General features: G+C 48.7%; 173 protein-coding genes, 2 tRNA genes, 2 pseudogenes and 1 riboswitch (2 of these 178 running past the window's edge). Of the genes and pseudogenes, 107 read left to right on the top strand and 70 right to left on the bottom strand.

From position 1 onward, the window contains the following. On the bottom strand, positions 1-142 hold the beginning of the coding sequence (locus BLU99_RS06075; protein WP_091900289.1) for a polyprenyl synthetase family protein. 836 nt of this gene lie to the left of the window's left edge; only the first 142 of its 978 coding nucleotides appear in the window; its start codon is at positions 140-142; its stop codon lies off the left edge, out of view. Between the two features lie 85 nt (positions 143-227). Between BLU99_RS06075 and polA the strand changes: the two genes are divergently transcribed. Then, entirely contained in the window at positions 228-2,993 is a 2,766-nt protein-coding gene (gene polA / locus BLU99_RS06070) for a DNA polymerase I (protein ID WP_091900288.1), read from the top strand. Positions 2,994-3,004: 11 nt separating this feature from the next. On the opposite strand, the gene BLU99_RS06065 is transcribed toward polA, so the two are convergent. Both BLU99_RS06065 and BLU99_RS06060 read right to left on the bottom strand, forming a co-directional pair. Further along, on the bottom strand, positions 3,005-4,012 hold the full coding sequence (locus tag BLU99_RS06065) for an acyltransferase family protein (protein WP_091900287.1): 1,008 nt from the start codon (positions 4,010-4,012) through the stop codon (positions 3,005-3,007). Between the two features lie 14 nt (positions 4,013-4,026). Further along, positions 4,027-4,761: a head GIN domain-containing protein gene (locus BLU99_RS06060; protein WP_091900286.1), complete on the bottom strand. Its 735-nt coding sequence runs from the start codon at positions 4,759-4,761 to the stop codon at positions 4,027-4,029. Positions 4,762-4,910: 149 nt separating this feature from the next. On the opposite strand from BLU99_RS06060, the gene ychF reads away from it, so the two are divergent. From ychF to BLU99_RS06045, 3 genes are read left to right on the top strand one after another with little or no spacing between them, the layout of a single operon-like run. Further along, entirely contained in the window at positions 4,911-6,011 is a 1,101-nt protein-coding gene (ychF, locus tag BLU99_RS06055; protein ID WP_091900285.1) for a redox-regulated ATPase YchF, read from the top strand. A gap of 3 nt (positions 6,012-6,014) precedes the next feature. After that, positions 6,015-6,893 carry a prolipoprotein diacylglyceryl transferase gene (gene lgt, locus BLU99_RS06050; protein WP_091900284.1) on the top strand — a complete coding sequence of 293 codons (879 nt, stop codon included), beginning with the start codon at positions 6,015-6,017 and terminating at the stop codon, positions 6,891-6,893. A 9-nt stretch (positions 6,894-6,902) separates the two neighbouring features. Then, positions 6,903-7,748, top strand: coding sequence for a hypothetical protein (locus BLU99_RS06045; protein ID WP_144006101.1), 846 nt, complete (start codon positions 6,903-6,905; stop codon positions 7,746-7,748). 52 nt (positions 7,749-7,800) lie between these two features. Here the strand turns inward: BLU99_RS06045 and mutS are convergent, their stop codons facing one another. Next, a complete protein-coding gene (gene mutS / locus BLU99_RS06040) occupies positions 7,801-10,428 on the bottom strand; it encodes a DNA mismatch repair protein MutS (protein WP_091900282.1) in 2,628 nt (875 codons plus the stop codon). A 288-nt stretch (positions 10,429-10,716) separates the two neighbouring features. Between mutS and panB the strand changes: the two genes are divergently transcribed. The 11 genes from panB (at position 10,717) to BLU99_RS05985 (ending at position 19,271) form a co-directional block, all read left to right on the top strand. Next, positions 10,717-11,541: a 3-methyl-2-oxobutanoate hydroxymethyltransferase gene (gene panB / locus BLU99_RS06035; RefSeq protein WP_091900281.1), complete on the top strand. Its 825-nt coding sequence runs from the start codon at positions 10,717-10,719 to the stop codon at positions 11,539-11,541. An 18-nt stretch (positions 11,542-11,559) separates the two neighbouring features. Beyond that, positions 11,560-12,414, top strand: a complete 855-nt coding sequence (gene panC / locus BLU99_RS06030; protein WP_091900280.1) for a pantoate--beta-alanine ligase — start codon at positions 11,560-11,562, stop codon at positions 12,412-12,414. Between the two features lie 12 nt (positions 12,415-12,426). Then, on the top strand, positions 12,427-12,816 hold the full coding sequence (gene panD / locus BLU99_RS06025) for an aspartate 1-decarboxylase (protein WP_091900279.1): 390 nt from the start codon (positions 12,427-12,429) through the stop codon (positions 12,814-12,816). Between the two features lie 11 nt (positions 12,817-12,827). Continuing rightward, a complete protein-coding gene (gene coaBC / locus BLU99_RS06020; protein WP_091900278.1) occupies positions 12,828-14,024 on the top strand; it encodes a bifunctional phosphopantothenoylcysteine decarboxylase/phosphopantothenate--cysteine ligase CoaBC in 1,197 nt (398 codons plus the stop codon). Between the two features lie 21 nt (positions 14,025-14,045). After that, positions 14,046-14,810 carry a type III pantothenate kinase gene (locus BLU99_RS06015; RefSeq protein WP_091900277.1) on the top strand — a complete coding sequence of 255 codons (765 nt, stop codon included), beginning with the start codon at positions 14,046-14,048 and terminating at the stop codon, positions 14,808-14,810. After that, on the top strand, positions 14,807-15,592 hold the full coding sequence (locus tag BLU99_RS06010) for a Rossmann-like and DUF2520 domain-containing protein (RefSeq protein ID WP_091900276.1): 786 nt from the start codon (positions 14,807-14,809) through the stop codon (positions 15,590-15,592). The genes BLU99_RS06015 and BLU99_RS06010 overlap by 4 nt, the downstream gene beginning before the upstream one ends. Before the next feature lie 252 nt (positions 15,593-15,844). Next, positions 15,845-15,994 (top strand): hypothetical protein, encoded by a 150-nt coding sequence (locus BLU99_RS12250; RefSeq protein ID WP_176771063.1) that lies wholly within the window; start codon positions 15,845-15,847, stop codon positions 15,992-15,994. 12 nt (positions 15,995-16,006) lie between these two features. Then, positions 16,007-16,747, top strand: coding sequence for a hypothetical protein (locus tag BLU99_RS06005; RefSeq protein WP_091900275.1), 741 nt, complete (start codon positions 16,007-16,009; stop codon positions 16,745-16,747). A 5-nt stretch (positions 16,748-16,752) separates the two neighbouring features. After that, positions 16,753-16,977, top strand: a complete 225-nt coding sequence (locus BLU99_RS06000) for a hypothetical protein (protein WP_144006100.1) — start codon at positions 16,753-16,755, stop codon at positions 16,975-16,977. A gap of 13 nt (positions 16,978-16,990) precedes the next feature. Further along, positions 16,991-17,461 carry a hypothetical protein gene (locus BLU99_RS05995; protein ID WP_091900273.1) on the top strand — a complete coding sequence of 157 codons (471 nt, stop codon included), beginning with the start codon at positions 16,991-16,993 and terminating at the stop codon, positions 17,459-17,461. A gap of 1,036 nt (positions 17,462-18,497) precedes the next feature. After that, the gene (locus tag BLU99_RS05985) at positions 18,498-19,271 is read left to right on the top strand and encodes a hypothetical protein (protein ID WP_091900271.1); all 774 of its coding nucleotides are present in this window, start codon (positions 18,498-18,500) and stop codon (positions 19,269-19,271) included. 448 nt (positions 19,272-19,719) lie between these two features. On the opposite strand, the gene BLU99_RS05980 is transcribed toward BLU99_RS05985, so the two are convergent. Beyond that, positions 19,720-20,592, bottom strand: coding sequence for a prohibitin family protein (locus BLU99_RS05980; protein WP_255397465.1), 873 nt, complete (start codon positions 20,590-20,592; stop codon positions 19,720-19,722). Between the two features lie 186 nt (positions 20,593-20,778). Between BLU99_RS05980 and leuS the strand changes: the two genes are divergently transcribed. From leuS to BLU99_RS05960, 4 genes are read left to right on the top strand one after another with little or no spacing between them, the layout of a single operon-like run. Next, complete coding sequence (leuS, locus tag BLU99_RS05975) at positions 20,779-23,601, top strand: leucine--tRNA ligase (protein WP_091900270.1); 2,823 nt, start codon at positions 20,779-20,781, stop codon at positions 23,599-23,601. A gap of 4 nt (positions 23,602-23,605) precedes the next feature. Next, positions 23,606-24,583: a YitT family protein gene (locus tag BLU99_RS05970; protein WP_091900269.1), complete on the top strand. Its 978-nt coding sequence runs from the start codon at positions 23,606-23,608 to the stop codon at positions 24,581-24,583. Next, entirely contained in the window at positions 24,580-25,224 is a 645-nt protein-coding gene (locus tag BLU99_RS05965; protein WP_091900268.1) for a non-canonical purine NTP diphosphatase, read from the top strand. The genes BLU99_RS05970 and BLU99_RS05965 overlap by 4 nt, the downstream gene beginning before the upstream one ends. Positions 25,225-25,254: 30 nt before the next feature. After that, positions 25,255-27,189 (top strand): type IX secretion system anionic LPS delivery protein PorZ, encoded by a 1,935-nt coding sequence (locus BLU99_RS05960; RefSeq protein ID WP_091900267.1) that lies wholly within the window; start codon positions 25,255-25,257, stop codon positions 27,187-27,189. 17 nt (positions 27,190-27,206) lie between these two features. Here the strand turns inward: BLU99_RS05960 and nadA are convergent, their stop codons facing one another. Beyond that, a complete protein-coding gene (gene nadA, locus BLU99_RS05955) occupies positions 27,207-28,184 on the bottom strand; it encodes a quinolinate synthase NadA (RefSeq protein ID WP_091900266.1) in 978 nt (325 codons plus the stop codon). A 413-nt stretch (positions 28,185-28,597) separates the two neighbouring features. On the opposite strand from nadA, the gene BLU99_RS05950 reads away from it, so the two are divergent. The 4 genes from BLU99_RS05950 to BLU99_RS05935 all read left to right on the top strand — a co-directional run bounded on the left by BLU99_RS05950 (position 28,598) and on the right by BLU99_RS05935 (position 31,205). Then, positions 28,598-29,128, top strand: a complete 531-nt coding sequence (locus tag BLU99_RS05950) for an RNA methyltransferase (RefSeq protein WP_091900265.1) — start codon at positions 28,598-28,600, stop codon at positions 29,126-29,128. Positions 29,129-29,197: 69 nt separating this feature from the next. After that, positions 29,198-29,875 carry an RNA polymerase sigma factor gene (locus tag BLU99_RS05945; RefSeq protein ID WP_091900264.1) on the top strand — a complete coding sequence of 226 codons (678 nt, stop codon included), beginning with the start codon at positions 29,198-29,200 and terminating at the stop codon, positions 29,873-29,875. Between the two features lie 4 nt (positions 29,876-29,879). Then, on the top strand, positions 29,880-30,308 hold the full coding sequence (locus BLU99_RS05940; protein WP_091900263.1) for a DUF6108 family protein: 429 nt from the start codon (positions 29,880-29,882) through the stop codon (positions 30,306-30,308). Positions 30,309-30,323: 15 nt separating this feature from the next. Next, the gene (locus tag BLU99_RS05935) at positions 30,324-31,205 is read left to right on the top strand and encodes a hypothetical protein (protein ID WP_143065725.1); all 882 of its coding nucleotides are present in this window, start codon (positions 30,324-30,326) and stop codon (positions 31,203-31,205) included. 52 nt (positions 31,206-31,257) lie between these two features. Here the strand turns inward: BLU99_RS05935 and rd are convergent, their stop codons facing one another. The 3 genes from rd to BLU99_RS05920 are packed head-to-tail and all read right to left on the bottom strand — an operon-like array spanning position 31,258 to position 33,092. Continuing rightward, positions 31,258-31,422 (bottom strand): rubredoxin, encoded by a 165-nt coding sequence (gene rd / locus BLU99_RS05930; protein WP_255397464.1) that lies wholly within the window; start codon positions 31,420-31,422, stop codon positions 31,258-31,260. A 6-nt stretch (positions 31,423-31,428) separates the two neighbouring features. Next, the gene (locus BLU99_RS05925) at positions 31,429-32,481 is read right to left on the bottom strand and encodes a glycosyltransferase family 9 protein (protein ID WP_091900260.1); all 1,053 of its coding nucleotides are present in this window, start codon (positions 32,479-32,481) and stop codon (positions 31,429-31,431) included. Positions 32,482-32,486: 5 nt separating this feature from the next. Continuing rightward, positions 32,487-33,092, bottom strand: coding sequence for a DUF4254 domain-containing protein (locus tag BLU99_RS05920; protein WP_091900259.1), 606 nt, complete (start codon positions 33,090-33,092; stop codon positions 32,487-32,489). Positions 33,093-33,375: 283 nt separating this feature from the next. Here BLU99_RS05920 and BLU99_RS05915 point away from each other — a divergent pair, with 283 nt between their 5' ends. From BLU99_RS05915 to BLU99_RS05890, 6 genes are all read left to right on the top strand, one after another. Beyond that, positions 33,376-33,612 (top strand): acyl carrier protein, encoded by a 237-nt coding sequence (locus tag BLU99_RS05915; protein WP_013065488.1) that lies wholly within the window; start codon positions 33,376-33,378, stop codon positions 33,610-33,612. 92 nt (positions 33,613-33,704) lie between these two features. Continuing rightward, positions 33,705-34,967, top strand: a complete 1,263-nt coding sequence (fabF, locus tag BLU99_RS05910) for a beta-ketoacyl-ACP synthase II (RefSeq protein ID WP_091900258.1) — start codon at positions 33,705-33,707, stop codon at positions 34,965-34,967. A 61-nt stretch (positions 34,968-35,028) separates the two neighbouring features. After that, the gene (gene rnc, locus BLU99_RS05905) at positions 35,029-36,111 is read left to right on the top strand and encodes a ribonuclease III (RefSeq protein WP_091900257.1); all 1,083 of its coding nucleotides are present in this window, start codon (positions 35,029-35,031) and stop codon (positions 36,109-36,111) included. Between the two features lie 348 nt (positions 36,112-36,459). Next, on the top strand, positions 36,460-37,959 hold the full coding sequence (locus tag BLU99_RS05900; protein WP_091900256.1) for a GH3 auxin-responsive promoter family protein: 1,500 nt from the start codon (positions 36,460-36,462) through the stop codon (positions 37,957-37,959). Between the two features lie 28 nt (positions 37,960-37,987). After that, on the top strand, positions 37,988-39,982 hold the full coding sequence (locus BLU99_RS05895) for an Ig-like domain-containing protein (protein ID WP_091900255.1): 1,995 nt from the start codon (positions 37,988-37,990) through the stop codon (positions 39,980-39,982). Between the two features lie 5 nt (positions 39,983-39,987). Next, the gene (locus tag BLU99_RS05890) at positions 39,988-40,806 is read left to right on the top strand and encodes a DUF3108 domain-containing protein (protein WP_369807705.1); all 819 of its coding nucleotides are present in this window, start codon (positions 39,988-39,990) and stop codon (positions 40,804-40,806) included. Here BLU99_RS05890 and BLU99_RS05885 read toward each other — a convergent pair. From BLU99_RS05885 to BLU99_RS05865, 5 genes are all read right to left on the bottom strand, one after another. After that, entirely contained in the window at positions 40,792-41,583 is a 792-nt protein-coding gene (locus BLU99_RS05885) for a uroporphyrinogen-III synthase (RefSeq protein ID WP_091900253.1), read from the bottom strand. The two genes, BLU99_RS05890 and BLU99_RS05885, sit on opposite strands and share 15 nt — an antisense overlap. Further along, on the bottom strand, positions 41,577-42,806 hold the full coding sequence (locus tag BLU99_RS05880) for an MFS transporter (protein WP_176771062.1): 1,230 nt from the start codon (positions 42,804-42,806) through the stop codon (positions 41,577-41,579). Before BLU99_RS05880 ends, BLU99_RS05885 begins: the two co-directional genes overlap by 7 nt. Before the next feature lie 12 nt (positions 42,807-42,818). Beyond that, positions 42,819-44,909, bottom strand: a complete 2,091-nt coding sequence (locus BLU99_RS05875; RefSeq protein ID WP_091900252.1) for a TonB-dependent receptor — start codon at positions 44,907-44,909, stop codon at positions 42,819-42,821. Positions 44,910-44,934: 25 nt separating this feature from the next. Beyond that, complete coding sequence (gene hemE, locus BLU99_RS05870; protein WP_091900408.1) at positions 44,935-45,954, bottom strand: uroporphyrinogen decarboxylase; 1,020 nt, start codon at positions 45,952-45,954, stop codon at positions 44,935-44,937. Between the two features lie 102 nt (positions 45,955-46,056). Continuing rightward, entirely contained in the window at positions 46,057-47,382 is a 1,326-nt protein-coding gene (locus tag BLU99_RS05865; protein ID WP_255397462.1) for a histidine-type phosphatase, read from the bottom strand. Between the two features lie 376 nt (positions 47,383-47,758). Between BLU99_RS05865 and BLU99_RS05860 the strand changes: the two genes are divergently transcribed. From BLU99_RS05860 to BLU99_RS05845, 4 genes are all read left to right on the top strand, one after another. Further along, entirely contained in the window at positions 47,759-51,661 is a 3,903-nt protein-coding gene (locus BLU99_RS05860) for a hybrid sensor histidine kinase/response regulator transcription factor (RefSeq protein ID WP_091900251.1), read from the top strand. 13 nt (positions 51,662-51,674) lie between these two features. Then, entirely contained in the window at positions 51,675-52,922 is a 1,248-nt protein-coding gene (locus BLU99_RS05855; RefSeq protein WP_143065726.1) for a hypothetical protein, read from the top strand. Positions 52,923-53,163: 241 nt separating this feature from the next. Then, the gene (locus BLU99_RS05850; RefSeq protein ID WP_091900249.1) at positions 53,164-56,457 is read left to right on the top strand and encodes a SusC/RagA family TonB-linked outer membrane protein; all 3,294 of its coding nucleotides are present in this window, start codon (positions 53,164-53,166) and stop codon (positions 56,455-56,457) included. Positions 56,458-56,484: 27 nt separating this feature from the next. Further along, complete coding sequence (locus BLU99_RS05845; RefSeq protein WP_091900248.1) at positions 56,485-58,344, top strand: RagB/SusD family nutrient uptake outer membrane protein; 1,860 nt, start codon at positions 56,485-56,487, stop codon at positions 58,342-58,344. A 183-nt stretch (positions 58,345-58,527) separates the two neighbouring features. Here the strand turns inward: BLU99_RS05845 and BLU99_RS05840 are convergent, their stop codons facing one another. The 6 genes from BLU99_RS05840 to BLU99_RS05810 form a co-directional block, all read right to left on the bottom strand. After that, a complete protein-coding gene (locus BLU99_RS05840) occupies positions 58,528-60,624 on the bottom strand; it encodes an alpha-amylase domain-containing protein (protein WP_218128538.1) in 2,097 nt (698 codons plus the stop codon). A 793-nt stretch (positions 60,625-61,417) separates the two neighbouring features. Continuing rightward, complete coding sequence (locus tag BLU99_RS05830; RefSeq protein WP_091900246.1) at positions 61,418-62,740, bottom strand: Spi family protease inhibitor; 1,323 nt, start codon at positions 62,738-62,740, stop codon at positions 61,418-61,420. A 334-nt stretch (positions 62,741-63,074) separates the two neighbouring features. Continuing rightward, complete coding sequence (locus BLU99_RS05825; protein WP_091900245.1) at positions 63,075-64,139, bottom strand: C45 family autoproteolytic acyltransferase/hydolase; 1,065 nt, start codon at positions 64,137-64,139, stop codon at positions 63,075-63,077. Positions 64,140-64,191: 52 nt separating this feature from the next. Further along, a complete protein-coding gene (locus BLU99_RS05820; RefSeq protein ID WP_091900244.1) occupies positions 64,192-64,734 on the bottom strand; it encodes a hypothetical protein in 543 nt (180 codons plus the stop codon). Beyond that, on the bottom strand, positions 64,715-66,769 hold the full coding sequence (locus BLU99_RS05815) for a TonB-dependent receptor (RefSeq protein ID WP_091900243.1): 2,055 nt from the start codon (positions 66,767-66,769) through the stop codon (positions 64,715-64,717). The genes BLU99_RS05820 and BLU99_RS05815 overlap by 20 nt, the downstream gene beginning before the upstream one ends. Positions 66,770-66,881: 112 nt before the next feature. After that, positions 66,882-67,709, bottom strand: a complete 828-nt coding sequence (locus BLU99_RS05810; RefSeq protein ID WP_255397461.1) for a LytTR family DNA-binding domain-containing protein — start codon at positions 67,707-67,709, stop codon at positions 66,882-66,884. A 214-nt stretch (positions 67,710-67,923) separates the two neighbouring features. Between BLU99_RS05810 and BLU99_RS05805 the strand changes: the two genes are divergently transcribed. From BLU99_RS05805 to BLU99_RS05780, 6 genes are read left to right on the top strand one after another with little or no spacing between them, the layout of a single operon-like run. Further along, positions 67,924-68,799: a YicC/YloC family endoribonuclease gene (locus BLU99_RS05805; protein ID WP_091900242.1), complete on the top strand. Its 876-nt coding sequence runs from the start codon at positions 67,924-67,926 to the stop codon at positions 68,797-68,799. A gap of 11 nt (positions 68,800-68,810) precedes the next feature. Next, positions 68,811-69,386, top strand: coding sequence for a guanylate kinase (gmk, locus tag BLU99_RS05800; protein WP_091900241.1), 576 nt, complete (start codon positions 68,811-68,813; stop codon positions 69,384-69,386). A gap of 56 nt (positions 69,387-69,442) precedes the next feature. Then, complete coding sequence (gene nadD / locus BLU99_RS05795; RefSeq protein WP_091900240.1) at positions 69,443-70,111, top strand: nicotinate (nicotinamide) nucleotide adenylyltransferase; 669 nt, start codon at positions 69,443-69,445, stop codon at positions 70,109-70,111. After that, positions 70,104-71,936 carry a sulfatase-like hydrolase/transferase gene (locus BLU99_RS05790; RefSeq protein ID WP_091900239.1) on the top strand — a complete coding sequence of 611 codons (1,833 nt, stop codon included), beginning with the start codon at positions 70,104-70,106 and terminating at the stop codon, positions 71,934-71,936. Before nadD ends, BLU99_RS05790 begins: the two co-directional genes overlap by 8 nt. A 1-nt stretch (position 71,937) precedes the next feature. Continuing rightward, complete coding sequence (locus tag BLU99_RS05785; RefSeq protein WP_091900238.1) at positions 71,938-73,032, top strand: acyltransferase family protein; 1,095 nt, start codon at positions 71,938-71,940, stop codon at positions 73,030-73,032. A gap of 4 nt (positions 73,033-73,036) precedes the next feature. After that, on the top strand, positions 73,037-73,639 hold the full coding sequence (locus tag BLU99_RS05780) for an HAD-IB family hydrolase (protein WP_091900237.1): 603 nt from the start codon (positions 73,037-73,039) through the stop codon (positions 73,637-73,639). Positions 73,640-73,702: 63 nt separating this feature from the next. Here BLU99_RS05780 and BLU99_RS05775 read toward each other — a convergent pair whose 3' ends face one another. After that, complete coding sequence (locus BLU99_RS05775; RefSeq protein ID WP_091900236.1) at positions 73,703-75,889, bottom strand: alpha-galactosidase; 2,187 nt, start codon at positions 75,887-75,889, stop codon at positions 73,703-73,705. A 151-nt stretch (positions 75,890-76,040) separates the two neighbouring features. Here BLU99_RS05775 and BLU99_RS05770 point away from each other — a divergent pair, with 151 nt between their 5' ends. The 5 genes and pseudogenes from BLU99_RS05770 to BLU99_RS05750 all read left to right on the top strand — a co-directional run bounded on the left by BLU99_RS05770 (position 76,041) and on the right by BLU99_RS05750 (position 81,164). Next, positions 76,041-76,658, top strand: a complete 618-nt coding sequence (locus BLU99_RS05770) for a manganese efflux pump MntP (protein ID WP_091900235.1) — start codon at positions 76,041-76,043, stop codon at positions 76,656-76,658. 92 nt (positions 76,659-76,750) lie between these two features. After that, positions 76,751-78,355: a hypothetical protein gene (locus BLU99_RS05765; protein ID WP_091900234.1), complete on the top strand. Its 1,605-nt coding sequence runs from the start codon at positions 76,751-76,753 to the stop codon at positions 78,353-78,355. An 11-nt stretch (positions 78,356-78,366) separates the two neighbouring features. Then, entirely contained in the window at positions 78,367-79,323 is a 957-nt protein-coding gene (locus BLU99_RS05760) for a glycosyltransferase family 2 protein (protein ID WP_091900233.1), read from the top strand. Beyond that, a pseudogene (locus tag BLU99_RS05755) lies at positions 79,320-80,099 on the top strand (ABC transporter ATP-binding protein); the annotation flags it as partial. The gene BLU99_RS05760 and the pseudogene BLU99_RS05755, both read left to right, overlap by 4 nt. Before the next feature lie 45 nt (positions 80,100-80,144). Beyond that, positions 80,145-81,164: an aminotransferase class I/II-fold pyridoxal phosphate-dependent enzyme gene (locus tag BLU99_RS05750; protein ID WP_091900231.1), complete on the top strand. Its 1,020-nt coding sequence runs from the start codon at positions 80,145-80,147 to the stop codon at positions 81,162-81,164. A gap of 50 nt (positions 81,165-81,214) precedes the next feature. On the opposite strand, the gene BLU99_RS05745 is transcribed toward BLU99_RS05750, so the two are convergent. Beyond that, the gene (locus BLU99_RS05745) at positions 81,215-82,216 is read right to left on the bottom strand and encodes an aldo/keto reductase (protein ID WP_091900230.1); all 1,002 of its coding nucleotides are present in this window, start codon (positions 82,214-82,216) and stop codon (positions 81,215-81,217) included. Positions 82,217-83,159: 943 nt separating this feature from the next. Next, positions 83,160-83,582, bottom strand: coding sequence for a hypothetical protein (locus BLU99_RS05740; RefSeq protein WP_091900229.1), 423 nt, complete (start codon positions 83,580-83,582; stop codon positions 83,160-83,162). Between the two features lie 160 nt (positions 83,583-83,742). Here BLU99_RS05740 and BLU99_RS05735 point away from each other — a divergent pair, with 160 nt between their 5' ends. From BLU99_RS05735 to BLU99_RS05710, 6 genes are all read left to right on the top strand, one after another. Beyond that, on the top strand, positions 83,743-85,557 hold the full coding sequence (locus BLU99_RS05735) for a GmrSD restriction endonuclease domain-containing protein (RefSeq protein ID WP_091900228.1): 1,815 nt from the start codon (positions 83,743-83,745) through the stop codon (positions 85,555-85,557). An 11-nt stretch (positions 85,558-85,568) separates the two neighbouring features. Next, the gene (locus BLU99_RS05730) at positions 85,569-86,777 is read left to right on the top strand and encodes an AbiH family protein (protein WP_091900227.1); all 1,209 of its coding nucleotides are present in this window, start codon (positions 85,569-85,571) and stop codon (positions 86,775-86,777) included. Between the two features lie 33 nt (positions 86,778-86,810). Continuing rightward, a complete protein-coding gene (locus BLU99_RS05725) occupies positions 86,811-87,101 on the top strand; it encodes a DMT family transporter (protein ID WP_091900226.1) in 291 nt (96 codons plus the stop codon). Then, positions 87,077-87,721 carry a hypothetical protein gene (locus BLU99_RS05720; RefSeq protein ID WP_091900225.1) on the top strand — a complete coding sequence of 215 codons (645 nt, stop codon included), beginning with the start codon at positions 87,077-87,079 and terminating at the stop codon, positions 87,719-87,721. The genes BLU99_RS05725 and BLU99_RS05720 overlap by 25 nt, the downstream gene beginning before the upstream one ends. A gap of 570 nt (positions 87,722-88,291) precedes the next feature. Further along, the gene (locus BLU99_RS05715; RefSeq protein ID WP_091900224.1) at positions 88,292-88,495 is read left to right on the top strand and encodes a helix-turn-helix transcriptional regulator; all 204 of its coding nucleotides are present in this window, start codon (positions 88,292-88,294) and stop codon (positions 88,493-88,495) included. Then, positions 88,492-90,762, top strand: coding sequence for an N-6 DNA methylase (locus BLU99_RS05710; RefSeq protein ID WP_091900223.1), 2,271 nt, complete (start codon positions 88,492-88,494; stop codon positions 90,760-90,762). Before BLU99_RS05715 ends, BLU99_RS05710 begins: the two co-directional genes overlap by 4 nt. Positions 90,763-90,804: 42 nt before the next feature. On the opposite strand, the gene BLU99_RS05705 is transcribed toward BLU99_RS05710, so the two are convergent. The 4 genes and pseudogenes from BLU99_RS05705 to BLU99_RS12395 all read right to left on the bottom strand — a co-directional run. Next, positions 90,805-91,965 (bottom strand): hypothetical protein, encoded by a 1,161-nt coding sequence (locus BLU99_RS05705; RefSeq protein ID WP_091900222.1) that lies wholly within the window; start codon positions 91,963-91,965, stop codon positions 90,805-90,807. Positions 91,966-92,794: 829 nt separating this feature from the next. After that, positions 92,795-93,514 (bottom strand): hypothetical protein, encoded by a 720-nt coding sequence (locus tag BLU99_RS05700; RefSeq protein WP_144006098.1) that lies wholly within the window; start codon positions 93,512-93,514, stop codon positions 92,795-92,797. Between the two features lie 14 nt (positions 93,515-93,528). Beyond that, a complete protein-coding gene (locus BLU99_RS05695) occupies positions 93,529-94,548 on the bottom strand; it encodes an HNH endonuclease signature motif containing protein (protein ID WP_091900220.1) in 1,020 nt (339 codons plus the stop codon). Between the two features lie 149 nt (positions 94,549-94,697). Continuing rightward, positions 94,698-94,820, bottom strand: a pseudogene (locus BLU99_RS12395) (ATP-binding protein); the annotation flags it as partial. Positions 94,821-95,203: 383 nt separating this feature from the next. On the opposite strand from BLU99_RS12395, the gene BLU99_RS05690 reads away from it, so the two are divergent. Continuing rightward, the gene (locus BLU99_RS05690) at positions 95,204-96,007 is read left to right on the top strand and encodes a carboxypeptidase-like regulatory domain-containing protein (protein WP_091900219.1); all 804 of its coding nucleotides are present in this window, start codon (positions 95,204-95,206) and stop codon (positions 96,005-96,007) included. A 17-nt stretch (positions 96,008-96,024) separates the two neighbouring features. Here BLU99_RS05690 and BLU99_RS05685 read toward each other — a convergent pair whose 3' ends face one another. Further along, positions 96,025-96,357 (bottom strand): DMT family transporter, encoded by a 333-nt coding sequence (locus BLU99_RS05685; protein WP_091900218.1) that lies wholly within the window; start codon positions 96,355-96,357, stop codon positions 96,025-96,027. Between the two features lie 284 nt (positions 96,358-96,641). Between BLU99_RS05685 and BLU99_RS05680 the strand changes: the two genes are divergently transcribed. The 6 genes from BLU99_RS05680 to BLU99_RS05655 all read left to right on the top strand — a co-directional run bounded on the left by BLU99_RS05680 (position 96,642) and on the right by BLU99_RS05655 (position 104,753). After that, positions 96,642-98,168, top strand: coding sequence for a hypothetical protein (locus BLU99_RS05680; protein WP_144006097.1), 1,527 nt, complete (start codon positions 96,642-96,644; stop codon positions 98,166-98,168). Positions 98,169-98,212: 44 nt separating this feature from the next. Continuing rightward, a riboswitch (cobalamin riboswitch) is annotated at positions 98,213-98,395 on the top strand. A 66-nt stretch (positions 98,396-98,461) separates the two neighbouring features. Next, positions 98,462-100,492: a TonB-dependent receptor gene (locus BLU99_RS05675; RefSeq protein WP_091900404.1), complete on the top strand. Its 2,031-nt coding sequence runs from the start codon at positions 98,462-98,464 to the stop codon at positions 100,490-100,492. After that, positions 100,489-101,661 carry a YncE family protein gene (locus tag BLU99_RS05670; RefSeq protein WP_091900216.1) on the top strand — a complete coding sequence of 391 codons (1,173 nt, stop codon included), beginning with the start codon at positions 100,489-100,491 and terminating at the stop codon, positions 101,659-101,661. The genes BLU99_RS05675 and BLU99_RS05670 overlap by 4 nt, the downstream gene beginning before the upstream one ends. After that, entirely contained in the window at positions 101,658-102,806 is a 1,149-nt protein-coding gene (locus BLU99_RS05665) for a hypothetical protein (protein WP_255397458.1), read from the top strand. The genes BLU99_RS05670 and BLU99_RS05665 overlap by 4 nt, the downstream gene beginning before the upstream one ends. Before the next feature lie 31 nt (positions 102,807-102,837). Further along, the gene (locus tag BLU99_RS05660) at positions 102,838-103,629 is read left to right on the top strand and encodes a DUF4465 domain-containing protein (protein ID WP_091900215.1); all 792 of its coding nucleotides are present in this window, start codon (positions 102,838-102,840) and stop codon (positions 103,627-103,629) included. Next, positions 103,629-104,753 (top strand): ABC transporter substrate-binding protein, encoded by a 1,125-nt coding sequence (locus tag BLU99_RS05655; protein ID WP_091900214.1) that lies wholly within the window; start codon positions 103,629-103,631, stop codon positions 104,751-104,753. Before BLU99_RS05660 ends, BLU99_RS05655 begins: the two co-directional genes overlap by 1 nt. Positions 104,754-104,819: 66 nt before the next feature. Here BLU99_RS05655 and BLU99_RS05650 read toward each other — a convergent pair whose 3' ends face one another. Then, the gene (locus BLU99_RS05650; RefSeq protein ID WP_091900213.1) at positions 104,820-107,294 is read right to left on the bottom strand and encodes a glycoside hydrolase family 3 N-terminal domain-containing protein; all 2,475 of its coding nucleotides are present in this window, start codon (positions 107,292-107,294) and stop codon (positions 104,820-104,822) included. A gap of 207 nt (positions 107,295-107,501) precedes the next feature. Here BLU99_RS05650 and BLU99_RS05645 point away from each other — a divergent pair, with 207 nt between their 5' ends. The 3 genes from BLU99_RS05645 to BLU99_RS05635 are packed head-to-tail and all read left to right on the top strand — an operon-like array spanning position 107,502 to position 111,155. Continuing rightward, positions 107,502-108,512, top strand: coding sequence for an iron ABC transporter permease (locus BLU99_RS05645; RefSeq protein ID WP_091900212.1), 1,011 nt, complete (start codon positions 107,502-107,504; stop codon positions 108,510-108,512). Between the two features lie 11 nt (positions 108,513-108,523). Beyond that, positions 108,524-109,933 carry a DUF6080 domain-containing protein gene (locus BLU99_RS05640; RefSeq protein WP_091900211.1) on the top strand — a complete coding sequence of 470 codons (1,410 nt, stop codon included), beginning with the start codon at positions 108,524-108,526 and terminating at the stop codon, positions 109,931-109,933. A 46-nt stretch (positions 109,934-109,979) separates the two neighbouring features. Beyond that, the gene (locus BLU99_RS05635; protein ID WP_144006096.1) at positions 109,980-111,155 is read left to right on the top strand and encodes an outer membrane beta-barrel protein; all 1,176 of its coding nucleotides are present in this window, start codon (positions 109,980-109,982) and stop codon (positions 111,153-111,155) included. An 8-nt stretch (positions 111,156-111,163) separates the two neighbouring features. On the opposite strand, the gene BLU99_RS05630 is transcribed toward BLU99_RS05635, so the two are convergent. After that, a complete protein-coding gene (locus BLU99_RS05630; RefSeq protein WP_091900209.1) occupies positions 111,164-112,192 on the bottom strand; it encodes a hemolysin activation protein in 1,029 nt (342 codons plus the stop codon). A 93-nt stretch (positions 112,193-112,285) separates the two neighbouring features. Between BLU99_RS05630 and BLU99_RS05625 the strand changes: the two genes are divergently transcribed. Beyond that, positions 112,286-113,095: a LicD family protein gene (locus tag BLU99_RS05625; RefSeq protein ID WP_091900208.1), complete on the top strand. Its 810-nt coding sequence runs from the start codon at positions 112,286-112,288 to the stop codon at positions 113,093-113,095. On the opposite strand, the gene BLU99_RS05620 is transcribed toward BLU99_RS05625, so the two are convergent. The 3 genes from BLU99_RS05620 to metG are packed head-to-tail and all read right to left on the bottom strand — an operon-like array spanning position 113,084 to position 117,713. Further along, positions 113,084-114,133: an NAD-dependent epimerase/dehydratase family protein gene (locus BLU99_RS05620; protein ID WP_091900207.1), complete on the bottom strand. Its 1,050-nt coding sequence runs from the start codon at positions 114,131-114,133 to the stop codon at positions 113,084-113,086. The genes BLU99_RS05625 and BLU99_RS05620 overlap by 12 nt on opposite strands. Before the next feature lie 15 nt (positions 114,134-114,148). Beyond that, on the bottom strand, positions 114,149-115,675 hold the full coding sequence (locus BLU99_RS05615; RefSeq protein ID WP_176771059.1) for a lipopolysaccharide biosynthesis protein: 1,527 nt from the start codon (positions 115,673-115,675) through the stop codon (positions 114,149-114,151). Continuing rightward, a complete protein-coding gene (gene metG / locus BLU99_RS05610) occupies positions 115,647-117,713 on the bottom strand; it encodes a methionine--tRNA ligase (RefSeq protein WP_091900206.1) in 2,067 nt (688 codons plus the stop codon). The genes BLU99_RS05615 and metG overlap by 29 nt, the downstream gene beginning before the upstream one ends. A gap of 423 nt (positions 117,714-118,136) precedes the next feature. On the opposite strand from metG, the gene BLU99_RS12155 reads away from it, so the two are divergent. From BLU99_RS12155 to BLU99_RS12150, 4 genes are all read left to right on the top strand, one after another. Beyond that, positions 118,137-118,289, top strand: a complete 153-nt coding sequence (locus BLU99_RS12155) for a bacteriocin (protein WP_143065733.1) — start codon at positions 118,137-118,139, stop codon at positions 118,287-118,289. A gap of 411 nt (positions 118,290-118,700) precedes the next feature. Then, complete coding sequence (locus tag BLU99_RS05605; RefSeq protein ID WP_369807711.1) at positions 118,701-121,094, top strand: glycoside hydrolase family 127 protein; 2,394 nt, start codon at positions 118,701-118,703, stop codon at positions 121,092-121,094. A 28-nt stretch (positions 121,095-121,122) separates the two neighbouring features. Then, positions 121,123-123,141: an alpha-L-arabinofuranosidase C-terminal domain-containing protein gene (locus tag BLU99_RS05600; protein ID WP_176771058.1), complete on the top strand. Its 2,019-nt coding sequence runs from the start codon at positions 121,123-121,125 to the stop codon at positions 123,139-123,141. Positions 123,142-123,195: 54 nt separating this feature from the next. Beyond that, the gene (locus BLU99_RS12150) at positions 123,196-123,363 is read left to right on the top strand and encodes a bacteriocin (RefSeq protein ID WP_143065734.1); all 168 of its coding nucleotides are present in this window, start codon (positions 123,196-123,198) and stop codon (positions 123,361-123,363) included. On the opposite strand, the gene BLU99_RS05595 is transcribed toward BLU99_RS12150, so the two are convergent. From BLU99_RS05595 to BLU99_RS05585, 3 genes are all read right to left on the bottom strand, one after another. Then, entirely contained in the window at positions 123,360-125,486 is a 2,127-nt protein-coding gene (locus BLU99_RS05595) for a sensor histidine kinase (protein WP_091900204.1), read from the bottom strand. The two genes, BLU99_RS12150 and BLU99_RS05595, sit on opposite strands and share 4 nt — an antisense overlap. Positions 125,487-125,653: 167 nt before the next feature. Further along, on the bottom strand, positions 125,654-127,063 hold the full coding sequence (locus BLU99_RS05590) for an MFS transporter (RefSeq protein ID WP_091900203.1): 1,410 nt from the start codon (positions 127,061-127,063) through the stop codon (positions 125,654-125,656). 12 nt (positions 127,064-127,075) lie between these two features. Continuing rightward, positions 127,076-129,040 carry a sialate O-acetylesterase gene (locus BLU99_RS05585; RefSeq protein WP_176771057.1) on the bottom strand — a complete coding sequence of 655 codons (1,965 nt, stop codon included), beginning with the start codon at positions 129,038-129,040 and terminating at the stop codon, positions 127,076-127,078. Between the two features lie 204 nt (positions 129,041-129,244). On the opposite strand from BLU99_RS05585, the gene BLU99_RS05580 reads away from it, so the two are divergent. From BLU99_RS05580 to BLU99_RS05565, 4 genes are read left to right on the top strand one after another with little or no spacing between them, the layout of a single operon-like run. Next, positions 129,245-130,693 (top strand): MFS transporter, encoded by a 1,449-nt coding sequence (locus BLU99_RS05580; RefSeq protein ID WP_091900201.1) that lies wholly within the window; start codon positions 129,245-129,247, stop codon positions 130,691-130,693. 14 nt (positions 130,694-130,707) lie between these two features. Next, on the top strand, positions 130,708-130,941 hold the full coding sequence (locus tag BLU99_RS05575) for a hypothetical protein (protein WP_176771056.1): 234 nt from the start codon (positions 130,708-130,710) through the stop codon (positions 130,939-130,941). 33 nt (positions 130,942-130,974) lie between these two features. After that, complete coding sequence (locus BLU99_RS05570) at positions 130,975-131,982, top strand: glycoside hydrolase family 43 protein (RefSeq protein WP_091900199.1); 1,008 nt, start codon at positions 130,975-130,977, stop codon at positions 131,980-131,982. 12 nt (positions 131,983-131,994) lie between these two features. Beyond that, positions 131,995-132,492, top strand: a complete 498-nt coding sequence (locus tag BLU99_RS05565; protein WP_091900198.1) for an RNA polymerase sigma factor — start codon at positions 131,995-131,997, stop codon at positions 132,490-132,492. Between the two features lie 4 nt (positions 132,493-132,496). On the opposite strand, the gene BLU99_RS05560 is transcribed toward BLU99_RS05565, so the two are convergent. Then, a complete protein-coding gene (locus tag BLU99_RS05560; RefSeq protein ID WP_091900197.1) occupies positions 132,497-133,393 on the bottom strand; it encodes a PfkB family carbohydrate kinase in 897 nt (298 codons plus the stop codon). 125 nt (positions 133,394-133,518) lie between these two features. On the opposite strand from BLU99_RS05560, the gene BLU99_RS05555 reads away from it, so the two are divergent. From BLU99_RS05555 to BLU99_RS05520, 8 genes are all read left to right on the top strand, one after another. Beyond that, positions 133,519-134,850, top strand: a complete 1,332-nt coding sequence (locus BLU99_RS05555; protein WP_091900196.1) for a glycoside hydrolase family 28 protein — start codon at positions 133,519-133,521, stop codon at positions 134,848-134,850. A 31-nt stretch (positions 134,851-134,881) separates the two neighbouring features. Continuing rightward, positions 134,882-137,935, top strand: a complete 3,054-nt coding sequence (locus BLU99_RS05550) for a SusC/RagA family TonB-linked outer membrane protein (protein ID WP_091900195.1) — start codon at positions 134,882-134,884, stop codon at positions 137,933-137,935. Between the two features lie 16 nt (positions 137,936-137,951). After that, on the top strand, positions 137,952-139,649 hold the full coding sequence (locus tag BLU99_RS05545; RefSeq protein ID WP_091900194.1) for a RagB/SusD family nutrient uptake outer membrane protein: 1,698 nt from the start codon (positions 137,952-137,954) through the stop codon (positions 139,647-139,649). A 266-nt stretch (positions 139,650-139,915) separates the two neighbouring features. Then, positions 139,916-140,860: a PDC sensor domain-containing protein gene (locus BLU99_RS05540; RefSeq protein ID WP_176771055.1), complete on the top strand. Its 945-nt coding sequence runs from the start codon at positions 139,916-139,918 to the stop codon at positions 140,858-140,860. Further along, entirely contained in the window at positions 140,844-142,394 is a 1,551-nt protein-coding gene (locus BLU99_RS05535; protein WP_091900192.1) for a PDC sensor domain-containing protein, read from the top strand. The genes BLU99_RS05540 and BLU99_RS05535 overlap by 17 nt, the downstream gene beginning before the upstream one ends. Further along, positions 142,387-144,342, top strand: coding sequence for an ATP-binding protein (locus tag BLU99_RS05530; RefSeq protein ID WP_091900191.1), 1,956 nt, complete (start codon positions 142,387-142,389; stop codon positions 144,340-144,342). The genes BLU99_RS05535 and BLU99_RS05530 overlap by 8 nt, the downstream gene beginning before the upstream one ends. 15 nt (positions 144,343-144,357) lie before the next feature. Then, positions 144,358-147,003 (top strand): GH92 family glycosyl hydrolase, encoded by a 2,646-nt coding sequence (locus tag BLU99_RS05525; protein WP_091900190.1) that lies wholly within the window; start codon positions 144,358-144,360, stop codon positions 147,001-147,003. A gap of 19 nt (positions 147,004-147,022) precedes the next feature. Further along, positions 147,023-148,174 (top strand): histidine phosphatase family protein, encoded by a 1,152-nt coding sequence (locus tag BLU99_RS05520; protein ID WP_144006095.1) that lies wholly within the window; start codon positions 147,023-147,025, stop codon positions 148,172-148,174. Here the strand turns inward: BLU99_RS05520 and BLU99_RS05515 are convergent, their stop codons facing one another. Continuing rightward, a complete protein-coding gene (locus BLU99_RS05515) occupies positions 148,175-149,428 on the bottom strand; it encodes a M16 family metallopeptidase (protein WP_091900188.1) in 1,254 nt (417 codons plus the stop codon). A gap of 123 nt (positions 149,429-149,551) precedes the next feature. Here BLU99_RS05515 and BLU99_RS05510 point away from each other — a divergent pair, with 123 nt between their 5' ends. Together BLU99_RS05510 and BLU99_RS05505 are read left to right on the top strand one after the other, a co-directional pair. After that, positions 149,552-150,532, top strand: coding sequence for a carbohydrate kinase family protein (locus tag BLU99_RS05510; protein WP_091900187.1), 981 nt, complete (start codon positions 149,552-149,554; stop codon positions 150,530-150,532). A gap of 22 nt (positions 150,533-150,554) precedes the next feature. Then, positions 150,555-151,742, top strand: a complete 1,188-nt coding sequence (locus BLU99_RS05505; protein ID WP_091900186.1) for an FprA family A-type flavoprotein — start codon at positions 150,555-150,557, stop codon at positions 151,740-151,742. Between the two features lie 19 nt (positions 151,743-151,761). On the opposite strand, the gene BLU99_RS05500 is transcribed toward BLU99_RS05505, so the two are convergent. Beyond that, positions 151,762-152,289 (bottom strand): LOG family protein, encoded by a 528-nt coding sequence (locus BLU99_RS05500; RefSeq protein WP_091900185.1) that lies wholly within the window; start codon positions 152,287-152,289, stop codon positions 151,762-151,764. A gap of 187 nt (positions 152,290-152,476) precedes the next feature. Here BLU99_RS05500 and BLU99_RS05495 point away from each other — a divergent pair, with 187 nt between their 5' ends. Continuing rightward, entirely contained in the window at positions 152,477-153,277 is an 801-nt protein-coding gene (locus BLU99_RS05495) for a flavodoxin (RefSeq protein ID WP_255397456.1), read from the top strand. A 19-nt stretch (positions 153,278-153,296) separates the two neighbouring features. Next, entirely contained in the window at positions 153,297-155,141 is a 1,845-nt protein-coding gene (locus BLU99_RS05490; RefSeq protein WP_091900184.1) for a DEAD/DEAH box helicase, read from the top strand. 63 nt (positions 155,142-155,204) lie between these two features. Here the strand turns inward: BLU99_RS05490 and BLU99_RS05485 are convergent, their stop codons facing one another. The 7 genes from BLU99_RS05485 to BLU99_RS05455 form a co-directional block, all read right to left on the bottom strand. Further along, entirely contained in the window at positions 155,205-157,796 is a 2,592-nt protein-coding gene (locus tag BLU99_RS05485; protein WP_091900183.1) for a sugar-binding domain-containing protein, read from the bottom strand. A 225-nt stretch (positions 157,797-158,021) separates the two neighbouring features. Further along, complete coding sequence (locus BLU99_RS05480; RefSeq protein WP_091900182.1) at positions 158,022-160,139, bottom strand: S46 family peptidase; 2,118 nt, start codon at positions 160,137-160,139, stop codon at positions 158,022-158,024. A 58-nt stretch (positions 160,140-160,197) separates the two neighbouring features. Further along, on the bottom strand, positions 160,198-161,694 hold the full coding sequence (locus BLU99_RS05475) for an oligosaccharide flippase family protein (RefSeq protein WP_091900181.1): 1,497 nt from the start codon (positions 161,692-161,694) through the stop codon (positions 160,198-160,200). Positions 161,695-161,719: 25 nt separating this feature from the next. Further along, the gene (locus BLU99_RS05470) at positions 161,720-163,009 is read right to left on the bottom strand and encodes a nucleoside recognition domain-containing protein (protein ID WP_091900180.1); all 1,290 of its coding nucleotides are present in this window, start codon (positions 163,007-163,009) and stop codon (positions 161,720-161,722) included. Positions 163,010-163,187: 178 nt separating this feature from the next. Then, positions 163,188-164,807 carry a DUF4842 domain-containing protein gene (locus tag BLU99_RS05465; RefSeq protein WP_091900179.1) on the bottom strand — a complete coding sequence of 540 codons (1,620 nt, stop codon included), beginning with the start codon at positions 164,805-164,807 and terminating at the stop codon, positions 163,188-163,190. 161 nt (positions 164,808-164,968) lie between these two features. Further along, positions 164,969-166,615: a hypothetical protein gene (locus tag BLU99_RS05460; RefSeq protein ID WP_091900178.1), complete on the bottom strand. Its 1,647-nt coding sequence runs from the start codon at positions 166,613-166,615 to the stop codon at positions 164,969-164,971. Positions 166,616-166,897: 282 nt separating this feature from the next. Continuing rightward, a complete protein-coding gene (locus BLU99_RS05455; protein WP_091900177.1) occupies positions 166,898-169,474 on the bottom strand; it encodes a hypothetical protein in 2,577 nt (858 codons plus the stop codon). 178 nt (positions 169,475-169,652) lie between these two features. Here BLU99_RS05455 and BLU99_RS05450 point away from each other — a divergent pair, with 178 nt between their 5' ends. Beyond that, a complete protein-coding gene (locus tag BLU99_RS05450) occupies positions 169,653-170,939 on the top strand; it encodes an LruC domain-containing protein (protein ID WP_091900176.1) in 1,287 nt (428 codons plus the stop codon). 6 nt (positions 170,940-170,945) lie between these two features. Here BLU99_RS05450 and BLU99_RS05445 read toward each other — a convergent pair whose 3' ends face one another. Together BLU99_RS05445 and BLU99_RS05440 are read right to left on the bottom strand one after the other, a co-directional pair. Then, entirely contained in the window at positions 170,946-173,117 is a 2,172-nt protein-coding gene (locus tag BLU99_RS05445; protein WP_091900175.1) for a DUF4842 domain-containing protein, read from the bottom strand. A gap of 147 nt (positions 173,118-173,264) precedes the next feature. Continuing rightward, positions 173,265-173,341: transfer RNA gene (locus BLU99_RS05440), tRNA-Ile, on the bottom strand. Between the two features lie 99 nt (positions 173,342-173,440). Here BLU99_RS05440 and BLU99_RS05435 point away from each other — a divergent pair. Both BLU99_RS05435 and BLU99_RS05430 read left to right on the top strand, forming a co-directional pair. Continuing rightward, on the top strand, positions 173,441-174,388 hold the full coding sequence (locus tag BLU99_RS05435) for a bifunctional riboflavin kinase/FAD synthetase (protein ID WP_091900174.1): 948 nt from the start codon (positions 173,441-173,443) through the stop codon (positions 174,386-174,388). 9 nt (positions 174,389-174,397) lie between these two features. Further along, complete coding sequence (locus tag BLU99_RS05430; RefSeq protein ID WP_091900173.1) at positions 174,398-175,159, top strand: CPBP family intramembrane glutamic endopeptidase; 762 nt, start codon at positions 174,398-174,400, stop codon at positions 175,157-175,159. Positions 175,160-175,316: 157 nt separating this feature from the next. Here BLU99_RS05430 and BLU99_RS05425 read toward each other — a convergent pair whose 3' ends face one another. The 8 genes from BLU99_RS05425 to BLU99_RS05390 form a co-directional block, all read right to left on the bottom strand. Beyond that, positions 175,317-175,796, bottom strand: coding sequence for a hypothetical protein (locus tag BLU99_RS05425; protein ID WP_091900172.1), 480 nt, complete (start codon positions 175,794-175,796; stop codon positions 175,317-175,319). Then, a complete protein-coding gene (locus BLU99_RS05420) occupies positions 175,786-176,304 on the bottom strand; it encodes an RNA polymerase sigma factor (RefSeq protein WP_091900171.1) in 519 nt (172 codons plus the stop codon). Before BLU99_RS05420 ends, BLU99_RS05425 begins: the two co-directional genes overlap by 11 nt. A gap of 117 nt (positions 176,305-176,421) precedes the next feature. After that, complete coding sequence (argB, locus tag BLU99_RS05415) at positions 176,422-177,213, bottom strand: acetylglutamate kinase (protein WP_091900170.1); 792 nt, start codon at positions 177,211-177,213, stop codon at positions 176,422-176,424. Positions 177,214-177,228: 15 nt separating this feature from the next. Further along, positions 177,229-179,121, bottom strand: coding sequence for a biosynthetic arginine decarboxylase (speA, locus tag BLU99_RS05410; RefSeq protein ID WP_091900169.1), 1,893 nt, complete (start codon positions 179,119-179,121; stop codon positions 177,229-177,231). Between the two features lie 35 nt (positions 179,122-179,156). Continuing rightward, complete coding sequence (locus tag BLU99_RS05405; RefSeq protein WP_091900168.1) at positions 179,157-179,684, bottom strand: shikimate kinase; 528 nt, start codon at positions 179,682-179,684, stop codon at positions 179,157-179,159. Position 179,685: 1 nt separating this feature from the next. Next, a complete protein-coding gene (gene topA / locus BLU99_RS05400; RefSeq protein WP_091900167.1) occupies positions 179,686-181,998 on the bottom strand; it encodes a type I DNA topoisomerase in 2,313 nt (770 codons plus the stop codon). Between the two features lie 88 nt (positions 181,999-182,086). After that, the gene (locus BLU99_RS05395; RefSeq protein ID WP_091900166.1) at positions 182,087-182,617 is read right to left on the bottom strand and encodes an NUDIX domain-containing protein; all 531 of its coding nucleotides are present in this window, start codon (positions 182,615-182,617) and stop codon (positions 182,087-182,089) included. A 21-nt stretch (positions 182,618-182,638) separates the two neighbouring features. Then, positions 182,639-184,090, bottom strand: coding sequence for a sialate O-acetylesterase (locus BLU99_RS05390; RefSeq protein WP_091900165.1), 1,452 nt, complete (start codon positions 184,088-184,090; stop codon positions 182,639-182,641). Between the two features lie 140 nt (positions 184,091-184,230). Between BLU99_RS05390 and cbiB the strand changes: the two genes are divergently transcribed. Next, entirely contained in the window at positions 184,231-185,214 is a 984-nt protein-coding gene (gene cbiB / locus BLU99_RS05385; RefSeq protein WP_091900164.1) for an adenosylcobinamide-phosphate synthase CbiB, read from the top strand. On the opposite strand, the gene BLU99_RS05380 is transcribed toward cbiB, so the two are convergent. The 4 genes from BLU99_RS05380 to cobC are packed head-to-tail and all read right to left on the bottom strand — an operon-like array spanning position 185,197 to position 188,109. Then, entirely contained in the window at positions 185,197-186,021 is an 825-nt protein-coding gene (locus BLU99_RS05380; protein ID WP_091900163.1) for an adenosylcobinamide-GDP ribazoletransferase, read from the bottom strand. The two genes, cbiB and BLU99_RS05380, sit on opposite strands and share 18 nt — an antisense overlap. A 5-nt stretch (positions 186,022-186,026) precedes the next feature. Then, positions 186,027-187,079: a nicotinate-nucleotide--dimethylbenzimidazole phosphoribosyltransferase gene (gene cobT / locus BLU99_RS05375; protein ID WP_091900162.1), complete on the bottom strand. Its 1,053-nt coding sequence runs from the start codon at positions 187,077-187,079 to the stop codon at positions 186,027-186,029. Further along, a complete protein-coding gene (cobU, locus tag BLU99_RS05370; RefSeq protein ID WP_091900161.1) occupies positions 187,076-187,582 on the bottom strand; it encodes a bifunctional adenosylcobinamide kinase/adenosylcobinamide-phosphate guanylyltransferase in 507 nt (168 codons plus the stop codon). Before cobU ends, cobT begins: the two co-directional genes overlap by 4 nt. After that, positions 187,579-188,109: an alpha-ribazole phosphatase gene (cobC, locus tag BLU99_RS05365; protein WP_091900399.1), complete on the bottom strand. Its 531-nt coding sequence runs from the start codon at positions 188,107-188,109 to the stop codon at positions 187,579-187,581. Before cobC ends, cobU begins: the two co-directional genes overlap by 4 nt. 148 nt (positions 188,110-188,257) lie before the next feature. On the opposite strand from cobC, the gene BLU99_RS05360 reads away from it, so the two are divergent. Both BLU99_RS05360 and BLU99_RS05355 read left to right on the top strand, forming a co-directional pair. Continuing rightward, entirely contained in the window at positions 188,258-189,577 is a 1,320-nt protein-coding gene (locus tag BLU99_RS05360) for a glycosyl hydrolase family 8 (RefSeq protein WP_369807710.1), read from the top strand. A 343-nt stretch (positions 189,578-189,920) separates the two neighbouring features. Beyond that, complete coding sequence (locus tag BLU99_RS05355) at positions 189,921-192,281, top strand: TonB-dependent receptor (RefSeq protein WP_091900159.1); 2,361 nt, start codon at positions 189,921-189,923, stop codon at positions 192,279-192,281. Positions 192,282-192,347: 66 nt separating this feature from the next. Here the strand turns inward: BLU99_RS05355 and BLU99_RS05350 are convergent. Together BLU99_RS05350 and BLU99_RS05345 are read right to left on the bottom strand one after the other, a co-directional pair. After that, positions 192,348-192,421 (bottom strand) — tRNA-Val (locus BLU99_RS05350). A 91-nt stretch (positions 192,422-192,512) separates the two neighbouring features. Then, on the bottom strand, positions 192,513-193,673 hold the full coding sequence (locus tag BLU99_RS05345) for a TlpA disulfide reductase family protein (RefSeq protein ID WP_091900158.1): 1,161 nt from the start codon (positions 193,671-193,673) through the stop codon (positions 192,513-192,515). 294 nt (positions 193,674-193,967) lie between these two features. Between BLU99_RS05345 and BLU99_RS05340 the strand changes: the two genes are divergently transcribed. Next, positions 193,968-196,322 carry a polyribonucleotide nucleotidyltransferase gene (locus tag BLU99_RS05340; protein ID WP_091900157.1) on the top strand — a complete coding sequence of 785 codons (2,355 nt, stop codon included), beginning with the start codon at positions 193,968-193,970 and terminating at the stop codon, positions 196,320-196,322. 73 nt (positions 196,323-196,395) lie between these two features. Here the strand turns inward: BLU99_RS05340 and BLU99_RS05335 are convergent, their stop codons facing one another. Genes BLU99_RS05335 through BLU99_RS05315 form a run of 5 tightly spaced genes read right to left on the bottom strand, consistent with a single transcriptional unit; the run spans position 196,396 to position 200,863 of the window. Then, on the bottom strand, positions 196,396-197,895 hold the full coding sequence (locus tag BLU99_RS05335) for a hypothetical protein (protein ID WP_091900156.1): 1,500 nt from the start codon (positions 197,893-197,895) through the stop codon (positions 196,396-196,398). Positions 197,896-197,898: 3 nt separating this feature from the next. After that, a complete protein-coding gene (locus BLU99_RS05330) occupies positions 197,899-198,687 on the bottom strand; it encodes an AAC(3) family N-acetyltransferase (protein ID WP_091900155.1) in 789 nt (262 codons plus the stop codon). Further along, positions 198,684-198,914 carry an acyl carrier protein gene (locus BLU99_RS05325; RefSeq protein ID WP_091900154.1) on the bottom strand — a complete coding sequence of 77 codons (231 nt, stop codon included), beginning with the start codon at positions 198,912-198,914 and terminating at the stop codon, positions 198,684-198,686. The genes BLU99_RS05330 and BLU99_RS05325 overlap by 4 nt, the downstream gene beginning before the upstream one ends. Before the next feature lie 10 nt (positions 198,915-198,924). After that, positions 198,925-199,323, bottom strand: coding sequence for a VOC family protein (locus BLU99_RS05320; protein ID WP_091900153.1), 399 nt, complete (start codon positions 199,321-199,323; stop codon positions 198,925-198,927). A gap of 10 nt (positions 199,324-199,333) precedes the next feature. Continuing rightward, complete coding sequence (locus BLU99_RS05315) at positions 199,334-200,863, bottom strand: amino acid adenylation domain-containing protein (RefSeq protein WP_091900152.1); 1,530 nt, start codon at positions 200,861-200,863, stop codon at positions 199,334-199,336. Between the two features lie 451 nt (positions 200,864-201,314). On the opposite strand from BLU99_RS05315, the gene rplM reads away from it, so the two are divergent. The 5 genes from rplM to BLU99_RS05290 all read left to right on the top strand — a co-directional run bounded on the left by rplM (position 201,315) and on the right by BLU99_RS05290 (position 204,909). After that, the gene (rplM, locus tag BLU99_RS05310; protein ID WP_036914189.1) at positions 201,315-201,776 is read left to right on the top strand and encodes a 50S ribosomal protein L13; all 462 of its coding nucleotides are present in this window, start codon (positions 201,315-201,317) and stop codon (positions 201,774-201,776) included. Between the two features lie 9 nt (positions 201,777-201,785). After that, a complete protein-coding gene (gene rpsI, locus BLU99_RS05305) occupies positions 201,786-202,172 on the top strand; it encodes a 30S ribosomal protein S9 (protein WP_091900151.1) in 387 nt (128 codons plus the stop codon). A 171-nt stretch (positions 202,173-202,343) separates the two neighbouring features. Beyond that, positions 202,344-203,180 carry a 30S ribosomal protein S2 gene (gene rpsB / locus BLU99_RS05300; protein ID WP_091900150.1) on the top strand — a complete coding sequence of 279 codons (837 nt, stop codon included), beginning with the start codon at positions 202,344-202,346 and terminating at the stop codon, positions 203,178-203,180. A 39-nt stretch (positions 203,181-203,219) separates the two neighbouring features. Beyond that, positions 203,220-204,218, top strand: a complete 999-nt coding sequence (gene tsf, locus BLU99_RS05295) for a translation elongation factor Ts (protein WP_091900149.1) — start codon at positions 203,220-203,222, stop codon at positions 204,216-204,218. Positions 204,219-204,291: 73 nt separating this feature from the next. Further along, entirely contained in the window at positions 204,292-204,909 is a 618-nt protein-coding gene (locus BLU99_RS05290; RefSeq protein ID WP_091900148.1) for a fumarylacetoacetate hydrolase family protein, read from the top strand. A 37-nt stretch (positions 204,910-204,946) separates the two neighbouring features. Here the strand turns inward: BLU99_RS05290 and BLU99_RS05285 are convergent, their stop codons facing one another. The 3 genes from BLU99_RS05285 to BLU99_RS05275 form a co-directional block, all read right to left on the bottom strand. Beyond that, a complete protein-coding gene (locus BLU99_RS05285) occupies positions 204,947-206,686 on the bottom strand; it encodes a RagB/SusD family nutrient uptake outer membrane protein (protein WP_176771054.1) in 1,740 nt (579 codons plus the stop codon). Positions 206,687-206,698: 12 nt separating this feature from the next. Continuing rightward, positions 206,699-209,920, bottom strand: a complete 3,222-nt coding sequence (locus BLU99_RS05280) for a SusC/RagA family TonB-linked outer membrane protein (RefSeq protein ID WP_255397455.1) — start codon at positions 209,918-209,920, stop codon at positions 206,699-206,701. Positions 209,921-210,168: 248 nt separating this feature from the next. Next, entirely contained in the window at positions 210,169-210,978 is an 810-nt protein-coding gene (locus BLU99_RS05275) for a GNAT family N-acetyltransferase (RefSeq protein WP_091900145.1), read from the bottom strand. Between the two features lie 289 nt (positions 210,979-211,267). Between BLU99_RS05275 and BLU99_RS05270 the strand changes: the two genes are divergently transcribed. The 14 genes from BLU99_RS05270 to porV form a co-directional block, all read left to right on the top strand. Beyond that, entirely contained in the window at positions 211,268-213,004 is a 1,737-nt protein-coding gene (locus tag BLU99_RS05270) for a tetratricopeptide repeat protein (protein ID WP_091900144.1), read from the top strand. A gap of 557 nt (positions 213,005-213,561) precedes the next feature. Then, positions 213,562-214,488, top strand: coding sequence for a hypothetical protein (locus BLU99_RS05265; RefSeq protein WP_091900143.1), 927 nt, complete (start codon positions 213,562-213,564; stop codon positions 214,486-214,488). 126 nt (positions 214,489-214,614) lie between these two features. Continuing rightward, the gene (locus BLU99_RS05260) at positions 214,615-215,649 is read left to right on the top strand and encodes a thiol-activated cytolysin family protein (RefSeq protein WP_091900142.1); all 1,035 of its coding nucleotides are present in this window, start codon (positions 214,615-214,617) and stop codon (positions 215,647-215,649) included. A gap of 13 nt (positions 215,650-215,662) precedes the next feature. After that, the gene (locus tag BLU99_RS05255) at positions 215,663-217,150 is read left to right on the top strand and encodes a thiol-activated cytolysin family protein (RefSeq protein ID WP_091900141.1); all 1,488 of its coding nucleotides are present in this window, start codon (positions 215,663-215,665) and stop codon (positions 217,148-217,150) included. Between the two features lie 69 nt (positions 217,151-217,219). Next, on the top strand, positions 217,220-217,675 hold the full coding sequence (locus BLU99_RS05250) for a hypothetical protein (protein ID WP_144006093.1): 456 nt from the start codon (positions 217,220-217,222) through the stop codon (positions 217,673-217,675). Between the two features lie 38 nt (positions 217,676-217,713). Then, positions 217,714-218,259 (top strand): hypothetical protein, encoded by a 546-nt coding sequence (locus BLU99_RS05245; RefSeq protein ID WP_091900139.1) that lies wholly within the window; start codon positions 217,714-217,716, stop codon positions 218,257-218,259. A gap of 60 nt (positions 218,260-218,319) precedes the next feature. Then, the gene (locus BLU99_RS05240) at positions 218,320-218,994 is read left to right on the top strand and encodes a hypothetical protein (RefSeq protein ID WP_144006092.1); all 675 of its coding nucleotides are present in this window, start codon (positions 218,320-218,322) and stop codon (positions 218,992-218,994) included. Continuing rightward, positions 218,969-219,244 carry a hypothetical protein gene (locus tag BLU99_RS05235; RefSeq protein WP_091900137.1) on the top strand — a complete coding sequence of 92 codons (276 nt, stop codon included), beginning with the start codon at positions 218,969-218,971 and terminating at the stop codon, positions 219,242-219,244. Before BLU99_RS05240 ends, BLU99_RS05235 begins: the two co-directional genes overlap by 26 nt. A gap of 1,780 nt (positions 219,245-221,024) precedes the next feature. Beyond that, positions 221,025-222,023 (top strand): outer membrane beta-barrel protein, encoded by a 999-nt coding sequence (locus BLU99_RS05220; RefSeq protein WP_091900134.1) that lies wholly within the window; start codon positions 221,025-221,027, stop codon positions 222,021-222,023. 289 nt (positions 222,024-222,312) lie between these two features. Continuing rightward, the gene (locus tag BLU99_RS12145) at positions 222,313-222,465 is read left to right on the top strand and encodes a bacteriocin (protein ID WP_144006091.1); all 153 of its coding nucleotides are present in this window, start codon (positions 222,313-222,315) and stop codon (positions 222,463-222,465) included. 92 nt (positions 222,466-222,557) lie between these two features. Continuing rightward, positions 222,558-223,328 carry a GLPGLI family protein gene (locus BLU99_RS05215; RefSeq protein ID WP_091900133.1) on the top strand — a complete coding sequence of 257 codons (771 nt, stop codon included), beginning with the start codon at positions 222,558-222,560 and terminating at the stop codon, positions 223,326-223,328. Between the two features lie 16 nt (positions 223,329-223,344). After that, entirely contained in the window at positions 223,345-225,912 is a 2,568-nt protein-coding gene (locus tag BLU99_RS05210; RefSeq protein WP_091900132.1) for a carboxypeptidase-like regulatory domain-containing protein, read from the top strand. A 53-nt stretch (positions 225,913-225,965) separates the two neighbouring features. Further along, the gene (gene porU, locus BLU99_RS05205; RefSeq protein WP_176771052.1) at positions 225,966-229,553 is read left to right on the top strand and encodes a type IX secretion system sortase PorU; all 3,588 of its coding nucleotides are present in this window, start codon (positions 225,966-225,968) and stop codon (positions 229,551-229,553) included. Positions 229,554-229,577: 24 nt separating this feature from the next. Further along, positions 229,578-230,686, top strand: partial view of a type IX secretion system outer membrane channel protein PorV gene (gene porV, locus BLU99_RS05200; RefSeq protein WP_143065741.1) — the 5' portion only. The gene runs 79 nt beyond the window's last position; only the first 1,109 of its 1,188 coding nucleotides appear in the window; it begins with the start codon at positions 229,578-229,580; the stop codon falls past the right edge of the window.

Below are 230,686 nucleotides of genomic sequence, written 5' to 3'. Positions count from 1 at the left end.
TCTGCTTTCCTGAGCGCTGACTGATATGTGTTAAGGCCTGCGACAACAGACCATCCTCATGGGTCAACGCTTCAAGAAAAAGATTCCTGAAGTCAGCAAATTCCTTTTCAATAGGGGTTTTTATCCTTGATAAATAATCCATTGTTTTGAAATTTGGTACAAAAATAAGAAAAAATTGGGTAATTAGATAATTTTTTAGTAATTTTACGCAGAAAAAAAACAAAGATATGGAGAAATTGTTTCTTTTAGATGCCTACGCACTCATATATCGATCGTACTACGCTTTCATCAAGAACCCAAGAATCAATTCAAAGGGACTGAATACGTCGGCGATTATCGGGTTCTGTAACACCCTGAACGAAGTGCTTCAGAAAGAGCAACCTACCCATATCGGCGTGGCTTTCGACCCTCACGGTCCTACCTTCCGCAGCGAGGCTTTTCCAGAGTATAAAGCTCAACGCGAGGAGACCCCCGAGGACATCCGTAAGGCCGTCCCCATCATCAAGGAGATCCTAAAGGCTTATCGTATACCTATCTTACAGGTAGACGGTTACGAGGCCGACGACGTCATCGGCACACTGGCCAAAAAAGCTGATTCCATCGGTATCGATACTTATATGCTCACCCCTGACAAAGACTATGGTCAGTTGGTAAGCGATCATGTGAAGATCTTCCGTCCCCGTCATGGTGGCGGCTATGAGGTGATGGGACCTAAGGAGGTCACGGAGAAATACGCCATCACCACCCCACTCCAAGTGATCGACCTACTCGCACTCATGGGCGACTCTGCCGATAACTTTCCTGGTTGTCCTGGTGTCGGAGAGAAGACAGCTGCAAAACTCATCAACGACTTCGGAAGTGTTACCAACCTGATAGCACGCTCGTCGGAGATCAAAGGTAAGCTTCGCGAAAAAGTGGAGGAGCATGTCGGCGATATCAAGATGAGTTACTTCCTCGCAACCATCAAGACAGATGTTCCTGTCGAACTCAACATGGACGCCTTGAAGCTCGTCGAGCCCAACGAGGAAGAACTGAGCAAGATCTTCACCGAACTGGAGTTCAAGAGTCTGGCAGACCGAATCCTTAAAAAGAATCAAAAACCGCAAAAAATAGTTAGTGGTCAACTCGATCTGTTTGGCGAATTTCCCGCCGACGGGACGGATCTGAGCGAAAATTCGAGTTTTGACACGCTTAAAACGACTCCTCACGACTACAAACTCGTTGATAATGAGGGTGATTTGAGGAAACTTTGTGACTTTTTTAGGACAAAACAAATTCTCAGTCTAGACACGGAAACCACCTCGACCTCGCCAATCGAAGCCGAATTGGTAGGTTTAAGCTTCGCCGTGAAAGAATTCGAGGCGTTTTACGTGCCCATTCCTGCCAATCGTGAAGAAGCGTTGCGAATTGTTAATATCTTCAAAGAGGTGTATGAGGATCCGAAGATTATGAAAGTCGGACAGAATCTGAAATACGATCTCGAAGTGTTGCGAAACTATGGGATCGAGTTAGCTGGTCCGATGTGGGACACGATGATTGCCCACTACCTCATCCAACCTGAGCTCCATCACAATATGGACTATATGGCTGAGATTTACTTGAACTATCAGACCATCCATATCGATGAACTGATTGGACCTAAGGGCAAGAACCAGAAATCGATGCGTGACCTCCTACCCTCTCAAGTCTATGAATATGCCGCCGAAGATGCGGACATCACCCTCCGTCTGAAGAACAAGCTCGAGCCCGAGCTGAAAAAGTTTGAGTGCGAGAAACTATTCTATGAGATTGAGATGCCACTGATGCCAGTACTCGCTGAGATGGAGATGAACGGTGTCTGTCTGGATACAGATTCTCTACGTGAGACGTCAAAGGATTTCACCAATAGGATGAACGAGATCGAGGCACGTATCTACGAGCTCGCTGGCGAGCACTTTAACATCGCCTCACCTAAGCAGGTGGGTGAGATACTCTTCGACAAACTGAAGATCGTGGAGAAGGCCAAGAAGACCAAGACTGGTCAGTATGTCACCTCTGAAGAGGTGCTGCAGCAGCTGCGCAATAAGCATGAGATTGTGGCCGACATCTTGGAACACAGAGGATTAAAGAAACTTATTGGTACCTATATCGATGCCCTACCCAAGCTGATTAACCCCAAAACCGGACATATCCACACCTCGTTCAATCAGACAATCACTGCCACAGGACGCCTCTCCTCTTCTGATCCGAACCTTCAGAATATCCCCATCAGAGGTGAAGACGGTAAGGAGATAAGAAAGGCCTTTATCCCAGAACCAGGTTGTCTGTTCTTTTCTGCAGACTACTCACAGATTGAACTACGCGTGATGGCACATCTGTCGAAAGACGAAAACATGGTTGAGGTGTTCCGCGAGGGTAAGGATCTGCATGCGGCCACAGCGGCTAACATCTACAAAAAATCCATCGACGAGGTGACACGAGACGAGCGAACGAAGTCTAAGCGTGCCAACTTCGGCATTATCTACGGCATCACCGTGTTTGGCCTGGCAGAGCGCCTTGACATCGCACGCGACGAGGCAAAGATGTTGATAGACGGCTATTTCGCTACCTTCCCACAGGTACACGACTATATGGAGAAATCAAAGGAGATAGCCCGTCAGAAGGGCTATGTCACCACCCTCTTCGGCCGTCGTCGCTACCTGCCGGATATCAACTCACACAACGCCACCGTACGTGGTTTTGCCGAGCGCAACGCCATCAACGCCCCCATTCAGGGCACGGCGGCAGATATCATCAAGGTGGCTATGATCCGCATCCACAACCGTTTCAAGGCTGAGGGCATCCGTTCGAAGATGATCCTACAGGTACACGACGAACTTAACTTCTCCGTCTACCCTGACGAGAAAGAGAAGGTGGAGCGCATCGTCCTCGAGGAAATGCAGGCAGCCTTCCCCCTCTCCGTTCCCCTCGTGGCCGACTCCGGCTTTGGCCAGAACTGGCTCGAAGCCCACTAAGGCCCTGATTGCTAAAGCACTTTTTTGACGCCAGGAATCATCCGCACCAACCAGGTGAGGACGAACGAGACGATGGTGCTGACGATGCCGATGAACATGAACTTACCGAAGGCTCCCATCCAAAGAGTGTCTGTGGCGAACTGCAAGACCAGCATCAGCAGCATGTGGAAGATATACGCACCATACGACTGAGCGGCACACCACTGCCAGAAACGACTGTTCCAGTTGCCATACTCACGGAACAGCCAGAGCAGACCACATGATATAAAGACGCACATCAGCGACTCATAGATGCCAAACCACTGCCATACAAAACCATTCCAAGAGCCACCATCCCTGAGGTAGTTGCCGAGGGCGAGAGCAAGGCCTATCAAAAGGGCTGTCACACCAGTACGATTGCTCATATTCTCCAACCACCCCACTCGACGGGCCAGCACACCAAGGAAGAACATCATGATATACTGCAGGTAATGGGCAGGTTCAAAAATCAGCCCCATGAAGAATACCCAATGGTCTTGCGGACTGACCTGACGGATGAAATAGCTACCCACGCCCATCAAGATACCCACAGCCAACACACCCATGATTACAGGCCTCGACGAGAGCTCCACGATAGGCTTGCAAAACTGTCGTATTACTGTATAGAGAAGACAGAAGAACAGCAGGCTCTCTACGAACCACATATGACCTGTCTCCAGTTTGCCTGCCAGCACAGAAAGCAGACCACCCATCAACAGCCAAGGAATACCTAGTCGCATGAGTTTCTTCTTCACAAAGCGTCCTGTACCCTGTTTGTCGAAGCTGGATGGCACGAAATAGCCGGAGATGAGGAAATATAAGCCCATGAAAAAGGCGGCATTCGTAGAGAAGAAATGCCATATCCAGGGCATAAACTCAGCAGGATTACTAGGCTGATATGCCCAGCCGCCACCATCCCCGTATGCCTGACCTGCATGGTGGAAAATGACCAATACGGTCAGGCATACTTTCAGATTATCAAGATAAAATAGTCGTTTCATTCCTCGTAGCGAGTTTACATCTCACTGATACCACCGATGCCTGATCTATTAAGATCCCTATCGGCAGGACGACCACCATATCTGAGGGAGCCGATACCCGTTACGCGTCCTTTGATGAAGTCGGTGGCATAGCACTCGATGCTCCCTACTCCACTGACTTTCGCATCAACCACACTGGCTTTCATGCCCTTGGCATCGATACTACCAACGCCACTACACAGGTATTCACCCTTCTCAGCCTGACCATTCAGTGAGATACTTCCTGCGCCACTGCATGTCACATCAACCCGTTTGGCATTGATCTCCGACAGGAAGAAAGAGCCTGCACCAGAGTTCCTGATCACCAAATCGTCAGTGGTAAGACTATCAAGATGCACATCAGCGACACCAGAGTTTTTAACCTCCCTAAGCGTCGGCGTATAGACGATGATAGTCACGTCTCGAGCATCAATATTAACGCTTTTCTTCGTGAATCTGATCTCCAGACTACCGTTCTCATTTTTGAAATCAAATAAGTCTATATAGTTATCTGGGGCAGAGAGCGTCACACGACTCTGGTTACTCTGAACAATACGGATATGACCCAACGCATGATTTTCGACCTTGTCGAAAGATGATTGCGGATATTTGGCCTTTACGATATTCTCACTAGGCTCCACCCTGTTGGTTATACCCCCACCAATATTTATTCCGCATGATGATACGGAAAGCGTCAGCGCTGCTAACATTGCTATAAAAGATGTCTTCATAATCTTATGTATTTGATTGTTATTCTGATTGTTTGACGATGCAAAGATACGAAAAGTTGCGTTCTTATCAAAAAAAACATCATACCTTTAGCGTTTTTCATCGCTTATTCGTACCTTTGCACCCAGATTATAAACGTTTATAAGAAGTAATGGCATTAAAATGTGGTATTGTAGGACTCCCCAACGTGGGTAAGTCCACATTGTTTAATTGTCTGTCGAGTGCCAAAGCACAGGCAGCCAACTTTCCTTTCTGTACGATCGAGCCGAATGTGGGTGTGATCACCGTCCCCGATGAAAGACTCACCAAACTGGCAGAGTTGGTACACCCAGGTCGTATCGTACCCGCCACCTGTGAGATTGTGGATATCGCAGGTCTGGTGAAGGGCGCCTCCAAGGGCGAGGGATTAGGAAACAAGTTCCTTGGAAACATCCGCGAGACGGATGCGATCATCCACGTGCTCCGCTGTTTTGAGGACGAGAATATCACCCATGTGGATGGCACCATCGACCCCATCCGCGATAAGGAGATCATCGATACTGAGTTGCAGCTCAAGGACCTTGAGACCATTGAGGGCCGATTGGCCAAGACGGAAAAGGCCGCTGCCGCAGGCAATAAGGACGCAAAGGTGGAAGTGAACGTGCTCCATGCCTACAAAGAGGTGTTGGAACAGGGTAAGAACGCCCGTGTCGTAGAGTTCGAGTCGAAGGACGAGCAAGACTGTGCCCGTAACCTCTTCCTGCTCACCTCGAAGCCTGTCCTCTACGTCTGTAACGTGGGCGAGACCGATGCCAAAAGCGGCAACGAATGGACACAGAAAGTAGAGTCCCTGGCCAAGGAAGAAGGAGCAGAGGCCATGATCATCGCCGCTAAGACAGAAGAGGATATCGCTGAGCTTGAGAGCTACGAAGACAAGCAGATGTTCCTCGAGGAGCTGGGCTTGGAGGAGAGTGGTGTGAACCGTCTGATCAAGAAAGCCTACGCCCTGCTGAACCTCGAGACCTTTATCACCGCTGGTGAGATGGAAGTGAAGGCCTGGACTTATAAGAAGGGTTGGAAGGCTCCTCAGTGTGCTGGTGTCATCCATACCGACTTCGAGAAAGGCTTCATCCGTGCCGAGGTCATCAAGTACGACGACTATATCCAATATGGCTCTGAGGCCGCTGTCCGCGAGGCAGGAAAGTTGGCCGTAGAGGGTAAGGAGTACATCGTTCAAGATGGTGATATCATGCATTTCCGCTTCAACGTATAAACTATGATGAATCTTTTGAGTTATATCGTCTGGCAGCCTGATCTGGAGGCTTTCCATCTAGGTCCTATCACTGTGCGCTGGTACGGTTTGATGTGGATTATCGGACTGGCACTCGCCTATCTTGTCGTGAAACACCTGTATAAGGATCAGAAGATCAAGGACGAACTCTTTGATCCCCTCTTCATCTATTGTTTCTTCGGCATTCTGATTGGTGCCCGTCTGGGTCATTGTCTCTTCTACCAGCCTCAGGATTTCCTGACCTCATGGCAGGGTATAGTAGAGATGATCCTGCCCATCCACTTCGGTCATAATGGCAGTTGGCTGAGCGAGACCTTCGGCTTCTACATAACAGGCTATGCTGGTCTTGCCTCACATGGTGGCACATTAGGACTGATGATTGCCCTCTGGCTCTATGTGCGCAAGACGAAGTTGAGCATCTGGACGGTACTCGACAACATCGCCATCGCCACAGGAACGACGGCCTGTTTCATCCGTCTGGGCAACCTGATGAACTCTGAGATTATCGGCAAGATCACAGACGTGCCATGGGCCTTTATCTTCGAGCGTGTCGATGCCGCACCCCGTCATCCAGGACAGCTCTACGAGGCCATCGCCTACGCCATCCTGTTCGTCATCATGTGGATTATCTACAAGAACAGTCAGAAACCACAAGCCAAAGGTCCTCAGGTAGGCACAGGCTGGTATTTCGGCTTCTGCCTGACCTATATCTTCACTTTCCGCTTCTTCATCGAATACACCAAGGAGATCCAGGAAGCCTTCGAGGCCTCACTGCCTATTGATATGGGACAGATACTGTCTATCCCCTTCATCATCCTTGGCGTGTACTGCATGGTCAAGGCCAAGAAGAAGGCTGGAGCTTGAAAAAGGTAAATGAAGATACTGAGGAAAGTACTCATGGTGATGCTGCTGACGATGGCAATAGGTGCATCAGCGCAGACGGACATCAGTGTAGAGAAATCGCTGAGGAAAGACTCCGTGGGCCTGAGTAGTGACCTCCTGCCTACGGATTCCTTCCTGCAGCAGCATGACTCAACACTGTGGAAAAGACGGCTTCAACCATTGGCAACACCTAACCCTGGATACAAACTCGATACGCCATCCAGCCTCTACGATACCAGACGGGGCAGTTGGGAGGTGAACACATTGCAGGGCGGTAAGTTGTTCACTCCGTGGCGAGGAGCAGCCATCACCGTCAGCGGGGGAGCAGACTCGATGCCAGGACTGCTCGATCGCGAGTCAGGTGCTCTGACACTCTATCAGCAAACAGGCCGCTGGAGTTTTTCGGCCTCAGCGCTGGCAGACAAATATAGGATGGTGGGCATGGGGTTCTTGCAGACACGCTACGGCGTGGGTGGCACGGTGAACTACTGGGTGAACAATGCCATCTCGCTGCATGCCTTCGGCTATTACTATCCCAACTCTTCGCTGATCAGTCCAGCCGTGAATCCTTATTTAGGAACAACCAATTATGGCGGCTATGCAGACATCCGATTCCACAAGAACTTTGGCGTGGATGCAGGTGCGAGGCGCTACCTGAATCCCATGACGGGCAAATGGGTGACAGACCCTATCGTCAGTCCTTATGTCAAACTCAACAATGGTCAGAAGTTCAGCTTTGACTTCGGCCGTCTGCTTAAAGGACTTATCTGGGGCAATCAGGACGAGATGATGCCACGAGGGCCTGTCCGCATGGGTCCGCCACAGCAAAAAAGATAAAGTCTGAGTTTACATTACCTGCTGCTCGCCAAGGACATAGGTGATGTGCGAGCTATTTCCCTCTGACAATTTTCTTAATATCATTAAGTTTGTTCAGGGCTTCAAGGGGCGTGAGATTGTTCACGTCGAGGCCCAGGATCTCGTCACGTACCTGACAGAGAATCGGATCATCGAGCTGGAAGAACGAGAGTTGCATACCCTCTCGTGAGCCCGCAATCTCTGCCGTAGGCTTACCCACACTGCCCACGGAAGCGTTCTCGGCCTCCAACTGCTTCAGGATCACGTTGGCACGCTTCACGATGCTGCGAGGCATACCTGCGATCTCAGCCACATGGATACCAAACGAGTGCTCACTGCCACCACGCTCCAACTTGCGCAGGAAGATCACCTTACCGTCGACCTCCTTGACTGAGACGTTATAGTTCTTGATACGCGGAAAATTCTTCTCCATCTCATTCAGCTCATGATAGTGCGTGGCGAAGAGTGTACGCGGATGACCACCCTTGACATTCTCATGCAGATACTCCACAATCGCCCAAGCGATAGAGATACCATCGTAGGTAGATGTTCCTCGACCTAACTCGTCGAAGAGCACCAGCGAGCGCGAGCTGACATTATTCAGAATATTCGAGGCCTCCGTCATCTCCACCATAAACGTCGATTCGCCAAGGGAGATATTATCCGAAGCCCCTACACGGGTGAATACCTTGTCCACCAGACCGATTCTCGCGGCCTCTGCGGGCACGAAACAGCCTATCTGGGCAAGTAGCACGATGAGCGCCGTCTGTCGTAACAACGCCGACTTACCAGCCATATTCGGACCCGTAATGATGATGATCTGCTGGCGCTCGTTATCGAGCAGGATATCGTTGGGCACATACCTCTCGCCCAACGGCAGTTCCTGTTCGATGACAGGATGACGCCCCTGTTTGATATCTATCACCTCCGACGAGTCGATCACAGGTCGGATATAATTGTTTTCCTCAGCCACCTTCGCAAAGCTCAGAAGACAGTCGAGACGGGCGATGATGTTCGCATTGGTCTGTATCTGTGGAATAAACGCCTGCATGGATAGTACAAGATCGCTGAAGAGTCGGGCCTCCAAGGAGAGGATCTTATCCTCCGCACCAAGGATTTTCTCTTCATACTCCTTGAGCTCCTGTGTGATATAGCGCTCTGCTTGTGCCAGCGTCTGCTTACGTACCCATTCTGGCGGCACTTGTTCCTTATAGGTGTTGCGCACCTCAAGGTAGTAGCCGAACACATTATTATAGCCTATCTTCAGTGAGCTGATACCCGTTTCCTGGGCTTCACGTTCCTGAATTTTCAACAGGTAGTCCTTACCACTATAGGCGATGCTTCGCAGTTCATCGAGCTCAGCATTCACACCGTCTCTGATGACTCCACCTTTCGCCACCAACTGCGGCGGATCATTCTGTATCTCCTTCTCTATCCTGTCGCGGAGTGTCTCACACAGACTCAGTTGTTCACCTATCTGTCTCAACGCCTCGTTCTCGGCACAGAGACAGGCATCCTTGATGGGCTGAATGGCTTGTAGGGCGACCTTCAGTTGCACCACCTCACGTGGCGATACACGACCTACCGCTGCCTTGGAGACGATTCGCTCCAGATCACCGATCTTATGCAACTGTTCATCCAGGCACTCTCTGAATGCCGGCTCCCGGTAATAATACTCCACCACATCCAGACGAGAGTTGATAGGTTTCTCATCCTTCAAGGGGAACACCAGCCAGCGGCGCAACAGACGGCCACCCATCGGACTCACCGTCTTATCTATCACATCGAGCAGCGACTTTCCGTCTTCCTGCATGGGATGAACCAGTTCCAGACTACGGATCGTGAACTTATCCAGTCGCACATACTTATCCTCCTCGATACGCGAGATGCTTGTGATATGTCCTATCTGCGTATGCTGCGTCTGTTCGAGGTATTGCAGGATAGCCCCAGCAGCGATAACACCAGCCTGAAGATGATCCACACCGAATCCCTTCAGGTTCTTCACCTGGAAATGGCGCAGCAGCTTCTGCTTTGATGTCTGTTCGCTGAACACCCAGTCGTCCATCTGGAAGGTAAAGAAGCGATTGCCAAAGTTACGTTCGAACTCCTGTTTCTTCGTCCTATCGTAGAGCACCTCCTTTGGCGAGAAATTACCTAACAGCTTCTCCACATAGTCCTGTGTGCCCTCACCTGTCAGGAACTCACCAGTAGAGATATCCAGAAAAGCCACACCAAACGAAGCCTTTCCAAAATGGACGGCAGCCAGGAAGTTGTTCTCCTTATAATTCAGCACATTATCCGAGAGCGCCACACCAGGCGTCACCAGTTCAGTGATGCCTCGTTTCACGAGCTTCTTCGTCAGCTTAGGGTCCTCAAGTTGGTCACAGATGGCCACACGCTTACCTGCACGGATCAGTTTCGGCAGATAGGTATCAAGGGCATGATGGGGGAATCCAGCCATCTCGTCGCCCTTACCACCTGCTCCGTTATTACGATGGGTGAGGGTGATACCTAAGATTTTCGAGGCAGTAATGGCATCCTCGCAGTAGGTCTCATAAAAGTCGCCACACCTGAATAGCATCACTGCATCAGGATGTTTTGCCTTTAAATCGAAGAACTGTTTCATCATCGGAGTCAGTTCCTTACCTTCTTTCTTTGCCATTACGCTTGTCTCGTTATTTTAGTTTGAGAGGCAAAGTTACTCCTTTTTCCCGAATTGGCAAAATTTCTTCTGGATTATTTGTTTTGCCATGACTCCCCTCTGACAGAAAGCGCTGCTAACCAGGTGCTAACATAGGTGTTTTAGGACCATCAACATAAAAAAGAGGCGCAAAATTTTGCAGTAACAATAAAAGTTACTAACTTTGCAGCCGCAAAATCAAACGTGGGTAAGATCCACTCCCACTCCTCGTTACTAATTCATTATAAATAAATTATCTGTACGTTTGAAATGAGGAAATCAATATATGACTTACTAAGCCGAAAAGGAACATGCCCTGTGAGCATGCTCACGGCCTATGACTATCATACTGCCTGTACCATCGACGAGGCAGGCATCGACATGATCCTCGTAGGTGACTCTCTCGGCAATGTGATGCTTGGCTACGAGAACACACTCGCCGTGACCGTGGAAGACATGATCCACCATGGTAAGGCGGTCTGTCGAGGTGCAAAAGAAGCAATGGTTGTCATCGACATGCCCTTCATGTCATATCAGGCATCAGTAGAGGATGCTGTCCGCAATGCTGGTCGTATCGTCAAGGAGACCAACTGTCAGGCTGTGAAGATGGAGGGTGGGGCAGAGTATGCAGACCGCATCAAGGCCATCGTCCAGGCAGGCATACCTGTAGTTGCCCACATCGGACTGACTCCCCAGTCGGTAAACGCGCTGGGTGGCTATAAGGTACAGGGCAAGTCACTGGAACAGGCCCAGAAGCTTCTCAGTGATGCCAAGGCCGTAGAAGAAGCTGGCGCTTTTGCCATCACCCTGGAGTGTGTGCCTGAGGCACTGGCTAAGATGATCACAGAACAGTCGAAGGCACTGACGATCGGCATCGGCGCCGGCAGATTCTGCGACGGTCAGGTGCTTGTCTATCAGGATATGCTTGGCTTTACCAACGGCTTCACACCGAAGTTCGTCAAGAAGTATGCCGACCTGCATGCCGTCATGCTCCAAGCATTCAGACAGTATAAGGAAGAGTGTGAGCAACGCACGTTCCCTGCGGAAGAGCAGACATTTAAAATCAGCGATGACGTGCTCGAGAAACTGTATTGATATTTATTTGTTAGTAATATGAAGGTTGTAAAGACTATTAAAGAAGTAAGAGAGATTGTCGGCGGATGGAGGCAGGAAGGCCTCTCCGTAGGACTTGTGCCCACCATGGGCTATCTGCATGAGGGTCACCAGAGTCTCATCAAGAAGTCGGCAAGTCAGAACGACCGTACCGTCGTCTCTGTATTCGTTAACCCCATACAGTTCGGTCCTAACGAGGATCTGGAGGCTTATCCACGTGACCTCAACCGTGACATAAAGGCGGTTGAGGAGGCTGGGGGCGACCTGATCTTCAACCCAGAGCCATCGGAGATGTATCCTGGCCACTTCACCTCGTTCATTGACACGACAGAGACCACAGAACTGCTCTGTGGTGCCGTTCGCCCCGTTCACTTCCGTGGTGTATGCACTGTGGTGGGAAAGCTGTTTAACATCGTAACGCCCGATCGCGCCTACTTTGGTCAGAAGGACGCCCAGCAGTTGGCAACCATCCGACGTTTTGTACGCGACCTGAACTTCCCTCTTGAGATTATCGCCTGTCCTATCGTCCGCGAAGAAGACGGTCTGGCTAAATCAAGTCGGAATACCTATCTCAATGCCGAGGAGCGTCAGGCAGCCCTGATCCTCTCTAAGAGTCTGAAGAAAGGTAAAGAAGCGATCGAAAGCGGTGAGAAAGACGCAAAGACAATCATCGCCATCATCAAGAATAGTCTGCAGAGCGAGCCCTTGGCACGCATAGACTACGTCGAGGTCGTCGACTTCGAGAACATACAACGCGTCGACAAGATCGAGGGTGAGACGCTTGTTGCTATTGCCGTTTATATCGGCAAGACACGTCTGATCGACAACTTCATCATTGGCACAAATCACTCATAATATATCTAGGAAATGGAAATAACACTGCTCAAAGCTAAGATACACCGTGCCGTCGTGACACAGGCAGACCTTGACTATGTTGGCAGCATCACCATTGACTCAAGGCTGTTACAGGAGTCGGGCATCATGGAATACGAGAAAGTGGAGATTGCCGATATCGACAACGGTAACCGCTTCGAGACCTATGCCATCGCTGGCGAGGAAGACTCTGGCATCATCTGTCTGAACGGCGCTGCTGCCAGATGCGTCAATGTTGGCGATAAGATCATCATCATGGCCTATGCCAGCATGACTCCAGAGGAGGCCTCTCAGCACAAGCCTGTCGTACTCTTCGTCGACGGCAATAATAAGATTGTGCGCAAGACCAACTACGAGAAGCACGGACTGCTCAGCGAACAATAGCCCTTTAAGATATGCTTACAGGAAAGACCATCGTACTCGGCGTAACAGGAAGCATCGCAGCCTACAAGACTGCCAATCTTGCCTCTATGCTGGTGAAGTTGAATGCCGATGTGCATGTCATCATGACACAGAATGCCACGCACTTCATCACACCGATGACGTTTGAGACACTGACAAACAACAAGTGCATCGTCGACACCTTCGATCGTAACTTCAACTTCGACGTGAAACATGTCTCGTTGGCCAAGAAAGGCGACCTGTTTCTCGTGGCTCCCTGTACGGCAAATGTCATCGGCAAGGTGGCCTGTGGCATCTGCGACGATATGCTCACCACCACCATCATGGCAACGAAGGCTCCAGTGCTCTTCTCACCAGCCATGAACACAGGCATGTGGGAGAACCCCATCCTGCAGGACAATCTCAAGAAGCTCAAGAACTACGGCTATCATATTATTGCTCCTGTAGAAGGCCGACTGGCCTGTGGTGATATCGGCAGTGGCAAGATGCCTGCCGAGGAGACCCTCCTGGAGCATATCCTGCTCCATCTGGCCAAAGAGAAAGATCTCAAGGGTAGGAGAGTGCTCATCACTGCGGGTCCCACCCAAGAGCCTATCGACCCCGTACGTTGTATCACCAACCATTCCTCTGGTAAGATGGGATATGCCATTGCCAAGATGGCTGTACTCCGTGGTGCCGAGGTAACCCTGGTCTCCGGACCTGTCGCCATTCAACCTTTTACAGGCATCAAGAAGGTATCCGTCACAACAGCACAAGAGATGTTTGATGCCGTCACCACACACAGTCAGGATCAGGATATCATCATCATGTGTAGTGCTGTTGCCGATTATACGCCGTCACACTGCTCCTCACAGAAGATGAAGAAAGGTGATGACGACCTGAATATTCCTCTGTCACGCACAAAGGACATCCTGCAATACCTTGGCGACCATAAGCCAAAGGGACAGGTGCTCGTGGGCTTCTCCATGGAGACGGAGAACCTTCTGGAAAACTCGCAGGCAAAGCTCATGAAGAAGCATGCCGACCTTATCTGTGCCAACTCTATCTCTAGTCGCGATACCGGCTTTGGCGTCGATACGAATAAGGTCACTCTCTTATCACAGACGGAGGTCAAGGAACTGCCGCTCTGTTCCAAGGAGGAGACGGCCGACATGATTCTCAGCCATATCGCTGACATGATCAAGGCTTGAGATACGCAAACCCCTGAGAAGATGCACATACTGATTGATATCGGCAACTCCACCATCGTGATCGCTGTAGCTGACAGCGATGGGAATATCCGTAGCACATGGCGGTTCAAGACCCTGAAAGACGAGACCGTCAGTTTCTTCCGGTATGAGCTGAAGACAAGCATGAGGAAATACGAGGTATCGCTGACTGACATCCAGTCTGTCACCATCTCATCAGTAGTACCCGAGGTCAACGATGATGTTGCCCAAGCTATCATCGACCTTACCGGTATCGTACCACGTTTCTTTAGTATCGATGATGCGATGAAGGTGATTGACATTCACGTGGAATCACCTACACAGCTGGGCAACGACCGTCTGGCTGATGCTATCGGGGCTGTCCTCTGTCATGGAGCACCTGCCATCGTCATCGATATGGGCACAGCCACCACCGTCGGCGTGATCGACGAGCATGGTTGTTTTATCGGTGGCATGATCATACCAGGTGTGAAGACCTCGTTAAACGCCCTCTGTAAGAGAGCATCTCAGCTTCCTGCTATCAACATTGAGAAACCACACCATCTCATTGGTCGCAACACCTTAGAATGCATGCAGAGTGGTATCGTATATGGTACTGCTGCCATGATTGACGGCATCATCGACCGTATCAAACCCACACTCAACGGTGCCGTACATATCATCGCCACTGGTGGCATGGCCAAGCAGATCATTCCTTACTGCAAGAACCAGATTACAAATGATGAATACCTGCAGTTCAAGGGACTCTTTAAAGCAATGCAACTATGAACTACCAACTGGTCATCCTGGGTTCTGGCAATCTCGCCACACAACTGTCACTGGCTCTGCAAGACAGCGGACACAACATCATGCAGGTGTACAGTCCCACCCCGGAGCACGCCACAACACTGGCCAACAAACTAGGTTGTCAGGCTGTTTCAACGCTGTCTGATGTCCGCACTGATGCAGACGCTTATATCATAAGTGTCAAGGACGATGCCATCAAAGGACTGGCCGAGACCCTCTGTCCAGACAGGACGAAGGCTGTGTTCATGCACACAGCAGGCAGTGTTCCTATGGAGATCTTCGACACACAGGCTGTTCACTATGGCGTACTCTATCCCATGCAGACGTTTTCCAAGACGAGAAAGGTCGACTTCAAAGAGATACCTTGTTTTGTTGAGGCCTCCGATGCAGAGACGCTGACCATGGTCAAAACACTGGCTGAGAGCATCTCGGACCATGTGCAGGAGGTCGACTCGTCAAGAAGGGCCAAGCTCCACCTGGCCGCCGTATTCGCAGCCAACCTCACCAACCACTGCTACCGTTTGGCCGAACGGATACTGCAAGAGGAAGAAATTGACTTCCGCCTATTCCTACCATTGATAAAAGAGGTGGCTAAGAAAGTCACCGTCATGTCGCCAAAAGACGCTCAGACGGGTCCTATGGTGCGTTACGACGTCAGTGTGATGGACAAACAGCTATCGCTGATCCACGACGAACGTACACGCCAGATCTACCGCCTCATGGCCGACAGCATCCATGACGACGCCACCCAACATCATCTCTAAAACCAAGGTTCCTAAGTCTGCGCTCCCTAAGTCTGCATTGGTACCTTCGTTTGTCCTAAAAAAGTGCTTGTCTGAAGTTGTGAACTAGAAAAAACCGAGGGGGACTTTTATTCCTTTTTTGGTTTGTTGAAGCATCGAAGGGATACCCCATAATTTACCTCACAGATTTGGTCGTTTCAGACAAATTGCCTATATTTGCCCTTGGTATCAACCATATATCGCATGGGATTGTAAAAGAACAGTTCTTCTGTGATGGCCAACGGCAACATCAAGCACCTGGAGCGCAGGGGCAGGATGCAGAGCGGGTCATACGGTGTCGTCGACAACCTCACGATTGCCTATAGCGGTAACATTGTGAATCCTTCTGAAGCAGTTGAGTTTTGGTTATATACCTGGGAATAAAAATAGAGTGATATGAAAAAGATACTATTATTGCTATCGTTTCAGTTTTTGTCTATAGAAACAAATTGTGCAAATATTGACAGTCTGATGATTAGGTATGATGATTGGGATAAATATCCTGTTCAGGTCTCTACGTGCTCTAATTTTGAGAGACAGAACGGGTATACGGAAGAGTATATTGTATCGTCTCAGAATCATATAGATACTCTTAAACACCTTCTGTCTCGTTTGCCAGAAACAGAAGATGTATACTTTCCTGTAAGATGTAAACTCTATTTCTTCGATTCTGATACTGTTAGGCAGGAAGTTTGTATGAATAAGACTTATATCGTTCAAAATGGTAAGACTTACGCAAATAATGATACCATTGTGAACTATATTAACCGTATGCGGTGCGAAAGTACTCCAAGTGATGATAAAAGGTTTATGCCTGATCATATAGGCGCCAATTATATTGAAGGGAATGACAGTTTATTTCTTTTACTGCAGAAGAAGATAGACGAGATAGCTTGTTTCTTGAAATATGAAGGAGAAATGGTGATGAGTGTAAAGTGTAAGGCAGACAAGGAGGGAAACACGACAGATACGAAAGTGAAGGTAATCAGACCTCAAATACCCACAAAGATAGAGGAGGACATTGCCCAACGATTAAGGGAATATGTGATATCGGATGTTCATTGGGAGAAGGACATCAATAGGGGAACACTTGACTGGATTATCTTTTCTATTCGATATGTTGGAAATAATCAGTGATGGAGATGTCGGTAGCAAGAATAGTTGAGCGCAGGGGCAGGATGCAGAACGGCAAGTATGGTATCGTGGACACGCTGAAGGCGATGGTGCTGAACCGCGACACCCAGCCCTACAAGTACATATCTGATGGAAAGATGGAAATACCTGTTATAGGAACTAATAATGATATATTAAAGACAATCTATATTAATTTCGACAAATCAAACAATGTCACAAGTGTAATCCGCTAATTTATTATAGTATATGAAGTATATCGTAATAGTTGCTCTCACGGTATTAATCAGCCTTAACATGTGGGGAACTCCTGCAAGTGTTGATAGTTTGGGGATGGAAGATGATTGGTGCGCCATATGTTACAAGACGATTACAGATGTCGATTCTGTATTTTGTGTAAACATATCCACTCTTAAGAAGAGAATAAAGAAAGAAAAGATATGTAGACTGAATGAAGCAGAAGATAGTAAACAACGGGATTTCCTAGTTGCAATTTCTTATATGTCTGATAGAAATTTTTGGGGGGCTACTCCACATGAGATGCCTCGAATAGACAAAAAACTTTTAAAGGAAATAAAGCTTTGGTATAAAGGACATAAACATCTTATAACGTTGGATATACTAAGACGGTTCTATTGTGCGGTTTATCCTCCTCTTATGAATATAGAAGAAATGGAAAGATATTTTGAAGAATTAGACAAATATGTAATAAGGGATTGAGTTAGAAGCATTATAGCCCGTGGGCTGTTTTTGTATTTGTGACGGGTAGTACATATAATCCGCCTCACAGATTTGGCCGTTTCAGACAAATTGCCTATATTTGCCCTCGATATAAAGCTTTCTACCTGCATAAGATATTGCATGAAACAGTTACTTATTCTATTGACGTGTTGTTTGTTGGTGAGTTGTGGCACATCCATGTCATGTGAGAAGTTCTTTGGTACAGTAAGTACGAAAGACATACCCGATGTCTCTTTGGATTCTGTTTCTTTCAGAACAAGTTATATAGAAGGAGATTGTGTTTCATGTGGTACTATCTCTGAGCCTCTTTTTGACTATGATATCAAGTATGATACGCTATCACATTATAGTGTAATTGTCCTAGGGAAAGTCGTATTTGAGAAAGATAGCTGTCAAAAGGAGGACTATAAAAGAGTATATGCAGTAGAAATAAATAATCTTGTTGTTCAAAAACAACATTTCCCACGGGAATTCTATTCTGATTCAAATCATAAGTGGAGGCATAATACCCCTTGGAAAAGATGTCCGCTACCGAAAAAAGTTTTAGAAAAGATCAGGAATGATTTCCTGAAGCGAAAGAAATATGTAAGATACACTTTTAAGGAAGCAGATGCAAGTAGCGTTTCTGAATCATATTGCTATCGCCTATATTAAAGAATCTCGCGCATAAATCTGATGTGAAGGAAATATGTATGTAAAACCAGTCTGTCACAAAGATGGCACGATAGATGTGAATAGGAGAATGATATGTAATATTACTTAAGGGAGAAATATTGCCTACGGTTGCAGAGCGGTCCCTGAGCCTGTCGAAGGAACTATGATTAAATAGACTGCAATCTCACCACGGATACTTCGATGCTTCGACAAGCTCTTCGACTGGCTCAAGGATTGCTCAGGGGTCTCAGGACAAAACTGTGCGAGGATTTTGGAATATGAAAGGAACCTAGCAGATGAATTGAGGAGGCGAGGCAAATTGGATGACCGGAAACATCAGAGACCATAACATATTCGACTTATGAATTATAGATATATCATATTGAATGCCCGTTCTGGGGCTGGGTCAGGATTTGGTAAGGAGTTTGATAATAGGTTTGACTATAACACATGGTTTATATCTAATTACCTCTCATTGCAAATCAGGAAGATGCATATTCCATCAGACGGACCATACAACATGTTCTTTTGTCAAATCACGAGAGAGCTGAGTTCGATAAAAGAGTGCTCGGTTTCTTGCATGCATGTAAGTCTCCATGTGGAGGATGAAGAGATTCGTGATTATCTGAATCTCTCTGATGAGACCGCACGCTTTGAATATTATCTGTCTTTGTTGGAAAGAGCCTATCGCCTAGCCTCTACAGTTCGTCATATTCCTTTGGACATATTTCTGAAACTTCATCAGGAATTCAGAGCCAATGGATATAGAAATGAGAGATTGTTCAAGAAGAAGCAATTTAAGGATTATGGCATCAAGATAGAGTTGAATCATGTTCTTAGCTCATATAGTTATAATTTGGTTTTGTCCGTCCGTGATCTTCATAATAACTTGATAGGTAAAGGCAGTATTTATGAGACTTATCCTGATGACATCTTCTTTAATAAGAATGTTAGACATCTAGTTGTTGAGGACGGAAAGATGATAGTTACCGACTTCTTAGATCATCCACAATTTGTATGCAGTTTAGATGACATGTCAAAGGGAGTTATAAAATCTGTTTGTGTCAACAAGAATACCCAGGAATATATCCCGAACGAGAATAATAAGGCTGATTTTGAGAAGTTAAAGTGGTAAGTTTAACGTAAGAAACATTTGTCATGAAAAAGTGCCGAAAAAAGTGTTCGGAAGAAGTTGCGAACTAGAAAAAATAAGGGGGACTTTTATCTCCTTTTCCCCCTGTTTGGCGTAGAGATGTGGGCTACTTTGGGTAAGGGTGGCTTCTAACGGTTAAAGAGATAATCTCCATGACGGTAAGGAATGGCACTTACGAGTGAAGGAGATAATCTCCATACCCTATAAGGGATTATCTCTTTCGTTCGTAAACCCTATCTCCACGACTCTTGGAGCCTATCTCTTTGAGGGAAAAGTCCTACCCCTTTCTTGTATTTATATAATCGTCTGATAATAAGATGATTACATAAACAACTCATAACTTGCGTGTAGGAGGCGCACTCTGATGTTCCTGTCTGCCACGCGAGTTATGAGCGGTCGTTTGTAAAGATATATCACAATAGATATTATATCACTTACCTACAATCTTCGAGATGTCCATCATCATACCACCATTGCCTGTCATGATCTGAGGCATCTTGCCGTCCCATTTCTCAATCATGTCCTCTTGGACAATCATCGGAGAGAGCGAAGCAGCGATGGTGCGGTTATAATAGGCTTCTGCATCAGCTTTGATCTTCATGGCCTTGGCATTACCTTCAGCCTTGGCAACGGCAATTTTAGCATTGGCCTCAGCCTCCTTCACCTCGTTTTCGGCTTTCAGAGCGCTCTGGATGGCGGTATTCTTGGCATCGATCATCGAGAGCAGCGATGAGGGAGGAGTGATCTTCGAAGTAAACTCCTCGACAAGGAAGCCCTCGGCCATCAGCGATTTCTCCAGACGGGCACGTACGTCGCGTTCGAAATTAGCACGATTCGACATCAGTGAGTCAGAGGTATACTGGTTGGCACAAGTACGATAGGCCTCGTAGATACAGGTACGGATATAGCCTTCTTCCAACTCCTTCACACCCACACGGTACTTGGTGAAGATGTCACAGGCCTTATCAGGATTGATACGATAGGCAATGGTTGGATCCATCTCGAAGAGCGAGGCATCCTTGGCATTAACAGAGAATGTCTCGTACTGCTTACGCTGTGTAAATGTCGGGTAGGTAAACACACTTGTGGTGATGGGATTATAAAACACCCAACCCTTGCACGTGCCTTCCACACCACCATAATCCTGCTCGTTGAGCGACCATTTATGAAAGCGGATGCCCACCTCACCGGAGTCGACCACTGTACAGCACATCGCAAAGAATATCATCACAAAGAGAATGGCACCACCGATGACAACCAGCGGTCGCCATCTCTGATCTACACTTTTCAAACCAAATTCCATAAAATCTTTAATCGTTTAATTTTGTCAATAATTCAATTGCAAATATATTGCTTTTTTTCCTTTTAACGTCACTTTTTAGGAACATTTTCACAACTATCAGTCTTTTCTTTTGGCGGTCTGCTCACTTATTCGTATCTTTGCACCCTCAAACTATAATGTACGGAAACAATAAAAAATAGACATACAATGGATTACAACTTCAGAGAAATTGAACAGAAATGGCAGAAGCGATGGGTGGAGAACAAAACCTACCGCGTGGTGGAGGACAAGAACAAAAAGAAATTCTACGTACTGAATATGTTCCCCTATCCGTCTGGCGCCGGCCTGCATGTTGGCCACCCCCTCGGATACATCGCTTCGGATATCTACGCCCGTTATAAGCGTCAGCAGGGTTTCAACGTCCTGAACCCGATGGGTTACGATGCCTACGGTCTGCCGGCAGAGCAGTATGCCATTCAGACTGGTCAACATCCTGAGAAGACCACCTTCGAGAATATCGACCGCTATCGTTCGCAGTTGGATAAGATCGGCTTCTCGTTCGACTGGGAGCGCGAGGTGCGCACTTGTGATCCTATCTACTACAAATGGACGCAGTGGGCTTTCCAGCGGATGTTCAAGAGCTACTACAGCACTTCCTCTCACAAGGCGCAGCCTACCATCAAACTCATCGAGCACTTCGAGCTGATGGGAACGGAGAATTGTAACGCCCTCGGTACTGAGGAGCTGCACTTCACCGCTGCCGACTGGGCCGGCTTCTCTGAGAAGAAGAAGCAGGAGGTGCTGATGAACTACCGCATCGCCTATCTGGCCGATACGATGGTGAACTGGTGCCCGAAGCTCGGCACGGTGCTGGCCAACGACGAGGTGGTCGATGGTGTCAGTGTACGTGGCGGCTATCCTGTGGTACAGAAGAAGATGCGCCAGTGGTGTCTCAGAGTGAGCGCCTACGCTCAGCGCCTGCTCGACGGTCTCGATAAGATCGACTGGACCGACTCACTGAAGGAGACGCAGCGCAACTGGATCGGTCGCTCTGAGGGTACTGAGGTTGAGTTTAACGTCGCTGATTCAGATAAGCACTTCACCATCTTCACCACGCGTGCCGACACGATGTTTGGTGTGACGTTCATGGTGCTCGCTCCAGAGAGCGACCTTGTGGCCGAACTCACCACGCCTGAGCAGAAGGAAGAAGTGGAGAAATACCTCGACTACGTGAAGAAGCGCACTGAGCGTGATCGTCAGATGGATCATAAGGTGACTGGTGTGTTCTCTGGAAGCTACGCCATCAATCCTTTCACGGATGAGAAGATCCCCATCTGGATTGCCGAATACGTATTGGCTGGCTACGGTACGGGTGCCATCATGGCTGTGCCTGCCCACGACAGCCGCGACTACGCCTTCGCCAAGCACTTTGGTCTGCCCATCATCCCACTAATCGAAGGTGCAGATGTCAGTGAGGAGAGCTACGACGCCAAAGAGGGTATCGTCTGCAACTCTTCATCTGCGAAGTTCTCACTCAACGGTCTGACCGTTAAGGAGGCCATCGCCGCCACCAAGAAATATGTGACAGAGCAGGGACTGGGTCGTGTGAAGGTGAACTACCGTCTGCGCGACGCCATCTTCTCTCGTCAGCGCTATTGGGGTGAGCCGTTCCCTGTGTACTATAAGGACGACATGCCTTACATGATTCCGAAGGAGTGTCTGCCTCTGGAACTGCCTGAGATCGATGAGTACAAACCCACGGAGACTGGTGAGCCCCCATTGGGACGCGCTAAGATGTGGGCTTGGGACACAGAGAAGAATCAGGTGGTCTCTAAGGATCTCATCGACCATAAGACCATCTTCCCCTTGGAGCTGAACACCATGCCTGGTTTCGCTGGTAGCTCGGCTTACTACCTGCGATACATGGATCCGAAGAATGAGACTGCTCTTGTCAGCAAGGATGCTGATGAGTACTGGCGTAATGTGGACCTCTACGTGGGTGGTACTGAGCACGCCACTGGTCACCTGATCTACAGTCGTTTCTGGAACAAGTTCCTCTTCGACTCTGGCTACAGCTGCGAGGACGAGCCTTTCAAGAAGCTGGTTAACCAAGGTATGATCCAGGGACGCTCCAACTTCGTGTATCGTGTCGAGGAAGGTAGCGAGAAAGGTAAGTTCGTCAGCTTCGGACTAAAGGATCAGTACACCACGACACCTATCCACGTCGACGTCAATATCGTTTCTGCTGATATCCTCGACATCGAAGCCTTCAAGGCTTGGCGCCCCGACTATCAGAATGCAGAGTTCATTCTCGAGAACGGTCAGTACAAGTGTGGCTGGGCCATCGAGAAGATGTCGAAGTCGATGTTCAACGTGGTGAACCCGGATATGATCGTTGAGAAGTATGGTGCCGACACCCTGCGTCTCTATGAGATGTTCCTCGGACCTGTGGAACAGTCGAAGCCCTGGGATACCAACGGTATCGATGGCTGTCACCGCTTCCTGAAGAAATTCTGGAACCTCTGCAGTTCAGCATGCGACTGTGACGCAGCCACAGACCCAACGCCTGAGAACCTGAAGAGCGTGCATAAACTCATCAAGAAAGTGTCACAGGACATCGAGCAGTTCAGCTATAACACCTCTATCTCTGCCTTTATGATCTGCGTGAACGAGCTGTCTCAGCAGAAGTGCAAGAACAAGGAGATGTTGAAGACTCTTGTAATCCTCATCGCTCCCTTCGCACCTCATATCGCTGAAGAGCTGTGGGAGATGATGGGTGAGCAGGGTAGTGTGTGCGACTCACAGTGGCCTACATGGGATGAGCAGTATCTGGTAGAGAGCCAGGTCAAGCTGGGCATCGCCTTCAACGGTAAGGCCCGCTTCGAGATGCAGTTCGCTGCCGATGCCGACAATAAGACCATCGAGGAGGCTGTGCTGGCCGACGAGCGCGCTCAGAAATACATCGACGGCAAACAGATTATGAAGGTTATCATCGTCCCTAAACGTATGGTGAACATCGTATGCAAATAAGAGAATGACAATCAATCACCAAATGATATGGAATGAGGTGAAGGACTATTTCTTCATCACGCTTGGCCTGGTGTTGTACACCATCGCCTTCACCGTGTTTCTGATGCCTTATCAGATCGTGGCTGGAGGTGTGACGGGTCTATCTGCCATCATCTACTATGCCACGGGCTTCCATCTGGAAAATACCTATATCATCATCAATGGTATCCTACTGCTGGTGGCACTGAAGATCCTGGGATTTAAGTTCCTGATGAAGACTATCTTCGCCATCCTGTCACTTTACTTCCTGTTGATGTTCGCACAGGAGATCATCCCTAAACAGCCTAACGGACTACCTATCAAACTGATGGGTGAGGGACAGGACTTCATGTCGATGATCATCGGCTGTGTCATCACAGGTATCGCCCTGGCTACGGTGTTCCTCCATAACGGCTCGACAGGTGGTACGGATATCATTGCTGCCTCTATCAACAAGTACCATAATGTGTCATTAGGCTCTGTACTGATTGCGGCAGACTTCTGTATCATCGGCTCCTGTATGTTCTTCCCACAGTTCGGAACGTATATCGAACGAGCTCATAAGGTGATGTTCGGCTTCTGCGTGATGGCCATGGAGAACTATGTCCTCGACTACGTGATGAACGCCCGTCGCCAGTCGGTACAGTTCTTTATCTTCTCGCGTAAATGGCAGGAGATAGCTAATGCCATCGGCACTCAGATGCACCACGGCGTGACCATCCTCGACGGACACGGCTGGTACACTGGCAGGAAGATGAAGGTGCTCTGTATCCTGGCCAAGAAGAACGAGAGCGTGAATATGTTCCGTCTGATCAAGATGATCGACCCTAACGCATTCGTCTCTCAGAGTTCTGTCATCGGTGTCTATGGCGAGGGCTTCGACGAGATGAAGGTAAAGATCAAGAAGAAAGAAGGCGATATAAAAGGAATACAAAAGAAACTGGAAGGAGAAATCAAGGAATGAGAATTGTATTCGCAACGAACAACAAGAATAAACTCTCTGAAATCCGTTCGATACTCGGAGACAGCATAGAGGTGTTGTCACTGAAGGATATCGGTTGCGACGTGGACATACCTGAGACAGGAAAGACTTTGGAAGAGAACGCACTTCAGAAAGCACAGTATGTCTACGACCACTATCATATCGACTGCTTTGCCGACGATACTGGTCTGGAAGTCGAGGCACTCAACGGAGCACCTGGCGTCTACAGTGCCAGATATGCGGCGCTCCCTGACAATCCTCTTGGTGGAGCATCCACGCTTGTCTCGCACGACTCTGAGGCAAACATGGCACGTCTTCTCTACGAATTAGGAGAAAATAACAATCGTCATGCAAGATTCCGTACGGTCATTGCGTTAATACAGAAAAAGAATGTATGTCCGTGCGGATGCACCTCTATCAAGGAAATCCATCAGTTTGAGGGCATCGTCGAAGGAGAGATTATTCGTGAGCGCAGAGGAGGGGAGGGCTTCGGCTACGACCCAGTCTTCCAGCCAGACGGTTACGACAAGACCTTTGCTGAGCTCGGCATGGATGTCAAGAACCGGATCAGTCACAGGGCGCGTGCCACAGCAAAACTGGCAGAGTTCTTACTGAAAAGGTAGAATAATACAAGAGTGAAAGAGTAAAAAGGTATGAGAACAAGACAATACACGATCAAGAATTTGGTAAAATGGTTCATACCTTTTTACCTTTTTACTTTTTTACCACTACAAGCACAAGTTGGTACCTGGAAGAATCAGCTCGCCTATCATGAGATACAGGATATCTGTTCCATAGGGAATGAGCTCTTCGTATTGGCCTCTAATGCACTCTACCAATACCATTTGAACGATCAGAGTATCGTTACCTACGACAGGACCAACGGACTCAGCGATACATATATCACACATATCGCCTGGAGCCAACAGGCCAGACGTCTGATTATCATCTATGGCAACTCAAATATCGATCTGATAGACCCCGATGGTAGGGTGATCAATATCTCTGCCCTCTACGATAAGACGATGACAGAAGACAAGACGATTACTGATGTTAGAATCGATGGCGTGTTTGCCTATCTCGTCACCAACTTTGCCATTATCAAGGTAAATATCCAAAAAGCGGAGATAACAGGTACTTATACGCCTAATCACCCACAGTATCCTACCTCACTACCTGAGAAGAACAGGACCGACTATGAAAAGTATATCTCTATGGTCTCTACGCTGAAGCCTGTCGGACCTGTCTATAATCATCACTATGAGTCTACGTTCACCCATGGAAGACTGTTCACGACTGGAGGCTATTTTCTGCCTGGTATCCCTGATCCTAATCGACAGGGTATCATACAGATGTTTGATGGAAACAATTGGACTTCCTACGACGAGACTGTCAATCAGACAACAGGCTATGATTATAAGGATATCTGTTGTATAGATGTTGACCCTTACAACGAGGCACATGTCTTCGCAGGAGGAAGATGCGGACTTTATGAGTTTATGAATGGAAAACTTGTCCGATATTTTAATCAAGATAATAGTCCGCTGAAAGGAGCCATAGACAGAGGGACAGCACTTGGTAATGACTATGTTCTCATTCTGGGTATCAAGTTCGACAACGATGGAAATCTTTGGGTGCTCAACAGTCAGGCCGACGGTGTCAGCTTGTTGGAGTATACGACAGAGAAAGAATGGATAGACCACCACCATCATCTGCTCGCTGACAATCATGGCGTCAGTCTGGCGGCCTTACGTTGTATGTCATTCGATAACAGAAATCTATTGTGGTTTGTCAATGATAATTGGTTCGACCCTGCTGTTTTCTGTTATGATAAAACAAATGATGTGGTACATAAGTATAGTACTTTCATCAATCAGGACGGAACGAAATACAATGTAAAATGGGTGTATTGTGTCTGTGAAGATAAGGAAGGTGATATATGGATAGGAACGGATATCGGACCTTTCATTATTAAGCATGAAGAAGTGGGACAGGAAGAGGTTACCTTCTATCAGGTGAAAATTCCTCGGAAAGATGGTACCAACTATGCCGACTATCTCTTAAATGGTGTCAGCATCAACAGTATAGCTGTCGATGGTGGTAATAGAAAATGGTTAGGTACCGATGGGAATGGGGCCTTTCTGATCAGCTCCGACAACCTTGAACAGTTAGAGAACTTCACGTCCGAAAACTCTAAACTCATCAGTAACCATGTTTCCTCTATCTCAATCAATAACCAGTCTGGCGAGATATTCTTTATCACTGACAAAGGACTCTGCTCTTATTTGGGCTTTGCCACCGAACCAAAGGAAGAGATGACAAAAGAAAACGTCTACGCTTACCCTAATCCTGTTTATCCAGACTATACAGGGCTTATCACCATTACTGGTCTGACCTTCAATGCCGATGTGAAGATTGTTTCTTCAAATGGGGCACTGATAGCAGAAGGACGAAGTAACGGCGGTCTGTTCACGTGGAACGGATGTGATCGTAAAGGCAAGAGAGTAGCCAGCGGTGTCTATATGGTAGTCACCGCGACCTCTGATGGTAAAAAAGGAGTTGTCTGTAAGATCGCAATAATCAATTAAAACAATAACTGCTAACTTTAACTCAGTTCAAGCATACGTTCGATAGGCTTGACGGCTTGCTTTGCTATCTTCGGATCAATCTTTATCTTCGGACTCTCATTCTTCAGACAGTTGTATACTTTCTCAAGTGTATTCATCTTCATATACTGACACTCGTTACAACTGCATTCTAAGCCGCTCTCGCTGATTTCTGGTGGCACAGGTATAAATAGTCTATCAGGACAAGTTCGCTGCATCTCATGTAAAATACCTGCTTCTGTAGCTACTATAAACTGTCTCTTATCACTCTGCTGAGCATAGCTAAGCATTGTTGCAGTCGAACCCTTCACATCTGCTATAGCTAATACTGGAGCCTTGCATTCCAAATGAGCCATCACCACAGCATCAGGATATTGTTCCTTTAACTCGAGTATTTTAGAAACAGAGAAACGTTCATGCACATGACAACCACCATTCCATAATAGCATATTACGGCCAGTCACCTCATTGATATAATTCCCAAGATTATAGTCAGGACCAAAAATCAATTTAGCATCTTTTGGTAACTGATCTACCACCTTCTTGGCATTACCACTGGTAACAACCACATCTGTCAGAGCCTTTACTGCTGCCGTTGTATTAACATAAGAGATGACCTGATAACCAGGATGCTCATCTTTGAATTTCTTCAAGTCTTCTGCCTTACAAGAATCAGCTAAAGAACAACCCGCATTTAGATCTGGACATAATACTATTTTATCTGGAGAAAGCAATTTACAGGTCTCAGCCATAAAGTGCACGCCACACATGACCATCATCTTCGCATCTGTCTCTGCAGCCTTTCGAGCTAAAGCTAATGAGTCGCCAACAAAATCTGCGATATCTTGAATATCACCTATTGTATAATAGTGTGCAAGAATAATAGCATCTTTCTCCTTACACATCTGACGGATCTCTGCCTTTAAATCCATCCCCGAGCAAAGCTCACCTACCTGTTGCCTTTCTGTTTTCAACATCACAATATTATATTTTTTCTTTTTTATTCTTTTTAAAAAATGAAATGAATAGTATGATATGCCGTTTATTACTTGAAAACTTTTCTTGTATTTGTTTGGAGGAAAAGTTATACTATTGTAATCATACGTTATCCATACTGTTTGTTAATTCTTTCATTTTGATAATGAGCACATAAAGTATTTTATCCACAATCTTCAATTTCGGTGCAAATATAATAAGTTTATATCTTTTTTATGCAAATTTACGTGGAAATCTTTAGAAAAACTAGAGAATAAAGGTGTGGATATACGCCTTTCTATAGTCTCCTTAGAATACCATTATATTTATCCACTACGTTTTCCACAGACTTATCCACAGGTTTTCCACATAAAATTTGGTACTTTGCTTTCTAAGTTGTAATTTTGTTGCTGAAATGAAAAAGCTAAGAACGATAGAGATAGAACGCCTTTCTGTGGAACAGTTTAAGGAGGCAGAAAAACTACCACTGGTAGTGGTTCTTGACGACGTGCGATCTATGTACAATGTTGGAAGTGTTTTTCGTACAGGTGATGCCTTCCGTATAGAAGCGGTTTACTTATGTGGTATTACTTCGACACCTCCTCATACGGAAATCCATAAGACGGCATTAGGCGCGGAGGATAGTGTCTGTTGGAAGTATTTTAAGAACGCTCTTGAGGCCATAGATGAGTTAAAGAGGGAGGGTTATGATGTCTATTCTATTGAACAGGCACATGGATCTACAAAACTTCAGACCTTTGAGCCCTTGCATGGAAGGAAATATGCTGTCGTTCTTGGCAATGAGGTGAAAGGCGTCCATCAAGAAGTGGTTGATGCTTCTGATGGTTGTCTGGAAATTCCACAATTCGGCACGAAACACTCTATGAATGTATCTGTAACAGCAGGTATCATCATCTGGCATTTCGCAAAACAACTTCTTTTTTAATTTTTTTCTTGTTTTTGGTGTCACAATTAGGCATGTTCAGCGTAAATAGGATAAAAGCAGTACGAAAGAATGACACCAGAAGCGTTTAAAAACGGAGCTGAATCTCTAAGAAAGCAGTTGGTCGGCACAGCAAGAAAATATCTAAGCAGTGCCGATGAGGTGGAAGATATCGTACAAGACGCCATGTTGAAGCTCTGGCTGATGCATGAGAAGATTAATCCTCCTATTAATGGTTTGGCTGCCGTTGTAACACATAATCTCTGTATTGACTATCTGCGCAGAAAGCATCCTGCCATAGATATTGCTAAGTTGCAGGAAAAAGAGGATATCAGCGATGATGGTGAACAGATAGAGCAGATGTTGCAAATTATCGATACGTTACCTTCTACTCAGCGTACTATTCTCAAGATGCGTCACTTAGAGGGGATGCAGATGAGTGAGATAGCTATGGTATTGGGTTCGACTGAGGTAGCTGTACGCAAGACACTAAGTCGCGCTCGTATGGCTGTTCGCAGAAAACTTATCGCGGTAATGGCGGCAGCTTGCCTGATAACAGCAGTTTCAGTGCTTACTGTCTATTGTTTGAAACAAGAGCAACAAGAGGAGTTTGTGGCTTATGTATATGGTAAGAAATACACAGACAAGACAGTTGTTATGCAGGAGATGAAACGGACTATAGGAGAGATTACAGAGAATAATCCTCAGGACGAGATAGAGAACCAGTTAATTGAACTATTTAGTGAGTAAGAATATGAAACGGAAAGTATTTATTTTTATCATGTGGCTAGCGGCTGTCATAACAGCACAGGCTCAAAGCGGACTAAGTGTCTCACTGCTTTTTGAGGGAAAAATCATTCCTCAGGAGCGGATGATAGAGACTCGCGTAAAAGGAAAATCACTGACTAAGTATCAGCTAAGTTTTTTCCGTAGTGTTCGTTTTGATTTGATGGATGTAAAAGATATCCGCCGCATCAGAAATCTTGTCGAACAAGACCAGCAGCATAGTATCAACAGCCAGAGTCAGAAAAATCACTCGTTGGAGACGATTATGCTGCAACTACCCAAAGAGAATGGTAAGAACCGATATCTGTGTTATAAACGTCTGAACTCAGAGATAACAGTCGTCTATATGGAAGGTTCGCTCTCTTCACTCGATAATTTAAAGAATATATTAAAATAAAAAAGGAAAATGGATATGAAAAAGTTATTGTTTCTATTGTTGTTGGTAATGCCGTACGCAGCCAACGCTCAGGAAAACGACACATTGACAATTCTTAAACCTCAGAGAGTGTCTATTATCACAGGTGATTCTATTCAGAAGATCAAGGTCTATGGAAAGGAAGATAATGATAGATACACTTATGAGAACAGTATCCAACTGGTCGACTCCAACTATGTAAGTGAAACAACCATCAACAGAGATTGGGGTATTTTCAATGTGGGACTGGGCAAGGATAATTTTACAGATGAATACCCTTATGAGGTGAAGACTGCCTTTTCACATCTGGGTGTAGGTCAGTGTGTAGCCATTGATGGTGATAATCGTCTTTCTATCTCGACAGGAAGTTCGTGGGAATTGTTTTGGACAATACTCCAATGGAAAATCTACGGAAAGGGAAAGCACAACGGCTATTCTTTCGGAATAGGATTAGACTGGCGTAATTATCGGATGACGGGATTTTCTCATTTTGAGAAAGGAAATAATGGAGTTGTGGGTCTGGCTAGCTATCCCGAAGGCTGTGAGCCGGATTTCTCACGCATTAAGATCTTTAGTCTCCAGTTTCCTCTGATGTGGAACTATCGTTTCAACAAGCACTGTTCATTCTCCTTGGGAACGGTTTTCAACCTCAACCTTTATGGCAGCATCAAGAACAAATATAGAGATGCTGATGGACAGAAGAGAAAAGAGACAGTCAAACATATACATCAACGTCCTTTCACTGTCGACATCATGGCTTCAATGAATATTCGAAGCCTGCCGACTATCTATTGCAAGTATAGTCCAATGAGTATTTTAAATTCTGATTTTGCCGATCATAGCAATTTCCAACCGCTTTCGTTCGGTTTTATTTTCTAATGTAATATAATAATGTGAAAAAAGGTGGCAGTAATCATGCCACCTTTTTTATTTATTCTTCAGGCTTGAACTCATCCTTGCCAACGCCACAGATGGGACATACCCAATCATCTGGAATGTCTTCAAAGGCTGTTCCTGGCTCAATACCACTATCAGGATCACCTACAGCGGGGTCATAGACGTAACCGCATACTTCACAAACGTACTTCATAAGCATAATAGTTTAGTTATTAATAATAGACTGAATCCGCTCTACTATCCGCTCGGGCGGAATGTTTTGTAAACAGGCATAATCACCGCGCTGGCAGGGCTTATTGCCGAAGATACTGCAGGGGCGACAATCCAAGTCGAGCTGGATGATATTGTCTTTGTTGTTGTTGAAACCTAAGAATCCAGCCATCGGGTGGGTGGCACCCCAGATGCTGACGACAGGGATGCCTGTCAACGATGCTAAGTGCATATTGGCAGAATCCATGGAGATCATGGCATCAAGATGACTCATCAGTATAAGTTCCTGATACATGGTCTCACAGTGCTTACTCACATACAAGCACTGCCGATACTGTGCACACCATAACTGAAAGTACTTGTCTTCCTGCTCTCCTTTCCCAAAGAAAAAGATGCGTATATTGGAGTGTTTCTGTATCAGTTGGAAGATCACTTGTTCCATCAGTCGAGGAGGGTAAACCTTTCCTTCATGCGCGGCAAAAGGAGCAATACCTATCCATTGCTCGAAACTTTTCCTCGGTCCAATTGCTGCAGGCAGCAGGTTTTGGTTTCCTCCTTCTTTCGGAAAGATGGAATGGAACTTCTTAATGTCGACAGGATAGCCAAGACGCGCAAACACTTCTGCATAATTCTCGAACGACGAGGGCAGCGGCTTTTTCACCTTGTGTTTATAAGAGGTCAGCTGCCTGCGCTGGTGACGGTGTTTGTTGACATGTTCCACACGATACCTTCCCAGATTAAAGCGCATCCTGAGGTATTCGGAACGTAGCACGTTGTGTAAATCGGCCACCTTGGTAAACTGCTTGGCCACAAGTCTGCGGTAGAGCGCATTGAGTCCTTTCACCCCGTGATACTCCTTTTTAAGGTCGGCCTCCATGAAATTGACGTTGGGGGCCAGATCCTCAAATAGGGTTCGGGCAAATCCTTTGCTCAGCACGGTAATCCTAATGTCCGGATATTGTGTGGCCAGGGCCCATACCACAGGTACGGCCATAGCAACATCGCCCAATGCGGAGAATCGGATGACAAGGATATGCTCTTTTTTCATCAGCACTATTTCTGGTTATACAGAATAGGGTTGGTAGCAGGGTCGTTATACATCTTCATCTGGCGGTACACCTTCATATACTTACGACCAGCCTCGATATCCTCCAATAACTGGTCAATGGCCAGAGAGAGGTCCTTCTGCTGTTCTAACAGCACGTCGAGTTTAGCTTGGCATTTTGCGATATGTTCTGGTTCAGCATCCTTGCGCTCCACCTGCTCCTTCATGTGGTAGATTTTAAGAGCCAGGATGCTCAGACGGTCTACCGCCCAGGCAGGACTCTCCGTGTTGAGACGGGCATCAGGTAACACTTCCACTCCGCTATACAACTGGCGGAAGTATGAGTCAATCTCTTCGACAAGGTCTGTACGATCCTGATTGCTTCTGTCGATACGGCGTTTCAAGGCAAGTGCCTCGACAGGGTCGATATGCGGATCTCGGATGATATCCTCATAGTGCCACTGTACGGTATCTATCCAGCATTTTAAATAAAGACTATGCTCAATACTATCTTTCTGATAAGGGTTTCTGATAGGCGTATTCACGTCATCAGTAAGGTGATAATCGTTTATCGCCCGATTAAAAATCTGGTTTGCTTGTTTTGTAAATGACATGGTTTTATTTGCTTTTATTCCGCAAAACTACATAAACTTTTTGAATTAGCCAACCAAAATAGTGGAATTTCATATATTATTTTGGTATTATCTCATAAAAACAAAGAAATAAGAGTTATTTTTTGCACAAACACCCTATTTCTGTGCAAAAAGAAGTCAGTTTTTCTTAAAAAAGTTTGCGTAAGTGAAAGAAAATGTGTTACTTTGCACCCGATTTCGGCGAAAAGCCGGTAATTACTTCAAGATAGCAAATTCATTATTAACATTTTAAAGTTTAAAAATTATGTCAGAAATTGAAAGCAAAGTAAAAGCGATTATCGTAGACAAACTCGGTGTTGATGAGGCAGAAGTAAAGGCTGAGGCTAGCTTCACAAACGATCTGGGCGCAGACTCACTGGATACCGTTGAGCTGATCATGGAGTTCGAGAAGGAGTTCGGTATTTCTATTCCCGATGACAAGGCAGAGAAGATCGGCACTGTAGGTGACGCTATCGCTTATATCGAGGAGAACGCAAAATAAATATTTTAGAATTGAAGAATTGAAGAATTCATTCATTGAAGTTCACGCTTCAAGCGCTTTTCTTCAATTCTTCAATTTTTAATTTTATAGAAATGGAATTAAAAAGAGTAGTTGTAACAGGTCTTGGCGCAGTTACGCCAGTCGGCAACACTCCTGATGAGATGTGGAAGAACCTGCTCAACGGAGTGAGTGGAGCCGCACCTATTACAAGTTTCGATACAACACAGTTTAAGACAAAGTTTGCTTGTGAGGTGAAGAACCTCAATGTAAACGATTATATCGACCGTAAGGAGGCTCGTAAGATGGACCGCTACACGCAGCTGGCCCTGATTGCTGCCAAGCAGGCTGTAGAGGATTGCAAGATGGATCTGGAAGCTGAAGACAAGAACCGTATCGGTGTGGTCTTTGGTGTCGGTATTGGTGGAATTAAGACCTTCGAGGAAGAGGTAAAGTACTATGGTGTACACGAGGCCGATGGTCCTAAGTTCAATCCGTTCTTCATTCCGAAGATGATTGCCGATATCGCAGCCGGACAGATCTCCATCATGTATGGCTTCCATGGTCCAAACTATATCACGGCTTCTGCCTGTGCTTCTTCTTCGAACGCATTGGCTGATGCCTTCAACTTGATTCGTCTGGGCAAGGCAAACGCAATTGTTGCCGGAGGAGCCGAGGCCGCTATCTGCGCCACAGGCGTAGGAGGTTTCAATGCCATGCACGCTCTTTCTACTCGTAACGACGAGCCCGAGAAAGCCAGTCGTCCGTTTAGCGCCAGCCGCGATGGCTTCATCATGGCCGAGGGTGCAGGTTGTCTGATTCTTGAGGAACTGGAGCACGCCAAGGCTCGCGGTGCGAAGATCTATGCCGAGATGATCGGTGCAGGTATGAGTGCCGATGCTCATCACATCACCGCCTCTCATCCCGAGGGTCTCGGTGCAAAGCTGGTGATGCAGAACGCTCTTGATGATGCACAGTTGAAGCCTGAGGATATCGATTATATCAATGTTCACGGCACGTCTACCCATGTGGGTGATATCTCTGAGGCCAAGGCCATCAAGGAGGTATTTGGCGACGCAGCCTTCAAACTGAATATTTCATCTACGAAGTCGATGACTGGTCACCTGCTTGGTGCTGCCGGAGCCGTTGAGGCTATGGTCACCGTATTGGCTGTGCAGAACGATATCGTTCCTCCCACCATCAACCATGAGGCTGGTGATGAGGATCCAGAGATCGACTATAATCTGAATTTCACATTCAATAAGGCTCAGAAGCGTGAGGTGCGTGCCGGATTGAGCAACACCTTCGGTTTCGGTGGTCATAATGCATGTGTGGTATTCAAGAAATTTACAGATTAAGTGAGCAGAATGCAAATACACTTGCATTTTTCGAACGATAGTAAATTCGCTGTAAGCAAATATGAGGCTTAATAATATCATTGATAGATTGAAGCTCCCTTTCCGTAAGGAGAAGGAGCTTTTTTCTTCTCTTTATGCGATACTGGGTTTCTATCCTCACGACATTGCTTATTACAAGCAGGCGTTGATGCACAAGAGTGTTCATCGTCGCAATGCGAAGGGTAAACCCTTAAACAACGAACGACTGGAGTTCCTGGGCGACGCCATCCTCGATGCAGTCGTGGGCGATGTTGTCTATCAGCACTACGAAGGGAAGCGTGAGGGATTCCTCACCAACACCCGCTCAAAGCTTGTCAGTCGCGAGACACTGGGGAAGTTGGCCACAGAGATGGGACTGGGTAATCTGCTTTTGTCGGCAGGTCATTCCACCTCGCACAACAGCTATGTCGAAGGGAATGCCCTTGAGGCACTGGTGGGCGCCGTCTATCTCGACAGAGGATATGATGCTTGCATGTGGTTCTGGAAGAACCGTGTGCTTGGCAAGTATATCAATATCGACAAGGTTGCTTTCAAGGAGGTCAACTTCAAGTCTAAGTTGTTGGAGTGGTCCCAGAAAAACCGAGTCCGTCTGGAATACAAGATGCTGAAGCAGAAGAAGGATGACAACGGTAGTCCAGTCTTCAGCTTCCAGGTGGTGCTCGAGGGTGTCGAAGGAGAGAAAGGCACAGGCTTCTCGAAGAAGGAGGCCCAGCAGTTGGCATCGAAGGAGACGTTACAGCGCCTGAAGCGCGAACCGCAGTTTGTCGATGCAGTCTTCGCAGCCAAGACAGAGCGTACGAAGATGGAGGAAGAACCTGCCGTAGCTGTACCAGATACGGAGCAGGAGCAGAACTTCATCATCGAGCAGCCTAAGGAGGAGACGCCCGCGGCAACAGAGTCGACAGAGACAGCCCCTAAGCGTGTCCGTAAGGAGAAGACTCCGAAGACTGATGCCCAGACAGCATCGGCAGAGGATACTGACGAGAAGTTCTTCGCAGAACGGAGCGATCTGGTCGATTATGACCTCTCTGACATCTCCCATAAGGAGAAGTCGCGTGAGGATATCATCGCTGAGGCCGAGGCAGCCGCCTTCGAAGAAATGTAACAGCTTGAAGCGCGCTCAGAGTTTCCTCCGAGGAAACCCTGACTTTCCTCCGGGGAAACCCCAAGTCCCAGCAGACTAAAAAAACGGTCAATCTATAACAGAAAGAGATACCTTCTAACAGTCGTTCAGATAGGCTCTATTACTCATGGAGATAATCCCTATACCCCCATAGGGATTATCTCCATGACTTGTAGAAAGCATCCCTTATACTCATAAGGCCTATCTCTTTCACCTAAGGATGGGGGGCTGTTCTGTGGCTTTAAGACCTTTATTATACAAAAATAACGAAAAATATTCCCCCGTTACAATGCTTTTGACTAATTTTGCAAGCAAAATTGCGCATTAAAGATGAGTCTGACTCAGATTATAGGAAAAGTTTTCGTACCCCGTCAGCATGCATTGGAGAAGCACCAGAACGGGGGAGAGGCACTACAGCGAGCGGTGCTGGAGCATCTGATACAGAAAGCCAAGGATACAGAATACGGTCGGGATCATGCTTTCGACAGCATCAAGGGCTATGATGACTATGTGGGTTGTGTGCCTGTGAACACCTACGAGGAGCTCAAAGGCGACATCGACCGGATGCGACAGGGCGAGACGGATATCCTCTGGCCAGGCCGAACGAAATGGTATGCGAAGTCGTCGGGTACCACCAACGACAAGTCGAAGTTCATCCCCGTCACTCAGGACGGTCTTCATGACATACACTATGCTGGCGGCTTCGACTCTGTGGCCATCTACCTGCGTAACAACCCAATGTCGAGACTTTTCGACGGACGGGCTTTGATACTCGGCGGCAGTCATGCGCCCAACTATAACCTGCCTGGTTCGCTGGTGGGCGACCTCAGTGCTATCCTCATCGAGAACATCAATCCGCTGGCCAACTTGGTGCGGGTGCCTAAGAAGTCGACGGCACTGCTCAGCGACTTCGAGGTGAAACGCGACCGCATCGCCCGTGAGGCGATGACGAAGAATGTGACGAACATCAGTGGCGTACCCTCATGGATGCTCTCGATGCTCACTCGAATGATGGAGATCACGGGTAAGACGCACCTTGAGGAGGTATGGCCGAACATCGAGGTGTTCTTCCACGGTGGTGTGGCCTTCACACCCTACCGTGAGCAGTATAAGCGGCTGATCACCTCGCCGAACATGCACTATATGGAGACCTATAATGCCAGTGAGGGTTTCTTCGGTATACAGGACGATCCGACGGACAAGTCGATGCTGCTGATGCTCGACTACGGGGTGTTCTATGAGTTCATCCCCATGGATTCGGAAACCAGACAGCCCATCCCCCTCTGGGAGGTGGAGACGGGTAAGAACTATGCGATGGTGATCAGCACCTCGTGCGGCCTTTGGCGCTATGAGATCGGCGATACCATCCAGTTCACCTCGACTAATCCCTATAAGTTCATCATCAGCGGTCGAACGAAGCATTTCATCAATGCCTTCGGCGAGGAGTTGATCGTCGACAATGCTGAGCAGGGACTGGCCTATGCTTGTGAGCAGACTGGTGCCGAGGTGTTGGAGTATACGGCAGCGCCTGTGTTCATGGATGCTAACGCGAAGTGCCGCCATCAGTGGCTTATCGAGTTCTCTAAGCGGCCAGCCGATGTGCAGCAGTTTGCTGCTTTGCTCGACCGTCGTCTGCAGGAGATCAACAGCGACTATGAGGCGAAGCGATATAAGGACATCACGCTCCAGCATCTGGAGATTGTTGAGGCCCGTCAGGGACTCTTTAACGACTGGCTGAAGTTGCGCGGAAAACTGGGCGGGCAGCATAAGGTGCCGCGTCTGAGTAACTCACGCGATACGATGGAGCAGTTGTTAGCACTGCAGAAATAGAAAGGTAAGAAAGAAAAGAGATAGATACATGAAGGGTATATTCAGAACAATCGTTGAAAGGTGCAAAGGTAACAAACAGTTTTTGCCTTTCTGCCTTTTTGCCTTTTTGCTCTTCATGGGCTGTGCCAGGATGGGACAGCCTGATGGTGGTTGGTATGACGACGAACCGCCGAAGGTGATTGGCAGCACTCCTGCCGACCGCTCGGTGAACGTGTCGAGCCAGAAGATCACTATCCTCTTCGATGAGTTCATCAAACTGGAGGATGCCACCAACAAGGTGATCGTCTCTCCGCCACAACTGGAGATGCCGGAGATTAAGGCCGCTGGCAAGAAGATCGTGGTGGAGCTGAAAGACTCGCTCAAGGAGAACACCACTTATACCATCGACTTCAGCGATGCTATCAGCGATAATAACGAGGGCAACCCGATGGGAAATTATACTTACAGCTTCTCGACGGGCGAGCGGATCGACACCTTCGAGGTGTCGGGCTATGTGCTCGATGCCAGTGACCTCGAGCCTGTCAAGGGCATTCTCGTCGGCCTGTATGACGATCTGGCCGACTCAGCCTTTAAGACCAAGCCGATGATCCGTGTGTCGCGAACTGACAGTCGTGGCCGTTTCGTGGTGAAGGGTGTGGCGCCTGGCACCTATCGTGCCTACGCCCTGCAGGATGCCGACGGTGACTTCCTCTTTGGACAGAAGGGCGAGATGATCGCTTATAGTCATCAGACATTTGAGCCGGGGTCGAAGCCTGATGTTCGTATCGACACCGTGTGGCGCGACTCCCTTCATATCGACCAACTGCGACAGGTGCCTTACACGCATTTCCTGCCTGACGATATCACCCTGTTGGCGTTTACCCAGATACAGACAGACCGTTATCTGGTGAAGACTGAGCGTAAGGATGCCAATAAGATCAGTATGTTCTTCAGTTATGGGCACCCCGACCTGCCAGTCATCAAGGGACTGAACTTCGAGGCCGACAGTGCTTTTGTCATCGAAGCCAATGAGAAGCAGGATACTATCCACTATTGGCTGCGCGACTCGGTGCTCATCAATCAGGATACGCTCCGTATGGAGGTTACCTATATGGTGACCGACTCACTGGGTGCGCTCGTCAGTCAGACTGACACGCTCGACGCTCTGGCCAAGGTGTCGTACGAGAAACGACAGAAGGAGTTTGCCAAGGAACTGGAGAAGTGGCAGAAGGAACAGGAACGGAAGAAGAGACGTGAGGAGCCCTACGACTCTATCTATCCCGTCAAACACTTGGAGCCGCAGTATAACGCATCCTCATCGATGGATCCCGACAAGCGGGTGACTGTCGAGATGCCGACACCGTTGGTGCGCTACGACACAGCCGCAGTCCACCTGTACTCAAAGATCGACAGTCTCTGGTATGAGGCTCGTTGCGTGTTCCGACCTGTGGAGCACTCGTTACGGCAGTTCGAAATCCTCGCTGACTGGCGACCTGGTACGGAATATAGTCTGGAGGTCGACTCTGCGGCCTTCGAGGATATCTACGGACAGGTGTCTGAAGCCTATAAGGAGGGACTGAAGATTAAGGATCTGGATGCTTACAGCACACTGACTCTCAACATCAGCGGCATTGCCGACTCGCTGCCGCTCAGGGTACAGCTGCTCAGCAGTTCTGGCATGAAGGTGAAGGAGGTGCTTGCCACGAAAGGCTCGGCACATTTTGACTATGTCACACCGAATAAGTACTATGTCTGTGCTTTCGTCGACAATAATGGTAATGGCCTTTGGGATACGGGCGATTATGATGCCGACATTCAGCCCGAGGCAGTCTATTATTATTCGCGTGAGATAGAGTGTAAGGCGAAGTGGGATGTCACCCAGAGCTGGAACATCAGTGCCACACCGCTCTATCGCCAGAAGCCTTTGAACATCACAAAACAGAAGGGCGACACAAAACAGAAACAGAAGAACAGGAATGCTGAGCGCGCCAAGAAGCTGGGCATCACCTACAACAAGGAAAAGAACATAAAACTGGAGGACTAAGCATGATGAAAAGAATATTTTTATTGTTACTCTTCGCGATCGGCTGTCAGCTGTCGGCTGTCAACTGTCTCGCTCAGTGTGGCATAGAGAACACGGCCTTTAAGTCGGGTGAGTCGCTCACCTATGATCTATACTTCAACTGGAAGTTCATCTGGATGAAGGTGGGCTCTGCCTCGATGGATACTCGACTCACGAAGTTTGAGGGGAAGGATGCATGGAAGTCGTATCTCATTACTCGGGGCAACAACAAACTCGACAAGTACTTCACGATGCGCGATACGCTGATATCCTATTGTAATCCTGATCTCTCGCCGCTTTATTTCCGGAAAGGCGCACGCGAGGGCGACCGCTATTACGTTGACGAGATATGGTACAGCTATCCCAATGGCAACTGCCGTCTGAAAAAACATCGTATCAATCGTCATGGTGATCATGAATGGAAGACATCGGAGTATAAGAACTGTATCTTCGACATGATGTCGATCTTCCTCCGTGCCAGAAACTTCGATGCCTCGAAGCTGAAGAAGGGCGGTACGATTCCGATGCCCATCAGCGATGCGCATAGTCTGAGTAACTCATGGCTGGAGTTCCGTGGTAAAGAGAACTTCAAGATGAGTGAGTCGAAGGAAAAGTTCCGTTGTCTGGTCTTCTCGTTCTATGAGCGAGAGGACGGCAAGACCCATGAACTGATACGTTTCTATATTACCGATGATCAGAATCATATACCAGTACGCCTCGACATGTTCCTGAGTTTCGGAACAGCCAAGGCGTATCTGAAAGGTTATAAGGGCGTCCGCAGTGCCATGACCTCAAAGATCAGGTAATGCCTTTTCGAGATAGGCTATGAAGTCGGAGAAGCAGTGATGTCGGGGCGAGGTGCCTGTCACGTGTAGAGATGCTTCTTGGGCACAGCACGTGGTATAAGGACCAAACGAGTAGACTGGCACCTTGACAGGATGGCCCTGTGAAGCAGCAAAAGCGAGAATCTGAGAGAGTACATAAGCCTCGCCTCCACTGGTGACGGCGATGGCATCAATGTGTTCCTGACGAAGGGTATCGGTCATTTCTTCAAAACGGCTCTTTTCCATGGCTGCGGTGCGGTAGCAATACACATGAGAGATTGCGGCTCCCGTCAGACTGAGTGCATCCAGGAAGCGGGTGATGGTGGAAGGGACGGGCAGTCCGACGAACTGCGGTAGCAGTACGGCGATGTGTCTTTGCGACAGCGAGGGCAGACCTTTCAAGGCCTCGACGATACCCATCATGCTAGGTTCGGCATCAGGCATGGCGACCGTCACTCCAAGAAGATCCCTGACAGCTTTCTGATCATTACCGATAGCGATAACCTTTCCGTCTATCATGGAACGTTCAAGCCCCGAAGCGGCGAGCGCATTGACTGCCATGATACTCGAACAGATAATATCATCATATGCCGACGCTTTCGCACAGAACGATGTGAAAGAGTTGTCTGTGGTCAGCAGCGACGTGTTGACAAGTGGCCTAAACAACGCATTCAGGCTGCATGGCTGTGCCTTGTCAAGAGCCTCACGTAAGCGGTCTTGATAGGTAACAGGCGCAGTAAAGAGGATACGTTTTACCATCGTGCCAATAGCTGATTCGGTTTGAATACCCTGACAACATAGACCAGACTGATGAGGGCGATGGCCAGTTCGATGAGATAAAGACCGCGATAGTCAAGCCATTCTCCTACACCTCCAGAGATGAGAGAGATGAGCGTAGAACTGAAATGTACCACCACGACCTGAATAGTGAAATCCGTTCCCTCACGTCCTTCGCGCACACAGTCCATGGCACAGGTATAGACCACGATGGAAGCAAAGGCATGACAGGTCTTGACGAGCAGCAAGCCGCCTACTAACATGGGTAATGTGGGCGATATGAACGTGAGCAGCAGGAAATATATTGGAGCGACAACGATCAGTATAGCTACCATCAGACGGGCACGATACATGCCGATGCGGCGGATGAGCACATGACCCACCCAAGCCATGACAAACGAGGTGGCTGTACCCACCATACCAAACCACACTCCTATCTCCTTCATGTTATAGCCGAGGTCGACCATATAAGGTCGTACGTTAGCGATGATGCCGATGATACCCATAAAGTAGAGCAGGAGGAACACCACATGAGGGATGATATCCTTGCGGGAGAAGAACCACACAAAGTCCATGAGCTTAGCCCTTTGCTTGGGCGAACGGGGTTCGATGTGAATCTTTTTATTAAACTGTAAAGGTACCACCATGAACCAGGCGACCAGTCCCAGCAAAGGGAACACTACATGCCAGCCAAAATGGTCAAGCATCACGATGAAGATACCGCTACCCAAGAAGGCACCGGCATATCGTCCCATCGACTGCATGCTGTTCACCGCACTGTGATCGCCTTTGCCAAAGGCGCGCACGGCAAGTCCGTCGGTGGCGATATCCTGCGTGGCCGAGGCAAACATGGAGAGAAATACCAGCACGAAGATGAAATAGATATCGGCAGAGATATCTAGGAAACCAATACTGATGATTGACAGGGCATAGACCGACTCCATGAGCAGGATGAAGCGCCGGTAGTTGGAAAGATTGGAACACTGACGGTCGACCATGGGCGCCCACAGAAACTTGATGAGCCAAGGGATATGCACCAGATGTAGTAAGCCAATAGTGGCCAAGCCGAAGTTGGCCTGGCGCATGCTGACTTGCATAGCTGTCGTGATAAACGTGGATGGAATGAACTGCGCTATGTATAGACAGAAGAACGTGGCGAGGTTCAATTGGCGCACATTGTCGACGCTACTATTGGTTGTTGTCATATCGTGATGAGGTTAGAAATTCAATTCAATCGTTGTCCCAAACATGAGGGGTTTACCTGCCTGGGCGTAGTTGCCTGATGACGACTTGAAGCCGTAGGCCATATAATCGGTATTGGTGAGGTTCTTACCCCACATCTCCCAGGTGACAATACCTTTGGTGAGAGCTACCTTGGCGTTGAGCAGCGTATAGAAGTCCTGACTGACCAGATTGTCCTCTGCCCAGTAGATACGACCCAAACCGCGGAGACCCACGTTGAACATCACGCGATCCAGCCAACCGGTAGGGTTGATGGTGTAGTTAGCATCGAGACTAAGCGTGTGGTTGGGCACCAGTGGCAGGCGGTTGTTGGTGTAACTCACCGTCTTGCTTTTCTCATAAGAGAGGAAACGGGCGTAGGTATAGCCGTAGTTAGCTGTGAACTGCAACCCTTTTACAGGGCGCGCCACGATGTTCAGCTCAGCTCCCTTGCTGTCGGTATGACCAGCGTTGGTGGTGATATTGCCTACTCCAGCAATGGTAGAGGTAATCTGCATGCGGCGCCAGTCGATATAGAACAGGTCGGCACTCACGGTAAGCAGGTTGTTCAGCAGGTTGACGCTGGCGCCCACCTCGTAGTTCCAGCTATACTCAGGATCATACGAACGCTGGTCGACGGTAGAGAACGATTTATTAAAGCCACCAGGCTTGTAGCCACGTGTTACAGACACATAGTAGAGATTATCCTCTGTGGTATGATATTGCAAGGTGAACTTTGGCGTTACCTGCGTAAAATCCTTGCTGCTTTTGAAAGACTCGCTCGTAGCCGATGGCTGACTGAGGTCTACCAACGAAAAAACGCCGACAGGAAGGCCTGTTACCTTCTTGTTGTCGTACTTAGTCTTAGCATGCTCGTAGTCGAAACGGATGCCGGCCGTGGCAGAAAGACCTTGCCAGATATTGTAGGTGCTCTGGTGGTATAGAGCCAGCGAACTGGTAGGCACGCAGTAGTCGGTATGACTGATCGAGGGGGTTGAGGGAGAGAGGTTATCAACCGTACGATTCACATGTTCCATCATGCCAAAGGCGCCAATCACCCATTGGTAACGGCTATCACTATTCGATTTGAGTGTCAGTTCCTGTGATACCATGTTCTGGTGACGGGCATTCTCTACAAACGACTTGTCTACAGTCGTAAAATCCTGGTCGATAGCCTGCTTAGACTCGATATACTGGAATGAGGTTTGACTGTTAAAGCTGACAGCAGCCCCAGTGTAGGTGATTCCCAAACCGTTGGTACTGATCAGTCGGCGGAACGAGCTGAAACGGTTATAGCTGATGGGTTGGAGCGTGTTGGTCTCCACATCCACTGGCGCATAGGGGTAGCCGCCTTGGTCGCTATAGGAGAAATGGCTCGTCAGGCGTACCAGCCAGGCGTCAGAGGGCTGGTAGTACAGCCCGATGCGCTCTTCGGTCTCATTCATCTTATCCACCTTCTTGTCGAGATAGCTGTTGCGGAAAGCGCCGTCGTTATGATGATACAGGGCTCCGAAGGTGAGGCCGAACTGATTAGACAACTTGGTATAATTAGAAATCTGGGTGCGCAGGTCGTTATAGCGTCCGTAACCTAGGCGCACACGGGTATTTTGATACTCCAGAGGGTTGCGAGTGCTGATATTGATAATACCACCAATAGCGTTACGTCCGTAAAGCGTGCCCTGAGGACCACGCAACACCTCTACAGAGGCAACATCACCCAGATCGCAATCAAATGAAAGGGGCTCATAGAAAGGCATGCCGTCTATGTAGAATCCGATGCCTGTACCATCCGACTTGTTACCGACACCTCTTACAAATACCGGACAACTGGCTCTGGAGCCATAGTCGGGCATATAGAAATTCGGTATGACGGCTGTCAGCTCTTTCAGTCCTGTAATCTGTTGGTTGCTGAGTTGACGAGCCGATAGGGCTGTGCGTGATACGGGTACCAGGTCGTATTTGCCTGATTTGAATGCGCATACCACTACCTCGTCGAGTGCATACGATCGTGCTGTGTTTGTGTCGGCTGGTGCAATCTCTGGCCCTTCGATGGCCATTAGTGATGAAAGTAATAATCCTAAAAACATAAAAAGAAAAAATATAATTGAAGTATTAAATCCGTTTTAACCACTCAGTGACGAATCGCACGTTATCAAGAGGGGTGTCCTTGTGAAGACCATGCCCCAGATTGAAGATCCAGTCGGGATTTTCGCGGAAGAAGTCGGCATAACCTTCCAGGTGCTGCCTAATGACCGTCTGTGGTGCGAACAGGATCCGTGGATCCATATTTCCCTGCAGGCCCAGGGCGCAATCCACCAGACGGCGGGCTACCGTGATAGGCGTCTGCCAGTCGATACTCACGAAGTCGCAGTCGCTCTTGGAAAGCATCTGAAGACCTGTCCCGAAGCCCTTGGGGAAGAAGATCACAGGCAGACCGTGCTGGCGGGCTGTTGCAGTGATACGACGCACAAAGGGTAGGACCATCGTGCCATATAGTTCGGCCGATATCACACCAGCAAATGACTCGAAAATCTGGAAGGCATCAATGCCATGCTCAGCCTGCAGATGCACATAGGCTTCCGAGGCACTGGTGATGGCTTCGAGCAGTTGTAGTGCCTCTTCGCGGTGCGTATATAAGTAGCGCACCACCTCAGTGAACTGCAGACTGCCGTCGCGCCCGCCAAGCATATAACAGAGACAGGTGAGTGGTCCACCACAAAAGCCGATCACAGGAGTGTCGTTGCTTTTCTGGCGTTGTATCTCGTCAAGAGTGTCGGCCACATGAGTGAGGTGGCTGGCATCGAAACGGAGTTCCGAAGCGGGCTGTGCCACTCCCAGTAGCGGTCGCGGGAAGGCAGGGCCGTTACCGTTCCATTCTACCTGGACACCCAAGGCCTCCGGGATGACCAGAATGTCGCTGAACAGGATGGCGGCATCCATGCCCATATCGTCGATAGGCATAAGTGTCACCTCAGCCGCCAGCTTGGCGTCGGCCATAATGGAACGGAAGGGTGTGGCCTTGGTAAGGGCGCGATAGCGGGGAAGCACACGACCAGCCTGGCGCATCATCCATACAGGAGGGCGACAGGCGGGTTGATGATTGATAACCGCTAAGAAGGGATTACTATACATATACTCGCGTTTTCTTGTGCTACACAACACAGCATGGCTGTTTTGGGGTGCAAAGATAACGCATTTCTGCAAATCACGCAATCCCTATTTATATGGATTCTTCTAACGGTCGAAGGCAGCTATCTTGTCGAGGTAATACCGTCGCAGATCCTGCCACTTGTAGTAAGGCCAATTATCGGTGGTGATGGGCAAGTATGTCTCGCGCTCGTTCAAAAGAGCCTTTACGAGGATGTCACCGCTCTTTCCTTTCTTCGGGCGGTAGAACACCAGTTGGATGTTACAGGCCATTGGAAAGATACGATAATTACGCCAGTAGGTGTCGAGCTCGTCGAGGTTGTCAACGGAAACGTTGCAATTGTCGAGTTCCAGCAGACAGGCCAGTGGCATCACGCAGATCTCATGACCGAAGCGCAGGGTGACCTGTGGCTGCGTGACAGTGTCGGCGGTCTCGATGATGTTCTTCAGAAGGTTCAGTTGACTGAACGGCATCTTTCCATTTGAGATAGGTGAGGCGGCATAGTCGAGATACCAGCCGATATTACGGATACGCCACTGGTCGTACAATTCCTCATCGGTGAAGAGCGACAGCAGATCGATGTCGGAGTCGTGGCTCTGCATGTTGGCAGCAACAATAAAGAGTTGGCGCATGAAGTCACCAGCCGCCACATTGTCATACACCCACAGCTGATCATTGAAGAGCGCCTTCATCAGTCGTTCGGGGTGTGTATATTTCTGCTGGTATTCCTTATCTTCTTTCTCGCCTTTCTCGCCTTCCTCTTTCACGATACCCTCCCAGGGCTGGTTCAGATAATACTGTAGCGATTCGCTCACGTCGTTATGGATTTGGGCTGTGGGATTGGCACTTGCCAGTTCTTCGCACTCAGCAATCATCGAGAGGATGCAGCGGTTGACAACAGTGCTACGGGCATCGATTCTTAGACCTTTCGCCTTGAACAACTCAGGGAAGTGCTCTGTCATGCGCTTGCCGATACCGTGGTGCTGGCGCTCGCCAACGGTGGTGAGGTCGCCAATCCGATTGATGGATGATGTATAGACGGCTTCCATCTTCTGAAGAGTACTCTCTCCAAGCGCTGTCAGCTTACCAGCCTCGTGGGCCTGTTGGAGGGTGCTCAACGGGCGTGTGTATTTACCGTCCCATGTCAGCCAGCGTGAACCGTGCCGACCGTAATGGCTCATGTGGTAGGGCTCATAGCCTTTTGGTGTGGGGGTCAGTGCCTTTGTGGGCAACTGTCGATCGTAATCCAGATAGTTACTGCCAGCCAGATAGCGGTTGGCAATGATCTCGTCTTCTGCGGACATCTCGAACATTGGGGCGTTCATCCCCGGATAAGGCTTGCTTGTCTGTGGCTTTTGTGCCTGTGCAGCCATCGAGAGGCCGAAGGCAAGAAGCGTCAGTTGTAGTTTCATCTTTCTATTTTTTAGGTTTATAAAAGTACTGCAAAGTTACAATAATTCTTCTGTCCAACGGACAACATCCTTGTGTTTTTTGTCGTAAAGTGATGTCTTACGCGTTGATTCTCCATGTCCGTCAACATTTGATACACCTTCTGTCAACATTCTTTCTTTGCGGGAGGCAATAAAATATGTAACTTTGCAAAAAAGATATGATAAGACGTTGATAACTTATTCAAGGTTCATACAAATTAGGTTATGTCCTGCTGCATGGACTTGTGAAAGTCCGTGCAGTTTTTACTTCACAGGCTGATGCCGGCAAATAGGGGGCACCATGTGTGGTATTTGATAGTTTTTTGTATCTTTGCATCACGAAAATAAAGAATAGATTATGTTGAGGAGATACTTTTTCATATGGGCAATGGTCTTGTTCGGCTGTCTTCACAGTGCCGGACAGGAGGACCTGCGTTTCTATCATATCGATACGAAAGGATATAGGGTCAAGACAGTTTTCCGTGGTGCAGACAACCTTATGTGGGTGGGTACATCATTCGGACTGTTTACCTTGCCGCAGTTGGAGAGTAGGAATCCTGACGGTTATGACCGACAGCACCAGCGTATGCGGACGGGTATCGACAGAATATTTGAGGATAGCAAAGGACAGCTATGGATGGTGACACATGGTAGTGGCATTATGATCTATGACCCGAAGACCAACGCGTGTACAGCCGATGTGGCCGAATTGTTAGGAAAGAAGAATATTCATATCGACAAAAACAGGGATTTCTCCATCTATATAGAAAACCGAAGAAACTGCCTGATCTGGCAGGATCATCAGCTTTATGCGCTCGACTTGGATGATGGGAACGTACGGAGCATATTACTTGAAGACAATGGTGAGCAGGTGATGAAGGTGGAGTCGAACCGTCGGGCCTTCGCGGTTCTGACGACAAAGAACTTGTATTTCTTCTCCTTGGGATCGAAGGTGCTCATACGTCGGGAGCCGCTAGCATGTGAAGTGAAATACGAGACGCAGCTGACGATGGATGAGACATGCAACGTGTGGCTGAGTGATAATAAGATTGTACAGGGATATAACTATCAGGCCCAGAAATGGATGTCGTCTGTGGCATTCCCTTCTCATGTGTCGGCCATCGCGTGTGGCCCTGGTGGGAAGATATGGATAGGACAGGAGAACGATGGTATCTATATCTGCGATACGGACCTGCAGATCAGACATCATCTGGAACATATGCTGGGCGATGCCAACAGCATCAGGGATAACCAGATCTATATGCTGCACTACGAGAAGACCAGTGGTGCCATGTGGGTGGCCTATTCCAAAGGCGGCATCTCTATCTATGACAAGAAACAGAATTGCGGTATGCTTTATCAGGTCATGGATCGTCAGAATCCGAATGCGATGACCGATGTGCTTTCTTTTGCCCAGACGATTGATGGAAAAGGACTATGGATGGGACTTGAGGACCGAGGTATCTTTTACCGCCCACTCATGGAAGGACGCTGGGAACAGGTGCTTGGTAGGGCTTCCGTCTCTTTCCTGAAGACTGGGTCGGATGGTTCCTTATGGGCAGGTCTCTATAAGCAGGGGCTGCTGCATATGACCATTCAGGGGAAACGGGAGTTTTATTTCAAGGGCGAGTCACCTTATAATATAGCATTCACCCCGACAGGACAAGTTTATGTGGCATTACAGGGTAAAGGCGTGTGGCGTATGGATCTGACAACAGGCCAGATTGTCGATACCCATATCTGGGCAAACTTCGTTTTCGACCTGAACTATCATCAGGGTCGACTGCACGCAGTGGCAACGAAAGGCTATTTCGTCATGGATGCCAGTGGACGATGGAAGAAGATACGCGATGGCATCTTCAGGCATGGCTGTATAGATCGTCAGAACTATGTCTATCTGTTAGGTGACGGCAACCGTGCCTTGGGTCTGACAATTATTGATCCTCAGGGGGGACTCGTCAGTCTGCCATCCACATTGGAGAAGGGATTATCGAGATGTGCCACTCTCGACAAGTCGGATAATCTCTGGGTGGTCAATGGTCATAAGTTGGTGATGCTACGTCATCGTCAGAACAACCAGGTGGAATGGGAATACAAGGTGTTTAACATCAATCCGGAAGGAGAGCGGATCTATTATAACCCTGGTGCCATTCATATTGACCGGATGAACCAGCTATGGCTTGGTACAGACAACGGCTATCAATGCATCAACCTGAACAGACTGATGGAGCAAAAGGACAGGAAGTCGGAGGAGAAGCCCTTGGCCATCGGCTGTATCAGTATCAACGATGAGATTTTGTCGCCGAACAAGCCCTTGAATGGTAGGGTGCTGATCACCCATGATGTGGGACTGACGAAATCGCTCAACCTGAAGTATAATGAGAATAATATTGTGGTAGAGTGTTCCAGACTGTTCGAGGAACGGACACCGACCGACATCTATTATTATCAGCTACGTGGCCTCTCGGACACGTGGCAGTTGGTAGACAATCATACAATCATACTCTCTAACTTGCCTCCCGGAGAGTATCAGCTCTTCACGAAAACACAAGATGCCTTGGAGAGTCACCTGTTGGATATCTCGATAGCGCCTCCGTTATGGCGCAGCTGGTGGGCCTATCTGATCTATCTGCTGATAGTCATAAGCGTGGCTATTGGTATGCTCCGCTATTTCCGTAATAAAAGGGAGTATGAGATGCGACTGCAGCAGTTGGCTCTGCAACAGGAACAGGAGAAGCACTTGAACGAAATGAAGCTCCGCTTCTTCACGAATATCAGTCATGATCTACGTACGCCATTGTCGTTGATCATAGGTCCAGTGGAGGATCTGGAAGGGAAGGCAGAGGATACAGCTACCAAGTCGATGCTGGGGTTGATCCATCGTAATGCTGACTTACTACTGTCGTTGGTGAACCAGATTCTTGACTTCCGCAGACTGGAGTTTGGAAACGAGAAAGTGAACCTTTCGTATGGTGATATTGTCTCGACAATCGGTGATATCTGCGATACCTTCAGACTGAAGGCAAGGAAAGAAGGAATCAGTCTGGATTTCCAACCGATGGTGGAGCGCGTGGAGACACAGTTCGATAGGGATAAGATGACTAAAATCATCATGAATCTTTTGGCCAATGCCTTTAAGTTCACCGATCGTGGTGGAAGCATCACCGTGAGCACTGATGTGCTGGATGGGCATGTCGTTATCCGAGTGGCTGATACGGGGATAGGTATATCCGATGAGGAGAAACAACTGGTTTTCGACCGATTCTATCAGTCGGACAACGCTCATCTTCAGGCAATCGGTAGCGGCATAGGCCTGCATATCGTCCGGGAATACGTTCATCTGCAAGGAGGTGAGATCACGATACAGGATAATGAGGCAGGAAAGGGCACGGTATTCTGTATCACATTACCCTTGTGTCAAGGAACGCATGAGCAGGAGAAGGAAGAGGAGAGCGACGAGACAATACCAGTGGAACAGAACGAGCCGTTGCATGAGACAACAGTCCTGGTGGTCGATGACAATAGCGATTTCCTGACGTATGTCAGTCAGAGTCTGTCGGGCACGTATAATGTGGTCAGTGCTTCCAATGGAGAGAATGCTCTGGAACAGCTTCAGGAGAACGATGTGGATATCATCATCAGTGATGTGATGATGGACGGAATGGATGGTCTGGAGTTATGTCGTATGGTCAAGTCCGATATCGCAACCTCGCATATCCCTGTTATCTTACTCACAGCTAAGGCTCAGAGCACGAATGAGTTGGAAGGTCTGGAGGCCGGTGCCGATGATTATATCACCAAGCCCTTCAGCATGAGTATCCTGCTTCAGCGCGTCCATAACCTCCTTGAGCGCAGTCGTCAACAGCATCAGCGCTTTAAGAACGAGATAGATATCGAACCGTCGGAGATTACGGTTACATCGCTCGACGAACAGTTTATCACCAATGCTATCACACAGGTTGAGGCGCATATTTCAGACTCAGACTTTAATGTGGAAGAACTAAGCAGTGCGATGGGTGTCCACAGGTCGCAACTCTATAAGAAACTGCAGCATCTCACGGGACGCACACCCATCCAGTTTATCCGATTGTTACGCCTAAAGCGCGGCAAGCAACTGTTGGAGAAGAGCGGACTGTATGTCTCGGAGATTGCCTATCAGGTGGGCTTCAACTCACCTCGTGTTTTCTCCAAGTATTTCAAGGCGGAGTTTGGGATGACCCCTGATGAGTATAAAAACAAAAATGGAATAAATAATGAATGAAGTGAAAAGAAAGATGGCAACTGTAATGTTGCTCGTAGGCCTTGTCATGACTGGCTGGGCACAACAGTCGAAAGTGCTTGACCAACTGAAGGCCGATCCAAGGAAAGCATATGGGAATGATTATCCCTATCCGTGCGACTCCTCTCAGATGACCGAAGCTCCAAACGGCTATCAGCCGTTCTATGTGAGTCACTATGCCCGTCATGGTTCGCGCTATTATTGGAACAGTCGTCTTTATAATGAACTTGACACGGTGTTGACCATTGCCCATGGTCGTCAGCTCCTGACGGCTGAAGGAGAGGCCTTTTATGATAAATTTATGGCTGTCAGGAAAGAACTGATGACGGGAGCATCGGAACTCACGCAACTTGGTTGGGAACAGCATCAGCGCATCGCTCGTACGATGTATAACCGTTTCCCGCAGGTGTTCGAAAAGGGTGGTAATGTGCTTGCCATCGCCTCATTATCGGGTCGGTGTGTGCTCAGTATGTCGGCATTCTGCCAGGAACTGGTACAGTGTAACCCTGCCATAGAGATCCGTGAGCAATCGTCACGTTTTACGCTTAACGGTGTCGTACCCACTGATGGCCAGAACCCGGATAGACGGAAGTTCCCGAAGGTGAAACCACACTGGGAAGACAACCGTGATAAGTTCTCTTTTACCGACTCACTGCCACAGAAGGTTCTTTCACGGATGTTCGTCAGCACTGAAGGATTGTCTGGAAACGTACGTCATATCGCAGACAACCTGATTGAACTCTATACGTCGCTGCCAAACATCGCCCATGAGGGAATGATGGGACGACTTGTGTCCGACGAGGAGATTGTGAACAGATGGGAGTACACGAACCTGGATTCTTATTCCTGGGTGTTCGAACCACAGTACGAGATGATTCCCATCCTCGAGGATATCATGAGAAAGGCTGATGCCGTGATTGCAGGCAGTAGCGACCACATTGCCGACCTACGCTTCGGGCACGACTCATGCATAGGACCGTTGACGGTGCTGATGGGTATCAATGGCGCCGACCGTGACCCAGAGGATCCGTATGAGGTGAAGAACGTCTACCAGAACTGGCAAACCTGTAAGGCCTCGAACATCCAATTGGTGTTCTACCGTGGTCAGAAAGGTGTAGATGATATCTTAGTGAAATGTCTTCTCAATGGTGCTGAGGCTAGTCTGCCAGTGCCAACCAACTGCTATCCATATTATAAATGGTCCGACTTGCGCGCTGTCTATATGGAGCGCTGCAAGAAGTGACAGAAAGTCTAATTGCTTTCTATCTTCAATAGGATCTCCGCCCGGACTTGCGAAAGTTCGGGCGGAATGTATTTATATGTTGTCTTTGTTGCCTTTTCATGTTACGAATGTTTCTCTGTAAAAAATGTGGTCGTTCTTGTCAACAAATGATATAGGTATAACCTAAGAAAATGAACTAATTTTGCAAGCGACGTAAGAGGTACAATCTGTGTAATACAACCAATAATAAAAAACAAAATGTATGGGAAAAACAATCAGTAAAACTGCTCTTTTAGTGGGAGTGCTCACCTTGTCGGGCTTTTGCTACTCACCAAATGCGAGCGCTGCGACTTCTGTCAGTGAGGTTCAGCAGGCGACAAAGAAGATCAAAGGAACCGTGGTTGATGCGACGGGACCGGTTATCGGTGCCAGTATCATGGAGAAAGGAACCTCGAATGGTACAATCACCGATCTTGACGGAAACTTCACCCTCAACGTGAATCCTGGTGCATCCATTGTGGTCTCGTTCATCGGTTTCGAGACACAAGAGATTAAAGTAGGTCAACAAGAGAGTCTTTTGATTAAGATGAAAGACGACAATGCCGTCTTGGAAGAGGTGGTTGTGGTAGGCTATGGTGTACAAAAGAAGAAACTTGTCACAGGAGCCACCGTTCAGGTAAAAGGAGAAGACATCGCCAAGATGAACACCACCAATGCACTGACCGCCATGCAGTCGAGTACACCTGGTGTACAGATCACTCAGGGCTCCTCTCAGCCCGGTAAGGGATTCAAGGTGAATATTCGTGGTATTGGCACGATCGGCGAGAGTTCTCCATTGTTGATTATCGACGGTATCAATGCCGGAACAGCAGATGATGGACTGAATGGTCTTAATCCGAACGATATCGAGTCAATCGACGTACTGAAGGATGCTGCCTCGGCTGCCATCTATGGTGCACGTGCTGCCAATGGTGTAATCCTCGTGACAACCAAACAGGGTAAGGCTGGAAAGGTACAGCTACAGTACGACGGTTATGTAGGCTGGTCGAATGCCTATAAGGTGCCCGATTTGTTGAACGCTCAGCAGTATATGCAGATTATCGACGAGACCAATGTCAACACCTATGGTGAGGCAACTAACTGGTCAAGCATCGTTCCACAATATATAGTGGATAAGGTAAAGGACGGTTGGACAGGTACCGACTGGATCAAGGAGTACGAGAATAAGAATGCTCTACAGTTCAGTCATGCCATGACAATGAACGGTGGTACTGAGAACTCGAAGTTCTCAATATCGCTTAACTATAGCTCTAATGAGGGTATCATGGGTGGCGACAATGCCTCTAACTACAAGCGCTTTGGTGCTCGTATCAACTCTGAGCATGTATTGCTGAAAGGTAGAGATCTGCTTGGAGAGAGCCACGATATCATCACTATCGGTGAGAATGTAAGCTATTCTTATCGCAGGAGTCACGATCTGGCAGAGGGCAGTGGCTACTGGAACATTATGCAGGCGGCTTATGTGGCATCACCATTGGTAGAGGCCTATGATGCAGAGGGAAACATTGCTTCTTACGATAAAAACGGTGCAGGCTATAGTACAGAGGTTTATAGTAACCCACTGAACCACTTCCTCGCAGGTGGTTACAACTCTATTAACAAACATCGCTCTTTTGGCGTCAGTGGTACCTTCTATTGGATTGTTGAACCGATCAAGAACCTGCGCTACCGCGGACAATTCAATACGGGCTATCAGAGTGCAAACAGCAGGGATATCTGCATGCCTTACAACTCCGGTCCAACCAGTGCAAGTGCCAACTATACCATGAACATGACCCAGAGTCAGGGCAGCACTTTCACCTATGAGAACACGCTGTCGTATATCCTTCCGAAACTCGGGAAACACACGATAGATATGCTCGTGGGACAGTCGTTGGAGCGCTCGCAGTGGAGCGCTGGTATGAAGATGGGCTTCAATGTCAGTGAGGACAGACTGAACCCACTCGTACGCAATGGATGGTATTACAACATCCCATCAAACTATGAGGGCGACTATCTTAACGGTCACTCGGGCTATGACAACCCCATGCAGACCAGTATCGTGTCGTTTTTCGGACGTATGAACTGGAACTACGACGAGAAATACATGGCCACAGCTATTCTTCGTGCTGACGGTTCCAATAACTTCGCACGTGGTAAGCGCTGGGGTTACTTCCCCTCGTTCTCTGCTGGTTGGGTAATCACCAACGAGAAATTCATGGAGAATACCGCCAGCTGGCTCGACTTCTTGAAGCTCCGTGCTTCATGGGGACAGAATGGTAACTGTCAGATCGGTAACTTCTACTATCTTTCTAATATCGGGTTCTCGCCCACGACTTATGCCGACTATGGTTACAAGTTCAGTAACGATGACATCTACACCTTAGGTCAGAATAACTACACTTCTGGTGCCTATGCCAAGAACCCACCCAATGAGGATGTCACTTGGGAGACCTCCGAGCAGACAAATATCGGTATGGATGCGCGCTTCCTGGGCGGTCGTCTTGGTCTGAGTTTCGACTGGTACGTGAAGATGACCAAAGACTGGCTGGTACAAGCACCGATGAATCAGGTACTCGGCTACGAGGAGCCTGCCATGATCAATGGTGGCGACATCAAGAACACTGGTATCGAGGTAGCACTCTCATGGCATGATAAGATAGGCAGCGACTTCAGCTATCATGCTAACGTGAACGTGGCTACCAACAAGAACGAGGTAACACGTCTGGCCGCCAATGGTGGAAAGATAGGTACGGATAGTAAGTATCTGAATAGTCTTTTCCAGGGCTCATCGTATGTGTCACTCGTAGAAGAAGGTCATCCGGTAGGCTATTTCTATGGTATGTCGTACGATGGTATCTGGCAGAATCAGGCCGAAATCGATGCTGCCCGTAACGCAGGCAAACCCGTCCTCGATACAGCGGAACCTGGTGACCCTATCTGGACCGATTATGATGATGATGGTGTAATCAACTATGACCTCGACCGTCATGAGATCGGTAATCCGAATCCCGATGTGACCCTTGGCATCAGTCTCGGTTGCGAGTGGAAGGGCTTCGACTTCGGTGTAACTGGCTTTGGCGCTTTTGGTCAGCAGATTATGCAGTGTTATCGTACCGCCCAAAGAGCCAACCAATATGAACAGTATACCACCGATGTGTTCGATCGCTGGCATGGTGAGGGAACAAGTAACACACAGCCTCGTCTGACTTGTGGCCTGTTAGCAGATCAGTGGGTATCGACACGGTTCATGCAGAATGCCGACTATTTCAAGGTACAGAACCTCACGCTGGGCTATAACTTCAACAAGATATGGAAGAGTTCTCCGTTCAGTCAGCTTCGCCTTTATATGCAGGTACAGAACCTCTACACGTTTACTGGCTATACGGGTGTTGATCCGGAATGTTCTGCCGATGGCGGTAAGAGTGATGATAACATGAACTTCATCCGTGGTATTGATGTCGGTCTCTATCCTTCTGCCCGTACCTTTATCCTGGGAGCAAGTATTAAGTTCTAAGAGTTAAACAATTGAAGCGTTGAAAATATGAAAAAGATATATATAATAGTCATCGCGGCTCTGTTCACCGTAGGTGTCACCTCCTGCGAAGACTGTCTCGATACAAATAATTATACGGAGGCTAACACCTCAAACTACCCGGCTTCGGCAGAAGACCTGAACAAAGAGCTAGCCGCCCTTTATGGGGTGATGAACCAAATAAGTCAGACGGCCAAGGAGACGCCTTGGCTTGTCAACCACATCATGTCGGACGAGGGAAATGGCGGTGGTAGTACGGGCTCGACACAGATTCATGCCATTGGTCATCTGATGGCCAATCAGGAGGACATGTTTGATAAGCTCTGGCAAAGGGTTTATATAGGAATCGCTCGTGCCAATGCTATCATCTATGGTGTCGATGCTTTCGACTGGACAGGTCAGGAGAAAGCGCGCAATCAGATGGTGGGTGAGGCTTATTTCATGCGTGGTCTGTTCTATCTCTGGGGCGCACAGTTTTGGGGTGACATCCCGGCCTATTGGGCTGCTGCCGCTCCAGACCCTTGTCCGCAACAGGATGCAGAGACGGTGACCTATCCGCATATCCTTGCCGACTTCGTCAGTGCAGCTAATCTGATGAGTCATGGTATGACCACCATGGGCGACGGTCATGCCACGAAGGCTGCTGCCGAGGGTATGCTGGCTCGTGCTTATATGTTCTATGAAGGCTTCTATAAGAAGGCCGGTGAACTGGCTACAGCCTCACTTGCCGATGTGGTCTTCGACTTCGATCAGGAAGGTGCAGGCACATCGCTGAGCAAAGCTCAGGTTATTAGTTATGTGGAGGATGCCATCAACAATGGCGGTTATAGTCTTGTGGAAGATTTCAGATTGCTTTGGCAGTATACCAACAAATATACCATCAACGAATATGACTTTGTGAAGGATCTGGCTGAGGCCGGAAAGGTATGGGCCGGTAACGGAAACTGTGAGGAGATGTTCCAAGTGCAGTATATGAACTCTGGCGGCTGGAGCGGAAACATCCAGATGGGATTCACCAATCAGGTGTCTCTCTACTGCGGTCTGCGTAATGGTAGCGACAAGGACGGAAACTCCAACGGCTTTGAAGATACCATGCCCTTTGGACAGGGATGGGGACAGGGTATTGTCAACGCCACCCTTTGGGACGACTGGAGCGATGATGACCCACGAAAGAAGGCAACGATCCTCAACGCACCTGAAGAATGCAAGAAGTTTGTCTTTGTTACCAACTGCTCTGAGGATGCCGGCCTCTATAACAAAAAATGGATGCCGATCACTTGTTCGAAGTCGCACTGGAACGACATGAACTCTGTCTATACCTGGTGGGGTGTATACCGTACAGAGCAGACCAGCGCTGCCAACAACAATAAGAACTCTTTCCAGGGCGACCACTATGCAGACATGATCCTGCTCCGCTTGGCCGACGTGATGCTGATGCACTCAGAACTGACGGGAACTGCCGACCAGATGAACAAGGTGCGTGCCCGTGCCGGACTGCCCGCTACCACCTATTCGTGGAAGAACATCAAAGATGAGCGCCGTTGGGAGCTGGCATGTGAGGGTATTCGCTATAACGACCTGCGTCGATGGTCAGGACGAAATGGTGGTATAGACTGTGAGGCTGCCGTTGCCCTACAGCGTCAGGACGGATCGCGTGTAAACTATGCTGGTCACTGGACGGTGATGCGTCATGGACAAGGTGTGGGCGGCAGTAGCTGGGCTCAGCGTTACGCCGATACAGACGGCTTCGTCATGATACCGCCCTCGCAGATATCTATCGTCAACGATGAGGCTGTGCTGAAGCAGAACCCAGGTTGGGGGGCAGGTGCAGCAGGCTCGAATATGACGGGAACACCTGTCTATGATTAAGATAGCTGATGGTTTAATTAGTTATAAATTGTATTGAAGTTTATGATGGCAGCGTAAAAGGCTGCTCTCATCTGAATCAGATTAGAATCAGATGAATCCACCCGGACTTGTGAAAGCCCGGGTGGAATGTTTTTATGGCAAAAAGAGTGGCCGGGCTGTTAGGGCTCGACCACTTTGGGATGATTACAGGTCAGACTCTTTGACCCAGATGCTGTAGCCTCGTGCAGGAGCAGAGAGTTCTACACGACCGTCGGCCTCAACGGTAACCTTCTGTGAAGTGTTCAGGACATTGACCAGACGCTTGCCAGACCAGTTGCTGAAGCCAGAGGCATTCACTGTTACCCACATGGCCTTAGTACTGCTATCGTGGTTGTTGAGCACGATGATGGCACCATCTTTGGTACCATTACCCTGACGACGGGCAATATAGAGGTTCTGACAGTTGCTAGAGGGATAGGGGTTACCAGTCTCGCTGAGCACAGTGATGATACCACCCAGATACTTCTTACGGATCTCGATGAGTTTCTTAAGCTTGTTCTTCAGTGAAGAAGGAGCAGTGGTAGTATAGTTAGAGTGATCGGCATCAACCTGTGTCACACCGAAGAAGTGAGGATAGAACAGACAGGGACGTCCCTCGTGGGTAAGGATGTAGGCATAACCCAGCTGGTGATCCTTGGTCACCCATTTGTCGTGCTCTTTTCCTGTGTCGTGGTTGTCGAGGAAGGTCACTACAGAGGTACCAGGGAGACCATTACCACTATTGTTGCGTACCATACCTGCGTGGTTCAGCCATGACATGTTGAAGGAGTTTCCATTACCATTACACATCTCGGTGAGGGTGCTCTTCAACGGGAAGTCGAAGCCGTTGACCTGTGCACCGTAGGAGGCCACAGTGTTCACCCAGTTCTTGATGCGATAATCGGCACCCCAGTACTCACCGACGATGAAGGGCTGAGCGCCATCGACATGAGGAAGACCGTTCACCCAGTTGGCTACGAACGACTCCTGGAAGCCGCGGACGAAATCAAGACGGAAACCGTCGAAATGGATCTTGTTGACCAGCCACTTACCCCAGTTGTTCAGACGGGTCTGGACAGTGCTGTTAAAGGTGTTGTAGTCGTTACCGAAGAACTTGGTGTTGGTGATGATCTCGTCTGATCCGTAGTCACCAAGCCAGTCATTGGCATCGGCCGGGTGGAAATGACTGTAGTTCCAAGAGTAGTTAGGCTCACCGCTGCCGGTATGGTTGACATAGGTGATGTGTGTGTTGGTACGTGCCTGAAGAGTGGTATTGGCAAGGTTGTTACCATTATACCATACAGCCACGGGATAGTAACCGAGCATGCTACCGGCATCTACCCAGTTGCTGCCATCTTCGCGCTTGGCAGAGAGACGGATCTCGATGTCGTGCTTAGACGATACATGGATCTTATACTCGTCGATATCCGAACGGTTCTCCATATGTCCACGGATGACGCGACCTGAGCCGGGGAAGTTGTTGAAACTGCCATTACCGTTGTTGGGTTCATACTCCCAGCTATAATTAGAGGAGATATTGCTGTTGTCCCAACGAATCATGAGGTCGTAGCCACGCTGAGTGGAGGATTCGTTCCAAGGCAGTCCGTAGCCCTTGATCTGAATGTAGTAATCGCCTGCTGCCGCATTGGGGATGACCCAACGGATCTCGTTAGCGGGATAAGGCTTGTTCTGCTCACCATGAGCCTCACCGAATACATAGGCTTTGACGGCGGGGTTCACTTCCTCGTTCTCGTCGGAAGAATAAACGTGGTTGAGCACAACATCGGAGTATACACTGATCTTCGGCGACTGATGCATGGTGCTGATCATCGACTCCAACTCAGCACGGCTACCGAAACGTGTCTCGGTAGTACCTTTCTGATTGTAGTTTCCGAGGTCGTAGTGGTCGTAGATGCCATAACCGTTATCCACGATACCCCAGTTACCCTTCGAGGGTACAGGTGTCCAGATGGCGGTGATGCCACTCGACTTCATCTCAGAAGCTTTAGAGCGAAGCGTATTCCACCAAGAGCCATTCTTGTTGGTCTCGTCAACAGGTACATTCCAATAGAATGCCTGCATCATAACATCGTTGAGAGGCTGGAGACTGCTGGCGGCGCGCGTCATCGTCTCGTCGGTCTGTGGTTGTGCTGGCAGTACGGGCTCCAGCGTGTCAGAGCAACTCAGCATCAGCATAGAGCTGAGCAACATTCCTGTGGCAACAAGTGCATTGCCAGTTCTCTTGCATAATAACATTTTCATCTTTGCAGTTTTTAGTTAGTAAAATTGTAGCAATCTTATGAATTTGCGGCAGCAAATGTAGCAAAGATTTAAATAGGGTGTTATCGAAAAATGTGATTATCTGTAGTTTATGATGTGCAATCGATTGAATAAAAATACAGTATTTTTTTATCCTTCCCCCGAGAAAAAACCTTGTTTATTCATATATAATTATTATAATAAGAATATAAATTAAATAGATCACAGGGATAAATGTCCCCGTGATCTATATTCTAATAATACTATAACTGTTTCGTGCTATTTGTCGATATAATCAGCGAGTTCCAAAACCAGTTGTGAATTCATCTTTTCACTTCTGGAGGTGCCATTACATTCAACACAATCAAGCTGGATGATATTCGAGCCAAGATTTCCGGGATTGGAGCATATATAGATGAACTTGCATGTCAACTTTAGCGACTTATTGCATATATTCAACTTAACAATAGACTCACCATGACCCTCTGACTTGTCTGCATTGAAAACCATCCCGCTTGTGGTTGGCAGTTCTGCATTGAACGACAGATAATTTCGAGATTCTCCACGATCTTCAATACTTTTTATTTCAAAAGGGATAATCTTTTTTGAAGACTCCCCAAGAATGGAAATCGTATTCGTAACATTTCCCGACGCGAGGAGATCGTTCCCCTCGGCATCAGTATATGAAATCAACACACCATTATGTATTGCAGAAGCACGGAAGGGACTGTATGAATCATCCTTATGACACGATGTCAGACACAGCACTATGGCTATTATACTAATGATATTTTTACTACCAAACATAAGTACTTAGATTGATATACATCTTAGGATCGTATTTGAACCTTACATCGGGATTTCCTTCGATTGAAGACCATACATTGTCTGTAGCGAGGTACCAACCATTGCCACCATCTGGTCCCCAACCCCAGTTCATATACAGTCTGTCGTCATATTCTGTCCATGATTTAACTTTAATACCAAGGAACTTCTTTGTTACAGTATACGACTGCTCATAATAACCATCGCAGAACCAGATATGACCACCATATCCGTCGTAACTGATGGCGCCGAGAAGTACACCTCTATAGAAGGTAGCCTCATTGCCGAAATAATTGATACCAGTGAAACTCAGGTTATTGTATACGGTCTCGAAATCATAGCTATCGAGACGAGCATTCTTATACCCCAACTTCTTAAGGCCAGTCAGGATGTCCTCAGGCATAGCACCGCTTCCTGCGTCCTTCTTTTTTCCCCAGTCGTAGTTAGGAATACTATCGGCAATCTGTCTAAGTTTTCTAGCTGTCTCAGTAACTGTGGTAACATTTTTCAGGTCTCTCATATCGGTGTAATTAAAACTCGGATATGTCGGCGTAACGTTACCAAGCATTCTCTGGGAGGTGTCATACATCAGCATTCCTATAGAGATGGCAGGACATCCGATACAAGCGCGGTTGGGTGCGCACATATTGTAGCCGCCCTCCTGACACCAATAGTCCAGATCTTTTCCTGTATATGGGTAGATAGACTTTTTACCAGAGCTGCTCTTACGTCCTCGTGTCTGAGCCTGTGGCTCGTTGTCATTAACCGTAATTTCATATTCATAACCACTGCGTCCCAGATCTTTCCAGTTATCGAAATAGTCTGTTTCTGTGGAAGTCCCATTATGAATATTGTTCTTCACTCTATTCTTCATTGCCGATATGAACATGGCCATCGGACTCTCGTCAGAGATGTCAGAGAACTGGAGATTACCCTGGTTTGAATGTCCAAGAATAGGGAATGAGCTGTTGTCGCCCGCAATAAGAACATATCCTTCATCATTCATATAGTTAACGGCATACAGAAGTGTGTCACCATCTTCAATGTAGAAATCCACATCAGATACAACTTTTGCGATAGGGTCGACAGATCTTGTAAGTGATTCCGGGCTGTCATTCTTTTCCATCCCAGGATTAAACATAGAAGCATAAGAAAGTGCCTGTCGCAAACTTAGTTTAGAATTTTCAAAGGTCACCTCATCTGCAAGGTTTTCGTTTTGTACCATGTCTGTTTGATCCTCTGAACAGGAATACAACAAGAACAGACTTGCCACTAAATAAAAAAATCTTTTCATAATTTTGTAATTGAGAAAAATACCTACTCATATAGCTTTTCGGTTTCCGCTCCTTTTTCACAGTATGGTCTGTTAATAATACTACGTTTTGTTTACTTTGCTGGCAAATGTACGTCTATTAGTTGATTACCACAAAATTTTGAGTTGACAAAGAGTTGACAAATGGTATAAATATGACATTATGATACAAATAACAAAGAAGATGATAAAAAATTATGTGTTTCTCAGGGTAAGACAATTATGAGACACTAGGAATTAGGAAATCAGAAGTCACATGAAAGATGCCTTGTTGATGACAAAACATCCTTCATGTGACTTCTGATGGAGAGATTCCTCACTTTTTGCCGAGTTCGAAGCGGAAAGGCTTGTCGAAGTGACGACGGGAATAGTAAGTGACAGACGGATTCTTCAGATCCATGACCATGGTCCAGAGGGTGCCCCAGAAACCTTCTCTGCTGGCTTGTGATACCGAAAGGATGGCATCAGTGAGTCCCTCTTGCGTCATAACTCCACCATTCTGGTTGAACCGTTCACAGAGCTGGTCGTAACGAAGGTCGTTCTCCTTCAGCCCGACATTATGCTTAGCCTCACAGAGATAGTGGTTGGTCACGGCCGGTGTCTCGGTGACAACCATCTGATCGTCTACATATTCCACCACGACGCTCTTACCTGAAGCATCGGCGATGGCATAGTGCTGTGCAGCACCGATGTCAGAATGCATATCTATGCCACGAAGTAGGTCGAGAGCCTCGTCGACGTTGGCGGCATTCTTAAGCATATAACGGACAGCGGCCGAGTTGGTGAGATCGGGCTTGCTGGTGTGCTGGTGTGTCTCCACATCGTCGCCGGCCATCAGCACTGCGACGGCAAGACCTTTCTCGTTGATACCGTCCAGAGCGAAAAACAGTCCTGTCAATGCCATATACTGGTTGGCGAAGCCTTCTGGCAACCAGTTCTCTCCGAACCCATAATATTCGACATTGAAGGTGGTGATCGATTCGTAGCCGTTGTCGGGGATGGTATGCAGGATCATGGCAGTGCCCGACATATAGTCGAAGTTACGCCCCATCAGGAAGCCACCCTCGGGTGTGCGGGCTGTCAGTGTAGAACAGCCGTAAGGGGTCTTCGATGGGTTGGGTGTGGGTGGTGTGTAGTAGCCTTTCGACAGGAACTCCATGGCATAGCCTGAAAGCACCTGAGCGCTCTCGCCGCCGCCTCTTCTCATCAGCTCGTCGAAGCCGTCATCGCCTCTATATTCCATGTAGTAGAGGCCCTCGTCCAGTTTCTCAACGGATTGTGCTCCCTTGACCAGCGGACCGAACGTGTTCCAGGCTCCTACGCCAACTATCACCACTAACACGAGGATGACCAACAGGATGATCTTTATTGCTTTTTTCATTGCTTGATTCTGTGAATGGTTATTGATAAAGTAATCTTGTTACAACGGATGCTTATTGGCCCATGGCTTTCTGCATACCGTCCATGAATTTCTGCTGAAGGTCCTTGGCTACCTGGTTGTCGGGATTCAGCTTCAGGGCCTTGTCATAGTTCTCGAGCACGTCTCTGTAGTAACGGGCGGCGTTCTGGGCCGGATCCTGTACGATACGTACCATATAGAGGAATCCTTTGAGTGTGCAGAGGTCAGAGGCATCGTTGTTGGGCATCTGTCCAATCTTCCCGATGCTCTGCTCCACGTCGGCAAGCAGACTCTCTGTCTGTCCTGCGTGAGGGAACTGTACGGCATAGTACAGTGACTGGAGCGCGGCCTGATATTTCGGTTGGATGCTGTCTGGGAACATCGCATCGATGCGTTTGAGCTCTGCGATACAGGTCAGCGCCTTCTCGGGCGTGTAGTCCTGGAGCTTGGAGAGTGACTGGCCGATCAGCGCAGCCATCGGGAGTTGCTGTTGCTGCTGCTGGGCATTGACGTTACTGACTGCCATGAAGAGGCATGCGATCATGATGACGATCGACTTAGAAATTTGAGATGTCATAAGCTTTATTACTTTTAAGTGAAACAAATATTCCGATATAGAAGAAACGGTCGCGAGAGGCTGTAGATGGACTGCCCATCGAGTCGTAGCCAAACACATTGGTGCGACCAAGGATGTTATTCAGCGAGGTGTAGACGATGACCTTCGGACTGACCAGGAACGTCACATTAGCATCTACGCTGTTGTAGTAAGGGGTCTTACCCGTGGGGAACTCTCTGCTGCTGGCATACGACTCCGCCAGTCCGAGGATGACCTTTCCGAGTGAGTACTTAGCCGACATGCGCAGATTGTGACGTGAGGCATAGTCGGGGGTGCAGGGTCTGGTATAGTCCAAATAGAAACGCTCAGAGTCGTTGAAAGAGTAGGAAAGTGTTGTCGTGAGATTCTTGATGAGTGAGCGGTTCTCAAGATACACATCCAGACCCTTGCTTGTGCCATAGCCGTCCGACACGTAGGTGTTACCGTTGTGCAGGGGCAGACCTTTGTATTTCTTGTAGTAAGGCTCTACCTTTAGCAGCGTATTTGCCGTCTGATACTGCATGCTGATGATGCCATGGGTGGCAGTGCTCTGGTTGAGCTGTTTGTTGCTGATGGCGATATAGTCGTCCTGAGCCGTCTGACTGTATTGTCCGAACATGGCCGACAGTTGGAAGTGTTTGTTGGGCACATAGCTCAGAGTGGCGCGCGGCATCAGCTGAATCTTGTCGAGATAGCTCACATGCTCTGCCCTTGCCGAGAGGTTCAGGAACAGGCGGGGAACGACACGCACCTGTGCATCGACATGAGCTGCCAGCAGGTTGTAGTCCAGGTTGTACTCACTGGTATCGTAGCGCTTGGAACTGTTCCGGATATAATCCTCGACGCCTGCCGACATCTTCAGGATAGGCGAGAACACCTTTCTGAGTTCTGCTTTCAGATGGATCTCATTCCGACGGTTGTGATAGTGGTCGCCGACTGTCAGAGCGTCGTCGATATCACTGAACACCGTTGAGTTAGCCATGCCGGTAAAAAGACTGAAGCCTTGTCCGATATTGGTCTTGTAGGTGACGTTAGCGTAGAAGTTATGCTCCTTCAGTGAGAGGGATCTGTCTTCGACATGTTGTCCGACTGATGTCAGGTCGTAGCCTACATACGATTTCAGGATGCTGGCCTGCGAGAACTCTTTCTTATACTGTGCCTCGCCCGACAGCTTACGGTAGGGACGTGTGAAGTCCATCCGCTGTGAGAACAGACGGTCGTAGAGTCCCATGCTGGTGTAGTCAACGTTGAATCCCAGACTGCTGTTCTGGAACGATTTCGTACCACCGATGTTCCAGTCTACCAGCGAGGCGCTGACACCCATCTTGTCGCTGGTGGCCATGTCGGTGGTCTCCATCGGCAGGACTGACGAGAGGGCCTGACCGTATTCACCGTCGTATCCGCCCAGTGAGAAGTTGATGCCCTTGAAGAGGAAGGGAGAGAAGCGCCCGCGCACCGCACTGTTCTGTACGTTCGTAGAGTAAGGTACGAGCACGTGCATGCCGTTGACGAATGTCTGGCATTCTTCACTCTCACCGCCTCTGACGTAGAGTTTGCCGTCTTCGCCGACCTTCTGCGTACCAGGGAGGGTCTGCAGGGCAGCTACCACGTCACCACATGAGTTGCCTGACATCACCACGTCGAGGGCATCCATCGTCTTGATGTTGTCGCCCTTGCCGAAGTGGAAGGTGCTGGCAGTGACCACAACCTCGCTGATCGAGGTGGCCTGCTCCTTCATGGTGATAGTCAGGTGTTGCATCTGATGAACATCTTTAGTATAGACATAATCTTCAAAACCGATATACGAGACTCTCAGCGTTGTCTCTCCAGTCTGAGAGGTCTTGAAAGAGAACCGTCCGAGCGAATCGGTCAGACAACCGTCGATCGTACCATAAATATATACGTTAGCACCAGCGAGAGGCTCGCGGCCGTCTGTCACCTGTCCGGTGACGGTTTGCTGTGCTGTCATATCCAGAGCAGCGAGCAGCATGATGAGTAATGCGATTAACTGTTTCATGCTGCAAATATAGAGTGGATTTTTGATCCCTCCAAATTCCTGTGACAGACAGCTAAGATCTGTTCCGCATGACTAAGCGAGAAGGTGAAATGCTAGATTTTGGGACGACTGACTAAGCAATAAACGACTTCAACTTAGGCACGTAAGTGCGTGATACAGGCACCTGGTTACGACAGTTGCCGAGCATCAGCTGATAGCCGTTGGAATTGCCTTTGGCCGACGAGATATTGTTCATGTTGACGATGAACGAACGGTGACACTGGAAGATGTTCCCGTAGCTCAGATCCTCTAGGATAGAGCCTAATGTACAGCGTAGCTCCGTGTTCGTCACCTGACCTTCCGACAGGTAGTATATCACCACGTTGTTCTTCTGTGCCTCGGCATAGAGAAAATCATTGATGCCGATTGTCAGATCCTTGCTGCGCACTGCCGTGTCGTGAATGGTCACCTGGATATCGGCCTGCTCCTCGGTGTTCTTGTTAAGCATCGAGGCCAGTTCGTTGCGTAGATGACGGGAGTAGCTCACACTGACAGAGATGACGGTGATGACCAATCCGACAATCAGTGTCCAGTAAAACGACAACAGACAGAACTCCAGGTTGATTGGATAGTGGAACACAAAGAAAAAGACGAGGAGGTTGCAGAGATAGATACACAAGATCATGACCAGTGTCGAACAGACCTCATGCCAGATACGCCATGGTGAGATACGTTTCTGCAAAGGCACGAAGACCAAGCCGAAGATATAACAGCATGCGAAGGTGACGATGCCGAACAATAGCGATACCAACAGCTTGTTCCCATGATACATACTGAACCCGAAGGGCTGTAGCAGGTAGAGGATCAGGAACACGATGGTACAATATACAGCACTGTCTCTCAGCCACAGTCTGTTCTGTGGATAGGGGTATTTGCGCGTTAGTATAGAAAAGATCTTCATGAATAGGTATAGTTGAATTTGACGCAAAGGTATATATTCTTCCTCACATAAACAAAGATTTTCAACTTTTTCCTTTTGCTTTTCTCTCGATTTCCGTATCTTTGCGATAGAAATCGCGAAGATACTTGCACTCGGCATAAAAAATAAGTGAACTTATTTTGTTCTGCTCTCGTTTTTTCGTACCTTTGCCGCCAAATAGTTAAATAAGGTACACATGATACAGTCAATGACAGGCTACGGCAAGGCTGTCGTAACCTATAAAGAGAAAAAGATCCATGTAGAGGTCAAGTCGCTCAACTCGAAGCAGCTCGACCTGAACACCCGTATCGCACCCCTCTACCGTGAGAAGGAGATGGAGATGCGACAGATGGTGGCCGAGGCCCTCATCCGGGGAAAGGTTGATATGAACGTGTGGATAGAGAAAGAGCTGGCCGTCGACCCCACACCCATCAATGCCGCATTGGTAGAGAACTACTATCAGCAGATCAAGGGCATCTCGGAGAAGACGGGCATCCCCATGCCTGAAGACTGGTTCTATACCCTGCTCCGTATGCCCGACGTGCTGACGAAGACTGATACGGAGGTGCTCGACGAGGAGGAGTGGAAGGCTCTGCGCGGTGCTGTGGCTGAGGCTCTGAAGAACCTCACCGATTTCCGTACCCAGGAGGGCGCCGCCCTGCAGAAGAAGTTCACTGAGAAGATTGACAATATCGCCCGTCTGCTGGCCGATATCGAGCCGTATGAGCAGAGCCGTGTCGAGAAGATCAAGGCACGTATCGTGGAAGGTCTGCAGACCATCCCTGGAGTGGACTACGACCGTAACCGTCTCGAGCAGGAGCTGATCTATTATATCGAGAAGCTCGACATCAGTGAGGAGAAACAGCGCCTGACGAACCATCTGCAGTATTTCCGTGACACGATGAACGAGCCTGCCGGACAGGGAAAGAAGCTCGGCTTCATCGCCCAAGAGATGGGTCGTGAGATCAACACCACCGGCTCGAAGAGCAACCAGGCCGAGATGCAGAATATCGTCGTCAAGATGAAAGACGAACTTGAGCAGATTAAAGAACAAGTGCTCAATGCCTTGTAAAGCGTAGACATATGAGAGGAAAACTAATCATCTTCTCTGCCCCTAGTGGGACGGGAAAGTCAACCATCATCTCATGGCTGATGAAGGAGCATCCGGAACTGAATATGGCGTTCTCTATCTCCTGTACCTCGCGGGCACCGAGAGGAACGGAACAGAATGGTGTGGAGTATTTCTTCCTGACACCCGAGGAGTTCCGTCAGCGGATCGACAACGATGAGTTCCTGGAGTACGAGGAGGTGTACCAGGATCGTTTCTATGGTACACTGAAGGCACAGGTAGAGCGCCAACTTGAAGCTGGCCAGAACGTGGTGTTCGACGTCGACGTGAAGGGTGGCGTAAACATCAAGGAGCATTATGGCAACGAGGCACTGAGCATCTTCATCCAGCCCCCATCGGTGGCGGAGCTCCGTCGCAGACTGGAGGGTAGGGGTACGGATGCACCTGAGGTGATCGACCAGCGTATCGCTCGTGCGGAATTTGAGCTGACCTTCGCAGAGAAGTTCGACCGTATCGTCGTCAACGATGTGCTGGAACAAGCCAAGGCCGATGCCCTGATGGTGATAGAGGAATTCTTGAACCTCTCCTAACGTTCTCACAGGGGAGGGATGCCCTTCGGGTGTTACATGGCATAGAGAAACAAGAAATGAATAAGAATAATCCTCCAAAGAACCTCAACAAATTCTCCTCTCCTTCGGAGGAGCGGGGGAAGGGTATCTCTTCGGAGGCGCAGAAGACGGTCACAGGGCTCTTCGGGGGTTCGTTCAATCCGATACATAACGGGCACCTCGCACTGGCGAGGCTTCTCAGGGAAAAGGCGCAGCTCGACGAGGTGTGGCTGATGGTGTCGCCGCAGAACCCCTTGAAGCAGCAGGCCGACCTGCTCGGTGACGAGGAACGGTTGACGATGGCCAGGGCGGCGGTGAAGAATGAGTCGGGTATTGTGGCTTGTGACTATGAGATGCATCTGCCGCGGCCGTCATATACCTGGAACACCCTGCAGGCTCTGAGCAGCGACTATCCCGATCGGGAGTTCGTGCTGATGATCGGAGGCGACAACTGGGCCTCTTTCGACCAGTGGTATCGTCATGAGGATATCCTGAAGAGCTACCGAGTGGTGGTCTATCCGCGACGTGAGACCATGGAAGCTGCTTTGTCCGGCATCGACGGCCGACAGGTGAGCCTTGTCGAGGCGGAACTGATCGATATCTCGAGCACGGATATCCGTCGACGGATCCGTGAGGGGCGGAGCATCCGACAACTGGTGCCGCGTGCCGTAGCAGACATCATCAAGAGAAACGGTTATTATGCTTAGACGACTGAATATATTCAAGTGGATAGGATATCTCTTCGCCCCGATCGAACAGAACGGTGCGTTCTTTGTTTTTATGTTCGTACTCGGTTGGCTGTGTACACAGGTGGAGATCCCTCTTCATGTGAACGGTGCTGAGCCGTACGAGCTCTCGGCCCTGGAGCTTTTCTTCGATCTTTATATCGTCTGTGTCGTTCTGACGCTGATCCCACGGAAGGTCCGTATCTGGGTCAAGGCACTGCTCTATATCCTGTTCTATGGTGTGGCGATAGCAGACATGTACTGTTATGTGCGCTTTGAGTCGACCCTGACGCCGACGATGCTGATGCTTGTTGGCGAGACCAATAGTCAGGAGGCTGGCGAGTTCCTGGCTGGCTACCTCAGTTGGGATGTCCTCACCTCAAAGGTGGGTTATATCCTACTGATTCTCTTGGCGCATGTCCTCTGGACACTGCTGCGCCGAGGACTCTGTCGCTTGAGGAAACGACTGATACTACCAGTACTGAACCCGGGAGTGACAGGTTTCCTGGGCACTGCCCTGCGCTGTGCCCTTGGCATCGGGGTCGCAGTGCTGATGTATCATGCCTATGACGAGTGCTGGACCAACAAGGAGGCCATCCACCGACTGATGACGAAGAAGACCATCGGTGAGGTGGAGCACCAGCTGACGCTGAAGCCGAAGGCAGAGCTCTATCTGCCCATCTACCGTCTGGTGTTCAGTCTCTATGCGAACAGTCTTGCCTCTCACCAGTTGGAGACACTGGTCTCTGTGAAAGACGAGGTGGTGGTCGACAGCTGTTCCTTCCGTGTGCCGAACATCGTACTGGTGATCGGCGAGAGCTATAACAAGCACCACTCACAGCTCTATGGCTATAAGATGCCGACGACCCCCCGTCAGCTTGCGCTGGCGAAGGAAGGCTCGCTGATACCGTTTACCGATGTGGTGGCCCCGTGGAACCTCACGAGCTACGTGTTCAAGCAGATCATGTCGCTCTATACCGTGGGCGACCCAGGCGACTGGTGCGACTACCCACTCTTCCCAGAGGTGTTCCGTCAGGCAGGCTATCATGTCACGTTCATCACCAACCAGTTCCTGCCCGAGGCCGACGAGGCGGTCTACGACTTCAGTGGAGGCTTCTTCCTGAACCACCCCGAGCTGAGCAAGGCACAGTTTGACACCCGTAACACGAAGCTCTTCCGCTTCGACGAAGGCGTACTCGACGAGTACGAGCGACTGAAGAAGGAGAACACGGAGCATAATCTGGTGATTCTGCACCTGATGGGATCGCACCTGATGTATAAGTCGCGCTATCCGCAGGCCACGCGGAAGCACCTGCGGGCAGCGATGTACGACCGTCCCGACCTGAGCAACAAACAGAAGCTGATACTGGCCGACTATGATAACTCCGTGCTCTACAACGACTCTATCGTGGCGGAGGTCACGCGGAAGTTCGCCGACAAGGATGCGTTGGTGATCTATATGCCCGACCATGCCGAGGAGATCTTCAACGGACGCCCGTATATATATGGGCGGATGCATGCGGCAGCCATCGACTACCGACTGGCACGTGAGGAGTTTGAGATCCCGTTCTGGATCTGGGGCTCCCCGAAGTATATAGAGAACCATCCCTATGGCTGGCAGGCCATCAAGGATGCGAAGGACAGACCGCTGATGACTGACCGTCTGGCTCATCTGCTACTCTATCTCGGCGGCATCTCCTGTAAGTACTATCACGACTCGTGCAACGTGATCAGTCCTGACTATGATACCCGTAGGCCCCGTATCCTGAAAGGGGTGACCGACTATGACCAACTGAAAAAGAAGTAAAATGGTGAATGAGGATTTTCTGACACGGAAAGAGTGTACGGCGATGAAAGGGATAGCCATCCTGGGCATCATGCTGCACAACTACTGTCATTGGCTGACAGGCATCGTTCGAGAGAACGAGTATAACTGGCAGATGTGGAAGACGGACCGCCTGTGGACGGTCCTCTGTAACACCGACGACCTGTTGCCGATGCACCTGATCTCTTTCTTCGGCCACTATGGTGTGCCAGTGTTCCTCTTCCTGAGTGGCTACGGTCTGGTGATGAAATACGAGAACAGTCGTAACCTCAAGAAGAGACAGACCCAGCCTGTGGGCATCTGGCGTTTTATCAGGTATAACTACCTGAAGCTCTTCCGCATCCTGATCGTCGGCTTTGTGTTATTCACGCTCTTCGATGCCTTTACCCCTGGTATCCATCGCTATAAGCTGAGTGAGGCGGTAGCCATCCTGGGCATGTATGCCAACTTCTTCGAGCATCCCTCGGAGGTGGTGTGGCCTGGTCCCTACTGGTATTTCAGTGTGACCATGCAACTCTACATCCTCTACCGCCTGGTGATGTATCGCACACACTGGGTGTTTGTGGTGTTACTGATCCTCGTATGCTGGATGTGGCAGGAGTTCTTCCTCGACGATAATGTGCTGCTCGAGCGTCTGCGTTACAACTTTGTCGGTGGGATGCTGCCCTTCGGCATGGGTGTGCTGGTGGGGCACTGGTCGATGTCGTCGGCGCTCCATTGGAGCCTGACAGACAAGCAACAGCTCTGGCTGAAGATCCTGACGCTGGTCGTCTCTATCGGCCTGACGCTGTTGATGAGCTTCTATGCACAGGCCTGGCTCTGGATACCAGTCTTCATCGTGACGGGAACCATCGCCCTGGTGAAGCTGATTCCGAAACAGGTGTTCCCTTATGTGGTGTGGTTGGGTACGATCTCCGCCGCCATCTTCGTGACGCACCCGTTGGTGCGTAAGATCTTCGTGCGTCCTTATATCCGTGATGATATGTATGCCGGCCTGCTCCTCTATGTCGCAGCGACCATCCTGTTGTCGTGGTATGTGAAGAAGCTGATCAACGAGATTGCCTGTCCGAGGCTTTAGTCAGATGCCGATAACCAACGTCTATGCTTTCGACTTCGACGGTACGCTGACCACTCACGACACGTTGCTGGCGTTTATCCGTTATGCAAAGGGAACCAAAGCCTTTGTGGAGGGATTCCTCCGTCATGCCCATCTGCTGGTGCTGATGAAGCTACACCTCTATCCGAACTGGAAGGCGAAGCAGCGCCTTTTCTCTTACTATTTCCGAGGGATGACTGAGGAGACCTTTAATGCGCTCTGTCGCTCGTTTGCTGCCGACAGTCGCCATCTGCTCCGGCCTGCAGGGATAGCGGCCATGCGCCAGGCAGCCGCCGAGGGTGCCGAGCTCGTTGTCATCAGCGCGTCTATCGACAACTGGGTACGGCCGTTCTTCGAAGGCGACGACCGTCTGCCGCCAGTGACGGTGATAGGCACACAGATCGAAGTGCGGGATGGTCGACTCACGGGCCGCTTCCTCACCCGCAACTGCTACGGACAGGAGAAGGTGGAACGGCTTCTGGCCCTATACCCTCACCGTGAGACCTATCACCTGACGGCTTATGGCGACAGCCGTGGCGACCGCGAGTTGCTTGCCTTTGCCGATCAAGGGTTTCTCAGATCTTTTTAGTTGATGAAAAGCTTTATAAAAGCAGTTGGCTGTTAACCAAACAGCTAACAGCCAACTGTCAGATTATTCCGCCTCAAGGTAGAGCACGCGACTCGACCAGTCGCTACGCATCGATGCCCATTTGGGGTTGTTGCTGCGGGGCATCTCCAGACCGTTGTTCATCAGGTATTCGCCACTGAACACCTTCCCCTCGATATCCATCGGGAAGCGGTCGATACGGTTCAGCTCATGCACCTTATACATCTTCTTGGCATCAAGACCAGCCATCTTCACGCGGGGCAGGTGCTCGTTCTGGAACGACTCCGTCTTCCACCAGAAGAACACACTCTTGGTCTTCTCCTCGTTCACATACATCAGTGAGGCGATACCCTTCTTGTCGTAGGGAGAGACCAGACGGAAGATGTCGCCCAGCTGAACGATAGGTCTTACCTCTTTATATTCCTTGATGGCCTCGCGACAGATCTCCTTCTCCACGTCCGTCATGTTCTTCGGCTGTATCTCCATGCCGAGGCGACCGCTCATGGCCACGTCGATACGGTATTTGATCGAGGTGGTGCGCTGCACGGTGTGGTTGGGCGTAGCAGAGATATGCGCCGCCATCGCGATGGCAGGGAAGAAATAGCTGGTGCCCCACTGCATGTAGATGCGCTGGAGGGCATCGGTGTTGTCGCTCACCCAGAACTCGTCGAAGTAGGGCAGCACGCCCCAGTTGGCCCGTCCGCCACCAGAGGCACAAGCCTGGATGGTGAGGTCGGGATATTTGGCGCGGATGCGCTGGCAGGTCTTTTGGAAGCCACGGTGGTACTCGATATAGAGATGACTCTGGTCGTTCATGGTCAGGTATTGTGAGCCATGGTTCATGACAGACATGTTCGCATCCCATTTGATATAGTCGATCTCAGGATATTTGGTCATCAGGTTGTCGACGATCGAGAACACGAAGTCCTGTACCTTGGGGTTGCTCATGTCGAGCACCACCTGAGTGCCGCCGCGCCCCTGTACGGGCTCGCGCTTCGGGGCCTTGATGATCCAGTCGGGATGAGCCTCGTAGAGTTCGGAGACGGTGTTGGCCATCTCTGGCTCGATCCAGATGCCGAACTTGATACCGTGCTTCTTGGCGTCGCGCAGCAGACCCTCGATACCCTCAGGCAGCTTGTTCTTGTCGACCACCCAGTCGCCGAGCGAGGAGTTGTCAGTCTTGCGGGGGTACTTGTCGCCGAACCAGCCGTCGTCCATCACGAAGAGCTCACCCCCCATCGAGGCGATGTCGCCCATCATCTGGTCCATGCCCTGCTGGTTGATGTCGAAGTAGACACCCTCCCATGAGTTCAGCAGCACCTTGCGCTCCTTGTTGCCATGGGCGAGCATATATTCGCGCCCCCACTTGTGGAAGTTACGTGATACGCCCGAGAGACCTGCCTTGGAGAAGCTCAGGGCGATCTTCGGGGTGACGAACGTCTCCCCTTTCCTCAGGTGGTACTCCGAGTTGTCGGGGTTGATGCCAGCGAAGAAATAGTGGTAGTCGCTGTCATCAGTCTCCACCTTCAGCAGATAGTTGCCCGAGTAGCAGATAGCGGCCCCGATCACGTCGCCGCTGTTCTCCTGTCCCTTGCCGTCGAGTGAGAACATCACCTCTCCGCGACTCGTATGAGCGTTGCGCACGCCGTCCTTGTTCTTGATGATCTTCTCGCCTGGTGTCAGCGGCTCCTCACAGAGGATACCCTCGTTGCCCCACGAGCCGTAGAAAGAGCTGATCCACACGTTACCGCGGCGGATGGGCAGACAGCAGGAGGCAAACTGCGTCAGGGTGACGGGCTTAGCCTCTCCGTTCCTGATCTCCGTCCAGGTCTCGATCATATCCACATCCTGATACCCCTTGTAGCAAAGGTCGACGGTGACGGGATAGACGGTATCCTTCAGGTGGATACGGGTCACACCGTCCTGTTGCTCAACCCCTGTGGCCACCAGTTCCGTAGCCAGACTGCCGTCGGCATGCCGCATGGCCAGGGCGGCCTCTGCGGGACAGTCCATGCCGTAGGCGGGATAGGCATCCATCCTGCCGCCTCTCGGCGCCTGCAGATGTGCCAGGTCGTAGTCGCTGAGCTTAGCGCCGAAATAGACATACTGTGGCTGTTTCCCTTCGTCCACGTTCAGAACCATCGTCATGTTCTTGGTCTGGACCGTTACCTGTTTCGCCTCTGCCATCTGCGACGAGAGCATCAGGAGGGCGAGGAATAGCGTTTTTTTCATAAGAATGCTTTAGTTATTGATGCGTTTAATCGTGCACAAAGATACGAAGAAATTGATAAACAGGGGAAAAAACAGACCTGTTTCTTTTGTTTTCTGCGTGTTTCTTTGTACTTTTGCGACAAAGTACAGAAAAAAGAACAGATAGTACTATATGAACTTACTAGATATCATCTTGTTGGCCGTTGCTCTGGCGATGGACTGTTTCGCTGTTTCCATCGTGAGTGGTGTCATTGTCCGTGCACGGACGGCGGCACACGACGACCGTCATGCGTCGTGCCCGATACTCCATACACGGTTGCGCATGGCCTTCCTTTTCGGTTTCTTCCAGGCCCTGATGCCCCTGATAGGGTGGTTGGGCATCAGCTGGTTCAGTCGACAGTTAGAGGCCTACGACCACTGGATCGCCTTTGTGCTGCTGGCCTTCATCGGCGGCAACATGATCCGCGAGGCCTTCTCGCCCGAGGAGGAGCAGCATTTCAACCCCCACCGCCTCCGCACCCAGCTGTTGCTGGCCGTGGCCACGAGCATCGACGCCCTGGCTGTCGGCATCTCGTTTGCGTGTATGGGCTATCGTCATCTCTCGCAGCTCATGGTTCCGCTGCCGATCATCGCCGTGGTCTCCTTCCTGTTCAGCCTCCTCGGCACCCGTCTGGGCCTTCGTTTCGGTGGACCGCTGGCCCGTCGTCTGAAGCCAGGCATCCTCGGCGGCATCATCCTGATTCTGATAGGTGTGAAGATCCTGGTGTCCCATCTGTGGGGTGTCGGATGAGGCTCGGCCGACAAGAAGTTGGGCGTGATGTCGTACTTTTTTCCTTTTTCGTATAGAGAGTATTGGAAATAATTCGTATATTTGCAGATGCTATGTGTAAGAGTGAGAGATATTTTTTGATACTACTGGTGCTGTTTGTCGCATGGATGTGTCTGGGCATTTTCCCCCTTCAGTGCTATGAGACCGACGGTAATGAGATTATTCTGGGATGTGATGTGATGTATCGTAACGGCTGGTCGTTGCCGCCCGTCTATTCCTATGAATACCGCATGCAGCCGCTGATCACGATCCTCATTGTCGCCCTGAAGCACCTGTTGCCATTCCTCACCTGCGAGCAGATTTACTGCGTCCTGACGGTCGTGTCGTCCTTCGTGTTCCTGGCAGGCTGTATCACCTTTGCCCGTCAGATCACGCAGGCCAGTCGGACGCGCATTCTGATAGCCGCCATCCTGTTGCCCGAGATGTATGCCATCGCGATGTACCCCAACACCGCCATCCCCTCGGTAGCCTGTTTCCTGTGGGCGCTGATCCTCATGAGTCGCCAGCGCTATGCACTGTCGGGGGTGCTCATGTGCCTCGCCATCCTGTTCCGCCTGGATATCGTGATCGTGTTCCCCGCCATCCTGCCGTTGCTGATCTACCAGGGTAAGACGTTGCGACAGACCATCCAGACCTCGGCCGTCTATGCGGTCATCGTCGTGGCGGCGGCCCTGTTCTTCTTCTGGCTGCTGCGCGCCGACGCCCTGAACACCTACGGCAGCTACCAGCAGTGGAACCATATCATCACGCCGATCGAGCGCATCCTCGCCATCTTCGGCTTCTATTCCCTGACCTATCTCATCCTGCTCCCCATCGGCCTCTGTGTGATCATCGCCCAGCGGCGGTGGAAAGAGCTGTTCCTCGTGCTGCTGCCCATCCTCCTGCTCCATGGCATCTATGCCTCCTTCGGCAACGCGTCGAAGCATTTCCTGTATAATGCACCCTTTGTCATCATCGCAGGCGTGCGCGCCCTGTCGTGGCTGGAGCAGACACTGTGCCGCCGCCCTGTCCTCAAGTGGACGGCCCTGGTGCTGGCCCTGCTCCTGATGACCGTCTCCCTGCGGAAGCGCAGTCTGGACATGCCGTGGCTACAGTCCTGTCCGTTGCAGCAGGCCGGCATGGTGCTGCCCCTGTATACCACGCAGACAGCCCGTGCCGAGGTCACGCTGGGCCTCGGAGCTGGCTATCAGCTCCTGACGAACGACGAGGCGATGCTGGCCTCAGGCCATCTGTTCTATACATGGTATATCCACCAGTTCAAGAGTGCCCTCGGCACGTGGCGCGCGCAGCAGAAGGCCGTGCTCGACACTGTCGGCACGTCCGACATCCTCACCTTCGAGTGGGGCACCTCGGCCCCCGTCGCCTTCGACCAGATGACAGACGAGAGTCGTTTCTGCGTGGTGCCCTCCATGCCCCAAGACTACCGTTTCACGATCTCAGACTCGCAGCGCGACCTGCATTTCTGGCGGGTCATCCTGTATGAGGGCGTGAGAGACAAGCAACAGATAGAATCCTATATCGACAGCCTTTCTTCGAAGATGGTGGCAGGCGACAAGTATGTGGTGGCCGCCACGCCCACGGCGCATATCCTTGACGAGATCGCGCAGACGGGCAAGCTCACGAAGAAGGCCGACCGACTGTATCAGTTAAACGAATAAGCGAAGAAGTTATGCAGACAGAGAACACCCCTCCCAGACTGGTTATCGTCGTACCGTGCTATAATGAGGAAGCCGTACTGACGGAGACCAACAAACGCCTGACAGGACTGTTGGGCGAGTTGACCGCCAAGTCGAAGATCGCGCCCAGCAGTTTCGTGGCCTATGTCGACGACGGCTCCAAGGACGCTACGTGGCCGCTGATATGTCAGCTCCAGCAGGAGGGCAGTCAGGTGCGGGGTGTGAAACTGGCCCACAATGCCGGCCACCAGAATGCGCTGATGGCAGGCATGGAGTCGTTCAAGACCGAGGCCGACGCCATCGTCACCATCGATGCCGACCTGCAGGATGATGTCAACGCCATCGCCGCGATGGTCGACAGTTACCTCGAGGGTGCCGACATCGTGTATGGTGTGCGTAAGGAGCGCCAGACCGATACGGTCTTCAAGCGCACGACGGCCCTGGCGTTCTATAAGCTGATGGCTGCCATGGGCACCGATACCGTCTACAACCATGCCGACTACCGCCTGATGAGCCGTCGCGCCGTAGAGGCGTTGTGCGAGTATCCCGAGCGCAACCTGTTCCTCCGCGGACTGGTGCCGCTGCTGGGCTTCACGACGAAGAGCGTCTATTACGACCGTGCCGAGCGCTTTGCCGGCGAGAGCAAGTATCCGTTCGGAAAGATGCTGGCCTTCGCCCTCGATGGCATCACCTCGTTCAGCATCAAGCCCATCACCGTCATCTTCGTCGTCGGCCTGTGCTGCTTCGTCGTCGGCCTGGTGGTGCTGGCGTGGGGCATCTACTCCTATATCAGAGGGTCGGTGGTGCCAGGCTGGACCTCTCTGTTGGTATCCCTGTGGTTGATTGGCGGTGTGGTCATCATGTCGCTGGGTTGCATCGGCGAGTACGTCGGTAAGATCTATGTCGAGGTGAAGCACCGTCCGCGTTATCACATCGAGAAGATCGTATGAAGGACGGTGGCACGATAGAGCTCAGGCGTCTCAGCATCGGCTATCAGACGAGGCACGGTGTGAGAACGGTGGCTGCCGGCATCGACGGCGCCATCAGGAGCGGCGAGCTCACCTGTCTGCTCGGTGCCAACGGCGTGGGCAAGTCCACGCTCTTACGCACCCTCTCCGCCTTTCTGCCGAAGACAGGCGGCGAGGTGTATGTCGAAGGGCGCGAGCTCTCCACCTTTACCGACAAGGAGCTGAGCCGTCGCATCGGGGTGGTGCTCACCGAGAAGCCCGACGTCAGGAACATGACGGTGCGCGAGCTCGTCAGCCTGGGGCGCTCCCCCTATACCGGGTTCTGGGGCACCTACTCCAAGTCCGATCTCCGCGTCGTCGACGAGGCCATCGCCCTGGTGGGCATCGGCGATCTGAGCCGTCGTATGGTCCATACGCTGAGCGACGGCGAGCGACAGAAGGTGATGATAGCCAAGGCCCTGGCACAGCAGACCCCCGTCATCTACCTCGACGAGCCCACCGCCTTCCTCGACTACCCCAGCAAGGTCGAGGTGCTGCAGCTGCTCCGCCGCATCAGTCGTCAGGCGGGCAAGACCGTCTTCCTCTCCACCCACGATGTGGAGCTGGCCCTGCAGCTGGCCGACACCATCTGGCTGATGTCGCGTGCCGACGGGGTGGTCATCGGCAGCCCCCAGGCCCTGGCCCAAGAGGGCGTCCTCGGCCGCTTTATCGAGCGCGAGGGCATCGTCTTCGACCGCGACACGCTGACCATCCGGATTATCCGCAACGACGATACTATACCCGAATAAAATAAGAAAAAACCTATGCTTTACGGACATGGTGATGATGCTTTTCGCTATGGCGACAAGGTGAAGATGAATTTCAGTACGAAGGTCTACCAAGGCGCCGACCTCTCCGACCTGAAGACCCACCTGATGCGGCACTTCGAGGTGGTGGGCCACTACCCCGAGCCCGAGCCGCGCGAGCTCGAACGACTGCTGGCCGCCCAGTTGGGTGTGCCCGAGAGCACCTTGATGGTGACCAATGGCGCCACCGAGGCCATCTATCTGGTGGCACAACTCTACAAAGGCTGGGCCTCCGTGATCCCACAGCCCACCTTCAACGAGTACGAGGATGCCTGTAAGGCCTTCGACCATCTCATCTCCTACGAGATGACCGACGAGCTCGATGTGCTGCCCGAGAAGCGCCTCTACTGGCTCTGCAACCCCAACAACCCCACGGGCAACGTGCTGCTGAAGAGCCTGCTCAACCACATCATCCGTCAGAACCCCCGTTATGTCTATGTCCTCGACCAGTCGTACGCCGACTACACCCTGAGTCCGATGCTCGAGCCCGTCGAGATGACCGACTGCTATAACCTGCTGCTCATCCGTTCCCTGTCGAAGAAATACTGCATCCCGGGTCTGCGCCTGGGTTATATCTTCAGCTCGCCGATCATCATCGACCGTCTGCGCCAGATCCGTCAGCCCTGGACGGTGAACGCCCTGGCGATCGAGGCCGGCAAGTACCTAGTCGAGAACGACCCGACGATGATCCCCGACCTGAGAGCCTACCTCGCCGAGGCCCAGCGCCTGCGCGAGCGCCTGTCGGCCATCAGCGGTGTGATGGTCATGAACACCCACACCCATTTCATGCTGGTGAACATCGACTTCGGCAATACGCAGCATCTGAAGAAATGGCTCGTCGACAACCATGGCATCCTCATCCGCGACGCCTCCAACTTCCGTGGCCTCGACAACCACTGCTTCAGTGTGACGGCCCAGACCCCCGAGGAAGACGACGCCCTGGTCGAGGCCATCCAAAAATATAAGGCCCTCTGCTGACAGAGAGCCCTACACGATATCCTCTTTTCGTTTTTTCTCGATTCCTCCGATCACAGATCCTCGTCGAACGGCGTCGCACCCACACAGCGGAGGTTCTTCTCCAGTTGCGCCGTCGAACTGGCACCCACCAGCACCGACGTCACCGCTTTCTGGGCGAGGATCCAGGCCAGCGCCATCTCCGCCAGCGACTCCCCGCGCCCTGCGGCCACCTCGTTGTAGTGCCTCAGCCTGGTCAGCAGCTCCGGCGTGAGCATCTCGCTCCTCAGGAACTTCCCCTTCGACATCCTTGAGTCCTCCGGTATGCCGCCGACAGTCCCGTCGGCCGTCGACACGCAGTTCAGGTAACGGTCCGTGAGCAGACCCTGTGCCAGCGGTGAGAAAGCGATGAAGCCCACCCCCTTCTCCGCACAGAAGTCGAGTATCCCCTCCTGCTGCGGCTTACGGTCCAGCATGTTCAGTCGTCCCTGATAGATCAGCAGCGGCACGTCGCGCGCCTTCAGGTAGTCGTAGCCCTGTCGCAGCGCCTCCAGCGGCCAGTTGGATATGCCCACATACAGCGCCTTGCCTGCCCGTACGATGTCCACCAGTGCCTGTAGCGTCTCCTCCAGCGGCGTCTTCGGGTCGTAGCGGTGACTGTAGAACAGATCCACGTAGTCGATCCTCATCCGTTTCAGACTCTGGTCGAGACTTGCCATCAGGTATTTCCTGCTGCCCCAGTCGCCGTACGGTCCGGGCCACATGTCGTAGCCCGCCTTCGTCGAGATGAACAGCTCGTCGCGGTACGGTCTGAAGTCCTCGTCCATCAGTCGTCCCAGCGTCTCCTCGGCCGATCCGTACACCGGCCCGTAGTTGTTAGCCAGGTCGAAGTGTGTGATGCCGTGGTCGAAGGCAAAGCGTGTGATCTCCCGGCTCCGTTCGTACGGGTCCACGCTCCCGAAGTTATGCCAGAAGCCGAGGCTCACCTTCGGCAGCATCACCCCCGAGCGCCCGCAGCGCTCATACACCGTCCCGTTGTCATAGCGCTCTTGCGCCGCCACATATTTTCTCTTCATCAATCAGATGTTTTTAGTGTTATCAATCAGAAGCATCCCTCCTTGTTTCCAGCCGCAAATATACAAAATCTTTCGCATGAAAGAAGCAAGACAGAATAAAACTTTTTTGTATGATGTTGCACACGTACAACATCATACAAAAAAATGCCGTTTGTGCGCAACATATTGGAGCCAATCCGTTCATTTCTCGTCGTGATACAAGAACAGGTGTGGTAGTATTTTGTCTTCGCATTGAATTAAAATTTTAGTTAAACATAGGCCGTTGATGCCGAGGGGGGATCTTTGGCTTAAGGAGATGCCTTCTATGAGCTATCCGGATAGGCTCTATGGGTCATGGAGATAGGGTCTATACCCCTATAGGGATTATCTCCATCAGTCGTAGATGACGTCTCTTTCACCGAAAGGGATTATCTCTTTCACACTTACTTGGGGGGTGCTCGGCCCGCTGGCGTTATCGTTTGCAAAGGTACAGCATCTCAAAGAGCGATTTTCCGTAGTAGGGCGTAGTGGGACGTACTTTTCCTTAGTTGGTCGCAGAAGGGTGTAGTTGGGGCACGGTTGCTGAGTGGTCCCTGAGCTTGTCGCGCTCGAGCTCTGCTCGCTTGGCTTGTCCAAGAAGGGCGGGTTCTTACAGAGACATTTGGTTGGTGAGATAACCGTTGGCGACGGCGGCCTGACAGAACAAGCTTGAGGTGTCCCCCTTTATACTGGCCCCCATTAGGGGGCTTAAGTATAAGGGGGCCTCGGCTAATCTGTCAGTCTGGGAAGAGAATTGGCTGTACTGGATCTTGTTGATGAGGGGGCTGAATTTCTATGATTCTCTGTATTTTATGGTCGCTTTCTTGCCGATACCGGCAAGTTTTCGTATGTTGGCGCAGAAAAACGCTAAATATCTTGCCGATAGATCATGGATGGAAGATAGTTGGACGGCAAAAGTGTTTTTTTATCCAAACACAATACCTTGGGACTTTACGTATTGTGCAACAAAGAACCCTATAACAATAGAACCAACCAATATAACTGCACTAGCCACGAACAGAAGCCATCCTTTGTCCCATCCTTTACTTTTAAAAACAGCTTCCATTAATGGGATAGCATCTTTACGAAGATAATAATATCGAATAATGAGTAAGAATAGAATTATAAACCCGGAAAGAAGGTATCTCGTCCTTGGATAATCATAGAGGTATTGAAGTCTCTCCGGAGAAACTATTAACAATATCATATCAACGACTGCAATAAAAAGAAATCCACAAACTGCACTACTATTCAAGATAGCGGTGTACTTTGCATCCCAATCCGCATAATGAAACTTACGTAACATCATGTAGCAGCAACACGTGATCCAATCTATCATGTACATCATATGAATTCGCCCGCAAAGATAGAAAAAATATCACAATCCTCAAAATGTGCATTGACTATTTGTTCCAAATTGGGAAAGTATTGTATAAAATATTCCTCGTGGTTTTTGGATAATTAATTGTTTCGTCGTATCTTTGCAAAGGCATAAATCTTTCTTTATTATGGCAGAAAAATATACCGTATCAACCTTATCCGTAGAAACAGTATTAGGATTCATAAAGAGTGGTGAAATCGCTATCCCAGAAATCCAACGTCCTTTTGTATGGAAGGCAAAGCAAGTGAGAGATCTTATTGACTCTCTATACACTGGTTATCCTACGGGCTATCTTATTATATCCCAAAATCCTGACATGAAGTTGAAAGATGGTTCTCTTGCTGTTGGTAAGAAAATAATGATTGATGGCCAACAAAGGACAACTGCACTCATGACTGCCATTGTGGGAATGGAGATTATAACAGAGGATTTTAACAAGCGTAGGTTTAAAATTTCTTTTAATCCTTTGCTTCCTGATGATACTGAGGAAGAGAGATTTAAGGTACAAGATAATGCCATCTTAAAGGATAAAAGATGGATTGCAGATATTGCAGATATATTCGCTCCTTCCTTTAATCAATGGGAATTTGTGAATGAGTATTGTAAGAACAACCCAGATGTGAATGGTAGTGTCATTAATGATGCCATCATGAAGCTTCTAAGGATCAGGACAAGTCAGATTGGAGTAATAACACTCGATAAGGATTTAACGATTGATAAAGTGACAGAAATCTTTATCCGCATCAACTCCCAAGGTGCGAAGCTGAATCAATCAGACTTTGCCATGTCGAAGATTGCTGCGAACGTAATCTATGGTGGTAATATGTTGAGAAAAGGTATTGATTACTTCTCACATTTGGCTGCACAGCCAGATTGGTATGCAGATATGTGCAAAGATAAAGACTTCAAGGACTCCGAGTATTTCAAGGCAATGTCTTGGCTCAAAGACGATAAGGAAGATATATTTGACCCCAGCTATGGTGATATTCTCCGAATAGCCTTTATGTATAAGTTCGGTAGGGGTAAGATGAAGGATCTGGTCAGTTTATTGGGCGGTCGCGATTTCGAGACTAGAGAGTATAAGGAAGAAATTGCAGAAAAGTCTTTCGAACAGTTGAAAGAGGGTGTTTTGGGCTTTATGAACCGCTATTCTTTTTCAAACTTCCTATTGGCTATCAAGTCTGCAGGCTTTATCACACCCAAGTTGATTAATTCAAGCATGACTCTTGATTTTGCTTATACACTCTTCCTTCTTCTTCATTCAGATTCCAACTTTGACAAGAAACTAATTGATAAATATGTGACTAAGTGGTACGTCCTTACAACACTCACAAGCCGTTACATAGGCTCACCAGAAACTGTAATGGATGCAGACTTAAGGAGTATCAAGTCAAAAGGCTTCAAGCAGTTCTTTGAGGAGATTGAAGCTGCAGAGTTGTCGGAAACTTTTTGGAAAATTGGGCTGGTACAGAGGTTGGAAACATCTGCCATTAACAGTCCATATTTCAATACGTTTATTGCCGCTCAGATACACAACTCTGAAGATGCTCTTTTCTCTAAGGGTACGAAGATAAGTGACCTCATAACAGTCATTGGTGATGTTCATCATATTTTCCCTAAACAATATCTGATTAAGAATGGCTGGAAAGATAAAGCAACGTATAATCAGATTGCAAACTATACTTACCTAGACACCCAGGTCAACAAAGACATATCCGATGATGCTCCATTTGTTTACTTTGACAAGGCTTTTTCTGCATGTGAAAAGGGGGAATCCGCCTATGGTAACATCTGCATTCAATCCGAATTACTTGCTAATCTCAATGCCAACTGTATTCCAACGGATATCATCAAGATGGAACATACGGACTATCTTTGTTTTTTGAGTAAGCGTAGGGAAATGATGGCAAAGAAGATTCAAGACTATTATTGCAATCTGTAATATTTTCCGACATGAACAGACTTGTACTCATTGGAAACGGCTTCGACCTGGCACATAACCTCAGAACCAGTTATGAGAATTTTCTTTATTGGTATTGGCAGAAAAGGTTTTTTAATATTCATAAGGAAAGTACAAATACGTCAACGGATATACTCTGTTCGATGACAACATTAAAATATGAGTCGTGGCGTATATACATCCAACGATGTAAACTTCCCAATTGGAGTGAAAGAGATTACTTTGCCAAGTTATGTGATAAGAACAATTATAGCATCAAGTATAGCCCGTTTTTCGAAAGAATTTATAACAGTATAGGAACACTGGGTTGGGTAGATATTGAGAATGAGTATTATAATCTACTGAAGAAATATGCTTTGAAAGATTCTTCTATGTCAGCTGTTGGAGAACTCAATGCTCAACTTCAATATATACAGAACTTGTTAGTCGAATACCTTAAAAGCATTGAGATATCAGATAGATTGTTGAAGACAGATATCCGCCAAAAAATATATGCCCCAATAAAAAAGGAAGATATATCTATTGAAGGAACAAATGCACTTAAAGAGCATATTAAATCAGGAATGAATTTAAGTCATGAGGACTTGGAGTACAAATTGCGGTGTTACGGAAGTAATTGCTATACGCAGGGATATGTGGATGATTATAGAGAGCAGTACAAGAGGAAGGATTCCCTTATGGATCCACCTATAGAGTTGTTGTTGCCTGACAAGATTATGCTGGTCAACTTCAACTATACGCGCACTGCCAAGCTATATCTAAAAGAGGGCGAAATCTTCTCGGTTAATCAAATACACGGCAGTCTGGAAGATCCTTCAAGTGTAATCTTCGGTTATGGAGATGAGTTGGATAAAGATTATATGACTATTCTTGATAAGAACGAAAATAAGTTCTTAGGAAATATTAAATCGATTAGATATCTTGAAGCAAACAATTATCGCAAGATACTTTCCTTTATAGAATCGGCGCCCTATCAGATACTCATCATGGGCCATTCGTGTGGCAATTCTGACCGTACGTTACTGAACAGACTATTCGAGCATAAGAATTGTGTTTCTATTAAACCATATTACTATAAGAAGAACGAAAGAACAGACAGTTATCTTGAATTGGTTGAGAATATAAGCAGAAACTTTACTGATATGAACTTGATGAGGGACAGAGTTGTAAACAAGTCTTTCTGCGAGCTACTTACTCAGTAGAATATTTAAAACAAAAGAATTGTGATATAAATTATGAATCATTTTATATATCTGCTGCTTGCCATCGTCTTCGAGACAGGAGCAACTTCGCTATTAAAGATGGCAGATGGTTTTACGCGTCCTCTGCCGACGGTGGCCTCTCTGGCTTGTTACCTGGTGTCGTTATATTGTCTCAGTTTGTGTCTGAAGACGATTCCCATCGGCGTGGCATATGCCATATGGTCGGCCTTAGGTATTGTACTTGTGACTTTGATAGGGATATTCGTCTTCAAGCAGACGCCCGTCTGGCCGTCATCCCCATGCCCAAGACCAACTTCGAGATGATCAGTTTCGAAGAGCAGCGGAGCATCGACTGGGAGCGCCTGGAGCGCATGAAGATGTGGGCCTACAAGCTCGACAGCCGTGCGGGCGAACTGCCGTTGTGGTCGCTGGTGAAGCACCTCTACGACTGGACGAAGAACCGCATGACGGATGCCGCCGAGGACCAGAGCGAGGCCAACGAGCTCATGCTGAAGCGTGTGCCCTACCATGCCCTGAACTATGCCGCCCCCTATATCGATATGCGCCATTTCTCCTCGCTCCATACAGAGGGCAAGCAGTGGCGCGGCACCTACGAGACAGACGAGACCGACTGGAAGCTCTGCGAGCTCATCGCCCGCATCCAGTACGCCACCCAGCAGCATTTCTTCGGCGTCCTCGCCGAGAAATACTTCGACGACATGAACAACGACGTACAGACGGCAGGCCATCGCCACCAGCAGCGCTCCATCGACGGCTACAACCGTCTGCCCGACATCTTCACCCGAGAAGACGTGATGCGGTGCTACGGCTACGACAAGCCCGATGCCGCCTACAAGAAGATTCTACGTCTGAAGGCCGACGGCTATGTGGAAGACGACAAGGAGCAAGGCTGTTTCAAGAAACTCGCCCAACTGCTGACCTGATTGGACAATTGGACAAAACCTTTTTCCGATAATCCAATGCAATCCGTTATCCCCTCACAGGGTAACGGGTTGCTCTATGTCCGTTTTGTTTTATCTCATACCCTCAATCCCCTCTCTGCATTCCATTTTCTTCCCTCATCGCACAACTGCAACCAACATACATCATGATCTTTTTCTTGAAAATCTGCTGATTATTCATAAGTGGCTGATACACAGATATATTAAAGAGACGAAAACCGCAAAAGGAACAAACTGGAAACAGAGATATTGAAAACAAAAGAAAGAAAATACCACTTAACAAAACTTAACACGGGAAACAAAATCATTTTCAGATTTTGGCATTGGGGGTGTTGTTCGTAATAGCATAATATTTGTTAGTAATTAGGTTATCTATTAGAGTACAAATATTTTTGGGGGGTAGAAATAGTGGCTGAAAAATGAGCTTCCCATGTGACAACTGGCAATAATTTCATAGAAATTATAGTTTTAGGTAGTCTTTTTGGAGGAAACAATCGTTTATTTCCTGGAATTTTAATACCTTTGCACCAAATTACAATCAATTGTGGCATCATGACAAAATTGAATCGAATTAAAGTTGTACTTGTCGAGAAAGGGAAAACCGGCAAATGGCTTGCTGACGAACTTGGCAAAACTCCAAGTACCGTAAGCAAATGGTGTAGCAATAGTATACAGCCAGATTTAAATACTATCGATAAAATAGCAACCCTTCTTAACGTAGATAGACGTACTTTAATAGAACCTTCAGAAATATGATGAGAACAGATATAAGTTGGTATCAAGGGAATGTATATACTAGTTCCATAAAAAAATTATTTGAGTCAGCAGTTTTGTCTTCTTCCTATTACGAATGGAAAGAAAGATTTACATATATACATGGTGTATTTGATACCCAAAGAAAAATCAATGTTCAAAAGTTAGAAGATACTTTTGATGTTATATTAGGTTCGGAACAAGAAGAATTGTTTAAATTCGTTTATTGTTTGGAAACATATTATTCAATAATTCTACGAATTATTGCACATAAGGCCGTCTTTGGAGATAATCAATCTGTGAATGATGTTTTTGAGGATAAAACTTATATTTCAAGGGGAATAACTAATTATATCTGCATTTCATATTACAATTGGTTTCTGTCAATTGCAAACATAGAACCTTTTATAAACTCAGTATATAACTCAGTTAATCTTAAAGACATTGAAACAGAAGGTGATGCAATAAGCACAATATTCGAGTGTATTTTCCCTAAAGAAATTCGACACAGTGTAGGCGAATATTACACCCCATATTGGCTAGCAAATACCGTTATTGAACAGATTACAAAGGATGATGATTGTGCTTTTTTAAAAAAATATATTGACCCTACGTGTGGTTCTGCAACATTTATTGTTGCGTTAATAAACAAATATCGAAAATCATCGAACAACTCAATATTTTCGAATGTATGCGGCATTGATATTAATCCTTTAACTGTTTTAGCTGCAAAAACGAATTACCTGCTTCTTTATAGTAAATATTGTGGCTTGGATTCTTCTCCATTAGAAATTCCCATTTATTGTGCTGACACAATAGCCATTAATGATATGGCCTTCCTTTATGGTGAGGACAATAATTATGACACAGTCCCTAAAATTCAGTATGACTATATAGTGGGTAATCCACCATGGGTTAATTGGGAATATATGCCTGATAATTATCGTATGCAGCATGCTCAATTATGGCAATATTATGGCCTTTTTTCTCAAAAAGGATTAAATACGAACTTCATCAAAGAAGACATATCTGTATTGCTAACATACGTTGTCATCGATAATTATCTGGCAATAGGAGGAAAAATTGGATTTGTTGTGAAGGAAACTCTGTTTAAATCAATAAAGCAAGGTGAAGGATTTCGCAAATTCAGAATTATACCAAAGAATGTTGATTTGAAGGTTCTGAGAGTAGATGACCTAACAAAAATAAAGCCATTCAAAGATGCGGTTACAAGAACTGCAATAATTTATATTGAAAAGGGTGCTAAAACGAGCTACCCTGTTGACTATGTTGTTTGGAATCCTTCATCCAAAATCAAATCATTTGAGAGCAATACGCTTTTTGATTTAGATAAATATATTGGTTTTGACTCATTGAAGGCTCGTCCATCTTCAAAAACAGCAATCAATTCTGGCTGGATTACTGAATCAGAAGATGAAATGAGTTATTCAAAATTTACTCTTGGTAGCAATGAACTAGTTGCAAGGACAGGAGTGTTCACAGGTGGTGCCAATGGCATATACTGGCTCAATATCGATACTGAAAAGAATGATAATGTATTGGTTTCTAATATAACTGAACGAGCTAAAAATAAGATGAAGAAAGTTCAGCTTGAAGTAGAAAAAGAGTACGTTTTTCCTTTTCTAACAGGAAATGACCTTGATTTCTGGTCATACAAGTATTCAAAATACATACTCTGTCCTCATACATCAGAGACCAAAATGTATCCTATTAACAAAAAAGTACTTGCTCAATATCCGTTAACAGAAAGATATTTTTCTGAGTTCAAGAAAGAATTGGTGGACAGAAAAGGATTTACAAGTATGGATGAATCTATACATGAGCAGTTCTTCTATACACTTCAGCGTATTGGTGTATATACCTTTGCAAGATACAAGGTGTGCTGGAGGTACATATGCAAAAAATTCACTCCAGCAGTCGTTGAATATGCGAATGACAGGTATTTAGGTGTCAAAAATATTATAGGTAACGAAAAAATCATTTCTATTGCCTTTGATGATAGAGATGAAGCTTATTATATCTGTGCTATTATTAGTTCCACCCCGTATAGAAAAACTATTGAAAACTATATGGTGGGAACTCAGATTACCCCTAGCATAATTGGACGTCTAAATATCCCGAAATTTGATAGATCTAACCATCAGCACATCGAATTATCAAGAATCTGTAGAGAAGGACATTTTTCTGACGACCCCAAACAAGGCTATATTCAGCAATTAGATGAGATTATAAATCAGTGGTTCAAATAAAAAAAGACTCAGCCAGATTTGCAACTGACTGAGTCTTATTAATTATACATATAACCAAGCTTTGCCTGCAGGCACCTCTGTTCCTTCAGGTATTGAGTTGTCGGTAATTTTTGCAATGTCTTCAGAACCATACAATTCGAACATATCATCCGCTTCTTGTTGAGAATAGAAAGACATATCAAAACGAATAGCTTTGATTTGTACGATACCTAATTTGTGCAGTTTAAGACCTGCTTTATAGAGACTCTTTAATTGAACAAAAGTATCAAACTGCTGAATCATTTTGAAGACTGTATTCTCTGGATTCTCTATAAATCCGACACCGTCCACAAGCCCCCACAGCTCTTTTTTTTCAGTTAAGGTTTCGTTGTGCTTCGTCAATCCTGTCTTGACCAAAACAGTCTCGCCACTTTTATTCACGCCATATTGACCAGGGTCGGAACTATGGATAAGACCTTGTACAAATACGCGTAGAACTTCATCTTGAGTGATTATTAAGTCCATACTCCATGTCTTTTCTTCATCTCTTTGGGCTAATTCGAAAGTAACTTTGTCAACATTCTGGTCATCTTGACTCATTGGGTTTATATGACGTCTATCAGGAATAAAAGAAACTCCTAATTTATGCAGAACTATAGCGAGAGCCTGTTCTGCACCATGCCCCCTTTTCTTGGTTTCCTCTTGTTGTATCTCTTTAGGCAAAAGAAGATTATCAACAATTGAGCTAACCTCTTCCAACTCCATCTTGTTAAAGACGTGCAAGATAGATAAAACGCCCCTGTCTTCTAAGTATTTAGCAATAACATTGAGTACTTTATTCCCTTTGTTTGTTTGGTTTCCAATCATTCTTTTGAAATAACTAACAGAATGTTTTTTCAAAAGATATATAGATTCACCAAGCAAGTTTTTATCGGAATTCTCATTAATACGTTGCTTGTTAAAAATGTAGCTCAATTCAAGATACATACGTTTGTCTGTTACGCCAACAATAGTTCTAAGCGTGTCAATTGCATCAGGATTAAGCGCAATGATTTGTTTTAGAGTTTCGAAATCATCATCAGACCCTGGCATCTGTTGGGCTATAGTATAAAGCAGTTCAGAGTCTATACTTTTTTCTGCATGTCCAAAGATAGGAATCTCATTTTGATTCGAAACATGAAACCAATACTCTTTTCTGAAGTCATCAAAGATTTTTACAGCCATAATTCTCTTCGCTCTTCTCAAATAGAAAAGGGCGTGGGGGAATTCTGGTTGGTACCAAGGCCTTGCACAGCCCACGTCAGACAACAATCCTTCTGCCCACGCCCATATGTTGAGCGTAGACACCCGTTGTCTTAACTAAACTGACGTTTTGTGAAGTGCAAGTTCTGGTATTACAGTTGAGTCAAGGATGTCTATACACTTTTTTCTTTTTTCTACCTGATACTATCCATTTTTAGAGTTAATACTAATGTTAATTGAATGCACATAATATGCTTTGCAAAATTACATAAAAGAATCGAATTAGATTCAAAACGTTATGTGTAACATCGTATATTTTATATTTTTTTTGCCAATTTCCAAGATAATGTCATTAAAGGGTTGCAAATATTGAGTACAAACTACGATATTCATCTATATGAACTGTAAATGCAGTAATCATCTTTTCAAGATTGACGACGCAACATATAAACCCACTGATTTTCAGCAGTGATGCCGATCGTCAGTGGGTTAAATGTTCCCCAAATGATCCCATCAAGCTTTGATTGGACAAGTAGACAAGTAGACAAAAACTTTTTCCGATAATTCAAAGCAATCCGTTATCCCCCCACGGGGTAACGGATTTTAAAACTGAATATTACATAAAAAAAGAGGGGTGTAACGAGCACCCCTCTCAGAAAAGTTGTCCACCAACTTTTACAACTATGCATATAGACGTATATTTCTTTCGTTGCAAAGTTAATCAATTATTTCGAAAAAATCGCCAGAACCGTTCCCGTGATGTCTTTTCTCGTTCAGACTGTAGCTATATTTTATCTCACTTCTCATAATCTCACCCTTTTCTCAGTTCAACCATACAATGCATCCATGTCTTAAAGTGCTCTTTGTTTATAGCATCTCTTTGACTATCACTCATATCTGATTCGTTCATAAACGTAGTGTAGAGAATCAGCATGGCATCCACTTTATCGTGCTCGTGTATACCATCTTCACTTTCGCAACCTTCGATAGCGGTTCGTGTAAAGCAGAAACCATCAGGAACACGCATCCCACGATCATTGTGTTCACCATGTTTTTTGTAGTTTTTATTAACGTCTTCGTTGAGCATGATGGGTATAGGAAAAGGATTCCTAACAAAGAATAGACCTGCAATCTCATTAGGAGATAGATTATCCTTATGCAAGAATCGCTCGTTGTACCGTTGGAAGAAATGGCTGGTATATGCATGTATCTGAGGCAACATGATTGTTTCGCATTTAGGCGTGTGTTGATATTCCATTTGCATTCCTCTGATAACATAACGCTGCTTACCACTAAATACGAAGCAGAATGAAGAATTGTGAGGTTTCTCCACCTCAGCAGCATTCTCTGCATAGTAGAATATGATATACTGATTGTTGGTGGCTGGAATTTTGTACTCATCAATGTACCAGGCAGGAAAAGTCCTTGATTTCTTAAATGCTTTGACGGCTTTAGGATATGACTTGTCTATCCTTATCTGCACTTTCTGAGCATCATCTTCAAGCCCATCGTACATTTCTTTCCATGTCATTGATGGCAGTATCATTATTCCGTATCTCCCTTTAAAATGGATTCGAAAATTTCTTCAGGATTATCGCCAATGTCAAATACACCCATGTTCTCATGATAGAAGATGGCATCCTTGTATGTAATCTTTGTATAGGCATGTGTCTTGAAACCTATGCTGATACGACACATTACCCACAAACAATCAGGTTGTGGCATTCCAAATTGTAGAACAGTAGAGTTGTTTCCATAGTTATTTGTGCTGAATATGGCTCCTTCTTTTAGATTTGCCATATAAACTTCAAGTGGATTGCCAGAGAATTCTTGCGGACAGCATGGAAAGGCTACAGGATTCTTCCAATCCAGCTGGATTGCATTAGGTGTTAATGATTGAGTCTTCAATGGTTCTTTCTTCTCTTCCTGATTCTCTTGCGAAGCTGTTATATCTCCTTGCTTCATGTTAAGGAATGATGGAGCATTATATCTGGGCACAGCATTGGCTGTTTTTTCTTGAAACACCCATTCACCAAGACTTCCACCCTGTGGCTTGGGATGCTCTTTTGCCCAATTTGTCAATCTTTCCAGTGATGCACGCGCTTCCTCTGGAGTTACAGCTCGCATCCAACTGAAATTGGGGTCTATCCTTTCATGTCCTCGCAGAATTGAAGGATCTGCGAGAAATTCCTCAATACTTCCACAGAGGTTTTCTATCCTCGCACGTGTAATGGGATTGTTCAAAGCATTCTCCAATCGTGTGAGCCAACGAAGATTTTCTGGGCGATTGTTGCGACGATTTGTGTCAATATGGTCAACAACATGCTGGTTTGTTGGTGGGTTGCCATGAAAGGCAAAGGCAACAATTCTATGCACTCTCTGACCGGCAATCTCCATATAGCCTGTTTTGTCATTGGGCTTGCCAAAAGTCCATACGTTATCATCCTTACGAATTCGCTTGCCTTCACGTGGATGCCGCATTACAGCACCATTGTCACGTGCTGAATAATGCTCTTCTTTGTAGATGCAATCCTTAACTTCGTTGTAATCGTCGATGTAAACCATATAATTAATACTTCTGTTTACTTGGAATCACGCCTCTTACACCACCTTTGGGATGTAAATGATAACGTAAAAGTATACCAAATAATAATTTAAAAGTATACCACTCCGACCGAGTACTGCAAAGGTATAAAAAGTTTGTTATACATTACTTAGTTACTGATATATTTTTTTGTTTCTTTAATACGATATGACGTACCCATCATGTTGACGAGATATGATTTATGCCACAGTCTGTCGATCAGTGCAGAGCATAAAACCTTATCCTTGTAAATAATAATCGAAAAGTATACCACCGTAATAAATATAATTCCCTAAAAAAATTTGGATGCTTCCAAGATAAGTTGTATCTTTGCGCTCGAAAAACGAAAACAGTAATCCCAAGAATATAATGGGTTGATATAAGCACGTTGCGGGACGGGGGTTCGATCCTCTACAGCGGTAGTATATAGGTGGTATATATTTTCATAATACATTTTGCCCTATCGTCTTGCAGCGTGTTTTTTTCTTGCCGATAGATCATGGATGGAAGATAGTAGGACGGCAAAAGTGTTTGGATAAAAAACACAACATCTGCAAAATTTCGCAAATAATGCGAAACAAATGTTGTTTATACCGTATCATGTATTAATTTTGCAGACAACAATCGCAGGATGATATGATAAAGAGGATTTGTTTTATAGCACTGATCCTGTGCTGGGGGCTGACGGCCTCAGCACAGGTAAAGGTGAGGGGTAAGGTATCGAACAGCTACGGACAGGGTATCGAATATGTGAGCATACGGGTGGACAGTCTGTATGCGGTATCTGATGCAGAGGGGAACTTCGAGTTGGAGGTGCCGAAAGGGCATACCGATCAGATGGTCGTCCATCATATCAGCTATCGTACCAAGCAGATTCCTTTTGAGAGCTATAAGACAGGTCAGTTGGATATCCAGTTAGAAGAGGATGTCTACGAACTGTCGGACGTTGTCATCTCCAACAAGAAACTCAAGGAGAAGGCTGTCTCGCACAAAGGGATGAAGATGCCTGGCGACGTGTCGTTTCGCAATACGAAATACGCGACTCATGACCTCGGCCCGATCATTAAGAATAAGAGGGATTATCTGATTAAGAGTTTTAACTTTAGGGTTGAGGAATGTACCTATACTCGGTGTGTGCTGCGAATCATCGTCTACGAGGTAAAAGGCAAGGAGTTTTCCCCCGTTCAGCACAAACCCATATACTTGAATTTCTCAGACAAGCAACAGTTTACCGAGCAAACGGTTGATGTGCAGGAAGAGATCATCCTGAAAAAAGGCCATACCTACTATATTGGTGTGGCGGTGGTTGACTCCAACGGAAAGGGAATCATCAATTTCCCAGCCTATCTTCGAAGCGGATATATCAGGAATCTGAACACAAAGAAGATCAAAAAGCTACCCGCAACGCTCGGCATCTCGATGAAGGGTTTGAGGTGGTAGACCTTGATGATGGGGGATTAGTGGACGGTCATCTTTGAGAAGAGGTTCAGCACCACGACGCCGGCAATGATCAGGGTGAGACCAACGATGGCTCCCCAGTCGGGCGTCTGCTTGAAGGCGAAGATGCCTATCAGGGTGACAAGGACAATGCCTAAGGCCGACCAGATGGCGTATGCCACGCCGATGGGTATCGTCTTCAGGCACATGCTGAGACAGTATAACGACACGAGGTAACAGGCCAGGGAGGCCACGGTGGGCAGAGGACGGGTGAAGCCTTCTGCCATCTTTAACAGCGAGGTTGCGCCTGTCTCGAAGACGATGGCAAGCAGCAGATAGATAAAATGATTCATAACATGGGCAAAGGTACGACTTTTCCGCTAAACCATCAACATTTCTTGCTAAAATCGACAAGTTTTCGTACCTTTGTGGGCAAATGAGTAAGAGACTGATGACGGAAGCGCGTTTCAGGGCGCTGGTGGAGCAGGCCGTGGAAATGGCGGAGGCGACACGGATAGAACAGGCGCAGCGTTTGTTCGCTGAGGCGGGGGTGGTGTTGGCTGAGGCGGCGTGTGCCGAGGCGCAGCGACAGGCCCTGGCACAGTGGCTCGCTGAGCGGAAGCGGCACCTGAACGGGATGTACTGCACGACGGGCTATGCCGAGCGGTGGCAGGAGCAGCGTGTGGACTACCAGGTGCCGGAGGCGTTTGCAAAGGTGGCCGAGGGGTGCTATCCGATCGTTAGGTTCGCTGAGACGGGGGCGATCGTCTATCCGTTCCGTCGGCGTAGGCGGGCGGCGGACGAGGCTGCGCTGGGACTTCTGAAGCGGTTACGGGCTTGGTTGCCCGAGACGATCGGGGTGTTCGCGGATGTGTGTCTGAACATCTCCGTACAGCAGCCGCCTGTGGAGATGGACCTCGCCTTGGTGGCGGATGACGGCGGCGTACGGATCGACATCGAGATCGACGAGCCTTATACGGCGGAGACGCGCAGGGTGATACATGCCATCGGCTGTGGCGACGACTACCGCGACGGGGTGTTGAACCGTCATGGATGGACGGTCGTCAGACTGGCGGAGCGGCAGGTGGCGGAACAGCCTGAGGCGTGTGCCGCCTATCTGGTGCAGTTGGTGAGGGCGCTGGTGCCTGAGGTGGCGGCCGTTGAGGCGGTGGCCGCAGAGGGGCTGTCGCCCGTGAGGCGGTGGACGGACAACGAGGCGCTGAAGATGGCGGCCAGAGGGGAGGGGCATGGTGAACCGCCGCGACTGGTGCCGACGGTCGTGCCTCAGAACAGTCAGGAGCGTTACGGCTGTCAGCTGGTGGCGCGGCTGCCACGGACGACGGAGATGCAGGAGAAGATGGGCGCTTTCACGGAGGCGGGGCGCTACGACCAGGACCGTTATATCGACTTCATGGCCGACGAGCATGTCTATACCTACGACGGCCGAGAACGGCTGTTGCCCGTGAGCAGTCTGATCGCTTATTTCTTCGAGACGTTCGACGCGCTGCAGACGGCGCAGATGCAGTGGCAGCGCTACGGGGCGGACGTGGAGGAGATGCTCGACAGGTGGGACCGCTGTCGGCGGATGGCCAGTGAGGTGGGCACGTTCATGCACCTGCAGACGGAGCGTTACTTCCGCGACGGGGTGTTCGACACTGTTTACTCCTTTGTCGACGGGGAGGCGACGGTGCCTGTCAGCATCGAGCGGGAGAAGGCGCATTTCCTGCGTTTCGTCGAGGAGCATCGTATCCGTCCCTATCGCCAGGAATGGCCGATCTACGACCTGGACCTGAACATCGCGGGGACGGTTGACATGATCTGTCGTGAGGACGACGGCTCGTTCACCATCTACGACTGGAAGCGGAGCGGGAAGGTGGTCGACGCGGCGGGGGTCCCGCTGACGGAGGGCTTCAACGGGAAGACGGGCTTCAACGGTATCAGTCTGCCTGACACGCCTTTCTATCACTACTGCATCCAACAGAACCTGTATCGCTATATGCTCCAGAGGGATTACGGCATCCGTGTGGGGGGGATGAACCTGGTGGTGCTCTGTCCCGACTATCCGACCTACTACAGGGTGGAGGTGCCAGTGATGGATGAGGTCGTGGAGCAGATCATGGCGGCCTGTCATCAGCATGATCTCGGCCACAGACTGCTGCGATAGGTCGTTTTTTTCCCAATATATTTCCTACTTTCAAGGTTTTTATTTATTTTTGCAAACGAATCGGTTCACCCTTTGGGTGATGAAAAGGGAATCGGGTGAGAATCCCGGACAGTCCCGCTGCTGTAAACCGTCTTTATCGGCACAGACAAATGTCACTGAGATTTTTGGGAAGACGTCTGATGCCGGATGGTGAAGTCAGAAGACCTGCCGATGGAAAGCCTCTCGCTCCGCTTCTGGGGTTAGGCGGGGTGGGAACACAAAAAGTGGAAGTGAAGAGCGAACCGTGTCGCCTGATGCAAAGGGCATCGCTACTACTACTGTCTTGTTTCTTATGTCTTCATACGACAGCACAGGGCAAGTTGGATTCCGTACAGCACATACGGGAGATCGTCGTCGTGTCCCGTCCTGCCATGCGTGAGGTGGTGCCCAGTCAGAAGCTGAAGGGGGAGCAGCTGGAGAAGCTGAACACCCATTCCGTGGCCGACGCGCTGCGCTATTTCTCGGGCATCCAACTGAAGGACTATGGGGGTGTGGGCGGCATCAAGACGGTGAACATCCGTTCGATGGGTACCCATCACTTAGGTATCTCCTACGACGGGGTGGCACTGGGGAATGCACAGAACGGACAGATAGACCTCGGGCAGTTCTCGCTCGACAACGTGGAGGAGGTGACGCTCTACAACGGTCAGAAGAGTGCGATATTCCAGCCCGCCAGCGACTTCGGTCATGCGGGCTCTGTCTATATCCGTACGAAGGCGCCCGACTTCGCCTCGCATCATGAGCAAGGGGCCGCGCGCCACTACAGACTGCGGATGAAGGCGCAGTATGGGTCGAGCGATATGTTCCGCTTCTCGACCCTATGGGAGCAGCGGCTGTCGGAGCGGGTCAGCTCGTCGCTGAGCACAGGCTTCCTGACGGCCAGCGGAAAGTATAAGTTCCGTTATGAGCGCCGCTACCCCGATGGGACGACGGCATGGGACACCACGGCCATCCGACAGAACGGCGATATCCATGCCGAGCGGGTCGAGGGTAACCTCTACGGGCGCCTCTATCAGGGCGGTTGGCAGGTGAAGGGCTATCTCTATCATTCGGCCAGAGGCATCCCTGGGGCCATCGTGAACAACGTGTGGCGGCGCGGGGAGCGGCAGCAGGATCTGAACACGTTCGTGCAGGCGGCCTTCGACAAGAACGTGGGCGAGGGGTTCAGCACTCGGTGGCTGGCGAAGTATGCCTACTACAACACGCATTATGTGAACAAGGACACCACACAGTTGCCCGTGGACAACCGCTATCGGCAGCAGGAGCTGTATCTCTCGACGGCCAACGTGCTGGAGCTGTTGCCCAACTGGAGTGCCTCGCTGAGCTATGACTTCAAGTGGAACAAGCTGAATGCCGACATCTATAACTTCGCCTATCCGACCAGGAGGTCTCATCTGGTGAGTCTGGCTACGGCGATCGACTACAGGCATCTGAAGGCACAGGCTTCGGTGCTGGCTTCATTCGTCAACGACAGGACGCATCGGCGGGGTGCCTTTGCAGGGATGGACGCCAGTCGCTCGCTGTCGAAGCTCACGCCGGCCGTCTTCGTCAACGTCTATCCTTTCCGTGGTAACTTCTTCTCGATGCGGGCGTATGTGAAGAAGAGCTTCCGTATGCCGACATTCAACGACCTCTACTATACCGACATGGGTAACGCCAACCTGACGCCGGAGAGTGCCCTGCAGTATGATGCGGGCTTCGTGCTCAACAAGCATTTCATGGAGGGCATCGTGCGTCACGCGCAGATGCACTTCGACGTGTATTACAATACGGTGCACGACAAGATCGTGGCCTACCCCAAGGGACAGCAGTTCCGATGGACGATGCTGAACCTCGGTAGGGTGCATATCAAGGGTGTCGACGTGGAGGCCGAGGCTGACTTCCAGGTGGGACGGGAGCTGGTGGCGACGGCACGGGCTCAATACACCTACCAGGATGCTCGCGACGTGACGGACCCTGCCACGTCTTACTACCGCGACCAGATTCCTTATATCCCCTGGCATTCGGGCTCGGCCATCGTGGGACTCTCTTACCGTAACTGGGACGTCAACTACTCGTTCATCTATGCGGGGGAGCGCTACGACAGTCAGGAGAATATTCTCTATAACCATATGGAGCCGTGGTACACGAGCGACCTGAGCATCGCCTGCCGATTCCATTGGCAGAAGGTGTTGTGGAAGGCTCATCTGGATGTGAACAATGTGCTGGGACAGGATTATGAGGTGATCGTGAACTACCCCATGCCTGGCAGGAACTATACGATAACCCTGAGTGTGGAGATATGAGACGACTGATACCATATATCTGTATGCTGCTGATGCTCGTCGCCTGTCGCGACGACGTGATGGTGGTGCCGTTCGAGGATATCAATACGGGAGGACAGGCTGTCAAGGGTGAGATCGTGGGGATGTACCTGCTCAACGAGGGGAACATGGGATCGAACAAGGCGACGCTCGACTACCTGGATCTGTCGGGCAACGACGAGACGGTGCACTACCTGCGTAACATCTATGCCTCGCGCAACCCGACGACGGTGATGGCGCTGGGCGACGTGGGGAATGATATCCAGATCTATGGGTCGCGGCTGTGGCTCGTCGTCAACTGCTCGAACAAGGTGGAGGTGGCACGGGCCACTGACGCGGTGCGCATCGGCAAGGTGGACATACCCAACTGCCGCTATGTGTCCTTCCATGGGGGCTATGCGTATGTCAGCTCGTATGTGGGCACACAGTATGCCTCGAGCAACAGTCCGTTGGGCAGCGTCTATCAGGTGGACACGCTCACGCTGCAGAAGATCGACTCCGTCAGCGTGGGCTATCAGCCGGAGGAGATGGCGATCCTCGACAAACGGCTCTATGTGGCCAACAGCGGCGGCTATCAGGGGATGACGGGACAGGGCTACGAGCATACGGTGAGCGTGGTGGATCTCACGACCATGCGGGAGACGGACAGGATAGAGGTGGCGCCGAACCTGCACCACCTGAAGGCCGACAGGTACGGACAGTTGTGGGTGACCTCGCGCGGCAACTATATGAACCTCGCTTCGAGCATCTACTGGTTGGAGAAGGGGGCTGACGGACAGATGCAGGTGGGGGGAAAGATCGACCAGCCCGTGAGCGATCTCTGTATCGTAGGCGACTCGCTTTACTTCTACGGGAGTCAGTGGAACGAGGTCACGAAGAAGAACAGTATTACCTACGGCATCATCAATGTGGCCACGCATCAGGTGGTGAGCACCTGTCTGTCGGATGCTCCGGAGATGGGGAAGATACGGATGCCGTATGGTATCATCGTCAACCCTCATGAGCGTGACTTCTATCTGATGGATGCCAAGAACTACACGTCGAGCGGCGAACTGTTCCACTTCCTGGCGGATGGTACTTTCGACTGGAAGGTGACGACGGGGGATATCCCTGCGCATGCGGTGTTTCTGAGAAAGGAGAAAAAGGAATGAAGAGAATGAGATATTATAAGGTGTGGATGGTGACGGGCTTGTTGGCTGTGGCCCTGCCCTCCGCTTTGCCGATAAGTGCACAGCGGATGGACGAGGGGGTGGCTCACTCGAAGTATATCCAGGCGGTCGATGAGTACAGGCCGGCACCTGGACAGTATGTCAACGACGCGCCGGAGTACGAGGAGGGCGACACGGAGGAGACGATGATACAGAAGTGTAACGAACGACTGGCTGGGCACAGTCCGGCGGATCCTGATGCTCATATCGTGGCGCTCGGCGGCTGGGGCGGGTATATCACGTTCCATTTCGACCACTCTATCGCGAATATCCCTGGACAGCGCGACTTCGCCGTATGGGGCAATGCTTATCAGGAGATGAGAAACCTGGTGTTCGGTGGGATGAACGAGGCTGGGGTGGTGATGGTGTCGAAGGATGTCAACGGCAACGGACTGCCTGACGACCCTTGGTACGAGATCAGCGGTAGCTGTGATGTGGACAGTGTCGGGAAGGTGGTCTATGGCTATGAGGTGACTTATCGCCAGAACCCGATGGGCGACATCGCCTGGACTGACAATCAGGGCGTAAGTGGCACCGTCGACAGGAACCACTACCACACTCAGGAGTACTACCCTCTGTGGCTGCCTGACAACCTGACCTTCCGCGGTACGCGTCTGCCGGATAACATGGTGAACCTCTCCCACGAGGTGGATGCCAACTGGAGTCCTTACTATTTTGTGCTCGTAGGCTTCCGCTATGGGTATGCCGACAACCTGCCTAACTTCACCGATAATGCTGACGCGACGTCGTATAACTATGAGGGATGTGGCATCGATATCGGCTGGGCTGTCGATGAGAAGCGGCAGCCTGTAGCCCTCGACTTCATCGACTTCGTGAGGGTGTATACAGGACTAAACCAGAAATGTCCACAGCCTGAGTGGTGGGGGGAGACTTCTACGGAGGTGATGGGTGCCGAGGATATCCATCTGGAGGCTTCACTGGAGGCCATCCGTCAGGCGACGGGCATCAAGGGTGTCCGTGTCGACACCAACGGGCCGCAGGTGGTCTACGACCTGCAGGGGCGTAAGGTCGTGCCGCGACGGAAGGGGCTCTATATCAGTAACAGGAAGAAAGTGATAATTCAATAAACATATTATTCACCTTTAAAACAAAACAATTATGAAGACAAACAAATTCTTCGGGCTTGCTGCCCTCGCTTGTGGCTTCGCCATGTCGTTCACCTCTTGTAATAACGTGGATAATCCCGTCCTTCCTCCCGAGGAGCCGGAGATCGTGAGTGCTACGATCGGCTTTGAGAACCAGGCGCTCAACGATAAGGGCTTCTGGTGCGGAGAGGTCAACGAACAGGGTGTTGACAATGGCTGGGGTGGCATGACTTATCCATGCGCCTATCAGGAGGATATTGTGAAGTTCAACACGACCTTCGGCGTTTCTTACTGGACTGGTTATGCGATTTCCAACCGCACCGAGACTGGCTTCACCGCTGGTGACTTCACACCAGAGGGCATGCCTGATCAGTTCAACAATATCACGGGTAAGGCTCATGGTGGTAAGAACTTCGCCATCGTTCAGACTTACGGTGAGAAGATTGAGTTCGACCGTCCTGTCACGGTGAAGGGCTTCTGGTACACTAACAGCTCTTATACGGTCAACGCCATCCTTAATGGTGACGGTATGACACCTGGTAAGTTTGAGGCTGACGACTGGTTCATGTGCGAGGTTTATCCCACACCTGCTGAGGGCGTGGGTGGTGCTCACCTCGGGATCGATCTGGCTAAGGATGGTGACTATGTAAAGACCTGGCAGTATTGCGACCTGAGCGATTATGAGGCCTTCGAGAATATCACGTCTCTTGGCTTCGGCTTTTTGGGTACCAAGAAAAACGATTATGGTGTTACCACACCGACCTATATCTGTATCGATGATATCGTGATTGAGTACGAGAAATAATGAAGCAGGTATTAGGACTGCTCTTTCTCTTATCGCTCCTTTCCTGTGGAGGTCGGCAGACGGCGACCTCTACAGGGGAGGGTGATACCGTCACCTTCAGGTATGCCACCCAACTCACGGTGGTGCGCTACAACGGTTATACCGTAGCGACGCTGAAGAACCCGTGGAAGGAGGGGATGGTGCTCCACCAGTATGTGCTCGTGCCTAAGGACGAGCCGTTGCCGCCACACCTGCCGAAAGGTACGGTGGTGCGCACACCACTGGAGCGCTCGGTCATCTTCTCGACCGTGCATTGTGCGATGCTGATGGCATTCGACAAGCAGAGCGCAATCGCTGGGGTGGCCGATCTGAAGTATATCAAGATTCCTTGGATTCAGGAGCAGGTGCGAGAGGGCAGGATGATCGATGTGGGCGACGGTATGAATCCCGTCATCGAGAAGATCATCGACCGCCATCCTGATGCTCTTTTCCTTTCGCCGTTTGAGAATAGTGGCGGCTACGGGAAACTGGAGGAGATCGACATCCCCATCGTGGAGTGTGCGGAGTATATGGAGACCTCACCGCTCGCGCGGGCGGAGTGGATCCGTTTCTACGGTATGCTCTTTGGTTGTGAGCGGCGTGCCGACAGTCTGTTCCAGGTGACTGACAGCAGCTATCATGCCTTGAAGGCGCTGGCACAGAAAGCTGCAGGACAGAAGCGGGTGCTGGTCGATAAGGTGACGGGTAGCGTGTGGTATGTGCCAGGTGGGAAGAGCACGCTCGGACAGATGTTGACTGATGCCAATGGCAGTTACCCTTGGGTCGGCGACACACACAGTGGTTCTGTGGCCCTGCCCTTCGAGTCGGTGCTCGAGAAGGCTGGCGATGCCGACACGTGGCTGTTCCGTTATAGTAGTGACCATCCGATCACCTATGGTGAGCTGAAGGCCGAGCATCATGGCTACGACCAGTTCAAGGCTTACCGCGAAAAGGAGGTCTATGGCTGTAATGTGGAACAGAGTCTTTTCTATGAGGAGTCGCCCTTCCGGCCCGATTGGTTGCTGAATGATATTATCCGGATCCTTCATCCAGAGATCGAGGGACTGGCGCCGTTGCGTTATTACCAGAGGTTGTCGGCCAACTGAGGGCCTTACAAAAAAAAGTTCCTGGATATTGGCATCCAGGAACTTCTTCTATGCTGACGTCTTTGTTTAGATATTCGGGGTGTCCCACACCTTGGTCGCGTCGCAGACGATACTGACTGTCCGCTTGCCGACCTTCAGGATGAAGTCGCCCTCTTCCAGTGTCCAGCGCCCGTCGGCACCTACGAAGGCGAGGTCCTTGGCAGGGAGCAGGAAGGTGACGGTCTTCGTCTCACCTGGCTGAAGCTCGATCTTCGTGAAGTCGCGCAGACGTTTGTTGTCGGGCACGATAGAGGCCACGAGATCGCTCGAGTAGAGCAGGACGGCTTCCTTGCCGGCGGTCTTGCCTGTATTCTTCACGTCGATGGTCACGGTGATGATATCATCGGCCGTGAAGTGGGTCTTATCCGTCTTCAGGTTCGCGTACTCGAAGGTGGTGTAGCTGAGGCCATAGCCGAAGGGCCATTGCAGCGACACCTTCGCATCGTAGTTATAGGCTCCTGCCATCGTTCCCACCTCCTCGCTGACCTTATAGTCGTAGGTGTTGAGTGAGTTGATCTCTCGGGGATAGGTATAGGGCAGCTTACCAGAGAAGTTGGCGTCGCCAGCCAACAGGTTGGCGAGGGCATCGCCACCATAGTTGCCTGGGATCAGGATATCGACCACGGCTGTGGCCAGGGGCTCGATATCGGCGATGAGGCGCGGACGTCCCTCGTTGAGCACAAGGATGATGGGCTTACCCGTCTTGTACAGAGCCTTCACGAGGTTGCGCTGGTTCTCGGAGAGCCAGAGGTCGGTGAGGTTGCCTGGTGTCTCGGTGTAGCTGTTCTCGCCGATGCAGGCGATGATGACATCAGCCTTGTCGGCAGCTGTCACAGCCTTGTCGATCTCGGGTGCATGCTCGGCGTAGTAGGCGCCATCCTCATTGTAGGTCACACCTTGTTCGAGGATGATGTTCTCCTTGCCAAACTTATGGCAGAGGGCTTCGTAGATGGTGTTATATTTCTCGGAGAGGTCTTCGGCTCTTGAGCCCTGCCAGGTATAGCTCCAGCCGCCATGCAGACAGCGCATCTGGTTGGCGTTAGGACCTGTCAGCAGGATTTTCTGGCCCTTGGCAAGCGGCAGGATACCTTCGTTCTTCAGCAGTATCTCACTCTCTTCGGCGGTCTGGAGAGAGGCTTTGGCAAACTCGTCGCTACCGAACTTCTCGTAGCCCTTGCCGCCAGTGTTCGGCTCGTCGAAGAGACCAAGGCGGTATTTCGCACGGAGGATGCGGCGCACAGCGTCATCGATACGCTCCATCTTCACCTGACCTTCGTTGACAAGCTCTTTCAGCAGGATACAGAACTCCACGCTATAGGGATCCATCGACATGTCGATACCTGCATTGATGGCGATACGGATGGCGTCTTTCTTATCCTTGGCAACATGCTCACGTGAATACAGACTGTTGATGTCGGCCCAGTCGGTCACCAGGAAACCGTCCCACTGCAGGTCTTCCTTTAGCCATTTCGTCAGATACTCATAGCTGGCATGCAGGGGCACACCGTTGACGGAGGCTGAGTTGACCATCATCGTCAGCGTGCCGGCAAGGGCGGCCTGCTTGAAGGGCTCGAAGTATTTCTCACGGATCATCTGCGGAGAGAGATAGGCCGGCGTACGGTCCTTACCTGTCCAGGGGGCACCATAGGCGAAGTAGTGCTTCGTGCTGGTACCTACGTGGAAGCGGTCGATATGGTTGGGGTCGTCGCCCTGATAGCCCTGGATCTCTGCCACCACCATCTTGGCGTTGACGATGGGATCCTCGCCGAAGCTCTCCCAGACACGTGGCCAACGGGGGTCACGGCTCAGGTCCACCACGGGGTTATAGACCCACGGACAGTTGGCCGCCCGACTCTCGTAGGCTGTGATCTCAGCACCAGTCCGTGCCAGTTCGGTATTGAACGAGGCACCGAGGTTGATGGGCTGGGGGAAGAGGGTGCCGCCCTGGGTGTAGGTGACACCATGGTTATGGTCCAGTCCGTAGATATCAGGGATGCCAATATACTTCATCGATTTCTTCTGGATCAGTCGGATCCACTGCTGCCACTGGTCTACGGTGGCGGCACGGGTGCCAGGGGCATTGAGGATGGAGCCCACCTTCCATTTCGAGATCAGGGTGTCGAGCATGGTCTCGTTGAGTTGCCAGACGCGTCTGGTCTCTCCTTGGTAGATATCCACAGGGTAGTTGCCAAGGCGGTCGATGATCTGTTGGTCTGTCATCTTCAGCAGTGCCTCTGTCTCCTTGGGAGGGGCACCATATTGTTGGAGTACGGACCGCACCTTCTCACGGTCGACCTTCGCATTCTCTACGGTCATCTTTCCCATCACGTCGAGGTTCAGTTCAAGCATCTGCCCGATCTTCTCGTCGAGTGTCATCCTGGAAAGGGTCTTTTCAATCTTTGCCTCCAATGCCGCGTCGCGTGGGATGGCGGGTTTGGTATCTTGTGCCTGGGCACCGATACTGATCAGTCCGAGGACTGCCATTAATAAGTTCTTCTTCATTGTCACAAATTGTTGTATGATGATATCAGGGTGCAAAGATAACATTTTTCTTTGATAATCTGCCTAATTTCTTTTGTACTGCTCTCGTTTTTTCGTAACTCTGCGGTCATCCGACCGCGAAGTTACTTCGTCTCGGCAAAAAAAGAAACTCGTTTCTTTGTTTTGCGCTCGACTTTTCGTAACTTTGTGGCCAAATAATATAGGAAGATGAATAGAGGCGTCCTGTATTGCTGGGGATTGGTGCTATTGATCATCGTACTTTTCGCCATGAACCTGATGGTGGGGTCGGTTTCGATCCCCGCAGGCGATGTTGTGCGCATCTTGATGGGCGACGAGACCGAGAAGGCGTCGTGGCAGTTTATTGTGCTACAGTCGCGTCTGCCGCAGGCCATCACGGCAACTCTCTGCGGAGCGGCTCTTGCCGTCAGCGGACTGATGTTACAGACGGCCTTCCGTAACCCGTTGGCAGGACCGAGCATCTTCGGTGTCAACAGTGGAGCCGGACTGGGTGTGGCATTGGTCATGCTCCTTCTTGGGGGCGGTCTCTCTGTCGGTTCGGTGAGCATCAGTGGCTTTGCGGCCATCCTGATAGCGGCCTTCATCGGTGCGATGGCGGTCATGGCAGTCATCTTCTTCTTCTCCACCCTTGTGCGGAACAATGTGATGCTGCTCATCATCGGTATCATGATCGGTTATATCTCTAACTCTGCCATCTCTCTATTGAACTTCTTCGCTACTGACGAGGGGGTGAAGTCGTACATGGTATGGGGCATGGGATCCTTTGGTGGGGTGTCTATGGCGAACATGCCAGTTTTCGTGTTGGTGACACTGGCCGGACTTATCGGAGCTCTTCTGCTCATCAAACCGCTTAATGCTCTTCTGCTTGGTGACCGCTATGCGGAGAACCTCGGGGTGAACATCCTGCGCGTCCGTAACTGGCTGCTTGTTGTGACGGGTCTGCTGACTGCCATCACGACGGCCTTCTGTGGTCCTGTGGCTTTCATCGGTCTGGCGGTGCCTCATATCGCTCGTCTGCTGCTGACCACCGATAATCACCGTCAACTCCTGCCGGCCACCATCTTCTGTGGGTCGGTAGTGGCGCTGCTCTGTAATATCTTCTGTTACCTGCCTGGTGAGCATGGGGTCATCCCCTTGAATGCTGTGACACCGCTCATCGGAGCACCAGTCATCATCTATGTGATAGCGAGAAAACGATAAACATATCAGATATGAAACCTTTCAAACTGTTTGGGATAAAACCGGAGGAACGTATACAGGCCTTGGTGGCACTGGTGCTCATCATCGTATTGAACGCTTTGTTCATCTGGCGGATGCACGACCTGTTCATGCAGGAGGGCTTTGGCCCTTATTGGAAGACCTTCGAGCGTGAGCTGCATCTCTCAGGCTATGATCCGCTCACCTATCTGGGCGTGACCGATTGGGATACGGTCTATAATGTCTATCGTCACCCGCTGTTGGCGTTCTTTATCTATCCGCTCTATCTGCTGAACAGCGGACTGTCGGCGCTGCTGGGGGTAAACTGTGTGCAGTATATCGTGGCGCTGTTTCTGGTGGTGTGCTCACTCTATTCCTATCTGTTCACCTATCGTATCCACCGGGAGATCCTGTTGTTGACTCGCTTCGATGCCACGCTGATGTCGGTGTTCTATTTCTCGATGGCTTATATCATGCTGTCGGTCATCGTTCCCGACCATTTCACCATTTCCATGTTCCTGCTTTTGCTGACACTCTATGTGTCGGGCAAGTGTCTTGTGCGAAACAAGGAACTCGCATGGTGGCAGAGTGCGCTGATGTTCTTCTTCACGGCTGGCGTCACCTTGAGCAATGGTGTTAAGACATTCCTTGCAGGATTTTTCGTCAACGGTAGGCACTTCTTCCGTCTACGTTATCTGCTGTTGGGCGTCCTGATACCTGCTGCCCTGATGTGGGGAGTCAGTTGTTGGGAGTACCGTACCTATGTATGGCCTAAAGAACAGGCTCGTGCTGCTGCGAAGCAGAAAAAGGCGGCGGAACGTGAGCAGGCGATCGCCTCGATGTCGACTGAGCAGCAACGGATGGTGCGAGAGCAGCAGGAGAAGCGCAAGCAGGTGCTTGCCCGTCAGGCTGCCAAGTCGGGTACGCCCATGAAGAAGGTAGGCTTCTTAAGTTGGACCGACACTTCCACCTCGCGTATCAGGTCTCTCTACGAGAATCTCTTCGGTGAGGCCATCCAGTTCCATCGGCAGCATTTCCTGGACGACACGCTGGTGTTCCGTCCTGTCTTCGTAAGTTACGACTGGGGTGTCTGCTATGTGATAGAGGGCGTCATCGTGTTGTTGTTCCTGGTAGGACTGTGGGCTGGCAGGCGACAGCGCTTCCTATGGCTCGTGCTATCGTGTTTCGCTTTCGATATGAGTATTCATCTGGTGTTAGGCTTTGGTCTCAACGAGATCTTCATTATGGCACCCCACTGGCTTTTCACCATTCCGTTTGCCATCGCCTATCTGTTCAGGAACACCTGTGGCATTTGTCACTTCCTGTTACGGGCAACCATCGTGCTGTTATCGTTTTACCTTATATTATATAACGGTATCCCGTTGGTCGACTTCCTATTGTCGCCCATCCAGTCAACCATCTGAACGTGAATCAACTAATTATCAATCCATTAATCAACAATAAGTCAAAATGAAAAAAACAGTTATTCTGTCGTCGTTGCTTCTTGCAGCAACGACAGCAATGGCCAAAGTGAATCCTCAGAAGGGATACATCATTACGAACCATAATGATACGATCCATGGTGTCATCGACTACCGGGGAGATTCAAAGAATGCATACATCTGTGTGTTCCGTGCCGACGAGGAGCAAGCCTTCAAGAAGTACACGCCCCAGGAGATCCAAGGCTATCGACTGGCGGATGGTGGTATCTATTACATCACCCGTACTTTTCCTGTGAACGGAGAGGAAAAGACCTTCTTTGCAGAGTTTCTATTGGAAGGTGCCATCAGTCTGTTCCATCATATGGAAGAGGGTATCGACTATTTCTATTTCGTGGATGAGGAAGGCAAGGTGTCTGTGGTGAAGGATACGCATGAGAATGATGATAGGAGTAAGTACAGAACACTTGTAGAGATCAATAGGATTAAGCGTGAGGGTATGAATGAGGGCGTCCAGCTCTTTTCTAAAAGTCCCAAGACTGTTGATAAGCTATGGGAGAGCGACTGTGAGCCAAGTCGTCTGATGAAGCTTACCAAGGAGTATGTGGAGGAGTTCTGTCCATCATCTGGCGAGTGCATAGAATACTGGTATAATGAGAAGAAGTCTGCTTTGGTGAAGACGCGCTTCAGAATAGAAGCAGGTATGTTGTCTGGAAAGTTCAAAATAGAGAAAGCTGATAATCGTCCTAACAGTTCGGTGTCGACCCCTCAGATAGGAGTAGGTGTTGATTTCCTCTTTCCTCGTTTTAACAAAAATATCTCTATGCAGGCGCTTGTTCAGTTGAGCCATTGGGATATGAAGGAGCCTCGTACGGGATTAAATGTGACGACGCCCGACTATTATAAAATGAAGTTTACCATGGGAGAGTTGTCCATAGGACCTGCCTATCGTTTCTTCTCGAGATGCAAGGTGTCGCCCATCATTCGTGCCGGTCTGCTTACTTGCTATGAGTTTGGTGGGAAGGAAGAGCATTATAATGTTGATCTTAATAGTGCTTTGTTTGGTTATTATGCCGGTGGCGGTGTCGATATCGATTTGTGGAAATATACGCTACGCCTCTTTGCTAATTACGAATATCGTAAGAATCGTTATAATATAGAGTACACGATGTCATCAGTCACGGTGGGCGCAGGCTTCTGTTTCTGATAATATCATCAAACATGTCTGTCGGTGCTGCACCATTTGCGAAGGCGGCGACCGATGGACTGCCTGATCTTATTGAGGTTGCCGTAACGGAGATTCAGCCATAGTTCTTCGAGGGAGTTTAGGATCTTGATCCACGGGTGATTCCAGGCGTTAGCACGGTAGAGACGGTTGAGATAGGCCGTGTGCTCTACAACCTGCTGGGGATGGGTGAGAGGGAACGTCAGCTCATGGCGCTGCATCGTAAACATCCGACGGAGACGATGGGGCGTGGTCTTCAGGTCTGCCGAGAAATGGGTAGAGTCGGTGGTCAGGCCGATATTACTGATCTGGTTTCTTGCTGGCATGACGGCCAGGCAGTCGTGGAGCAGCATGTCGGCCCAGTAGATGGTCTCGAAGTACTCCTTTCCGCTCTGACTGTGGTCGTGGAACATTTGGAGCATGTCGCTACGTAGCTTCCTTTCCTTGGCAAGGGTCTCCAGTCTCCGTAATGTCTCAGGATTATGCATGAAACTGTAAGTGGAATCCCACCGTAGGGCGACCCGTCGCCATGAGGCCCAGCCCCAGATGCTAAAGGCCGATGTGAAGAAATAACTGTCGCTGCGGCAGTCGGTGGTCGTCTCGTCGATGTTGAAGCCGGCAATCATCGAGATACGCTCGTCGTGCTCGTAGCGGTCGAGCATCTCCTTGCAGAAAGGGAAGAACGACTGTGCCGGAACGACGTCGTCCTCGAGCACGATGACCTTGTCGGCCAAAGAGAAAGCCCACTGATGAGAACGGAAGCCGGAGGGGTCGCAGCCCTCGTTATGGTCAAGATAGCGGCGGTGTACCTCACACTCCCAGTCGATATGCTCGTCGCTGACAATCTGACGGCAGGCTTCGATGCCTGCCATGTCCCGTTCGTCACGAGGACCGTCCTGATAGAGAAACAGTTTTGAGGGACGTGCCTGGCGCACGGCCTCAAAGACCTGAGCGAAGGTGTCGCTCCGGGTGAAGAAGAGTAGCAGTACAGCGATATCGGTCTTAGCAGGATATTTCATGATGGGAAATACAAGAAGTTGAGCACAAAGATACGAATAAATAGGAGAAAAGACAAATATATTTGCGCAATTATTTGTACCTTTGCAATAGTTATGGACTATCAGGAACAACTACGGGCTTTTTCTCAGCCCAACCTACGGGTCTGTCAGCTGAGGCAGCTGGAGATTCTGAAGGTGATCGACGGTATCTGTCGGAAGCATGGTATCAGCTACTGGCTCGACGGCGGTACCCTGTTGGGTGCGGTGCGTCATGGCGGTTTCATCCCTTGGGATGATGACATCGATATTGCGATGGACTATCAGGACATGAAACGCTTTGCGAGAATCGCACAAGGTGAGCTGCCCGATGGTCTGTTCCTTCAGACACCGACAACGGATCCGAATGTGAAGGAGCAGATGGTGAAGATCCGTGATCTGAACTCTCTCTACATCGAGAAAGGTGATAGTTTCGTGAACGAATATGTAAAGGGTATCTATGTGGATATCTTCCCTTTCGAGCGGCATCCTGACATCCCGAAGTCGTGGACGAAACGACTGGCCAAGGGCATCACGAAGAGCAACTCTATCCTGCATCATCCCCATACCTATTCGTTGCGTGCCGTGGCGGAGTTCTTCTGGTTCGGTGGCCAACTGTTGGTCTATCAGGCTATATGGAAGATGCTTAGTCTCTGTTGCAGGTCGACACGCTATGCGAATATCCCCACGATGAACGGCTATGGCATCACGCATGACAAAGCGACGGTATTGCCGTTGTCGACGGTCAGGTTCGAGGATGCGGAGTTCCCTGCTCCCCATGATCCCGACCAATATCTGCGAAATATCTATGGAAACTATATGGAGATACCGCCTGTGGAGAAGCGGCATTTCCATTCGGTAGTCATCATCCCGGAGTTAACGAAGTAGGCGCTGGGCTGCCAGCGTGTGAGCCAGTCCTTCGGCTATCGGCGTACGGGACTGCCATCCCAGTCGTGCGAGCTTCTCCGTTGAGAAGACCGCACGGGAGATAGGTGTCGTATTGCCGTTCGTCTCGTCGATGTCGAAGACCACCTGTCTGCCTTCTGCCTCGGCCAGTAGCTCTGCCAACTGACGGATGGTGATGTTCGACCGCTCGTCGGCCACATTGTATGCCTCTCCCTTGCTGCCTCTTAACAGGATGGTGAGCAGGGCAAAGGCACAGTCTACGACGTAGAGCCAGGAGCGGAACTGTTCTCCTCTACTTCTCAGTACGAGATTCTCCCCTGCCAACAGGTTACGGATAAATTGGGCGTAAACCCGGTTGTCGCTCTCCGTGAAATAAGGTCCGTAGGTATGACATGGACGGGCGATGACCACATCGGCGCCGTATTCGGCGGCATAGGCCACACAGAGCGTCTCGGCGGCTCGTTTTGACGAGGGGTAGCAGGCTCGTGGGGTGGCGCAGTCCACATAACCACTGTCGGTCTCTGTAAACACATCCGTGTTGTCAATATCCGCATTTGTCTGTAGTCTCTCACCATAGATCTCACCGGAGGAGATATATAGCATACGTCTCATGCCGTTGGAGAGACCGTATTCCATCAGATTCTCTACCCCCTTGATGTTCGACTTGATCACTTCCACGGGCTTCTCCTTGAAGAAGTTCGGACTGGCATTGCTGGCGGCATGGATGATATAATCGAATGTCTGGTTCGTGTCCAGGGGTGTTGTCACGTCGCCTTGGACGAAATGGAAGCGGCTGTCATCCCAGTAGGCGGCGAACCGTCTTCTGGCTCGTTCCTCGTTACGCCCTGACGCATAGACCTGACAAGTGCTGGCGGAACAGTGCATCAGCACGTCGACCAGACAACCGCCAATCAGTCCGGTAGCTCCTGTGACAAGGATGCTGTGGCCGTCAAGGACTGTCAGGTCGAGAGAGGCCAGTCCTCTTTTAATATCCTGAAGATAGGGATTACTTTCTGTCATGATGTGGTCTTTTTGTTATCGTCTTCTATGGAACAGGAACTGTATGCACTCGTCAAGGATCGTGGCCCGTGCAGCCTTCATGACTAGCAGATAGAGCAGTGCGGCGATGACGGCGCGGCTCACCAGCAATAGCCAGAGGGCGGTGTAGTCGTCGACGGTCAGCAGACTATTGACGAGATAGTCTGTGAGATAGCCAGTGAACAGCATCACCGTTGTGGCGGTGAGGGCGAAGGGTATGATATCCTTCAGAAACAGCAGGAACGAATAGCCTGTCAGTCTGTTGGCGAAGAAGAACCAGACGAAGAGCCATGCGAGGTTCAAGGCCACATAGGCGAGGATCATCGTCCGGATACCGTAGGGATAGAGCACGAGCATGGCCAGGATTTCCAAGATACCTAAGGCCAGTGTGCAGCCCATGAATGTGCCACTCTTCCCTTTGCTGATGATCAGGTCGGCCAATAGGGTCGAGAGGGGTAGGACGGCACCGCAGACGCAGAGCCATTGTAGGTAAGTGGCAGAGACCAGCCATTTCTCGCCGATGGCCAGGACGATAAACTCCTTAGCCACCAGACCGAACCCCAGGAGCAGGGGGAAAGAGATGAAAGCAGCGAAGCGTACGAGCTTACGGAGTACGGCCAACTGCCGCTCCTGGTCATCGCGCACGCTGACCAGTACTGCCTGATCGACCTGCTTCACCATGCCTTGGATGAGTGATGTACACTTGTTGTTCCATTGGTAGGCCTGGTTGTAGTTGCCTGTGTCGTGAGCACTGTAGTAGCGTCCCAACAGGATATTCATCACGTTGTTGTTCACATGGGTGAGGATATCACTGATGAGAATCTTCACACTGAAGGGGAAGGCGCGACGGATGAATGAGAAGTCGACCGTCCATGAAGGGCGCCAGTCGCTATAGTGCCAGCGTAGTAGTGTCGAGATGAGGATGAAGAGGTTGGTCTGTGTGGCCAGACTCCAATACGAGAAGCCCTGCCACGCCATGACGACCGCCACACTACTGGAGATCACTGTTGCCGTGATGCTCGCCTTGGCCAACTGCTTGGCGCGGAGGTTCTTGAAGAGATAAGCCGCCTGTGCCACACCCGAGCAACTGAAGAGCAGTCCGATGAAGGCATAGCGACAAAGGGCAACGAGTCGTGGCTCATGGTAATAGTCGGCAATCAGCGGTGCCGAGAAAAAGAGGATCAGGTAGATGCCTCCTCCCATCAAGATATTGAACCAAAAGACAGCATTATAGTCACTGTCTTTTGGTTCTTTCTGGTTCACAAGAGCCGTAGAGAATCCGCTGTTCTGCAGAGCGGTCGCTATCAGCGAGAAGATCATGATCATCGCTATCAGACCGTAGTCCGATGGCGAGAGCAGTCGTCCGAGGATGATGCCAAAGACAAAGCCGAGCAACTGCTGCATGCCATTGTTCATCCCACCCCAGAAGAGGCCCTTCGCTGTTTTCTCCTTCAGACTCTCACTCAAGTTCTTACTTTTAACGTCGGAATGTTCTTTATCCCACCTGACTGCCAGGCTTGACATCCTTGGTGGCGGTTACCACACTGAGACTCTCGTCGGCATCGACGGCACTGAGGATCATACCCTGACTCTCGATGCCCATCATCGTACGAGGGGCAAAGTTGGCCACGAAGAGGATACGCTTGCCGATGAGTTCTTCGGGGTTCTCGTAGAAGGCTGCGATGCCTGAGCAGATGGTGCGGTCGGTACCAGAGCCGTCGTCGATAGTGAACTGCAGGAGTTTCTTCGACTTCTTCACCTTCTGGCAGTCTTTCACCAGACCGACACGGATGTCGAGCTTCTCGAAATCCTCGAAGCTGACGGTATCCTTGACAGGAGCAGCCTTGTAGGCTGCTGCCTCGTTAGCCTTCTTGGTGGCCTCAAGTTTGTCGAGCTGTTTCTGGATGACCTCATCCTCGATCTTTTCGAACAGCAGGGCAGGCTCGCCCAACTGATGACCAGCCTTCAGCAAGTCTGTGCTACCCAACTGCTCCCATTCGAAGTTGTCGATGGCAAGCATCTCGCGGAGCTTCTTGCTTGAGAACGGCAGGAACGGCTCGAAGGCGATGGCGAGGTTAGCGGTGAGCTGCAGACAGATATTGAGGATTGTCTCGCAGCGCTTGGGGTCGGTCTTCCAGACCTTCCAAGGCTCGCACTCGGTGATATAGCGGTTGCCGATACGAGCCAGGTTCATCGCCTCGAACTGTGCATCGCGGAACTTGAACTGCTCCAGCAGGGCCTCCACCTTCTCCTTCACATCCTTGAACTCTTCGAGGGCAGCCTTGTCAACATCGAGCAACTCGCCACAGGCAGGCACCACACCGTTCCAGTACTTCTTCGTCAACTGGAGGGCGCGGTTCACGAAATTGCCATAGACGGCTACGAGCTCGTTGTTATTACGATCCTGGAAATCTTTCCAGGTGAAGTTGTTATCTTTCGTCTCTGGCGCATTGGCTGTGAGCACATAGCGCAGCACATCCTGCTTGCCCGGCATGTCAACCAGATACTCATGAAGCCATACGGCCCAGTTGCGTGAGGTCGAGATCTTATCGTTCTCGAGATTCAGGAACTCGTTGGCCGGCACGTTGTCAGGCATGATATACTTACCGTGAGCCTTCATCATCACAGGGAAGATGATGCAGTGGAACACGATGTTGTCCTTACCGATGAAGTGCACCAGACGGGTGTCATCATCCTGCCACCATTTCTCCCAGTTGCCCCATTTCTCAGGCTCGCGGTCGCAGAGCTCCTTCGTGTTAGACACATAGCCGATGGGTGCGTCGAACCACACGTAGAGCACTTTACCGTCGGCACCCTCCACGGGCACAGGGATACCCCAGTCGAGGTCGCGTGTCATGGCACGTGGCTGCAGGTCCATGTCGAGCCAGCTCTTACACTGACCATACACGTTTGGTCGCCACTCCTTGTGCTCTTCGAGGATCCATTTCTTCAACCACTCCTGATACTCGTTCAGGGGCAGGTACCAGTTCTTTGTCTCCTTCAGCACGGGCGTAGAGCCGCTGATGGTCGACTTCGGGTTGATGAGCTCTGTGGGTGAGAGGTCGCGCCCGCACTTCTCGCACTGGTCGCCATAGGCACCCTCGTTATGACAGTGGGGGCACTCGCCCGTCACATAACGATCGGCCAGGAACTGCTTGGCCTCCTCGTCGTAGAGTTGTGCGGTAGTCTCCTCTGTCAGCTTGCCCTCGTCGTAGAGCTTACGGAACCACTCCGCGGCAAACTTATGATGCGTCTCCGAGGTGGTACGACTATAGATGTCGAAAGAGATACCGAACTCCTCGAAGCTCTTCTTGATCATTTCATGGTAACGATCCACCACGTCCTGCGGTGTGATACCCTCTTTACGGGCACGAACAGTGATGGGCACGCCGTGCTCATCTGATCCGCCGATAAAGAGCACCTCGCGTTTCTTCAGGCGCAGGTAGCGCACATAGATGTCTGCCGGCACGTATACACCAGCCAGATGACCGATATGTACACCGCCATTAGCATAGGGTAGCGCCGACGTCACCGTCGTACGCTTAAAGGTCTTGTTTTCCATTCTCTAAATACGTATTTACTATTTTGAGTGCAAAGGTAGTGCAAATCGAGTGAAATGCAAAAGAAAAATGTGTTTTTCTTTGTATTTCCGAGATGCTGCCTACTTACGAGTGTTTCTCAAAGGTACGAATAAGTGAGAAGAAAACCAAAAATTTTTTTGGCTTTCTCGAGCGTAAGTACCTTCGGGCAAGGTCCAAAGGTCGTGCAAATTGAGTGAATCTTATCAACGAAAGCTTCCAGCGTTGGTATGACAATCGTAAGAAATAAACAGATGATTATAGTATAAATATTCGCAAAGAGTTAAAATATGCTAAATGTCATGGTATTTATAATGTACTATTAAAATATTGTTCGTACTTTTACCCTCCCAATCATAGCATTGGGATCATCAACGATTATTCAAAAACTTAAAAAACTTACAACGATGAAGAATCTTAGCAAGAGCGAACTGAACGCCATTATGGGTGGACCTTCGCGTCGTACGGATGCTGATAAATGTCCGAATTACAGTGTAAACCCAGAGAATAAGAACAAGAAGACCCTGTTCCCTATTATTTCTGGTATCTTAACAAAGTAAACAGAACAATAACTCTGTTTCTTTCACAACTAAGCGACGCTCACAGCTCGCGTATGAACCACCGCCATTAAACGGCGATTTCAATACACGGGTTTTGAGCAGTTTTTTTGCTCTATTACAAAGACCGCCTTTGATACTTCTTGCGTCCCATTGGTAGTGAGCAGAGCTCGCATGGCAGGAGGGCCAAAAGAGCACCGTTACGGTGCTGACGAAGCGTGCAGCAAAGCAGGTGGTGATGTATAAATGTCTCATTTCTATGTAGTTTTACACTAATTGGTGGCAAAATTACACTTATTAACTGAAATAAATGAAGAAATAAAAAAAAATTGATTATCTTTGCCGCCGAATTATTATTACTACCAAATAATGAATAAAATTATGATGCTCGTTGGAAGATTCTCTTTCACGGTGATGATGCTTTTGAGTGTAGGTAGCATCCAAGCACAGAATCGGCTCTATGCCGATGAGTTTCCCTTAGGGGATATCACCCTGTTGGAAGGTCCGTTGAAGGCGGCGCGTGACCTGAATATCAAGACGCTGTTGCAATATGATTGCGACCGTCTGTTGGCGCCATATCTCAAAGAGGCTGGCCTCACTCCGAAGGCGGAGTCCTATCCTAACTGGGATAGTCTTGATGGTCATGTGGGAGGTCACTATCTTACAGCGATGGCCATCAACGCCGCTACGGGTGATGAGGTCTGTCGCGAGCGGATGATGTATTTTATTAGCGAACTGCAACGCTGTGCCGATGCTCATGCCAAGAACCATCCCGATTGGGGGAAGGGCTATGTAGGCGGTGTGCCTGGTAGCGACCGCATCTGGTCGGCTTATAAGAAGGGTGATTTTAATGCTTATAATAGCGCGTGGGTACCTTTTTATAATATCCACAAGATGTATGCGGGTCTGCGCGATGCGTGGGTCTATTGCGGTAATGAACAGGCGAAAAAGCTATTCTTAGGCTTCTGCGATTGGGCGATTGACCTGACAGTCGGACTCTCCGATGCCCAAGTGGAGCAGACACTCCATACAGAGCACGGTGGTATGAATGAGGTACTGGCCGATGCCTATGCCATAACAGGCGATAGGAAATACCTTGATGTGGCCAAGCGGTTCTCCCATCGTCGATTGTTAATCCCGCTGTCGCAGCGTCAGGACTGTCTCGACAATATGCACGCTAATACCCAAGTGCCTAAGGTGGTGGGCTTCGAGCGTATTGCAGAACTCTCGGCCGACGAGGCCTATCACGATGCCAGTATCTATTTCTGGGACATCGTCACAGGTGAGCGTTCGCTGGCCTTCGGAGGCAACAGTCGTCGCGAGCACTTCCCCAGTAAGGAGGCTTGCATGGACTTCATCAACGATATCGACGGGCCGGAAACCTGTAACACCAACAATATGCTGAAGCTGACAGAGGAACTGCATCGCAGGAATCCAGAGGCCCGTTTTGCCGACTATTATGAGTTGGCCACGTTTAACCATATTCTTTCCTCGCAGCATCCGGAGCACGGTGGTTATGTGTACTTTACACCAGCCCGTCCCCGTCATTATCGTAACTACTCGGCTCCTAACGAGGCGATGTGGTGTTGCGTGGGTACGGGTATGGAGAATCACGGCAAATATGGACAGTTCATCTATACCCACGTTGGTGACGCCCTTTACGTGAATCTTTTTGTCAACTCTGAGCTCACTTGGAAGGAGAAAGGTCTGACACTGCGTCAAGAGACCACCTTCCCCTATGCTGAGACCAGTCGTATCACCATTACTGAGGTTGGTCATCATCGCTCGACTTCGTCACTTGGCTCGTCCAAGAACTCTCAGTTTAGTTTATTAGTGCGCTATCCCGGTTGGGTGAAGCCCGGATCATTCGAGGTGAAGGTAAACGGCAAACCCGTGAGCATCATTACAGGTCCTTCTTCTTATGTCGCCATCAACCGGCAGTGGAAGAAGGGCGATGTGGTGGACATTACCTTCCCGATGCACAACAGCGTGAAGTATCTGCCTAACCAACCGCAGTACATTGCCTTGATGCACGGACCTATTATGCTGGCTATGAAGACGGGAACGGAGGACCTGGATCACCTGATTGCTGACGACAGCCGCTTTGGACAGTATGCCAGTGGTAAGAAACTGCCCATCAACGAGGCACCAATCCTTATTAATAATAACTTAGAGGATTTCGCCAACGACTTGGAGCCTATTGTCGGAAAACCTCTCCATTTCACCCTTACTACGAAGATGGAAAACGGAATCCGCAACGAGATACAACCATTCTTCGAGATTCACGATGCCCGTTATATGATGTATTGGCTCGCCCTCTCGGAGGACAGTTATAAGAGTTATCTCGACAACCTAGCCAAGCAGGAGCAGGAACGTCAGGCTTTGGAGGCCCGTACCGTTGATCAGGTGCAGCCTGGTGAACAGCAGCCTGAGTCCGACCATTTTATGGAGACTGATCGCTCGCAGGTGGGCAATACCAACGATATATTTTTTCGTGATGCTAGTGATGGCCACTATTTCAGTTACCTGATGAAGACTGGTGGACAGACCGATCTGAGTCTCCGTCTGAAATACTGGGGTGTAGGCGAGTGGAAGAGTCATGAGTTTGATATCCTCGTTGATGACGTGCTGGTGAAGGAGGTGAACAATACGGGTAAGTACCGTATTTCCGAGTTCAAGTACGAGACCTACCCCGTGCCTGCCGAATTGCTGAAAGACAAGAAACAGGTACGTGTGAAGTTTGTCGCTAAGCCTCACAAGCAAATTGGCGAAATCTATGAAGTACGACTTGTTAAAGGAGAAGAATAATTATAAATCCAAATCTCAATCTTCAAATATGAAACAATCAATAACTATTGCTGCCCTTTTGGCAGTCTCGTTGGGACTCTCTGCCCAGAAGCCTATGACCGCCCCTGCCGGCGGCAAGGCTATCAGTGACGAATTGATCGGTATATTCTTCGAGGATATCAGCAGTTCGGCCGACGGCGGTCTTTATGCTGAGCTAGTACAGAACGGCTCTTTTGAGTATAACCCCTCTGAACGTGACGGTTGGGGAGCTGGCACCGCCTGGCGTGTCGTCCGTCCTGGTCATTCCCTGGGTCTGCTCGAGGTACGTATGGCGGACGGTCTTAACGGCAACAACCCCACTTATATGCGTCTGCACACAGAACGGGCGAAGGAGTATTATGATTATAAAGGCTGGAAAGGCTTTGGTATCGAGAATGGCGGTTTCGACGGCATCTCTGTCAAGGGCGGCGAGAAGTATGACTTCTCGGTATTCATGCGTAACTTCGGTGATGCCAAGCAGGTGCGCGTGGCACTGTTAGAGCCCCAGACTCAGCAGGGCTGGATGCCCAAGGAGCCGAAGCTCCTGGCCGACGTCGTGATTAACGTGACAGAGCAGAACTGGAAGAAATATAGTGCAGTGCTGACACCCGACACCACCTCTCAGAAGGCAGTTCTTCAGATTTTGGTGCTCAACACGGGCGACCTGGATGTCGACATGGTATCGCTGATGCCGCAGGATACTTATAAGGGGCACGGTCTGCGTAAGGATCTGGCTCAGGCACTGGCCGACCTGCAGCCGAAGTTCATGCGCTTCCCTGGCGGTTGTGTGGTGCATGGCGGTGGCGATGGTTTCTGGGATACCTACCGCTGGAAGACCACCATCGGTCCGAAGGAGCAGCGCCGTGGCCTGAAGAACACATGGGGCTATCATCAGTCGATGGGACTGGGCTACTTTGAGTATTTCCAGTTCTGTGAGGATATGGGTATGCAGCCCCTCCCAATCCTGCCTTGCGGTGTGAGTTGTCAAGGTGCCAATGGCGGATGGATGATGAGAGGACAGGCTCAGGATGTGGTTCCTATGAATGAGATGGATGAGTGGGTCGACGAGGCTATCGACCTCATCGAGTGGGCCAATGGCGATCCAGCCACCAATAAATGGGCGAAGATGCGTGTCGAGGCCGGTCATCCCGCTCCCTTCAATCTGAAATACTTAGGTTTGGGCAATGAGGAGAAGATCAGTCCAGAGTTCTGCGAGCGTTTCAAATATATCTACGAGCGTGTGAAGAAAGTTCATCCTGAGATCGTGATCGTGGGTACCGCTGGTCCTGGTTCACATGCGGGTAATCCTGATTTGGAGAACGGTTGGAAGTTGGCCGACGAGTTGGGTATGCCCATCATCGACGAGCACTACTATGAGCCGCGCGACTATTTTCTGAACAAACGTCAGTATGACAGCTATCCGCGTGATCGGAAGACGAAGGTCTATCTGGGCGAATATGCCGCCAAGGACAAGAAGCTGATTGATGCCCTGGCCGAAGGACTCTATCTGCTTCATGTGGAGCGTAACGGTGACGTGGTGGCCATGACCTCTTATGCACCGCTCTTTGCCAAAAAGACCAATACCAACTGGAACCCCGACCTGATCTACTTCGACAATGAGCGTCCGTTCTTGACCTGCAGTTACTATGTGCAGCAGATGTTCGGACAGAGCGCTGGTCAGTACTACTATGGCGACTGTGTCACATTCGAGGGCGACGAGTCCGGTGTCTGTCAGCCACAGGAGGGTGTACACTACGGTCAGAGTGTTGTGCTCAACGTCAAGACACGTCAGCTCTTTGTGAAACTCTGCAATGCCGGAGCTGAAGCCAAGAAGGTTAACATCGACCTCAGCCGCTTTAAGAGTCTGAAGAAGACTGCCACGAAAACGACGCTCTCGGGCAATGCCGACGACGAGAACAACTACGAGGCACAGCCTATCGCTCCTCGGAAAGAGACGGTCAAGGCCGCCAAGAAATTCAGTCTCGATCTCGCCCCTTATTCGATGGTCATGCTACAGTACTCACTGTAGATGAACATATTACAGTTAACTAAATTAATAACCAAATTTTAAGAACTTATCATTATGAAGAATCTTAGCAAGAACGAGTTGAACGCCATCATGGGCGGTCCTTCTCGTCGCACAGATCTCGACCATGTAGGGGCTTACAACTTCAAGATGGAGGTTGCTCCCACGATGGGGATTGTCCTGAATGATAATGCAGGTAATCCGATCAGAACCAGGAAACTCTAACAGACACGAATCGTGTAGACGAAACGGGCACCGCCAGTGTAGCTGGTGTCAAGGATGATATCGCCTCCTAACCGGCGGGCGATGCTTCTGGCAATGGTGAGACCGATACCGGTGCCCTCGTAGTATTCATCGAGTTGAACGAACTCGCCAAAGATATGCTCGGCTTCCTCTGCAGGAACACCAATGCCTGTATCTTCGACGATAAACTGTACGAAGCCGTCGGTTCTGACAACCTTTAGCAGAACCGACGGCTTTTTTGTATCCTCCTGGTCCTGGGATTTCTCGTTTTGTATGGTGAACTTCTGGGCATTGTCAAGTAGGAGCACGAGCGCACGGGTTGCCTGCTTCAGATGGGTCTTGATCATGGTGTTCTCCACATCTTCCGATACTTGTATGTCGAACTTGAGATGTGGCAGATGGGTGATACCGCTTTCCTCGACGGCCTGCGATGCAACCTGTACTGCCGGCACCTCGTCGTTACGTTCGATGACGGTGAGACTACTGGCTTCACTGAGTTCCAGCATCTTGTTTACCAGACTGGTGATACGGTCGGTATTCTCTGTGATCTTGTTGTTGATGTCCTGCTTCGTCGCGTCGTCGAGTTCCATGCCGGGAGATGTCACAATCTGCGTGAAGCCGCTGAGTACGTTTAAGGGGGTGCGGATCTCATGTGAGATCTGATGGATGAAGTCTGTCTTCATCCTCGACGACTCCTGTGCAAGTGCATTGGCAGTTGTCAGTTGTTCGTTCTTCTGTTCCAGTTCCTTATAGGCCTCCTGCAGTTCGGCGTGGGCAGCCTTTAGTCGCCCCGCCGCTTGTTGGCGGTGGAATGAGAAGACAATAAGGAACACGACCAAGAGTAACAGGATGCCTGCCACCGTCATCATCTCTATCCGTGTGATGGAGGCGTTCTTCGCAATGATATCGGCCTGTTGTTTTGCAATCGTCGCTTCTTTTTCCTGAATCTCGTAGATGACAGCCAACTCTGCGGCATCATCGTTGCGTGTACGGATATAGGCAGAGTCGAGCAGGTTGGTGATCCGTTCTGCGGTGGCAAGTGCTTTTCCTGTATGTTTGGATTTCAACTGGGCTTGGAACAAAGGGGCTAGTTCCAGGCGCAGGTAGTCCATAGAGGGTGTCTTCTCTTGTCCCTGATGGAAGGTACTGATCTGCTCGGAGAGCTCTGCCAACTCAGCCCACTGACCGGTGGTCTTGAGATAACTGATTTGGGCACCGAGGAAGTCGTTGTCCTGTTCACTGGTGGAAGCCAGGTAACAACGGTAGTGCTTTGCCGCCTCGGCCGTATGTCCGGCCTTTGCCAGTACTAGTGCTTTGTTAATCTCCATGCACTGCTTGGCATAAGCCGAGAAATCCTCCTTGATGTCGGGTGCAGCCAATGCCTTCTCATAGGCCTCTTCCATACGTGGCAACCAGCTTTCTGCCTCTGCTATATTCTCTTCCATGAGATGGCACTCTATGCAGTTGCTGACGATAGCGAACAGATTGTAGTGTAGGTCGAAGCGATTTCGTTTCTTTGTCTCCTGCTCCACTGTCTCATAGACGCGTTGGAAGTTAGCATTGCCCTCTTGCTTTCGGCCGAGCATGATCTGACAAGAACCGATCTGACTCAGGAACTTGGGGATGTAATCCTGTGCAAGACGGCTATTGTCTTTCTTGGCATGGTTCAGTCCTTTTGTGGCGTAATCGAGCGCCTTCTTCCAGTTCATGTTGTTGATGTTGATATGTGCCAGTAGTCGGTAGGCCGCATAGAAACTTGGGGCATCCTCCTCGAAAAGGAGTCCGTCCTTCAACGACTTCTGTGCATAAAAGGAGGCGGTGCGCGACTGTCCCAGAGCATCGTAGATTTCAGCTCTGCATTCGTCGGCCATGTTTGACGTCAGGTCGCCTGTTTCCTGCAGACTGTCGGTCATCAGCAAGGCATGCTGTGGATAGGTGTACCGTTCGTCGTAGATGGCATACATCAGGGAGTCGAGTTTCGTAAGATTCTTGGCTCCTTTCTCTTCTGTCTTGTTGTTGGTCGTCAGATGACAGGCCGACAGTAGAAGGGTGATGCACATCAGGACAGCAGGTAGTAGTCGATTAAATTGTTTTCTCTCTCTCATAACTTAAAGTATACTTCTTCAGTTGTGTGCTGCAAATATACAAAAAGTTTGTTAGTTGTGACTTGTTGTTCTGTTATTTATTCCTTAAATAAAATAAAGAATGCCGAAACGGGAGAAAAACGAATCCCGTCTCGGCAGTCTCTAAATATTTGTATCAAAGAATGATGTTAACCGCGAGCCTCGATCTTCTTATTGATATCGTCGATGACTTCGTCGGTCAGTTCGTATTTAGAAATAATGAACATGGCTACGATGAGCAGGATGGCGGGGATGATACATACCAGCCAGCGGATACCCTCTTGTGCCAATGGTGACTGAAGCTCGAGGTCGTTCATGAAGTAAGCACCTGCTGCGTTACCTACAGACATCATGGCGAAGGCTGTGATGAAGAACAGTGCAATGATGCGGAGGGGACGGTTACGTAGGAACTCCATCCACAAGTCGCTGACTTTCACGTTTTGAGACTCTGACTTATCCATTACCACACGCTCCTTTGTCTGTGAGAAGCAGAAGAGAAGTAGGGCGAGACCAACGAGAGAGTAGATGAGCATTGTGGTGAACCATGCACCAGAGTTCTTCGGCAGAGTGGTAGCCTCTTCGGCGGGAACGTAGTTGGTCATAGCCAGCACGAGCCCCGGAACGACACCACCCAGAGCCATACCGGCCTTGAAGAAGATACCTGTCAGGGCATTCACGATACCGGCGATACGACGGCCTGTGGTGTATTCAGCATACGAGATGACCTCAGGGATAAGAGCCCACATATAACCGGTGGCTACGATGACACCAGTCGACTTAATAAACTGTGCGATGTAAACCAGCGTGATATTCTCCTTTACGGTGCCCATCTTGCTGATGACATACAGCATACCCATACCGATAATGGCCACAGAAAGGAAGATGTAGAACATGTTTTTCTTTCCAACCTTCTTCTTGATAGCCGGTACCAATGGCATGAAGATAAACGAGGGCAGAGAGCCAAGACCCATGAAGAGTGCCATTTCAATAGGCAGGGTCTCCGAGGATGCGAAGATGGCTACCAGGATAGGCACACCTGCAGATACGGCAAGACCGCCGACATTGGCCATAAACATACGGACAGAAGTAAGTACGGTAATCTCATCGGTGTCGCGTGTCAGTGATGAGTTCAGAGCTCCGTAAGGCACATTGATCAATGTGTAGAGCATCGACATGCCGACATAGGTCAGGTAGGCATATATGATGGAAGGTGCGAAACCGTCCCAGAAACAGAGGATGGCAAGGATAGTAAGGGGAATACCGCCAGTAACCAGATAACTGCGATACTTGCCAAGACTTGGATTGTGCTTGTCGACAAACGTTCCTACGAGAGGATCCCATAAAACGTCGACAAGACGGACAACGAGGAACATGGTTCCTGCCAATCCTGCTGATTTAGCTGCATCGCCACCGAGTACGTAGACATCGGTGTAGAAGAACAGCAGATACATACAAATGGTCTGATAGATAAGATTCTGTGCCAGGTCACCGGCTCCGAAGCCGATGCGCTGTAGCCATGAGAGTTTGTAAAAACCCTTGGTTTCGTTTGTAGTTGACATAATTTTAAATGATTATTTAGATTTATTGTTTGTTATTTCTAATTCGAAGGAACTCATGGGCAGTCCGTTCAGTGAGCGGACATTCGCCTTGAGAGGATTGTCCTTCCAAGCGTAACGGATGGCAGAGGGGGCATTGTCACCCAGTTGAATGTATATCTTGTTTTTCTCGGCCCTGGCCTCGGCATTATGGAAGAAGCCGGCTTTGTCTGCCACCTCGAACTCGAAGACCTCTCCGGACTGAACGGGTTGGTCGAGCGTAAGGACGATGGCCTTATCTGTCACCTCCCCAGCGATGACCTCAGGCGAGAGTTCCACCTTATTATTATATAAGAGACGGTCGAAGCAGAGCCCGATACGTGCCGCAACCTCCTTCTTGCGGAGAGGATGGATGTCGACGGTCTCACCCAGATCATTGATAACAGCGAGTTCTGCCCAGGTATCTGCCTTGGCAACGGTGCGCTGAGCCTCACGGAGCTGAGCCCATCCGCTGTTCATGGGTTCTGTCTGAGAGGTGATGGGTCTTGGGAATGCCGACTGCATACGACCATCGTGGTTGGCTAACTGTACAATCACGAACGGCATCTGCTGGTCCTGCCAACAGTCGCGCCAGCAGCCCATCAGTTTCTTCAGGTAGTCGGCATAAGGAGCGGGGTTGCCTGTATTCGACTCGCCCTGATACCAGACAATACCACTGAGGCCGTAGGGTGCTAAGGGATAAAGGACAGCATTATAAAGTGTGGTGGGGATATTCTGCAGCGACACGTCACCACTGGGACAGCTAGGCATCTCTGTACCTACACGCATCTTCCATGTCTCACCGAGGGGAATGATGTCCTTTGGCATGGGGTTCTGCGACCAACGGTCGTCGCCAAAAGCGATCAGATAAGGTTTTTCAGGAAGGAAATGGGCCACACCATACTTATTGATAAAACGCACGCTAATCACGTTGTCGCCTTCACGGAGCAATCCCTCGGGGATATCATAGCGACGTGGGGGATACTGATACCCTGTCTGTCCGATCTGCTGACCATTAAGGTATGTCACGTCACAATCGAAAAGGGTGCCGAGCAGCAGACGGGCAGGCTTCCCTGCATGCGCTTTGTCGATATGGATATGCTGTCGCAGCCATACGGTACCGGTGTTTCGCCATCCCCATTTCCACTGGTCGATGGTCTGCCAGTCAGAGTCGTCGTAGTCGGCTGCCGTCCAGTTCTGCTGAATGCCGAGGTCGGTATCTTGCAGGATCTTCTGCCACTGGCGCTCTGCCTCCATGTTAGCCTGCGACTGTGCTTTTACATAGTTGTCGCTCTGAAAGAACTGTGCACGTTTCACAAGCATGGGGTAGTCGTGCTCAAGAGAGTCTTTCGATATCCAAGCCTCGATGGGAGTGCCGCCCCAACTGTTCACGATGACGCCCTGGGCTACCTTATTCTTCTCGAACATACGCTTGCCGAGGAAGTAGCCTATAGCAGAAAAAGGCCATGCATTCTGTTTGTTGAGTGGTTTCCAGTTGGTGGGGGTCGGTCTAATGTCGTCTTTGACACCGTGGGGGTCGGTATCATTCTGTACTCGGAATAGACGGATAAGAGAATTCTCATAAGAGTCGATTTCCTGAGTGTACTGGGGATAGACGCGCTCAATGTGTACGTCGATATTTGACTGTCCAGAGAGAAGCCACACGTCACCAATAAGTATATCGTCAAGCGTCAGTTCGTTGATGGTCATCCGATAAGGACCACCAGCTTTCATCTTCGGCAGATCGATACGCCAACGTCCGTCTGCGCCTGCCGTCGTCGTATATTGTTTCTTGTTGAACAGAAGAATGACAGTTTCTCCTACGTCAGCCTTGCCCCAAACGGGTATAGTTTTATTACGCTGAAGTACCATGCCCGACTGGAACAACTGCGGAAGAGAGACCTTTGCGTTGCTCGGAAAAGAGCATAGTAGTACCGTACATAAAAACAGAAGTTTCTTCATAAAATGCATTTTTGATGTTGCAAATATACTAAAAAACTCCGTTGAAATGGCGCATAATCGTGTTTTTCTCGTCAAATGAAACATTTAGAAAAGCATCTGTAACATATTAGAATACGAAAGTGGCCGATTATTCTTATCTTTGCAACCAAAACCCATACGCGCGTTGTGAGCAAGGGCGTTGTTTCATAATCATAAAACGGAAAGATGCAGGATAGTCTGTCGCAGAAAGTTTCATTTGGAGAGAAGATCGGCTACTCGTTGGGAGATGCTGCCGCCAATCTTGTGTTCCAAATGATGATGATATTCCAGTTGAAGTTCTACACGGATGTGTTCGGACTGGATGGTGCTGTGGCAGGAACGATTTTGATGCTTGGTAGTTTCTCGGCGGTAATTGTCGATCCGGTCATGGGCATTCTTGCAGACCGTACGCAAACCAGATGGGGAAAATTCCGTCCGTGGATCATTTGGACGGCCATACCATTCTGTGTCTTCTATATCCTGGCATTCTACAATCCAGGCATCCATGAGAAAGCGATGGTGGCTGTCTATGCGACGGTGTCGTACATCCTGCTCATGACGGTCTATTCCTCGAATAACGTGCCATACACCTCTTTGGGCGGTGTGATGACCAGTAATATTAGGGAGAGAACCAGTATCACGACAATCCGTTTTGTCGTGGTGACCATCGCCCAGTTTGTGGTACAGGGACTGACGCTTCCCTTGGTTGAACATTTCGGACAAGGTAATCTGCAACGGGGCTGGTCGTGGACGATTTGCCTGTTTGCCGTGATAGCCCTGCTGTTCTTTATTGTTACTTTCGCTGTTTCCAAGGAGCGCATTCAGCCTCCGCCAATGCAGAAGGTGGACATTAAGGAAGATATCAGGGGAACGGTCTCCGACATCTCGTGGAACTCTATGTCGCTGCTGACCTTTGTGCTCTTTATCACACTGGCCATGTGGGGATCGGCTATGAGTTTTTATTTCCAGTATAATGTCGATCAGAAATCCCTTCAGGACTTCCTCGGCGTTTTCGGAGTGGTAGCAGATATGCAGGAGTCTTATTCGCTTGGATTCTCTGCCTTTAATATGATGGGTGCTATCGTGCAGTTCATAGGTGTGATCTGTCTGTCACAGTATTTAGCAAATAAATACGGCAAGAAGAAGGTATTCATGGTATGTCTGTCTATGACGGCCTTCTTTACGGCGATGTTCTACATTCCTTCACCGACGGATGTGAGTCTCCTGTTTGTCCTGAATTTCCTACGTTCCTTAGCTTACGCACCAACGGTGCCGTTGTTATGGGCGATGATTGGTGATGTGGCCGACCATATTGAATATGAGAATCATCGTCGGGCCACGGGCTTTTGCTTCTCTGGTATCGTTTTGGCACTGAAGCTGGGCCTAGGTCTCGGAGGTGCCATTGCCGGCATCATCATCTCAATGTTCGGTTATGTCTCTGGGAATGTATCCATACAGAATGAGAGTGCGATGGAGGGTATTCGTCTGGTATCGAGTATTGTGCCTGCTATCCTCTTTAGCATAGGTGTCTTGTCACTTCATTTCTATCCGATAACAAAGGAATACAACGAAAACATGCAGGCAGAGTTGGCAGCGCGACGCCGGAATGCGGCCAGTCAGGTTGACAACAACTGAGATAAGAAAGATAAATGACAAAGAGATATTTTTATAGGTTAGTAGTTATATTAGTAGTTTGTTTGTTCACTCAGCATGCGAATGCGCAGAGAGAACCCAAGGATGGCCTTGGCAAGAGTAGCCTGACTGGTACATCCTTGAACCAGAAACAGTCGGGCGGTCAGGATGCGGCGGCATCCGCCATCGTCCGGCAGTATTCCGGAGATGTTCTAGCTGGAAGCACACTGCTATGGATGATGAGACTATAAAGGATGATAAGTAACAAATAAAAAACAAGAAATATGGCAAAACTTCCACGTTATCTTTTTCCAAAAGATTATTATGCAGATCCATCTGCAAATGTTTTCAACGGACGCCTGTACGTCTATCCTTCTCATGATTGGGAGGCTGGTGCTGCCTTCGACGACGATGGCGGACATTTCCAGATGAAGGACTACCACGTTATCTCCATGGATGACGTGGAAAATGGCGAGGTGACCGATCATGGTATGATTCTTCATGTAGACCAGGTGCCTTGGGCAGAGAAGCAGATGTGGGATAATGACGTGATAGAGAAAGATGGTAAATACTATCTGGTATTCTCTGCAAAAGACTATAATGGTGTGTTCCATCTTGGTGTGGCTGTGGCCGACAAGCCCGAAGGGCCGTTTGTTCCTCAGGAGCATCCCATCCGTAGCTCTTTCAGCATTGACCCCTGCCTGTTTAAGGATGACGACGGTCAGATATATTGTTATTTCGGTGGTCTCTGGGGTGGACAGCTTCAGTGGTACAAGTCGCCGGAGAAGCTTCTTAAGGAGGGTGTCGATCTTGGTCCTGCCCCCGACAAGAAGACACAGCTCTATGCACCAGCCGATGTGCCTGCTCTCTCGAGTTCTGTTGTTCGCATGAGCGATGATATGCTGCAGTTCGCTGAGGCTACGCATGAGGTAGTCATTCTCGATAAGGAAGGTAAGCCACTGAAGGCTGGTGATCCTCATCGTTTCTTCGAGGCATCATGGATGCATAAGTATAACGGAAAGTATTACTTCAGTTATTCTACTGGTGACAGTCATTTCCTTTGCTATGCCATCGGTGACAACCCCTACGGACCATTTACCTATCAGGGAGTGCTGCTTGACCCGGTTGTTGGTTGGACTACCCATCATAGCATTGTAGAGTACAAGGGTGAGTGGTTCCTGTTCTACCACGATTGTGTTCCTTCCAACGATGTTACACATCTGCGCTCGTTGAAGGTACAGCGTCTGTTCTACAATGAGGATGGAACCATCCGTAAGGTGGAGAACGAGTAAGAACATTAAACCATGAAGAATCATCAGCTAATAACCGATTATTATATTGCTCACCGTGACGAGCTGCTGGCGTTTGTCAGTAGCCGTCTCGGTGGTAGCGATCTGGCAGAGGACATCGTACAGAATGTCTTCCTCAGGTTGTTGACCACTGATAAGATGATCTCTGAGGTGACCCTGCCGTGTCTGGTCTATACCGTGGCACGTAATCTGATCAGTGACTATTATCGTCGACATGCCACCTTTGAGGAGTATGAGCACTATATCAAAGGCGTGTGTAGTACGGAGATATCCACAGATTCAATCTTCTCTGTCCGTGAGGTTATGGAGGGGTTGGAGCGCGGATTGGCCCGTTTGCCGGAGAATTGTCGCGAGGTTTACCGCCTCCATGTCTATGGTGGTATGAAGGTCAGCGAGATATCCCTCCGTCTTGGTGAAGGTTATAAGTCGGTCGAGCATCGTCTGGGTACGGCCCGTAAGGCTATGCGCCAGTATATGCGCCAGTACGCATAGGTATTTATTTTCCATTGATGATGCGATGCACATCGTCGATGGTGTGTTCGAAGGGGCCAGTATGCTCTAGTTTGAGTGTACACATGGCGGCAGCAAAGCGACACCTTTCGATATAGTCCATTCCTTGTGCACGACAGTAGAGATAGCCTGCACTGTAAGTGTCGCCACAGCCTGTGGCGTCGACAACAGTTTGTGGCGGATAGGCTGGTACCTCGTAGAAACGGCCTTCAGCCAGAACCACCGATCCACCACTACCAAGCGTGATGATTACCTCGCGCACGCCCCAGTCTTGAATCTGCTCGGCTGCGGTATGTGGATTGGCAAGGCCGGTGAGTGCCAGACTCTCCTGTTCATTCACTTTTAGGATGGCGGTATGGCGTAGTAGGCGCAGTTTATCAGGCCAGTCTGTAGCGATCACCTTCCATGCTCCGTTCCCGTCAGGTATCACCCTGCGCAGATAGCCTTGTACATCTATCGATACATCACCTTTCTTTGCGAGAAAATCCACCACCTCCGGTGCGAAATCATCGGCCAACAATGTGCCGAGATGGAATACCTTTGCTTCTTCATTCCTCAGTTGGTCAAGGGTAAAGGAATCTGATTTCGCGAGTACTCGTTGGGTACGGTCATCCATATTCTCACCATAGGTGTTCTCGAAAAACACGTTGAATGGACTCTCGTAGGCTGTGACGCGGATACCGCCTTTTCTGAGTCTTTCTACCTCGGGCATTATCTCCCGACTGACAGAGGTGATCATGTGAAAACTGACTTTTTGCGGAAGGGCTTGTAATGCCCAGGCGATATAAAAGGCTGACCCTCCGGCACAGTAGACGGTGTTGGGAGGGCGTTGGGTGATAATCTTGTCGCGGGTAATATGTCCGATGCAGCAGATATCTGTCATTTAGCGTACTGATTGTTTGTTATTTCTTTCCGGCGACAAAGATACGAAAAAATATTTGTGAAAGTTTTGTCTGGTTCAGGAAAATGTATATCTTTGCAATCTAAATACAATTCTACTAATTATTAATGACTAAAAGGATATTCTTATGTGCTCTCTTACTATGGTTGACGTGTTCTTCCGGGAGGGGACAGATAATCTATGACGTGACAGACACAGGTGCGGTGGGCGATGGAGTGACAGACGATGCTATGGCTATACAACGTGCAATCGATCAGTGCTCGGCAGATGGAGGCGGTAGGGTGCTACTACCTCGTAATCATACCTTCCTAGCTGGTCCCATTGAGTTGAAGAGTAACGTGGAGTTATATCTGGAGTCCACGGCCATTCTGAAAGCTCATCCCAACGAGAATATCTATCATCTGAGTGCCTTTGGCGAGAACAGAGGCGAGGGGATGCTCTGGCTATGGGCTAACAATGCGGAGAATATCAGTATTACAGGCAAGGGAACCATCCATGGCAACGGCATCGCTTTTATGGGCGCGGAGTTGGATGATTCATTCGAGTTAAAGCCTTTAGCTGATCAGAGTTTTGACCCCCGTCCACATGTTTTGACCCTGACTGCCGTGAAAAACCTAACTATCCGTGACGTGACCATCCGTGAAGGTGCATACTGGACGGTGCATCTTATTGGTTGCGATGAGGCGGTCATCGACGGGATCAACCTACTGAACAATTTGAAGATTCGTAACGGCGACGGTATCGATCTCGACCATTCGAGACATGTGCGCATTTCCAATTGTCATATCACATCGGGCGATGATTGTATATGTCTGAAGAATCGCCGGGAGTTCGAACGGTATGGCTCTTGCCACGATATCACTGTGACAAACTGTGTGATGTCCTCGCGTTCATGCGCAATTAAGATTGGTAGTGAGAATATGGATTCTATCTATAACGTGTTGGTCGACAATTGTATTATCACTGCTTCTAACCGTGGCTTAGGGATCCAGAACCGTGACGAAGGAACAGTGACCGATATCGTTTTTTCGAATATCCATCTCGACTGTCATTTGTGGAGTGATGTGTGGTGGGGTAAGGCAGAGCCGATTTATGTGACGAGCTATCCCCGGGCCAATGGTAATCATAAGGATGCCAACTGGCGTTTCCCAAAAGGACAAGTTGAAGGGCGTTGCGGTGAGGTGAGCCGTATCTGGTTCAACCATATCACCGCTAACAGTGAGAATGGCTGTTTTGTAGGTGGTGAAGTGCCAGGAAAGGTGAAGGATATCTTTTTTAATCATGTCTGTGTAAACTTGAACTTAGGAGAAGCGGATTCGCTGGCAATTGACAAGCGACCATGCAAGGGTGAGGGATTCATCCAAGTGGGACGTGAAGAACTGATAAGGCAGACAGTACCCCTTGTAACGGAAAATGCCGACGTACAAATAAACAACTAATGTAATAATACTAACTTTAATTAATGTATCTATGCGAATGATTCTAAATCTGAAACAAGGAACACAGAAGGCGCTGTTCTTCGTGTTCTTCCTGTTCTGCAGTACAGTGATGGTGGCACAGAACAAGGTGTCCGGAATTGTACAGGATGCAACAGGCGAACCGCTGATTGGTGTGAGTATCCTGGAAGTGGGAACCAACAACGGTACTGTGACCGACATTGACGGAAAGTTCTCGCTGACCGTCAACCGAGGGGCAAAGATAAGCTTCTCGTATGTGGGCTATACCCCCCAGACACTGGCTGCGACCAATAGTATGACAGTTGTCATGCAGGAAGACAGTAAGTTGCTCAACGAGGTGGTGGTAGTCGGTTATGGTACCATGCGACGAAAAGATGTAACGTCCTCTATCACTACAGTGAAGTCGGAGGATCTGAACAAAGGTGTGTTCACCGATCCAGCTTCGATGCTGCAGGGAAAGGTGGCAGGTCTGACGGTAACCACTAGTGGCGACCCCTCAGGAACTCCTTCTATCACCCTCCGCGGTGCCTCTTCACTGCGTACAGGAGATGCTATGCAGCCGTATTATGTCATCGACGGAATTCCTGGTGTTGACATTTCGATGGTGGCTCCCGACGATATCGAGTCGATCGATGTGCTCCGCGATGCGTCGGCCACGGCAATCTATGGTTCTAAAGCCGCAAATGGTGTCATCATTATCACCACCAAGAGTGGTCAGGAGGGGAAAACGAACGTGACCTATAATGGTTATGTTGCTTTTGACAATGTACTGAAGACGCTTGATATGGCATCAGCCTCACAGCTCCGTTCCTCTGGTCTTATCGGTGCCGAGCAAGATGGCGGTGGTGATACTGACTGGCAGGATGAAGTTCTTCGAACAGGATTCAGTCATAATCATAATGTGAGTATCTCTGGTGGTAATGCCAAAACCAAGTACATGGGATCTGTCAACTATATGAATCGTGAGGGTGTGGTACGCGGAACAGGGATGAACCGTGTGAATGCCCGTTCATTGTTGACCACCAAGATCCTGAAGGATCGCCTAGAACTCTCTCTCGGTTTGAATGCCATGCAAGGCAAGCATAAGGGTGTGCCCATGAGTGGCGGCGGCTCATCAAACTCTGGTAAGAGTGTGCTTGATGCCATGAACTACTATTCACCTACCAACCCCGTGAAGAATGCGGATGGCACGTGGTATGAGTCGTATGTCGGTTCTGCTAATTACAACCCGCTGTCAATGATCTATGAGAATGGTAATGAGAACGAGTGGAAACGTCTGCAGTTTATCACTAAGGCCTCTATGAAGATTGTGGAGGGACTGGTATGGCATGTCAACTACTCATACGACAGCGGACAGAACACCTATAGTTGGTATCAGACCCACCAGACTCAGATGGAAAAAGGTTATAACGGTCGTGCTCATCGAGATACCTACCTGCGTCATAACCAGACTTTCGAGACTTATGGAAACTATGATGTCACTCTTAACAAGGTGCATAAACTCGGTCTGATGGCAGGTTATAGCTGGGAGGAGCGAACCAATGGTGATGGGTTCGGTGTCACTGTCAATAACTTCTACAACGATGTGACTGGTTTCTGGAATCTCCGCTATGCCAATAATATCAATGGAATCACTGATGTGACAGGATCTTCCAAGGCAACCATCCGTAATATCTCGTTCTATGGACGTGCCAATTACTCGTTTAATAGCCGATATATGCTGCAGGCTACTATTCGTCGTGACGGCTCTTCCGTGTTTGGTGCCGATCATAAGTGGGGAACCTTCCCTTCTGTATCTGCAGCATGGAATATCACAGAAGAGGACTTTATGAAAAATCAGAGTGTCTTTGATCAACTCAAACTCCGTGTAGGTTATGGTGTCAGTGGTAATGCCATGGGCTTTGGTGCTTATGATGCTATCGCCACCTATGGTCTGAACAGCAACTCGTTTGAGTATATCTTGCCCGATGGAACCAAGTATACGATGTATGGTATTGAGGCACAGAACAATCCCAATCCCGATCTGAAGTGGGAACGTACGTCAATGTTGAATATCGGCCTTGACTTTGCTTTCCTTGGTGGACGTATCAATGGTAGTATTGAGTACTACAACAAGAAGACTTCCGACCTAATCTGGAACTACGCTGTTTCAACAAGCGTCTATCCTCTGAACTGGATTCGTGCTAATGTGGGCGATATCACCAATAACGGTGTCGAATTCACAATCAATGCCATTCCCGTCAAGACGAAGGACTTCCAGTGGCAGACAACGCTGAACCTCTCTCATAATAGGAATACGGTTGATAAGCTCTCTAATTCTACATACAGCGTTGATTATGTGGATTATGGTAACCCGAATATCGGCGGCATCGCCTCTAATGCTGACGTACAGCGCATCATGGAGGGCGAACCTCTTGGTACGTTCTGGACATACAGGCATGCCGGCTATGATACCAACGGTAATAGCGTATTTTATGTTGGTGATCTTGAGAAACACAAGGACGGTGAAGGAAAAATCCAGCCTGACACCTATCAGGACGCCGATGGCAACTGGGTAACTTCTAATCCTGGCTACGACGACAAGGCGAATTGCGGCAATGCACAGCCGAAACTCGTTTATGGATGGAGCAATACACTGAATTATAAGAACTGGAGTCTTACGGCTTTCTTCCAGGGCGTGCTGGGTAATAAGATCCTGAATGCCACCAAGGCTCACTATAGTTTCCAAGGACATCTGGCTGGTGGCAAGAACGTGCTCGCTGAAATGGTGAACGATAAGAAATGGCAAGCAGATGCTAATGCTCATATTCCTGGTGACAATTATATCGAGAATGGCAGTTATCTGCGTCTCTCAACACTAACGCTCGGATATACCTTTAAGGAACTTGGTGGATGGGCGCAGAGTATGCAACTCTATGCAACCTGTAACAATCTGCTGACGATTACCGGTTATAGTGGTATCGACCCGGAGGTAAACCTTGGTGGACTTGATCCCGGCATCGATTACCGGGAGACTTTCTATCCTCACACACGTTCGTTTATCATTGGTGCTAAGATTAACTTCTAAAATACAAGGATAATATATGAAAACAAATATAAGAATATTTCTTGCAGCTGGACTGATGGCAATGACTGCCAGCTGTACTGATCTGGATGTGATCCCCGAGGCACAGTTCACGGAATATCCCGATAGCGAGGCTGCCGTGGAGGCTCAGATGGCCGATGTCTATTTCCATCTGCGTGGTACTCTGGGACGTCGTTATATGGAGTCGCAGGCTCTGTCATCCGACGAGTGGGTGGGCATCAGTTTCGATGGCGATTATGCTGACGGTGGAATATATGCTCAGTGCTCTCTGCATAATTTTGATCCTAGCAGCGCTTCCACGGGTTGGTATGAAGAGGTGGCTGCCGGCATCACTAAGGCCAACCGTGTGATCCTGAACATGGGTGGTGAGGAGAAAGATGGTACGGCCCAAGCCCGTTATATGCGTGCTTTCTATTCATGGATTCTGATGGATAGCTATGGTGACACACCAATCCTCGATCACTTGGCTGTTGATGGTGAGCAGATCAACCGTTCACCGCGTGCCGAGGTAGCTCGTTGGATTGAGAGCGAACTAAAGACTATCATACCATTGCTGCCTGCGAATGTGGATGTCAGTACTTACGGTAAGCCGACACGTTATACTGCCGAGGCTCTTTTAGTGAAACTTTATATTAACTGGCCCGTCTATACTGCTAGTGATGTGACCGCATACGATGCTGCCAATTATAATAATGAGCATCTGAACGATGTGGTGACTCTTTGCGACGATATCATCAACTCAGGTCAGTTTAGTCTTTCTGAGGGTGCCGACGGTTATCGTTCGAAGTTCTGGCCCAATAATGGTTATCAGGTGAAGGATTTTATCTACGCGATGCCTTATGACGCCATTACTGCACAGGGCTTCCAGTATTGTCGTCCGCGTATCTGGCGTCAGGGACGTAACGATGGCAATGGTGGTGCAGGCTATTTCGGCTCTGATATAGGAAACTCCACGGGTGGAAACTTCTCTATCTCACCCGAATTCGCCGATGTGTTGATGGCATTGGAGAGTGATGATCGTCAGGAGAATATTCTGGCTGGACAGATTTACATGTTTGATCCTACGACATATGCTAAGACCTCTACACCGTATAAGTACAAAGATGAGGCGATTTGTCTCGACAAAACCATCCGTCTGAAATGGGTCGACGCTGAGGGTGATCCGCATTATGTCGAGTATGAGGATGGTATTAAGAACACGTCACTCTATCCTGCTGACTGTGCCATGTTGAATACGGGTAAGGACGTGAAGGGTTGGAGTCAGGGCTATAAGTCGGTGAAATACTTCGTAATCCGCGAGGACTTTATCAACGGGCGCAATCAGTCAAACGATTTGCCCATCTTCCGTTACGCCGATATCCTGCTGACGAAGGCTGAGGCTATCACCCGTGGTGCATCTGTCACAAATGACCAGACTGCTCAAACCTTGTTCAACGAGATCCGTTCTTACGTACATGCGCCACTGATCACAGAAGCTCCATCGCTGGAGGATATCTATGCAGAGCGTGGTCGTGAGTTGTTCGACGAGAATTGGCGTCGTAACGACATGATCCGTTTTGGGCATTTCGAGGATGAGTATGGTTTTCATCGCAAGGGCTTCCCAACGGCTCGTTTCGATAAGGAGTGTCGCGTGTTCCCTATTCCGCAAGGGGTACTTAACACAAACACTAACTGGCAGCAGAACGCTGGTTATTAAATGGAATAACCTAATAACATCATGATCTCCTCTGGGCAGCCTTTTTTGTGGCTGCCCAGACTATTATTATAAGAAGTTTTGTGATGCTAGGGCTCTAAGAAGAAATAAATATAAAAAAACGGGAGGATGTGTTGGTGTTCAGAAAAAAAAGCAATACTTTTGCACTACTAAAAGCCATAAACCAGAAAGATTGATCCGTGAAACAGATACCCAAACCTATAGTTAATAAGTTAAGTCGATATGTATTACTGACAATGTTGGTAGTCATGATAGTCGTATTAGCCTTATCTTTCAGGATATGCTATCATGCTGTAAGAGCAGAGTCCCATGTCCGTTATGTAGGTATGATGAATGTCGCTTCCGAAAAGATTGCCAAAACCATCAGAGGTATGGAGATGAATGCAAAGAACGTATTCGATGAAGTAGAGAAACACATGAGTTCTCCAGAAACGGTGGTCGCTGCCTTGGAAAGTAAGACAAGTCTGAACCCTGATGTGAGAGGCTATTTTGCTGCCTTCGAACCCAACTATTTCGAGCAGAAGGGAAGGTGGTTTGAGCCTTATGTGCACCATGTCGATAGTAGTGAGTTCGTTGTTCGACAAGTGGGCTCAGCCCGTCATGACTATACGAAGTCTGACTGGTATGTACGTGCAAAGGAACTGGGAAAGAGTTTCTGGTCTGAACCATATTATTACTATGACGGAACGAGTATTAGTGGTCATTATTGCACCTTTGTTAAACCAATCTACAACGTGGCAGGGCATCTGGTCTGTGTTTGCGGAGCGGACATGACCTTTGAATGGTTGACCAAGGAACTGCAGCAGATTGACGATGATGGCAGAGAGGACGATATGTTGAATATGTATCGTATGAATAGGAAGTTCGACTTTTATACCGTTGTCCTCAACAAAGATGGTGGTTGTATTGCCTATCCGGTGGAGAAGAGTGTACCAATCAAGGATAAGGACATTATTTGCGACCTCAAAGAGAAGAAAAGCGGAATGGTTGATATGGAGATCGATGGTGTGCCATCGACGGTATATTATGGACCGATAGAATATATTGATTGGTCGGTGGCTGTCGTAGTGCCGAGAGAGGATACCCAGAAGCCTTTGCTTTGGCTGGGGCTGGTTCTCCTGTCTGTCGCTGTGGCGGGAATAGTGGTGGTGTGGCTGATATGTCGTCGTATGAGATATGTTGAGGCTGTCTAGATTCATTCCCAAGACTCTGTCGCTCAAACTAAGCCTGATGGTTTGCTTTGAGATTGCGTTGCTGCTCTCGCTTTCTTTGGCAGTGATGTTCTACTTTTCGCGTAAGGCTTTAAGGGAAGAGGCAATGCATGATGCGGAGCAGACACTGGAGGGAACGGCGCAGCATGTCGACAACATCCTATTGGGCGTGGAGCAGTCGGTTGGCAACTTCTATTGGGAACTATTAGCACATCTTGACCAACCAGATCGCATGTTCATTTATAGTCGGAAAATCGTAGAGTGTAACCCCAATATCGTGGGTTGTGCAATTGCCTTTAAACCGAATTATTATCCTGATCGTGAATTGTTTATGGCCTATGTTCATCGTCAGGACAACAGGGAGAATTCTGGTGGTCAGTCGGAATTGGTGACGCAAGAGACCTTCGCCAACCGACCCTATACGGAGCAGGTATGGTATACTGAACCTATGAGGACTGGGCGAACCTGTTGGACGAACCCATTGAAGAACGATAGTACCGAGGGTGAGGCAATCTCCACTTTCTGTTTACCCATCTACGATCGTAGTGCAAAGTGTGTGGGAGTGGTGGCCGTCGATCTAGCCATTAGTCAACTGTCGCAAATTATTCTGTCTGCCAAACCCTCCGACAATGGCTATAGCGTTCTATTGGCGAGTAACGGTTCATATATCGTACACCCTGATCCGGAAAAGCTGTTGCATCAGACGGTATTCTCTCAGATGGATCAAGGTGCAGACCCTTCGGTCTTAAAGGTTGGCAAAGCGATGGTGGCTGGTGAGTCGGGGTTTAAGCCTTTCTACATGGATGACCAGAAATGGTATATATTCTTCAAACCCTTCAAGTGTCTGGAGGTGCCGGGACGTGCATTAGAGAACCTCCATTGGAGTATTGGTGTTGTTTATCCTGAGGAAGATATCTTCGGTGAATACAACAGACTGCTTTATTATGTGGTTGCTATTGCCATTATCGGACTATTACTCTTCTTTGTACTCTGTCGTACAGTTTTACATCGTCAGTTGCTACCATTGAATATGCTTACTCGCTCGACACAGCGTATAACCGATGGTAACTACGACGAAGTGATTCCAGACACCACTCGAGAAGATGAGGTAGGACAGTTACAGGACCACTTCAAGAAGATGCAGCAGTCGTTAGTAGCTCATGTCAGCGAGTTGAAGGAGTTGTCAACTACACTGCGTGAACGCAGTAAGGTACTACGGAAAGCTTATAAGAGGGCTCAGGAGGCTGATCGCACGAAGACAACCTTTCTTCATTACATGACCAATCAGATGACAGGACCTTCAGACGCCATCGACAAGAGTGTCACAACCTTGTGCAACAACTATCACGATATCAGTCAGGAGGAGATTGATCACGAAGTTAGCAATATTCAGAAACAGACCGACGTCATCATTGACCAACTTAACCATCTGCTTCATGTCGCAGGAAATGATACGGAGAAGACGATGGGACGGCGGGTGAAGTTCGAAAAGAAGAAGGAGGAGTCTCATGAGTAATATCTTTCGAAAACTAATATCCGAGTTTCACTCGCCTAGACGAAGTCTCTCAACGAAACTCTGTCTTGGCATTCTGCTGATGGTCGCACCAACCTTTATCGCGGCTTTGGGTGCATTATACCTCCAGTCGCGATTTTTTATCCGTCAGGAAGCCTCGGAGCGTGCTAACAGTATGCTTAATACTATGACACAACGTGTCAGGAACTACATGAGCACGATAGAGACCTCGACCGATGCTAACACGTGGCTCCTTGAAGAGCATTTCACACCCGATTCGTTGCAGTCGACCTCTCACCGTATTGTGAGCCTTAACCGTCAGGTACGTAGTTGTTCCGTCAGCGCCGTGCCTAATACATTTCCTCAATATGGCCGTTACTTCTCTGTCTTCACCATCAATGATGGTGATACGATTATCACCGTCCGTGAACCAGACTTCGACTATTTCGACAAGATATGGTACAAGGCTCCGATAGACTCTGGGAAGGCTTGTTGGGTGGATCCTTTCTGTGAACATACAGAAGGAGCAATCGATTATAATGAGGCTATCGCTACTTATTGTAAACCCCTTCGTCCAGATGGCGAGCACATCGCGGGGGTTATCTCCGTGGATCTCGCTTTCAGTCAACTTTCCAGAATTCTCAACTCCACTGATCAAAGCCTTCCCAATACTTATTTTATTCTCCTTGGCGGCGATGGGCGTTACTTTATCCATCCCGATACGATGCGTCTTTTTAGGAAGACCATCTTTACTGATGCTGATCCCGTTCTTCATTCCGACAGGATTGCCTTGGGGCATGAGATGACGGCTGGTAAACAAGGAAATATGCACATCACCATCGACGATCAGCTCTGCCATGTGTGCTACCGTCCAGTACCTGGTACAAACTGGAGCCTCGCACTGGTTTGTCCAGATAGTGATATCCTAAAGAGCTATCACCGGCTGACCTATGTTGTCATCGCACTTATCATCGTCGGGCTACTGGGCATCCTATGGTTGTGTAGGCGCTCTGTAAGTCGTACCATTCAGCCCATTAATCAGTTGATGGGGTTCTCGAAGAAGATAGCTGATGGCAATTATGATGAAATGATTCCAACTTCCACACGTGAAGATGTCCTTGGTCAGTTGCAAAACAGCTTTGCAGCTATGCAGCGCTCACTCCATGAGCATATGCATAGTATTCATCAAGCCACAGAAGAGACCCGGGAACGTAATGAGGAATTGGTGCATGCCATGAAGATGGCAGAAGAGGCTGTTAAGCAGAAGAGTCTGTTTATACAGAACGTGTCGCATCAGATACGTACACCGTTGAACATCATTCTTGGTTTTGCGAATGTGCTGCGCGACAGCTTCTCGTCGCACAATGACGGCGGGGGTGGCGCCCTTCACGATAAGGAGTTGCATGACATCACAGGTATGATGAAGTACAATGCCATCCACCTGAAACGTATGGTACTTATGCTCTTCGATAGTTCGGAAACAGGAGCTTCTGAGGAGTTGCTGAGTCGTAGAAGTGATGAGGTGTCGTGTAACGAACTGGCTAGGGAAAGCATCGAATATACAAAAACCCATTTCCCTGGTCTGACCATCTCTTTTGTGTCGGAACTGAGTGATAGCTTCTGTATCCTGACTAATCACCTGTATCTGGTACGCTCACTCCGAGAGTTGCTTTACAACTCAGCCAAGTACTCTGATGGTCAGCATATCCTATTGCGTGTTTCACAGACGGATACATCTATCCGCTTTATCGTCGAGGATATAGGACCAGGAATGCCGGAAGAATCCCAGGATCTGATCTTCAAACCTTTCACGAAGGTTGATGATCTGTCTGAGGGCCTTGGTCTTGGTCTGCCTTTGGCCAAGCGTCATGCTGTTGGTTTAGGTGGTGATCTCCTATTTGATACCACCTATCAGGAAGGGTGTCGTGCCATCATCGAGGTACCGAAATAATGATCCGTAATCAATATGAAAAAGAGTATAGTAATACTTACCGCTTGTCTCCTGTTTGTCTCAATAACAATGGTGGCACAAGTATGGCACGATGTCGATCCGCGTATTGGCAGTGAGGGCGTGGGGCGCACGTTTCCTGGTCCTTCGATGCCCTTTGGTATGTGTAAACCAGGTCCCGATTGTACAGTAAAACCAAATGCAGGATGGGCTCCCATGCCGGAGGTGGTGACGGGCTTCTCACAGACTCATGTTAGTGGTACGGGTGGGGGACAGAAATATGGTAATATCCTGATACAACCCGTCATTGGAAACGAGGATCAGAAAACGTACGAGCAGCGTCGTGCTAAAGAGGAATTCTCGCTTGGCTATTATGCTACGACCTTCGAGAGTGGCATTTGTACGGAGATCACAACCTCTGAGCGGTGTGCCTTCTATCGTATCCATTATCCAACTAAAGGCTTGCTGTTCATCAATGCCACTCATTATCTGGGTAAGAACTCTATCCCTGATCTGCGTGAACAGCAGCAGTTTGTCGATGCTGAGGTAGAGGTGATGGGTGACCATGAGGCGTGTGGTTTCTCTCGTGTCCGAGGAGGTTGGAACAATGGTGATGCCTATACGGTCTATTTCTTTCTGACTAGTGACAGGCCGTTCTCCTCTGCAGGTAGTGGACAGACGACCACCCTTCATTTCTCTGACACACTTGTCAATATCAGGATCGGCATTTCCTATGTCAGTACCCAGCAGGCCAGGCGGAATATCCCCGACTGCGACTTCGACACGCAGTTAGGCAGGCTTCGCGAACGTTGGGAGCAGCTGCTGAGCAGGGTGCAGATCAAAGGTTCCGATTCTCAGCGTCGGATGTTCTATACAGCTCTTTACCACACGATGCTGATGCCTGTCGACAAGACTGGTGAGAACCCGAAGTGGGCGGACACACCCTATTACGATGATTTCTATGCTATCTGGGATACCTATCGTACGTCAACTCCGCTCATCACCCTGCTCGACGAGCAGCGTGAGACTGATATTGTAAACGCTCTGTTGAATATCTACAGACGTGAGGGATATATGCCCGATGCACGCAGTGGTGACTGTAACGGTCGTACGCAGGGCGGCTCGAATGCCGATGTGGTCATTGCCGATGCCTATGTGAAAGGACTGAAGGGTATTGATTACAATCTGGCTCTTGAGGCGATGTTGAAGGATGCGGAGTCCGATCCAGGAGCTGATCATGAGAAGCATGGAAGGGGCGGTCTCCTCGAGTATAATCGCTTGGGCTATATCCCCTATGGCATAGACCGTGCCGGCACTCGTACCATCGAGTATGCCTACGACGACTATTGTATCGCTGAGGTGGCCAAGGGCTTGGGGCGCATGGATATCTGTGAGCGTTTTCTCCGTCAGTCGCAGAACTGGAAGAACCTCTGGCGTAGCGACTATGAATGGGATGATGTGCGGGGCTATATCATGCCTCGTGATGCTGATGGGGTCTGGCTTGACTCCGTGCCCTGGGGCCGTTCGAAGGTCTTTAAGCCTCTCATCCCCTATACGCCAGTGACGAAGGTGGCCCCCTGGTACCTACCGTGGTGGAGCACGTTCTTCTACGAGGCCCTGTCGGCAGAATACTCGCTGAGTATCCCCCACGACGTGGCCGCACTTATCGAGGTTTGTGGCGGCAACGAGACTTTCCGTCGCCGACTTGACCTATTCTTTGAGCGAGGGCGCTATAATGTGGGTAACGAGCCGTCGTTCCTCACCCCTTGTCTCTATCACTGGATAGGACGTCCTGACCTTACCTCCGACCGTGTGTGCCAGATTGTTACAGCGCATTATAGCGATCAACCCGATGGACTGCCTGGTAATGACGATAGTGGCGCGATGTCATCGTGGCTCGCCTTTCATCAGCTGGGACTCTATCCCAATGCTGGACAGGATTACTATCTGCTCCACGTTCCGCTTCTCTCTGAATGGTTGTTGCAGTTATGTAATGGTAAGACCGTGCATGCTGTCGTCAAAGGGCGGGGCACCCGCTTCGAGCGTGTGACCTTCAACGGCCGTGAATTGACAGACGCACGCATCACACATGCCGACCTGATGCAGGGCGGTGACCTCGTGTTCTATGTCTCTAAAGACCCGAGGAAGCCAAAACAATCATCAGATGCCAGTACACAGCTACTTTATGCCGGGCAAACCCAGACTTTACGCCGGGCAAACCCAGACTTTGCTCCGACCAAGACGCTTCATATCAGTTATACGTTAAATCAACAGTTCCGTACATGGCCACTCGTCTATGGCTGGCAAGGCGACACGCTGGTCGTTACTTGCAAGGAGGCACAGTATGTCCTTTCCCGTTCTGTCGTGGAGAATGCCACGGGTTTCTGTTGGGATATCCCTACCGACGGTGCTGTGTATCAGTCTCAGGGCACCGTCGCCTTCATCTCCCGTCAGGCTATGGACCACCTGCGACAGAAAGGCTTCTTCCTCTACGATGATATCACTTGGCGCAGTCAGGATGATAGTGGCATGGAAAAGATACATGTCCGTGCTGATATTGATCAGACGGACATGTGGATAGAGTACGACAGGACGCTCGGCCTGTATCTTGTGACGGAGATGAGAAATAACCCCCTCGGCATCGACTGGCGCCTGATGCGTTAGGATTAGACAATATCAACAGATGAGAAAAATACTGCTTGCTACTTTAATCTTCGCAGTCGTAGGAGTGATGGCGCAAGAGAAATCACTCCAGCAGTTGGGTGGTGTGTATTATGCTTATCCCATAGAGTCGGGAGTGGCAATGCCAGACATTCAACCAGTGCCCGACGGCTATGTGGCGTTCTACATCTCACACTATGGGCGGCATGGGTCGCGCTGGCTGCCCAGCGACGAGAGGTACAGATGGGTAAACAATCAGTTCGCTAATCAGAAAAACCTGACGGACCTAGGCGAGAGCGTTCGCAAGCGACTGTCGCTGATATGGAAGAATGCCAAAGGGCATGGTGGCAGGCTGACTCCACTCGGAGGTCGTCAGCATCGAGGTATTGCCCAAAGAATGTTTCAGCGCTTCCCTCACCTCTTCACGGCCGAGGCTCATCTGACAGCTCACTCTAGTACCGTTGGCCGTTGCAGAAGCAGTATGCTGAACTTCCTGTCCGAACTTCAGGCACAGAATCCCTCATTGGATATCTTGCCCGTGACTTGCGAAGAGGATATGGCTTGGATCGCCTATACCTCGCCAGAGGAGAAGGCTCTGGAGAGCCGTACCCATGTGCCACTAACGGTCTCGACTGACCGTTTTGTCAAGACACTGTTTATCGATCCGTCGAAGGTTGAGAATCCTGAGCGATTGTTCACGGAACTGCATACTATCGCCTCCGATATACAGGATGTGGAACTGGACGTTTCTCTCTATGATATCTTCACAAGAGAGGAAATGGAGGCTGTCTATGCGATGAACAACGAGCGTATGACCATCTGTAATGGTGATGAGAGTCTAAACGGTGGGATTCCCGCCCGCAGTGCCGTCTCACTTTGGCGTCGTATCGAGGCCGACGCTGATGCGGCTATTACCAGGGGTGGTGTAGGTGCAGATCTGCGTTTTGGACATGACACGAATCTCTATCGTCTGCTGACACTGATGGGTGTCGATACTGGGGGCATGGGCATGGATGAAATTCTGCCGATGGCAGCCAACCTGCAGATGGTTTTCTATAGGAATGTCGCAGGCGATATCCTAGTGCAGCTACTGCACAATGAGAAGTCCCTCGGCTTCAGAAACTGGGAGGAACTGAAACAACAGGTTAGTGAACATATATGTTCATTAGAGTGATTATCGGAAGATCAGGGTGGTGAGACGCTCTGGGACGAACAACTTACGGGCTACCTGTTGGATGTCTTCGGCCTTGATAGCATCGATGCGTTGGAATAGTCGATCCAAGTCGCGCTCCTGACCAAGATGCAGATAGCTTTTACCGAAGTCGAGGGCGAACTGTTCGCGATTGTCGCAAGCGATGGCAATCTGCCCTTTCAGTTGGCGCTTGGCAGCAGAGAGTTGGCGCTCGGAGAGCGGACGTATCATCATGCGGTCAAGTTCATGGCGTACTAGTCGGAGACAGCGACGGATGTCGGCGTGATCGCAACCGAAGTAGACACTCCAGATACCTGTATCGGAATAGCTAGTCATAATGCTCTCAACAGTGTATACCAGACCGTGTCGCTCTCGAAGCGAGAGATTCAGGCGGGCGTTCATGCCTGGTCCTCCCAAAATGTTATTAAGGAGGTAGAGCGTCATGCGGCGCGGGTCGTCAAAGGCATAGGATCGGGTGCCGAGCATTACATGGGCTTGATGGGTGCCCTTGTCGAGAATGATCGATTGACCATCAACGGAACGTCCTATCCCGATGGAACAACAGTGCTGATTGGCCATTTTAATGGCCTTCGAAAATTCTAAATTCTCTAGTTTCTTGACGAGGCGTGCGAAACTGATGTCACCGTAAACGAAGAACACAGCGTTGTCGGGGCGATAGTGACAACGTACGAAATGAAGGAAGTCCTCTGTCTTGTAGGTGCGCAACTGTTCTGCGTTGCCTAGGATGTTGTGTCCCAAAGGATGTCCCTCGAAGAGGAGATTCTCGAACTCATCGTAGATCAGTTCTGCAGGTGTGTCGTTATAACTCTCGATTTCGTCGCAAATCACCTCCACCTCTTTATCGATTTCATGTTGTGGATATTGACTATGGAAGACGATATCGGTGAGCACATCGACCGCTTGAGTGAAGTGCTCCTTCGATATTGCGGCATAGAAAACGGTGTCTTCCTTGTTAGTGAAGGCATTCAGTTCTCCGCCCACACCTTCTAAGGCATTGATGATCTGAAGGGCGTTGCGTTGTGCCGTACCTTTGAACGTCATATGCTCACAAAAATGAGCCAAGCCCTCCTCGCTCAGCGGTCCTGCCTGACTATTCATTCGTTCATCACGGGTGCCAGCGGCAATTCCATAACCACAATATACCACTTGCGATGCAGATGGCAGATGGATGATGCGCAGACCGTTCTTGAGTGTATGCGTGTTGTATTTCGTCATACTGTTTGCAAAAGTACAAAATAAAATATAATTCATCTTGCTTTTTTGAAGAAAAGCAGTATCTCCAATCGTAAATTTCATATTTATTTTGTACTTTTGCATTTGTAATGTTTAAGAGAAACTATGCGAAAAGTAATAGGAATAGGCGAGACCATTCTCGATATTATATTTAAAGACGAGCAGCCGATAGGGGCTGTACCAGGCGGCTCAATGTTCAACGGTCTGATATCCTTGGGACGTTCAGGCCTGAACACAACCTTGATCAGTGAGACCGGAGATGACCGGGTCGGAAAGAACATCATCCATTTTTTGGAGGATAATCATGTGGATGCTAGTAAGGTCAACATCTGGCCGGAGACGAAGTCGCCGATATCACTGGCTTTCCTTGATGACAGGAACGATGCGGAGTATATCTTCTATAAGGATCATCCCCATGATCATCTTGAGTTCTCCTATCCTGACATTCAGCCCGATGATGTGGTGATGTACGGATCTTACTATGCCGTGAATCCGGTTATACGCGATCAGGTGAGGACATTTCTGGAACATGCCCGTGCGCAGGGGGCTATCCTCTACTACGATGTGAACTTCCGTGCCTCTCATCGTGATGAGGTGATGAAATTGAGGGCGAATATCTTGGAAAATTTCGAGTTGGCAGACATCGTACGTGGTAGCAAGGAGGATTTTGAAGTGATGTTCGGCCTGGAGAATGGCGATCAGGTATATCGTTCACAGATATCTTTCTACTGTAAAAACTTCATCTATACTTGTGGCGCTGAACCATTGGAGTTGCGCACCGTTGGTGGTGTGGAAAAGCGTTATTCTGTGGAACAGAAAAATACTGTCAGCACCATCGGTGCCGGTGATAATTTCAATGCAGGTTTTGTATATGGTCTGTTGAAGGATGGTGTCACCCGAGAGATGCTAGAGAACGGTCTGACCGAACAGCAGTGGGACGAGATCATTGATCAAGCACAACAGTTCTCTGCGAATGTGTGTCAGAGCATCCATAATAGCGTGGATCAGGTGTTCGCAGATCGTAAGCGTGCAGAGTTGGAGGACGCTTTTGCTGCCTTGTCGGAGAAAAAGGATTCTGTTCAATAAACAGCCTAAAATAATACATGATATGAAAGAAATAGTAAACAAAATCTATTACGTCGGTGTTAACGATCGTAATAAGAACCTTTTCGAAGGTTTATGGCCCTTGCCTAATGGTGTTTCATACAACTCTTATCTGATTGATGACGAGAAGGTGTGTCTAATCGACACGGTGGAGGTTGACTTCTTCGTGCAGTTTCTGGAGAACATCAGGGAAGTAATCGGAGATAGAAAGATTGATTTTCTCGTGGTAAACCACATGGAACCCGACCACAGCGGTAGTCTGGCATTAATCAGAAAGTACTATCCGGATATTAAGATTATCGGTAACAAGAAGACCTTCCAGATGGCAGAGGGCTTCTATGGGGTGATAAACGGCCTGTTGGAGGTGAAGAATGGCGATACGATTGAATTGGGTAATCATACGCTTAGCTTCGTGATGACCCCTATGGTGCACTGGCCGGAGACAATGGTGACGCTGGAAAACACGAGTCACGTACTCTTCTCGGGCGATGCTTTTGGCTGCTTTGGCGCATTGAATGGAGGCGTAGTCGACTCGCAGATCAATACAGACACATTTTGGTTGGAGATGGTGCGCTACTACTCGAATATAGTGGGGAAATATGGTACGCCTGTGCAGAATGCTTTGAAGAAACTGGTAGGTATCCGACTCGATTATCTCTGTGCTACCCATGGCCCAGTATGGCATGAGTATGTGGAGAAGGTGATAGGAATCTATGACACGTTGAGCAAATATGAGACAGAGCCCGGACTGGTGATTTGCTATGGAACAATGTACGGCAATACGGAGCGTGCCGCTGAAGTTATCGCCCGTGCTGCCTCAGAGGCTGGTGTCAAGAATATCGTAATGTATAACGTATCGAAAACACATCATTCATATATTATACGCGATGTGTTCCGCTATCGTGGGCTCATTGTCGGTGCACCGACTTATAATACGGGTCTTTATCATGAGATGGATGTGTTGTTATCCGAATTGGCAGGTCGTGACATCAAGAACCATCTGCTCGGTTGGTTTGGGTCCTATGGATGGGCTAGTAAGGCTGTGACAGAGATCCAGAAATGGAATGACGAGAAACTGCACTTCGAGGTTACTGGTGAGCCTGTGGAGATCAAACAGTCACTCACTCCCGAAACAAAAACTCAATGCGAGGCTCTTGGTCGTGCGATGGCTGAGCGCCTGAAAGCAGTGTGAGGGTATATTCAGAAAGATTCTAGATAAGATTCGCCAGCTCCTGTAAGGAGTTGGCGATTTTGATGTATTGTTGCCAGTCGCCACGGATCATGCCTTTTGCCTGTAGGTTATTAAGCAGGTTGATAAGAGAGTCCCAGAATCCTTTCATGTTGTAGAGGATCACCCTCTTCTTGTGATAACCAATGGTGGCGGAGGCGGCTATGGTAAATACCTCGTCAAGGGTGCCTATACCGCCAGGTAGGGCCACAAAGACATCGCTTTGGTCCATCATCAACTGTTTACGGTCGCTCAGGTTGTCGCAAGGAATCTCTATGTCCACATGATCGCTTGTCCTACCGCTTTTCTCGACAATCATTGGTACGACACCGATAGTTCGACCACCGTGTTCTCTGGCGGCCTTTCCCACACATTCCATCAGTCCTTGATTTACACCGCCAAAGACGATGTCATGACCGTTTTCGGCGGCCCACTTTCCCAATTCTTCTGTCATAGAGAAGAAGTCTGGGTCTATCTGCTGGTTCGCAGAACAGAATATACAGATTTTCATAATGAGTACAAAGGTATGATAAAGTGAGTGAAAAACCAAATGTATTTGCGATTATATTGACAGTATGGATTGTCTGGAATGGGGTTTCCGTCGAAAACTCTTGTTTTTTTCAAATATTTTATGTAAGTTTGCAGCGATTAATGAAAAGAAAACGAGATAACAATCAACCCAAACAAAAGATTAACGTATGAAAAAACTCTTATTATCAATGGTATTGACGACATTTATTGCAACTGGTTATGCACAGAAGAATCTGGTGCTGTATTATTCTCAGACGGGTACCACACAGGTGGTAGCGGAAGAGTTGCAAAAACAATTGGGAGCCGACATTGACAGTATTGTGGCCGTGGAGCCTTATTCAGGCGATTTTCAGGCAACTATCCAGCGTGGACAGCGTGAAATGCAGAGTGGTGAGACACCGGCACTCAAACCGCTGCATGTGAACATTGCCGACTATGATGTGATTTTCATCGGTTATCCTATTTGGTTTGGAACCTATGCTATGCCGATAGCGACTCTTGTCAAGGAGAACGATTTCGCTGGTAAGACCGTGGTGCCTTTCTGTACGTTCGGCAGCGGTGGACTGAACACCTCGACAGAGGCATTGAAGGCAGCACTGCCCAAGGCAAAAGTACAAACAGGTTATGGCGTGCGTACCGCTAGAATACTGGCAGTTGGGAAAGAACTCGACCGTTTCTTGAAGGCAAACGGATACAAGAGAGGTGTGGTTGCAAAGCTGCCCGATTACTCCGCACAATTGCCTGTGACCGACGAGGAGACGGCCATTTTCAATGCAGCCTGTTCCAGTTATCAGTTCCCGCTTGGCACACCACAGACGGTTGGAAAGCGTGTGACAGACGATAGTACCGACTATCAGTTTGTTGTGAAGGGCCGCGGCATGAATGGTGAGGAGTCCATCTCTACGATTTATGTAACAGTTGGTAAGGGAGAGGGAGCCAAGCCGGAATTCACGGAAGTGGTTCGATAGGACATAATAATACATATAAATGAGAACATTTAAGGAGTTAGGAGTCAGCGAGGTCATTCGTAAGGCCGTAGAGGAATTGGGATTCGTTCAGCCGATGCCAGTACAGGAGGCGGTGATTCCCTATCTGTTGGGAAACAGAAACGACGTGATTGCTCTAGCTCAGACGGGAACGGGTAAGACGGCGGCATTCGGTATTCCGCTGTTAGAGCACATTGATTTGTCAAGGCGGGAAACACAAGCATTGGTGCTCTCGCCAACGAGAGAGTTGTGCCTTCAGATAGCCGATGATATCCGTGACTTTGCCAAGTATATGGATGGTCTGCATGTGGAGGCCGTTTATGGCGGTGCGGCCATAGAACCGCAGATGCGTGCTTTACAGAAGGGCGTGGAGATTATAGTGGCTACACCGGGACGACTTGTTGACTTGATGCACCGTGGCAAGGCTCGTTTGGAACAGGTAACGAACATCGTGCTTGACGAGGCCGACGAGATGCTGAACATGGGATTTTCCGATAGTATCAACGAGATATTCGAATCACTCCATGAGGAACATAATACCTTGATGTTCTCAGCCACTATGAGCAAGGAAGTGGAGCGAGTGGCAAAGACCTATCTGCACGATTATCAAGAGATTGTGGTGGGAAGCCGAAATGAGGGTGCGGAGAACGTGAACCATATCTATTATATGGTAAACGCCAAGGATAAATATCTTGTATTGAAGCGTATCGTGGATTATTATCCGCGTATTTTCGCTATTATTTTCTGTCGAACGAAAGCTGAGACACAGGAGATTGCTGACAAACTGATCCGCGATGGTTATAATGCAGAATCATTGCATGGTGACCTCGCCCAACCGCAGCGTGATCTAACGATGCAGAAGTTCCGTAGCCATTTGATACAGTTGCTTGTCGCAACCGATGTGGCTGCTCGTGGTCTCGACGTTGATGACCTGACGCATGTCATCAACTTCGGACTGCCTGACGATATTGAGAACTACACCCATCGTTCGGGTCGTACGGGTCGAGCAGGAAAGAAGGGGACGTCGATATCTATCGTCCACTCACGCGAGAAGTTCAAGATCCGTAATATCGAGAAGGTAATCGGTAAGGCCTTCGTACAGGCAGAGATTCCATCGGCTGAGGAAATCTGTAAGAAACAACTCTACAAGGTGATGGATCAGATCGTGAAGACGGATGTTGACGACGAGGAAATTGCTCCTTTCATACAGGATATCAATCGTTATTTTGAGTATATCGACAAGGAGGATCTAATTAAGAAGATTGTATCATTGGAGTTCGGGAAATTTCTGGCTTACTATGCCGAGGCTCCGGAGATTGAGGAGGTTGTTCCCGATAGAAAGGAGAAAAAGCCACAGAGCGACAAACAGAAATTGCAGAACAAAGCCGCAAAGGGTTATAAGCGATTGTTTATCAACCTTGGCAAGCGTGACGGGTTCTATCCTGGTGAGTTGATGCAGACACTTAACCGCTTTGTGGGTGGACGACAGGAGGTGGGACATATTGACCTGCTTGACACAATTTCCTATTTCGAGGTACCAGAAAAAGATGCCAAGAAGGTGATGATTCAGCTGACGGGTATCCGTTATAAGGGGCGCACAGTTCGCTGTAACGATGCCAATCAGGCACCAATGGATAACAAGGGGGCACAAAAGGGTGGTAAGAGTTCTAGGGGGCACGATGCAACCGACAGATTAATATGTCAAAAAAAAGACGACTGGTGCAGTCTTATACACTCAGACGGTGGTCGCTCGCAGGGTAAGAGAAAGGCTCGAGAACTGAAAGGACCAGAACCTGATTTCTCAGAAGAAGGATGGGCCATGCGTCGTCCCCGAAAGAAAAAATGAGAAGAGCCGCAATGTGAGATGTCCTCCGAATGTTAAGAAATAATCTTCGGAGGGCATCATATTTTAATATGGTGAGATGTTGTTTAGTTCTCCAATTTTTCCTTCGACAACGGGCGTTGTTATCAATCGCAGGAAATCATCGAGGGTGATATGGGTCTTAGGGGCGAAATCACGAGAGGTCATATATTCAAGAAGACTAGAGTAGAAAGCGCGCCCCTCAGGGTAAGCACTCGCTTTGTTGAGATCAGCCATGCAGATAAGCAACTTACCTTTTCCTACTTGGAACTCGAATACTAGCCCGAGTTTATGGTTACGTTCAATGTTGTCGATTACCTGTACAATAGGGCGGTAAATTTTGCTGGTGTTGGCGAGAATCATCGGGTGGCTGTTCTTTATCACGGGAAACCATTGCCAATTAGTATGCATCTCGGTAGGGAAGCTCTTGAAGAGCGGATGTAGGGGGTCGGTCAGGATGCCGAGGGTACCAGGTGAGACCATCTTCTTATTGTTCTCTGAGATGGTTTTGAACATCCGGTAGTTCCAGTAGTCGGTCTGGAAGAGTCCGCCAATTGTCAGGTCCGAGGTTCCTGGCATCAACAATACGTTTTTACCTTTCTCTAGTTGTCGAGCTATCTGGGCCGTGAGTACATCGGTCACAATCACTTTTCTCTGTAGCTTTTTAAGGTTGTTGTTGTCAGGATAGACCCATAGGTTGTAGGTGTTATGATAGGGAACACCATAGTATTCGGTGTCATCAATGCAGAGCAACAACTGTAACTGGGTGGGAATGTTGAGGTGGTAGAGATTGATATCCAATTTTCCAACATCGAAAAGTCCTTCAGTAGAAAAAAGTTTCATCTCACCAGATTCTGTTATACCTGGTCCAGTGAGTTCCCAATGGAGTGTCTTGCCATCAAGTGATTCTCCGCTGTAGTTGGCAACTTGAATACGTGCGTGGATGCCATTCTCGGTGGTGAAACAGAAACGATCGGTAATAAATAATGGTACCACTGGTGCACACCATTGACGCCACTCCCTCTCTGTACAGAGTCCCTTAGAATCCATGAATGCATCAAGGATACCGACATATGCAGAACCTTGTCCGGGGTAGTCTTGTAGGTCGAGAAGCTGAAAACCGGCCATGTTCTTCGTGCGCAGGTCCATTTCGATGTCCTGTTTGTAGAGTTGGAGAGACCAGAGACCACTGGCTTTGTGGAAGTCGTCCGCTTGGTCCAGCATACCGGCCTTTTCGAGTTTTGAACGGAAGATCTCCATATTGTAAGGGTATAGAACGCCTGTGTACTTCTTGATTTCATCATAGCAGGGATAGGTCTGGAATTGGGCTGTCTCATGACTGATTACGGGGATTGCAAATACTTGTGAACTATTTTCTGGGAAAGCTCGAGCACAACCTTCTTCGAAGTTCATCTGTGTGTTGGGGTAGAAGTGGTTGATTATACCACCGTCGTCGGCATCGGCAAACGAGAATGAACCCCGAGTGTGGGTGTTGTAATTCCCCCAACCTTCACCACCTACACGACAGGTGGTAAAGTAGTCCATGCCAGCCTTCACTCCCTGATAACCGAGGTAGTAGTTTGAGCCGAAGGTATACAGCTTGTCAGGGGCTATTTTACGGAAGTCGTTAACAAACTCGGCCATTTTATCGATACTACCCCACAATTCGTTGCCGAGAGCGAACATCCGGAACGAGGGGTGATGACCATATGTACGAAGGATATTTTCACCCTCTTTGTGAAGGAACTGCATGAGGATTGTGTCACTGGCGTTGAAGTCGCCCCAAAAGGGTAGCTCGGGTTGAAGGATAATACCCAAGTCGTCGGCGGCAACGAAGGCGGCTTCAGGTGGGCACCAGGAGTGGAAGCGTATATGGTTCAGACCATAAGCGGCACAGGTGCTGAGATAATCGTGCCAAGATTCTACATCCATGGCCACATGTCCTGTCAATGGCCAGACACATGCATCATGTTTACCACGTAGGAAGATCTTATGCCCATTGGCATAAAAGTGTTGTTTCTCAATATGGAAGTTGCGAAAATTCGGGTGTACCTCAGGTGTGGTGTTATGTTCCAGACTATCTGTTCTCATTTCAATTTTTCCGATGATGCCGTTCCAGTTGGTCTGGGTGTCTTCGGTATAGGCATGGCTACTTGCATACAACTGTTGAGGCACACCGCTACCATTATCGATCATGATGGTCAGTTCGTGCTTGCCGGGGGTGAGTACCGCCGATAGGTCGAACACTTGGGGGGTAGAGATGTCGTTAGACGAGCCTATGAATTTTGAGTCGATATATACCTCAGACGGTTTCGTACGTTCAAGGAACAGATGGATGGGAAGGCCTCTCCAGTTGTCTGGAATCTCTATTATACGTTTGTACCATGCACGTCCCTGATATGTGTAGAGACGGGAGAGATGGGTGCTCTCGTCCTTTTTTACAATCGGGTAACCCTTCTTGTTCGTGTCTGTCGTCCCCGGCAGTTGGATGGTCTCTGTCAGGGAATCACTGGGCCCGATTGTTGCCTCACGGTCAAGGGCGAACAACCATGTCCCACTAAGGTCAATACGTCGGATGTGGTTATCTGCCATCGCACAGAGACAGAATAGGATCATTAGGGATAAGATTGGTTTTCTCATTGTTTCGGTTTTTGTTGGCGAAGGTACAAAAAAACAGGTAAATAACCAAAAGAACAATGACATTTCCTTGGTCTCTCATGTTAAAGATTAAACATTAAAGGATAACAATTTTTGTTCTTAAAATCTATGTCATAATCATAAAAACGATCTCTCTTGAATGAGAAGTGCCATGTGTCTGACAATACACATGGCACTTCTTGCGGATGATTGGAGAGTTTATAGATTCTAATGCGCGTTGATTTCCTTCAGTAAACGATTGGCCTTGCCCCAACTCTCCATCATGTAGAGGACGTAACGGATATCTACACCAATGCATCGAGCAAGTTGCTTATCGAAAAAGATGTCACTCGACAGACTATCCCAGTTGCCGTCGAAAGCCAGACCGATGAGTTCGCCTTTCCCGTTGAACATCGGTGAACCACTGTTACCGCCGGTAATGTCGTTGTTCGATAGGAAACAGAGATGCATCTTACCTGTAGTATTGTCGGTATACTGACCGAAGTCCTTGACGCTGAGCAACTCTTTCATGATGGGCTCTGCTTCGTAATCGATAATTCGGTCTGCTTTTTCCATCTTTTCGACGATACTCTCTGCTGTGGTGTAGTACCCTGATGGTTGACCTGCTAACAGATACTCTCCAACTTGTCCGTAAGAGAGTCGCATGGTGAAGTTTGCGTCACTATAGTTGGGGAGATCCTCTTCCATGCGCAACTTAGCGGCGCAGAGATAGCGTTCCATGATGTCGATGGAATCAATGGTCTCAAGGATATCAGAACGTATCTCTGCTACTGTAGAGAGTAAGCTCTGACCATAGATCACAGCAGGATCGCGTTGGAAACTTTTCTTGTTAATGTAGATCTTTTTGCTTGCCATCAGTTTCGACCTCTTATAGAGATTGTCAACGAACTTTTGGTAGTCGCCTTTGTTGTCTTTATCAATGGTGTTAAAGAACTCAGGTAGATATTTGGCCTCCACTTGTAAACGGTAATGCTTCAGCAGAGCGGCGAGGATCTCACGGTCGGTGTCGTAGTCCCATTCATCACTATTATCTTTGAATTCAATATAATGCTTCTTGAATATGCCATCTTTGCCCTTGACAAGGGCATCGTTCTGTGAACGGACAGCTCGGCGAGTCATCTCGTCTGTGTTACTGCCACCGAACGTCTCGTTAAAAAAAGTTAAGGCACGGACAGCCTTGAGGCGTTTGTCGTAGAGCTGCTGCAGTTTGTCGAAATCAAGTTGTCCCAGCAGATAGCCCGTGGAGTCTTGCCATTGGCGGATTTTCTGCTCGAACTGAGCCTTCTGCCTGATGAGACCGATGCTGTCAATACACTTGTTCATTCCGATGGAGTTCTTCCAATAATTTGAGCTACGGGCATATTTTGAGTCGTATTTGATACGAACAGCCTCGTCGGCACGCATATGACGAATCATGATGTCTTGCTTCACCTCACGAGTCTTGTAACGGGGCTCGTTGATGGCATCACGGCGTTCCCGGATGCCGTAGCTAGATAGATAACGACTGGTAGAGCCGGGGTAGCCGATGGTCATCGAGAACGAGCCCGGCACATAGCCCTGTAGAGAAACGGGTGCCCACTTCTTCGGGTGATATGGCACGTTATCTTTCGAGTACTTTGCTGGGCCACCTGTCTTGGGATCAACATAGATACGGAACACAGAGAAATCACATGTCTGGCGTGGCCACATCCAGTTATCGGTCTCACCACCAAATTTTCCCATCGACTTAGGCAGGGCAAACACTAGACGAACATCGGGGTAGTCGCGATAGGTTGTTAGGTAGTATTGATTACCCTCATAGAAAGGTTTGATCTCCACGCGCAGAGTGGAATCCTGTTGGGCAATCTCTTTCTGCATAGCATTCTCGATAGAGTCGATAAAATGGGCTCTTTTTCCTTCTTCCACTTTTTTGAGGCCAAGGGAGTCGATGAGTGAGGTAATATCCTTCTGCTCAATCATGAAACTCACGAATAGATCCTCGTTGGGCAGTTCTTCCTCAAGACTGTTCGATACAAAGCCGTTGAGCATATAGTCATGCTCTACGGTAGAATGTGAGCGGATGGCGTCGAAGCCACAGTGGTGGTTTGTGAAGACGAGACCATCTGGAGAGACAACCACACCAGAGCAGTAGCCACCGAAATTCACGACACAATTCTTAATGGCATCGTCGCCTTCGTAGAGTGCGCCATAAGGCAGTTCGTAGTTTTCCTGCTTCATTGTTTCATAAACGGCGTTCGGTAGGTTGTACAGAGTCCACATTCCCTCGTCAGCACGGGCAATGCTCAGTGATAGTGTTGCAATTAATGCAAATAGTAGTTTTTTCATATCTAATACATTTATTATATCTTAAGTATATGTTAAGTAATTATATCTATTCTTTCTCCTACTTTTTCGCGAATATCTTCCCTATTATCGGGAGACTGCTGAGGGGGAAGTCTTTTTTTACTAGATAGACAACAAAGACAGCTATTAGCAGGGTATTGATGATGAGCGCAATCCAGAGAGGAAATGCTCTATTGGCATATTGAATTCCTATAAAGAGGAAGATGGTAAGTATTAGGTAGATGGTCATATCCTTGATGGGGTAGGTGATGGGATAATACCGCTGACCGATAAAGTAGGAGAGAATCATAGAAGTGGCATAAGCTGCGAATCCTGCCCAGGCGCAGGCCATATAACTGAATCTTGGAATCAGTAGGATGTCAATTACAATAAGCACCACTGCTCCAATGCCAGAGAAATAGGCTCCCCAGATGGTTCTGTCTGTTAGCTTGTACCAGAATGACAGATTGAAGAACACTCCAAACATAATCTCTGCTGCCATGACGATAGGTACTACACGCAAGCCTTCCCAATAACTTTCGCCAACAAGGAATTTCAAAATGTCAAGATAACCCATCACCATGAGAAAGGCCAGTAGAGTGAAGACTAGATAGAACTTCATCGCCTGTGCGTATGTCTCACGGTTGTCTTTATCCTTGGATTTACCAAAGACAAACGGTTCATAGGCGAAACGGAAAGCTTGGGTAATCATGACCATGATCATGGCAATTTTAATACAGGCACCATAGATGCCAAGTTGGGCGCGCGCTTCTTCCTGTGATCCGTCGAAGAAATAGGGGAATAGGATTTGCGAGGCCGCCTGATTCAATTGTCCTGCTAGTCCCATCACAAGCAACGGCCATGTATAATTAAACATTCGTTTACAGGTGACTTTGTCAATTTTAAATGGTATTGTACCCCATTCCTTCCTGAGCATCAGTAATGTGGCACATGTACAAAAGAGGTTGATATAGAAAACGAAGGCAACATCCAGTGTGAACTGTTCGTCATAGATGCCAAATAAGTTCAACTTCAGTGCTGGCAGAATAATCAGATATAATATGTTCAGGGCGATGTTCATCAGAATGTTAATAATCTTCAGCATCGCAAACTTGATCGGTTTGTGGAGATAGCGCAGATAGGCAAAGGGAATTGCCATGAAGGCATCAATGGCTACCGTAACGTACATTACTGCAACATATTCCGGATGGTCAGCATATCCAACGACTGATGCTATTGGGTGCAGGAAGAGCATGACTAATAGCGCGGAGACCAGGGATGTCATCATCACCATCGTAAGTGTCGTCGAATAGACTTTCTTGGGATCCTCTCCTTCCTTGCTCATAAAGCGGAAAAAGGTGGTCTCCATACCGAAGGTCAACAGGATGATCAGCAGCGACACATAGGCATAGACATTAGTAATGATTCCATATTCTCCACCAGAAGCCGCAAAGCGAGCCGTCTGAATCGGGACTAACAAATAGTTGATGAATCGCGCAATAATGCTACTCAGCCCATAAATTGCCGTATCTTTAGCAAGTGATTTCAGATTCTCCATCTTTCAAAACAATAATTAAATATATTTATCCGAAGAACAAATACGCGATTGCTATTGCTGCAATGATGCCGGCGAAGTCGGCCAGGAGACCGCAGGCTACAGCATGGCGTGTCTTTCGGATACCAACACTACCGAAATAGACGGCGAGGATATAGAAGGTCGTATCGGTAGAGCCTTGGAAGATACAACTTAGTCGTCCCACGAACGAGTCGACGCCATAGGTGGTCATCGCATCAACCATCATACCCCGGGCACCGCTTCCCGAAAGCGGCTTCATCATGGCAGTGGGAAGGGCTCCCACAAAATCAGTGTTTCCACCACAGACGGTCACTGTCCATTCGATACAGCAGATGAGCATATCCATGGCTCCCGAGGCACGAAACACCCCGATAGCTACGAGGATCGCTACAAGATAGGGGATGATACGGATGGCAGTCGTAAAGCCGTCTTTTGCCCCTTCGATAAATGCTTCATAGACGTTTGTCTTTTTTCGCAACCCAGCAACGATAAAGGCGATGATGATAAACATCAGCAGGATGTTTGCTGCAGAAGTGCTGACCTTGTTTAACAATAGCGAGTCCATCTGCCCGAGCCCCCAGATAATAGCAGCGACGGCTACTGCGATGGTGCCGAGCGTTAATAGCATTGTCCTGTTCAATAGGTTGATGCGTTGGTAGAGACTTGTGATGATAATGCCTGCAAGAGTGGAGAAGAACGTGGCCAATAGGATGGGTATAAAAATGTCCGTCGGTTGGGTGGCTCCCAACTGGGCACGATATACGAGGATAGAGATGGGGATGAGCGTTAGCCCGCTAGTGTTCAGCACGAGAAACATAATCATCGCGTCCGATGCAGTAACTTTCAACTCTTCTGCCTTAGTCGCATTGATCTCTTCGGCATCCCTCATGGCTTGTATCTTCTCGTTTTTTACCTCGTCCAACTGCTCCATGGCTTTCAGACCGAGGGGGGTGGCGGCATTATCGAGGCCGAGCATGTTTGCTGCGATATTCATGAAGATGGAACCGGTGACCGGATGACCTTTGGGGATGTCAGGAAATAATCTGATGAAGATAGGACTAAGCACTTTGGCGAGGATGTTTACCACACCACCCTTCTCACCGATTTTCATAATCCCGAGCCAGAGGGAGAGAACACCCGTCAGTCCGAGAGAAATTTCGAAGGCGGTCTTCGACGATGCGAATGTTGAATCCATCATGGCAGGGAAGACCTCAAGGTCTCCCAGAAAAATGAGTTTTATCAAAGCAATAACGAATGCGATGATAAAAAAAGCGATCCAGATATAATTCAATACCATATTCTGTGCAAAGGTACGAATAAGAGAGAGAAAAAACAAAGAAACTTGTTTCTTTTTTTCCGAGCAAAAGTACCTTCGCTGTCGTAAACGGCAAAAATAGGAGAAGTTGAGCGGAAAAACAAATGGGACATCAGCATAGACTGATGCCCCACGATAAGCTATTATGTGTTGATATGGATTAATACCATGAGACAGATGGGTTTCTTACCCAATCAGCGAAGTCTGGATATGCCCTTTCGATATCCTGACGTTCATCGCACCATTCGAAGGTGGGTTTCACGGCGATTTTATGGGGCGCGCGTCCCCTGTTAGCCTGAAGGGTGAGGGTGCCGCTCTGCTTGGTGACAATGATGGGGATGTTGATGGCATTGCCGTTGTAACTGTTGTCAACAACAATGGTTACTGGGTCCAAACCGTCGATACCACCGTTGGCATGGGTGTTAATCATCGTCGAGGTTGTGATGCTCCTGCCCGGGTTGGCCTCTGCGAACTTCTCATGCACTTCAAAACCTGCCACAGTCAGCGGTAACGTACCGCCGGCGGCCAGCAGTTTGATAGTGGTTTTACCAGAGGACGGAGTGTTGTAGTAGACATCAAACACCACATCGTTGAAATCGAAGTCACCTCTCTCATCGACGGTTAAGTCTTCTGCGATGATACGTACGTTGGCACCTGGAGGAGGGGTTGTCCCCTTTTTCTTTGCATCTGTGATGCAGACAATCCAGTCACTATAGTAACCGTCAGCACAGCCAACCTCTGCCCAGAGGTTTCCCTTCGTCTGGTCATTGTCTACGTAGCGGTCTTTAATAGGAAGAGCACCTGGGGTGCCGGCGGGTACGATGGTATGGGCATACTGGTTGGTCTCGACCTTCAGATAGGGGATAGTATGGGCCTGATCATAATAGAGGATGTTACCCCGCCAGTCACGGGCATAAAGTTGATTCAGGTCGACTTGTGCCTCATAGTCGAAGCCAACGAAGTTGCGGTTCCACTTGTCGGTCACGGGTGCTCCCAGATCTCCAAGCTCACTGTGGGCGTCGGCCCAGGCGTCGATGGTGGCGGCACTGATGATGACATAATGGTCATCGTGCTGTATCTCACCCTGTGTCTCGTGCCATCCGAAGCAGTCGGTCTTGGAGTTCTCCATGAGCATGATATAGTCGGTGTGGAACTTCTTGTGGTTCAAATTCTCCGCCTCGCTGGCGTCAGCCCTTGGCCAGCCAGCCTCATAGCTTACACCATCCCAAACCTCGGAGTTACTGCTACAGTTGGCATCGTTGTAGTTGTAGATGTGATCTTGATTGGAGCCGGCAGTCAGTTTGTCCATATGCTCACTACCCGGTTCCTGTTGGTTGTTGAAAGTGTATTTCTCAGTGCTGTAGGTAATCAAGGCCGCCGATCCGTTGTTCAGTGGCGTGGTAGCTCCTTTGTACACGTCTTGCACAAAGAAGTTCTTGTAGTCGATGGGCTCGTTCTGTGGTGTCTTGTTGTATTGAAAATAGAGACGCACCCTCTTCTTTTGGGCCGTGGTTAGTGTCTCAGGCACCTCCCAAGTCTCACCCCACATATTAGCATTAGGATTGGAGGTTCGTGTGATAGCGCGTGTCTGAGCAATGAAAGAGTCGAAGCCCCAGTCCTGGTTCTCATCAGGCTGACCGAAGCGGATGGTAAAAGCTTCCTCGTAGTTTTTCACGGGATCAAATGTGTTGTCTCCGTTTGTCTCAAAATCATGTGAGCAGCTGGTAAAAGAGAAACAAAGTGCGACAGCTGCCATTTCTGTCATCAAATACTTTTTCATATCAAAGTCAAAATTAGATCGTTAGTGCACTAATATCTTGCTTTTATAATATGCAAAGATAGAAAATTAATCCTTATCATGCAACCTTTTTGAGGATTTTTTGCATGAAAAGGGGGCACCTACGTGAGTAGATGCCCCTTCTCAAAGTATTTGATGTATTCTCAATACCAAATCACGGTACCTGGGTGGTTAGCCTGAACCCACTGGGTGAACAACGGGTACTGTCCCTTAATGCTTACAAGCTCGTTGCACCAGTTGAAGGTGGTTTCAACAGCAATCTTGGCGGCGGGCTCGCCTTTCACAGCCTTGAGCTCCATCCATGTGTCGTTCTTCTTCACTTCAATCTTGATGTCCTTGGCATTCGTCCAGTCGCCTATCATTGAGAAACTGACAGGTGTCTTGCTGGCGCCCTTCAGCTTCTGTGAAGGATCTTTCGGGTTCTGTGTATTTTCTGCGTTGGTGTTCACCATCACATCGGTGTTTACACCGAAGAGTTTGTGAACTTCGTATTTGTCATTTCTGTTGATGCGGAGCGGAAGGGTACCGCCGGCGGCTTGCAGGATACAGTCAGCGCCTGTGGCTGTCAATTTGACGTCGATGACGATGTCATTGAAGTCGAAGTCGCTGGCATCGGTGGCACTTAGGTCCTCACCGATGATACGGATCCATTTGGGCTCCTCGATGATTGTGCCCCTTGTCTTTGCGTCGGTGATACAGACGATCCAGTCGCTGTAGTAATCATCGGCACAACCAACCTTTGCCCAGAGATTACCCTTTGTCTGGTCATTGTCCACATAACGATCCTTGATAGGATATGCGCCGGGGGTACCGGCGGGTACGATGGTGTGGGAGTATTGGTTGGTCTCCACTTTTAGGTAGGGAATTGTATGAGCCTGATCATAATAGAGGATATTTCCCCTTCCGTCACGGGCGTAGAGCTGGCTCATGTCCACTTGTGCCTCGTAGTCGAAGCCAACGAAGTTGCGGTTCCACTTGTCGGTCACGGGTGCACCTAGATCTCCGAGTTCACTATGAGCGTCGGCCCAAGCATCGATAGTAGCGGCACTGATGATGACATAGTGGTCATCGTGCTGGATCTCACCCTGTGTCTCGTGCCATCCGAAGCAGTCGGTCTTGGAGTTCTCCATGAGCATGATATAGTCGGTGTGGAACTTCTTGTGGTTGAAGTTTTCGGCCTGACTGGCATCAGCCCTTGGCCAGCCAGCCTCATAGCTGTAGCCATCCCATACCTTGTTGTTACTACTACATTTTGCATCGTTGTAGTTGTAAATGTGATCCTGTCTGGAACCGGCTGTCAGCTTATCCATATGGTCACTACCTGCTTCCTGTTTGTTATTGAAACTGTACTTTTCCGTACTATATGCGCTCATGGCTTGTGAGCCGTTGTTCAGCGGCGTACCTGCGCCTTTATAGACGTCCTGCACGAAGAAGTTCTTATAATCGATGGGTTCGTTTTGTGGTGTCTTGTTGTATTGAAAATAGAGACGCACCCTCTTTTTTTGGGCAGTAGTCAGTGTTTCGGGCACCTCCCAAGTCTCTCCCCACATATTGGCATTAGGGTTGGCTGTGCGTGTGAGGGCGCGTGCTTGGGCGACGTCCTCGTCAAAGCCCCAGTTCTGGTTGGGGGAGATGGTGCCACCTACATACTTCTTAAACGCTTCCTCATAGTTTCTGGTCACCTCCTTCTCAGGGATGTCTGGATCGTAAAGATTCGTGTCATGTGAACAGCTATTGAATGCGAGGCAAAGTGCAACAGCAGTCATACCTGTCATCAAATACTTTTTCATGTTAGTTTGATAATTTTAGTTGTTTATATTTGGATTTGTATACTCTCGTTCTCTCTCCAACTTTCTTGAAAAAGTCTTGCAAATATACACCAAAATATAATAGGTGGTGTGAAAAGCTGCTTAAAAAAAGTTAAAGTGCACGCAAACAGTAAGAGTCTGAAACATTTTGTATAGAAAATGATCATTTTAAAAAAGTTTGTACTTTGAAAGGAAAAGAAGAGGGCATCTGCTCCCGCAGACACCCCTTCACATGCAATTAATGTATTTGATTTAATGGATTGATTATTTACGGATGATGGTGATGCTGTTCAGCGTACAGTACATTCCGCGCAGTGAGATGGTCTGCGAGTTGTTGACTGCATTGTTCAGACGCGCAGCTGCATCATCGTCGAGGGTTACCTCTAGTGAGACTGCCACAGGATTTCCTTGAGCGTCGGTCTGCGCCTCAGGGAACTTGCTGTCAAGGAAATATGGCTCGGCATTATTGACAACTAGCGTGATGTGTGGCTCTTCACCAGTGGTAGCACCGCTTGCCGCATTACCGTTAAAGCGTAGGCGGTCACCAGCCTTGAAGTCGTCGCCGGCATTCACGAGAGTGATGCCCTTTGTGCTCCACGCAGTAAACGTCTGTCCGGCGTTCCATAGCGTTTCCTCTATAATTGTAGATGTGCTGGTTACTGTTGTAACAACTGTACCCTTCGGGTCATTATCAGTGCCATGCAGTTTGGAGTAGAGGTAATACGAGTCAGTAGCGCCTAGCCAGAATTTCGTTGAACCATTGTTCACCCAGTCCTTGAAAGTCTTATAACCTAGTCCTATGTTCTTTCGCTCTGTGGGCCATTGTGGATCAGCAACATCACCCTTCGGAATCATGAATTTGTGAGGCGGCTGCCCAGGGACGGACTCCAGAGTCTTATACCTAGCCGACTGATAGGTCTGGCTGTCACCTTCGTAGTCGACGACCACAGGGATATCGATGATCCTGGTGTAGACGTGGTTAAGCGTCAGAGGGACAGGGTCTTTTACAATGAAATCACCGAAGGCAGTAGAGTTGTTATCGCGGGTGTTCACCATTGTTACCTTACTTACATCACTACCGAACGCACTGTGGACATCAATGTTGTCGACAGTGATGTTATAGGTACCACCGGCAGCGAGCAGTACAACCTCGTTCTCATAGTAGGTCTTGTTCACTTTCCGAACGGCTGTGCCGGTAGGCTTGCCATCTGCATAGGTGGTCGTGTAAGTTACTTCCTCTACCTTGATTACCTTTGCATCGAAGACCACATCGTTGAAGTCGAGATCCTCACGGGTGGCCTGTCCTAGATCCTCACAGAACACGCGTCCCGACTCAATGATAGTCCGCTCCACCTTATTCTCTACGCCGTATGTGATGACGGGACCGCAGCCGCATAGACCAGTAGGTAATGCTGGAGCGGCCTTGTTTGCCTTGTTTTTACCAGCGATGTAGACATCATTAATGGTGAATCCCAAGAAGAACTGGTAATTGGCATTGCCATAGCCATCTTCCCAGAATGCGAAATGACTGCTTGTAGCAATAACGTTCAGCTTGGCGCCGTACTCGATGAACTTCTGGTAGTTGTTGTTACTGCCTTGGGCGATGACCTTGGCTTGGAATGTAGCACGACTATTACCAGAGGTCGGACCATAGATGCCGTTCTGGTAGGTGTTGTTATATTGGTAGTAACCTATCTGCTGGATATTCATTGTGGCTGTCTCGGTAACCTTGAACAGGGAATTTGCACCCATGTCGATTTTTACGTCACCATTACCATTCAGGTTGCCCATGGTTGCTCCAGCATAGAAGTACTTACATTCTGTATAGGCATTGGCATCCATCTTGAAGGAGTTGGCACCACCGCCGTTGTTAATACAGAATTTGTTCTTCGAGATCAGTTTACAATTGTTGATAACGTTTGGGCTACCATCCTGATAGTACCAATCACCCGTGGTATAGCTGTCATTGTTCACCCATGTGTTGTTGGTACTATTAATCATCGTATAGCCTTTGACAACTGTCGGACCGTTATTCTGGAAATGACTGCTACCTTGAGTTTTTAGGTTGCCGCCCACGTTCAGTGTTCCGTCGTTGACAACATGACCTCCGGCGTTTTCGATGGTCAAGTCGCCCGTTGTAGTGACAGAATTTTGGTTATATAGTAATGAGTTGTTCGCTAATTGAATCCAACTTCCCGTAACCGTTCCTTTATTATATACGGTGGCACTATTAAGTTGCAGTTTCTTCGAGGTCGATCCCTTGAGCGTTCCACCTTCAGCCACATAGACGGTAACGTTTGTACCGATTGAATATTCCTTGTCAAAGGCAAGGGTGGCTCCTTTGGTCACGTAGATGACACTTCTTCCTTTGAGGTATAAGTTTGTTGGCTTGACGGTACCTTTAATGTATAATGTGGTATTCTGAACCCTTCCGAAGTCCATATTGTAGTTAACGTTTCCATCAACCCAATAAGCTGTGTTGCTCTGAACCCTGTTGTATACATCGCCACCGAAGCTACCTAGGTAGGTTACTCCTGATGGGACACTAGATTTATAGGCACTTGAGCTAGGCGCAGAAGGGAAGGTGTGCGTACAGTTAACAGTTCGGGTAGAAGCCTGCTCTTCAACCTCCTCGACGGCCTCTTCAGGCACCTCTGTAGAGAATCCCCAGTTCTGGTTCGGGCTAATCTCGCCAAAGACCTCCCGGAAAACTTTCTCGTATTCTTGTGTTTTCTTCACGGAAATTGGAACATACTCTACATCATCCTTCGCGCAACTGGCGATAATACCTCCAATGATGAGGGCTAACGATGCTCCTTTAATAATCAAATACTTTTTCATTGCAAAACTAATTAATAGACGGTTACGTAACTTGACAAACTAATCGATTAGGCTGCAAATATAATTAAAAAATCCCCAAGTTGTATCAAAATGTTTGTTAAAATCTGTAAAACATCTCCTTCAAAAGGGATCGTATTCGATAATTTTTGTAATTTTGCCCAAAACGAAAAAGAGGGTAATGAAACAAGTTACGTGGATATCATTGGTTGCATTCTGTGCCATGGTTTTAACAGGCGTGTCCTGTCATCGGGATGTGTTCGACGAGGAGAGATATGAGGAATTGCTTGACAGTGTCTGTCCTGTAGACTCCATAGACAAGGATCATAGTTGGGTGTTGACAACAGCGAAGGATTTACTTATCATGGTCCCAGAAGGTATGAACGCGGAGAAGGTGCAGATACTGACAGCGAACCCCCGCCAAAGCGGTGATGCCAAACTGGTGGGACAGGTATATGTTACCGATGGAGAGAAAAGGATGATCAGTATCTCCTATCCAAGTACGCTTGCCACCCTTTATGCTGCCCTCATTGACCAGAATGGAAAGTATACGTTGGAGGTTTTTTCTCCGGATGAACAGGGTGTCATTACTTTCAGTAATCCCATTCTTAAAGGTGATGGTATCTCGTATGAACCACAGCCACAGGTATATACATATTGTTTTGAGGAAGAGTATCCTAAACCTGGTGATTATGACTATAACGATGTGGTTATGCGTATCTCGCAGGAGCGGACTGGCAAGATGGAGATGCGCTACCATGTGACACTAGCTGCCGTGGGTGCTAGTAAGCAGGTGGGAGCCTGTCTACGTTTGGTGGATGTGAAGTATGACGATATTGAGAGCGTGTCGACAGTGAATAATATGTCGTTCAACGTTACCAATGGTAAGACGATTTCCGACCAGATGATGTATGTGCTGACAGACAAGTCGCTTTTTGCGAAAGGGCGGCATGATGAGGCTGTACTTAATCTCTTTGTGGATGCCCATTGGGCAACAGGCGAAGAGTTAGACGACAACTTTGGAATGATGGGACGGAAGAAGTACAATGTGACAAAAAACACAGGTGGTACAGCTCAAATGATGGTTCCTCGTGAGATAACCTATGTCGTAACATTCAAAGATGAAAAGCTACTGAACAGGTTGTCGCTTGACCAACTTGATCCTTTTATCGTAGAAGAGTTCAACGGCGGGCGTTGGGAGGTGCATATGTATGAGTACCGAAATGCCCAGGTGCTCTATCCTTATACAGGTGCGAAGATCGCTAAATTACCGTGGGCCTTTAGAATTCCGTCGGGTACATTCCGCTGGCCTCTTGAAGGCGTGAACATTGGTTTTATTATTAACGGAAGTATTCTTTTCGGAGCCTATGCCACCGAGGGACATTCGTTCGGAGAGTGGGCGATGGACCGTAACAGATTCCTGGACTGGTATCTTGACAAATACGCTACCCCTACCCGGGTTTTCTAATTTCTCTTATTCCCAGACGACGGTTCTGTTGACGGCGGCGTTAGTGCTGTCGTACCAGTCGACGTTACTTTGCATGTTGGCACCCCAGTTGCTGAATTGCGGATAAGCAATGCCGATATTTGTGCCCTCGATAGGCCAGAACCAACGACTCCTGATATCACCGTTGATGACGATAAATAATGGTGCTTCACCCGATCTGATATCTGGTTTTAGGAGTGTTATCTTGCCGTTAGTATCCTCGATCTGTATGGAAAAAGGCAGTTGGTCGATTCTATTGTCGGCAGCGTTGAAGGTAATTGTTCCAAACTTACGAAACACACGTGGTACATCGGTCACGTTAATAGGTGTCGTGACGGCCGTTCCGATGGTGGCATGTATCTCATTGCCAAACACCTCGTTGTTGTATAGCACGTTGGTCTTGATGGTGTTGCCCACGCACATAATCTGAACGGTGGATGTATAGGTGTTATCACCGTTGTCGATAGGTGTATTGACACGTAGCACGAGATCATTAAAATCGTAGTCTTTTGTCTTGTCTTCTAACGTTTCGAAGGCATAGTACACACAGTTGTTGGAAGGTGTGGTTACACTTTCCTTCCGGAATCTGGCGATTCCCGTATAGGTATAGGAGGGTGATGTACTGTAGAGGCATGTTTGTCGGAGACTTTCCACACCTGAGGCATGCGGTGCCAGTTCTTTATTCCATTCGAAATTGTTTTTGTCGTTGTTATCGGTTGTCCATTGATAGTTTTCAGTGTTAAGGATTCGTCCTTCATAGCCATTGAACCAATGGTAGAGCATATACAAATTATAGAAACCGGAGAAGGAGGTTTGCAGTTTGCCAGTACCGATGCCTTTGATGGAACTATCCCAAATGTTCATTGCACCATTGTCGAACACGGTCGGGAATTTCTGTGGTGTGATAAGTTCCACATGATCAAGCATATATGTTCCGGGTTGACCGTCGGTGGTTGTGCAATAACTGCAGCCTGAAATCTTGAAGATTGCATTGCTTTGATAGTTGTCACCAGTGGGTCCCCATACTCCAAAATTGTTGATGCTCACATCGCCTAGACAATTCAGATAGGCAGCATTGCCCATATAGAGAACTTTATCACCGTTGCTGCTGCCATTGAGGGTTAGAGCATCACATTCGGTATAGCTCCCGTCATCCATCAGGGAGCTACTGTTCAACTGCAACGGACCATTAACTTTTAGGTAGCCACCATTCTGGATGGCTAGATTATTCCCATTGAACTGTGTAAGATAGGTATAGCCTCGGTTGATAAGATTGCCATTTTGACCGTTAGCATCGATTGAAGAGGTTATACTTGTGGTTGTGATAATTGGATTACCGATGGTGCCGATATTATACAGAAGACCACCAGAGAGAAGGAGGTTATTGACCATGATCGTTCCCCCATTATAGTGGTACTCGCTCTCGTTGTCGGTGAACTCGACGATTCCTTCTCCACTGATTTTTCCACCGGGTAGGACATAGATAGCACCCGACTTGCTGTTACTGCCGAGTGATTTCGTAGTGAGCTTATAGTCTTTTGGAATAACCACTTCACCTCCATCGCCGATGATAAGTACGTTGCCGTTGGAGATCTGTTGGTTCATGCTCAGCGTCCACTGACTGGTGACGTAGAGCGATTGTCCCTCATAAAGGGCCAGGTTGGGAATGAAACCCGTGTAATCGGAGCTGAGTCTCATGTGCATCGCCTCTCCATTTGCTTGGTCCATGACATCGGTAACCTCCGGCAATGTACCAGTGATATAGTGCGTCAGATTGGGTATTTCCTTTTCCGTAATGCTCCACCTGTTGCCGCCGATTGGAATGATGTTGGTCGTCGTGTCGGGAATCTTTCCCGTGAAGGTCAATTCTGTATCTGTGGTGCTTATAGGGAACGGCCGACAGACGGCATGTCCGTCACTGTCATAACAGGCGGCATAGAATAATCCTGTATTGGCGGGTTTGGTAACATAGATGGTCTTTGATGTTCCGGATTTTACCTTAGCCATGCCGATATAAAGAGCCTTTGTGTCGTAAAGTGGTGGTGTCTGAAAGATATAGACGGTATAGTCAGCGGTGTTACCGAAGTCGACAATAATCTTCACAGGCACGCTGACAACGGTACTCCACGTCTGATGGGTATCAATCGCCTTGCCACCCATAACGAATGTTCTGAAATTCTCAGTGAATTCCTCGTCTCCTGATAATCCGGATTCTTTTGAGCACCCAGTTGCCATCAGACATAAGAAAGCGGCAACCCCACATTTTATCCACTCCTTTTTTTTCATCATAAAATGCTCGGCTTAGAATGGTGGACCAGCCAGGGCTTGAACCTGGGACCTCCAGATTATGAGTCTGTTGCTCTAACCAACTGAGCTACAAGTCCGGGATTTGGGTTGCAAAGTTACAAGAAATTCATGAAATATCCAAATAAAAACGGGCTTTTTACTCGAAATTCTGTAATTATTCGTAACTTTGCACTCCGATGAAGACGATTTGGTTGAACCAGGAAGAAAAGATTCTCTCTCCCACCGTGGCGACAGTCGGGGTGTTCGATGGTGTGCACCGTGGGCACCAACAGTTAATCGGGCTGGTGGTTGAGAAAGCGCGGACACAAAGTCTCACTTCTGTGGTGATAACCTTCGACCGTCAGCCACGACAAATATTGGATCCGACATTCCAACCGCAGGTGTTGACCACCCTAGATGAGAAGATAGCGGTGGTAGAGGGGCTTGGGGTAGACTATTTTGTCGTACTTCCTTTCACGAAAGAAACGGCCGCTTTGTCGGCACGTTCTTTTATGCAACAGATACTTCGTGATCAACTCTGTGTAGAAACGCTTATCACAGGCTATGATCACCGTTTTGGCAAGAATCGGTCGGAGGGTTTTGATGACTATGTTCGCTATGGTCGGGAACTTGGCATGCAGGTGTGTCGTGGCGAGGCTGTGTTGATGGATGGAGGCCAGCGGACGATCAGTTCATCGGTAATTCGAGACCTGTTGTTGGAGGGAAAGGTGGAACTGATGCCGTCGTGCCTGACACGACCTTATCAGTTGAGTGGCAAGGTGACACAGGGCGAACATATTGGTCGGTGTCTTGGTTTTCCTACAGCTAATCTTACGCTCGATGATCCCTGTAAACTGATTCCGGAAGCAGGTGTCTATGCCGTATGGGCAGCGCTGGAGGGTGATGGTCGGGTATGGGCAGCGATGATGAATATCGGAAAGCGCCCAACATTCAATGGTCAACGACAGACATTGGAGGTAAATCTCTTCGACTTCGAGGGTGACCTCTATGGCCAGACTCTCAGCGTGTCGTTCGTGATGCGTCTTCGTGCAGAACGTTTCTTCGATACACCAGAGGCTTTGAAAACTCAGTTGGTTGAGGATAGACGGATGGCAGAGACGGTGTTGGGCGTGAAAGAAAGATGAAAAAGAGATATGAAAAGAGCGTTATTATACTCACTCGTGTTCATAGCCATCAAGTTGGTGGCTGCTAATATGTTTCTTATGCTCTGGCGTCTGACAGGCGGTCAGGGACAGATGATGAGTACATCGTTTATGTTGGTGACCCTGACTGTAACGGATGTGCTGATTATCTGTATGTTCTTGTGGATGAGGTGGAGCGAGTTGTCTAGACATTGGGTGCGTACACGTCCGTGGAACGTTCTCTTTTGGTGTGTATTGGCAGCCTTGGGGGCTATCATCCCTTCTGTATGGCTACAGGAGCAAATGCCAGATTTGCCGAATATTGTGGAGGAACAGATGGGCATCATTATGAAGGAGCGATGGGGTTATGTGCTGGTTGGATTATTGGCTCCGTTAGGCGAAGAATTGGTGTTCCGTGGTGCAGTCCTAAGGGTTTTGCTTCGTGTGAGGGCTAACTCGTGGATAGCTATCGGTATCTCAGCCGTTCTTTTCGCACTGATTCACATGAATCCTGCACAGATGCCACATGCATTCCTGATCGGTCTGCTGTTAGGATGGATGTATTATCGTACAGATAGTATTGTTCCTGGAGTGGTCTATCATTGGGTGAATAATACGGTGGTGTACGTGGTCTACAATTTCTTTCCCGATCCGTCGCTGACACTTAACGATCTATTTGGTGATAACAGTCACACGGTCCAAATGGCATTGCTGTTCTCAATGTGTATTTTCCTTCCTTCGCTGTACCAACTGAATGAAAGACTTCGGAAATAGAATCTCGAAATGTTGAAATGGGCTGCTTCCAATAGTTCGGAGGCAGCCCATTTCATATCATTGGTATTAGGGAAAAAGATTTGAGAGAATGGGGAACTTCACAGTTTCCTTTTGTTTTAATAACTGATTATTTATATATAGAAAGCATAGAAAAATCTTATTCGTAATAACTTGCCGGCTCCGAGGCACTCACCTTTGTACTATCGCTTAGGTTCTCGGCTTGAATGGTGCCCAGTACGTTGACAGAATCGCCTTTCTGTTCATGGAATTTGGCATAGGCATCTTTTGGGTCATCCCAACCACGATCCCAAGGAGCCTGAGCAGCATTGCCGAGGGTCAGAATGATAGCTACGATGGCTGCAGCCTTAAACAACGGCATCAGACGACTTGTCAGACTGATGGTCTTGCTCTTGGGGGCTTCCTCGCCGATCATCTCCAGCATCTTCACATCGAAATCATCACCTAGAGGTTCTTCTTTCTGAAACTCGCAGGAAAAAAGAAACTGATACTTTCGGATGTTCTCCGGAAGGTCTGGCATCTCCTGACTGAAGAATGCACGCAGGATAGACTCCTCCTGCAGAGTGGTTTCACACTGCCAGTAACGTTCTAGTAATTGTTCGATATACTTATAGTCCATATTTTTCTGTATCTATATATTTTTGTCGAACGGTCTGACGAGCTCGGAAGATGTTAACCTTAACCTGTTCTTCACTGATGTCCATGATCGCTGCGATCTCTTTATAACTTTTCTCCTCGAATTCTCTCAGTTGCATGGCTGTGCGTTGCTTTTCCGGGAGTCTGTTAATGAGGCGTTGTATCAGAAGAATTTTATCTTGCTGCATGGCCTGTTCCTCAGGATTGGATGAGTGATGTGGATCTGGCGCGTCGTAATCTTCCTCTTCTAGAAATTGATTGAGATTTTCCATCTTGCGTCTTTTGTCGAGTGATAGATGTCGACAGATTGTCAGACAAAAAGCCTCGATTGATTCAATCTCATTCCATTGAGTGCGTCTATTCCAAACCTTAATCATGGTCTCCTGTACAATATCTTCTGCCTCTTCCGCGTTGAGAGTGATGCGAAAGGCAAGCCGGTAGAGCTCGTTCTTTAGCGGCAGGATATCATTTCGGAAACTAATCTTTTTCATCCTCTCTATAATAGAATGACGTTTGAAAACGGGAAAAGTTACAAATAAATAAGAGTTTTTTTACCATGGACACAAAGAGCAAAATTATGTTGTTTTTTATGTCCTTGGTGGCTTGGTTTATCTGATCGTTGTGCCAGAGGAACTGTCAATAGCTGTAGCAAGGGTGATGATTACCTCTTTCACACCGGCATCGATGGCGGAAAGTGCATTCTCAATCTTTGGCAGCATACCTCCGCTAACGGTCCCGTCGGCTTTATAGCGCTCGAAGTCCGCATGCGTGATGACAGGAATGACAGAATTATCGTCTTCAGGATTGCTGAGCACTCCCTTCTTCTCAAAACAAAAGATGAGTGTCACGTCGTAGTAAGACGCCAGAGCCTTGGCGGTCTCACTGGCAATTGTATCAGCATTGGTGTTTAGAATGTTCCCTTGCCCATCGTGGGTCAGTGGGGCCATGACTGGTGTGATGCCAACCTCAATCAGTCGACTAAGCATCTCACCATTAGCATGGTCAACATCGCCCACGAAGCCGAAATTGACGAGAGTAGAAACCCCGGAGATCGCAACTGGGGGGCGACGGTGACTACGGATGATATCCATATCGGCGCCAGTAAGGCCGATGGCATTCACTCCATTAGCCTGAAGACGGGCCACAAGATTCTTGTTGACAAGTCCCCCATACACCATGGTCACCACACTGAGCATGTCGGCATCGGTGACGCGGCGTCCACCTACCATCTTCGATTCAATGCCGAGAGCTTCTGCTACTTTTGTAGCCTTGCGGCCACCACCATGTACCAAAACTTTTTTCCCCTCAATTGTACAGAATTTCTTGAGCAATTGGGTGAGTTGGGCATCGTCCTCGACGATGGCACCACCTACTTTAACTATCGTGATTTTCTCTTTCACTTTTGTGTTTTTTCTTTATTCGAGATAAGTGTAACCATATAACCCAGAACGATAGTTACTCAGGAACTCCTTGCCTTCCTCAAGGGAAATCCTACCCTGTTTAACACTTTTGGCTACCCATACCTCCAACTGACGGACGAGTTTCTTGGGGTCGTATTGGACGTAGTCGAGCACCTCGGCCACGGTCTCACCATCGATGATTTGGTCGATATGATAGGAACCGTCTTTTTCAGAGATATGTACAGCATTTGTGTCACCGAACAGATTGTGCATGTCGCCTAGGATCTCCTGATAAGCGCCCACGAGGAATACCCCCAGATAGTAAGATTCGTTCTTTCTGAGCGGATGAACAGGAAGGGAGTGCGAGTTATTGCGGTTGGTCACGAAGTTGGCTACCTTTCCGTCTGAGTCGCATGTGATATCTTGGATGGTTGCATTACGTGTAGGACGTTCGTCAAGACGCTGGATAGGCATGATGGGAAAAAGTTGGTCGATGGCCCATGAATCTGGCAAACTCTGGAACAGAGAAAAGTTACAGAAATATTTGTCGGCTAAGAGTTTGTCGATGTTCATCAACTCCTCTGGAATATGCTTTAGACCTTTTGTAAGGATATTGATTTCATGACACACGCTCCAATACATGGCCTCAATCTCGGCGCGAGTTTTCAGGTCGACGATGCCATGACTGAAAAGATCGAGCACTTCCTCGCGGATCTGTTCCGCATCATGCCAGTCTTCCAGCACATTCCGTGGTGAGAGGTTGTCCCATATATCATAGAGATCCTTCACTAACTGATGGCTCTCCTCATCGGGCTCGAACTCCTCGGGCATTTCTGGTAGGGAGGCTGTCTCTAGCACATCGATGACAAGTACGGAGTGGTGAGCTGCCAGGGAGCGTCCGCTCTCTGTGATGATATTCGGATGGGGAAGATTATTCTTGTTGGCAGCCTCTACAAAGGTATAAATACAGTCGTTGACATATTCCTGAATGGAGTAGTTAACGGAGCTTTCGCTCGAGGGTGAGCGAGTGCCGTCATAGTCGACGCCAAGACCACCGCCACAGTCAACAAAGTCAACGTTGTAGCCCATCTTATGCAATTGAATATAGAATTGTGAGGCCTCGCGGAGTGCTGTTTGGATACGACGAATCTTAGTAATTTGAGATCCGATATGGAAATGGATCAGACGCAGGCAGTCGCGCATGTCTTTCTTGTCCAATAGCTCAAGAGCTTCCAATAGTTCTGCACTTGTTAGGCCGAATTTGCTGGCATCACCGCCGCTTTCCTCCCACTTGCCGCTACCACTGGAGGCTAGTTTAATGCGGATGCCAATGTTAGGACGGACATTCAATTTTTTTGCCACTTTCGCGATGATCTCCAGTTCGTTAAGTTTTTCAACGACGATGAAGATTTTCTTACCCATCTTTTGTGCAAGCAGTGCTAGTTCGATATAGCTCTGGTCTTTATAGCCGTTACAGACGATTAGAGAATCGCTTTGGCACTGAACGGCGATAACGGCATGGAGCTCGGGCTTAGAACCTGCCTCAAGTCCTAAGTTGAACTTTTTGCCGTGTGAGATAATCTCCTCGACGACGGGCTGCATCTGATTCACCTTGATAGGATAGATGACGTAATTCTCTCCTTTGTACTCATACTCCTCGGCTGCCCTTTTGAAACAACTCCACGTCTTCTCGATTCGGTTGTCGAGGATGTCGGGGAAGCGGAGCAATACAGGCGGAGTGACGTCGCGCAGTGCGAGTTCGTCCATGACCTCGCGGATGTCAATCTGTGTCTTGTTTTTACACGGTGTGACATAGACATGACCTTTGTCGTTGATGCCGAAATAGGAAGTGCCCCAACCAGTGATGTTATAGAGCTCTTTCGAATCTTCAATCGTCCATTTCTTCATGACTTTTCAAATCGGTTTGTTAGGGTGATTAGGTGTTATAGAGAGAGCAACTCGCGAATTTTGGCGATGCTGATTTTGATTTTCTCATAATTGTCCATCAGACTGACATCCAGTGTGTAACGCGCCTTGTTGTAAAATATTTCCCGTTTCTCTAACTGTTCCCTGATGAAGGTAATGAGTTCCTCGGGACTCTTGCCTTTCAGCAACGGGCGTTCACCCTTGCTCATTAACAAATGTTTGTATAGTACCTCTGGTGTCGCTTTCAGGTATATTACCTGTCCTTGTTCGTTGAGGTAGTCCATGTTGTCGAAAAAACAAGGTGTTCCACCACCGCAACTGATGATTACATCCTCAAATTCTGCTATCTCATGGAGCATGTTATGCTCTATCAGACGGAATCCTTCCTCACCTTTCTCGGCAAAGATCTGGGTAACGGTCTTGCGCATACGGTTTTCGATATACCAATCGAGGTCATAGAAGACAATACCCAGTTCCTGTGAGAGCGCCTTGCCGATTGTGGTTTTCCCAGCTCCCATATAGCCGACGAGGATAATACGTGTCATGTCAACCTTTCTTTACAGGAGTCGCATGGATAACTTTCATGCACTCGTCGTAAGTAAGCTCTGCGACTTTCTCATGAAGGGACTTCGGCAGACGATAGTTCTTGCCGTCGTATACCAGATAGGGACCGTACCGACCGTTGAGGACCTCCAGTTTCGCGTCCTCGAGGAAAATCTTCAGATGCTTCTTATTGTCTTGCTGACGTTTCTCCTCAATTAGCGCGATAGCCTCATTGAGGGTGATGGTCATGGGGTCGGCTCCCTTGGGGAGTGACGTGTATTTTCTGTCGTGAAGGACGTAGGGACCGAAGCGACCGGCACCGATGGTGACAGGTTTTCCTTCAAATTCGCCCACCTCACGTGGTAACTTAAATAGATCGAGTGCTTCGTCGATAGTGATAGTCTCCATGCTTTGCTCTTTAGGTAACTGAGCAAACAGCGGTTTGTCCTTATCCTCAGCGGTACCTATCTGTACGACTGGTCCGAAACGGCCGATTTTTACGAATACGGGCCGATCGCTATTGGGATCAACGCCTAACAGACGCTCACCGGCCTTGTGTACATTACGGCTGTTCATGGTCTTCTCGACGGTAGGCTTGAAGTCGTTATAGAACGTGTGCATCATGTCTGTCCACTTCTCACCACCTTCAGCGATTCTATCGAAGTCCTGCTCCACCTTTGCAGTGAAGTTATAGTCCATAATATCCTTGAAGTTCTTCATCAAGAAGTCATTCACGACGATACCCACATCGGTGGGAATAAGTTTTCCTTTCTCTGAGCCAACCATCTCTTTACGAGTCTTCTGGTTGATTTGCTTCCCTTTCAGTTGGAAGAGAGAATAGCTGCGTTCCTCACCTTTCTTATCACCTTTCTGCACATATTCGCGCTGCTGGATTGTTGAGATGGTTGGGGCGTATGTTGACGGACGACCGATACCCAACTCTTCCATCTTGTGTACGAGGCTAGCCTCTGTGTATCGCTGTGGTCCCTGACTGAAGCGCTCTGTGGCGAGAATCTCGCGACGGACTAGTTCCTGTCCTTTCTTCAATGGGGGAAGGAGGTGTCCGAACTCGTCAATCTGCTCATCATCATCGGAAGATTCACGGTAGACCTTAAGGAATCCATCGAACTTCACCAGTTCACCCTGGGCAACAAACTGTTCGTCGCATCCGCTGACCTGAATGTTAATGGTGGTTTTTTCAATCTCTGCATCGGCCATCTGGCTGGCTATCGTGCGTTTCCAAATCAGTTCGTACAGTCGCTTCTCTTGTGCAGTTCCTTCTATCTCAGCCTGATCCATGTATGTTGGGCGGATGGCTTCGTGTGCCTCTTGTGCTCCCTTGGCGCTGGTGTGATACTGACGGGGCTTGCTATAGTTGCTGCCATATAGCTTAGCAATCTCCTCCTTGCTGGCACCGAGACAGAGATTCGAGAGATTGACAGAGTCAGTACGCATATAAGTGATACGTCCATTCTCATAAAGGTGTTGTGCTACCATCATCGTCTGACTGACCGTATAGCCGAGCTTACGGGCAGCCTCTTGCTGGAGGGTGGACGTGGTGAAAGGAGGCGCCGGTGTGCGCTTGACTGGTTTTTTTGTGATACTCTCTACGGTGAATGTAGCTTCCTTGCACTTCTCCAAGAAGGCCATCGCTTCGTTCTCTGTCTTAAATCGTGAACCCAATAGTGCCTTTACCTCTGTTGCCGAACCGTCGGGGTTGGTGACAGCAAAGATACCGTTCACACTATAATATATTTCACTCTTGAAGTTCTGAATCTCACGTTCACGCTCAACAATTAGTCGGACAGCCACGCTCTGCACGCGACCGGCAGAGAGAGCAGGCTTGACTTTCCTCCACAAGACGGGTGACAGTTTGAAGCCGACGATACGGTCAAGCACACGGCGTGCCTGTTGTGCGTTCACCAGGTTCATGTCCAGATGGCGAGGATGCTCAATGGCATCAAGAATAGCCGTTTTGGTGATTTCATGGAAGACAATGCGGTTGGTCTTCTGCTTGTCGAGCCCAAGCACCTCGCACAGATGCCATGAGATGGCTTCTCCCTCACGGTCCTCATCGGATGCGAGCCAGACCTTTTCGGCTTTGGCTGCTTTTGAACGCAGGTCGGCTACCAACTTGGTCTTTTCTTCGGGAATCTCGTATTCTGGCTCAAGCGTCTTATCATCGACGCTTAGTTCTTTTTTCTTCAAGTCGCGGATATGTCCATAGCTTGACATGACCTTAAAGTCCTTTCCGAGAAACTTCTCAATGGTCTTTGCCTTGGCTGGAGACTCCACGATCACTAAGTTTTTCTGCATACTTCGTCTTGTTTTTATTTCTTACGGGCTGCAAAAGTAAGCAAAAAACTTTCTCTCACCTTATTTATATATAGGATTTTTTGTTTTCTTAACAATTATCTTGTAGGAAGCGTTGAACGGCTTGACGGATAGAGAGTAGTCCAAAATGCCTAACATCCACATCATGAAGGGATAACCAAAGACATTCGGCTGCGTCGTCATCTGCTTGTGGCATGACGCTCTCGTATGTATGACAGATGAAGAACATATCGAGTGTGTGAATCTCCATGTCTGAGTAGGGGTATATGTTAGGAATGGAAAAAAGGTATTTTACGTTATCGGCATCGATTGTGAGACCCGTTTCCTCCTTGATTTCACGTACCATACCTTGTTCACCGGACTCTTCATTGTCAACAAAACCGCCTGGTAGGTCAAGTGTGCCCTTGGCTGGTTCTTTCCCGCGACGGACGACCAACAGCTCGTTTTTTTCGTTTAGGATAAAAGCGGCTGTTGCCGAACTGGGGTTCTGGTAATAAGTGAACCCACATTTCGAGCAGTGTTTGCTTTTGAAATTGTGTTCCTTGAATAGCTCACTGCCACATTTTGGACAGTAATGAAAGATGTCTAATGGATGATTCATATTTCTAAGTAAACGATTACATTACCAATTGTCGGTACGGAACGGGAATAGGGGCAGGTTGGCCCCGTTTTTCATGTTACCGAGTTGGAAGTTCTTAAAACAGTAACGTACAGCTACGGGTTTTTTGACCTTAGGCGAGTATACCTTGATGGCCTCATCCCAGTAATTACCGCCAGGTTGCCAAAAGTGCTGGGCTTCGGCGGGGTAGAAGACCTTGTCCTCACCGGCAATCTCAAAACCTTTGATATCCTCAAAAGGTGCGTCGCTGTGGTAATTGTCCTGCAGATGGATATAGGCGGCACAGTCTTTGATGATCATGTCTTTGAACGTCGAACTCTTATAAAGTATTTTTTCAAAGCCATAGTCGCGGTTGAGCGCGGTATAGGCCAGTCGTTCACCCACCTGTTGCTTCTGAGCGGGATGAATCTGTGAGAATTCATAGGGGAAAACCAAATCGTTTGTGCAGACAAGAGAACTATTGGGGATCATCTGGCTGGCCTTGTGCTGCTGTTCACGCAACAAAGCACCGCTGGTGTCGTCGAGATCATCGTTATAGGCATAGGGAGCAATCTGAACAAAATAAAAGGGAATCTCTCCTAATCCAAATTGTGAACGCCATTGCTCAACGAGCAATGTCAGGCGCTCAGCATATTGATTACCAGAATCACCGACGTTTGAGCAGCCCTGGTAGAATAGGATACCTTTAATGGTATAGTTCAGGATGGGGTTGAAAGTACCGTTTCCCCAGAGCATGGAGCGGTGATAATCATACAATTCCCATTTCTTACAGATTGTAACGGAATCTGTCGGATCGTTGGTGTATTCCTGCAAGTTTTCTTTTGTTAGCCAACTTTCTACGCGCGTACCTCCTTTATTCGCTTCAATGATTCCGACGGGGATGTCCAGTGCCTGGTGTATGGTGCGAGCAAAAAAATAACCAGTGGCCGAGAAGTCACCGACGGTATTAGGAGAGCAGGTCTTCCACTCGCATAGAGCGTCATCCTGTGGCTCAGCACGCATCACGCTGGGAATTTTCACAGAACGTACTCCTCTGTGATTGACGGCATCAATGACTACTTGATTATAGTCTTTTACGGGGCATTGCCAAAATCCTTTTACCGGCATCTCCATGTTCGACTGTCCAGCACATACCCACACCTCACCGGCTACGACATTACTGACGGTTACCGGTTCTCCGTCATCGAATGTGATTGATAGTGGATCGTAACTTGCTTTTGGGGTCTTTACTTTTACGAGCCATCGCCCGTCTTTGTCAGCTTTGCTCATCGTTGTTGTGCAATCCCATGAAGTGGTAACCTTCACCGTCTTGCCGGGTTGAGTCCATCCCCAGAGACGAGCCTCGGTCTGCTGTTGTAGTACCATGTTATCACATATGATGTGAGGTAGTCTTACTTTGGCTTCTACGCCGAGTACTAGAACCGCGAGTGTTAAAGTCGAAAGGGTTTTCTTCATTGTTATCGTAGTTTTAAGTTCCGAGATGCAAAGATACAACTTCTTGGGGAGAGATGTTGTTGATTCGCGCTTTTTTTTCTAATTTTGCATAATAGTATCATAAATGAAGAAAAAAGGTTTAACGTATTGGCTCATTATCAATGATTAATCCGTTGTCTCTGTTATTTGGTTGGGTGCTCGACCTTGTTCTCGGTGATCCACAGAGGATACGGTTAAGGGGACACAGTCGGGGAGTGCGGTTACCGCATCCTGTGGTGTGCTTTGGACGGATGATTTCGTTCTGTGAGTATCGGTTCAATAAGGGACGCTTTCGCAAATTGAAGGGCGCTGTGGTGGCAGTTACTTTAATCCTTTTGGTTTTTGGAGTGATGTGGGCTCTCAGAGAGCTGTTTAGTATGTTCACAATACCTCTTAGTGATGGTACCCGGCAACCTGTGCTCTTCTATCTCTTTGATATGCTGTTGGTTTTCTACTGTCTGGCTGGCACGACGCTCATTCGGGAGGTACGTCAGGTATTTCTCGCCCTCGACCGGTCGTTAGGCGAGGGGCGACGGCAGGTGGCTCGTATTGTGGGACGCGACACGTCGGAGCTCTCTGCCCAGGAAGTGATGACTGCAGCCCTCGAGACTCTTGCAGAGAATCTTAGTGATGGGGTGGTCGCCCCACTATTTTGGTTGGCTCTATTAGGAACACCTGGTATGCTGACCTATAAGATGGTGAATACGCTTGATTCGATGATTGGCTACCGTACGAAGCGTTATAGAGCGTTTGGTTGTTGGGCCGCCTATATCGATGATGTGGCCAACTATCTCCCTGCCCGTCTTACGGCCTTATTGATGATTCTTGTGTCGGGAAGGCTTGACTTGTTGTCATTTGTTTGGTGCAATGGTAGTAACCATGCCTCACCCAACAGCGGCTATCCGGAAGCCGCTCTTGCCGGAATCCTTGATTGTCGTTTTGGTGGTCCTCATTATTATTTTGGCGAACTTTTCTATAAACCTTATATTGGTGATCATGATCGTCTGTTGACGAAAGAAGATATGCTGATTGCTGTTCGCATCAATCGGATGACAGAGGTATGGATGGTTGGTTTAGTCGCGTTGACATCATGGATTTGTTGTTAACGTACAGACGACCAGGCAGGTTGTCAGTTCTACCAGAAGATAGACTGCGCCGCAGCAGTCACCGGTATAGCCGTGTAGACGACGCCAGATGAGCAGGTAGAGAAAATACATTATTAGACAAGGTAAGAAGATAACCATCTCCCATGACAGGTGGGCTAGGTAGAGAAAGGTTGCCATGGGAAGCAGTCCCTGAATGGCAAGACTGATGCCAGCCTTCCAGTCGATTTTCCTATAAACGGTTTTGGCCTTTGCTTCGTCCTCTTGTCGTGCATATGGCATCATCATAATCAGTTGGCTAGTCACCATCTTACTATAAGGATCGGCGACAAGGATGGTTAGAGCGGCCATTTTAGGCGACATGGAGAATAGGACGGTTCCTAAGAGCAATACGTATATGAAAAGTCCTAGTACACCAAAGGTGCCGATGTGTGAGTCTTTCATGATATCTAAGATACGCTGGCGGTCAGTACCTCCGCCTCCGAAACCATCGAGAAAGTCGGCCAGTCCGTCTTCGTGAAGGGCTCCAGTCATAAGCATTCGCATGCTAATGGCGGTGATAACAGCAATAGCGTAGGGTACGACCATACTACCAAAGTAGAGTATAGCGGCCATCGTACTGCCCGTGAGCCAACCAGTGAGCGGCCAGTGCTCGACAACTGCCTGATAACACGTTTTAGGCGGCTTGTGCAATCGCCAGAAGGGCAGACGGGTAAAGAAAATGAAGGCGGCCCAGGTACGATCGTACCAACGACAGCGTTCTGATGAGTTCTGGTCTTTTGGACGGAGTGGGTCAATATGGATCTCCATGGTGGTCAGAAATATTTAGTAATTTTTGCGTGTTCAAAATGGTCCATCTCATTAATCATCCTTACGGCAGAGTCTACGATGGGAAAGGCACAGAGGGCGCCAGTTCCCTCACCGAGTCGTAAGCCCAGATTGAGTAAAGCTTTTACCTGAAGAATGTCAAGCATCTTCTTGTGTCCGTTCTCGTCACCACAGTGGGTAAAGATCATGTACTCCTTAGCGGTTGGATAGAGTTGGATGGCGGCCAAAGCGCAGGCCGTCATGATGAATCCGTCTATCAATATGATAAGGCGTTGCTCTGCGGCGCGAAGCATGGCACCGATGGCAGCAACCATCTCGTAGCCGCCGAAATAGGCGATGATATCTTCCACAGAAAACGAAGTAACGGTATTGTCAGTTAGGAAGTGGTTGACGGCCCGTTTCAGTAATTGTTGTTTGAGGTAGACCCCTTCTGTGGCTAGACCGGCTCCGGCACCGATGCATGTCTCGAGAGGTAACTGTCCGAACAGACTCATCCAGATACTTGACGGAGAGGTGTTGGCAATACCCATCTCGCCGATAGAAAGGATGGTACAGCCATCAGCGATGCAGTCGTCAACCAGGTTACTACCTATGCGGATGGCTTGGTCGAACTCCTCGGTTGTCATGGCAGGTTCATAGAGAAAATTTCGGGTGCCGCGGGCAATCTTACGATGAATAATACCATCAATGCCACTCAGGTCATGGTCGACGCCGACATCAATAATACGTAGCTTGAAACCGTGTTGGCGACAGAACATGTTAACCCCGCCACCGCCATGGGTGAAATTAATCATCTGCTGCCACGTCACTTCGCGTGGTGAGATACTGACCCCCTCGCGTTCGATGCCGTGGTCACCGCCGAACAGCAGATGGCAAGGTGAAAGAAGCTTTGGTGTGAGAGTCTGTTGGATAAGACAGATCTGCATGGCTAACGTCTCCAACCTGCCGAGTGAACCCTTGGGTTTGTTCAGGTTGTCAATCTTTGTCTGGATTGCCGGACGCATAGACTTGTCGGGCATCTGGATATTGAAGGTCCTCATTTGATTTTTATTGGTATTCCACTGATCATCAGAATAACCTCGTTAGCTTTTTGGGCGATATATTGGTTAATCCAGCCTTCGAGATCCGTGAATTTCCTCTGTATGGCATTCTCACTCACACCGCCACTGCCAATCTCGTTGGTAACGAAGATAAAAGTAGCATCGTGGTCGGTGAAGCGGTCAATTTCTTCTTTGACGGTCTTGAGTGTTTGGTCAACATCAGAGGTTTTGTAAAAGAAATTCGTCAACCATAACGTCACGCAGTCGATTACTACCACGTGTCCCGTAAGGTCATGTCGACTTAGGTACATCTCTTCTTCGATATTCGTCCACTGGGGACCGCGTCGTTGCTGATGTTTCCGCACCCGTTCGCGGAACTCATCATCCCAGAGATGTGCAGTGGCCAGATAGACGGGATGAGGCGACAGACGGAGTGCTAGTTCCTCTGCATGACGACTCTTGCCAGATCGTTGGCCGCCGGTAATCATAATGATCTTTTTCATATCGTGATCTTTTCTATTCCACCATAATCTACCAAGTTGTTCCATGTCTCTTGCTCAGTGAATAGTCCTGCATAGAGCCCTGCACAAAGCAGCACACCCCCATGGGCAAAGACTGCGATGCGTCGGTAGGGTTTTGTCTTTACTTCGTCGAGAAATGTCGCCACTCTCTGGTAAAGCATGGTAAAGCTCTCGCCTCCGGGTGTCGGCAGGTGCATATAGTCCTTATACCAAGCATCAAGGCGAGGATCCTTGATTTCATCAAACATCTGCATCTCCCATACGCCCATCGACATTTCCATAATTCGGTCATCGAGCACGGGCTTTTTATACCCGCAGTATACTGCCAACAGTCGTGCTCGCGTTAACGGTGACGAAAAGACCTGATCGAAGGGTAGGTGTCGTGACAGATTCAGCTTCGTAACGGCAGCCTCTTGTTCGAAAGTGTCGGCTACTGCCACGTCTGTTTGTCCATAGCACATTCCCTTAGGAACATTCACTCGGGTATGTCTGACCAATACGACTTCCATTTTATTAGATGTTTGCTGCAAAGTTACGAAAAAAATGATTATCTTTGCAGCCATTATTAGGAAAATAATTGTAGAAGGGATAAACCTAAACACATTCTGACATCAACTATTTAAAAAAATGAAGAAATCAATTATTCTAGCATCACTGATGATGCTGACCATCCAAATGATGGCGCTCACGCCTTGGAAAAAAGGTGGATTTGAAACCGGCCAGTACCGAAATCTCTTTGTGGAGATGGGTTATAAACAGGTCGATGTCGACGCGAAACTGAAGACTGTGTTCGACGATGTATTCCGTGGCCCTAACAAGGTTTATTTCGAGGTGGGCGATACGATGGGCTATGTTTCTGACGTGAAAAACCACGACGCACGTACCGAGGGAATGTCATATGGGATGATGATCGCAGTGCAGTTCGGTGAGAAGGATATCTTTGACCGTCTGTGGCGATGGAGTAAGAAGTATATGCAGCATCAGGATGGCAACCGTAAAGGCTACTTCGCATGGAGTTGTAAGACCGATGGAACACATAATGCAGAGGGCGCAGCCTCCGACGGAGAACTCTATTTCATTACCTCATTGATTTTCGCCTCGAATCGTTGGGGAAACGATACCGGCATCAACTACAAGGCAGAGGCACAGCACATCCTTGATTGCATTCAACCCAAAGAGTATGAGCCAGAGCCTCGTCAGGGTGGATTTCCTGGCTTTGGTCCCCAGCAGACAGGTCCGCAGAAGATGTACCTGATTGATCCTGAGACACAGCTGATTACCTTTACACCTGATGGTTTCGGGCAGCGCTATACCGATCCTAGTTATCATATCCCTGCTTTCTACGAAGTATGGGCGAAGTGGGCAGACGACGGGCGTAGTGACTACTGGAAAGAGTGTGCCCAGAAAAGTCGTGAGTTTCTGCACAAGGCCATCAATGAGCAGACGGGCCTGAATGCCGACATGTGTCAGTATGATGGTAGTGAGATGCAGATGCCTCGTTTCCCAGGCGTGTCTCAGAATCAGCAGGGCGCACCCCGTCGTTTCGGTAACAATAATTTCCGCTATGATTCATGGCGTGTACCGATGAACATCACTCTTGACTACGAGTGGAGCTGTGCTGACGGTGAGTGGCAGCGCCAATATGGCGAGAAGATCCAGAACTTTCTCTATAGTCAAGGTGTTGACACATTTGTCGATCAGTATCGAGTTGATGGATCGCTCCCCGAAGGCGATGAGATTCTGCAGGCTGGTGGTTATCGGAAACTACGTCATAGTATTGGTCTCGTGGCGACGTCTGCCGCTGCGTCGATAATGTGTGGTCATGATAAAAGCAAGGAATTCGTGGATGCTCTTTGGAATGCCAAACACGAACCTTTCGACGATGGTTATTTCGATGCTTATTATGATGGTCTGCTTCGCCTTTTTGCCTTTATGCACCTGAGTGGTAATTATCGGATAATCGTACCCCAGAGATAGCGAACGGACAGTTGTTCTTCCAACGAGCAAGAGTCACAAAGGAGAAATAGTTCCCTTGTGGCTCTTGTTGTTATTTGCTCGATATGATGAAAAGTAGATATCTGACGAAAAAGTAATGGTATTGCAACTATTTGGATACTCATCTCGTCTAATAAAGACAAGGAGTATTGGTAAGTAAGAGTTTTTTTGCAACCGAGTTGCACTTATTATACCCTACTTTTGCAGACAGAAATATTGTTAGGCTATTGCCTGATAGTATAGTGTCTGGAGAGATGCATGTCAGAAAAAAGTAATAGAAGGATTTAGCAAAGTAACACATAAACGAAACATTAATTAAGAAAGAATGAAAAGATTGTTTTCTATAGCAGCTATAATAACGATGCTGCTGTTCCCTATGGTGGCAGGGGCACAAGCCACACAGACAATCCGTGGGCAAGTGAACGATGTGGCATCGGGAGAGCCGATGATTGGTGTGACAATTCAGGTTGACAATGACTGCAGTACCGCTACCGCCTCTGATATGAACGGAAACTTTGTCATAATGAAAGTGCCTGTTGGACGACATTCCATAAAGGCTAGTTATGTAGGCTATGAGCCGGTGGTACTTAAGGAACAGTTGCTTTCTTCAGGAAAAGAAATGGTGTTGAATCTCCAGATGCGAGAACGTGTATCCACTCTTCACGAGATTGTCGTAAAACCACGTGTGAACAAACAGATGCCACTCAATGAGATGGCGCAAGTGGGCGCACGTATGTTCAGTGTGGAAGAGGCCAATCGTTATGCTGGTGGTATGGCCGATCCTGCTCGTACAGCCTCGATGTTCGCGGGTGTGGCCTCTGGTGGTGCTACGAATGGCATCAGTATCCACGGTAACTCGCCACAGATGTTACAGTGGCGTGTGGAGGGCGTTGAGGTGAATAATCCCAACCACTTCGCGGATATCTCGGAGGCAGGTGGTGGAATCTTTACCTCTCTCAATGGTACGGTGCTGGCCAACAGCGACTTCCTCACAGGTGCTATGCCGGCAGAGTTTGGTAATGCTTTGTCTGGAGCGTTCGATATGAAGATGCGTGTGGGAAATAATACGAAGTACGAACATACCGTTCAAGTGGGTACCCTAGGTGTTGATGTCGCCTCAGAGGGACCGTTGGGTAGGAATTCAAAAGCCTCGTACCTCGTGAATTACCGCTATAGTTTTCTTGAACTTGCAAAGAAGATGCATGCTATCAATATGGACAAGGAGACAATCGACTATCAGGATCTGAGCTTCAAGCTGAACTTCCCCACTACCCATGCAGGCACATTCTCTGTATGGTTTACGAGTCTGATTGATAACTACGAAAATAAGGTGCCAGAATTGTCGGAGAGAGAGACGTTGTGGGACACGAACGATTCATGGTCGCGTCAGCGTAACTGGGCAACAGGATTGACGCATATCTACCGTTTCCGTGCGGGAAGTACTCTGCGCACTAGCATCGCCTATACGGGAAGTTATACCAAATTAGGAGTGAACGACTATGATGAGCAGCTCAACAAGATGCCCGACATGGCTGGTCGTAACAAGTCATGGAATATCATCACCAGTATACAACATCAGCATAAGTTCTCCTCACGTTACACCATGCAGAATGGTTTCGAACACCAGCATATGGATTTCTGTACAAAGCTTGATCATATTAGTATCGTAGGTGGTCCGTTATATCGTGTCTACGAGTCGGACGGGAATACGGGGCTGACCCGTTTTTATACTAACCATAAGGTTTCTATCAGTAGTCGCCTCTCAACTGTGGCTGGTGTCAATGTGATGTGGTTCAATCTCAATAATCAGTGGAGCGTAGAACCTCGTTTCAGTGTACAGTATAAGACATCTCCTTTGAGCACATTCTCTGTGGCTTATGCACAGAATAGTCGTAAGGAGGCGACGGATGCTTACTTCGTACTATTGCCGGATGCTCAGTCTGGATGTCCTTCTCCTAATAAGAATCTCGGTCTTACCCGTTCGCACTATGTCTCTGCATCGTTTGCTCAGCGTTTGGGAGATAATGCCATGATGAAGATTGAACCTTATTGGCAGTATCTCTTTGATGTGCCTGTAGAAGAAGGCACAACCTATTCTATTATCAACCACCGTAAGTTCTTTCAGGACAAAGCACTAGTCAACACGGGAGCAGGCCGCAACTACGGTATCGACTTCACGTTGGAACGCTATCTGAAGGACGGTTTTTATGGCATGCTGACAGCAACGGTATTCAAGTCGGAATACCGTGATGCCCAGAGAGTGTGGCATCATACGCGTCTCGATCGTGGCTATATCGCCAACCTCTTAGGTGGTAAAGAGTGGATGGTTGGTCGGAACCATAAGAATGTCTTTGGTCTCAATGGCCGATTAACTCTGATGGGTGGTGAGCGATATACGCCAATGCCAGAGGGGTTCACCTATGAAGATGTCGTGTCGCGTCCTGATAGATCAATTCCTGAAGATGGTGATCATCCATACAGCAAGCAGATGAAAGGTGTAAATGTGGGCTATGCCTTCTCTGTGAAGTATACGTTCAATGGCAGGAAGACGGCTCATCACTTTATTTTGGAGTATCTTGGAATACGCTCCTTCCAAGGGCAAACTTTCGACATCCGAACGCATGAAATTGTAGATAAGTTCACGTCGCTTACTTTCCCGAATATTGCCTATAGGGTGGATTTCTAAGTCTTGTGTGTTGGAGAAATAAAAGAGCCCCGCAAATGAACATCATTTGCGGGGCTCTTTTATGAGTGTCGACACTTGGATTCGGACCAAGGACCCCCACCATGTCAAGGTGATACTCTAACCAGCTGAGCTATGCCGACTTTTCTTTTTTGTGGGTGCAAAGGTAATGAAAAGGTTTCATATATGCAAGAAAAAGTTTTTTTTTCTTGCATATATGAACAGATTCTTTCTTTAAAGCAGTTTCTTTATTTCTGCCTCCAGATCCTTGATCTGGGCGGCGCGCTTCACGAGGTTGTTACCACGATCAATCAGAAAATAATCAGGCACGGCCTGTATATTGTACATCATCAGACGCTCTGAGTTGACACCATCGCCATCACGTACGTTGATCCAAGGTAGAGCGGCCGTTTGCTGCTTCCAGAAATGTTCGTCGGAATCGAGCGATACTTGGAAAACCTCAAGTCCCTGAGCGTGGTATTTGTTATAGAGTTCACGAAGCATTAGGATACGGGCCGGAGAGTCATCCAAGGCAAAGACGTGGAAGTCGAGCAGTACCACCTGACCTTTCAAGTCTGTAAGGTGACGTGCCTGACCCTTGTTGTCCAACAGAGTGATATCAAGAACACCAGCCTCCTTTACCTTGTCGGCGTCAACCTCCAGATTTGCATTCTTTGCTGCTATAATGCGCTGATTTTTTATACCCTCGATAGCGATGTTGTGTAGGTTCTGACCGCGCTCGGCATGTGGGTAGTAAGTATCCCAACTAGTGGCAACGGCGGCAAAGACCTTGATGTCATCCTTGTCGGTGCGTGGATTGAAAATCAACCAGTTTCCCAAAGTCTGGAAAAGAGCGAAATAAGAGTAAGCCTTAAAAGGCTCTTTGAAGATATAGTTAAACTTCACGTCGTTCTTATAGTCGGCCAGAAGTTTGAGGATGCTGTCGTTAGCAGTTTCCACAGTGAGTGAGGAGTCTTGCTGGATGGCGATGGCACGGTTCTGCAGATTGATCTGCTTGAAGGCCAACTCCCTAATCTTCTCACAGTTGTCTGAACCGCTGACGGTGTAATTTGTTGCCATGTCAGGGTAATCGCCTTTGATTTTTACTGTCTCAGTGGAGTCGATGCTCACATTGATAATTTGGTCTGCAATCCTAAGACGATAGAACTCCGGGGCTGCCGTAGCCTCCTCGCTGAAGGAGAAGTCGCCGGCTTCGTCGAGTTTTACAGAGTCGAGCACACTGATACCCTCGATTCCCACATTCTCAAAATAGAGCACAGAGTCTTTGGCATTACCAATCTGTCCCTCCACTGTGAACTTATTGTTGTTACATGAGGCTATTACCATGGCGCTCAGCATCATGGCTGTCGCCTTCCAAATATTTGTCTTTTTCATCTTGTCTTTAGTTTTCAGATGGCAAAGGTACAAATAAGCAACCAAAATACCAAATTTATTTGTGTTTTTTCGAGCACGGTGATATACGCTGGATGCAAAAGGTATGCCTTTTTTCATAAAAAACGAAAAATAATCATCATTTTTTTGTTTATTTATATTATAATGTGTAACTTTGCGCCCGCATTTTGACAATGCGAACACGAAAGCAGACAGCACTTTTTAGCGATATGCGGGCTTTCTGAGTTCGGTTTTCGCTGTCTTTGCATTTTTTATTTTTTAGATGTTTTAAACAAGATGAACGTAATTACAAAGACCCTTCAATTGGCTGATGGACGTACCATTACCATTGAAACCGGGAAAGTGGCAAAACAGACCGACGGCTCCGTTGTTCTCCGTATGAACAACACCGTATTGCTCGCCACTGTTTGTGCCGCAAAAGATGCAGTTCCCGGAACAGATTTTATGCCTTTGCAGGTAGATTATCGTGAACAGTACAGTGCAGCCGGTCGTTTCCCCGGCGGATTTACCAAGCGCGAAGGCAAGGCCAGCGACAACGAAATCCTGACATCACGACTGGTGGACCGTGTGCTCCGCCCGCTCTTCCCCTCTAACTATCATGCTGAGGTGTTTGTGAATGTGATGCTACTCTCCGCAGATGGTGTGGATCAGCCCGACGCTTTGGCTGGCTTTGCTGCCTCTGCTGCTTTGGCTTGTTCTGACATTCCTTTCGAGTGCCCGATCAGTGAAGTGCGCGTAGCCCGTGTCAACGGTGAGTATGTAATCGATCCTACCTTCGAGCAGATGAAGGAGGCCGACATGGATATCATGGTCGGTGCTTCTGCCGAAAACATCATGATGGTGGAAGGTGAGATGAAAGAGGTGTCAGAACAGGATATGATCGGCGCCCTCAAGGCAGCTATGGCTGCTATCAAGCCGATGTGTGAACTTCAGACGGAACTCTCCAAAGAGTTAGGTAAAGATGTGAAGCGCGAGTATGATCATGAGGTGAACGATGAGGCTCTGCGTGAGCAGATGAACAAGGAGCTGTATCAACCCACCTACGACATCACTAAGCAGGCACTTGAGAAACAGGCACGTGCTGAGGCTTTCGATAAGATCCTTGCTGACTTCAAGGAGGCGTTCTTTGAGGCTCATCCCGAGATTACTGCTGATTCAGAGATTTGCAAGGACGAGTATGAGGCGATGATGGATCGCTACTACCACGATGTGATGCGTGATGCTATGCGTCGTTGTATTCTCGACGAGGGTATTCGTCTCGATGGTCGTAAAACTGACGAGATTCGTCCTATCTGGTGCGAAGTTTCTCCGCTGCCTATGCCTCACGGAAGTTCTATCTTCACTCGTGGTGAGACACAGTCGCTGTCGACCTGTACCCTCGGTACAAAGCTCGACGAGAAGCTTGTTGACGATGTGCTGGAGCGCGGCTATCAGCGCTTCCTTCTCCACTATAATTTCCCCCCATTCTGTACGGGTGAGGCTAAGGCTCAGCGCGGTGTAGGTCGTCGTGAGATTGGTCATGGTCATCTGGCGTGGCGCGGTCTGAAGGGTCAGATTCCCGAGGACTTCCCTTACACGGTACGTTTGGTCAGCCAGATTCTTGAGTCTAATGGCTCTTCTTCAATGGCTACTGTTTGTGCTGGTACGCTGGCTCTGATGGATGCTGGTGTGCCCATGAAGAAGCCTGTCTCGGGTATTGCTATGGGTCTGATTAAGAATCCCGGTGAGGACAAGTATGCAGTACTTTCCGATATCCTCGGTGATGAGGACCACCTGGGTGATATGGACTTCAAGACCACAGGAACGAAGGATGGTCTGACTGCTACTCAGATGGATATCAAGTGCGACGGTCTGTCGTTCGAGATTCTGGAGAAGGCACTCATGCAGGCCAAGGCAGGTAGAGAACATATCTTGAAGTGCCTGACCGACACGATTGCTGAGCCTCGTGTAGAGATGAAGCCTCAGGTTCCCCGTATCGAGGCATTCGATATTCCGAAGGAATTCATTGGTGCTGTTATTGGCCCGGGCGGAAAGATTATCCAGCAGATGCAGGAGGATACAGGTGCTACCATCACTATCGATGAGGTCGAGGGTGTTGGCAAGGTACAGGTTTCTGCACCTAATAAAGAGAGTATCGACGCAGCTATTGCCAAGATCAAAGCCATTGTTGCGATTCCCGAGGTTGGTGAAATCTACGAGGGTACAGTCCGTAGCATCATGCCTTACGGTTGCTTCGTGGAGATTATGCCAGGTAAAGATGGTCTGCTCCATATCTCGGAGATCGACTGGAAGCGTCTTGAGACTGTTGAGGAGGCCGGTATCAAGGAAGGTGACAAGATAAAGGTGAAGTTACTTGAGATCGATCCTAAGACGGGAAAGTACAAGCTTTCTCATCGTGTGCTAATTGAAAAGCCTGAGGGATACGTTGAGCGTCCTGCCCGCGGAGAGCGCCGTGAGCGTGGCGATCGTAGTGGTGAGCGCCGCCGTCCTGAGCGTGGTGACCGTCGTAATAGTGAGCACCGTTCTCGTCCCGAGAGACAGCATGGTGAACAGAACGCACCAACACAGGAGGCTCCGGCAGAAAACCAGCCGAAGGACTTCAGTGATTCACTGGACAACATGGATTTCTAATCAGTCCGTTCCCAATAAATAAAGAGGGCGCTTCAATGAAGTGCCCTCTTTATTTATATATATAGGTATGAACTTATGCAGATCTCCAAGGAAAATTGTGTCTTTTCTTTGTGAACCGACGAAGAAGGATACAATACCAGAAATAAGCCATCTGGTAGAGGGTCTGAGAGTTCCACAGTTTCAAATACGAAGCGAAAGTGAAAGTCCATCGGTATGTTCTGGTCCTCACGTCAATGTCAATATGGGTTTTGTCCGTCTTGTATTTCCTGTCAAGCAGGAAATAGGCATATTTCAGGGCACCAAGTTGTGGCTTAGCATCTAGATTGCCTTCAATGAGAGGAATGATTTCCTCCTTTTCTTTAACGACGTAGCAAGCATCAAGTCCTTCGTACGCAGAGTGGCCTATCAAGATGGATGGTTTCCCCCAGTAGCTGGCCTCCACGCCAACAGACGAACCGAACGAAATGACTTTCTCACAGGCATCAATCAGAGCATAGCTGCTGATTTTGCTCTCCGGTGCGATGACGGTCACGTTGGGGAAACTGTCATATTGGTACAGGTCGGTATGATCTTTGTAGTTCACACCTTTCAGGTTCGGATGGATACGTAGATAGTAGTGGATGTTGGCAGGAGAATGACTGAAGATATATCCCATGGCATCGCTCTGACTATCGAAGAGTTGACCGCCGTTCACATCTCTTCCTAAGGCGGCAAGCTCATCTTGCGAGGATGTGTAGATGGCGACGTTCCTCTTGTTGGGATCAAAGCCTTCAGGAAGCAATCCCGTGACCTGATCGGCGACATAGACTTTTACGTCAACAACCAACTGCCCCTTGCGTCGTTTCTCGTAGAATGAAGCTGCGGTTTCTCGCTTTTGTACGTCTGATTCCGGCGACTCCTCCCAGAGTCTCTTAATCATTCTGTCCCACATCTTGATGTTGTGAGGTAACTCGTCATGGTAGCTCATCTTCGCATACGGCTCTCCGTGTCCGCCTACGGTCTCCACGGCTTTGAAGTGGATGCCCAGTGCTTTGGCGATGTCGTAGAAAAGACGGTTCTCGTAGAGGCGGCCGTTATGAATGACAATGATGTCTGGTCTGACTTGTTTGATCAGTAGATAGGCGGTGTCTACGAGATTGCAGAGTTCTCCAATTAGTGGGACTGCGAAATCGTGAAACTCTTCGAAACGCTTCAGATCCAGGTCACGGGTACCGGTATAGTACATGGAAAGGATGGCGTTTCCTACCTCGACATCACGGTATACGAAGTTACGTAGTGCTTCTGCATCTTGAAAGTCAAATGTGGCATTTTGGTGTTTCGTGTCCGGCTTCTTCACGGGCAGCATGTGTACGCCTTTCCCGAAGACGCGTTGGTATTCATGGTACATACGGTGACAGAACCGGCAGACACTGTCATAACCATCAGGGTTCATCCAACAGGAGGTGAGTGCAGTATGACAATAAGCCCAGTATACCTCGTCACCTGCCTGCCTGCCATCTAGGATATCGTCGATAATAACGCCGATATGAGGGGCAGCAATGGAGCAGCAACTGTAGTAGAGTCGTTTACTCATGGGTTATTGTCCTTTATAACGTGTGAAGAGACGACTTTTGTTCTCTAGAATATCCTGCATGATGACTTCCGTGCTGGCATTTAGGTCCACCACACCATAGTTGATACCGTTGATGAGATTCGACTTTAGGATGCCTTTCATCACTAGAGCCTCTGCCAGGGGGGGTAGTTCGTTGACAACCTCCATGTCAAGGTTACGCACCAGCATCGAATAGTGTCGTATGGTAGTCTCGCCGTTCTCGTCAATGTAGGGGGCTTCGAAAGTTTTCAGGAACCGGTATGGAATCTTGTCTACCACTTTCTCCTCTACATAGTGTACGTAGGTGAAGCCCCATAACTGGTCGTATTCTACATCCATCATTACCTGCTTGGCATGTACGCGTTCAAGATAGGCGAATGGTGAGTCTGAACCAAACGAAGAGACATTATTCATGTCGCACAACAACTGCTGGTCCTTGCCTGCTACGGCAAACGAGTAGAGTGGGTGCCGTGTCCGTCGGAACTTGGGATTCCTGAGTGCCTGGTCGCCTAACACCCCTACCTGACTCTTCGTCTTCTTGTAGTCGAAAGCTGTCTGATGACAGAAATCCCAGCTGTAGGTGGGTATCAGCAGGGTTCCTTCCTCTCCGATCACATCTAGAATGCTGTCAAAGAAGAGGTTGGGATTAAATCGCTCTCCGTGTTCCTTGCAGTTCAGGAGGATACGGGAGATGTATGATGAGAGTAGAACGGCATCTCCTCGTCTCAGCCCCCAGTGATGGGGAATGTCCAGGTAGCTGATGTAGTCGGTCATGCGTTCTTTGACTTTTCGATGACGGCAGCAATGCTGTCGATAGAAGAGAAATTCTCGGGGATGACGTCCGTACCGTCTATCTTGAAGTCAAACTGAGTCTCTAACTCGTCCACCAGGTTAACAATGTCGAAAGAGTCCAACATGCCTTCCTCGATAAAATTAACACTTTCGGTGAAATCGAACTCGGGTCTGAGCTCACTCAGAATTGAGATAATCTTTTCTTTCATTTTTACTTATTTACGATTTGTTTACTAATTCAATAAATCCAATTTTTCTATTGCTGAAATAACAGATCTTTCGACCTCCAAAAGCAATAGCTTCAACAGGTTTGAATAATGGAGTCCAATTGTGGTCCATTAACTTCTCGTATTCCTCCTCAATATTGTCAACCTGATAACACAGGTGATAGGGAGCGACGCCGGTTTTGGCTAGCAGGTTTCGCATGGGCTGGTTGTCCTCGAAGGGCTCAACCAATTCAATGCGCGGCTCGTTGCCTCTCGAGAGAAAGCAGAGCTTGGTGCGCTGGGTGTCATCGTTGAAGATCTCTCCCGCCGAATATCCCAACACCTCGAATTGCTTGGCAGTATCTTCGATGCTGCGTGTCAGGTAGCCGATATGGTCGATCGCATATTCCATCCTTTTGCTTCTATCCGTTGATCAGTTTTTTGTAATACAGACGGTCAATCTTTCCATTTGTGTTGCGCTGGAGCAGATCCACATGGCGGTACACTGTAGGAATCATGTATTTCGGTAGGGCCTGACCGATCTTCTTGCGGAAGTCGGAGGCGGAGATCTCCTGTTCTGCCTCGTAGATAAGCGTGATCTCCTTGGCTGCCTGATGATAGACTACACAGCCGTTTTTCACAAGCTTCAGGGTGTTGATGATTACGTGCTCAATCTCACCGAGATCCGTACGGTAGCCCAGATGTTTCACGATATTGTCTTTCCTACCCTTGAACATAATCAGTCCATCCTCGTCGTAACACACAATATCACCGGTGCGGTAGATGAGCTCGGGGTAGGATTTATTCAGAGGATTCTGCACAAAAGCGGCAGCCGTCTTCTCCGGGTTGTTGTAATAGCCCATGGCCAGTGAGGTGCCTCTCACGCAGAGTTCTCCTTCCTTGTACGGTTCCTTCACGGCCTTGTCGTCACCATCCAAAATAAGGATATCGGTGTTTCGACAAGGGATGCCGATGGGCAGAGGTTGCTCGTCGGGAATATTCTTGTCTACGATGTAGTATGTGCAGTCGAGGGTGATTTCTATCGGACCATATAGGTTGGCAAAGGTCACCTGTGGCAGATGATGGTGCCAGTAGTTAAACTGCTTAGTGGGGAAGACCTCTCCTGCAAACCATACCGTCTTAAGATGCTCTAGTTTGTAGGTTGATAATAGGTCCATGTTCGCGATGTTTACCATGATTGTCGGCACCCAGAACAAGAAGTTCACCTTGTGCTGCTCTAATAGATCGAGAATCTTGGCGGGGAACGCAGCCAGATTGCTGGGTAGCACAACCAAAGTGCTGGCTTTGGCCATCAGCATACACAACTCGAAACTGTAGATATCGAAGACCAGTGGTGAGAGAGAACCCATCACCAGGTTTTCGTCAAACTTGAATGTGTCGAGCGCCCATTCTATGAAATCGAAGAAACTCTTATGGTTGAGTACAACACCTTTTGGCGTTCCTGTGGAGCCTGAAGTGTTGATGATACAGGAAGGATCCGTGTCGATGATGGTAGAGAGTTTGCCGAGGATAGCCTTCTTGTCGACCTCTTCTTCCCAGTCCTCCTCATCAAGCAGTATCACTCTGATGGACTCAGGGATTATACCGGCAATGCTTTTGATTTGCTTGCTGGTAGAGATGATGTAGTATGGCTCTACCAACTTCAGGATATTACTGATACGCTCTGCCGGCGTCTTGATGTCCAGGTTCATGTAGAAATTTCCCGAATAGATGATTCCTAGATTGGCAAACACGCTCTCTATCGATTTGTCCAGGAAAACGGCCACGGGTTTGTTCTGGCCTATACCGCCGTTGATGATCTTCTGTGCCAGTGTCATCGCCTTGTCACGTAGGCCGCAGAATGTGATATCTTTATCCTTGTCAATGACGGCAATTTTATGAGGATATTTGTCTGCTGTTTCCTCAAACAGCTCTATCAGATTTATTTTCATACCTTCATGATATGCCTGCGATGAGGCTTATATGCGGTGCGCCGACAGCGCCCAGTTTTCTTTTATACCTTATATATTTTTGATTTGGCTACAAAATTACCATATTTTTATGGAATTGCCAACCTTTTCCCTGAAAACTTACGCCAAATAGTTAAATTATCATAAAAGTTTGGTTTCGGAAGGGGAAAGGGCTTCGCATATTAACAAATATGTGTACCTTTGCAGTCCGATTATTGGGGAGAGACTTAGAATCCCCACGGGTTGATGTGTGAATAGCTGTGTCTTTGGCCGGGCGCGGTGGTTCGAGAATCGTCAGTCCAAGGCGCCGTCCCGCCAGGAATCGTCTGATTCCGAAGCGTACGTTAGACTTGCAACCGAGAGTTAGACCTCGGATGTGAGTTTTATGCGCATATGTTAAACTGTTTTTTAGTAGTAAAAATTTAAATTAGAAATGAACACTTTAAGTTACAAGACGCTTTCCGTCAACAAGGAAACAGCAAAGAAGGAGTGGGTGGTTATCGATGCCACAGACCAGGTCGTTGGTCGTCTCGCTTCTAAAGTAGCCAAGCTGATCCGCGGAAAGTACAAGCCAACTTTCACTCCGCACGTTGATTGCGGTGACAATGTAATCCTTATCAATGCCGATAAGGTGGTATTCACTGGTAAGAAAGAGACCGATAAGGTCTACACTCGCTACACGGGTTATCCCGGTGGCCAGCGCTTCAATACACCTGCAGAACTTCGCAAGAAGAACGGCGGTGTCGACAAGATGCTTCGCCATGCCGTTAAGGGCATGCTGCCGAAGGGTCCTCTCGGCCGTAGCCTGCTGAACAACCTCTATATCTACGAGGGTACCGAGCATCCCCATGCCGCACAGCAGCCAAAGACTATTGATATTAACCAGTATAAATAATTAGGAAAGATGGAAGTAATTAACGCAATAGGTCGTCGCAAGAGCTCTGTAGCCCGTGTATATGTGAAAGAGGGAACAGGCAAGATAACGATCAATAAGAAGGATTTAGAAGTTTATTTCCCGTCAGCTATCCTGCAGTATGTGGTGAAGCAGCCGCTGAACCTGCTGGAGGTTGCTGAGAAGTATGATATCAAAGTCAACCTCGACGGTGGTGGCTTCACTGGTCAGAGCCAGGCTCTGCGCCTTGCCATTGCTCGTGCATTGGTAAAGATCAACGAGGATGACAAGAAGCAGCTGAAGGATGCCGGATTCCTGACACGCGATAGCCGTGAGGTTGAGCGTAAGAAGCCGGGTCAGCCAAAGGCACGTCGTCGCTTCCAGTTCAGTAAGCGTTAATCCGACTGGACACCGTTTAGTATCTAAACCGGATCGACTTGAGGGAGATTTGCAGAATGAGATTTTGGTAATCATCATTCTCCATTCTCAACTCTCTACCCTCAATTACCCTCCGGCTGATTCTGGACCAAGAATTAAAAAGAAAGTAAACAATTTAAAGAATTAAGCAAAATGTCAAGAACAAATTTTGATCAGTTGCTCCAGGCTGGCTGTCATTTCGGTCACCTGAAGCGCAAGTGGAACCCTGCAATGGCTCCCTACATCTATACCGAGCGTAACGGTATCCATATCATCGACCTGCACAAGACAGTGGCCAAGATCGACGAGGCTGCTGATGCACTGAAGCAGATTGCCAAGAGTGGCAAGAAAGTGCTGTTCGTCGCTACTAAAAAACAGACAAAGGAAGTGATTGCCGAGAAGGCTGCTAGCGTAAACATGCCTTATGTTATCGAGCGCTGGCCGGGTGGTATGCTTACCAACTTCCCGACAATCCGTAAGGCCGTGAAGAAAATGGCGAACATCGATCGTCTGATGGAGGATGGTACCTACTCAAACCTCTCTAAGCGTGAGCTGCTGCAGATCACACGTCAGCGTGCTAAGCTGGAGAAGAACCTCGGTTCTATCGCCGACCTGACCCGTCTGCCGAGCGCACTCTTCGTAGTCGACGTGCTGAAGGAGCAGATTGCCGTGAAGGAGGCTAATCGTCTGGGTATCCCTGTGTTCGGTATCGTTGATACCAACTCTGATCCTAACAATATCGACTTCGTGATTCCTGCCAACGACGATGCTAAGGACAGCGTAGAGGTTATCCTCAATGCTTGCTGCGCCGCTATCGCCGAGGGTATCGAGGAGCGTAAGGCTGAGAAGGCCGACGAGAAGGCTGCTGAGGCGCAGACCGAGGCAGAGGGTGAAGAGGCAAAGCCGAAGCGCGCTGCCCGTAAGGCACGCAAGGAGGCTGCTCCCGCAGAGGCTGCACCTGCTGCTGAGGAGGCTCCCGCCGCAGAGTAATTTGTTAAATCGATAATTTAAAAATTGAAGAATTAAATTATGGCAATTTCAATTGACGATATCAAGAAGCTTCGCGCTATGACTGGCGCAGGTCTGGCTGATGTGAAAAAGGCTCTGACCGAGGCAGAGGGCGACTTCGACAAGGCTAAGGAGCTCCTCCGTGAGCGTGGCCTGGCTATCGCTGCTAAGCGTAGCGATCGTGAGACTTCCAATGGTTGTGTACTCGTGAAGAGCGTCGACGGCTTCGCTGCTATGATCGCTCTGAAGTGCGAGACCGACTTCGTGGCCAATGGTGCTGACTTCATTGCTCTGACCCAGAGCATCCTCGACGCTGCTATCGCTGCCAAGGCTGCAGACATCGAGGCTGTGAAGGAACTCACTTTGGCTGACGGCCAGAAGGTACAGGAGGCTGTGACACAGCGTTCTGGTATCACTGGTGAGAAGATGGAACTCGACGGTTACCTCGTGCTCGAGGGTGAGAATATCGAGGTCTACGACCATATGGGTAAGCACACTCTCTGCACCATGGTTCAGACCAACAAGTCTGCTGCTGAGCAGGGTCACCTCGTGGCCATGCAGGTGGCTGCCATGAAGCCCGTTGCTCTCGACAAGGAGAGTGTTGACCAGAAGATTCTCGACGAGGAGTATAAGACCGCTGTCGAGAAGACCAAGCTGGAGCAGGTTGAGAAGTTCGTTGAGATGAAGATTAAGAAGGCTGGTCTTAACCCCAACCTCGTTGACTCAGATGATCACATTGAGAGCAACATGGCTAAGGGTTGGTTGACTAAGGAGCAGGCCGACGAGGCTCGTAAGATCAAGGAAGAGGCAAAGGCAGAGGGTGAGGCCCAGCTGAAGATGCCTATGATTGAGAATATCGCCAAGGGTCGTGTTCAGAAGTTCCTGAAAGAGAACTGTCTGGTTGATCAGGAGTTCCAGTTCGGTGACGGTGACAAGGCTACTGTTGCTCAGTGGCTCGCCAAGCAGGACAAGGATCTGAAGATTGTTGCCTTCAAGCGTTTCACGCTCGTAGCAGATTAATTTTCATTTGAATCATAGAAAAAGTCGGTATTGCCTTTGTGCAATGCCGACTTTTTCATAACTTTGCGCCAATATGAAGATTTTTGCCATCGGCATGAACTATGCCGCTCATAACCAGGAACTCCATGGTACGCTGAAGCGTCCTGATCAGCCTGTGATATTCACCAAGGCCGACTCGGCTCTGCTGAATCAGGGGAAGCCGTTTTTCATCCCCGATCACCTTGGGCGTATCGACTACGAGACGGAGGTGGTGGTGCGTATCTGCCGACTGGGAAAGAATATCCCAGAGCGTTTTGCCCACCGTTATTATGATGCAATCACCGTTGGCATCGATTTTACAGCCCGCGACCTTCAGCGTCAGGCCTCTGAAGCCGGCCAGCCTTGGACTATCTGTAAGGGTTTCGATGGCTCTGCTGCCATCGGTGAGTGGATAGACAAAGAGAAATTTCTCGATGTCCAGCGCCTCCATTTTCACCTCGAGATCAATGGTAAGACGGTGCAGGAGGGCTGTACCTCTGATATGCTCTACCGCATTGATGAGATCATCGCCTATATCTCGCAGTTCTTTACGCTGAAGACTGGCGATCTCCTTTATACAGGCACCCCAGTCGGTGTGGGACCCGTACATATTGGTGACCGTCTGGAAGGTTGGCTCGAAGAGCGCAAGGTTCTCTCCTTCAGCTGCAAATAAAAAAAGCCCCGCAAGTCGCGGGGCTTTTTTTAATATCTTACTTGAAATACGGAAGGTCGCCTTTCGCCCATGTTGTGTTATTATCCCAACCGGGGTTCTGCTCAACAACACCTTCTGTCAGAGTAACCTCACATTCGGGAATCTTGAAGAAACCACCACCGGTGGCTCTGTATCGCTCCATGAAGTCGTTGGTGAAGGCATACTCACCTTCGACACCCTGGTTCAGGATGTGGTTGCCCACCTGGTTCTTTACCTTCTCCTCTACATCACCCCAGCGACGTAGGTCGTTCCAGCGTAGAGCCTCGAAGCAGAGTTCGTAACGGCGCTCCTTCTTCAGGTTGGCTAACGTGTAGGGGATGTCGGGCAACTTAGCACGCTCGCGAACGGCATTCAGACCGTTCTTTCCGTTATAGATTACCTTACCATCGGTGAGCTCTGCATGCATCAGGAGCACGTCGGCAAAGCGGAGCCAAACGAGCGACTGGGTAAGACCCGTCTGACGGTTATCGGCACTGCCGTAGAAATAACCGTAGCTCAGCATGCGCTTACCAGTTTCATGATCATAGGCCTCACAACCGATATACTTCTTTGCCAGCAGGTTGGTGTTCTCCACCTCCTTGGCCTTGTCTCCCTTGTAGTTCGGTATCTCGACGGCACGGTCGCAGATAGAACCTATACGACGGTAGTCGCCAGCATAGTCGGGATCGGCAGCCCAGTCGGTCCACAACTTCTCACAGACAGGACCGTTTGAGTAACCCTGCACGGAGAAGGGGAAAGCATCGGCTGTGGTCTTACGCAAACCGTAGAATTCCACGATACGGTTGTGACGCAGTTGTTCATCGGCACTCCATCCCTCTTTATTTGACATCTTCACAGCAAACATATTCTCAATGTTCTCGTCGGTTTCCCAATTGAGGTTATTGTCGATATCGTACTGATAGTCCTTGGCGGTATAGGGGTTGGTGTATGGCCAGAGGTTACGCTGGTCGGACACAAGAGCGTAGCCGCTGTTCTGGATGCAGTCCTCCAGCCAGGTGACAACCTGTGCCTTGCCGATGCTTCCACCCTCGGCGAGTGGTAGTTCAGACTTGCCATAGAAGCCGGTATAGAACAACCAAACACGAGCCATCATACCCTCGGCAGTCCATCTTGAGGCATGACCATCTCCAAACAATGGATACTTCACGGCAGGACCATAATCGATGGCTTTCTTCAGGTCGGAAGCAATCTGTGCATACACTTCATCAGGAGTAGCTCTTGGATTGACCACAGGTTCCGTCGTAATCTTTATGGGAACACCATTGAAGACCTGCGCCAGATTGAAGAAGTACCAAGCGCGAAGGAAATAAATCTCACAAAGCAGCTGATCCTTTTTGCTTTCACTACTCCAGTTAGTAATCCTGTCAATGTTCTCAAGTGCGAAATTGGCACGGTGGATACCTCTATAGCGCTCTTTCCAGAGAGGCTCCATCCAGTCGATATAGGCATTCATCAGGCGGTCAACACCTTGAGCACCAATGTTACTCTGGCTACCGCCACCCAGACGGTCGTCTGAGGCGATGTCGAAGATGAAGAAAGGGTCTTCTTCAGGATCGGCTAGGTTGCGGTTCATGACCGCATAGATGCTTGCAACCATCTGGTTGGCATCAGCCTCGTCGACAGGGAAGTTCGCGGAGTTTTTCGCCTTGAGATTCTCGATATCCAAGAAACTCTCACAACTCCCAAGTAGCATCACGCATAATGCGGATACCATATAGAATATAATGTTCTTTTTCATATTGCTCATGAATTAAAAGTTGACGTTAATACCCACCTGCCATGATTTAGCTGCGGGATAATAGCCGTTGTCAATTCCAGAAGCCCAGCTGGTTCCGTTGCCGAAACCGACCTCGGGATCCATGCCAGAATACTTGGTGAAGGTAATCATGTTGCTGGCAGATACATAAAGACGTAATTTCTGAACAGGGATAGACTTGAACAGACGCTTGAAGTCATAGCCAAGTGATAAGCGTGAGATCTTGAAGAAGTCAGCATCCTCAACCCATACGGGTGAGATCTCCGACATATTGACGTTCTTACCGTCGGAGAAGCGCGGATAGCGGTTGGTGCTGCCCTCGCCTGTCCAGTACTTGGTGTACACGTCAGTGCAATAGTTGTCGTCGGGATGGTCAGAGAACTGACGATAGCTCTTGGCAATCTGCTGTCCGAAGGAGCCGTAACCATTGAGGCCCAAGTCGAAACCCTTGTAAGCAACATTAATACTGAGTCCTACGGTATAGTCGGGGTTCGGGTCACCGATCATCGTCTTGTCGGAATCGTCCTTGTCGATCTTTCCGTTTCTGTTGACATCGACGAACTTCACATCACCAGGCTGCAACGATGCTCCCTGTAGTGAGTTGGCTTTATCACCCTTACAATGCTTGTCCAGATAGTTCTGCAGATCCTGTTCGTTCTGGATGATACCATCCATCTGATAGCCCCAGAAGTAACCCACGGGGTAGCCAACCTGCAGACGGTATAGTTCGGCGGTATTCTGTGCGATGGCATTGTTCTCACCATGGATGATACCCTCGGAATTGGCCAGACGGGTCACCTCGTTCTTGTTGTGCGAGAAGTTGGCAGAAATGTTGTAACTGAAATCCTTACCAATCTTGTCGTTCCAGGAAACCACAATCTCATAACCCTTATTCTCAACGTCTCCGCCATTTATGAAGGGAGGCTCCGCACCATTTGTTCCGGGGCCTGGTGCGTCTATGAGCCAGTCTTTTGTCATCTTCTTGTATAGATCGAACGACACGTTCAACCGGCTGTTCAGGAAACGAGCATCAAAGCCAATGTTTAGCTGTTCAGAAGTTTCCCATGTTACATCAGGATTAGGGATGATTGCTGGATAGGAACCAACGGTGGGGGTGTTTTTGTTGTTGAAATAATAGGGGTCATCCAGATTGATGATAGTAACGAACTGATACTTTTTGATATTGCAGTTACCGTTCTGTCCCCAGCCTCCACGGATCTTGAAGAAATCAAGCCATGACTTTGAGAACTCCATGAACTTCTCGTTGCTCATCACCCAACCTGCCGATACAGAGGGGAAGTATCCCCAGCGGTGTCCGGGACCAAAGTTAGACGATCCGTCAGCACGAAGAATTAATGAAAGAAGATAGGTTTCGTCATAGTTATAGTTCACACGGCCGAAGAAAGAAGCCAGTGATGCTTGGTCTGCTGGCTCACCATTAATCTCTGTGTCAGCGGGATCAACGATATTAGCATGCATGATATAGGCATGCTCGAAAGAGCCGGGGAAGAGTGAATTCTTGTTCTGAACTCTGACACTATTGCCGTCGTAACCGATTCTTTCTGCTGACTGTCCGAGGAGCACATCCAGATTATGTTTTTTGAACGATTTCACCCAATTGATAGTGTTCTCCAACACCCAGTCTGTTGTGTACGACTGTCCTTGAGTCACCTCGTCTTTGACTTCCGATTTCTTGGAGCTGAGCTCATAGACCGGTACATATTTGCGATTTTCGGAATGACGGTATTTCCATCCGAAGCTACTGCGGAATGTGATTCCTTTGATGGGCGCGAACTCCAGATAGAAGTTCGATAAGAGGTTGTAGCGTTTAGTATAGCTGTTACCGCTGTCATACTTCATGGCAGCAAGGGGGTTCGCCATCTCTGCGCTGAAGTCCCAGCCGTCGGCCACAATGTCCTTCTGCTCGTAGAATCCGCCCTCGTCGTTATAGGCAGGCAGCAGTGGCGACATGGCCAGAATGTTACGGATATTGTTGCTGTAAAGGCCACCGATAGCAACGCCCTTCTTGTTGCTGGTAGAGAACGTGATGTTCTCACCAACCTTCAGAACATCGCGTCCCTTCTTCCTGATCAGCGAATAGTCAGAGTTAAGACGGACGGTTGTACGGCTATATTTCGGAGTAGCAGGCCATCCGATGGTTCCTGTCTGCTGGAAATTGCTGAATCCGAGAGCGAAGCGTGACACTTCGGTACCGCCTGTGATGTTCAGTGCAGCATTATGCATGGGCGCATCGTGCACGGTGGTCTCCTCGAGCCAGTTGGTACCGTTCCAGGTGCCGTTCATGATACGTTCGTATTGTTTTGGGATCAGTGTGGCCCAGTCGTAGGTGGTAATACCTGCAATCTGGTAGGCCTTATCATTGATCTCCATATACTGTTTGGCATTCAGCGGTGTAATACCATTGGTATTCGGGTTCTGCCAAGCCATGTAGCCGTCGAAGCTTACCTGTACGCGACTGCCAGCCTGACCTTTCTTGGTGGTTACCAGAATAACACCATTGGCACCACGTGTACCATAGATAGCGCAGGAGGCGGCATCCTTCAGAACGTCGATACTCTCGATATCGTTGGGCGAGAGGTTCTCGATCGTGGCATTGGGAACACCGTCTACGACTATCAGAGGGTTAGAATCACCGTTAGTACCGATACCGCGGATGGTAATCTTATAGCCTTCGCCTGGCTGTCCGGAATTCTGTACGATGTTCATACCTGGGGCCTGACTCTGCAGGGCGCCATAGACATCCACAGCATTCGTGGCTGCGATATTCTCGGCATCGACATGGAGCGTGGAACCAGTCACCAGTTTCTTGCGCTGTGTACCGTAACCCACTACCACGACATCATCCAGAAGTTCTGAATCCTCGTTCAGCGTAATTGTCATGTCTCCTGCTACAGCTTTTACGGTAACGGTCTTGTAGCCGATGTAGGAGATCTTCAGACTTGCGCCACTGGCAACAGAGAGTGTGAACGAACCGTCGACTCCCGTAAGGGTGCCATTCTTTGGGTTGCCCACTTCAACGACAGTAGCCCCGAGTACCGGCTCATTGCTGGTATCAAGGACAACACCTTTCACCTGTATGGCTGCCTTCTCTTGAAGGACCGCCTTGCTGGCCATAGCGGGTGTTATGGCTGCTGTTGAGCCAAACACGACCATACCGGCACAGATGACGGAAAGGAATTTTGATGAATTTAGCATAATAGTAATAATAAAGTTTTAATATAAATAAAGTAAAACACTGTTACTTCTCTCTCTCTCTCTTGTTGCATCCCTGCAACATATCGTCAACAATATGGATAGGGTTTATAATTTTTAGTTATTCGTCGGCAAAGATACAATATAATTCCTTAAAACCAAACAATTTGTGGTAATTTTTTATCTTACTCCTAAAAAAAGGCGCCTCTACAATACCTCTATACGGACCGCTATCCGTATATACATCTGAATTATACACGTGGTTTCCTAATCAGCACAAAGTCGTTCATGTTTTCTCTCGAGAAACCATAGTGTTCATAGCGCTTGATGGCATTATCGTTGTCGGCGATGACCCACAAGATCTGGCGTTTGGATTCGGCACCAGCCAGAAGAGCTGTCCTTAACAGACCTGCTCCGACACCTTGATTACGGAAGTCGGGCGACGTGTACCAATAACGGAGATACCAGGTTACTCCTGAGAGCTCGAAAATCAGGAATCCGCATAGTCTTTTCTGGTCTTTAATCACTAGCAGTTGTCTGCGCTCGGCATAGTCTTCAATTTCCTGAAGCGAGGGCAGCTGCTCTGCCAAGGGATCAAAGTCTTTCTGCAGGGCCTCAAAGACCAATAAGGCGTCATCCTTTTCTCCATGCATCACTCTTGGATCCTCCATCCAGTCGACGGCAGCCATCCTACCGATATGGGTCATCCTGTAGAGGTGCTTGTATACTTCGAATCCTGCCTGTGCAAAGGTCTCCCTTTCCTGACTGCCGTCGCCTCTGCATACGACATCAGCTACCTGAGGTGATGCTATTGGCAGCGACCGAAGCGCTTCTGCCACTGCCGTAAGACTAGTGGCTATATAAAATATGTTGGCAAACAGCTCTTGGCGGTGAACCATCAGGATGCAGTCGTCGTATGATTCATATTCGAGGCTTCCCTCTACCAGCCAATAAGGATGTTTGTTGTCATCCCAATAGAAATTAGTGACAAAGCCTTTCTTCAGTAGACGTATCTCTCGTACAAAGTCCTGAGTCTGCTCGTATGATACAACTTGATGCATGATCGTAATCTTAGATGATTGCCGACTGCAAAGGTAATGCTTTCTTTCGAAACAGACATCAAAAAACAGAGGAGTGTGATAGGCATGTTGTTAACAATTACTAATTTTATACAGATGTGACGCAAGATTAACTTCTATGGAAACAGCCCTTCTCTGGAGAAACTGAATGAAAAGTTACCGCTCTTTCGGAAAAAAAGAAGAAAGATTCTTTGTTTTTTGCTTGTTTATTTGTATCTTCGCAGACGAATTATCATCAACTATAAACTAACCAAATCGTGAAGAAGATAAGATGAGAAAGGTGCCGTTCTATATTGTTCTGATGCTGTTGCTGCTCTGTGGCTGCAAGGGTGAAAGAATGTATTCGCGGCTCATGGAGATCCGTACGATAGCCATTGATCACCCAGACTCTGCTCTGACTCTGCTTGACAGCCTCAAACCACAGATGGCCGAATGGCCCAAGAGCGACAGGATGCGCTATGAGCTCGTCAGGATGATGACAGAGAACATAGCTGGTGTTGTTTTTAAATCCGATTCACTGGTCAATATCCTTGACGACTATTATAAAGACGGTTCTTCCAATGACCGAATGCTTGTCCATTATTTGCAAGGCAGAGTTTATCTTCACATGGGTGAATCGCCTCAGGCGATTCAGTACTTTTACAAAGCTATCGAGCAGGCCGACACGACGAGTCAAGAATGTGACTTTGATGTGCTGGAGAGAGTATATAACAATATGAGACCATTATTCCATCGACAGAATCTCCCGCAAGATGAGATATGGGCTTGTCGACAATTGACTCGTTGTGCCCAAAGAGCAGGCGATTTATATACGGCTACTTGGGCACAAGTTAATATGGTGAGGCCCTATTGGTTACTGGGTGAAAAAGACCGCGTTTTGCGGACAATTCAAGATGGTTATCAGCGTTTTCGACAACTCGGATATCCTGAAGAAGCTGCATATTACTTTAAAACGGCCGCCTATATCTATGTGGAACGGAACGAATTTGATAAGGCACGGAAGGCGCTGGAGATCTTTGAAAAGGAATCGGGTTGTTTTAATGCGGATGGAGAGATTAGGGAAGAACACTATTATGTCATAAAGGGCCATTATTACCTTGCCATCAATGAGAACGATTCGGCGGTTGCCTGTTTCCGGAAGGCTATCAGGGGTAAATATAGAGACGAGTGTTATATGGGCATGGCAGAGATATATCGTCGTAAGAGGAACATCGATTCTGCTGTCTATTACTCCAAATTGAACGATGAGGCGCAGATTTCCAAAAGCAATGAAATGCGGACAGACGTCATTCGTCAGATGGGTGCTCTTTACAATTACAACCGAATTCAGAAAATGGCCGAGCAAGAGGCCGAAAAATCAAGGACTGCAAGAGTAAGGATTAGACGCCTTAGCTGCTTCACGCTGATGGTTATAGGCTCTTTTCTTTTCTTTTTTGTTCGCTATCAGAAACGGAAACAGAAGAGAATACAGATGTTAGACGAGGCTCTGAAGGCTACGGAGATTGAGCGCAGGAACGTACAGGAAGAGTTGAGCAAACTCAAGGCAAAGGACTTTGACAACCTGATCCGTGAGAAGGAACAGAAGGTCAAGGAGTTGTCGCAGACTATAGAAGGCTTGCAGAGCGAAGGGGCTATGCCTGTGGTTGTAAACAGCATAGAGCATTTTTCAAGCAGCAAGGTTGCTGTCCTTTTTGCTAAGAAAGCCAACGATAAGTTGTCGAAATCCGTTCCCACGGAGGCCGAATGGAGAATGCTGATTTCCCAATTTGGCAAGGATATGCCTGCCGCCTTTGGAATCATGGAGAATGGCGAGAATCTTTCGCCACAGGAACTTCGTGTTTGTATCCTTTTGCTCCTTGGCTATCCGGAAAAAACAATAGCATCATTGTTGGCTACTTCCTCTCAGGTGGTGACAACATCAAAGGCCAGGGTGAACAAAAAGCTTTTCGGAAATGAAGAGGCAAAAACGCTCAAAAAGAACCTAATTTCGGCTCTAAAACACGTTTGATTTATTTTTGTTTTAAAAAATTTGTAATCCCGGTGAAAATCAGCTACTTGCGATTCTGATTTTGGCCGATTTTTCCTTGTTATGACTTAAAAAACCTTGATTTTTGTTTGGTGGATCTTGTCTTTTGTTATACTTTTGGCGGCAGAATACAACAATCGTAAACTAAAGAGAAGATAGAGATGAAAAAAATCCTTTTGTTATGTTGTCTGATATTGACAACGCTTACGGCTTCTTCCGATGTGATGGATAGAGACGAGATGGCCCCCTCTAATCCTCCTTCTATTGATCCCACTAACGGAAATTATAGTGGAGGAAAATTCGATCCTTCCAGGATGCCAATCATAAGTATTGAAAGGAACGTGGTTTATTTTCATTCCTCATGTGGAGTGTGTACCCTTCGGTTATTGAATTTAGAGGGTGAAACAGAATTCTCAGCCCACGTCCCTGTGGGCTGTACCCGTGTCCTTATACCGTCATACCTCTTAGGTGAATATGAACTACAGATTATCAGTGGTGGCCTCGGTTGGAAATGGCCAATCGTATTGTAAAGCACAATCATGAAAAGTTTCCAGATATTGTTGTTGGTCATGGTGGCATTAGCTTTCTCCTCTTGTGTTCGGGATGAGCACCAGGAGGAGAAGGCATCGCCACTGGTAAATATGAACTCCGCAGAGGTGCTGATGGATTTTGTCGATAGGGATGGTCGTAACATGTTGGAGAGCGGCAGTGATGATTTCCGTATTATGCTGGATAACGATAGTATGTTGAAGCCTGCCATCGTACAGAAAGACGGTATGAAGTATTTAGGTTTCAAGCCGGTGATCACAGAGGATATTTGTGAGAAAGAGAACGCTTATGCGTTGAATGCCTTCTCAAAAGTATATTGGAAAGACAAGGTCGTGGCCGAGATCGAGAGTTCGTTCAGGCTCGACTCCGTCTGTTCCGTTGCAGGCGCCAGTACGCTTTATTATACGAATGTGTGGAACAAAGCCTTCCATCGTCCGATCGACACGCCTGTCCGTGTACTGATAGGAGAGAGCGGCTCGTATAGAGAAGAAGGTCATGCGAAGTTCTGTGTGGTGTATAATTTCCCTTCGGTGGGAGTGCTGCCCACGATTACCGTCGACTACCAGGTGAATATCTGGGGCTTTGAAGGTCAGGCAGTGAAGCCCATTCAGAAGGCGATAGTCATGACAGGCAATCCCGATGGAACACAGCAGGTGATGCTTGCCATAGAGGGAAGAGTACATAACTATTATGATATGGATGGTCGCCTGCAGACTCCCAACAGGCTTACCTATGAGATGACCAGTCAGCAGTTATACGATAACAACGAGAGCCACCTTCTTGGGATTACCAATTCTGGTGACTGTTACAGCAACAAGATTCTGGAATGCAGTCTTGACGGGCGTTCGCTCAGTCTGGATTCAGTCGTGGCCAAGAACTCCTTTGGCGGTGAATACATTAATCTTACAATAGAGTGACAGAGAACATTAATCTTACAATAAGCATGCAGAGAACATTAATCTTACAATAACAAACATTAGTCTTACAATAAGTTTAAAAAGGACATTTGTCCTACAATAAGTAAAACAAAAAGAAAGGAAATTATGAAAAGAAAAGACTTTTCAATGCCTCTGATTATGGGGGTTGCAATCATGTTCTTTATCTCTTCTTGCTCAAAGGAAGAGATAGATCTCGGTGTACGTAATTCAGACAACGGTTGTGCACAGACTCAAGTCAAGAGCGAATGGGAGTGGGACGAGTCCTATCATCCCAATGCCGGCACCCGCTCGGTCAACGAAAGCTACGAGTTTGTACCCGTTGGCATCAAGAATGTGTACACAGGCATGATTCTTAAAGGTGAAGAGTTGAACAAAGGAAAGATGGTTCCCATTACGGAGAAGGCCGACCCCTTAGGTCTGGTATTCACCGTTCCGAGTTTCTATATTGGATGGCTTCAGCAGCCGAACTACACGAGCTATATGAGGGAGTTCCGGAATGCGCTGCAGGACGAGGACTTCAGCGGACAGCAGATCGAAGAGTTCGAGTACGACCTGAAGCAGTTCTCCAAGTACAGTGAGATGAAGTTGGCATTCGGCGCGAATGTCGATATCTGCTCTATCCTGAAGATTAGCGGCAGCGTTGAGTCGAACAACATCAAGTACAAGACCGGCCTCTTCGCACGTGTCTGCCAGAAGAACTTCGACGCCGTTATCGACTATCCCGACGATGGTAATATCTTCAGCAACAATGCCAAGCTCTCGACGTATCCTAACGCCGCGTATATCAACAGCATCACCTACGGTAGAATGGCCATCATCTCTATCGAGAGCGATTCGTCGTACAGTTCTGTGAAGTCGGCGTTCAAGGTTGCCCTGAACCTGAAGAAGGTCAATGGCGAGGTTTCGATGGATGCCCAGGCGAAGAAGATCCTTCAGGAGGCCGACATCAAGATCTGGATCCGAGGCGGTAATGGCGCCGATGTCGTTAAGACTATCGCCGGCTTCGACGAGTTTGCTAACTTCATCGTCAATGGTGGAACATTCTCGAAGGATGTGCCAGGACAGCCGATCTTCTGTACGGCCAACCGTGCAGACGACAATTCCGCCTTTGCCGTGCAATTTGATACAGACAAGAAATAAATAAGAAACAGCCATGCGACCCTATACATACATCCCTGCCCTGGTATTACTCATCTCTCTCTCAAGCTGTACCAACGAGACCGACTGCCTCATGGAGACAAACGAGACTCCGTTACATCACCCCGAAGACCACGTTGTGTTGATTAACACGAGCCGGAATCCATATAATCTGGTGAATAAGGATTCAGCTTTGTTTAGTGGTGTTATGGGGCGCTGGAGCCTCACCCGATCGTCAGATGATTATTTTACGGTCGAGAAAGATGTCTCCACAAACGAGACAGTGGTCTTGCCGGAGTATCAGCCTCATGTGTGGTTGGGGAATGTGTTGTATAGGAGTTCCGTGGCCGACTGCACGTACCGGCCCGTGCCAGGGTCAAAGAAGCCAGTAACGGCATCTCTGACCCTGCCGGGAACGGACGCGTGTGTCATCAGCAATCCCTCTTATTCTAGGTTTGCTTCATATATCAAACAACAGATTCCGAAGGCATCGTTTAAGCAGAACGATGAATTCCTCTTCTCCATTGAGCAGTTTACATCGTACAACGAGCTCAAGTCGGCCTTCGGCAGCAATGCGAACACCAGTTTCCTGTTCTGGGGCTCCTCCACGTCGAGCAGTGGCACCGAGCATCATATCAACAAGGCGACGGGCATCTACCTGAAGTTCTGGCAGAGCAGCTTCACCGCGATCATGGACACGCCCGACATCCCCTATGCCAGTGTATCACCGGCCCTCCTAGACTCCGCTGTCTATATCAACGCCATCACCTACGGCCGTTTCGGTCTGCTCACGCTCGAGACCAATGCGGAGGCCAACTATGCGAAGACCATGATTCAGGAGTCGTTCCACACGCTCTTCACCAAAGGCAGCTCTTATATGACCAGCGAGCAGCGTAGCTTCCTCAACGGCTGCGATTTCAAGGTCTATCTCATCGGTGGCAGTGGGACCACCGCCGTACAGAGCTTTAACGGTTTCGCCGGCTTTGTCGATCATATCGTCAAAGGCCAGTTCTCTCGTGAGCAGCCGGGTGTTCCCATTTTCTGCTCGTTCGCCAATGTGGCCGACAATTCTCTGGCCAAGATCAAGTTCAAGTACAATATCCGTCGCGAGCCGCTATATGTCGAGATTCTCGACGAGTATGTGTATAGGGCGTATTCCCCCAGCCATACCTACTCGATGAAGTTCTACGCCAATCAGGCCAAGGTGCCCACGATTGCGCATCCCAGCATCAAGTTCAGGTTTAGGTTCGACGTCACATACGATTACTCGCCCCGATCAATTTTTAAGGAAAGAGACACCACTTATGTCCGTGAGTATTCGAATGCTGGTTATGGTACATCTATGCCCTTATTCTCGTTTAATCCATATCTTGCCCGTACGATTACACATCCAGCAGGCAGGGGGGAAACGGAGACCGATATCATCTGGGAGCGTTATACCGATGTGACGCTACTCGACAGTCCCGACTACAGACTGATGGGCATCACGAAGGTTTCGAAATGAATAAAACAATTATCAACTATAAACCGAGAGTCACAACACAGGGGGCTCGTCCCCTTGTGCTGTGATGATATGTTAGAGGAAAAAAGAAGAGACTCGATGAAATACGGCAAGCAAAAAAGAACGGCGGTGGTGATTGTGGCAGTGGTTGTCATGATTCTGTGCATTGCGGCTTTTAAGATGCCGTACCCTTTCACTATTGAGGCCGACGGCATTATCGTTAACAACAACCTCCCTGGTCGCGAGAATTACGCGATTTGTATGCTTGTGCCTTACCGCTATAAGGAATTCCTGCAGGGAGAGAGGCCCGTTGTTGCCACTTTTGAGGGGCGCGATGACGTCAGCATCGACAGCAGCATTGTGAGTGTCTCACATCAGATTGTGAAGAAGAGCAACGAGAACTTCTTCGAGGTATATGTCCAGTTGGCCGACATGGAAGTAGACTATTATGACCTGTATCCAGGTATGAAAGTTCACGTAGTCATCTCCGTCGACGATACATCTATCATCCGCCGCATTGCAACCTGACGAAAGATGAAAAGCAATAATAGTATGAGGAAAAAACCATGCGTGCTAAAATAAAGCAGAGAATAATAAACTCTCTTATAGGTATATTTGCTATATCATTAATCTCATGCAACCATGGTAATGATAAAAAGATAATATACATGCAATTGCTGCCGAACCACTCGGTTGAAAAAGAAGATGTTAGTGGCAAGACATGGATATCAGATGATGATAGGTATTATCTGACATTTAACGAAAACGGGACATGTGTTATTACGAACTTCCCAAGAAACTTGTCTTATGAAGAATCGTATTACGATATGGAAGACAGAAATGATACTACCCGTATCACCTTATATGGCAGATGGTATATTAATTATAATACTAATGACTCTAAGGAGGTTTTTATTGATTATGATATAGAACCCGACAGGAAACTAAAGTATGAAAAATATGGTGAATTAGGTACAAGACTATTATCCATAGGTATGAAATATAACCCTTTCGGAGGAGAAAACAAATACATACCGTATTTTGAAACGATGGACGATAAAGAAGAAATATATTTCCATACATATAGTGTTGTTGGCAATAAACAGGAATAAAGAACGTACAACGGCGCCTTCAATTTCAATGACGGTGTATAAACGATATTTAAAAACGAAATGAGAACAGCGAGCATATTGTTATTACTGTTTCTTTGTGAACTTCTTAATGCTCAGTCTTTTTCAATGACTGATAATTTGTTGTTGTCAGAAATAACAAAAAGAGAGTTTATAAAGAAATACAGACAATCAAAAGAGTTATGTCGTAAATTCATAGATGGGAAAGAGCAATCTCCGCAAATGGATTTCCTAATCGATTCATGTGATATTAAGAAACGAATAAGTAAACAAAGGGGAGAGGATTATTCCAAGTGTGAAGAGTTTAGTTGGGGATATTATGAACTTGATAAAAATGTTTCCAAATATGCTTTTATGGTAATTATTGATCAACCAATAAATCCAATTGCTTATCTGATTGATAAAAATATGCAGATGGATTCCGTCGTAATACAAGGAGATGGATTATTAACGAAAAGTAATGTGTATTTTGCAGAACAATTGTTTGACAGCGATGAAACGGTTCATTTGAATTGGTATTTAATAACAGATAATCAAGTGAAACATATAGCAGAACTTGAAGATAGGTCATTTAGGTATCGTAACGTATCTGATTCAAAGCTCCCCAGTTGCTTTGCTGACGATAAGGGTAATTATTATTGTGCCGTTGAAAACAAACAGACTCAAAAAAGATCCTATTATAAGATAAGGATTGAAGATCGAGGATGCCGTGAATGATCCGACGTACAACGGCGCCTTTAACTTCAACGACGGTGTGAGCCAGGCTGGCGAATATGCATACGACAAGAACGGCAACATGACGAAAGATTTGAATAAAAAGATTTCGTCAATTAAATATAATTTCCTAAATTTGCCGTCAAGTATCACGTACTCAACAGGTAAGAGTGCTACGTATATCTATGATGCAAGCGGTATGAAGCTACGAACCAGTTATAAAACCGTTAATAAAAAGGAGACTCTGCAATGAAGTTAAAACTCTGTTTTTCTATATTCATGTTATTGGTAATGGGCTCTTGTGTATGTTATAAATATAGAGATAGCCATTACCCGCTGAACCCTAAAGATAGAGAGCAGTGCTTTTTTGTTGTGGATACAATAGACATAGAGGATCCAATTGTGGTGAAAGAAAAGGGTGAGAATTTTATAGTCTCTAGATCCGTATTGGAGAAAAATGATAAAAGGATAAGTAATATTTTTCGAGAAGCAGATGTTTATATTGCGGGCTTCTATGAATTTAACTTCTATAATTTTCTATCAAAAAGAGATCTCCCACGTTATCTTTCTAAGATGTCTTTCTATTCTGAGACAGAAGATATAAATATAAACGGCAGATCATGCATGAAATTCAAGTCTTCAAATGTGTCCTTTATACTGTGTTTGATAAATGCGAATTACTATAATAATGTGATGGCAAACTCTTGTGGTGATTGGTATAAGATAAAGAATCGAGAATATAAAAACACCTATTATAGAATTGTATTCCCAATTCTAAAATCTCCTGTGAAGACAAAGAAGACATAGATTATCAATATATATAGAATGATCATTTATATGGATAATGAAATAGCAGGTGTAGTCAATAACAGACCGCTTGGCTATCCGTTTGTCATGAAAAAGTGCCTAAAAAAGTGCTTGTCTGAAGTTGCGAACTAGAAAAAATGAGGGGGACTTTTATGCCTTTTTGGGCCTGTTCGGCGTAGAGATGGGGGCTACTTTGAGTAGGGGAGGCTTCTTTCGTTCAAAGAGATAGGCTCCATGACGGTAAGGAATGGCACCTACGAGAGAAGGAGATAATCTCTTATAGGGTATAGGGATTATCTCTTTCGCTCGTGACCCCTATCTCCACGACTCATAGGGCCTATCTCTTTAAAGGAAAGATGCCGCCCCTTTTGTGCGTCGACTTAAACCGTTTATTATCAGACAAATACGAAAACCGTTCAAAACTTGCGTGTATGGGGCTCACTCCAACGTTCCTGACCTACACGCGAGTTATGAGAGGGCTGTCGTAAAAATATATCGCAAGGCAGCGATCTCGCTTTTTACCTGCGAGACGCAAGAATGGCCGTCTTTGATGCAGGGTTGCACCCTGCCATCTGTTCTCTTTCTTCGGCGCGAAGAAAAGAACCAAAAGAAGCATCCACCCCCACTAAATCTCCCCCTATATGGGGAGACTTAACCGCTCCTCCTGTCGCTCTTACATTAAGGTACGCTCAGACCATCAAAGGTCTGGCGTGATCTTTTCTCGGCTGCGCTTCGATGTTTTGGTGGGCTCGGGGATCGTCCCAAAGTCTAACAAAGATAAAATAGTGTAAAATAATACAAACACAACAAGCAAGACGATGGATAATTGTTTTATTCTTACTATATTTGTAAGCGAATCTGAAGCAATAAGTATTTAAATAATAAACCATAAAATAAGAGGCGTTAAGCCTCGTGTATATCTTACAATGAGTAGACTTCATCGCATATACTACTGTGCTGTTTCCCAGCGTGTCATCAGGCTGCGGACGGGTCAACCTGTCCTGGGTGGCTGTGGCCTGCTTTAAAGGAATCGTGCACATAACGATAATCATCTCTAGCAAAAACATGAAAAACATTTCGGGTTAGTAATTTGAAAGTTTCATGGGGCGGGTTCTTGATCGGTATTTTCCAAGAATCTGTCCCCGTGATTCTGAAACAGAAAAGTCTGCGATGATGCGGATAATTCAAGAAAAAGTGGTACCTTTGTACTTGTCAACCATCAAAGAATGAATAAAGAAATTATGAAGAAACTGTCGTTATTGTTTGTACTGGTGGCTGTAATGCTGGCCAGTTGTTCGCCCAAGGTGACCGTGAACCTGATAGAGTCGTTGCCTGCGCGGCAGGTCGACTCGGTGATCGTGTATGAACAGAATGAGCCACTACCTGCCGGGGCGCGTAAGATCGGTACGGTGAAAGCGACGGATCCTGGTTTTACTCCCACGGAAAACTGTATGTACAGCAATATGCTCTCCTTGGCTGTGAGGAAGACGGCGGAGTGTGGTGGCAATGCCCTGCATGTGGATGAGCACCGCCTGCCAAACATCTGGACGTCCACCTGCCATCGTGTCTACGGTACGATGTATGTCGTGCCCGACAGTGCGGTGACCATCGACACCTATACGGCCTTACAGAAGGCGGAGATGGACAACGATGTCGAACTGGTGGAATTCATGCGTGAACAGAATCGCCGCCGTGAGCGTTCCAGGGCTAACCCGAAGAATGTCTTGAGGGTAGATCTGGGCTATGGTGATATCAGTTCGCGCTTTGTGGTCGATGGTGACGAGTACGAGCATAAGGGCGGCTTCACGGTGAATGCCGGCTATATGCACTATTGGAGCTGGTTCGGTGTCGGCGCCGAGGTGATGAACTACAGTACGACGTTTGATGACCTCTATCATCTGAACCTGTTCTATGTCGGTCCTAGTCTGGGCTTGAGCTTTAAGAGTGGAGAAAGATGGCGCTGGGACTACAACCTTGGTGTGGGCTATGGCGTGTATAAGGAGTCGTTGTCTGGTTACAGCATCTACTCTTACACTGAGAAGCATGCCACGATGAAGTGTGATATGGGTGTTGAGTATATGCTATCCAAGAACGTGGGACTGGGCGTAAGAGTCAATTTCATGTCGATGCGCCTGGACAAACCCGAGGGCTTCGAATTGAAGAAAGACGAGTTCTATGGTATCCAGCGCGCGGATTTCATCGGCGGCCTTCGTGTGTACTTCTGATGGGGCGTGGCTTGTTAAAGGCCACCCTTTTGTGATATATTCCAGCCTCCTCGCAGGCTCCGGCTTTTTCTTTTGTTTCAAAACCTTTACTGTTTGTTACATTTCTGCTTTTCTGAGATTTGTCAACTATTTGTCAACTCAAAGATTTTGCCGTTACCAATTGAACGCCTATCTTTGCTCCAACGAAAGTCGAGTGTAATTGTGTTGACAACATTATATTCAGACCTTGACAACTTACAGTGAGAAGCAATGCCGGAAGCTTTAAGAAGGCAATCAAATAATTAAAAACATGAAACAGTTATCAATGAACGAACTGAGAACTATTACAGGCGGTCAAAATACTCCCGCAGGTAATGCTGTTGCTAATGCAAACCAGAATGGTGCACAATGGACAGATGAGCAATGGGATGCTTGGGCAGACTATTTTGAAAAGTGCTGTTAGTCTTACATGAGGGCATGCATTTGCATGCCCTCTAACAGGTATACGGGAGGACTTTGCTCTATATGTAAAAATGTTTTAATGGTATTTGTGGTATGAAGAGATGTTATTTGCTGGTTATTGTATGCACGGTCATTTCCGGTGTATTTGCACAAAACAGAACTATAGAGCCGGCCATTCTCGAGGTATGTTATGAGTCATGGGAAGAGGCGCATGATGATGCCTACATTCTAAGAGTGGGGAAAACGACTAATCAGTTTTTTAGTGTTTATCGAAATAGAACGGATAGTCTGCTGAACACAAATGAAACAACGCTTAATATGGTATGGCAGGAGTTTCAGGAGACAGATGACAAGAGTGCAGACAGGAGCAAACGGCTAAAGTCAAGCACCATAAACAGGGAACTGTTATACCAAGACCTCACAACGGGCAAGTTGTCTTTATATAGCAACTATGCCAGTGCCTATAATACCTACGAGGAGGATATTCCAACGCAAGAATGGACTATTGACACAGACTCCACGATGACCATCCTGGGTATGGAGTGCCACTATGCAAAAACCAAGTTCCGTGGGAGAGAGTGGAAAGTATGGTTTACGGAAGAGATTCCCGTTAGCCTTGGCCCGTGGAAGTTAAACGGATTACCAGGACTGATTCTGAAGGCTACAGCGGATGATGATTTCATCAAGCTCACAGCTGTCAGCGTCAAGACAGAAGGCATCGATCCTGTCACCTTCTATAATTGGGGAAAGAACAACTATTATAAAATGACCAGAGAAAAGTTCCTGAAGTACAAGAATCGTCCAAGAACTATTCCGTATTCAGATAAAGTAATTTCAGCAAAACCATACATTGAGTTAGAATGAAGCCGAAGGAAAGGCAATGAGGAGACACCTTATTATTTTAATATGCTGCTTCCTTCCGCTGATGGCGATGGCGCAGATGCGGATAACGGGAACTATCACCGATAAGAACGGTGATCCGCTGACAGGTGCCATCATTCAGGTGCGCAGCAATAACACGAACAAGATGATACGCTTCGACAAGACTGACGCAAAAGGCTCGTTCACATTAGAAGTCACAGCCGACAGTTATCTGGAAGTGTCAATGCTCGGTTTTAAGAAGCAGCGCATCAACAACCCTACTGCAACAAAGAAGTTTCTGCGTATCGTCATGCAGGAAGAGGCTATCGCCTTGAAGGAAGTCACCGTCAAGGCCAGCAAAGTGCGTCTGCGGGGTGATACCATCACATATAACATTGCCACATTCGCCGACCAGAACGATCGTAGCATCGGTGATGTGCTGGCTCATATTCCAGGCTTCGAGGTAAACAAGCAAAATGGGGAGATCAAGTATGAGGGTAAACCCATCAGCAAATTCTATATTGAAGGACTCGACATGCTTGGCAGTAAGTATGGTGTGGCCACCAACTCTCTGCCACAGGTGGATGTCGGCACGGTAGAGGTGATGAGAAATCATCAACCTGTCCGTGTGCTGGAGGACTTTACCTTCACCGACGATGCGGCCGTCAATATCCGTATGAAGGAGGGCGCGAAGAGCCACTGGGTGACTTCGTACAATGGTGGGGCTGGCATCAGTCATAACACAGGCTTGTGGAAACTGGAGGGACTCGCTCTGCGCCTGAAATCCAATTTCCAGACGATGTTCACCTATAAGACCAATAACACCGGTTTAAACATCAATAAGGAAACGACCAATCTGTTTTTCCTCGACGACTTTGACGGTTTGAACGACTACATTAGTCTGGCTTCACCGCGTACGACAAGTCTCTCTGAAAACCGCACGTTGTTCAATCGTAGCCATGCCGTGACTGCCAATGCCATGAAACGCCTTAATGACTCAGCACAAATCAATGTCCAGTTTATCTACAATAACTATCGGGAGTCGGCACAGGGTGAACGGCAGACAGAGTATTTCCTACCAGATGGCAACAAGGTGATCAACACCCGCAAGGATTTTCTGCGGAAAGACAACGAACTTTATGCGTTGGTGAAATATGAACATAATTCCGAACGCCAGTATCTGAAGAATTCCCTGTCGGCCGATCTCCTGTGGAGTCGGCAATGGTTAGACGAACGAGGTTCATACGACTACTATCAATATGCACGTAAGCCAGAATATGACATCAAGGATAATCTCTATATCGTCCGTAAATACAATCAGAGCCTTGTCTCCTTCTATTCCAATAACCGCATCATCAGCCGGCCGCAATCACTGACCGTCAGTCCGCTCCTCCAGCATATCAGTCAGCAACTGTACAATACAGATACCTATGCCATGGGAGCCACTAAAATAGGTGTTTTCAATCTCTCGCTGAAAGCAGGGGTAAATGCCGAACATCACCGGCTGGAGTCTGATCTGTCGGGCATATCTGACACTATCGGATTATTATCCGACGATGTCCGCTTCTCTTTGGTACGACTCTATGTTGAACCGAAGATAACCTACAAGACTCGTGACATACAGATAGACTTAAGTCCCACAACGGAGTATCTCTATGAGAAATATAGTGAGGACAAAGGGCATCATCAGATGCTCTTCTCTCCCGACCTGCGGGTTCAGTGGAAAGCCTCGCCACGCCTAAAACTCTCTTTAGGCGGTTCCTCCTTTCTGTCAAACCCCGACCCGACGCGATTCTATCATGCTCTGATCCTGCAGGACTACCAATATGTCAACCAGGGATGGACGGGGTATCGTCATGAGCACACATGGTCTATTCGCAGCAATATCACTTATAGCGATGCGTTAAAAGCCATGCACTCGTACCTGACCATCTCACGTTCCTTCTCGACCTCGCCCTACACATCGACCCGAGAGTTCTTGGACAACTATATCATTCTTTCCGCAACAGAACAGGAGGCGAAGTCCGACGCATGGCAGGTCACTCTGATAGCCAGCAAAGGTCTCAACTTCTGGAACGGTGTTACCAGCCTGCGAGTCATCTATACCAACAACGACGCCTCGATGCTACAGCGTGCGTCACAGGGAGTAAACGATCGCTTGACAGAGTTTAATAGTCAGATGCTCAACGCCCGTGCCGGCCTTGATTTCTCATTCTGGAAGGACATGCATCTGCGCTATGGTGTCACCCTTAGGCAGAACCGAATGAAGATGGAGCAATCGCCGGCCACTAACGTTCACAACTGGAAGCATGATATGACGCTGACTCTACCCTTAAAGCCAATAACCTTCGACATTACAGCCGAATACTACCATAATGAGATCACACGAGACAGCTACAAGGACTTCTTCCTGGCCGACGCCAAGGTCGGTTATAAGTCTCGTCATGTCGACCTCTCTCTCTCGCTCACAAACATATTTAATCGCACGGTCTATTCTTATGTCACCGTCAGCGACCTGATCAGTAGTTCGTCTGTTAACCACATCCGTGGACGAGAATTGCTACTTACATTTTATTATATGTTGTAAGCTCGCTCTTACAATAAAGCAAGGGCGGAGAACGTTATAGTATTAAAGGTTTGATGCTGAACGTGAGAAGCGCCTTGAGACTGATGACCGTTTGTGCTCTCCTGACCCTCTGCCTGTGTGCTGAGGCTCAGGGGTTCGTGAACCTGACTGCCCGGCAAGTCAGGATCGACAGTGTGTTGCCTGTATATACCTGGCAGAAGGCGTTGGGGGCCGGCTATGCCGACTCGGTCTATACCGTGAGCATCGAGTATCCCGAGTTTATTGACATGAGTGCCAACGAGGTGCGCCGCTATCAGGAGATCAGCGACGAGCCGTTGCCGGCACTGCCCGAGATAAGTCAGACGGTGGGTGTGGCACGGAAACAAGGTATGCTCGACGTGTCGTTTGTGCCCTTGGTGTTCCGCGACGGGCGATACCAGAAACTCGTCAGTTTTAAACTGAACGTGCAGGCGAAGGCACGGGCGGTAGTTGCCGACAGGGCACGGACACGAGCCATGGAAGGCTCGCGCTATGCCAGTCACTCCGTTCTGCGGTCGGGCCGCTGGGCGAAGATCCGGGTGCCGGCGAGTGGCGTCTACCAACTGACGGAGGCACTGATCCGAGAGGCCGGATTCACGGACCTGTCGCATGTGAGGGTCTACGGCTATGGCGGTGCCTTGCAGCCGGAGCGGTTGACTGCCGCTTATCTGACGATGACGGACGACCTGCGTGAGGTGCCCACCTGTATGGTGAACGGTCGTCGGCTGTTTCGGGCCGTAGGACCTGTGACGTGGGAGTCGCCGATGGCCACAGTGCGCACTCGTAATCCTTATTCCGATTATGGCTATTATTTCCTGACAGAGGATGAGGGAGCCCCCCTCACCGTGACAGAGGAGACCTTCGTGGCCGACTATCCAACTGCGGCCGACTATCACACACTCTACGAGGTGGACGACTATGCCTGGTATCATGGCGGTAGGAACCTCTTCGACAAGACACTTTTCGGGAAAGGACTCCCCCAGACATATATGTTGACGGCCAGCGGTGCGACGGGCACCCTGTCCGTTGCCCTGACCTATAACAGCAGCTTCGAGGCTACTGTCGCCGTGAACGGGGTGGCGGTGGGCACCGTCGGACGGACCGTTGCCCTCGACAGTTATACCGAGGCGGCAGAGTACGTCTGGGACTTCCCCCTGAATGACTTACAGGCAGAGAATACGGTGCAGATCACACAGACGAGTGGTGGAGACCTGCGACTCGACTATCTGTCGCTGCGACTCGACACGCCGCGGCCGATGGTTGACTTGGCGACGGCTGACCTGCCCGTGCCTGAATATGTCTATATGATTACCAACCAGGATCATCATGCCGACGAGGCCGTAGATATGGTGATGATCATTCCTACCTCGCAGAAACTGCTGGCACAGGCGGAACGCCTGAAAGCACACCATGAACAGACAGATGGCCTGAGGGTGCGTATCGTGCCCGCCGACGAACTGTATAATGAGTTCTCCAGTGGTACGCCCGATGCCACAGCCTATCGGCGTTATATGAAGATGCTCTACGACAGGGCAGCAACGGAAGCGGATACGCCACGCTACTTGTTGCTGATGGGCGATGGGGCCTGGGATAACAGGATGCGGACGCAGGACTGGGCGGACTGCGACCTCGACGACTTCCTGTTGTGCTTCGAGAGCGAGAACTCATTCAGTCATGTGAACTGTTATGTGAGCGACGACTTCTTCTGTCTGCTCGACGACGAGGAGACCATCGCCGACGGACAGACGAATGGACAGTACTCGGGTAAGCCTGATGTGGCGGTGGGCCGTTTCCCGGCACGTACCGCGGAAGAGGCGGCGGTGCTTGTGGACAAGACCATCGCTTATGCCACCAACGCACAGGGCGGCGCATGGCAGAACGTTGTCTGTATGATGGGCGACGACGGAAACAATAACGTACATATGACTACCGCCGACAAGGTGGCAACGATGGTGGCCAACGATCACCCTGGCTATCAGGTGAAGAAGATCTACTGGGATGCCTACCAACGTACCTCGTCGTCGACGGGCTATGCCTATCCTGATGTGACGCGACAGATCAGACAGCAGTTGAACGACGGGGCCCTGATGATGAACTACTGTGGTCATGGGGCCGCCTATGCACTGTCGCATGAACTGGTGATGAAGCTGGCCGACTTTGAGACATCGACATCGAAGGGGTTGCCTCTATGGGTGACGGCCTCGTGTGATATCATGCCCTTCGATGGACAGGAAGAGAACATCGGCGAGACGGTGATGTTCAATAGCAAGGGTGGCGGTATCGCCTTCTTCGGAACCACTCGGACGGTCTATGCCACTTATAACGAGGCGATGAACCTCGCCTTCACGGGTTATGTGCTGACACCGGGCGTGACCATCGGCGAGGCGGCTCGTCTGGCAAAGTGCGAGCTCGTCAGTCGGGGGCGTGACATGTCGCCCAACAAACTGCAATATACGTTGCTCGGCGATCCGGCCTTGCGACTGGCTTGTCCGACGGCGACCGTCGTGATTGACAGCATCAACGGTCAGGCCGCTGACGAGGACATCAAGCTACAGGCAGGCTCTGTCGTCCAGGTCACCGGTCACCTCCAATCTGGCCATGGACAAGAGACTGTTGCCTGCAACTCGTCAGGGACGATTACCGTCGTCGTCAGAGATGCTGAGGAGACGATCACTTGTCGGTTGAACGACAGCTCTGACGAGGGTGCCGACGAACCTTTCGTCTATACGGACCGTAGGCGGACACTCTATCATGGCTCCGACAGCGTGAGAAACGGTCTCTTCCGTTTTACCTTCGCTGTGCCTACGGATATCAGTTATACCGACGGCAGCGGTCTGATGACGCTTTATGCTATCAGCAATGATAAGACGGTGACGGCGCATGGCGAGCATGGTGGTTTCGTGCTCAGCGGCAGCAGTGATACGCAGACTGACTCGGTGGGGCCGTCGATCCACTGCTATCTGAATGCCAAGACTTTCGTGAATGGCGGTCGTGTTAATACCACTCCCTACTTCGTGGCGGAACTCTACGACGACAGCGGCATCAATGCCTCGGGTAGTAGTATCGGTCATGATCTGGAACTGGTGATCGAGCGACTGCAAGACGGACAGGGTCGGGCGACGGGAGAGTCGTGGACGTATAACCTCAACGACTACTTCGCATACGACTTCGGCGACTACCGTAGTGGTACGGTGGGTTTCAGTATTCCGGCATTGGATGAGGGGGCATACCGCCTGCGCTTCCGGGCATGGGATGTGGTGGGAAACTCGTCGGTGACGGAACTGGCGTTCAAAGTGGTGAAGGACCTGACGCCAGGTGATATCAGTGTCGTATGTACGAAGAACCCGGCTACGACGAACACCTCGTTTGTCGTGAGTCACGACCGTATGGGTAGTGAGATAACGGTGACACTCGACATCTTCGATATGGCGGGGCGTCAGCTCTGGAAACAGCGTGAGACCGTCATACCTGTCGGTCATACCTATACGGTAGACTGGGATCTGCGGCTTGCCAGTGGCAGTAGACTGCAGGCGGGTGTCTATATCTACCGCATCCAAGTGGGCTGCGCTGGCAGCGGCACGGCTTCGTATGCTAATAAATTAATGGTGTTAAGCAATAATTAGACTGTATCAGTCGTTATATGAGCAATGAAAGATAAGAATACAAAAAGGATACAGACGATAGTAAGAGTGGTGACCGTGTTGTTCTTTGTTCACGTCTCACTACTCGGGGTCTCTGCACAGGATAGTAAGAACGTGATGTTCAACCCGGTTGAGCATGCGGTGATATCGCAGACGATTGCCCCCGATGCACGGGCGGCAGGTATGGGTGACGTGGGTGTAGCCACCGATCCCGACGTAAACTCACAATACTGGAACCCTGCAAAATATCCGTTCTGTATCAGTCGGTCGGGGGTAGCGCTGAACTATACGCCATGGCTGAGGCAGTTGGTCAACGATATTGATCTGGCCTATGTGGCCGGCTACTATCGTATCGGCGACTATTCGGCTGTGTCGGGCTCGCTCCGTTACTTCTCGTTGGGTGAGGTCATCGCTGATGATGGGATGACGGTCAAGCCTTATGAGATGTCGCTTGATGTGGCCTATTCGATGATGCTCAGTGAGAAGCTCTCGTTGGCTGCCGCCCTCCGCTGGATATACAGCGATCTGCGCTATGACTATAGTGAGGACTCAAAGCCGGCCTCGGCCTTTGCCGCCGACCTGGCGATGTACTATAATAACTATGTGATGCTGGGCAGCAGAGAGTGTCAGCTTGGAGTGGGACTGAACTTGTCGAATATCGGTAGTAAGATTTCCTATTACGGTGATGAGGAGAGTCAGTTCCTGCCAGCTAACATGCGGTTGGGTGCCTCACTGATGATTCCCGTCGATGCGTATAACCGCTTCTCTATCTCTGCTGATGTCAATAAGCTGATGGTGCCTACTGTTCCCCGACAGGAGGAGGGCGAGTCGAACAGCGACTATCAGGATCGGGTACGCAGGGAATATAGTGATGTGAGTGCCTTCAGTGGTATGTTCAAGAGCTTCTCCGATGCTCCCGGTGGCTTCAAGGAGGAGCTGGACGAGGTGCAGTGGAGCCTCGGTGCCGAGTATGTGTATCACGACCAGTTCTCGCTTCGTGCGGGTTATCACCATCAGGCGGAGTCGAAGGGTAACCTGAAGTATTTCACCGTCGGTGGCGGTTTCCGGATGAATGTCTTCTCGCTCGATGTGGGCTATGTCATCTCGACGGCGCG

It is taken from the genome of Prevotella sp. lc2012 (assembly GCF_900107065.1).
Classification (GTDB): Bacteria; Bacteroidota; Bacteroidia; order Bacteroidales; family Bacteroidaceae; genus Prevotella.
This window is presented reverse-complemented; position numbering and strand designations above follow the sequence as displayed.

Coding starts and splice junctions, on each gene's coding strand:
- BLU99_RS05845 (WP_091900248.1), top strand. CDS start 56,485: ATGAAAAAGATATATATAATAGTCATCGCGGCTCTGTTCACCGTAGGT.
- panD (WP_091900279.1), top strand. CDS start 12,427: ATGGAAATAACACTGCTCAAAGCTAAGATACACCGTGCCGTCGTGACA.
- BLU99_RS05745 (WP_091900230.1), bottom strand. CDS start 82,216: ATGAAGAGAAAATATGTGGCGGCGCAAGAGCGCTATGACAACGGGACG.
- BLU99_RS05970 (WP_091900269.1), top strand. CDS start 23,606: ATGACAATCAATCACCAAATGATATGGAATGAGGTGAAGGACTATTTC.
- BLU99_RS05445 (WP_091900175.1), bottom strand. CDS start 173,117: ATGGGTGGCAAGGCGATTGATACCCATCAGACGTGGAGTACCGTTGTC.
- BLU99_RS05760 (WP_091900233.1), top strand. CDS start 78,367: ATGCAGACAGAGAACACCCCTCCCAGACTGGTTATCGTCGTACCGTGC.
- BLU99_RS05810 (WP_255397461.1), bottom strand. CDS start 67,709: ATGAAGATCTTTTCTATACTAACGCGCAAATACCCCTATCCACAGAAC.
- BLU99_RS05250 (WP_144006093.1), top strand. CDS start 217,220: ATGTTAGAGGAAAAAAGAAGAGACTCGATGAAATACGGCAAGCAAAAA.
- BLU99_RS05435 (WP_091900174.1), top strand. CDS start 173,441: ATGAAGACGATTTGGTTGAACCAGGAAGAAAAGATTCTCTCTCCCACC.
- BLU99_RS05915 (WP_013065488.1), top strand. CDS start 33,376: ATGTCAGAAATTGAAAGCAAAGTAAAAGCGATTATCGTAGACAAACTC.
- BLU99_RS05925 (WP_091900260.1), bottom strand. CDS start 32,481: ATGAAAAAAGAGCATATCCTTGTCATCCGATTCTCCGCATTGGGCGAT.
- BLU99_RS05740 (WP_091900229.1), bottom strand. CDS start 83,582: ATGATGTACATGATAGATTGGATCACGTGTTGCTGCTACATGATGTTA.
- BLU99_RS05625 (WP_091900208.1), top strand. CDS start 112,286: ATGGACTATCAGGAACAACTACGGGCTTTTTCTCAGCCCAACCTACGG.
- BLU99_RS12150 (WP_143065734.1), top strand. CDS start 123,196: ATGAAGAATCTTAGCAAGAACGAGTTGAACGCCATCATGGGCGGTCCT.
- BLU99_RS05890 (WP_369807705.1), top strand. CDS start 39,988: ATGAAAAGAATATTTTTATTGTTACTCTTCGCGATCGGCTGTCAGCTG.
- BLU99_RS05980 (WP_255397465.1), bottom strand. CDS start 20,592: ATGGAATTTGGTTTGAAAAGTGTAGATCAGAGATGGCGACCGCTGGTT.
- BLU99_RS05635 (WP_144006096.1), top strand. CDS start 109,980: ATGAAAAAAACAGTTATTCTGTCGTCGTTGCTTCTTGCAGCAACGACA.
- BLU99_RS05690 (WP_091900219.1), top strand. CDS start 95,204: ATGATAAAGAGGATTTGTTTTATAGCACTGATCCTGTGCTGGGGGCTG.
- BLU99_RS05565 (WP_091900198.1), top strand. CDS start 131,995: ATGAAGAATCATCAGCTAATAACCGATTATTATATTGCTCACCGTGAC.
- BLU99_RS05260 (WP_091900142.1), top strand. CDS start 214,615: ATGAAAAGAAAAGACTTTTCAATGCCTCTGATTATGGGGGTTGCAATC.
- BLU99_RS05405 (WP_091900168.1), bottom strand. CDS start 179,684: ATGACACGTATTATCCTCGTCGGCTATATGGGAGCTGGGAAAACCACA.
- lgt (WP_091900284.1), top strand. CDS start 6,015: ATGATGAATCTTTTGAGTTATATCGTCTGGCAGCCTGATCTGGAGGCT.
- BLU99_RS05420 (WP_091900171.1), bottom strand. CDS start 176,304: ATGAAAAAGATTAGTTTCCGAAATGATATCCTGCCGCTAAAGAACGAG.
- cobT (WP_091900162.1), bottom strand. CDS start 187,079: ATGAGGACCTTCAATATCCAGATGCCCGACAAGTCTATGCGTCCGGCA.
- BLU99_RS05430 (WP_091900173.1), top strand. CDS start 174,398: ATGAAAAGAGCGTTATTATACTCACTCGTGTTCATAGCCATCAAGTTG.
- BLU99_RS05580 (WP_091900201.1), top strand. CDS start 129,245: ATGCAGGATAGTCTGTCGCAGAAAGTTTCATTTGGAGAGAAGATCGGC.
- BLU99_RS05395 (WP_091900166.1), bottom strand. CDS start 182,617: ATGAATCATCCATTAGACATCTTTCATTACTGTCCAAAATGTGGCAGT.
- BLU99_RS05815 (WP_091900243.1), bottom strand. CDS start 66,769: ATGAAACAGTTAATCGCATTACTCATCATGCTGCTCGCTGCTCTGGAT.
- BLU99_RS05285 (WP_176771054.1), bottom strand. CDS start 206,686: ATGAAAAAGAACATTATATTCTATATGGTATCCGCATTATGCGTGATG.
- BLU99_RS05455 (WP_091900177.1), bottom strand. CDS start 169,474: ATGAAAAAGTATTTGATTATTAAAGGAGCATCGTTAGCCCTCATCATT.
- BLU99_RS05290 (WP_091900148.1), top strand. CDS start 204,292: ATGAAGATTTTTGCCATCGGCATGAACTATGCCGCTCATAACCAGGAA.
- BLU99_RS05320 (WP_091900153.1), bottom strand. CDS start 199,323: ATGGAATATGCGATCGACCATATCGGCTACCTGACACGCAGCATCGAA.
- BLU99_RS05840 (WP_218128538.1), bottom strand. CDS start 60,624: ATGAAAATGTTATTATGCAAGAGAACTGGCAATGCACTTGTTGCCACA.
- BLU99_RS05710 (WP_091900223.1), top strand. CDS start 88,492: ATGATGAGAACAGATATAAGTTGGTATCAAGGGAATGTATATACTAGT.
- BLU99_RS05270 (WP_091900144.1), top strand. CDS start 211,268: ATGAGAAAGGTGCCGTTCTATATTGTTCTGATGCTGTTGCTGCTCTGT.
- BLU99_RS05490 (WP_091900184.1), top strand. CDS start 153,297: ATGAGAACATTTAAGGAGTTAGGAGTCAGCGAGGTCATTCGTAAGGCC.
- BLU99_RS05630 (WP_091900209.1), bottom strand. CDS start 112,192: ATGAAATATCCTGCTAAGACCGATATCGCTGTACTGCTACTCTTCTTC.
- BLU99_RS05600 (WP_176771058.1), top strand. CDS start 121,123: ATGAAACAATCAATAACTATTGCTGCCCTTTTGGCAGTCTCGTTGGGA.
- BLU99_RS05495 (WP_255397456.1), top strand. CDS start 152,477: ATGAAAAAACTCTTATTATCAATGGTATTGACGACATTTATTGCAACT.
- BLU99_RS05670 (WP_091900216.1), top strand. CDS start 100,489: ATGAGACGACTGATACCATATATCTGTATGCTGCTGATGCTCGTCGCC.
- BLU99_RS05535 (WP_091900192.1), top strand. CDS start 140,844: ATGTTGAGGCTGTCTAGATTCATTCCCAAGACTCTGTCGCTCAAACTA.
- BLU99_RS05940 (WP_091900263.1), top strand. CDS start 29,880: ATGAAACGGAAAGTATTTATTTTTATCATGTGGCTAGCGGCTGTCATA.
- BLU99_RS05520 (WP_144006095.1), top strand. CDS start 147,023: ATGAGAAAAATACTGCTTGCTACTTTAATCTTCGCAGTCGTAGGAGTG.
- BLU99_RS05645 (WP_091900212.1), top strand. CDS start 107,502: ATGAATAGAGGCGTCCTGTATTGCTGGGGATTGGTGCTATTGATCATC.
- BLU99_RS05965 (WP_091900268.1), top strand. CDS start 24,580: ATGAGAATTGTATTCGCAACGAACAACAAGAATAAACTCTCTGAAATC.
- BLU99_RS05515 (WP_091900188.1), bottom strand. CDS start 149,428: ATGACGAAATACAACACGCATACACTCAAGAACGGTCTGCGCATCATC.
- BLU99_RS05780 (WP_091900237.1), top strand. CDS start 73,037: ATGCCGATAACCAACGTCTATGCTTTCGACTTCGACGGTACGCTGACC.
- rnc (WP_091900257.1), top strand. CDS start 35,029: ATGAGGCTTAATAATATCATTGATAGATTGAAGCTCCCTTTCCGTAAG.
- BLU99_RS05605 (WP_369807711.1), top strand. CDS start 118,701: ATGATGCTTTTGAGTGTAGGTAGCATCCAAGCACAGAATCGGCTCTAT.
- nadD (WP_091900240.1), top strand. CDS start 69,443: ATGAATAAGAATAATCCTCCAAAGAACCTCAACAAATTCTCCTCTCCT.
- leuS (WP_091900270.1), top strand. CDS start 20,779: ATGGATTACAACTTCAGAGAAATTGAACAGAAATGGCAGAAGCGATGG.
- BLU99_RS05775 (WP_091900236.1), bottom strand. CDS start 75,889: ATGAAAAAAACGCTATTCCTCGCCCTCCTGATGCTCTCGTCGCAGATG.
- BLU99_RS05315 (WP_091900152.1), bottom strand. CDS start 200,863: ATGAAAATAAATCTGATAGAGCTGTTTGAGGAAACAGCAGACAAATAT.
- BLU99_RS12155 (WP_143065733.1), top strand. CDS start 118,137: ATGAAGAATCTTAGCAAGAGCGAACTGAACGCCATTATGGGTGGACCT.
- BLU99_RS05355 (WP_091900159.1), top strand. CDS start 189,921: ATGAAAAGATTGTTTTCTATAGCAGCTATAATAACGATGCTGCTGTTC.
- BLU99_RS06065 (WP_091900287.1), bottom strand. CDS start 4,012: ATGAAACGACTATTTTATCTTGATAATCTGAAAGTATGCCTGACCGTA.
- BLU99_RS05390 (WP_091900165.1), bottom strand. CDS start 184,090: ATGAAGAAAACCCTTTCGACTTTAACACTCGCGGTTCTAGTACTCGGC.
- BLU99_RS05850 (WP_091900249.1), top strand. CDS start 53,164: ATGGGAAAAACAATCAGTAAAACTGCTCTTTTAGTGGGAGTGCTCACC.
- BLU99_RS05655 (WP_091900214.1), top strand. CDS start 103,629: ATGAAGCAGGTATTAGGACTGCTCTTTCTCTTATCGCTCCTTTCCTGT.
- BLU99_RS05280 (WP_255397455.1), bottom strand. CDS start 209,920: ATGCTAAATTCATCAAAATTCCTTTCCGTCATCTGTGCCGGTATGGTC.
- BLU99_RS05675 (WP_091900404.1), top strand. CDS start 98,462: ATGCAAAGGGCATCGCTACTACTACTGTCTTGTTTCTTATGTCTTCAT.
- BLU99_RS05240 (WP_144006092.1), top strand. CDS start 218,320: ATGAGAACAGCGAGCATATTGTTATTACTGTTTCTTTGTGAACTTCTT.
- BLU99_RS05575 (WP_176771056.1), top strand. CDS start 130,708: ATGACAAAGAGATATTTTTATAGGTTAGTAGTTATATTAGTAGTTTGT.
- BLU99_RS05650 (WP_091900213.1), bottom strand. CDS start 107,294: ATGAAGAAGAACTTATTAATGGCAGTCCTCGGACTGATCAGTATCGGT.
- BLU99_RS05485 (WP_091900183.1), bottom strand. CDS start 157,796: ATGAGAAAACCAATCTTATCCCTAATGATCCTATTCTGTCTCTGTGCG.
- BLU99_RS05255 (WP_091900141.1), top strand. CDS start 215,663: ATGCGACCCTATACATACATCCCTGCCCTGGTATTACTCATCTCTCTC.
- mutS (WP_091900282.1), bottom strand. CDS start 10,428: ATGGCAAAGAAAGAAGGTAAGGAACTGACTCCGATGATGAAACAGTTC.
- BLU99_RS05340 (WP_091900157.1), top strand. CDS start 193,968: ATGAACGTAATTACAAAGACCCTTCAATTGGCTGATGGACGTACCATT.
- rd (WP_255397464.1), bottom strand. CDS start 31,422: ATGCTTATGAAGTACGTTTGTGAAGTATGCGGTTACGTCTATGACCCC.
- BLU99_RS05380 (WP_091900163.1), bottom strand. CDS start 186,021: ATGGAGATCCATATTGACCCACTCCGTCCAAAAGACCAGAACTCATCA.
- BLU99_RS06010 (WP_091900276.1), top strand. CDS start 14,807: ATGAACTACCAACTGGTCATCCTGGGTTCTGGCAATCTCGCCACACAA.
- BLU99_RS05595 (WP_091900204.1), bottom strand. CDS start 125,486: ATGAGAGAGAGAAAACAATTTAATCGACTACTACCTGCTGTCCTGATG.
- BLU99_RS05680 (WP_144006097.1), top strand. CDS start 96,642: ATGTACTGCACGACGGGCTATGCCGAGCGGTGGCAGGAGCAGCGTGTG.
- polA (WP_091900288.1), top strand. CDS start 228: ATGGAGAAATTGTTTCTTTTAGATGCCTACGCACTCATATATCGATCG.
- BLU99_RS05525 (WP_091900190.1), top strand. CDS start 144,358: ATGAAAAAGAGTATAGTAATACTTACCGCTTGTCTCCTGTTTGTCTCA.
- BLU99_RS05450 (WP_091900176.1), top strand. CDS start 169,653: ATGAAACAAGTTACGTGGATATCATTGGTTGCATTCTGTGCCATGGTT.
- coaBC (WP_091900278.1), top strand. CDS start 12,828: ATGCTTACAGGAAAGACCATCGTACTCGGCGTAACAGGAAGCATCGCA.
- BLU99_RS05640 (WP_091900211.1), top strand. CDS start 108,524: ATGAAACCTTTCAAACTGTTTGGGATAAAACCGGAGGAACGTATACAG.
- BLU99_RS05735 (WP_091900228.1), top strand. CDS start 83,743: ATGGCAGAAAAATATACCGTATCAACCTTATCCGTAGAAACAGTATTA.
- BLU99_RS05830 (WP_091900246.1), bottom strand. CDS start 62,740: ATGAAAAGATTTTTTTATTTAGTGGCAAGTCTGTTCTTGTTGTATTCC.
- BLU99_RS05545 (WP_091900194.1), top strand. CDS start 137,952: ATGAAAACAAATATAAGAATATTTCTTGCAGCTGGACTGATGGCAATG.
- BLU99_RS06000 (WP_144006100.1), top strand. CDS start 16,753: ATGTCGGTAGCAAGAATAGTTGAGCGCAGGGGCAGGATGCAGAACGGC.
- BLU99_RS05470 (WP_091900180.1), bottom strand. CDS start 163,009: ATGGTATTGAATTATATCTGGATCGCTTTTTTTATCATCGCATTCGTT.
- BLU99_RS05550 (WP_091900195.1), top strand. CDS start 134,882: ATGCGAATGATTCTAAATCTGAAACAAGGAACACAGAAGGCGCTGTTC.
- BLU99_RS12250 (WP_176771063.1), top strand. CDS start 15,845: ATGGCCAACGGCAACATCAAGCACCTGGAGCGCAGGGGCAGGATGCAG.
- BLU99_RS05245 (WP_091900139.1), top strand. CDS start 217,714: ATGCGTGCTAAAATAAAGCAGAGAATAATAAACTCTCTTATAGGTATA.
- BLU99_RS05885 (WP_091900253.1), bottom strand. CDS start 41,583: ATGGTAAAACGTATCCTCTTTACTGCGCCTGTTACCTATCAAGACCGC.
- BLU99_RS05875 (WP_091900252.1), bottom strand. CDS start 44,909: ATGTTTTTAGGATTATTACTTTCATCACTAATGGCCATCGAAGGGCCA.
- BLU99_RS05895 (WP_091900255.1), top strand. CDS start 37,988: ATGAAGGGTATATTCAGAACAATCGTTGAAAGGTGCAAAGGTAACAAA.
- BLU99_RS05330 (WP_091900155.1), bottom strand. CDS start 198,687: ATGACCGACTACATCAGCTACCTGGACATTCCCCATCACTGGGGGCTG.
- BLU99_RS05215 (WP_091900133.1), top strand. CDS start 222,558: ATGAAGAGATGTTATTTGCTGGTTATTGTATGCACGGTCATTTCCGGT.
- BLU99_RS05855 (WP_143065726.1), top strand. CDS start 51,675: ATGGCAACTGTAATGTTGCTCGTAGGCCTTGTCATGACTGGCTGGGCA.
- BLU99_RS05770 (WP_091900235.1), top strand. CDS start 76,041: ATGAACTTACTAGATATCATCTTGTTGGCCGTTGCTCTGGCGATGGAC.
- BLU99_RS06045 (WP_144006101.1), top strand. CDS start 6,903: ATGAAGATACTGAGGAAAGTACTCATGGTGATGCTGCTGACGATGGCA.
- BLU99_RS05820 (WP_091900244.1), bottom strand. CDS start 64,734: ATGACATCTCAAATTTCTAAGTCGATCGTCATCATGATCGCATGCCTC.
- BLU99_RS06015 (WP_091900277.1), top strand. CDS start 14,046: ATGCACATACTGATTGATATCGGCAACTCCACCATCGTGATCGCTGTA.
- BLU99_RS05920 (WP_091900259.1), bottom strand. CDS start 33,092: ATGTCATTTACAAAACAAGCAAACCAGATTTTTAATCGGGCGATAAAC.
- BLU99_RS05945 (WP_091900264.1), top strand. CDS start 29,198: ATGACACCAGAAGCGTTTAAAAACGGAGCTGAATCTCTAAGAAAGCAG.
- BLU99_RS05505 (WP_091900186.1), top strand. CDS start 150,555: ATGAAAGAAATAGTAAACAAAATCTATTACGTCGGTGTTAACGATCGT.
- fabF (WP_091900258.1), top strand. CDS start 33,705: ATGGAATTAAAAAGAGTAGTTGTAACAGGTCTTGGCGCAGTTACGCCA.
- rpsI (WP_091900151.1), top strand. CDS start 201,786: ATGGAAGTAATTAACGCAATAGGTCGTCGCAAGAGCTCTGTAGCCCGT.
- BLU99_RS05705 (WP_091900222.1), bottom strand. CDS start 91,965: ATGGCTGTAAAAATCTTTGATGACTTCAGAAAAGAGTATTGGTTTCAT.
- BLU99_RS05725 (WP_091900226.1), top strand. CDS start 86,811: ATGAATCATTTTATATATCTGCTGCTTGCCATCGTCTTCGAGACAGGA.
- BLU99_RS05765 (WP_091900234.1), top strand. CDS start 76,751: ATGTGTAAGAGTGAGAGATATTTTTTGATACTACTGGTGCTGTTTGTC.
- BLU99_RS05475 (WP_091900181.1), bottom strand. CDS start 161,694: ATGGAGAATCTGAAATCACTTGCTAAAGATACGGCAATTTATGGGCTG.
- hemE (WP_091900408.1), bottom strand. CDS start 45,954: ATGTATAGTAATCCCTTCTTAGCGGTTATCAATCATCAACCCGCCTGT.
- BLU99_RS12145 (WP_144006091.1), top strand. CDS start 222,313: ATGAAACAGTTATCAATGAACGAACTGAGAACTATTACAGGCGGTCAA.
- BLU99_RS05360 (WP_369807710.1), top strand. CDS start 188,258: ATGATGCTGACCATCCAAATGATGGCGCTCACGCCTTGGAAAAAAGGT.
- BLU99_RS05995 (WP_091900273.1), top strand. CDS start 16,991: ATGAAGTATATCGTAATAGTTGCTCTCACGGTATTAATCAGCCTTAAC.
- BLU99_RS05865 (WP_255397462.1), bottom strand. CDS start 47,382: ATGAAACTACAACTGACGCTTCTTGCCTTCGGCCTCTCGATGGCTGCA.
- BLU99_RS05585 (WP_176771057.1), bottom strand. CDS start 129,040: ATGAAGAAACTTCTGTTTTTATGTACGGTACTACTATGCTCTTTTCCG.
- BLU99_RS05615 (WP_176771059.1), bottom strand. CDS start 115,675: ATGTCAAGCCTGGCAGTCAGGTGGGATAAAGAACATTCCGACGTTAAA.
- panC (WP_091900280.1), top strand. CDS start 11,560: ATGAAGGTTGTAAAGACTATTAAAGAAGTAAGAGAGATTGTCGGCGGA.
- speA (WP_091900169.1), bottom strand. CDS start 179,121: ATGAAGAAATGGACGATTGAAGATTCGAAAGAGCTCTATAACATCACT.
- BLU99_RS05570 (WP_091900199.1), top strand. CDS start 130,975: ATGGCAAAACTTCCACGTTATCTTTTTCCAAAAGATTATTATGCAGAT.
- BLU99_RS05950 (WP_091900265.1), top strand. CDS start 28,598: ATGAAAAAGCTAAGAACGATAGAGATAGAACGCCTTTCTGTGGAACAG.
- BLU99_RS05620 (WP_091900207.1), bottom strand. CDS start 114,133: ATGACAGAAAGTAATCCCTATCTTCAGGATATTAAAAGAGGACTGGCC.
- BLU99_RS05555 (WP_091900196.1), top strand. CDS start 133,519: ATGACTAAAAGGATATTCTTATGTGCTCTCTTACTATGGTTGACGTGT.
- BLU99_RS05590 (WP_091900203.1), bottom strand. CDS start 127,063: ATGTCAACTACAAACGAAACCAAGGGTTTTTACAAACTCTCATGGCTA.
- BLU99_RS05695 (WP_091900220.1), bottom strand. CDS start 94,548: ATGGTTTACATCGACGATTACAACGAAGTTAAGGATTGCATCTACAAA.
- BLU99_RS05720 (WP_091900225.1), top strand. CDS start 87,077: ATGCCCAAGACCAACTTCGAGATGATCAGTTTCGAAGAGCAGCGGAGC.
- BLU99_RS05785 (WP_091900238.1), top strand. CDS start 71,938: ATGGTGAATGAGGATTTTCTGACACGGAAAGAGTGTACGGCGATGAAA.
- BLU99_RS05480 (WP_091900182.1), bottom strand. CDS start 160,139: ATGAAAAAACTACTATTTGCATTAATTGCAACACTATCACTGAGCATT.
- BLU99_RS05220 (WP_091900134.1), top strand. CDS start 221,025: ATGAATAAAGAAATTATGAAGAAACTGTCGTTATTGTTTGTACTGGTG.
- BLU99_RS05825 (WP_091900245.1), bottom strand. CDS start 64,139: ATGAAAAAAGCAATAAAGATCATCCTGTTGGTCATCCTCGTGTTAGTG.
- tsf (WP_091900149.1), top strand. CDS start 203,220: ATGGCAATTTCAATTGACGATATCAAGAAGCTTCGCGCTATGACTGGC.
- BLU99_RS05540 (WP_176771055.1), top strand. CDS start 139,916: ATGATAGTCGTATTAGCCTTATCTTTCAGGATATGCTATCATGCTGTA.
- BLU99_RS05900 (WP_091900256.1), top strand. CDS start 36,460: ATGAGTCTGACTCAGATTATAGGAAAAGTTTTCGTACCCCGTCAGCAT.
- cobU (WP_091900161.1), bottom strand. CDS start 187,582: ATGAAAAAGATCATTATGATTACCGGCGGCCAACGATCTGGCAAGAGT.
- BLU99_RS05510 (WP_091900187.1), top strand. CDS start 149,552: ATGCGAAAAGTAATAGGAATAGGCGAGACCATTCTCGATATTATATTT.
- BLU99_RS05345 (WP_091900158.1), bottom strand. CDS start 193,673: ATGAAAAAGACAAATATTTGGAAGGCGACAGCCATGATGCTGAGCGCC.
- porU (WP_176771052.1), top strand. CDS start 225,966: ATGCTGAACGTGAGAAGCGCCTTGAGACTGATGACCGTTTGTGCTCTC.
- BLU99_RS05465 (WP_091900179.1), bottom strand. CDS start 164,807: ATGAAAAAGTATTTGATGACAGAAATGGCAGCTGTCGCACTTTGTTTC.
- BLU99_RS05275 (WP_091900145.1), bottom strand. CDS start 210,978: ATGCATCAAGTTGTATCATACGAGCAGACTCAGGACTTTGTACGAGAG.
- BLU99_RS05700 (WP_144006098.1), bottom strand. CDS start 93,514: ATGACATGGAAAGAAATGTACGATGGGCTTGAAGATGATGCTCAGAAA.
- BLU99_RS05460 (WP_091900178.1), bottom strand. CDS start 166,615: ATGAAAAAGTATTTGATGACAGGTATGACTGCTGTTGCACTTTGCCTC.
- BLU99_RS05325 (WP_091900154.1), bottom strand. CDS start 198,914: ATGAAAGAAAAGATTATCTCAATTCTGAGTGAGCTCAGACCCGAGTTC.
- BLU99_RS05335 (WP_091900156.1), bottom strand. CDS start 197,895: ATGAGTAAACGACTCTACTACAGTTGCTGCTCCATTGCTGCCCCTCAT.
- BLU99_RS05880 (WP_176771062.1), bottom strand. CDS start 42,806: ATGACAACAACCAATAGTAGCGTCGACAATGTGCGCCAATTGAACCTC.
- BLU99_RS05790 (WP_091900239.1), top strand. CDS start 70,104: ATGCTTAGACGACTGAATATATTCAAGTGGATAGGATATCTCTTCGCC.
- BLU99_RS05685 (WP_091900218.1), bottom strand. CDS start 96,357: ATGAATCATTTTATCTATCTGCTGCTTGCCATCGTCTTCGAGACAGGC.
- rpsB (WP_091900150.1), top strand. CDS start 202,344: ATGTCAAGAACAAATTTTGATCAGTTGCTCCAGGCTGGCTGTCATTTC.
- ychF (WP_091900285.1), top strand. CDS start 4,911: ATGGCATTAAAATGTGGTATTGTAGGACTCCCCAACGTGGGTAAGTCC.
- BLU99_RS05265 (WP_091900143.1), top strand. CDS start 213,562: ATGAAAAGTTTCCAGATATTGTTGTTGGTCATGGTGGCATTAGCTTTC.
- BLU99_RS06005 (WP_091900275.1), top strand. CDS start 16,007: ATGAAAAAGATACTATTATTGCTATCGTTTCAGTTTTTGTCTATAGAA.
- cobC (WP_091900399.1), bottom strand. CDS start 188,109: ATGGAAGTCGTATTGGTCAGACATACCCGAGTGAATGTTCCTAAGGGA.
- BLU99_RS05750 (WP_091900231.1), top strand. CDS start 80,145: ATGCTTTACGGACATGGTGATGATGCTTTTCGCTATGGCGACAAGGTG.
- BLU99_RS05805 (WP_091900242.1), top strand. CDS start 67,924: ATGATACAGTCAATGACAGGCTACGGCAAGGCTGTCGTAACCTATAAA.
- BLU99_RS05715 (WP_091900224.1), top strand. CDS start 88,292: ATGACAAAATTGAATCGAATTAAAGTTGTACTTGTCGAGAAAGGGAAA.
- BLU99_RS05560 (WP_091900197.1), bottom strand. CDS start 133,393: ATGACAGATATCTGCTGCATCGGACATATTACCCGCGACAAGATTATC.
- BLU99_RS05960 (WP_091900267.1), top strand. CDS start 25,255: ATGAGAACAAGACAATACACGATCAAGAATTTGGTAAAATGGTTCATA.
- BLU99_RS05665 (WP_255397458.1), top strand. CDS start 101,658: ATGAAGAGAATGAGATATTATAAGGTGTGGATGGTGACGGGCTTGTTG.
- BLU99_RS05425 (WP_091900172.1), bottom strand. CDS start 175,796: ATGGACTATAAGTATATCGAACAATTACTAGAACGTTACTGGCAGTGT.
- nadA (WP_091900266.1), bottom strand. CDS start 28,184: ATGTTGAAAACAGAAAGGCAACAGGTAGGTGAGCTTTGCTCGGGGATG.
- gmk (WP_091900241.1), top strand. CDS start 68,811: ATGAGAGGAAAACTAATCATCTTCTCTGCCCCTAGTGGGACGGGAAAG.
- cbiB (WP_091900164.1), top strand. CDS start 184,231: ATGATTAATCCGTTGTCTCTGTTATTTGGTTGGGTGCTCGACCTTGTT.
- BLU99_RS05935 (WP_143065725.1), top strand. CDS start 30,324: ATGAAAAAGTTATTGTTTCTATTGTTGTTGGTAATGCCGTACGCAGCC.
- BLU99_RS06060 (WP_091900286.1), bottom strand. CDS start 4,761: ATGAAGACATCTTTTATAGCAATGTTAGCAGCGCTGACGCTTTCCGTA.
- BLU99_RS05660 (WP_091900215.1), top strand. CDS start 102,838: ATGAAGACAAACAAATTCTTCGGGCTTGCTGCCCTCGCTTGTGGCTTC.
- BLU99_RS05210 (WP_091900132.1), top strand. CDS start 223,345: ATGAGGAGACACCTTATTATTTTAATATGCTGCTTCCTTCCGCTGATG.
- topA (WP_091900167.1), bottom strand. CDS start 181,998: ATGCAGAAAAACTTAGTGATCGTGGAGTCTCCAGCCAAGGCAAAGACC.
- BLU99_RS05730 (WP_091900227.1), top strand. CDS start 85,569: ATGAACAGACTTGTACTCATTGGAAACGGCTTCGACCTGGCACATAAC.
- rplM (WP_036914189.1), top strand. CDS start 201,315: ATGAACACTTTAAGTTACAAGACGCTTTCCGTCAACAAGGAAACAGCA.
- BLU99_RS05500 (WP_091900185.1), bottom strand. CDS start 152,289: ATGAAAATCTGTATATTCTGTTCTGCGAACCAGCAGATAGACCCAGAC.
- metG (WP_091900206.1), bottom strand. CDS start 117,713: ATGGAAAACAAGACCTTTAAGCGTACGACGGTGACGTCGGCGCTACCC.
- BLU99_RS05530 (WP_091900191.1), top strand. CDS start 142,387: ATGAGTAATATCTTTCGAAAACTAATATCCGAGTTTCACTCGCCTAGA.
- BLU99_RS05860 (WP_091900251.1), top strand. CDS start 47,759: ATGTTGAGGAGATACTTTTTCATATGGGCAATGGTCTTGTTCGGCTGT.
- BLU99_RS05985 (WP_091900271.1), top strand. CDS start 18,498: ATGAATTATAGATATATCATATTGAATGCCCGTTCTGGGGCTGGGTCA.
- panB (WP_091900281.1), top strand. CDS start 10,717: ATGAGGAAATCAATATATGACTTACTAAGCCGAAAAGGAACATGCCCT.